204 protein-coding genes, 3 tRNA genes and 6 pseudogenes (1 of these 213 running past the window's edge) are annotated in these 230,686 nt (G+C 65.6%); 120 read left to right on the top strand and 93 right to left on the bottom strand.

The features are described from left to right. The 10 genes from CJ010_RS11165 to CJ010_RS11120 form a co-directional block, all read right to left on the bottom strand. On the bottom strand, positions 1–801 hold the 5' portion of the coding sequence (locus tag CJ010_RS11165) for a ketopantoate reductase family protein (RefSeq protein ID WP_141018099.1). Its footprint begins 162 nt before the window's first position; only the first 801 of its 963 coding nucleotides appear in the window; its start codon is at positions 799–801; its stop codon lies off the left edge, out of view. Next, positions 791–1,561 (bottom strand): class II aldolase/adducin family protein, encoded by a 771-nt coding sequence (locus CJ010_RS11160; RefSeq protein ID WP_141018098.1) that lies wholly within the window; start codon positions 1,559–1,561, stop codon positions 791–793. Before CJ010_RS11160 ends, CJ010_RS11165 begins: the two co-directional genes overlap by 11 nt. Positions 1,562–1,706: 145 nt before the next feature. Next, positions 1,707–2,696, bottom strand: coding sequence for a tripartite tricarboxylate transporter substrate binding protein (locus tag CJ010_RS11155; protein WP_141018097.1), 990 nt, complete (start codon positions 2,694–2,696; stop codon positions 1,707–1,709). Positions 2,697–2,794: 98 nt separating this feature from the next. Continuing rightward, a complete protein-coding gene (locus CJ010_RS11150; RefSeq protein ID WP_141018096.1) occupies positions 2,795–4,063 on the bottom strand; it encodes an LLM class flavin-dependent oxidoreductase in 1,269 nt (422 codons plus the stop codon). 323 nt (positions 4,064–4,386) lie between these two features. Beyond that, positions 4,387–5,373: a tripartite tricarboxylate transporter substrate binding protein gene (locus tag CJ010_RS11145; protein WP_141018095.1), complete on the bottom strand. Its 987-nt coding sequence runs from the start codon at positions 5,371–5,373 to the stop codon at positions 4,387–4,389. 27 nt (positions 5,374–5,400) lie between these two features. After that, entirely contained in the window at positions 5,401–6,138 is a 738-nt protein-coding gene (locus CJ010_RS11140) for an enoyl-CoA hydratase/isomerase family protein (protein WP_141018094.1), read from the bottom strand. After that, the gene (locus CJ010_RS11135) at positions 6,135–7,130 is read right to left on the bottom strand and encodes a glycine/sarcosine/betaine reductase selenoprotein B family protein (RefSeq protein ID WP_141018093.1); all 996 of its coding nucleotides are present in this window, start codon (positions 7,128–7,130) and stop codon (positions 6,135–6,137) included. The genes CJ010_RS11140 and CJ010_RS11135 overlap by 4 nt, the downstream gene beginning before the upstream one ends. Next, the gene (locus tag CJ010_RS11130) at positions 7,130–8,503 is read right to left on the bottom strand and encodes a phenylacetate--CoA ligase family protein (protein WP_141018092.1); all 1,374 of its coding nucleotides are present in this window, start codon (positions 8,501–8,503) and stop codon (positions 7,130–7,132) included. The genes CJ010_RS11135 and CJ010_RS11130 overlap by 1 nt, the downstream gene beginning before the upstream one ends. Positions 8,504–8,580: 77 nt before the next feature. After that, positions 8,581–10,083, bottom strand: coding sequence for a tripartite tricarboxylate transporter permease (locus CJ010_RS11125; protein WP_141018091.1), 1,503 nt, complete (start codon positions 10,081–10,083; stop codon positions 8,581–8,583). A gap of 13 nt (positions 10,084–10,096) precedes the next feature. Then, positions 10,097–10,555, bottom strand: coding sequence for a tripartite tricarboxylate transporter TctB family protein (locus CJ010_RS11120; protein ID WP_141018090.1), 459 nt, complete (start codon positions 10,553–10,555; stop codon positions 10,097–10,099). 304 nt (positions 10,556–10,859) lie between these two features. On the opposite strand from CJ010_RS11120, the gene CJ010_RS11115 reads away from it, so the two are divergent. After that, positions 10,860–13,220, top strand: a complete 2,361-nt coding sequence (locus tag CJ010_RS11115) for a molybdopterin-dependent oxidoreductase (RefSeq protein WP_141018089.1) — start codon at positions 10,860–10,862, stop codon at positions 13,218–13,220. Between the two features lie 10 nt (positions 13,221–13,230). Then, positions 13,231–13,824 carry a hypothetical protein gene (locus CJ010_RS11110; RefSeq protein ID WP_141018088.1) on the top strand — a complete coding sequence of 198 codons (594 nt, stop codon included), beginning with the start codon at positions 13,231–13,233 and terminating at the stop codon, positions 13,822–13,824. Positions 13,825–14,718: 894 nt separating this feature from the next. Here CJ010_RS11110 and CJ010_RS11100 read toward each other — a convergent pair. The 20 genes and pseudogenes from CJ010_RS11100 to CJ010_RS11000 all read right to left on the bottom strand — a co-directional run bounded on the left by CJ010_RS11100 (position 14,719) and on the right by CJ010_RS11000 (position 34,646). Then, the gene (locus CJ010_RS11100; protein ID WP_141018086.1) at positions 14,719–15,495 is read right to left on the bottom strand and encodes an enoyl-CoA hydratase; all 777 of its coding nucleotides are present in this window, start codon (positions 15,493–15,495) and stop codon (positions 14,719–14,721) included. Between the two features lie 40 nt (positions 15,496–15,535). Next, a complete protein-coding gene (locus CJ010_RS11095; protein ID WP_141018085.1) occupies positions 15,536–16,228 on the bottom strand; it encodes an alcohol dehydrogenase catalytic domain-containing protein in 693 nt (230 codons plus the stop codon). Between the two features lie 311 nt (positions 16,229–16,539). After that, positions 16,540–17,025: pseudogene (locus CJ010_RS11085) on the bottom strand (cob(I)yrinic acid a,c-diamide adenosyltransferase); the annotation flags it as partial. A gap of 83 nt (positions 17,026–17,108) precedes the next feature. After that, the gene (locus CJ010_RS11080) at positions 17,109–17,957 is read right to left on the bottom strand and encodes a 3-hydroxybutyryl-CoA dehydrogenase (RefSeq protein WP_141018084.1); all 849 of its coding nucleotides are present in this window, start codon (positions 17,955–17,957) and stop codon (positions 17,109–17,111) included. After that, on the bottom strand, positions 17,954–18,340 hold the full coding sequence (locus CJ010_RS11075; protein WP_141018083.1) for a hypothetical protein: 387 nt from the start codon (positions 18,338–18,340) through the stop codon (positions 17,954–17,956). The genes CJ010_RS11080 and CJ010_RS11075 overlap by 4 nt, the downstream gene beginning before the upstream one ends. Beyond that, a complete protein-coding gene (locus CJ010_RS11070) occupies positions 18,337–19,317 on the bottom strand; it encodes an MBL fold metallo-hydrolase (RefSeq protein ID WP_371415694.1) in 981 nt (326 codons plus the stop codon). The genes CJ010_RS11075 and CJ010_RS11070 overlap by 4 nt, the downstream gene beginning before the upstream one ends. Positions 19,318–19,870: 553 nt before the next feature. Then, a complete protein-coding gene (locus tag CJ010_RS11065) occupies positions 19,871–20,329 on the bottom strand; it encodes a hypothetical protein (RefSeq protein WP_141018082.1) in 459 nt (152 codons plus the stop codon). Then, positions 20,329–21,552, bottom strand: coding sequence for an exo-alpha-sialidase (locus CJ010_RS11060; protein WP_240794566.1), 1,224 nt, complete (start codon positions 21,550–21,552; stop codon positions 20,329–20,331). Before CJ010_RS11060 ends, CJ010_RS11065 begins: the two co-directional genes overlap by 1 nt. Before the next feature lie 78 nt (positions 21,553–21,630). Beyond that, entirely contained in the window at positions 21,631–23,913 is a 2,283-nt protein-coding gene (locus CJ010_RS11055) for a TonB-dependent receptor (protein ID WP_141018081.1), read from the bottom strand. Positions 23,914–24,089: 176 nt separating this feature from the next. After that, complete coding sequence (locus tag CJ010_RS11050; protein WP_141018080.1) at positions 24,090–24,554, bottom strand: DUF2946 domain-containing protein; 465 nt, start codon at positions 24,552–24,554, stop codon at positions 24,090–24,092. 322 nt (positions 24,555–24,876) lie between these two features. Next, positions 24,877–25,350: a hypothetical protein gene (locus CJ010_RS11045; RefSeq protein ID WP_141018079.1), complete on the bottom strand. Its 474-nt coding sequence runs from the start codon at positions 25,348–25,350 to the stop codon at positions 24,877–24,879. Positions 25,351–25,429: 79 nt separating this feature from the next. Beyond that, entirely contained in the window at positions 25,430–27,448 is a 2,019-nt protein-coding gene (locus CJ010_RS11040; RefSeq protein ID WP_141018078.1) for a CopD family protein, read from the bottom strand. After that, positions 27,445–27,849, bottom strand: a complete 405-nt coding sequence (locus tag CJ010_RS11035; RefSeq protein ID WP_141018077.1) for a copper resistance CopC family protein — start codon at positions 27,847–27,849, stop codon at positions 27,445–27,447. Before CJ010_RS11035 ends, CJ010_RS11040 begins: the two co-directional genes overlap by 4 nt. Positions 27,850–28,036: 187 nt before the next feature. Further along, positions 28,037–28,360, bottom strand: coding sequence for an EthD family reductase (locus tag CJ010_RS11030; protein ID WP_141018076.1), 324 nt, complete (start codon positions 28,358–28,360; stop codon positions 28,037–28,039). Positions 28,361–28,442: 82 nt separating this feature from the next. Continuing rightward, complete coding sequence (locus CJ010_RS11025; RefSeq protein WP_141018075.1) at positions 28,443–29,393, bottom strand: PHB depolymerase family esterase; 951 nt, start codon at positions 29,391–29,393, stop codon at positions 28,443–28,445. Continuing rightward, entirely contained in the window at positions 29,390–29,863 is a 474-nt protein-coding gene (locus CJ010_RS11020) for a hypothetical protein (protein WP_205754937.1), read from the bottom strand. The genes CJ010_RS11025 and CJ010_RS11020 overlap by 4 nt, the downstream gene beginning before the upstream one ends. Before the next feature lie 203 nt (positions 29,864–30,066). Further along, positions 30,067–31,206, bottom strand: a complete 1,140-nt coding sequence (gene amoB, locus CJ010_RS11015; RefSeq protein WP_168224937.1) for a bacterial ammonia monooxygenase, subunit AmoB — start codon at positions 31,204–31,206, stop codon at positions 30,067–30,069. Between the two features lie 164 nt (positions 31,207–31,370). Further along, positions 31,371–32,105 (bottom strand): bacterial ammonia monooxygenase, subunit AmoA, encoded by a 735-nt coding sequence (gene amoA, locus CJ010_RS11010; protein WP_205754936.1) that lies wholly within the window; start codon positions 32,103–32,105, stop codon positions 31,371–31,373. A gap of 161 nt (positions 32,106–32,266) precedes the next feature. Continuing rightward, positions 32,267–33,067, bottom strand: coding sequence for a bacterial ammonia monooxygenase, subunit AmoC (gene amoC, locus CJ010_RS11005; RefSeq protein ID WP_205754935.1), 801 nt, complete (start codon positions 33,065–33,067; stop codon positions 32,267–32,269). A gap of 151 nt (positions 33,068–33,218) precedes the next feature. Then, positions 33,219–34,646 carry an OmpP1/FadL family transporter gene (locus CJ010_RS11000; protein WP_168224936.1) on the bottom strand — a complete coding sequence of 476 codons (1,428 nt, stop codon included), beginning with the start codon at positions 34,644–34,646 and terminating at the stop codon, positions 33,219–33,221. A 636-nt stretch (positions 34,647–35,282) separates the two neighbouring features. Between CJ010_RS11000 and CJ010_RS10995 the strand changes: the two genes are divergently transcribed. Then, complete coding sequence (locus tag CJ010_RS10995; RefSeq protein ID WP_141018071.1) at positions 35,283–36,179, top strand: Crp/Fnr family transcriptional regulator; 897 nt, start codon at positions 35,283–35,285, stop codon at positions 36,177–36,179. 244 nt (positions 36,180–36,423) lie between these two features. Here CJ010_RS10995 and CJ010_RS10990 read toward each other — a convergent pair whose 3' ends face one another. Both CJ010_RS10990 and CJ010_RS10985 read right to left on the bottom strand, forming a co-directional pair. Next, positions 36,424–37,467 carry an IS630 family transposase gene (locus CJ010_RS10990; protein WP_141018070.1) on the bottom strand — a complete coding sequence of 348 codons (1,044 nt, stop codon included), beginning with the start codon at positions 37,465–37,467 and terminating at the stop codon, positions 36,424–36,426. Positions 37,468–37,871: 404 nt separating this feature from the next. Continuing rightward, complete coding sequence (locus tag CJ010_RS10985) at positions 37,872–38,162, bottom strand: hypothetical protein (protein ID WP_168224935.1); 291 nt, start codon at positions 38,160–38,162, stop codon at positions 37,872–37,874. Positions 38,163–38,268: 106 nt separating this feature from the next. On the opposite strand from CJ010_RS10985, the gene CJ010_RS10980 reads away from it, so the two are divergent. The 24 genes from CJ010_RS10980 to CJ010_RS10860 all read left to right on the top strand — a co-directional run bounded on the left by CJ010_RS10980 (position 38,269) and on the right by CJ010_RS10860 (position 70,612). Beyond that, a complete protein-coding gene (locus tag CJ010_RS10980) occupies positions 38,269–39,297 on the top strand; it encodes a cyclopropane-fatty-acyl-phospholipid synthase family protein (protein WP_168224934.1) in 1,029 nt (342 codons plus the stop codon). A 172-nt stretch (positions 39,298–39,469) separates the two neighbouring features. Continuing rightward, complete coding sequence (locus tag CJ010_RS10975; protein ID WP_141018067.1) at positions 39,470–41,158, top strand: AMP-binding protein; 1,689 nt, start codon at positions 39,470–39,472, stop codon at positions 41,156–41,158. A gap of 100 nt (positions 41,159–41,258) precedes the next feature. Continuing rightward, positions 41,259–42,587, top strand: coding sequence for an acetyl-CoA hydrolase/transferase family protein (locus tag CJ010_RS10970; RefSeq protein ID WP_141018066.1), 1,329 nt, complete (start codon positions 41,259–41,261; stop codon positions 42,585–42,587). A 97-nt stretch (positions 42,588–42,684) separates the two neighbouring features. Beyond that, positions 42,685–43,419, top strand: coding sequence for a methane monooxygenase/ammonia monooxygenase subunit C (locus CJ010_RS10965; RefSeq protein WP_141018065.1), 735 nt, complete (start codon positions 42,685–42,687; stop codon positions 43,417–43,419). 134 nt (positions 43,420–43,553) lie between these two features. Then, positions 43,554–43,757, top strand: coding sequence for a hypothetical protein (locus CJ010_RS10960; protein WP_141018064.1), 204 nt, complete (start codon positions 43,554–43,556; stop codon positions 43,755–43,757). 59 nt (positions 43,758–43,816) lie between these two features. Then, positions 43,817–45,709 (top strand): propionate--CoA ligase, encoded by a 1,893-nt coding sequence (locus CJ010_RS10955; RefSeq protein ID WP_141018063.1) that lies wholly within the window; start codon positions 43,817–43,819, stop codon positions 45,707–45,709. Between the two features lie 87 nt (positions 45,710–45,796). Then, positions 45,797–50,965, top strand: coding sequence for an AAA family ATPase (locus CJ010_RS10950; protein ID WP_141018062.1), 5,169 nt, complete (start codon positions 45,797–45,799; stop codon positions 50,963–50,965). A 197-nt stretch (positions 50,966–51,162) separates the two neighbouring features. Beyond that, positions 51,163–53,151 (top strand): sigma-54-dependent Fis family transcriptional regulator, encoded by a 1,989-nt coding sequence (locus CJ010_RS10945; RefSeq protein WP_168224933.1) that lies wholly within the window; start codon positions 51,163–51,165, stop codon positions 53,149–53,151. A gap of 480 nt (positions 53,152–53,631) precedes the next feature. Continuing rightward, a complete protein-coding gene (locus CJ010_RS10940) occupies positions 53,632–55,023 on the top strand; it encodes a TolC family protein (RefSeq protein ID WP_141018060.1) in 1,392 nt (463 codons plus the stop codon). 5 nt (positions 55,024–55,028) lie between these two features. Beyond that, on the top strand, positions 55,029–56,621 hold the full coding sequence (locus CJ010_RS10935) for an efflux RND transporter periplasmic adaptor subunit (RefSeq protein WP_141018059.1): 1,593 nt from the start codon (positions 55,029–55,031) through the stop codon (positions 56,619–56,621). A gap of 15 nt (positions 56,622–56,636) precedes the next feature. After that, positions 56,637–56,978, top strand: coding sequence for a P-II family nitrogen regulator (locus tag CJ010_RS10930; RefSeq protein ID WP_141018058.1), 342 nt, complete (start codon positions 56,637–56,639; stop codon positions 56,976–56,978). Between the two features lie 10 nt (positions 56,979–56,988). Further along, positions 56,989–60,192, top strand: coding sequence for an efflux RND transporter permease subunit (locus tag CJ010_RS10925; protein WP_141018057.1), 3,204 nt, complete (start codon positions 56,989–56,991; stop codon positions 60,190–60,192). Between the two features lie 97 nt (positions 60,193–60,289). Beyond that, complete coding sequence (locus CJ010_RS10920) at positions 60,290–60,955, top strand: hypothetical protein (protein ID WP_141018056.1); 666 nt, start codon at positions 60,290–60,292, stop codon at positions 60,953–60,955. A gap of 688 nt (positions 60,956–61,643) precedes the next feature. After that, positions 61,644–63,191, top strand: a complete 1,548-nt coding sequence (locus CJ010_RS10915) for an aromatic/alkene/methane monooxygenase hydroxylase/oxygenase subunit alpha (RefSeq protein ID WP_205754934.1) — start codon at positions 61,644–61,646, stop codon at positions 63,189–63,191. A 109-nt stretch (positions 63,192–63,300) separates the two neighbouring features. Further along, positions 63,301–64,488: a methane monooxygenase gene (locus CJ010_RS10910; protein WP_141018054.1), complete on the top strand. Its 1,188-nt coding sequence runs from the start codon at positions 63,301–63,303 to the stop codon at positions 64,486–64,488. 1 nt (position 64,489) lies between these two features. Then, positions 64,490–64,906: an MmoB/DmpM family protein gene (locus CJ010_RS10905; protein ID WP_141018053.1), complete on the top strand. Its 417-nt coding sequence runs from the start codon at positions 64,490–64,492 to the stop codon at positions 64,904–64,906. Positions 64,907–64,916: 10 nt separating this feature from the next. Continuing rightward, the gene (locus CJ010_RS10900) at positions 64,917–65,423 is read left to right on the top strand and encodes a methane monooxygenase (RefSeq protein WP_141018052.1); all 507 of its coding nucleotides are present in this window, start codon (positions 64,917–64,919) and stop codon (positions 65,421–65,423) included. A gap of 89 nt (positions 65,424–65,512) precedes the next feature. Then, complete coding sequence (locus tag CJ010_RS10895; RefSeq protein ID WP_141018051.1) at positions 65,513–65,788, top strand: DUF4242 domain-containing protein; 276 nt, start codon at positions 65,513–65,515, stop codon at positions 65,786–65,788. A gap of 124 nt (positions 65,789–65,912) precedes the next feature. After that, entirely contained in the window at positions 65,913–66,182 is a 270-nt protein-coding gene (locus tag CJ010_RS10890) for a hypothetical protein (RefSeq protein ID WP_141018050.1), read from the top strand. A gap of 101 nt (positions 66,183–66,283) precedes the next feature. Further along, entirely contained in the window at positions 66,284–66,523 is a 240-nt protein-coding gene (locus CJ010_RS10885) for a hypothetical protein (RefSeq protein WP_141018049.1), read from the top strand. 139 nt (positions 66,524–66,662) lie between these two features. After that, a complete protein-coding gene (locus CJ010_RS10880) occupies positions 66,663–67,754 on the top strand; it encodes a 2Fe-2S iron-sulfur cluster binding domain-containing protein (protein ID WP_141018048.1) in 1,092 nt (363 codons plus the stop codon). A gap of 17 nt (positions 67,755–67,771) precedes the next feature. Beyond that, complete coding sequence (locus tag CJ010_RS10875) at positions 67,772–68,089, top strand: hypothetical protein (RefSeq protein WP_141018047.1); 318 nt, start codon at positions 67,772–67,774, stop codon at positions 68,087–68,089. Further along, positions 68,067–69,770: a chaperonin GroEL gene (gene groEL / locus CJ010_RS10870; RefSeq protein WP_141018046.1), complete on the top strand. Its 1,704-nt coding sequence runs from the start codon at positions 68,067–68,069 to the stop codon at positions 69,768–69,770. Before CJ010_RS10875 ends, groEL begins: the two co-directional genes overlap by 23 nt. A gap of 488 nt (positions 69,771–70,258) precedes the next feature. Further along, positions 70,259–70,612 (top strand): hypothetical protein, encoded by a 354-nt coding sequence (locus CJ010_RS10860; protein ID WP_141018044.1) that lies wholly within the window; start codon positions 70,259–70,261, stop codon positions 70,610–70,612. Between the two features lie 145 nt (positions 70,613–70,757). Here CJ010_RS10860 and CJ010_RS10855 read toward each other — a convergent pair whose 3' ends face one another. Beyond that, positions 70,758–71,531, bottom strand: coding sequence for a DUF2189 domain-containing protein (locus CJ010_RS10855; RefSeq protein ID WP_168224932.1), 774 nt, complete (start codon positions 71,529–71,531; stop codon positions 70,758–70,760). Positions 71,532–72,215: 684 nt separating this feature from the next. On the opposite strand from CJ010_RS10855, the gene CJ010_RS10850 reads away from it, so the two are divergent. From CJ010_RS10850 to CJ010_RS10765, 18 genes are all read left to right on the top strand, one after another. Further along, positions 72,216–73,097 (top strand): LysR family transcriptional regulator, encoded by an 882-nt coding sequence (locus tag CJ010_RS10850; RefSeq protein ID WP_141018042.1) that lies wholly within the window; start codon positions 72,216–72,218, stop codon positions 73,095–73,097. Positions 73,098–73,801: 704 nt separating this feature from the next. After that, positions 73,802–74,521, top strand: a complete 720-nt coding sequence (locus tag CJ010_RS10845; RefSeq protein ID WP_141018041.1) for a hypothetical protein — start codon at positions 73,802–73,804, stop codon at positions 74,519–74,521. A gap of 115 nt (positions 74,522–74,636) precedes the next feature. Further along, a complete protein-coding gene (locus CJ010_RS10840) occupies positions 74,637–74,852 on the top strand; it encodes an AlpA family transcriptional regulator (RefSeq protein ID WP_141018040.1) in 216 nt (71 codons plus the stop codon). Positions 74,853–74,891: 39 nt separating this feature from the next. Then, positions 74,892–75,755, top strand: a complete 864-nt coding sequence (locus CJ010_RS10835) for a ParA family protein (RefSeq protein ID WP_141018039.1) — start codon at positions 74,892–74,894, stop codon at positions 75,753–75,755. After that, positions 75,739–76,002, top strand: a complete 264-nt coding sequence (locus CJ010_RS10830) for a type II toxin-antitoxin system HicA family toxin (RefSeq protein ID WP_141018038.1) — start codon at positions 75,739–75,741, stop codon at positions 76,000–76,002. Before CJ010_RS10835 ends, CJ010_RS10830 begins: the two co-directional genes overlap by 17 nt. After that, on the top strand, positions 75,995–77,653 hold the full coding sequence (locus tag CJ010_RS10825) for a ParB family protein (RefSeq protein WP_141018037.1): 1,659 nt from the start codon (positions 75,995–75,997) through the stop codon (positions 77,651–77,653). Before CJ010_RS10830 ends, CJ010_RS10825 begins: the two co-directional genes overlap by 8 nt. An 18-nt stretch (positions 77,654–77,671) precedes the next feature. Beyond that, positions 77,672–78,232 carry a DUF2857 domain-containing protein gene (locus CJ010_RS10820; RefSeq protein ID WP_141018036.1) on the top strand — a complete coding sequence of 187 codons (561 nt, stop codon included), beginning with the start codon at positions 77,672–77,674 and terminating at the stop codon, positions 78,230–78,232. A 3-nt stretch (positions 78,233–78,235) separates the two neighbouring features. After that, the gene (locus CJ010_RS10815) at positions 78,236–79,438 is read left to right on the top strand and encodes an STY4528 family pathogenicity island replication protein (RefSeq protein WP_141018035.1); all 1,203 of its coding nucleotides are present in this window, start codon (positions 78,236–78,238) and stop codon (positions 79,436–79,438) included. 293 nt (positions 79,439–79,731) lie between these two features. Then, positions 79,732–80,496, top strand: a complete 765-nt coding sequence (locus CJ010_RS10810) for a PFL_4669 family integrating conjugative element protein (RefSeq protein ID WP_141018034.1) — start codon at positions 79,732–79,734, stop codon at positions 80,494–80,496. Beyond that, positions 80,493–81,041: a DUF3158 family protein gene (locus tag CJ010_RS10805; RefSeq protein WP_141018033.1), complete on the top strand. Its 549-nt coding sequence runs from the start codon at positions 80,493–80,495 to the stop codon at positions 81,039–81,041. The genes CJ010_RS10810 and CJ010_RS10805 overlap by 4 nt, the downstream gene beginning before the upstream one ends. Next, positions 81,038–81,421 carry a single-stranded DNA-binding protein gene (locus tag CJ010_RS10800; protein ID WP_141018032.1) on the top strand — a complete coding sequence of 128 codons (384 nt, stop codon included), beginning with the start codon at positions 81,038–81,040 and terminating at the stop codon, positions 81,419–81,421. Before CJ010_RS10805 ends, CJ010_RS10800 begins: the two co-directional genes overlap by 4 nt. Positions 81,422–81,706: 285 nt before the next feature. Then, entirely contained in the window at positions 81,707–83,722 is a 2,016-nt protein-coding gene (locus tag CJ010_RS10795) for a DNA topoisomerase III (RefSeq protein WP_141018031.1), read from the top strand. A gap of 790 nt (positions 83,723–84,512) precedes the next feature. Beyond that, positions 84,513–84,764: a hypothetical protein gene (locus CJ010_RS10790; protein ID WP_240794565.1), complete on the top strand. Its 252-nt coding sequence runs from the start codon at positions 84,513–84,515 to the stop codon at positions 84,762–84,764. 24 nt (positions 84,765–84,788) lie between these two features. Beyond that, positions 84,789–85,181 carry a hypothetical protein gene (locus tag CJ010_RS10785; RefSeq protein ID WP_141018030.1) on the top strand — a complete coding sequence of 131 codons (393 nt, stop codon included), beginning with the start codon at positions 84,789–84,791 and terminating at the stop codon, positions 85,179–85,181. Between the two features lie 121 nt (positions 85,182–85,302). Next, positions 85,303–86,100, top strand: a complete 798-nt coding sequence (locus CJ010_RS10780) for a GTPase (RefSeq protein ID WP_141018029.1) — start codon at positions 85,303–85,305, stop codon at positions 86,098–86,100. A gap of 61 nt (positions 86,101–86,161) precedes the next feature. Then, positions 86,162–86,527: a DUF3085 domain-containing protein gene (locus tag CJ010_RS10775; RefSeq protein ID WP_141018028.1), complete on the top strand. Its 366-nt coding sequence runs from the start codon at positions 86,162–86,164 to the stop codon at positions 86,525–86,527. Between the two features lie 281 nt (positions 86,528–86,808). Continuing rightward, positions 86,809–88,401 carry an SAVED domain-containing protein gene (locus CJ010_RS10770; RefSeq protein WP_240794564.1) on the top strand — a complete coding sequence of 531 codons (1,593 nt, stop codon included), beginning with the start codon at positions 86,809–86,811 and terminating at the stop codon, positions 88,399–88,401. Positions 88,402–88,414: 13 nt separating this feature from the next. Continuing rightward, a complete protein-coding gene (locus CJ010_RS10765; protein WP_240794563.1) occupies positions 88,415–89,698 on the top strand; it encodes a nucleotidyltransferase in 1,284 nt (427 codons plus the stop codon). A gap of 349 nt (positions 89,699–90,047) precedes the next feature. Here the strand turns inward: CJ010_RS10765 and CJ010_RS10760 are convergent, their stop codons facing one another. Further along, positions 90,048–91,316, bottom strand: a complete 1,269-nt coding sequence (locus CJ010_RS10760; RefSeq protein ID WP_141018027.1) for an IS4 family transposase — start codon at positions 91,314–91,316, stop codon at positions 90,048–90,050. Between the two features lie 165 nt (positions 91,317–91,481). On the opposite strand from CJ010_RS10760, the gene CJ010_RS10755 reads away from it, so the two are divergent. The 9 genes and pseudogenes from CJ010_RS10755 to CJ010_RS10720 all read left to right on the top strand — a co-directional run bounded on the left by CJ010_RS10755 (position 91,482) and on the right by CJ010_RS10720 (position 98,253). Further along, positions 91,482–92,822 carry a ThiF family adenylyltransferase gene (locus tag CJ010_RS10755; protein ID WP_240794562.1) on the top strand — a complete coding sequence of 447 codons (1,341 nt, stop codon included), beginning with the start codon at positions 91,482–91,484 and terminating at the stop codon, positions 92,820–92,822. After that, positions 92,819–93,358 (top strand): Mov34/MPN/PAD-1 family protein, encoded by a 540-nt coding sequence (locus CJ010_RS10750; protein ID WP_240794561.1) that lies wholly within the window; start codon positions 92,819–92,821, stop codon positions 93,356–93,358. The genes CJ010_RS10755 and CJ010_RS10750 overlap by 4 nt, the downstream gene beginning before the upstream one ends. 519 nt (positions 93,359–93,877) lie before the next feature. Beyond that, positions 93,878–94,420 carry an STY4534 family ICE replication protein gene (locus CJ010_RS10745; RefSeq protein WP_141018026.1) on the top strand — a complete coding sequence of 181 codons (543 nt, stop codon included), beginning with the start codon at positions 93,878–93,880 and terminating at the stop codon, positions 94,418–94,420. 55 nt (positions 94,421–94,475) lie between these two features. Further along, on the top strand, positions 94,476–95,087 hold the full coding sequence (locus CJ010_RS10740; protein ID WP_141018025.1) for a DUF3275 family protein: 612 nt from the start codon (positions 94,476–94,478) through the stop codon (positions 95,085–95,087). Between the two features lie 90 nt (positions 95,088–95,177). Then, the gene (locus CJ010_RS10735) at positions 95,178–96,005 is read left to right on the top strand and encodes a DUF932 domain-containing protein (RefSeq protein ID WP_141018024.1); all 828 of its coding nucleotides are present in this window, start codon (positions 95,178–95,180) and stop codon (positions 96,003–96,005) included. Positions 96,006–96,325: 320 nt separating this feature from the next. After that, a complete protein-coding gene (locus CJ010_RS10730) occupies positions 96,326–96,982 on the top strand; it encodes a hypothetical protein (RefSeq protein ID WP_141018013.1) in 657 nt (218 codons plus the stop codon). Positions 96,983–97,146: 164 nt separating this feature from the next. Continuing rightward, positions 97,147–97,395, top strand: a pseudogene (locus CJ010_RS25280) (DEAD/DEAH box helicase); the annotation flags it as partial. 12 nt (positions 97,396–97,407) lie between these two features. After that, the gene (locus tag CJ010_RS10725) at positions 97,408–98,022 is read left to right on the top strand and encodes an AAA family ATPase (protein WP_371415707.1); all 615 of its coding nucleotides are present in this window, start codon (positions 97,408–97,410) and stop codon (positions 98,020–98,022) included. Between the two features lie 18 nt (positions 98,023–98,040). Further along, complete coding sequence (locus tag CJ010_RS10720; RefSeq protein ID WP_141018023.1) at positions 98,041–98,253, top strand: hypothetical protein; 213 nt, start codon at positions 98,041–98,043, stop codon at positions 98,251–98,253. Between the two features lie 125 nt (positions 98,254–98,378). On the opposite strand, the pseudogene CJ010_RS10715 reads toward CJ010_RS10720, so the two are convergent. Then, positions 98,379–99,278 (bottom strand): annotated as a pseudogene (locus tag CJ010_RS10715) (ISL3 family transposase); the annotation flags it as partial. A gap of 365 nt (positions 99,279–99,643) precedes the next feature. Here CJ010_RS10715 and CJ010_RS10710 point away from each other — a divergent pair. After that, positions 99,644–100,447, top strand: a complete 804-nt coding sequence (locus CJ010_RS10710; RefSeq protein WP_141018021.1) for a tetratricopeptide repeat protein — start codon at positions 99,644–99,646, stop codon at positions 100,445–100,447. Here CJ010_RS10710 and CJ010_RS10705 read toward each other — a convergent pair. From CJ010_RS10705 to CJ010_RS10660, 8 genes and pseudogenes are all read right to left on the bottom strand, one after another. Then, positions 100,408–102,021 (bottom strand): PAS domain S-box protein, encoded by a 1,614-nt coding sequence (locus CJ010_RS10705; protein WP_141018020.1) that lies wholly within the window; start codon positions 102,019–102,021, stop codon positions 100,408–100,410. The two genes, CJ010_RS10710 and CJ010_RS10705, sit on opposite strands and share 40 nt — an antisense overlap. Further along, entirely contained in the window at positions 101,988–102,734 is a 747-nt protein-coding gene (locus CJ010_RS10700; RefSeq protein WP_141018019.1) for an ABC transporter substrate-binding protein, read from the bottom strand. The genes CJ010_RS10705 and CJ010_RS10700 overlap by 34 nt, the downstream gene beginning before the upstream one ends. Beyond that, positions 102,668–103,126, bottom strand: a complete 459-nt coding sequence (locus CJ010_RS10695) for a hypothetical protein (protein ID WP_141018018.1) — start codon at positions 103,124–103,126, stop codon at positions 102,668–102,670. The genes CJ010_RS10700 and CJ010_RS10695 overlap by 67 nt, the downstream gene beginning before the upstream one ends. A 446-nt stretch (positions 103,127–103,572) precedes the next feature. Then, positions 103,573–104,718 (bottom strand): annotated as a pseudogene (locus CJ010_RS25425) (IS66 family transposase); the annotation flags it as partial. 63 nt (positions 104,719–104,781) lie between these two features. Then, positions 104,782–105,129 (bottom strand): IS66 family insertion sequence element accessory protein TnpB, encoded by a 348-nt coding sequence (gene tnpB / locus CJ010_RS10675; RefSeq protein WP_141018016.1) that lies wholly within the window; start codon positions 105,127–105,129, stop codon positions 104,782–104,784. Positions 105,130–105,286: 157 nt separating this feature from the next. Continuing rightward, complete coding sequence (locus CJ010_RS10670) at positions 105,287–105,577, bottom strand: transposase (RefSeq protein WP_205754933.1); 291 nt, start codon at positions 105,575–105,577, stop codon at positions 105,287–105,289. Positions 105,578–105,964: 387 nt separating this feature from the next. Further along, positions 105,965–108,367, bottom strand: coding sequence for a S8 family peptidase (locus tag CJ010_RS10665; protein WP_240794560.1), 2,403 nt, complete (start codon positions 108,365–108,367; stop codon positions 105,965–105,967). A gap of 64 nt (positions 108,368–108,431) precedes the next feature. Continuing rightward, the gene (locus tag CJ010_RS10660) at positions 108,432–109,460 is read right to left on the bottom strand and encodes an AAA family ATPase (RefSeq protein WP_141018014.1); all 1,029 of its coding nucleotides are present in this window, start codon (positions 109,458–109,460) and stop codon (positions 108,432–108,434) included. A 657-nt stretch (positions 109,461–110,117) separates the two neighbouring features. On the opposite strand from CJ010_RS10660, the gene CJ010_RS10655 reads away from it, so the two are divergent. The 12 genes from CJ010_RS10655 (at position 110,118) to CJ010_RS10600 (ending at position 121,585) form a co-directional block, all read left to right on the top strand. After that, a complete protein-coding gene (locus CJ010_RS10655; RefSeq protein WP_141018013.1) occupies positions 110,118–110,774 on the top strand; it encodes a hypothetical protein in 657 nt (218 codons plus the stop codon). A gap of 67 nt (positions 110,775–110,841) precedes the next feature. After that, the gene (locus CJ010_RS10650) at positions 110,842–111,951 is read left to right on the top strand and encodes a DUF6094 domain-containing protein (protein WP_141018012.1); all 1,110 of its coding nucleotides are present in this window, start codon (positions 110,842–110,844) and stop codon (positions 111,949–111,951) included. Positions 111,952–112,053: 102 nt separating this feature from the next. Beyond that, entirely contained in the window at positions 112,054–112,359 is a 306-nt protein-coding gene (locus tag CJ010_RS10645; RefSeq protein WP_141018011.1) for a hypothetical protein, read from the top strand. A gap of 112 nt (positions 112,360–112,471) precedes the next feature. Next, on the top strand, positions 112,472–114,781 hold the full coding sequence (locus CJ010_RS10640; RefSeq protein WP_168224931.1) for a helicase-related protein: 2,310 nt from the start codon (positions 112,472–112,474) through the stop codon (positions 114,779–114,781). A 133-nt stretch (positions 114,782–114,914) separates the two neighbouring features. Beyond that, entirely contained in the window at positions 114,915–115,229 is a 315-nt protein-coding gene (locus tag CJ010_RS10635; protein WP_141018009.1) for an integration host factor subunit beta, read from the top strand. Positions 115,230–115,530: 301 nt separating this feature from the next. Then, positions 115,531–116,115 carry a PilL N-terminal domain-containing protein gene (locus tag CJ010_RS10630; protein ID WP_141018008.1) on the top strand — a complete coding sequence of 195 codons (585 nt, stop codon included), beginning with the start codon at positions 115,531–115,533 and terminating at the stop codon, positions 116,113–116,115. Then, positions 116,112–116,765, top strand: a complete 654-nt coding sequence (locus CJ010_RS10625; RefSeq protein ID WP_141018007.1) for a hypothetical protein — start codon at positions 116,112–116,114, stop codon at positions 116,763–116,765. The genes CJ010_RS10630 and CJ010_RS10625 overlap by 4 nt, the downstream gene beginning before the upstream one ends. 10 nt (positions 116,766–116,775) lie before the next feature. Then, on the top strand, positions 116,776–117,522 hold the full coding sequence (locus tag CJ010_RS10620) for a TIGR03759 family integrating conjugative element protein (protein ID WP_240794559.1): 747 nt from the start codon (positions 116,776–116,778) through the stop codon (positions 117,520–117,522). Next, on the top strand, positions 117,507–118,127 hold the full coding sequence (locus tag CJ010_RS10615; protein WP_141018006.1) for a lytic transglycosylase domain-containing protein: 621 nt from the start codon (positions 117,507–117,509) through the stop codon (positions 118,125–118,127). The genes CJ010_RS10620 and CJ010_RS10615 overlap by 16 nt, the downstream gene beginning before the upstream one ends. Further along, on the top strand, positions 118,124–118,669 hold the full coding sequence (locus CJ010_RS10610; RefSeq protein WP_141018005.1) for an integrating conjugative element protein: 546 nt from the start codon (positions 118,124–118,126) through the stop codon (positions 118,667–118,669). The genes CJ010_RS10615 and CJ010_RS10610 overlap by 4 nt, the downstream gene beginning before the upstream one ends. Before the next feature lie 10 nt (positions 118,670–118,679). Beyond that, the gene (gene traD / locus CJ010_RS10605; RefSeq protein ID WP_141018004.1) at positions 118,680–120,839 is read left to right on the top strand and encodes a type IV conjugative transfer system coupling protein TraD; all 2,160 of its coding nucleotides are present in this window, start codon (positions 118,680–118,682) and stop codon (positions 120,837–120,839) included. Beyond that, a complete protein-coding gene (locus CJ010_RS10600) occupies positions 120,836–121,585 on the top strand; it encodes a TIGR03747 family integrating conjugative element membrane protein (RefSeq protein ID WP_141018003.1) in 750 nt (249 codons plus the stop codon). Before traD ends, CJ010_RS10600 begins: the two co-directional genes overlap by 4 nt. A 27-nt stretch (positions 121,586–121,612) precedes the next feature. On the opposite strand, the gene CJ010_RS10595 is transcribed toward CJ010_RS10600, so the two are convergent. From CJ010_RS10595 to CJ010_RS10585, 3 genes are all read right to left on the bottom strand, one after another. Continuing rightward, complete coding sequence (locus CJ010_RS10595; RefSeq protein ID WP_168224930.1) at positions 121,613–122,905, bottom strand: type II toxin-antitoxin system HipA family toxin; 1,293 nt, start codon at positions 122,903–122,905, stop codon at positions 121,613–121,615. Then, positions 122,905–123,255, bottom strand: coding sequence for a helix-turn-helix transcriptional regulator (locus CJ010_RS10590; protein WP_205754932.1), 351 nt, complete (start codon positions 123,253–123,255; stop codon positions 122,905–122,907). Before CJ010_RS10590 ends, CJ010_RS10595 begins: the two co-directional genes overlap by 1 nt. Positions 123,256–123,364: 109 nt before the next feature. Then, complete coding sequence (locus CJ010_RS10585; protein WP_240794558.1) at positions 123,365–123,571, bottom strand: helix-turn-helix domain-containing protein; 207 nt, start codon at positions 123,569–123,571, stop codon at positions 123,365–123,367. Between the two features lie 274 nt (positions 123,572–123,845). Here CJ010_RS10585 and CJ010_RS10580 point away from each other — a divergent pair, with 274 nt between their 5' ends. From CJ010_RS10580 to radC, 10 genes are all read left to right on the top strand, one after another. Beyond that, the gene (locus CJ010_RS10580) at positions 123,846–124,214 is read left to right on the top strand and encodes an RAQPRD family integrative conjugative element protein (protein ID WP_141018001.1); all 369 of its coding nucleotides are present in this window, start codon (positions 123,846–123,848) and stop codon (positions 124,212–124,214) included. Further along, positions 124,211–124,450: a TIGR03758 family integrating conjugative element protein gene (locus CJ010_RS10575; protein WP_141018000.1), complete on the top strand. Its 240-nt coding sequence runs from the start codon at positions 124,211–124,213 to the stop codon at positions 124,448–124,450. Before CJ010_RS10580 ends, CJ010_RS10575 begins: the two co-directional genes overlap by 4 nt. Positions 124,451–124,488: 38 nt before the next feature. Then, positions 124,489–124,851: a TIGR03745 family integrating conjugative element membrane protein gene (locus CJ010_RS10570; protein WP_141017999.1), complete on the top strand. Its 363-nt coding sequence runs from the start codon at positions 124,489–124,491 to the stop codon at positions 124,849–124,851. 24 nt (positions 124,852–124,875) lie between these two features. Beyond that, positions 124,876–125,355 carry a TIGR03750 family conjugal transfer protein gene (locus CJ010_RS10565; RefSeq protein WP_371415706.1) on the top strand — a complete coding sequence of 160 codons (480 nt, stop codon included), beginning with the start codon at positions 124,876–124,878 and terminating at the stop codon, positions 125,353–125,355. Continuing rightward, positions 125,352–126,044 (top strand): PFL_4703 family integrating conjugative element protein, encoded by a 693-nt coding sequence (locus CJ010_RS10560; protein WP_141017997.1) that lies wholly within the window; start codon positions 125,352–125,354, stop codon positions 126,042–126,044. Before CJ010_RS10565 ends, CJ010_RS10560 begins: the two co-directional genes overlap by 4 nt. After that, on the top strand, positions 126,041–126,976 hold the full coding sequence (locus tag CJ010_RS10555; protein ID WP_141017996.1) for a TIGR03749 family integrating conjugative element protein: 936 nt from the start codon (positions 126,041–126,043) through the stop codon (positions 126,974–126,976). Before CJ010_RS10560 ends, CJ010_RS10555 begins: the two co-directional genes overlap by 4 nt. Next, complete coding sequence (locus CJ010_RS10550; protein WP_141017995.1) at positions 126,966–128,402, top strand: TIGR03752 family integrating conjugative element protein; 1,437 nt, start codon at positions 126,966–126,968, stop codon at positions 128,400–128,402. Before CJ010_RS10555 ends, CJ010_RS10550 begins: the two co-directional genes overlap by 11 nt. After that, positions 128,383–128,817 (top strand): TIGR03751 family conjugal transfer lipoprotein, encoded by a 435-nt coding sequence (locus CJ010_RS10545; RefSeq protein ID WP_141017994.1) that lies wholly within the window; start codon positions 128,383–128,385, stop codon positions 128,815–128,817. The genes CJ010_RS10550 and CJ010_RS10545 overlap by 20 nt, the downstream gene beginning before the upstream one ends. Continuing rightward, complete coding sequence (locus CJ010_RS10540; protein ID WP_141017993.1) at positions 128,817–131,753, top strand: conjugative transfer ATPase; 2,937 nt, start codon at positions 128,817–128,819, stop codon at positions 131,751–131,753. Before CJ010_RS10545 ends, CJ010_RS10540 begins: the two co-directional genes overlap by 1 nt. 334 nt (positions 131,754–132,087) lie before the next feature. Continuing rightward, the gene (gene radC / locus CJ010_RS10530; RefSeq protein WP_141017992.1) at positions 132,088–132,582 is read left to right on the top strand and encodes a DNA repair protein RadC; all 495 of its coding nucleotides are present in this window, start codon (positions 132,088–132,090) and stop codon (positions 132,580–132,582) included. A gap of 257 nt (positions 132,583–132,839) precedes the next feature. Here radC and CJ010_RS10525 read toward each other — a convergent pair whose 3' ends face one another. The 4 genes from CJ010_RS10525 to CJ010_RS10510 all read right to left on the bottom strand — a co-directional run bounded on the left by CJ010_RS10525 (position 132,840) and on the right by CJ010_RS10510 (position 138,781). Then, positions 132,840–134,285, bottom strand: coding sequence for a serine protease (locus CJ010_RS10525; protein ID WP_141017991.1), 1,446 nt, complete (start codon positions 134,283–134,285; stop codon positions 132,840–132,842). 216 nt (positions 134,286–134,501) lie between these two features. Continuing rightward, positions 134,502–136,226: a hypothetical protein gene (locus CJ010_RS10520; protein WP_141017990.1), complete on the bottom strand. Its 1,725-nt coding sequence runs from the start codon at positions 136,224–136,226 to the stop codon at positions 134,502–134,504. Further along, positions 136,223–137,425: a dsDNA nuclease domain-containing protein gene (locus CJ010_RS10515; RefSeq protein WP_141017989.1), complete on the bottom strand. Its 1,203-nt coding sequence runs from the start codon at positions 137,423–137,425 to the stop codon at positions 136,223–136,225. Before CJ010_RS10515 ends, CJ010_RS10520 begins: the two co-directional genes overlap by 4 nt. A 537-nt stretch (positions 137,426–137,962) precedes the next feature. Next, positions 137,963–138,781, bottom strand: a complete 819-nt coding sequence (locus tag CJ010_RS10510; protein WP_240794557.1) for a reverse transcriptase domain-containing protein — start codon at positions 138,779–138,781, stop codon at positions 137,963–137,965. On the opposite strand from CJ010_RS10510, the pseudogene CJ010_RS25710 reads away from it, so the two are divergent. From CJ010_RS25710 to CJ010_RS10505, 3 genes and pseudogenes are all read left to right on the top strand, one after another. Further along, positions 138,679–138,972: pseudogene (locus CJ010_RS25710) on the top strand (hypothetical protein); the annotation flags it as partial. The gene CJ010_RS10510 and the pseudogene CJ010_RS25710 sit on opposite strands and share 103 nt — an antisense overlap. 112 nt (positions 138,973–139,084) lie before the next feature. Then, the gene (locus CJ010_RS25420; RefSeq protein ID WP_240794556.1) at positions 139,085–139,249 is read left to right on the top strand and encodes a hypothetical protein; all 165 of its coding nucleotides are present in this window, start codon (positions 139,085–139,087) and stop codon (positions 139,247–139,249) included. Beyond that, on the top strand, positions 139,242–141,455 hold the full coding sequence (locus CJ010_RS10505; protein WP_141017988.1) for a recombinase family protein: 2,214 nt from the start codon (positions 139,242–139,244) through the stop codon (positions 141,453–141,455). The genes CJ010_RS25420 and CJ010_RS10505 overlap by 8 nt, the downstream gene beginning before the upstream one ends. Positions 141,456–141,469: 14 nt before the next feature. On the opposite strand, the gene CJ010_RS10500 is transcribed toward CJ010_RS10505, so the two are convergent. Next, positions 141,470–141,958, bottom strand: a complete 489-nt coding sequence (locus CJ010_RS10500; protein ID WP_240794555.1) for a reverse transcriptase/maturase family protein — start codon at positions 141,956–141,958, stop codon at positions 141,470–141,472. An 824-nt stretch (positions 141,959–142,782) separates the two neighbouring features. On the opposite strand from CJ010_RS10500, the gene CJ010_RS10495 reads away from it, so the two are divergent. The 15 genes from CJ010_RS10495 to CJ010_RS10425 all read left to right on the top strand — a co-directional run bounded on the left by CJ010_RS10495 (position 142,783) and on the right by CJ010_RS10425 (position 158,130). Further along, positions 142,783–143,658: a hypothetical protein gene (locus CJ010_RS10495; protein WP_141017987.1), complete on the top strand. Its 876-nt coding sequence runs from the start codon at positions 142,783–142,785 to the stop codon at positions 143,656–143,658. 50 nt (positions 143,659–143,708) lie between these two features. Next, positions 143,709–144,032 carry a hypothetical protein gene (locus CJ010_RS10490; RefSeq protein ID WP_141017986.1) on the top strand — a complete coding sequence of 108 codons (324 nt, stop codon included), beginning with the start codon at positions 143,709–143,711 and terminating at the stop codon, positions 144,030–144,032. A gap of 43 nt (positions 144,033–144,075) precedes the next feature. Beyond that, a complete protein-coding gene (locus CJ010_RS10485; protein WP_141017985.1) occupies positions 144,076–144,282 on the top strand; it encodes a hypothetical protein in 207 nt (68 codons plus the stop codon). Continuing rightward, positions 144,275–145,537 carry a YiiX/YebB-like N1pC/P60 family cysteine hydrolase gene (locus tag CJ010_RS10480; RefSeq protein ID WP_205754931.1) on the top strand — a complete coding sequence of 421 codons (1,263 nt, stop codon included), beginning with the start codon at positions 144,275–144,277 and terminating at the stop codon, positions 145,535–145,537. The genes CJ010_RS10485 and CJ010_RS10480 overlap by 8 nt, the downstream gene beginning before the upstream one ends. Before the next feature lie 387 nt (positions 145,538–145,924). Further along, complete coding sequence (locus tag CJ010_RS10475) at positions 145,925–146,593, top strand: dsDNA nuclease domain-containing protein (protein ID WP_141017983.1); 669 nt, start codon at positions 145,925–145,927, stop codon at positions 146,591–146,593. 29 nt (positions 146,594–146,622) lie between these two features. Continuing rightward, positions 146,623–147,657: an IS630 family transposase gene (locus CJ010_RS10470; protein ID WP_141017523.1), complete on the top strand. Its 1,035-nt coding sequence runs from the start codon at positions 146,623–146,625 to the stop codon at positions 147,655–147,657. 194 nt (positions 147,658–147,851) lie between these two features. Further along, entirely contained in the window at positions 147,852–148,325 is a 474-nt protein-coding gene (locus tag CJ010_RS10465; RefSeq protein ID WP_141017982.1) for a hypothetical protein, read from the top strand. Beyond that, entirely contained in the window at positions 148,315–148,869 is a 555-nt protein-coding gene (locus CJ010_RS10460; protein WP_141017981.1) for a hypothetical protein, read from the top strand. Before CJ010_RS10465 ends, CJ010_RS10460 begins: the two co-directional genes overlap by 11 nt. After that, positions 148,866–150,821, top strand: coding sequence for a hypothetical protein (locus tag CJ010_RS10455; protein WP_141017980.1), 1,956 nt, complete (start codon positions 148,866–148,868; stop codon positions 150,819–150,821). The genes CJ010_RS10460 and CJ010_RS10455 overlap by 4 nt, the downstream gene beginning before the upstream one ends. A gap of 565 nt (positions 150,822–151,386) precedes the next feature. Then, the gene (locus CJ010_RS10450) at positions 151,387–152,907 is read left to right on the top strand and encodes a hypothetical protein (RefSeq protein WP_205754930.1); all 1,521 of its coding nucleotides are present in this window, start codon (positions 151,387–151,389) and stop codon (positions 152,905–152,907) included. Positions 152,908–153,436: 529 nt separating this feature from the next. Then, positions 153,437–153,883 carry a TIGR03757 family integrating conjugative element protein gene (locus CJ010_RS10445; protein ID WP_141017978.1) on the top strand — a complete coding sequence of 149 codons (447 nt, stop codon included), beginning with the start codon at positions 153,437–153,439 and terminating at the stop codon, positions 153,881–153,883. Continuing rightward, positions 153,880–154,830, top strand: a complete 951-nt coding sequence (locus CJ010_RS10440; RefSeq protein WP_141017977.1) for a TIGR03756 family integrating conjugative element protein — start codon at positions 153,880–153,882, stop codon at positions 154,828–154,830. The genes CJ010_RS10445 and CJ010_RS10440 overlap by 4 nt, the downstream gene beginning before the upstream one ends. Before the next feature lie 10 nt (positions 154,831–154,840). After that, complete coding sequence (locus tag CJ010_RS10435; RefSeq protein ID WP_141017976.1) at positions 154,841–156,247, top strand: integrating conjugative element protein; 1,407 nt, start codon at positions 154,841–154,843, stop codon at positions 156,245–156,247. Beyond that, positions 156,244–156,597 carry a hypothetical protein gene (locus CJ010_RS10430; protein ID WP_141017975.1) on the top strand — a complete coding sequence of 118 codons (354 nt, stop codon included), beginning with the start codon at positions 156,244–156,246 and terminating at the stop codon, positions 156,595–156,597. The genes CJ010_RS10435 and CJ010_RS10430 overlap by 4 nt, the downstream gene beginning before the upstream one ends. A gap of 15 nt (positions 156,598–156,612) precedes the next feature. Continuing rightward, positions 156,613–158,130 carry a conjugal transfer protein TraG N-terminal domain-containing protein gene (locus tag CJ010_RS10425; RefSeq protein ID WP_141017974.1) on the top strand — a complete coding sequence of 506 codons (1,518 nt, stop codon included), beginning with the start codon at positions 156,613–156,615 and terminating at the stop codon, positions 158,128–158,130. A gap of 7 nt (positions 158,131–158,137) precedes the next feature. Here CJ010_RS10425 and CJ010_RS10420 read toward each other — a convergent pair whose 3' ends face one another. From CJ010_RS10420 to CJ010_RS10410, 3 genes are read right to left on the bottom strand one after another with little or no spacing between them, the layout of a single operon-like run. Continuing rightward, complete coding sequence (locus CJ010_RS10420; RefSeq protein ID WP_141017973.1) at positions 158,138–158,509, bottom strand: DUF3742 family protein; 372 nt, start codon at positions 158,507–158,509, stop codon at positions 158,138–158,140. A gap of 24 nt (positions 158,510–158,533) precedes the next feature. Then, positions 158,534–159,154, bottom strand: a complete 621-nt coding sequence (locus CJ010_RS10415; RefSeq protein WP_141017972.1) for an RES family NAD+ phosphorylase — start codon at positions 159,152–159,154, stop codon at positions 158,534–158,536. A 12-nt stretch (positions 159,155–159,166) separates the two neighbouring features. Continuing rightward, a complete protein-coding gene (locus tag CJ010_RS10410) occupies positions 159,167–159,799 on the bottom strand; it encodes an integrase (RefSeq protein ID WP_141017971.1) in 633 nt (210 codons plus the stop codon). 343 nt (positions 159,800–160,142) lie between these two features. Here CJ010_RS10410 and mobH point away from each other — a divergent pair, with 343 nt between their 5' ends. Next, positions 160,143–161,969, top strand: coding sequence for a MobH family relaxase (gene mobH, locus CJ010_RS10405; protein ID WP_141017970.1), 1,827 nt, complete (start codon positions 160,143–160,145; stop codon positions 161,967–161,969). A gap of 39 nt (positions 161,970–162,008) precedes the next feature. Here the strand turns inward: mobH and qatD are convergent, their stop codons facing one another. The 8 genes from qatD to CJ010_RS10365 all read right to left on the bottom strand — a co-directional run bounded on the left by qatD (position 162,009) and on the right by CJ010_RS10365 (position 172,471). Then, positions 162,009–162,761, bottom strand: a complete 753-nt coding sequence (gene qatD, locus CJ010_RS10400; protein WP_141017969.1) for a Qat anti-phage system TatD family nuclease QatD — start codon at positions 162,759–162,761, stop codon at positions 162,009–162,011. Positions 162,762–162,774: 13 nt separating this feature from the next. Further along, complete coding sequence (gene qatC / locus CJ010_RS10395; RefSeq protein WP_141017968.1) at positions 162,775–164,142, bottom strand: Qat anti-phage system QueC-like protein QatC; 1,368 nt, start codon at positions 164,140–164,142, stop codon at positions 162,775–162,777. Then, a complete protein-coding gene (qatB, locus tag CJ010_RS25415) occupies positions 164,139–164,690 on the bottom strand; it encodes a Qat anti-phage system associated protein QatB (RefSeq protein ID WP_305764631.1) in 552 nt (183 codons plus the stop codon). The genes qatC and qatB overlap by 4 nt, the downstream gene beginning before the upstream one ends. A gap of 332 nt (positions 164,691–165,022) precedes the next feature. Next, positions 165,023–166,966: a Qat anti-phage system ATPase QatA gene (qatA, locus tag CJ010_RS10385; protein ID WP_141017966.1), complete on the bottom strand. Its 1,944-nt coding sequence runs from the start codon at positions 166,964–166,966 to the stop codon at positions 165,023–165,025. A 12-nt stretch (positions 166,967–166,978) separates the two neighbouring features. Then, positions 166,979–169,996, bottom strand: a complete 3,018-nt coding sequence (locus tag CJ010_RS10380) for a DEAD/DEAH box helicase (RefSeq protein ID WP_141017965.1) — start codon at positions 169,994–169,996, stop codon at positions 166,979–166,981. A gap of 8 nt (positions 169,997–170,004) precedes the next feature. Then, positions 170,005–170,901, bottom strand: coding sequence for an antitoxin (locus CJ010_RS10375; protein WP_141017964.1), 897 nt, complete (start codon positions 170,899–170,901; stop codon positions 170,005–170,007). Then, the gene (locus CJ010_RS10370; protein ID WP_141017963.1) at positions 170,901–171,986 is read right to left on the bottom strand and encodes a hypothetical protein; all 1,086 of its coding nucleotides are present in this window, start codon (positions 171,984–171,986) and stop codon (positions 170,901–170,903) included. The genes CJ010_RS10375 and CJ010_RS10370 overlap by 1 nt, the downstream gene beginning before the upstream one ends. Positions 171,987–172,171: 185 nt before the next feature. Next, positions 172,172–172,471: a helix-turn-helix domain-containing protein gene (locus CJ010_RS10365; protein ID WP_141017962.1), complete on the bottom strand. Its 300-nt coding sequence runs from the start codon at positions 172,469–172,471 to the stop codon at positions 172,172–172,174. A 94-nt stretch (positions 172,472–172,565) separates the two neighbouring features. Between CJ010_RS10365 and CJ010_RS10360 the strand changes: the two genes are divergently transcribed. Further along, on the top strand, positions 172,566–173,249 hold the full coding sequence (locus tag CJ010_RS10360) for a LysR family substrate-binding domain-containing protein (protein WP_240794553.1): 684 nt from the start codon (positions 172,566–172,568) through the stop codon (positions 173,247–173,249). Here CJ010_RS10360 and CJ010_RS10355 read toward each other — a convergent pair. From CJ010_RS10355 to pgsA, 5 genes are all read right to left on the bottom strand, one after another. Next, positions 173,246–175,120: an integrase arm-type DNA-binding domain-containing protein gene (locus tag CJ010_RS10355; protein WP_141017961.1), complete on the bottom strand. Its 1,875-nt coding sequence runs from the start codon at positions 175,118–175,120 to the stop codon at positions 173,246–173,248. The genes CJ010_RS10360 and CJ010_RS10355 overlap by 4 nt on opposite strands. Before the next feature lie 227 nt (positions 175,121–175,347). Further along, positions 175,348–175,423: transfer RNA gene (locus CJ010_RS10350), tRNA-Gly, on the bottom strand. A gap of 9 nt (positions 175,424–175,432) precedes the next feature. Continuing rightward, positions 175,433–175,506: transfer RNA gene (locus tag CJ010_RS10345), tRNA-Cys, on the bottom strand. 75 nt (positions 175,507–175,581) lie between these two features. Further along, positions 175,582–175,657, bottom strand: a tRNA-Gly gene (locus CJ010_RS10340). Between the two features lie 64 nt (positions 175,658–175,721). Beyond that, positions 175,722–176,294, bottom strand: coding sequence for a CDP-diacylglycerol--glycerol-3-phosphate 3-phosphatidyltransferase (pgsA, locus tag CJ010_RS10335; protein ID WP_141017960.1), 573 nt, complete (start codon positions 176,292–176,294; stop codon positions 175,722–175,724). A gap of 224 nt (positions 176,295–176,518) precedes the next feature. Between pgsA and CJ010_RS10330 the strand changes: the two genes are divergently transcribed. From CJ010_RS10330 to CJ010_RS10265, 14 genes are all read left to right on the top strand, one after another. Continuing rightward, positions 176,519–176,920, top strand: coding sequence for a hypothetical protein (locus CJ010_RS10330; RefSeq protein WP_141017959.1), 402 nt, complete (start codon positions 176,519–176,521; stop codon positions 176,918–176,920). Positions 176,921–176,997: 77 nt separating this feature from the next. Further along, positions 176,998–178,545, top strand: a complete 1,548-nt coding sequence (locus CJ010_RS10325; RefSeq protein WP_141017958.1) for a phage tail sheath C-terminal domain-containing protein — start codon at positions 176,998–177,000, stop codon at positions 178,543–178,545. A 31-nt stretch (positions 178,546–178,576) separates the two neighbouring features. Continuing rightward, positions 178,577–179,086: a phage tail protein gene (locus CJ010_RS10320; RefSeq protein WP_141017957.1), complete on the top strand. Its 510-nt coding sequence runs from the start codon at positions 178,577–178,579 to the stop codon at positions 179,084–179,086. 10 nt (positions 179,087–179,096) lie between these two features. Then, positions 179,097–179,921, top strand: a complete 825-nt coding sequence (locus CJ010_RS10315) for a hypothetical protein (RefSeq protein ID WP_141017956.1) — start codon at positions 179,097–179,099, stop codon at positions 179,919–179,921. A gap of 721 nt (positions 179,922–180,642) precedes the next feature. Further along, a complete protein-coding gene (locus tag CJ010_RS10310; RefSeq protein ID WP_141017955.1) occupies positions 180,643–180,870 on the top strand; it encodes a hypothetical protein in 228 nt (75 codons plus the stop codon). A 3-nt stretch (positions 180,871–180,873) separates the two neighbouring features. Then, positions 180,874–181,893 (top strand): Pvc16 family protein, encoded by a 1,020-nt coding sequence (locus CJ010_RS10305; RefSeq protein ID WP_141017954.1) that lies wholly within the window; start codon positions 180,874–180,876, stop codon positions 181,891–181,893. Next, positions 181,890–183,239 carry an ATP-binding protein gene (locus CJ010_RS10300; RefSeq protein ID WP_141017953.1) on the top strand — a complete coding sequence of 450 codons (1,350 nt, stop codon included), beginning with the start codon at positions 181,890–181,892 and terminating at the stop codon, positions 183,237–183,239. Before CJ010_RS10305 ends, CJ010_RS10300 begins: the two co-directional genes overlap by 4 nt. After that, positions 183,232–183,492, top strand: coding sequence for a hypothetical protein (locus tag CJ010_RS10295; protein ID WP_141017952.1), 261 nt, complete (start codon positions 183,232–183,234; stop codon positions 183,490–183,492). Before CJ010_RS10300 ends, CJ010_RS10295 begins: the two co-directional genes overlap by 8 nt. An 86-nt stretch (positions 183,493–183,578) precedes the next feature. After that, positions 183,579–184,226 carry a hypothetical protein gene (locus CJ010_RS10290; protein ID WP_141017951.1) on the top strand — a complete coding sequence of 216 codons (648 nt, stop codon included), beginning with the start codon at positions 183,579–183,581 and terminating at the stop codon, positions 184,224–184,226. After that, positions 184,226–184,582 carry a hypothetical protein gene (locus CJ010_RS10285; RefSeq protein WP_205754929.1) on the top strand — a complete coding sequence of 119 codons (357 nt, stop codon included), beginning with the start codon at positions 184,226–184,228 and terminating at the stop codon, positions 184,580–184,582. Before CJ010_RS10290 ends, CJ010_RS10285 begins: the two co-directional genes overlap by 1 nt. After that, positions 184,579–185,796, top strand: a complete 1,218-nt coding sequence (locus CJ010_RS10280; protein ID WP_141017950.1) for a phage late control D family protein — start codon at positions 184,579–184,581, stop codon at positions 185,794–185,796. The genes CJ010_RS10285 and CJ010_RS10280 overlap by 4 nt, the downstream gene beginning before the upstream one ends. Then, positions 185,793–186,611: a phage baseplate assembly protein V gene (locus CJ010_RS10275; protein WP_141017949.1), complete on the top strand. Its 819-nt coding sequence runs from the start codon at positions 185,793–185,795 to the stop codon at positions 186,609–186,611. Before CJ010_RS10280 ends, CJ010_RS10275 begins: the two co-directional genes overlap by 4 nt. Then, positions 186,608–187,024 carry a GPW/gp25 family protein gene (locus CJ010_RS10270; RefSeq protein ID WP_141017948.1) on the top strand — a complete coding sequence of 139 codons (417 nt, stop codon included), beginning with the start codon at positions 186,608–186,610 and terminating at the stop codon, positions 187,022–187,024. Before CJ010_RS10275 ends, CJ010_RS10270 begins: the two co-directional genes overlap by 4 nt. Then, positions 187,021–188,208, top strand: coding sequence for a hypothetical protein (locus tag CJ010_RS10265; RefSeq protein ID WP_205754928.1), 1,188 nt, complete (start codon positions 187,021–187,023; stop codon positions 188,206–188,208). The genes CJ010_RS10270 and CJ010_RS10265 overlap by 4 nt, the downstream gene beginning before the upstream one ends. Here CJ010_RS10265 and CJ010_RS25410 read toward each other — a convergent pair. Continuing rightward, positions 188,205–189,233: a hypothetical protein gene (locus CJ010_RS25410; RefSeq protein WP_141017947.1), complete on the bottom strand. Its 1,029-nt coding sequence runs from the start codon at positions 189,231–189,233 to the stop codon at positions 188,205–188,207. The two genes, CJ010_RS10265 and CJ010_RS25410, sit on opposite strands and share 4 nt — an antisense overlap. A 39-nt stretch (positions 189,234–189,272) precedes the next feature. Here CJ010_RS25410 and CJ010_RS25705 point away from each other — a divergent pair. The 5 genes and pseudogenes from CJ010_RS25705 to CJ010_RS10235 all read left to right on the top strand — a co-directional run. Next, positions 189,273–190,934 (top strand): annotated as a pseudogene (locus CJ010_RS25705) (hypothetical protein); the annotation flags it as partial. A 316-nt stretch (positions 190,935–191,250) separates the two neighbouring features. Next, the gene (locus tag CJ010_RS10250; RefSeq protein ID WP_168224929.1) at positions 191,251–192,900 is read left to right on the top strand and encodes a phage tail protein; all 1,650 of its coding nucleotides are present in this window, start codon (positions 191,251–191,253) and stop codon (positions 192,898–192,900) included. 10 nt (positions 192,901–192,910) lie between these two features. Beyond that, complete coding sequence (locus tag CJ010_RS10245; RefSeq protein ID WP_141017945.1) at positions 192,911–196,183, top strand: DUF6519 domain-containing protein; 3,273 nt, start codon at positions 192,911–192,913, stop codon at positions 196,181–196,183. Positions 196,184–196,202: 19 nt separating this feature from the next. Further along, entirely contained in the window at positions 196,203–197,390 is a 1,188-nt protein-coding gene (locus CJ010_RS10240) for a DUF4157 domain-containing protein (protein ID WP_205754927.1), read from the top strand. Between the two features lie 39 nt (positions 197,391–197,429). Then, positions 197,430–201,413: a DUF4157 domain-containing protein gene (locus CJ010_RS10235; RefSeq protein ID WP_141017943.1), complete on the top strand. Its 3,984-nt coding sequence runs from the start codon at positions 197,430–197,432 to the stop codon at positions 201,411–201,413. Positions 201,414–201,416: 3 nt separating this feature from the next. Here CJ010_RS10235 and uvrC read toward each other — a convergent pair whose 3' ends face one another. From uvrC to rpoE, 16 genes are all read right to left on the bottom strand, one after another. Beyond that, positions 201,417–203,237 (bottom strand): excinuclease ABC subunit UvrC, encoded by a 1,821-nt coding sequence (uvrC, locus tag CJ010_RS10230; RefSeq protein ID WP_141017942.1) that lies wholly within the window; start codon positions 203,235–203,237, stop codon positions 201,417–201,419. A gap of 214 nt (positions 203,238–203,451) precedes the next feature. Then, complete coding sequence (nagZ, locus tag CJ010_RS10225; protein WP_141017941.1) at positions 203,452–204,579, bottom strand: beta-N-acetylhexosaminidase; 1,128 nt, start codon at positions 204,577–204,579, stop codon at positions 203,452–203,454. 2 nt (positions 204,580–204,581) lie between these two features. Further along, positions 204,582–204,959 carry a holo-ACP synthase gene (gene acpS / locus CJ010_RS10220; RefSeq protein ID WP_141017940.1) on the bottom strand — a complete coding sequence of 126 codons (378 nt, stop codon included), beginning with the start codon at positions 204,957–204,959 and terminating at the stop codon, positions 204,582–204,584. Positions 204,960–204,973: 14 nt separating this feature from the next. Then, positions 204,974–205,723, bottom strand: coding sequence for a pyridoxine 5'-phosphate synthase (locus CJ010_RS10215; RefSeq protein WP_141017939.1), 750 nt, complete (start codon positions 205,721–205,723; stop codon positions 204,974–204,976). Then, a complete protein-coding gene (gene recO / locus CJ010_RS10210) occupies positions 205,720–206,451 on the bottom strand; it encodes a DNA repair protein RecO (protein ID WP_141017938.1) in 732 nt (243 codons plus the stop codon). Before recO ends, CJ010_RS10215 begins: the two co-directional genes overlap by 4 nt. A 27-nt stretch (positions 206,452–206,478) precedes the next feature. Next, positions 206,479–207,414, bottom strand: a complete 936-nt coding sequence (gene era, locus CJ010_RS10205) for a GTPase Era (RefSeq protein WP_141017937.1) — start codon at positions 207,412–207,414, stop codon at positions 206,479–206,481. After that, entirely contained in the window at positions 207,411–208,082 is a 672-nt protein-coding gene (gene rnc / locus CJ010_RS10200; RefSeq protein WP_141017936.1) for a ribonuclease III, read from the bottom strand. Before rnc ends, era begins: the two co-directional genes overlap by 4 nt. A gap of 6 nt (positions 208,083–208,088) precedes the next feature. Next, positions 208,089–208,448 carry a DUF4845 domain-containing protein gene (locus CJ010_RS10195; protein ID WP_141017935.1) on the bottom strand — a complete coding sequence of 120 codons (360 nt, stop codon included), beginning with the start codon at positions 208,446–208,448 and terminating at the stop codon, positions 208,089–208,091. A 15-nt stretch (positions 208,449–208,463) separates the two neighbouring features. After that, positions 208,464–209,252 (bottom strand): signal peptidase I, encoded by a 789-nt coding sequence (gene lepB / locus CJ010_RS10190; protein ID WP_141017934.1) that lies wholly within the window; start codon positions 209,250–209,252, stop codon positions 208,464–208,466. A 45-nt stretch (positions 209,253–209,297) separates the two neighbouring features. Then, positions 209,298–211,094 carry a translation elongation factor 4 gene (lepA, locus tag CJ010_RS10185; RefSeq protein ID WP_141017933.1) on the bottom strand — a complete coding sequence of 599 codons (1,797 nt, stop codon included), beginning with the start codon at positions 211,092–211,094 and terminating at the stop codon, positions 209,298–209,300. Positions 211,095–211,147: 53 nt separating this feature from the next. Then, positions 211,148–211,411 carry a glutaredoxin family protein gene (locus tag CJ010_RS10180; protein ID WP_141017932.1) on the bottom strand — a complete coding sequence of 88 codons (264 nt, stop codon included), beginning with the start codon at positions 211,409–211,411 and terminating at the stop codon, positions 211,148–211,150. After that, positions 211,408–212,778 carry a Do family serine endopeptidase gene (locus tag CJ010_RS10175; RefSeq protein WP_141020648.1) on the bottom strand — a complete coding sequence of 457 codons (1,371 nt, stop codon included), beginning with the start codon at positions 212,776–212,778 and terminating at the stop codon, positions 211,408–211,410. The genes CJ010_RS10180 and CJ010_RS10175 overlap by 4 nt, the downstream gene beginning before the upstream one ends. Before the next feature lie 47 nt (positions 212,779–212,825). Then, on the bottom strand, positions 212,826–213,296 hold the full coding sequence (locus CJ010_RS10170) for a SoxR reducing system RseC family protein (protein ID WP_240794551.1): 471 nt from the start codon (positions 213,294–213,296) through the stop codon (positions 212,826–212,828). Next, on the bottom strand, positions 213,293–214,264 hold the full coding sequence (locus CJ010_RS10165) for a MucB/RseB C-terminal domain-containing protein (protein WP_141017931.1): 972 nt from the start codon (positions 214,262–214,264) through the stop codon (positions 213,293–213,295). The genes CJ010_RS10170 and CJ010_RS10165 overlap by 4 nt, the downstream gene beginning before the upstream one ends. Next, complete coding sequence (locus CJ010_RS10160; RefSeq protein WP_141017930.1) at positions 214,261–214,833, bottom strand: sigma-E factor negative regulatory protein; 573 nt, start codon at positions 214,831–214,833, stop codon at positions 214,261–214,263. Before CJ010_RS10160 ends, CJ010_RS10165 begins: the two co-directional genes overlap by 4 nt. A 9-nt stretch (positions 214,834–214,842) precedes the next feature. Further along, entirely contained in the window at positions 214,843–215,442 is a 600-nt protein-coding gene (gene rpoE, locus CJ010_RS10155; protein WP_141017929.1) for an RNA polymerase sigma factor RpoE, read from the bottom strand. 573 nt (positions 215,443–216,015) lie between these two features. On the opposite strand from rpoE, the gene CJ010_RS10150 reads away from it, so the two are divergent. The 4 genes from CJ010_RS10150 to CJ010_RS10135 all read left to right on the top strand — a co-directional run bounded on the left by CJ010_RS10150 (position 216,016) and on the right by CJ010_RS10135 (position 217,898). Then, positions 216,016–216,288 (top strand): hypothetical protein, encoded by a 273-nt coding sequence (locus CJ010_RS10150; protein ID WP_141017913.1) that lies wholly within the window; start codon positions 216,016–216,018, stop codon positions 216,286–216,288. 52 nt (positions 216,289–216,340) lie between these two features. Beyond that, complete coding sequence (locus CJ010_RS10145) at positions 216,341–216,610, top strand: hypothetical protein (protein ID WP_141017928.1); 270 nt, start codon at positions 216,341–216,343, stop codon at positions 216,608–216,610. Between the two features lie 184 nt (positions 216,611–216,794). After that, positions 216,795–217,112 (top strand): hypothetical protein, encoded by a 318-nt coding sequence (locus CJ010_RS10140; protein WP_141017927.1) that lies wholly within the window; start codon positions 216,795–216,797, stop codon positions 217,110–217,112. 15 nt (positions 217,113–217,127) lie between these two features. After that, a complete protein-coding gene (locus CJ010_RS10135) occupies positions 217,128–217,898 on the top strand; it encodes a PP2C family serine/threonine-protein phosphatase (RefSeq protein ID WP_141017926.1) in 771 nt (256 codons plus the stop codon). Positions 217,899–217,919: 21 nt separating this feature from the next. Here the strand turns inward: CJ010_RS10135 and CJ010_RS10130 are convergent, their stop codons facing one another. The 9 genes from CJ010_RS10130 to CJ010_RS10090 all read right to left on the bottom strand — a co-directional run bounded on the left by CJ010_RS10130 (position 217,920) and on the right by CJ010_RS10090 (position 230,505). After that, the gene (locus CJ010_RS10130) at positions 217,920–219,206 is read right to left on the bottom strand and encodes a sigma-54-dependent Fis family transcriptional regulator (protein WP_141017925.1); all 1,287 of its coding nucleotides are present in this window, start codon (positions 219,204–219,206) and stop codon (positions 217,920–217,922) included. Continuing rightward, entirely contained in the window at positions 219,203–222,262 is a 3,060-nt protein-coding gene (locus tag CJ010_RS10125; RefSeq protein WP_141017924.1) for a peptidase domain-containing ABC transporter, read from the bottom strand. Before CJ010_RS10125 ends, CJ010_RS10130 begins: the two co-directional genes overlap by 4 nt. Before the next feature lie 13 nt (positions 222,263–222,275). Next, positions 222,276–223,028: a peptidylprolyl isomerase gene (locus CJ010_RS10120; protein ID WP_141017923.1), complete on the bottom strand. Its 753-nt coding sequence runs from the start codon at positions 223,026–223,028 to the stop codon at positions 222,276–222,278. Positions 223,029–223,056: 28 nt separating this feature from the next. Then, entirely contained in the window at positions 223,057–224,433 is a 1,377-nt protein-coding gene (locus CJ010_RS10115) for an HlyD family efflux transporter periplasmic adaptor subunit (protein ID WP_141017922.1), read from the bottom strand. After that, a complete protein-coding gene (locus CJ010_RS10110) occupies positions 224,430–226,163 on the bottom strand; it encodes an FHA domain-containing protein (RefSeq protein WP_168224928.1) in 1,734 nt (577 codons plus the stop codon). The genes CJ010_RS10115 and CJ010_RS10110 overlap by 4 nt, the downstream gene beginning before the upstream one ends. A gap of 45 nt (positions 226,164–226,208) precedes the next feature. After that, a complete protein-coding gene (locus tag CJ010_RS10105; protein ID WP_240794550.1) occupies positions 226,209–227,618 on the bottom strand; it encodes an efflux transporter outer membrane subunit in 1,410 nt (469 codons plus the stop codon). Beyond that, positions 227,606–229,537, bottom strand: coding sequence for an HD domain-containing phosphohydrolase (locus tag CJ010_RS25615; RefSeq protein ID WP_141017919.1), 1,932 nt, complete (start codon positions 229,535–229,537; stop codon positions 227,606–227,608). The genes CJ010_RS10105 and CJ010_RS25615 overlap by 13 nt, the downstream gene beginning before the upstream one ends. Before the next feature lie 55 nt (positions 229,538–229,592). After that, positions 229,593–230,018 carry a DUF4399 domain-containing protein gene (locus CJ010_RS10095; protein WP_141017918.1) on the bottom strand — a complete coding sequence of 142 codons (426 nt, stop codon included), beginning with the start codon at positions 230,016–230,018 and terminating at the stop codon, positions 229,593–229,595. A gap of 76 nt (positions 230,019–230,094) precedes the next feature. Continuing rightward, positions 230,095–230,505 carry a DUF4399 domain-containing protein gene (locus tag CJ010_RS10090; protein ID WP_240794549.1) on the bottom strand — a complete coding sequence of 137 codons (411 nt, stop codon included), beginning with the start codon at positions 230,503–230,505 and terminating at the stop codon, positions 230,095–230,097. Between the last annotated feature and the right edge of the window lie 181 nt (positions 230,506–230,686).

Below are 230,686 nucleotides of genomic sequence, written 5' to 3'. Positions count from 1 at the left end.
CATCGAGGTGCGCACCGCGCCGACCTGCTCGGCCCGGCGCACGCGCGCTTCCGGCGTGCTCGGCAGCGCGCTGCCTTCGGCGGCGGCGATGCGGGCGATCTCGCCCATGCCGGCCAGCAGCACCGCGCGCGTTGCCGGGGTGGTGGCGAGTTCGCCGATGGTGGCGCCGGTGATCGCCGACAGCGGGTTGAGGGTGGCGTTACCCATCAGTTTGGCCCACACCTCGCCGCGGATGTCGTCGGCGTATTCGGCGGGGATGCCGGCCTGCTGCCAGCCGGTGACCAGCGTCTGCAGCGCGGTGTCGCGCGCATCAGCCAGGGCGGCGCTAACGCGACCGCACAGGTAGCGCTCACCGCCGGCGCGGCGCACCCGGATGCGGCCGGGCGCCGTGCGCTCCACCGCGTGATGCACCACCACCGCCACCGTGCGCGCGAGCGCCGGCGCCGTGCCGTCGCCGTCCGCATGGCGCCACCACCAGGGGATGCCGTTCTGAAGGAAGACGTATTCGGTGGTGGCGTCGCCGAGCGCGGCCAGCGTCGGCAGCAGCGGCGGCAGGTCGTGCGACTTCACCGCGACGATGATTTGCGAATAGGGGCCGCGCCGGTCGTCAGCGATGGTGAAGCCCACTGCCGGCGCCTGCCACTGCTCGTCGCCCTCGGCGACGATGCCGCCTTCCGGCGCGGCGCTGCCAGCACGCTGCGTCACCGTCACCGCCCTGCCCGCCAGGCTCAGCCGCCCGGCGAGGTAGAGCCCGAGGCTGCCGCCGCCGACGACCAGGATGCGTCCGTGCTCAGTCGGCATAGCCGGGCAGCTCCCTGTCGAGACGGCGGCGCAGCGCCGCCCATTCGCGCTTGCCCGAGGGGAAGAAGCTCGCCTGGCCGCCGTAGATTTCCTGCGCCTGCGCATGAGTGCGGGCGATCACCTCGTCCGGCAGTTGGCGCAGCGGCACGCCGGCCGACTGCGCCGCGAGCTGGAAGCGGCAGGCGCGCTCCAGCCGCCAGATGCGGGCGAAGGCCTCGCCCATGTTGCGACCGAGCGTCATGGTGCCGTGGTTGCGCAGGATGACGGTGTGGCGGTCGCCGATGTTGGCGAGCAGGTCGGCGCGCTCGCGCTCGTCCAGCACCACGCCCTGGAAGTCGTGGTAGGCAATCTGGCCGTGCACCATCAGCGCCATCTGGGTGAGCGGCAGCAGTCCGTCCTCCTGGCTCGCCACCGCCACGCCGTCGCGGCTGTGCAGATGGATGACGGCGGCGGCGTCCTTGACTGCGGCGTGGATGGCACCGTGGATGACGATGCCGGCGGGGTTCACGTCGCCCTCCCCGCCCACCACCTTGCCGTCGAGATCGACCTCGAGAATGCTGGAGGCGGTGACCTCTTCATAGAGCAGGCCGAGCGGGTTGATGAAATAGCGGTCGTGGCGGCCGGGCACGCGGTAGGTGACGTGGGTCGCGAGCAGATCGGTCCAGCCGAAAAGGTGGATGAGGCGGCAGGCAGCGGCAAGGTCGACGCGGGCGGCGTGGATGGCTGCTTCGGTGGAGGGGAGTTCAAGGGGGGCGTTCATGGTTGGACTCCGGAGTGAAGAGTTTTTGCTCCTCCCCCTTCAAGGGGGGCGGAGCTGGGGTTTCGGCGAGCACTGCTCGCCGCCAGCGTAGCGGCGAGGCAAAGCCGAGACTCCTGGCTGGGGTGGGGATGGGGTTAACGCCCCCTTACTCGATCTTCGCTCCCGACTCCGCCACCACCTTGCCCCACTTGACGCTGTCCTCGCGGATCAGGCGGCTGAAGGCGTCCGGCGTGGTGCTTTCCACGTCCAGCCCCTGCTCGGCAAGCTTGGTGCGGGTCTCCGGCTTGGCGGCGATCTGGACGAGTTCCTTGTGCAGGCGCTCGATCACCGGCTTGGGTGTCGCCGCCGGCACCACGATGCCGAACCACGACGACACCTCGAAGCCCTTCAGCCCGGCCTCGGCGGCGGTGGGTACGTCGGGCAGCGTGGGCGAGCGCTTGGCGCTGGTGATCGCCAACCCCTTCACCTTGCCGCCCTTCACCTGGGGGGCCAGGATGGTGAGCGTGTCGAAGGCGGCATTGACCTCGCCGCCGAGCAGCGCGGTGATGGCCGGCGCGCTGCCCTTGTAGGGCACGTGCAGCAGCTCGGTGCCGGTCAGGCTCTTGTAGAACTCGCCGGACAGATGGCACAGCGTGCCGTTGCCGCACGAGGAGTAGCTGACCTTGCCCGGGTTGGCCTTGGCGTAGGCGGTGAATTCCTGCAGCGTGTTGGCCGGCACGGTGCTGTTCACCGCCACCACGTAGGGCACCGAGGCCACCACCGACACCGGGGCGAAGTCCTTGAACGCGTCGTAGCGCAGGTCCTTGGCGAGGTGCGGCAGGATGGTCAGCTGACCGGCCGGCGCCAGCGACAGCGTGTAGCCGTCGGGCGCGGCCTTGGCGGCGGCTTCGGCGGCGATCGCGGTGCCGGCACCCGGCTTGTTCTCCACCACCACCGGCTGGCCGAGGGCGGTCGAGAGCTGCTCGGCATAGAAACGGCCGACGATGTCGGACGCGCCGCCCGGCGGGAAGGCGACGATGAGCTTGAGCGGCTTGCTCGGCCAGGTGTCGGCCTGGGCGGCGAAGGGCATCAGCGCGACGGCGCCGAGCGCCAGGGTGCGCAGCAAGGTGCGGCGGGTGGATTTGCGTATGGTCATGAATGACTCCGGAAAGCGCTTCGGTAAGCGGTTGGAACGTGGCTGGGAAAGGGTTTGAAATCGGTGGGTCATGGCATAGGGCCAGGCCGCCCGCCGGGTCAGAAGGCGGCGAAAGCCTCCGCCGGCAGCGCTTCGGCCAACCGCGCGCGCACGCTCGGCAGCAGCTCGCGGCCGTAGGCCACCGCGTCCGCCAGCGGATCGAAGCCGCGCACCAGGAAGTGGCTGACGCCAAGGCGGTGGTAAGCCAGCAGCGCATCAGCCACCTGCTCGGGCGTGCCGACCAGCGCGGTGGAGTTGCCGCCGATGCCGGTGCTGGCAGCGGCGCCCGAGGCGGCGCCGGTAAGCGCGGTGATGCCGGTCCACAGGCAGCTGTCGAGCACCTCGCCGCGCTCGGCGAAGGCGAGGAGGCGGCGGGAGCCTTCGTTTAGCGGGGTCGCGGCGGGGTTCGCTGTCGTGGTGGTGGAGATGCCGCGGGTCGCTACGGACTTGTCGGCCCGGGCGCCCAACACCGTTCGGGCTGAGCCTGTCGAAGCCCGCTCGGCAGCACTGCCCTTCGACGGCCTCAGGGCGAGCGGAATGGCCGCGGCCTGCTCCAGCCGCTGGCGCACCCCGCCGAGAATGCGTTCGGCACGCGCCCAGGCCTCGTCCTCGGTGGCGCCGAGGATGGGCCGCAGCGACAGCGAGAAACGCACCGCGTCGCCGCGCCCGTGACGCGCCGCCACCGCGCGCACCGCGGCGATCTGCTCGGCGATGCCGGCCAGCGGTTCGCCCCACATCATGAACACATCGGCATGCTTGCCGGCCACCTCCAGCGCCGCCGCCGACGAGCCGCCGAAGAAGATCGGGATGTGCGGCTGCTGCAGCGGCCGCGCCTGGCTGACATAGCCCTTGACGCGGTAATAGCGGCCGTCGAAGTCGAAGGGCTCGCCGCGGGTCCACGCCAGCTTCATCAGCTGCAGGTATTCGTCGGTGCGGGCGTAGCGCTCGTCATGGCCGAGGAAATCGCCATCGCGCTGCTGCTCGGCGTCGTTGCCGCCGCTGACGATGTTGATCGCCGCGCGGCCGTCGCTGAAGTGGTCGAGCGAGGCGAACTGGCGCGCCGCCACGGTCGGCGCGATCACGCCCGGCCGGTGAGCCACCAGCAGGCCGAGCCGGCTCGTCTGCGCCGCAGCGTAGGCGGCCACCTGCAGGCCGTCGGGGGCGCCGCTGTGGTAGGCGATCAAGGCGCGGTCGAAGCCGGCGTGCTCCTGCGCGCGGGCGCAGGCGCCGAGAAAGGCCTTGTCGACCAGCGGGCCGCGGGCGGGGAGGATTTCGCTGGCTTCCTGGTGGGCGAGGAAGCCGAGGAATTCGATGGGATGATTCGGCATCGGGTGCTCCATAGGGGGAGGCGACGGGTTTGGTCTTTTGTTCCTCCCCCTTCAAGGGGGGCGTAGCAGGGGTTTCGGCGAGCACTGCTCGCCGCCGGCGGAGCGGCGAGGCGAAGCCGAGACTCCCGGCCAGGAGGGGGATGGGGTTGGGTTCAGCGCAGCGACTAACCCCATCCCCACCCCAACCCGGTAGCCGATGCCAGGAGGCATCGTCGTTCAGCCGGCGTCGAGCGATGCTCGCCGAAACCCCGGCCTCACCCCCTTGAAGGGGAGGGAGCATTCAGCGCGGCCGGAACCGTCATTGCCTGCCCGACCATCAACCCTCACTCGAACTTCGTCCCCGACTCCCTCACCACCTTCCCGTATTTCTCGTAATCGGTCCGCACCTGCTCGGCGAACTTCGCCGGCGTGCTCGGCCACGGGTCGAGCCCCTGCGCGGCTAGCTTCTCCTTCACCGTCGGCGATGCCGCGGCCTTGGCGATTTCGGCATTGAGGCGGGTGACGACCTCGACCGGGGTGCCGGCGGCGACGTTGAGGCCGAACCAGGAAGTGACTTCGAAGCCGGGGTAGCCGGATTCCGCCACGGTGGGGACGTCCGGCAGCAGCGGCGAGCGCTCGCGCGAGGCGATGGCGAGGCCGCGCAGCTTGCCGCCCTTGATCTGCGGGGCGAGGATGGTGAGCGTATCGACCGCCAAGTTCACCTCGCCGCCGAGCACCGCGGTAACCGCCGGGGCGCTGCCCTTGAAGGGCACGTGCAGGATGTCGGTGCCGCTGGTCAGGCGGAAGTACTCGCCAGCCAGGTGGATGATCGTGCCGCTGCCGGACGACGAGTACGAATACTTGCCCGGCGCCGCCTTGGCCTGCGCCACCAGCTCCTTCAGGCTCTTGGCCGGCACTTCGTTGTTGGCGGCGATCACCACGCTGGTGTAGGCCAGCAGCGACACCGGCGTGAAGCTCTTGAAGGCGTCGAACTTCAGGTTCTTCGCCACGTGCGGCAGCACGGTGAGCTGGCCGGTGGGCACCAGGTTGAGGGTGTAGCCGTCGGCCGGTCCGTTGGCGACGAACTCGGCGGCGATCGCGGTGCCGGCGCCGGGCTTGTTCTCCACCACCACCGGCTGCTTGAGCGCTTCGGTCAGCGCGTCGGCGTAGATGCGGCCGACGGTGTCGGCGGCGCCCCCCGGCGGGTAAGGCACGATCAGCTTCAGCGGCTTGCTCGGCCAGGCGTCTGCGTGGGCGCCGAAGGGCGCGACCAGGGCGGCGGCGGCCAGCAGCGGCGCGGCCAGGCGTTGGGCGATGCGGGACAGTTTCATGATGTCGTCTCGTTCCGGTTGGGCGGATCAGCGGCCGGTGAAGGTCGGCGTGCGTTTCTGGGTGAAGGCGGCGATGCCTTCGTGGAAGTCTTCCGAGGCGTTGATCGCCTCGATGTTGGCGCGGGCGATGGCGGCGACTTCGGTCGGCCCCTTGGCGATCACCTCGCCGACGAAGCGCTTGAGCAGTGAGGTCACCAGCGGCGCGTTGGCGGCGATCTGGGCGGCGAGTTCGCGGGCGGCGTCGAGCTGCTGGCCGACCGGCACCACGCGGTTCACCAGCCCCGCCTCGTAGGCGCGCTGGGCGGAGATCGAGCCGCCCACCAGCAGCAGCTCCATCGCCACCTTGTGCGGGATACGCGCGGCCAGCGAGCTGATCAGCCCGCCGGAGAAGCCGACCTTGGCTTCCGGATACGAGAACACCGTGTTGTCGGCGGCAATGGCGAGGTCGGCGAACTGCACCAGCACCAGCCCGCCACCCACCACCAAGCCGGCGGTGACGGCGATGATGGGCTTGTCGATCTGGATGCCGACGCCGGGAATCGCCTTCCACAGGTCGTGCGGGATGTCGCGCAGGTCGGCGCCGGCGGTGAAGGCGCGGTCGCCGGCGGCGGACAGGATGGCGACGCGGTCGTCGCTGTCCTTGAAGCGCTGCCACGCGGCGGCGAGTTCGCGCACCACGTCGTGGGTGATCACGTTGTACTTCTCGGCGCGGTCGATGCGGATTTCGACGATGCCGTTGTTCGAGGTGTAGCTGACGGTGCTCATGCGGCTTGTCCTTGTTGTTGTCGGTCGGGGGCCTGCTCGGGATCGCTGCCCAGCGTCGCCACCCGCAGTTCGCGGGCGGTGAGGCGGGCGGCTTCGGCCTCGGCGCGACGGCGCGCGAGGTCTTCCGCCGAGAGGCGTTGGGGGTTGGAGTAATCGAGCTTCCAGGCGGGATCGGCCGCCCAGCGCAGCGGCGACTGCAGCGTGCTGCGCGGCGCGGCGGCGCTCTCCAGCAAGCCGAGCGCGCGTTCCAGCGTCTCGTCCTGCGAGGCGATGTCGCCCGGCCGGCCGGCGGCGTTGCCGAGCGGGAAATCGGAGAACAGCAGGCGCGGCACGCCGACGTGCTCGACGATGTCTTTCGCCGCGCCCATCACCACCGTGCTGACGCCGGCGGCTTCCAGTTCGCGCGCCACCAGGCTTACCGTCTGGTGGCAGATCGGGCAATTGGGCACCAGCACCACCGCATCCACGCCGTCTGCCAGGCAGCCGGCGACGATCTCGGGCGCATCCACTTCCAGGGTGTGGCGCTGGCTGCGGTTGGTCGGCGCGCCGAAGAAGCGTGGCGCGAGTTCGCCCACCCTGCCCGCTGCCACCGCACGGCGCAGCGCCGGCAGCGGAAACCAGCAGCCGCTGTCGCCGAGGTCGGCATGCTTGCGGTCTATGCCGACGTGGGCGATGCGCAGGTCGTGGTCGATGGCCGTGTCGCCGTCATAGACGCGGTAGAACTTGGCGCCGGCGTTGTACGGCGCACCCGGCCCCTGCTCGCCCTTGTCCGGCTGGTAAGGCGCCGCGGTGGTGACGATGGCGACGCGGCTTCGCGCCAGCGGCTTTTTCAGCGCCGCGAACGGCACCGTGTCGTAGTGCGCCCACACGTAGGGCGTGTCGTAGCCGAGCGCCAGATACCAGGCGCGGGTGCGGGCGATGTAAGGCACCGGCGCGTCGTCCGCCAGCGCCTCGCCGAGGCGGGCGAGTTCGTCGGTCTCGAACGCGGACATCAGGCGCCCTTCCCCACGATCTCGATCAGCTTGGTCTTGGCGCCGGTGCGCGGCAGGCTGCCGAAGGGCAGCACTTCGACCTGCGGCCGGAAGGTGAGCAGTTCGCGGATGCGCTGTTCGATGGCGGCGCCGATGGCCGCCCATTCCGACTCCGGCGTGCCCTCGCCCGCCTCCACCGCCAGCCGCAGCGGCGGCTCCACGCGCGGCGGCGGCGCGTCCAGGCGGATGCGCAGCTCGCCGGAGACCTTGGGCCGGAACTGGGCGACGACGTTCTGGATCGCGGCCGGATACACCTTCACGCCCTTGATCGCCAGCATGTCGTCGGCGCGGCCGACGATCTCCATGCGGGTGCCGAAGTGGCCGCAGCCGGGGCATTCGCCGACGTGGATCTTCAGGATGTCGCCGGTGGCGTTGCGGAAGGACGGTGACGCCTCGTATTCCAGCGCGGTGTGGATGGCCTCGCCCACCGCGCCGTCCTTCAGTTCCAGCGGCGCCTTGGTTGCCGGGTCGATCAGGTCGTAGCGGAAGCAGTAGTCCTCGGCGACGTAGTGCATGCCATGGGAGTGCTCGCTGTCGCAGGTGATGGTGCCGTTGTGCCAGGCGCCGCCGGTGGCGTCGAACACCTTGGCGCCGTAGTGCTCCCTGACGCGCTGGCGGAACAGCGGCTGGCTGGCGCCCGGCTCGCCGGAGCAATAGATGACCTCGATGCCGAGCGCGCCGACCGGTTTGCCGATCTCCTTGGGCGCGCGCTCGATCAGCTGGTTCACCATCGACGGCGTGGCGAACAGCACCCGCGGCCGGGTCAGCTCGATGTAGCGCAGGATCTTGGGCACGCCGCCCTCGGCGCCTACCGCGACCGGCCGCGCGCCGTAGGCTTCCAGCGCCTGAACATAGGTGATGCCGGCGAGCCACAGCGACAGGCCGAAGGCGTGGAAGGTGGTGTCGCCCGGGCGGATGCCGGCGACGCGGAACATGCGGCCGAGCACCTCGTAGGTGATGTCCAGGTCCTTACGGCTGAACACGTAGAAGGTGGGCGTGCCGGTGGTGCCCGAGGTGGCGGCGAGGTGGATCGCGTTTTCCGGCGCGGTGGTCAGGTGCAGGCCCAGCGGATGACCGTAGCGTTCCAGCGAGGCGTCCTGCGATTCGCGGTGGCGGGTCTTGTCCATGAAGGCCGGGAGGCGGCGGAAGTCCTCGAAGCTGCGGATGTCTTCCGGCGACTGGATGCCGGCCTCGAGGAAGCGCTGGCGGAAGTAGTCCTCGTTGCTCCACACGTAGCGGATCTGGCGCTGCAGCTTTTCCCAGCGGCGGGCGTTGAGGATGGCGAGGTATTCGCCGGGGTCGCGGGTGGGGACGTCGAAACTGTGGATGCTCATTGCGCAGTACTCGGATGCGATGGAACGGAGGAGCGGCGGCGGGCGACGCTCCGGACGGCTGGGTTGGAGAGCCGGGCTCAGTCGCCGGCGAAGGCGACTTCGCGGGTGGCGCGGATGCCGGGCAGCGCCATCACCAGGATCAGCGCCGCTGCCAGCAGCAACAGGGTCAGGCTCAGCGGGCGGGTGACGAACACGCTGGGGTCGCCGCGCGACAGCAGCATGGCGCGGCGCAGGTTCTCTTCCATCATCGGGCCGAGCACGAAGCCGAGCAGCAGTGGCGCCGGCTCGCAGCGCAGCTTGATGAAGAGGTAACCGAGCAGGCCGAAGGCCACCGCCAGCACCACGTCGAATAGGCTGTTGTTCACGCTGTACACGCCGATGCAGCAGAACAGCAGGATGGCCGGGTACAGCATCCGGTACGGCACCGACAGCAGCCGCACCCACACGCCGATCAGCGGCAGGTTGAGCAGCAGCAGCATGCCGTTGCCCACCCACATGCTGACGATCACGCCCCAGAACAGCTCCGGGCGCTCGCCCATCACCTGCGGGCCGGGCACGATGCCGTGGATCATCATCGCGCCTATCATCAGCGCCATCACCGCGTTGGACGGCAGGCCCATCACCAGCAGCGGGATGAAGGAGGTTTGCGCGCCGGCGTTGTTGGCGGATTCCGGGCCGGCCACGCCTTCGATGGCGCCCTTGCCGAAGCGCGAGCGGTCCTTCGCCAGGCGCTTCTCGATCATGTAGGAGGCAAACGAGCTGAGCATCGCACCGCCGCCGGGCAGCACGCCCAGCACCGTGCCGAGCGCGGAACCGCGCAGCACCGGTTTCCACGCCGCGCGGTAGTCCTCGCGCGTCGGCAGCACCGAGCCCACCTTCTTGATGGCGACGTCGCGGCCCTGGTCGCGCTCGAGGTTGGCAATGATCTCGCCGATGCCGAAGATGCCCATCGAGATCACGACGAAGCTGATGCCGTCGGCGAGTTCGGGCATGTCGAAGGTGAAGCGCTGCTCGCCGGAATTCACATCCACGCCGATCAGCCCGAGCAGCAGGCCGAGCAGCGTCATCGCCACCGCCTTGAAGATGTCGCCCTGCGCCAGCACCACCGCGGCGATGAGGCCGAGCACCATCAGCGAAAAGTATTCCGCCGGGCCGAACTTGAGCGCGAAGTCGGCGAGCGGCACCGCCGCAGCGGCCACCACCACGGTGGCGACGGTGCCGGCGAAGAAGGAGCCGATGGCGGCAATGCCGAGTGCGGCGCCGGCACGGCCGTTCCTGGCCATCGCGTGGCCGTCGAGGCAAGTCACCAGCGAGGACGATTCGCCCGGCAGGTTCACCAGTATGGCGGCGGTCGAACCACCGTACTGCGCGCCGTAGTAGATGCCGGACAGCATGATCAGTGCCGACGCCGGTTGCAGGCCGTAGGTGACCGGCAGCAGCATCGCGATGGTGGCCACCGGGCCGATGCCCGGCAGCACGCCGACCAGGGTGCCGAGGGTGACCCCGATGAAGCAATAGAGCAGATTGGACCAGGTCAGCGCCGCATCGACGCCGACGGCCAGGTGGGAGAGCAATTCCATTTCGGCGACGATCTCAGGCCGGCAGCACCGGCAGGGGCAGGCCCAGACCGTAGGAGAACACCGCCACGCCGAAGGCCGCGAGCACCGCGGACAGGCCGAGCAGTTCGCGCAGTCGCACCTCACGCTGGGCGAAACCGCTCAGCACGGTGAGCACCACGGTGGCGATCAATAGCCCCTGGTTCGGCGCCAGCAGCGCGAAGGCGATGACGCCTGCGCCTATGAACGCGGCCGGCCGCAGCGCCAGGCCACCGTCGCCCGCGTCCTTTTCTTCGGTAATGCGCACACTGCGCACCAGCACCGCGAGGCCGAGCAGGGCGAGCACCACACTGAGCAATAGCGGGAAATAACCCGCCCCCATGCGCATCGAGGTACCGAGCGGATATGCAGTTGACAGAAAGCCGCCGGTTACACCGAAGGAAATAAAAAACAGCCCGGCAAGCGAATCACGGCGGCTGAGAACCCTTATTTGCATTTTGCCTCCGACTCATTACCAAAATTGAGAATGAGCGAAAGCTAACACCCGCTGAACCCGCATCAAATCTGGATTTCGTCGGTGCTATCCAACAATTCTGAATTCATGCATGCAGATAAGTTTCCAATTAAACGGAATAAAATCGATAGCAAGCAACGTGCGTTTCTGCAATTGCGGACATCACGCCCCCGAATTAGCGAATAGCACATATGCTTTGCTTAACTGGATATAAGCAACGCATTCCTCATCCGGTACCCTGCGGCTCCCGCACCACACCGGCGCCCCGTTTTCCGCCCTGCCCGACATGCCCGCAGCCCACCCGGCCCGTATCCGACTGACCCTGGCCCACTGGGGCCTGTACGTCGCCAGCGGCGACGGCGACACCCTGCATCTCGAACCCCACGCTGGCGACCCCGATCCGTCACGGATCGGCGAGGGCATGCTCGAGGCGAACCGCTCGTTGCTGCGCATCCGCCGCCCGGCGGCGCGTGCCGGCTGGCTGGCACGCATGCGCGGCAAGACAGCCGGCACCGACGACCGCGAGGCACGCGGCAGCGAGTCCTTCGTCGAACTGGAATGGGACGAGGCGCTGGACCTCGCCGCTCGCGAACTGCAGCGGGTGCGCGAACTGCATGGCAACACCACGATCTTCGGCGGCTCCTACGGCTGGGCCAGCGCCGGGCGTTTCCATCATGCGCAAAGCCAGGTGCACCGCTTCCTCAACAGCATCGGCGGCTACGTCCGCCACCAGGACAGCTACAGCCTGGGCGCCGGCCGCACCCTGATGCCGCACATCGTGATGGGCATGGACGAGCTAATGGCCCAGCATCACGACTGGTCGGTGCTGGCTGCCCACACCCGGCTCTTCGTCGCCTTCGGCGGCGTGCCCGCCAAGAATGCGCAGGTCGGCGCCGGCGGCGCGCAGTTGCACCGCACCCGGCCGGGCCTGGCGGCGCTGGCCGAGGCCGGCTGCCGCTTCGTGAACATCAGCCCGGTGGCCGACAATCTCGACGCGCCCCCGGAATCGGTGGAATGGATCCCCATCCGCCCCAACACCGACACCGCGGTGATGCTGGCGCTGGCGCACACGCTGATCGCCGCCGGCCGCCACGACGCCGCCTTTCTCGCCAGCCACTGCGTAGGTTTCGAACGCTGGCGCGACTACCTGTTCGGCGGGGACGACGGCATCGTCAAGGATGCCGACTGGGCTGCGGCGATTTCCGGCGTGCCCGCCGAACGCCTGTGCCGGCTCGCGGCCGACATGGCCGACTCCCGCAGCCTGATCAACTGCGCCTGGGCGCTGCAGCGCGCCGAGTTCGGCGAACAGCCCTTCTGGGCAACCGTGGCGCTGGCGGCGGTACTCGGCCAGATCGGCCTTCCCGGCGGCGGCTTCGCCCTCGGCTACGGGCCGCTCAACCTCATGGGCAGCCCGCACGCGCGCATTCCGGGGCCAACGCTGCCGCAGGGGCGCAACCCGGTAGCGGACTTCATCCCGGTGGCGCGCATCGTCGACATGCTGGAACAGCCGGGCGCACCCTTCGACTACAACGGCCGCCGCCTCCACTACCCCGACATCCGTCTGGTGTATTGGGCGGGCGGCAATCCCTTCCACCATCACCAGGATCTCAACCGTCTGGTGCGCGCCTGGCGACGGCCCGAAACCATCGTGGTCCACGAGCAGGTATGGAATCCGCTCGCCCGCATGGCCGACCTGGTGCTGCCCGCCACCACCACGCTGGAGCGCGACGACATCGGCTTCGCCACCCGCGAACCCTACCTGGTAGCGATGAAAAAGCTGGCCGACGCGCCCGGCGAGGCGCGCGACGACTACGCCATCTTCGCGGCACTTGCCCGTCGGCTGGGCAGCGAAACGGCATTCACCGAAGGACGCGACGCGCACGCCTGGCTGGTCCATCTCTACGACGAGGCGGCCCGCGCCGCGGCAGACCGTGGCGTCGTCTGGCCCGATTTCGAGCACTTCGCGGCGCAGGGCACGCTCGACCTCGATGCGCTTGAAGCACAGGCCCCGGTGGTGATGCTGGCCGGGTTCCGTGCCGACCCCGTCGCGCATCCCCTGCCCACGCCCAGCGGCCGCATCGAGCTCCATTCCGCAACGATCGCCGGCTTCGGCTACGACGACTGCCCGGGCCATCCGGTATGGCGCGCCCCTCAGGAATGGCTGGGTGCACCCGCCGCGCAGCGATATCCGCTCCACCTGATCTCCGACCAGCCCGCAGCCCGCCTTCACAGCCAGCTCGACCACGGCCCCACCAGCCGTGCCGGCAAAGTCAGCGGTCGCGAACCGGCGCACATCAACCCGGCCGACGCCGCCGCGCGCGGTATCGGCGACGGCGACGTGGTGCGCATTTTCAACGACCGCGGCGCCTGCCTCGCTGCCGCCCGGCTCGACCCGGCGGTGATGCCGGGGGTGCTGCGGCTGCCCACCGGCGCCTGGTACGACCCGCTGCGCCTGGGCGAGGCCGATCCGGCCAACATCGACAAGCACGGCAATCCCAACGTGCTGACGCGCGACGTCGGTTCGTCGCGGCTGGGCCAAGGCTGCGCCGCGCACAGTTGCCTGGTGGACGTGGCACGCTTCGACGGTACGGTGCCGGCCGTCACCGCCTTCGACCCGCCCGTCCCACTTGCCGATCTGCCCAGTTGAGGAACCCACCATGAGCACGACACCGCCATCCTCCAGCGTCGCTGGCCGCGGCCTCATTGTCGACGCCAACTACCGCTTCATCGCCGCCTACCAGGAGGTGAACGCGCGCATCGCCCAGCGCCAGCAGGCGCTCGGGCTCTATGTTTCGCTGACACTGGGGCTGCTGGCGGTATTGGTCGCGCTGCGGCCGGATGCAGGCCGCCCGGCCCTGCCGGTGGAATGGCTGGCGCTCGGCTTTCCGGTGACCTCGGCCACGCTGGTCTTCCTCAATTACAAGGCCGAACGCGCGCTCTCCAACCTGCGCCGCTTTCTCTCGCAACTGGAGCGCCTCAACGACGCCCACCTCGCGCTGCCCAGCTACAACACCGACCCGCACTGGACCGCCAGCGCCAACCGCGCACGGCGCTACCACGACTACGCATCCGCCACGCTGGTGGCCACCGCCAACGCCCTGGCGCTAGCCACCATCCTGGGCGTTCACCCGGACCGCATCACCGGCAGCACGGTTGCGGTGTGGCTGATCGCCGTGGTCGCAATACTCGCCACCCTGGCTCTAGCACTGATGCCGCGCCTGAGTTATCGGCCGGGACGGGACACGGATTGATTGCCGGCGCAACACGCCGGCACGCCAGCAGGATGCGAGATGGCTCGGGCGGTAGGACGGGCTGGGATCAGCGCGCCGAAGGGATGGCCTTGAAGCAGTCCGTGGTCAACACCGATGCCGTGTCCACATCGACGCGGGCAACTGCAACGCCAACCTTGCCTGCCAGATCTGGTCGTCACCGGACGCGGCTGTGGCCTGGACGGTAGGCGTGCTGGGCGCACAGTTGCAGCGCCCCCGGTGGGAAGCCGTGATGACCCGAAGAATCGGCACCGACCACGTGCTTGCGTGGTGGATATCGGTTGATCTCGCCAGAATGAAAAAAGGGACCGAAGTCCCTTTTTTCAATAACCTGCAGAATTCAGCAGAACTCCGCAGATCAAATTTTGGAGCGGGAAACGAGACTTGAATCTCCGCTCCAACTCCTTGATAACGCAGCGGTTAGTTTCCGCCCCTGCGCTGTGAAGGACTGCATTATGTACTAACGATTCGCGGCTGGCAACACCTTGCGGGACACCTTGCGTGGGACCTTGCGTGGGACCTTGCGTGGGACCTTGCGTGGAGACACCTTGCGTGGAGAGTATAGAGAGCAAATTGCGGTGGCTCCGGTCGTCTGGACAGCTGCCGGGTCGGAAAAAGTAACCTGGTCGCTGCAATCGCTGATGAGCCCGCCGCGCTCTTCCGCAGTTCGTTTGCTGCCCTCGTCATATTCAGCCCAGGACACGGACGCGCAAGAATCGAGGACGGCAGTGGCGATGATGCGGTTGCCGAACAATTCGCCCCAGGCGACAGAACTATGGAGACTCAATAGCTATATGGTCGGGCAGGCAGACCTGCCCGGTGGGACACTGCTGCCGAATCACCATTGCGCCTCATCTCGCCGGCATTCGGGGCTCCTCATCGATTCGTGAACCGCGGCGCGCGTTTGTCGACGAAAGCTTCCATGCCTTCCTTCTGGTCATCGAGGGCGAAACTCGAGTGGAAGCTGCGCTGCTCGAACAGCAGTCCTTCGGCGAGCGCACCCTCGTAGGCGCGATTGACGCATTCCCTGATCATCATCACCACCGGCAGCGAGTACGAGGCGATCTTCTCCGCCGCCGCCAGCGCTTCCTCCAGCAGCTTATCGGCCGCGACCACGCGCGCGACGAGCCCCGCCGCTTCGGCTTCGCGGGCGTCCATTCTCCGTCCGGTGAGGCACAGGTCCATCGCCTTGGCCTTGCCCACCGCGCGCGGCAGGCGCTGTGTGCCGCCGGCACCGGGCAGGATGCCGAGGCTCACCTCGGGCTGGGCGAACACCGCGTTGTCGGCGGCGATGATGAAATCGCACATCATCGCCAGCTCGCAGCCGCCGCCGAAGGCGTAGCCCGCCACCGCGGCGATCACCGGCTTGCGGCAGGTCCTGAGCCGTTCCCAGTTGCGCGTGATGAAGTCGCGCTTATAGGCGTCCATGTAGCTCAGCGTTTTCATAGCGTCGATGTCGGCGCCTGCGGCGAAGGCCTTGGCGGAGCCGGTGAGGACGATGCAGCCGATGTCCTCGTCGGATTCCAGGGCGTCGAGCGCCGCGGTGAGCTCGTCCATCAGCCCGTCGCACAAGGCGTTGAGCTTGGCCGGTCGATTAAGGGTGACGAGGCCGACGCGGCCGCGGGTTTCGAGCAGGATGTATTGAAAAGTCATTTTCGGTTCCGTGCGAGGGGCGTAGGAAATGGATGTATTCTTAACGATCGACGTCGACGACGGTGCGCCCGCGCACCTGCCCGTCGAGAATGTGCGAGGCATGATCGATGGCCTTGCCCGGGGCCGAAAGCTCGGCACGGTCGACGATGCGCGCAGCACCGAGGGCGCGCAGGTAGCCAGCTTCGTGACTGCGGCCGGTCGAGGCGACGACCGTGTAGCCCAGCCCGGCGAGCAGCGCGACCGCGATCGAGCCGACGCCGCCCGCGGCCCCCGTGACGAGCACTTCGCCGCTGTCGGGCCGAAGGCCGTGACGCTGCAGGGCCATCGCGCACAGGGCTGCGGTAAACCCCGCGGTGCCGATCGCCATCGCCTGGCGCGGCGTATAGGCGCTCGGCAAGGGCAGCAGGCACTCGGCGTCGAGCCGCGCCTTCTGCGCCAGTCCGCCCCAGCGGGTTTCGCCCAGGCCCCAGCCGGTGACCACCACACGCTGTCCGGGCTGCCATACCGGATGCGCGCTGCGCTCGACCACCCCGGCGAGATCGATGCCGGGCACCATCGGCCAGGACTTGACGACCAGGCCGCGCCCGGTCATGGCCAGCGCGTCCTTGTAGTTGAGCGTCGAATACTCGATGCGCAGCTTGACGTTTCCCACGGGCAGTTGCGCTTCGCCGAGGCGCGCGAGCTCGGCACGCGTACGCTTGTCGTCCTGGCTCAACAGGATGGCATTGAACATGGGTCGCCCTCTAATGGATGTGTTTGCCAGCCCAGCCCACGATGATTTCGTGCGGGGCGACGAGCCCGTCGGTCAGCGCCGCCGGGCCGGGCTGCAGGATCAGCGGAGACTTGATCTCGTGGAGCTCGCCGTCGCGCACCGCCGGGACGCCCTCCCATCCCGGCCGCGCGGCCACCTGCTCGGGCCCGGTCGTCGTCGATTGCGAGCACGCGAGCCACATTTGCGCCGATGGCATGCGCGAAGCACGGCGCCGGCGTGACCTCCTCGCGGCCGAAGAGCTTGGCTACGGCGTCGAGTCCGGCGAGCTCGCGCAGCACGAACAGCAGGTTCGACAGGCGGTTCAGGTAACGGCGCGGCGCCTCCCGTACGGTTTCCGCGCCAGCCAGGCCGACCACGGCACGCTCCGCACGCCGGCAGACGGCGCGGGCCTGGTGCGCGAGCGCGGCCGTGCGCGTGCCGCCGGGCAGGATGAAGTCCTTGAGCGGCGCCAGCGTTTCGTTCATCGCGTCGAGCTCGCGCTCGAGCAGCCCGACCTGGCCCTCGTCGAGCAGGTCCATGCCGGGTATCGACAGCTCGCCGCCGAGATCGAAGAGATCGAGCTGCACCTCGGTCAGCAGCGCCCGCGTGGCGGCCGGCAAGTCTTCGACCAGCAGCACGCCGATCAGCGAATTCGCTTCGTCGACCTCGCCCAGCGCATGGATGCGCAGGCTGTCCTTCGAGACGCGGCTGCCGTCGCCCAGGCCGGTCGTGCCGGCGTCGCCGGTCCGCGTAGAGATTTTGGACAGTCGGTGTCCCATGGATGACGCCCCTTCCGGCAAGCCTACGGCTCGCCCGCCGTGCGATTGACTGGCACCAATACGTTCATTTGCCGACCGCCACGTCAGGCGTAGGCGTAGAACCCGCGCCCGCTCTTGCGGCCGAGGTAGCCCGCCGCGACCATCTCCTTGAGCAGCGGCGCCGGCCGGTACTTGGGATCGTCGAACCCCTCGTAGAACATTTGCATGATCGCGAGCAGCGTATCGAGGCCGATCATGTCGGCGAGCGCCAGCGGGCCGATCGGGTGGTTGCAGCCGAGCTTCATCCCGGCGTCGATGTCCTCGGCCGTGGCGAGGCCTTCCTGCAACGCGAAGACCGCCTCGTTGATCATCGGGCACAGGATGCGGTTGACGGCGAAGCCCGGGCTGTTCTTCGCGGTGATCGGGGTCTTGCCGATCTGCCCGGCGAAGGCGAGCACGCGCGCATGGGTTTCGTCGGAGGTCTGCAGCCCACGGATGAGCTCGACCAGCGCCATCATCGGCACCGGATTGAAGAAGTGCATGCCGATGAAGCGCGCAGGCGCCGACACCACCGCGGCGAGCTGGGTGATCGAGAGCGACGAGGTGTTGGTGGCGATGATGGCGTCCTTGGCCACGATCTCGTCGACCTGGCGCAGGATGCGCAACTTGAGCTCCAGACTCTCGGTCGCCGCTTCGATCACCAGCTGCGCGTCGGCAAGCTCCGCGTAGTCGGTGGTGGCTCGGAGGCGCGCGAGCGCCTCGGCCTTTTGCGCGGCGGTGAGCTTTTCCTTGCTCACCAGCCGCTCGAGGCTACCGGCGATCGCGCTCTGCCCGCGATCGATTGCCGCCGGCGACACATCCACCATCGTCACCTGAACGCCCGTGGTGGCGCAGATCTGCGCGATTCCGGCGCCCATGGTGCCGGCACCGATCACCCCTACCCCAATGATCATGCTGTTTCTCTCCTTTGAATGACTTGATGTCGAACCGTCTCGATGAGCCTGTCGTACAGCGCCTCGTCGCCGATCCGGGCCATGGCGGCCTCGCAGTACTGCCACTGCTCGGCGGAGACGCGGGCGCCCAGCCGCACCGCCGCCGCCAAGCGGAGGAGTGCCACACGGTCGTGGCCGAAGCGGATGCTGCGATCGAGAAGCGCCAGCGCCGAAGCGCGGGCACGCTCGCTCTCGTCCGCCGACGCCTGCGGTCGCAGCGCCGCACGCATTGCCCTCTTGAACTCACGGACTGCCGCCCTTCCCATTCCTGCCCTCTTCGGCTGGTTCGATGATTCCCGTGGCGTCTTGGCCGCCGCGATGCACGCAGTCTGCAGCCCGATCAAGGCGTACGCTCTACAAGGCGCGCATCGGCAGCCGTTTGGAGCCAACACTCCAGACCCTGAGCGTTGAGATCGAGGTCGATGGCCATCAGCTCGAGCACACGCTCATGCGGGACAGTGGAGCCGAACTCACGCAACTCGTCGAGCAGGAGCCTCGCGAGCCCGGCGCGGATGCGCGCTTCCCGGTCTGTCCCGCCGTTGCGTTCGCGCAGCGCGATCGCGACATGAGCGTCGATCAGGCGGCGCAGGCGGGCGACGAGCTGCGGCACGGGGCGAATCCGGCCGAAGTGCGTGAGGTACACGGCTGGCGGCTGCCGCGCCATCAACCGGTCGATTGAGCGGTTGATGGCGACCGGATCGAACTGGCTGGGCGAAGTCGTCGGGAAGACGAAGCTGCGCATGCCAGAATCATCCGCACCTTCCGCATCCGGCTCCGCCGGTTCGTCGAATTCACGGTATGACAAGCCAAAAGCGTCCCCGGTGAAGATTCCGCCTGTATCCAGATCGCGGATACAGATGTGATGCTTCGCGTGCCCCGGGGTCTCGAGTATCTCGAGCCTGCACGAACCGAGACGAAGGCGCGAACCGTTGGCCGCTGCGACGATCCGCTCGGCCGGCACCGGGACGAGCTCACCATAAAGCGCGCGCGTCTGCTCCACGCCATAGACTGCGCAGACAGCGTCCCACAGCGAGCGCGGATCGGCCATGTGGCGCACGCCGCGCGGATGCACAACGAGCCGCGCGTGAGGGAAGCGCTGCATCATGATCCCGGCTCCGCCCGCGTGGTCGAGGTGGACGTTGGTCAGGACCACGTAGTCCACGTTGGCCGCCGTCAGGCCAAGGGCGAACAATGCCTCCTCCACACGCGGCAGCGATGCTTCGTTACCGCTGTCGATGACGGCGACCCGGCCATCGTCGACGACGAGATGGATCGCGGCGAGCGCCGGGCGCCGGGCGCACATATCCCGCGTCGAATGCATAGATACCTGCACCGTAGTCGAGCAGCCCCTGCATCAAATATTCCTCCTGTCCGGCCCGTCTTGTCGCTCCGACGAGCCATAGCGCACTCCATGTCAGGCCGCAATTCGGGCATACCGAACCATATGGGCCTGAAGCTTAGGCAACTTCAGACACAGCGGCCATGCTCGTGTCCGCCTCGAATCGTACAAATTCCGCCAATACGCCTCACGGCAACGGTTCGACCTACGCATGCCGCAACTACTTTGTCATCCTCGTAGCAGTACCCGACGATAATTGTCTTGTGCGGCCGGGTCAGTCGGATGTTCATCGCCCTGAGGCAGCGGCGCCGCCAGACGCGTTTTGGCCTCCTCACCGAAACCGGGATGGCCGGGGAGGCCAGCCGGCAGGACATAGATGAATCGTCCCGATGGGTGACGGATGGCTGCCGAAGGCCGCCTCTGCAGGAATCCGGCATTGAGGCGCGGGCATCCGGTTCGGAGACCGAGTTCGATTTGGCACGAAGAGACGAATCTTAGCGAGTTCAATCTGGACAGCTGGCCCCACACGATTGCGTCAGAACCCAAGCGCCTGTCGTGCCTCCGCCTCGCCGATCACGCCCGAGACCGCCACGCAGCCCCCGCGACCATCGAACAACAGGGTGCGCGGCAGCTCCCCGCGCCACCTGCCGTCGAGAGCGTGGGCGAGCGCTTCGGGTGCCTCCATCCCATAGGCGTAGCGCGGGCCGGGGACGGCGAGGCGATCGAGGGGTTCGGCCTCCGCCTCGGCCACCGGCTCGGTCGCCACCGTCACCAGCCGCAGGCCGGGATGAGCCCGTGCCAGGGCGGCGAAGACGGCGAGATTCTTCTTGCAGTAAGCGCAGTCGGCCGACCACAGGGCGACGACGGTCGGCACGGCATGCGCCGCGGGATCGGCGAGCACCGCCGCCTGCCCGCGGTCGAGGGCATGGAAGGGTTCGCCGGCGACTGCGGCACCGGCCAGGCAGAAAACGAACAACAAGGTCAGGACTTTCATTACAACGCGTACCCCCGCAGGCCTTCGCCCGCCGTATGCCAGAAGGCGAAGAAGTCGTCGCCGCGCCTGAGGATGCGCGGCTGATCGGAAGCGCCGGTGGTGGCCGCCAGCTCAGTGCGGCGGAAGCTCCCACCGCCGTCCGCGGAGAGCTCGGCGTAGAGGCGCGTGCGCTCGCCGTCGAACTCCTTCCACACCAGCGCTACCCGGCCACCGGCAGCGGCGACGTCGGCATGGGCCGCGCGCTCGCCACCTAGCGGGCGCTGCCCCTCCACCGTTCCGTTACGCAGCCGGCCGTAGAACACGCGGCCCTCGCCGTCCCGCTCGTTGAACCACACCGCATGGCGCGTGCCATCGGCAGCCACGGCGAGCGCAGGCCCGTGGTGGGGGCAGGCGTCGACGCGCCAGCGGTCGAAGGTGGCGCGCTCCACGGCGAGCGGCGCGCCGTCGGCGGCGAGGCGGGCGAGGGCGTGGTCGCGCTCGTTGGGCGCGAAGACGTGGCGCCAGAGGAGGAGCGGTGCGCCGTCGGCGTCCGTCGCGACGGCGATGCGGCAGCACTCGCAGGAGTGGTCGGCGATCTTCACCTCGGGCCGGAAGCTCTTGCCGCCGTCGTCGGAAACCGCGGCGTAGAGGGCGGCGCCGCGATATTCGCGGCCGACCGCGCCAGCGGCCTCCAGGTCGCGCTTGTCGATCCATGCCACCACCACGCGGCCGTCGCCGGCGACCAGCAGGCTGTCGAAGCGGTGGGTGATCTCGCGGCGATCGCGGTGCACGGTGATGGGCGCAGCGAAGCCGCCCCGCCCGTCGCCGCGGGCAAGGCGGATCTCGCCGCTGAAGCGCTTGGCGAGCGGGCGCGTCCATGACACCAACGCCGCACCGTCGGCGGCAAAGGCGATCTTGGGCCGGTTCTCGCCGTCGGCAGAGATCGGCTCGGGAGTGGCATTCACCGTGGCCGGCGCGTCCCAGCTGCGGCCCGCGTCGGAGCTGCGGTAGAGGAGGATGTGCCCGCCGCGCTTCACCACGGCGTGGAGGGTGCCGTCCGGGGCGAAGGCGGCGCTCGCGCCGAGCTCCGCCCGAGCGGCGTGAGCGGTCCCCGCGTGTCCGTCCGTACCCGGTGCGGCCTCGGCGTGCACCACCGCTGCGAAGGCGAGGACGACTGCCCCGGCACGAGCAGCCCAGCGGCCGCGGTCGTCGCGATCCTCGGTCGGGCTTCCAGTTTTCGACATCGTTGATGTTCCCTGTCGGTGCCGGGGCCGCGCGACCCGGGCAGGAGCGGATGGCGGGCCGGCGGCCCGCCGCCTCGATCAGAAATCGGCCTTCAGCTCGGCCACCCAGGTGCGCTGCGGATAGGGGTGGTACACGAAGTGCTTCTGATCGTTGAGGTTGTCGACGCCGAGCGCCGCGGTCCACTGGCGGGCGAGCTTGTAGCTGACGCGCGCATCGACGACGAAGAAGCGCCCCACGCCGCCGTAAGTGTCGCCATTGACGTCGCCGTTGTCGAGTTCGCCGTACTGACGGCCGCTGTAGCGGACGCCGAGGGCGTAGGCGAGGCGCTCGCTCTGGCGATAGGTGGCCGACAGCACCGCCCGCCAGTCGGGCACGCGCGGCTGCTTCTTGCCGACGCTCGCCGGGTTGCGGCGGTTGGCGAGGATCTCCGAGTCGGCGTAGGTCAGGCTCGCAGCGAGATCCAGTCCGCGCAGCCCAACATCCACCCCCTGGTACGCGAGTTCGACGCCGCGGGTGCGGATCTTGTCGATGTTCTGGATGTTGGTGACGTTAGGCGTGACGGTGACGTCGGTCTGGGAAAACAGCGCGTCCTCGGCGTCCTCCTCGAACAGGGAGAGGCGCACGAGGCCGTTGCCGAGGTCGCGCTCGGCGGTGAGCTCGGCGGCGAGAGCCTTCTCCGGCTTGAGGCCGGGATCGTTCCGCACGATGGTGTTGGCGCTGATCGAGCCCTGGTAGAGCTCCGCCACGGTAGGCATGCGGTAGGCGCGAGCGAGGGCGGCGCGCAGCATCCATTCCGGCGCCGGGCGGTAAGCAAGCGCCAGCTTGGGCGAGAAGAAGTGTTCCTCGCGCTCGCCGAAGCGCAGCGTCGTGGTCGCGTTCGAGATCGAGCCGTCGTGCGCCTCCCAGCGCTCCCAGCGGCCACCCAGGGTGGCGCTCCAGGCGGGCGCGAAGCGCCACACCTCCTGCAGGTAAAGGGCGGTGGTCTCGGTGTCCCCGGTGAAGGCCGACTTGCGGCTTCGGGCGCCGCCGTCGATCCAGTCGGAGGTATTGGAAACGAGGGTGCGCAGCTTGTAGTGGTCGCCGTGGTAGCCGAAGGAGAGCTCGTGGGCGCCGGCCGCACGCCAGACGCCCCGCAGGTCGACGGCGGTCCAGCCGGTGCCCTCGAGGTCGGCGATCTGGCCGCTGCCGCCCCGTCCGGCGGCCGGCAGCGCAGCGCCCGGGGAGCGCAGCAGATCCTTGCCGTAGTCGTACACGCTAACCACCGCCTCGCCGTCCCACTCGCCGCCGGTGCTCGTCTTCAGCGCGAGACCATGCATCCAGTGCTCGGCCTCGGCGCGGCTAGGGCTGAAGTCGGTTGCGGCGAGCGTATAACGCCGGCCGTCAACATTCACCGTGCCGCTGTAGACCGCCCGCCCGGCCCCATCTCGCAGGTAGGAGGCGACGCCGTTGTCGGCGTCGTTCTGCCACAGGCCGACGGTGTAGGTGGCGCGCACCGCCGGGGAGAAGTCGTAGGCGAGCTTCAGCTTGGCATGATCCTGCACGGTATGCGCCATGCCCGTGGCGCCCAGCACCACGCGCTTGCTGCCGCGCGGATCGCGGTCATGCCGCGCCCCCGTCGCCACAGTGTCGCCGGCCTCGGCCGGCGTGGACGAGGCGGGCCTGGTGACGAAGCCCATCGGCTGGCCCTCGCTGTCCAAGCGGCTGGCGTTGAACCACCACGACCACGCCCCGCTGCGGCTACCCAACGCGGCGGCCAGCTGATGGCCGGAGAAGGACTCGTCGGTGCCGTAGAGACGGAAGTCCTGCGTAAAGGCTTGCGCCTTGACGTGCGCCTCCAGCTTGTCGGGCATCCGCGTCGTCATGTGGATCAGCGCACCCATCGAATTGCCCGGATAAAGCGCGGAAAACGGCCCATAGAGGACGTCGATGCGGGCGATCTCCTCGGCGGTCACCAGGCCCCAGCGCGGCGGATAGGCAAAGGAGTTGCCGAGCAGGTTCGAGAGCAGCAGGCCGTCGGCATAGACGAGGGCGCGCGCGCTGGCGAGCGTGCCCGACGAACGGGAGGCCACGATACCGTTGGTGTCGCCGATGAAGCGCTTGCGGATCTGCAGGCTGGGCAGGTACTTGAGCGCGTCCTCGGTGTTCACCACGTTGATCGACTCGGCCATGGTCTCGGCCGTCACCCCCTCGACCACTGCCTGCACCGTGGGCGGCAGGGGCGACGGCGCGCCGCCGGTAATCACGACTTCGTCGAGTTGAATGGCGGTATCGCCATCCTTATTTGACGTCTGCTCCGCGAGCGCCCCGGAGGAAAGGGCCCCCAGGACCGCGAGCACGAGGGGTTTGCAGTTGAGCTTCATATTTCGGGTCCACGACGAGACATCCCGGAGCCCCGATCCCGGCCGGCGCTGGCAGCGCGCGGCAGCCGCCGGCCTCATCGGGACGGCGACGATTCAACGGAACAGTCGGGGCTAACGGATCGGGTTGAAATTGAGCCGGACCACCGTGCAGGGGAATACCGGCTCATCGATCGGGATCAGGCGCGGACAGGCGGTGCGCGAGGATGGGCGGCCGCCCAGGCGAAGAGCGGACGCGGGGCGTGATCGTAGAGATGGGGACGGAAAGCATGCGTCCCGGCGGGCTGCGCCGCCGCAGGCCGTTCGGTGGGCGGCAGGCCAAAGGAACCGGCGTGGGTGCCGCAGAAGGGACAATGCCCGCTGCCCGCGGCCTCGTGACCGCCCCCTTCATGACCCTCGAGGCCCTGGTCCTGGTGACCCGCGTGGCCTTCGTGGGACTCGCAGGCCTCATGGCCGTCCTCCTCTGCCCCCACGGACGTGAGGATGTCGGCGGCCGCCGAAACCTCCAACGATGTGGCTTTGTCTGCACTCCCGCGTTCCAACCACGCCAAGGTTTGGGTCACGGCCGGTGCGAGCGCGCCCAGCAGGATCGCGTAGCTGGCAATCCAGGCGGTGAGCCTGCGGAGGAACTTGATTCGGATCACGTCGGGTTCAACTAAAATCAGCCAGCCAAAAAGATTCTCTACTGCGCCTGGCGGACCGCCTCATGGCTGAAGTACGACCGCAAATTGTCGGGCAGCGCCACAATCCGCTGCATGTACGCTTTAGCCTTTTCGCTGCGTCATCGACCAAGGGAAAACCGAGACGACTACGTTCATTTTGGGCGCCACTTGAGCCCCAACCTGGATCGCGAAACCGCCCGCCGCCGGGGCGACGGCGAACGGTATTCCTCAATACGCGACGACGACGTCCGCGGGAAGAGTGGCCATCCAAGCGCCCCGCGTCTCCGAAGAGACAGCCGTGTGCCTAGTGATGCATCATGTGATGCCCGTCGTGCTGGCTGGCAGCCCCTCCGCGATGCGCGGCCGGCTGGGGATCTACAGGCTTTGGTGCAGGATAGCGCGCCGAGTAGGCGTCCTGCCCAGGCAGCTTCACAAAGACAACCGCGCTCGTGCTCGGAGTAATCCCAGATTCGCTCTTCCCTCTCAGGACGTTGCCTCCTGACGGCTCCAGCCGCACGGACACCCTGCTCGATCCACGCTGCAAGACGACCTTGCCCTCACCTCCCGCCGTAGCGATCTCCTTGTCGCCATGATCCGTGACATACACGAGGATGTCGCGGTCCTTAACCACCAGTTCAAGGTGATATGGGCCCGACATCCGCAACCGCCCGCCGTGAGGCGCCTTCACCGCCTCTAGATACTCATCGGTATGCGCAGCCGCCGGTACGGATGCGGCAAGCACCGCTGCAAGCAGTGCGACAAGGGAAAGTCTCTTCATGATTACCATCCTCCCATTTGATAGGTAGCCTCTGTTTACAGAGCAGAGGCTTGAGCTCCTCAGGTTGCGTCCAAGTGTCCTAGTGGACGTGTTCCTCCGCCGGCGGCAGGATCTGTCTTTCCGCGCGCAAGCGTTCCAGTTGTTCAGCCAGCATCGCTCCGTCTCTCCAACCTCGAACGTCTTGATCCGGAATCCAGCGCGCACGCAGGTAACCGAAGCGGTCGACGAGAAGTTCCATATGACCGGGTCGCTTGCCCCTGCCGAACAGGTCCGGGTCCGATAGAGTTCGCCTGAACGCCTCGTAGGTTCGCCCGATTCCCCGCGCGCCATCGGCCACAATCGGGTATGGATAACCGGCCAATTGATCAACGGCAGAGGCCGCGCCCTTCCACGGAACAGCGATGACTTGAGCACTTCGTGCCCGGATCGACCGGTATGTGGCGGCCAATTGGTCCAGCCGGTCCTTGGATTCCGGCCAGGAGAAAAACACCAGCAGGACAGCCTCGCGCTCGCGGTGATCCTTCAGCGTTCCTTGTTCGCCCTTGTAGCTCACGAACGAAAAATCGGGAGCGCCGAGCGTCGCTGCAGGCTTGTCCGGAATGACGGCGGCACCTAGGGGGCGGCTCTGGTAGCCGCGCGACAGCGCGTGGATGAAATTCACCAGGTCCCACCGATCGTCCTCCGAAAACCGATCGCCGAATGCCGGCATTCCGCTGTCGGGAAAGCCGGTGGTGATCCAGTTGAAGAAATCTCCGGCAGTGTGCCTGGCGGTATGCGGTTCGGTAAGAAGATCGATTGGCGGCTTGCGCAGCGATTTCGCCAGTGGCCCATTCCCCATGCCTTGGGGGCCATGACATTGCTCACAATTGGCTTCGAACAGCGCGCTGCCCCGCGAAATCGAGATGGCGTCGAAAGGAACCGTGCTGGGCCGGTAGGTATACTCGCTGGCCGGGGTTGCGATCGCGTAGAGCGGCAATGCTGTCCCGGGCAGTACGAAGGCGACGGCGGCGCCGACAACGGCTGAACGCCTCCACCGCTGGCGCCGCCCGACCAGCGCAGCCACTCCACCGGCGATCAGCAACGCGCCGCCGACGAGCACGAGGGTCCGCGTACCCGGCTCGTCCCAGGTGGCGGCGATGGAGAAACGAAAAGGATACGGCCATGCGTCGATGCCCTCGTGCTTGGCCGGCACCGTGGCCGCCAGCACGCTCGCGACAAGTAGCAGAAGGGTCGCGCACCCGACTTCAACGCCTACCCAGGTGCGCAGGCGTCGCGCACATTGCGCCTCCTCGATTTCGCAATTGCCGGAGAGCCCAGGTAGCCATCGAAATCGAGCTCGCGCTGCAATGGCGAGAATAGCGATCAGCAAGGCGAGCTTTCCATGGAGAAGCCATCCGTACCTCGTCGCTACCAGCCCTCCGAAGGCGGGCGCGACCTGATAGTAGGCAACGACAATGCCGCTGACGACGACGACGATCATGATCGGCAACGCGACCATGGAAAAGCGGTTGAGCGCGCGAATGGAAAAGCACTTCTCCGCCTCCGCGGCACCGGCGCCCCCCGACGCAGACGCGAGAAACGCCGGCAAGCTACCGAACCAGAGACTCGCCGCAAGGAGGTGCAGTGTGTGAGGGGGGATCGTCAACCACGGTGAGTCATCGGCTGCGGCATGGCCCGCGAACGAACTGAAAGCTAGCGCGACGCCCGCCAATCCTCCACAAGCGAAGTAATTCCATGACCTTGCCCGTGCCCGCCGGACATAAACCGCGGCCACCATCACCACCAGCGCCAGCCCCCCTCTGATTGCCCACACCTGCCCCACCCGGGTATCGCGCATCACACCGATCCAGGCGTCCGGCTGCCAGGCGGCTGTCACGTCGGCCGTGATGCGCGCCGTGGAGGTCGAGACGACACCGATCAGACCAAGCAGGACCACAGCCCCGAGACACGGAAGAACGCGCTCAAGCCGCCCCAGCCAAGGATTCGTGCACCTCTCGTTGTCATATCCTATGAAACCGAGGAAGAAGCTGCTGCCAACCAGCACCATGTTGGCTGCCAGCTGTATCCAGTGGGCGACGGCACCGACCACTTCAATCATCGAGTCGAAACTCCCCCTTTCACAGTGAAGTCATAAGCGGACTCGACGACGTGGCCGTCCACTGAAAGAACCCGAAATCTCACGCGGTACTTTCCCGGCCCAAGAGCGGGCAACGGAAGGATCAGGGACTTCGCGTCGTCGGGGGCCAATTGCGGCTTCGACTCGGTCACCGCCCGCCCTGACGCCTCTTCGACCACGAGCTTGGCATATGCGGCCTCGAGTTCCTCGTTGAACCACACTCTGATCATGCCCGGCGCTTCCGACAGCTCCGCCCGCCGCGCCGGCTCCGCTTTCACCAGGCGGGCGTGGGCGCTGGCGTCGAGCGGCAGCATCCCCGCACAGAACACGGCCAAACCGAACGCGATTCCCCTGCGAGCGATCCACCCAGCCAGCTTCGGCATCTTTTCGTCCTCCTCATGCCCCCGGAACGTGAAAAATTCCAGGGCCGTCTCTACGGCGCGGCGCCTTCCAGGCCGAACGCCGCCGCCTCTCAGCAATAACGTGGGGCCCCAACCCGATGCCACGAGTGCGTACCGGTAGCCACACGGGAACGGCACGCACACAGCACAGCGGCCCCCCGCGCCCCCCTCAAAGAACGACCGTTGCTTCCTCCGCGACCAGGAAGAGGGGAGCGCCACCGGACGAGATCCGCCTCGCGTGGTCGATGGTCTGCTGCCCCCCTTCGGAGGCCGCACACTCTCCCAACGCGACCATAGAAGGGAAATGCACCTCCGCAATTCTGTGAAAGGCCGGGTTTCCGTCAGGCGCCCCGACTACTCTCGAGGCTACGATCTTGGTTGCTCCCTTGAGCTTTTCCATCGCCATCGGCACGTGTTCGTCGCGATACACCTCTTCGAACGCCGCAACATCCGTCGGCATCGGATAGATCACAATCAGCTTCGCTCCACTCATGATGTTTCCCTTTGCTGGTTAAAGAAAAAAAGGGGAAGACGACTGTCTGTAGTGCATCCTCCCCCAAACGCCGGTCCTGGACCTACTTCACAAGCGCCGGAACCGGAGCAGAAGAACTCATCGCGGCGCCCCAACGAGCATCGAAAAAATTGACCACCTCCCCTTCCATTCCAGGCCACTGTCTATGGGATCCTTCCCAACTGCAAAACCGAGTCTGGCCGCCCGCCGCGCAGCCCTTGAATTCAACGCATCCGCTACCCACCTCCTCGGCTCCAACGGATATGTCACATCGGTTACACTTACCCCACCACTTGGCAGCCGCCGCTCCCCAGCCGGGAAAGACCAAGTCCCCGCTGCCATGCATCACCATTACCGGCGTGGGCGAAGGGCACTCGAAGCCATCTAGATCTGCTGCGGAAAAGCCCGCGGCACTGGGGGCGATCGCAGCCAACGTCCCTTTCGTTTCGGCCAATAGCGCAACCGCGGTCGCCACAGTGCCGCCGTCAGAGTGCCCGCTTGCATAGATCTTCGTTCGGTCGACACACCAATGGTCCGCGACTTCGCTTGGAATCCTCGCCAGTCGGTGAATCGTGGCGACCGACATGGGACGGTGGTCCGGATAAACCACGATGTATCCCCTCTTTGTCGCCACCGGCGTGAAGCCCGTCAGCGCCTCGGTTCTTTCCGCGCTCGAGCCGCCTGCGGCATACACGACCAGTAGCGGATGTCCGACCGTCGGATCGTAATTCGCCGGCGCTCGAATGTTGTAGCGGATTCCGTCCGCCGATTTCTCATTGTTCTTGAACATCTCCCCGGACTTGTCGCCCGGCGCACAGATAGCCTCCCGCTCGCTCTTCGAATAATCAAAGGCCCGCTGTGTCGCGGCAATCTCGGCATCTGATGCCCCCGAGCACGCTCCGAGTCCGATGACAATCAGCACAGAACAGAGCGACCAGGCGAACTTTCGCTTGAATGCCCCATCGATCGACAGCCCCGCGACTCCCGAATTCAGTCGCTTCGATTGTCGTTTCACGAGGTCGAACCGCCTGCCTTCGGGCCTACACCGCGCGTCTTTCTCGCTTCCCTGCCGCGCCGCTGGCCGGAGTACAGGTAGAGCAGGATGCCCGCCAAGACGACGCCAACCATCGGGACGTACTTCGCCAGTGCCGCCGACGTGCTGGCGACACTGAAGGGAAACCGGGAGACGTAGGTCTCCTTGTCCCCAACCGCGGTAACCAATCCGACGAACCTGCCCGGCTGCGGAAAATCGTGCTCAAGGGAGAGGCTCCCCGTAGGATACGTTTTGGGCTTCAGATGCAGTACGGTCACAGCGTCGATGTTGCTCTCGTCACCGGTATCACGAATGATCCGCACCTCGATTGGCAGGTGTCTCAACTGCTCGTCGATGGCGTCCAGTGCCACGACGGTGTGACCCGTCTCGGGAATATCCTCGCAAAACTCCTTGGTCCCGGTCGCCTCGGGCTGGTAACCGGTGAAGTGCATCGAATACGGGCCGATGGTCAGCCTGCACTTATCTTCCTCCAGGCTGAGCCCACCATGAGCCTGGACCTGAAGGGGGACGATCCCCCCCCACAAGCCAACGGCCAACAACGCAAATAGCCTGGATCTAAACCAACAATGCATGAAGCTCTCCGTGGCGCGGGACCGAGAATGGTCCCGCGCGCATCACGATCCGAGCCCGGAGCTCAGGACTTGGTGAACACTGGCACGATCGGACCCGACACATTGGCGATCACACGTTCGCCGTCAGCGTCGTAGAGGAACAGCAGGCCGCCGACCCGGTTGTCCGGGTCGTTCAGCAGGCTGGTCAGCCGCTCGGCTTCCCAAGCTGCATCGGTCGCTTCCATCTCGATCAGCCGCGTCTCACCCGGTGCGAGCGGCCTGCTGTCTGCCACCTGCAGTCCGCTGGGCGGCACCAGATCCATCGGGAAAGTCGGATCGATCGCAGCGACCGCGGCGGGAACCGATTTGTTGATGAACCGCAGGCCCGCGGTTGCGAATTCGCCGATTGACACGGGCTTGTCGCCGTCGTTGGTGAGCTCGAGCTTCAGCTTCATGGAACGTCCGGGGACGTCGTACGTCGCACGCCTGACACGGACGCTGACGGTACGGTTGTCCATCGGCAGTGGCTCGACGTTGAACTCGCCTCCTTGGAGCGGGATCGTCCGGGGGTAGGTCGCCTCGGCCCAGTTCGCGCCCCAAATCACGACGACCACGGTCGCGATGCCGAAAGCCGCACCCCAGAGACGGTCCCCGCGGGTAACCAGCTCCTCCTCGTTACCGGCTTGCAGAGCAACCGCACGCGGCATCAGCAACGGCTTGCGCAGCCACCACAGCATGAATACCAGGGCGGCGATGTACCAGCCGATGTGGACGGTCTTCACGGTCCCCATGCCCCACGTCTCGAGATTCTCGATTTGAGTACCGTCGATTGTCGTCGCCGGCAACTTGAAGTCGGCGGCGTTACCCGTTACCTCCAGCCAACTGCCGGGACCGAGCAGCGGACCCGCCCCTTCGACGTTGATCATCGGGTGCACGTGGTGCTTGCCTGGGATGCGCCCCTTGAGCACGGTTTTGAACTCGTAGTCGCGGTCGAGTTCGAGCCGGCCGGACTGAATCGCCGGCTCGCCGTTAATCCAGCTTTCCGTGCGTGCGAGAACCGGACCCGGCGTGCCGTTACCGAGGAACGAGCGCTCCGGAGCCGGCAGGTTCTTTGGCCAGTCGCTGAACAGACGGAACTTGCCAGTGACGACGATGTCGCCATTCACCTCCGTCTTGGTCGTGCTCCAGTGCAAGTCATAGAAATGGGCCGTGCGCATGCGCAAGAAGGGTTCCTGGTTGCGCTCTCCATGTGCAAGCGCGTTTCCGCACAGCGACAGCAGTACTCCGAACCATACTGCGTAAGTCAACCGTACTACACATTTTCCGAATGTCGAAATCATGAAAATTCGTCCTTTGATTCGTGTATCCCTTGGTTCTGTTCGGGGTCTCAGACGGCGAGTTGCTCACTCGACGGCCGAGGATCCTTCTTCAGCCCCATTAACTGCTTGAACTTGTTCGGGACGGTGACGACCTTGGTAAGGAGCATGCCCAGATACCACCAAGCGAAATACATAAGCATGCACACGAATCCAGCGAAGAACGAAGCGACCCAAGCCGAGTGGCCACCGAAAGTACGCAGGGTTCCGCGTTCGATGAATCTGAGATACTCGGGCGTGGCGGTCCGTGTGAACGTGTAGCCGATGTAGTCGGCCACCGAAACCACCGAGTTCATGACTTCCATCGGCAGGTGGTAGGCCGCGAGCATTGGCCAGTTTGCCGGATAGAACAGCAATGCGAATCCTATTCCGCCGATCACCGCCGTAAGGAAGAAATTGCCCGTGAGCAGCAACACGACGTCCAAGACGATGGCGCCCGGAATCATCGTGGCGGGCCAGATCTCGCTGAACGGGAAGTACGACCACACATGGAAGCCGAAGTATCGGTTCATCCATTCGCCGAAGATGAGGCACACGATCGCAAAGGTTGCCCCAAAGGGGAGCCTGAACTTCTCCCAAAACACATAGTGCAGCGCCGCTGGAAATGTGATCGCCACGATCGGCGTCAGCGTCACCCAGTACTGCCGGTCCTTCCAATCGGTCCAGAAATCCCAGTCGCCGGCGAGCAGCATGAAATGGAGGTGAAAGGCGGAAGTGATCGCGAGGAAAAGAATCACCGCAACCATGATGTCAAATCTTCTCGAAAGCGCCGCTGACCATTTCGACCATGTTACTCCGTAGATCCGCACTTGTTCCGATGCAGCAATGTTTGTCATTTTGGAAGTTACCTATTCGAAAACGGGTGGCGACATCCCACCGACGAGGGGTGCCGCCGCCGTGGGTTTACTCATGCGTCGCAGCGGCGGAAGAGCTCCGTCATATGCTGGACGATCTGAACGAGCAGGCCGCCGAGAGCAAGCACGCTCCACCCGAGGACCACGAAACCCCAGTGCAACGGCGCCGAGAAGAACTCCTCCATCATCCAGAAAGCGTGACCCCACTCGTTGTATCCGAGATTCGGGAGGATCATGAAGGGGCCCGCGACCGCCAGCACGAAGGGAATCGAGAGCTGCTCAGCAAATCTCGGCAGCCGGGTCATCGCATACAGGAGCGAACCGACACCGAAGAGCACGTAGAACGGCATCGTCCCATAGAAGAGCACGATGTGACTCGGTGTAAAACTCGTATCGCGCACCACCGTCTGATGCCAGGCCGCATCCTGCTCTGCAAAGAAGCTCGCCGCCCAATAGACCGCGAAGGCGTAAAGGAAGATGAAACCGATCAGTCTGAAATAGCGCTTCAGCTCCTCGCGTGGCTCCAGCTTGTCGAGGTGTCGGTCACGCGTCACGAAAAGGTACGACCACAAGCCCGCCCAACTCGCAACAATGGCTGGGAGCTGCCACTGCAGCAAACCCATCCAATAGGTGTCGAACGCGGGGTCCGTGGAATCCAGCCCCGCAGACCAGGCGAAGACCTGCTGGTAGATTCTGTACGCGATCATCAGCACGAGGATGCCGATAACGCCAAGGGCGGTTGTGCGAATCGGCGCGATAGCACCCGTCGAAAAATCCGCCCGGGCCGAGGGCCGGCTCGCTCCCCCATCGACCTGACGGGCCGGCTGGTCCACTTCCGCTTGCATGATACCCATAATCCTTCCTCCTGTTCCTGGGTGAAACCTGTGTGGCTTCGCTCTTCAATCGACCCACGCTCGATGCGCAGGCGAATGACTCTGTGTCGTTTGATTCACCGTTCCAGTCCGCTACAGACGCAACTATCCTGGGTCGAATACCCCTCCCCGTCTAAAACCTGAAATTCACTCCCGCTCCGACCGCCCACGCGCTGACCTCGGCCTCGTAAGTTTCCGGTCCCACTGGCCCGGCGAGCGCCGCGCCGATGGAGGTCGTCCGCTGCTCTTCGTTCTTGAAACCGTAGGCGCCGAATGCGTCGACGCGAACGTTGGAAGTGAGGTCGAACCCGACGCCGGCAGCAATCGTGTGCTGCCAGATGACGGGGACAAGGGTCATCTGGACCAGTTTGACGACATCCGTACCGAGGGAACCTGCAGCCGCCCCGAGCGGAATGGGACCGAGCCCGCGCAGGTTGCCGAGCGTGTTGCTGGGGGTATCCCGCAGGATATCCTCGGCATAGCTGTAGCCGAAGCGCAGACTCCATGGCCCCGTCCGGTACTGCGTGCCGACGAGGGCCAGGTATTGATCGTCATAGACGTCTTGGTAGGTCTCGGCGCTGCTCCAGTTCTTCCATACGACGTCGGCTTCGACCATCCAGTTTGGGGTGACGTCGTACGCCATACCGACGATCGCCTCCAACGGCTGCTCGACGGTGAGGTCCTGGAATCCCGGCGAGCCGACTGCGCTCTGGTGGAGAATATTCTTGAATTTGTACTTCACGGGGCTCTTCAGCGCTGCGCTCAAGGTCAGCGCCGACGTGAGGCGGTGAGTCAGGCCGATCGATGCGCCGAATCCGACGTCATGCACGCTGGAAGTGTTGCCGTCGAATCCGCACGAACCCGCCGTCGCGGGTTCGCAACCGGCTGGTCCAAGCAACCCTCCAAACGACCCGGATGGGCCGGAGGTGCCGAGCTGGGCCAAACCGAAGCCGATCGTAAGCGCCGCGCCAACCGCGGTCCGCTCCGTCACCTGCTTCGCCGCCGCGACATTGGCGTTGAACGAAATGAGCTCGACCAGCAGGGGCAGTCCGCTCACGCCCGGATCGGTACTGACGCTCGGCACGGTGATGGGATCATCCCTATAGTCGACGCCAATTCCAGCATCCAGCTCGATACCGCCACCGAGGAACCAGCCGCCACCGATTTCATGGGTGACGGCGGTGTCGGGAATGACATAGTTCCGGGCATCACTGCTCGATGTGCGCGAGCCACCCGCGCCGCTCTGATGTACATCCACATCGGGAACGAGAAAGGCAGCCCCGATGCCGAAATTCGTTCCGCGGAGCTGAGTCATCGTCGCAGGGTTACCGAATACGGCGGCCGACGGCTCTTGTGGCTTCGTGTACGCAGCACCCGCCATACCCCCCGAGGCCGGCTTAAAGGACAAATTCATGTCCGTGCCGGTATTAAGCGCGTGGGCTGCTCCGGTGGCGCACGTGAGGGCGGCCGCCGCCACAATCCTCCCCGCGCCGCTTGTCTTCAAGCCAGCGAGTCGTCCGGCGCGACGGCCAATGATCGCCTTCTTCTGTTTTTGTCCCATCTTTACTCCTCTCTCCTTTGACTCAGATGCAAACATACTGGCCTCCCTGCAGCCGTCGAATGCCTTCCGCACGCCACCAATGTCTTGCCCGCGATATGTAACAGCGGGGCTGTAACATTCTCACGCTCATTTCTGTAACAGGCTGCGCCACATGTGTATCGTGAAACACCCAGCTGAGTCACATCAGCCCTACTTACGTACATTGTTGCGAATTCGCTGGCGATGCACGCGAGGCAAGATGCAAGCACCATGCCAAGTACCGCGGCGTGACTGCCGGCGAGGGTGCCGCTTCTTATCCGTGAGTCGAATGAAAGCGCCCGCTTACTGTTGCGGTTACTCAATCATTGCTTGATCTCCAGGGGCCGTTGGCTCGGATCTTGCGGCTAGGCCATTTACCGCCCAGCGAGCACCATGCGGCAAACTTGGGCCGAGTGCGCAGTGGGCGAAAGACCCGAGGCGCCAGGCATGGGGTTCGTGATGCCTTCTCGGCTCTCTGGAGCCCCATAGGCAGCCAGCGTACCGATCTCAGGGACCGGCATCGGCGATGGCTTTCGCAACAGACCGCGCCCTCCTCCTCGGTGAGTCGCGCCCTCTACCACTCGGACCGAGAGACTAATCATTGAGCCGGAGATCCAATTGGAATTGTTCTGCCATGAGACTCGGACGTCGACTGCGTTGGCCGCCGCGGGCCTTTGCGATATTGCCGGCGCCCTGACCACGTCGCCTCTCTTCCAGAACCTGCACGCTGACACACTGGACTTGCTGGCGAGTCACGCCGACGTCCGCGTGGTCGCCAAGGGATCGTGCTTGCTGCCCACCGGGCCACTCCGCGAGCAACTGATTTTGGTTGGTCGCGGTGTGATGCTTGTGGCTGTACTGGGCCTGCGCGGCCCAGCCAAGATCGTCGAGATAGTGCAGGCGGGAGGCCTCCTTTGGCCGGCGTGCTTATTTGCGGCACCGTCTGCTGGACTCCTGGCAGAAGCCGAGTGCGATACGGCCCTGATTTGCATCCAAATGCGTGCGGTGCAGGCCGCCATGATCACCGACGACCGCTTTGCGTCTGTCTTGTTTGAGGCCTTGTCGACGGCGCTTCATTCTCTGGTTGGCCACATCCGGGCTATCACGGGCCGCCGCGCAACGGAGCGAATCGCGGCATATTTGCTCGACCAGATCCCTTGTGACGGCAAGAACACCCAGCGGACGGTGGTGATGCCTACTTCGAAGGTGGTCGTTGCTCGCCTACTGGGCATGAGCCACGAAAGCTTCTCCCGCGCATTGCGGGAGCTCAGGGATGCCGGGGTAATCAGGGTCGACCAACGTTCGATCACCATCATGGACATGAAACACCTCGCCGCTATCGACGCCGGTCGCCAACAGCAACTCGACGGCCAGCAAGGCGAACGGTCGTCCGGCCGCGCGGACGGCTTCTCAGGGAACCAGCTCGACCCCCAGCGAGCCCACGAACTCCTGCGCTTGGTGACAAGACGCAGCCCTCCGGCGCAGCGGCTGACCGCTAGTCAGCGCCGCCCGTGACAGCGGCCAGAGATGAGGCAGCAGGCTTTCCGGGCGCACTGCGACGAAAGCAGCGAGCACCGCAAACCGCAACGATTTTGCACGGCGAACCCGCGGCGCAGCCCGCGGTTGGATCGCCCGTGGTAGCTAGCTACGTCAGTCGTTCTCCCATGATGAATTGGGGCATCTGCTGACACAGCACGAAACGTTGGCCAACGGTCCGAGCTCTTTCCAACCCGCGACCCGCTATTAAACCGGCAATCAATTAGGAAATATGGACATACGAGACGGCCGGGTGCTTGAAGTACGAAACGACTCGCCCCGGGACGGCCTGCAGCTGACGCATGAAGCCCGTGGCGAGCTTGAGCAGTTGCTCGGTTGTTCGAGCCACGGGGCCTTGCCGCAGGTTCGTCTTGAAGTCGCGGTTGAGATACTCGTCGGGATTCGCCTCGGGCGAGTACGAGGGCAGATAGACGAGCTCGATTTTCTCGGCGCGCTCGGCCACCCAGGCCTTGACCGGCTTGCTGTGGTGCACCTTGAGGTTGTCGACGATGAGAAACACCTTGCGCCCGGCATCGGCGATGAGCGCCTCGAGGAACGTGATGAATCGGTCGCTGTTGATCGCGCCCTCATGGAAGGCGAAGCGCACCAGTCCCTTCTGGGTGATGGCCGAGATCATCGAGATCGACGTCCAGCGCGCCGACATCGCCAGCACCGGGGTCTGGCCGGCCGGCGCATAGCCGCGCACCCAGTGCCCGTCCTGTTTGACCGCAGTCTCGTCGGCCCAGTAGATCTCGCCGCCTTCGCGCTTGGCGCGCTCGACCAACTCGGGAAAGTGCAGGTCCATCCAGGCGCGCAGCGCCGCGTCGTTACGCTCGATCGCCTGGCGTGCGGGCCGCTGCGGCGTGAAACCCCAGCGCAGCAGGTACTCGCCCACGGTGCGGATCGGCATCTCGATGTCGAAGAGTCGGCGCACCGCATCCTGTACGGCGCGACGATTCCACAACGCAAACGGCAACTTCAGTTGGCCGGGATTGCCGGCAAGGATCGTCTCGCGCAGCTTCAACTCCTGGGCCAACGTGAGCGTGCGGCCCGAGCCATGCTTGAGCCCGCGCCGCTTGGGCACAAACGCCGCCTCGCCTTGACCGGCAAACCAGCGCGACCACTTCATCACCGTCGAGATCGACACGCCGCACACCTTGGCAATCTCGGCCCAGGTGAGCGCCGTCTCTCGGCGCAGTGTCAGCGCCTGACGGCGAAGCAGTTCCAGGGATTCGGCGGACAGGCCGCGGGCGTCGATTTTCTTCATCCCCGAATCATACTAGATTCTTTTTGTTTGCCGGCTTAATAAACAGGTAGGAGCCGTTCGCGCAACTGCCAAACGGCGACCGGGGCCGAAATCAGCGTAAGCAATGGGATGTACGCTACAGCTCGGTTGGCATGCACGTGTAACAGGGCCAGCGGTTGCGCTGTTTCAAACCGCTACGTAGCGGCATCAATCTGCAACACACGGCCGCGCTTGTTCGCCCAACTGTTTCTCCGGCGAAGGACGCTACGCCTAGCCGCCTGCCTGACTCGAGCTTTTTCCCCGCTTCCGAGATCTTATTGACGACTCAGGAGTACCTCGATATAGAGGCCCGCGCTCCGGCATAGGGAAGCGCACGTGGTACGACTCATGCTTTCCGTCAATAGAGAAGGCCGCTGCCCGCGGTGTCACAGGAATTCGACGGGCGAACTCGAAATCATCAACAAGCGGCCCAGATAGCGGACCAGGCGCATATTGCGGCGCACGGGACGGGACAACGAGCGAGCTTGAGGATGAATGTCGAATATGTTTTTGATCAGGGTCCACTTCGGGCTGGCATTGCGGAAGAGGACATCCTTTTCCACTGGTTCGTCTGGAACGAGGCTGTGATAGTGCGGGAAGGCGCGGCCATTACTCGTGAAGCCGCATTGCATGACGCCCTCGCGACCGTGGTCCTGCTTCAGGGCACGGCGAAGCAAGGAGGCGAGCTCGTCCGCGCGGGTGGCCGGCCGACCCACCACAATCGGCGTGATCAGTCACGGCCCCTCGACTCGTTGGGACAGCGGACAAACAAGGACCGAATTCTTGACAAACAGATCAGGCCACGCGGTAGTCAAAGGCGCGATGGGAAATAACGCCGCTCCCCACGGTGGGTACGATTCGGTCGCCTCGATCAAGGCGGGAGAGCTACTCGACCTCCATTACGACATCGGTGGCGGACTCTACAAGATGTGGGCAAGTCCGAGCTCGGTGCTGGCTGCCATCGTCCTGGGCTGGGCGGGCTGTGACCACCCCGCGCAGTTGCACTACGGCTGGGATTTGGCGAGCGCGGCGAGCCTCGATGACGCGATTCGCGACACAACCCGCCGGGCGTTCGACCTGTTGAATGTCGGAGAAGTCTCCGCCCCGCTGATCTTCGAGCCGGGATGTGGCATCGGCGGCGCGGCGACCGACATCGCCCTGTTGCGGCCCGACTGCGAAGTAATCGGAATGTCCGTGGTCCGGGCCCAAGTCGAAACGGCCCGCCGTCGCGCCGACGCATTGGCGCTCCGTAATGCGACGTTTTGCCACGGAAACTATCTCGCTACGCCCTTCGACGACTGCTCCTTCGACGGCATCTACGCCATCGAGTCGTTGTGCTACACCCCGGCCAACGAGCGGCCGGCGCTGTTTGCCGAGCTCCACCGTCTTCTTCGGCCTGGCAGCCGGATGGTCGTAATGGACGGTTGCACATGCCGCGCGCCACAGAATGAAGAGGAGCGCGGCTACGTGAGAGACGTCCTGGCGGGCTGGACATTTCCCGCGCCATGCACACCCGACGAGTTTCGCGAGCTTGCCATCCAGGCGGGATTCGAGATGGTGGAGCAGCGCGACGTGACGCGCTCCGTCTACGATTCGGCACGCCGGATTGCCGCCATCGCTCGTTACGCACTGCTCCCCCTCACTCAGGTCGCATCGCTGCCAGGTATTGGCCGCCTGTTGAGCTCCCTCGGTTTCGGCTCGCCGAATCACGCGCGTCGCTTCGTCGCCGCTTGTCTTTCGCAGCTGGCCGTTTTCGACCTAGGTCTCGGCGCCTATTACCTTCACGTCTTGCGCAAGCCGCCTGACGCGTAGCCTGGAGGATGCCGAGGGGAAGAAAAACACGGCGTGAACTCTGCAGTCGCGCGGCGAGGATCGCGCCCGAGGCGGCGGTGACAACGGCTATCCGGCAGAGAACGGGCGCGCCTTCCGGTCGCAGGTCGCAAACACCACAAGAAAGTTCATACAGAGAGAGGAGAGGAAGGGAATGGACTCGATACAATCGTTTCATGAGGCAAGGGATTTTCTCCTGACGCACCGGACCGACTACGACGCCGCATATCGCGATTTTCGCTGGCCCGTGCTCAATGAATTCAATTGGGCGCTCGATTACTTCGACGGCAGTCTGGCCCGCACCGGCGGAACCGCGCTGTTACTGGTGGACGAGTCGGGGGCGCAGACGAAGATCAGCTTCAGCGAGATGTCGCAGCGATCGAACCAAGTCGCCAACTTCCTGCGCGCCTTGGGTGTCAAGCGCGGAGACCACATCCTGATCATGCTCGGCAACGTCGTGCCCCTGTGGGAAGCCACACTCGCGGCGATCAAGCTCGGGGCGGTCGTGGTTCCGACCACCACCCTGGTCACCCCGGAGGACCTGCGTGATCGTATCGACCGAGGTCGCATCGCACACATCCTTTGCGCCGCCCAGGATACGCACAAATTCGCCGGCTTGGCTGAAGGGCTCACGCGCATCTGTGTGGGCAGCTCGGCGGACGGCTGGGTCGAATTCGAAGGTGCGCGCGACGCAGAGAGCAGCTTCGTGCCGGACGGTGTAACCCGGGCCACCGACCCCTTGTTGCTCTACTTCACCTCGGGCACAACCTCGAAACCCAAGCTCGTGCTCCACACCCATCAGAGCTACCCGGTCGGCCATCTGTCGACCATGTACTGGCTTGGCCTCAAACCCGGCGACCTCCATTACAATATCAGCTCGCCGGGGTGGGCCAAGCATGCCTGGAGCTGCTTCTTCGCGCCCTGGAACGCGGGGGCGACGGTCTTCGTCTACAGCGCGGCCCGCTTCAACACCGGGGCAACTCTGGACGTGCTGACCCGCTACGGGGTGACCAGCCTGTGTGCGCCACCCACCGTGTGGCGCATGCTGATACAGGAAAATCTCGCGGACTGGCCGGTCAAGCTTCGGGAACTCGCGAGCGCGGGTGAGCCGCTCAATCCAGAAGTGATCGAGCAGGTGAAAAGGGCGTGGGGCCTTTCCATCCGCGACGGCTACGGCCAAACGGAGACCACCGCTCAGGTTGGCAACCCGCCAGGCCAGCCAATCCGCTACGGCTCCATGGGCCGCCCACTTCCGGGCTATCGCGCTGTCCTGCTAGATACCGACGGACAACCCGGCGTCGAGGGCGAGTTGAGCCTCCCCCTCGCCCATTGGCAACTAGGGCTAATGGAGGGCTACCAGGGCGATGAGGCCAAGAACGCCGAAGTGATGCGCGACGGCCACTACCACACCGGAGATGTGGCACGCATCGACGAGGACGGCTACCTCTGGCACGTCGGACGTGCCGACGACGTGTTCAAGTCCTCGGATTACCGCATCAGCCCCTTCGAACTCGAGAGCCTGCTGATCGAGCACGATGCGGTGGTGGAAGCCGCGGTGGTGCCCAGCCCCGACCCCGTGCGACTGTCGGTCCCGAAGGCCTTCGTCGTCCTGCGCGCCGGTAGTGCCCCGGACCGCAACACGGCGTGCGAGATCTTCCGCTTCGTCCGCGACAAGGTCGCGCCCTACAAGCGCGTGCGGCGCCTCGAGTTCACGGATCTGCCCAAGACCATCTCCGGCAAGATCCGCCGCGTCGAGCTGCGCCAGAAGGAGCAGCAGCGCAAGGATGCCTCGTGTCGCGGGGCGACCGAGTTCTGGTACGAGGATTTTCCCGAGCTCACCTGAGACGGGCATCCGAAAAACGCTCGCCGGCAGCGCCCGCAGCGACGTGCGTGGCGACGGCGGGAGAAGCGTTGAATTCAAGCATGGAGTTTGGAAACAAGAAATGAATCTCGAACAGATGCTATCCGAGAAAACCGCGGCCGCAGACGAAATTGCGGCTCTCGTGCAGAGCGGTTGGACTGTCGACTATGGATTTGCAATCAGCCAGCCCGACCTCCTTGACGCCGCCTTGGCGGCGCGCAAGGACGAGCTGTGCAACGTGCGCGTGCGCAACGCGCTTTCGGTCAAGCCGCGCCAAGTGATCGAGCTCGACCGCGAGCAGCACCACTTTCACGTCGAAAACTGGCACTTCTCCGGCTACGACAGGCGCAAGCACGACGACGGCCTCACCAGTTACATCCCATTCAACTTCGGTGAAGGGCCGCGGCTGTACAGGCAGCACCTCGACACGGATCTGCTGGTGATCAAGACGACTCCCATGGATCATCACGGATTCTTCAATTTCGGCGCCAGCAACAGCTACCTCCGGGCAGCGTGCGACACTGCCCGACGCATCGTGGTGGAAACCAGCACGGCGATGCCGCGGTGCTCCGGTGTCGAGAATGCTGTGCACATCTCCGAGGTCGATTTCGTCATCGAGGGTGACAACGCCCCACTCGCCGAGCTGCCGAATGCGCCGATTTCCGAGATCGACCGCCGCGTGGCGGAACTCATTCTGCCGGAAATCGATGACGGTGCCTGCCTGCAGATTGGCATCGGCGGCATGCCCAACGCGGTGTGCTCAGCGCTGGCTACGGGCCCGGTCAAGGACCTCGGCATACACACCGAGATGTTCGTCGACGGCATGGTGGACCTGGCCGAAGCAGGCAAGATCACGGGGTGGCGGAAGAGCACGTTCCGCGGCAAGATCGCCTTCACCTTCGCCCTCGGTACCCGCCGGACCTACGATTTCATCGACGGCAACGAGATGTGCCTGAGCCTGCCCGTGGACGAGACCAACCTCACCGAGAACATTGCCCGCAACCGCGGTGTGGTGTCGATCAACAACGCCATGCAGATCGACCTCATGGGACAAGTCGCCTCTGAGAGCGCCGGGTTCAAGCATTGCACGGGCACCGGCGGCCAACTCCAGTTCGTGCGCGGCGCCTTCATGTCGGAGGGCGGCAAGTCGTTCATCTGCCTGTCGTCGCGCTACTTGAAGGGCGGCGAGCCGCGCTCGCGCATCGTCTCCGGGCTCGCCCCCGGCACGGTGGTGACTACGCCGCGTACTGACGTGATGTACGTGGTCACCGAGTACGGAATCGTCAATCTCAAGGGCAAGAGTGTCCCAGACAGGGTGCGCGCGCTCATATCCATCGCGCATCCCGACGACCGCGAACTCCTGGAGAGACAGGCTCGCGAGTGCGGTCTGTTGCCGCGCCGATTGTACTGACTCGGCCGGTTCGGGGAATGGGCGAAGGGCTGCTCGGCGCTTCGCCCCGCTGAGGCGTGAAAAGCGTTCGCATCCTGACTCCAGGTCGCGCAAAGAGATGAACACGAACCCACTCGTGATCGCTGCAGCTCGTTTGTGGGCAACCGAGGCCGGCCCTGTCATCGCCGCAGCGGCCGCGGTAACAGCAATGTTTGCCGTCGGCCTCTACCTGGCCAGCTCGTTCGGGGCTCTCGGCGCGGAGCTGTCCACCGGCGTTCCGTCGATCTCACTGCTGCGGCTCATCCCGGTCTGGCTTGCGGAAGGCGGCTTCGCGCTGGCGCTGTGGAGCCGGATTCGAAGGAGCAGCGACCCGGCGGTCGAGCTATCGGCCGCCGAGGAGGTCAGGCGCAGCCTGGTCCTCGTGGCGTGGCTCGCGCTTCACATTCTGGCTGTGCTCGTGACCACCGCGGCCCTGGGCGCCATCGACACGCCGTGGCGGGATGCTGCAACCGGGGCGAGTGAGGTGACGAGCCCCGGCCACGTGGTGACCTATGTTTCCGCAATACCGGCCTACATCCTGGCCGGCGGAGGCGCTCACGCATACGCACGGGCACGGCTGCGCCGCTTCGCCCACCTCAATTTCCACCACTTCATGATCGTCGCTGTCGGACCGTTCGTTTTCCTACCCGTGATCGACGTCCAACAGCTGATCCACTCGTTCGACCCGGATGCGATCGACTACCTCGTTGCCTACTGGGTGGTGATCGCCGCATGGACCACCAACACCGGATGGTTGGTGACGAAGCTGTTTCGGCACATCCTCGCTCGAATGCCGGCATCCCCGACGGCCTAGTCTAGTAGCGCAGCATGATGGTGAGAAACTCTGATCCCTTGCGGGGCTTGGACCTTGAGGCGCACTGCGGGATGAATCCCGGTCCCTACTCTTCCCCCCGAACCATGCGCGGACGAGAAGATCCCCAAGCGTCGATGTCCACCTACATCAGCGTTGAGGACCGCGTACCGCAGGACCACCGGCTGCGCCGGCTTCGCCGGCTCGTCGAGGTGATCCTGGGCAACATGAGCGGGCTGTTCGACGAAATCGGTTTGCATACGCCCGGCAGGACGGGTGACGGCGCGCTTCCGGTGCCGAAAAAAACGTGCGGAAGGGGTAAGTTCCGGCAGGAAGCATGAGTTTCTCACCATGCTGCTGGACTTTTTCAACTGTAGGACAACTTTGAGGGAGAGGATGTATGACTAGGTATCGGGAGTTTCACTGCCACTCGATCGACAAGCGTGAAGAGTTCTGGGCCGAGCAGGCCGGGCTCGTGCACTGGAACAAGCCGGCGGAACAGATCTGCGATTTCTCCAACCCGCCGTTCGTCAAGTGGTTCAAGGGCGGCGAGACCAACCTCTGCTACAACGCGGTCGATCGCCACGCCGCCACGCGCCCGAACGATCGCGCGCTGATCTACGTCTCCACCGAGACGGACGAGGAGAAGGTCTACTCCTTCGCCGAGCTGCAGCGCGAGGTCGAGCGCATGGCGGCGATCTACCAGGATCTCGGGGTCAAGCGCGGCGACCGGGTGCTGATCTACATGCCGATGATCGCCGAGGCGGCCTTCGCCATGCTGGCCTGCGCGCGCATCGGCGCGATCCACTCGGTGGTGTTCGGCGGCTTCGCCGCGGGGTCGCTGGCCACCCGCATCGACGACGCCAAGCCGGTGCTGATGGTGAGCTCGGACGCCGGCATGCGCAACGGCAAGCCGGTGCCCTACAAGCATCTCGTCGATGAGGCCTGCAAGCTCGCCGAGTTTCCGCCGAAGAAGGTGCTCATCATCGACCGCGGCCTCGACAAGGGTTTCCCGAAGGTCGAGGGGCGCGACGTCGATTACGCGGCGCTGCGCGCCAAGCACATGGACGCGACCGTCCCGGTGACCTGGCTCGAGTCCTCGCAGCCGAGCTACATCCTGTATACCTCCGGCACCACCGGCAAGCCCAAGGGCGTGCAGCGCGACACTGGCGGCTACGCCGTGGCGCTCGCCGCCTCCATCAAGCACATCTTCACTGGCTTCGAGGGCGAGACCATGTTCTCGACCTCCGACATCGGCTGGGTGGTCGGCCACAGCTACATCGTCTACGGCCCGCTCATCGCCGGCATGGCCACGGTGATGTACGAGGGCACGCCGCTGCGTCCGGATGCCGGCATCTGGTGGAAGATCGTCCAGGATCACAAGGTCAACGTGATGTTCTCCGCACCCACCGCGGTGCGGGTGCTGAAGAAGCAGGACCCGGCCTACCTCAAGAAGTACGACCTCTCGTCGCTCAAGCACCTCTTCCTCGCCGGCGAGCCGCTCGACGAGACGAGCCACAAGTGGATCATGGACGAGCTGGGCATCCCAGTCATCGACAACTACTGGCAGACCGAGACGGGCTGGCCGATGCTGTCGGCGGTGCGCGGCGTCGAGAAGACCCCGATCAAATACGGCTCGCCGAGCTTCCCCGTGTTCGGCTACGACCTGCGCATCTTCCGCGAGGACGGCACCGAGTGCGGCGCGAACGAGAAGGGCATCGTGGGCATCGTCCCGCCGCTGCCGCCGGGCTGCCTGTCTACCGTCTGGGGCCAGGACGAGCGCTTCGTCTCCACCTACTTCAGCCTGTTCAAGGATCCGGTGGTCTACAGCTCGTCCGACTGGGGCATCAAGGACGAGGACGGCTACCACACCATCCTCGGCCGCATGGACGACGTCATCAACGTCGCCGGCCATCGCCTCGGCACCCGTGAGATCGAGGAGGCGATCCAGGCGCATTCCGCGATCGCCGAGGTCGCGGTGGTGGGCGTGCACGACGAGGTCAAGGGCCAGATGCCGATGGCTTTCGCCGTGGTGAAGGACGGCTCGACGGTCGACAACCCCGAGAAGCGCACCACGCTTGAGAAGGAAGTGATGAAGACGGTCGACAGCCTGCTCGGCGCGATCGCGCGCCCGGGCCGGGTGCACTTCATCTCCGGCCTGCCCAAGACCCGTTCCGGCAAGATGCTGCGCCGTTCCATCCAGGCGCTGGCCGAAGGGCGCGATCCGGGCGACCTCACCACGATCGACGATCCGAGCACGCTGGAGCAGATCAGGGCCGCGCTGGCCGGCTGAGCGTCGCGCCCTTCGTCGGTCGTAGGGACCCGCCCGGGTGCGGCGGGTGTGGCACAATCAGTTGAGACGGTCGAAAACGAAGGCTCTATGCGCGGGATGTGGACGCCGGCCCAGCAGGTCGCGGAGTTGGATTCGCGCGTGCTCGGCACAGGTTATCGGATCGCCGCGATCCTCGGCGAAAGCCTGCACGCGTTCGTGTGCAGGGGCCGCCGGGAGTCCGAGCCGGAGCGCCCGCTGGTGTTGAAGGTCCTCAAGACGGCGAGCCTCTCCGAGCCGCAAGCGCGCTACCTCAGGCACAAGATCGAGCGCCTGAGGGTCATCGATCATCCCGGCGCTGTCGTTCCACACACGCTCGTTTCCCAGGGCAGTGCGCACTTCCTCGTCTACCGCGACGTTCCAGGCGTTCCCCTCGACCGCTGGGAGCGGGTCAATCGGCCGACACGCCTCAACGACTTCTTCACCATCGCCCTGGGTCTCGCCGAAGTCCTGAACGCCGTCCACCAAGCCGGTGTGATCCATGGCGGCGTGAGGCCCCACAACATTCTGTTCGACGCCGAAACCCCGACGGTATACCTGGTCGATTTTCTCAGCCCGCTCGACGTCCGCGACATCAGTCACTTCATCTACGACCTCGATTTCATCGAGGGCACGCTCGCCTATACCTCGCCGGAGCAGACCGGGCGGATCAATCTTCGGGTGGATTTCTCCACCGATATGTATTCGCTGGCGATCACCCTGTACGAGCTGCTGGTGGGCGACTTGCCCTTCCGTTCCCGCGACCCACTGGAGCTGATCCATTGCCACCTCGCCGAGGAAGTGCCCAATGTCCACACGGTAAGGCCCGAGATTCCGCGCGTGGTCGGCGACATCATCGCCAAGCTGGCTCTGAAGGAACCCGAGAAGCGCTATCAGAGCGCCGTCGGTCTGCGCGCCGATCTCGAACGCTGCCGGCTGGAGCACCTTGCCACCGGCACGATCGCACCCTTTCCGCTGGGAATCCACGACCACAGCCGTCGCGTCTCCTTCGTCTCCAAGATGGTCGGGCGGGAACGCGAGGCCAGCCTCGTCCTCAATGAATACGGCAAGGTCGTGCGCGGCGCTTTCCGCGCCGTCTTCATTTCCGGTCTGTCCGGGATCGGCAAGACCCGCTTGATCCAGGAGCTGCAGCGGCCGCTGGTGAAGCACAAGGGTTACTTCACCTCCGGCAAATTCGACCAATACCAGAAGAACGTGCCGTACAGCTCGCTGCTGCAGGCGCTGCGCAACCTCGTGCGCACCCTGCTGACGGAGAGCGACAGCCGGGTGGCTGCATGGAAGGCGAAGCTGCTCGACGCCCTCGTCCCTCACGCCCAGGTAGTCATCGACGTCGTGCCGGAGCTCGCCGTCCTGATCGGGCCCCAGCCGCCGGTGCAACCATTACCTCCGGCGGAGGCGCGCCAGCGCTTCAACGCCGTCTTCAACCGCTTTCTTTCCTGTATGGCGAGCGCCGAGAATCCGCTCGTCCTGTTCATCGACGACATGCAGTGGTGTGATGCGGCGTCCTTCGAATTCCTCCAGTCCCTGTTCGCCAACGCCGCCGACCATCCGTATCTCTTCTTCATCGGTGCCTATCGGCACAACGAGGTCGACAGCAGCCATCCCCTGATCCACCTCATGCGTGCCATCGAGGATCGGGGGGAAGCCCTACAGATCGTCCGCCTCGGCCCCCTGGGGCCCGTGCACTGTCACGAGATGGTGGCCTACATCCTGGATGCGCAGGAAGAACATAGCGGGCCGCTGGCCGACTTCCTCGTCGAGTTGACCGAAGGCAACCCCCTGTTCGTCAGCGAGAGCCTGTCCTATCTCCACCAGCAGAAGCTGCTGCACGTCGATCGCCACGGCGCCTGGCGCTGGCAGCTGGACGAGATCCGTCGTTCCGACATGCCCGCCTCGGTGGTGGAGCTGTTCAGCGCGAAGATCACCAAGCTGCCTTCCGACACGCTGGGCATCCTGGTCCTGTGCGCGTGCATGGGCAATCGCTTCGCCCCGGAAGACATCGCCCGCATCCGCGAGATCACCCTCGTCGAACTCTATGAAAGGCTCAAGCCGGGGTTGAGCCTGGGACTGCTCGTCGAGCACAAGCACGACTTCCAGTTCGTCCACGACCGTGTCCAGGAGGCCGTACTGCGCCTGCTCCCCGCCGACGAGCGGCGGGCAATCCACTGGTCGATCGGTCACCACCTGCTGGGCGGCCTGCAGACCGAGCTCGACGCCGTTGAGACCGACCGCTTGTTCACCATCGCCGCCCACCTCAACCTGGGCAAGGCGCGCGAGCCCGATCCTGCCACCGCCGCCGACCTTTGCCGGATCAACTTCCACGCCGGCAACCGAGCGTTAGACGCCCTCGCCACCGAGGCGGCCAATGGGTACTTCAGGGCGAGCCGGGCCGCGCTGCCAGCCGACGCCTGGCAAAGCGCCTATACCACGAGCTTCCGCATTCACCAGTGCCTCGCCAAGACCGAGCTGATGTGCGGTCGCCCGGAGCAATCCCGCCGCCTCATCGACGAGCTGATCGCTCACGCACAAAACGAGCTCGACAAGGCGGAGGCGCTTGCCGAGCAGACGACCTCGCTGTCATCGGTCGGCAACTTCATCGACGCCGTCGATACCGCAAACCGGGGGCTCGCCTACTTCGACCAGGCGCTCCCGGCGTCATCCGATGCGGCGCAGCGCAAGATGCAGAGCCTAATGGCAGATATCCACCGCGAGGGCGACGACCTGTGGGCGCGAATCCTCGACATGCCCTTCACCACGGAACGACGCGCCCGCATCGAGCTCGCCTTTTATGCCGAATTGATCCCCGACCTCTACCTGTCGGGACAGGTGCCTCAGCTCTACCTCGCGGCGGCACAATCGACGCGCCTGTGCCTGGCCGGCGGCATGGATGAGTCGGTGATCTACTCGTTTTCGATCATGGGCCTCAACCTGGGCGAGCAGGCCCGCTTCGATCTGGCCTTCCGTTATGAGGATCTCGCCCGCGAGCTGTGCGCGCGCCATCCCGACACCTTCGGTGCCACCCGCGGCATGAACGGCATCGCGTGGTGCAACATGCACTCGCGCAGCCGCCCGGGGGCGATCGTCGAGTACTGCCGCAAGTCGATTCAAAGCGGCAAGAACTGCGGCGACCTGTACAACGCGGGCTTGTCCTACGGCCCGCTGATGTGGAACCTGCAGGTGCTCGGCGACGACTTCTCGCGTATTGCCGACGCTGCGCAGGAGTGCCTGGATTTCTCGCGGAAAAATCAACTGTCGTTCTCGGTAGGCTTGGCCGAGGCCGTCGAGGCGGGCTGGGTCGCGCCGATGATGCGCGACGACGCGGCCGTCCCCATGGCGGACAAGCTCGCGCTGTGGGAGCGCAGCAACCACATTGCCTCGGTAGGCAGCTACTTCGTGCTGCGCGCGATCAGCCAGCACTACCTGGGCGACTACGTGGCGGCGGCGGCGAGTCTGGAGGCGGTCGAGCGCTACCTGCACGGGCTCACCGACAACGTGCTCAAGCGGCAGTGCAAGGTTTTCGAGATCCTGAACGCCTTGCGTCTGTACGAACGCGGGTGTGAGCCCGGCGGGGCGGCGCGGCTTCAGGCGCTCATCGCCCCGCTGGTCGACGAGCTCGAGACGTGGTCGCAGCTCGGCCCGCTACTCGTGCCCTACATGGCCCTGATTGCCGCCGAGCGCGAGCGCATCCTCGGTTCGCCACGGCAGGCCCGCGCCCTCTACCTGGATGCGATCGAAATCGCCGACGCGCATGGCTATGTCTTTCTGCGCGGCTACCTCAACGAATGTCTGGGCGAACTGATGCTGGGAGAAGGTAGCCAGACGGGCAGGGGCTACCTCCGCGAGGCCGACCGCCTCTACCGTCGCTGCGGGGCCGCAGCCATGGAAGCCAAGCTGCGCCGGAAGCATCCGAGCCACCTGCCGCTCGATGTCGCTCCGGCAGGGGTGGAAAGAACGGTCGAGGCGCCGGCGACGTTGCCCGACCTGGATCTGGACTATCTCGTCAAGTCCTCGCTCGCCATCGTCGCCGAGACCGACCTCGACGCCCTGCTGCGGAAGATCATGCAGGTCGTGACCGAAAGCTCGGGGGCCCAGCGCGGATATCTGATCATGCGCGAAGGGGACAACTTTGCCATTCGTGCGCGGAGCGACATCGCCGAACGGGGCGCGGTCAAGACGGAGACTACGACGCTCGCCGAAGCTCCGGGAGTCAGTGTCGCGCTGGTCAACTACGTCTATCGCACGCGAGAAAAAGTGTTGCTCGGTGGCGGCAGCGGCCCCGCCTACCTGGCCGATCTCGCCAGCAAGGAGCCGGGCTCGCTGCTGTGCCTGCCCGTCATCAAGCGGAACATGCTCGTCGGTCTCCTGTACCTGGAAAACCGGCTCGGCAAGGGCATGTTTACGGCCGCGCAGACGCGCGTCACCGAGGTGATCGCCGCCCACGCCGCGATCTCTCTGGAGAACGCACGCCTGCTGGCCGAAACAAGGGCCGCAGAGGCGCGGATCCAGGAGCTCAACGTCGAGCTGGAGCGTCGGGTCGAGGAGCGCACGGCGCAGCTCGCCCTCGCCAACCGCGAGCTCGAATCGTTCTCCTACTCGGTGTCCCATGACCTGCGCGCGCCGCTGCGTAGCATCAGGGACTTCAGCACGATTCTGCTGGAATACTACGCCGACGAGCTGGACGACTATGGCCGCGACGGCCTCAATCGGATCGTACGGGCGAGCCAACGCATGGGCTTCATCATCGACGACCTGCTCCAGCTCTCGCGCATCGCGCGTACCGAGGTCCGCCGCGAGCGCATCGACCTCGGGGTTGCTGCCCGCGAGATTCTCGATGATCTGCTGCCGCAAGGGGCCGCCGTCAGCATCGACATCGAGACGGGGCTCTTCGTCGACGCCGATCCCGGCCTGGTTCGGATCATGCTGGAGAACCTGCTCGCGAACGCGATCAAGTTCACCAGCAAGACGGCGAGCCCGGAGATCGGGCTGCGCCGGGGTAACGACAGCATGACCTTCGTTTTGAGCGACAACGGTGCCGGGTTCGACGCCAAGTACGCCGACAAGTTGTTCGTCCCGTTCCAGCGGCTGCATAGCGAAAACGAGTTCGAGGGCATCGGGATCGGGCTCGCGATCGTCCGTCGAATCGTGGAGCGACATGGCGGGCAGATCCGGGCCCAGGGAGAACGTGGACACGGAGCGAAGTTCTATTTTCGCTTTCGGTAGGACCTTGTCCGAGACCGGTCCGCTCCTTCAGAGTCGTGCCTCCATGCCCTCGAGCGTGGCCCCTGACGACGGGCGTCGCCACCAATTTGCTTCGTCTGGGCCCCCTTATGGTAGGATGGTTTTTTGCAGCTCTTGCCAGCGAGGAGGGACTCGTTGAGAGATCGCATTCGCCCAAAAGAGGCGAAGGAGGAGATAGCATGTCCAATGCAAGAGAGTACGCCCGTCCAACGACGGTCGAGGCGATTCGCAAGGCCGTATGGGACGGAAAGGAGTGCCCGTCGGGCACAGTGGCTGATGTCGTTCTGCGCTCATGGACCCGGTGTCGTACCGAAGGCGTTGCTCCCACCGCTCGACAGGAGTTCGATGCGGTCCCGCGGACGGCGCTTGGAGAATCCCTTGAAGTAAAGCGGACCCTCGTCCTCGCTGCCGAACCGGTCGTCGACGCGTTGATGGAGCAGCTGAACGATGCCCCGAGGATGATCATCCTGAACGATGAACGGGGCGTCGTGCTGCTGAACCAGGGAAACGACTCCCTCCTTGCTGACGCGCGGAAGCGCGCCGTACGTGCTGGTGTCTGCTGGGACGAACGTACCCGGGGCACCAATGCCATGGGAACCGCGCTCGCGGAGCGGAGGCCAGTGGCGATTCACGGGGCGGAACACTACCTCGAGGCCAATTCCATTTTCACCTGCACCGCGGCGCCTATTTACGATCCGTTCGGCGAGCTGACCGGTGTTTTGGACATCAGTGGATATGCCGGCGCCATGGGCCCCGTGCCGGTCCCCTTTGTTCAGATGGCGGTGCAGCTCATAGAGAATCAGCTCTTCCGCCAGACGTTTGCCGATTGCATTCTGCTGCGCTTCCATCTGCGTCCCGATTTCGTCGGGACGCTGCGCGAAGGTATCGCTGTGCTATCGCGCGAGGGGACGATCGTCTCGATGAACCGTACCGGGCTCAAGATCGCAGGCCTCGGCCTGGAAGCCGTCGCCGATCACCGTTTCGATTCTGTCTTCGACATGAACTTCGGAGCGTTTCTCGATCACGTGAAGGAGTCCGCCTTCAATCTCGTCCGCCTCTCGCTCTATGGCGGCGCCCAGGTTTACGCCCGAGTGGAGCCGGGTTTGCGTGCTCCGCCACGCCCCGCCGCGCGCGTCCGCCCTCCTCGGCCGGCACCGCGGCCGCTGGATTCGCTGGACACCGGCGATGCAGCGGTCCAGCTGGCGATTGACCGTGCTCGTCGGGGGATCGCGCGCAACCTCAGCATCCTCATCCAGGGCGAGACGGGTGCCGGCAAGGAAGTATTCGCCAAGCACCTGCATGCCGAGAGTCCGAGAAGCAAGGGACCGTTCGTCGCCGTCAATTGTGCCGCCATACCCGAGGGTTTGATCGAGTCGGAGCTTTTCGGCTACGAAGAGGGGGCCTTCACTGGCGGGAGGCGCAAGGGAAACATCGGCAAGATCGCCCAAGCACATGGTGGCACCCTGTTCCTTGACGAGATTGGGGACATGGCGCTGGGGCTGCAGACCAGACTGCTGCGGGTTCTCCAGGACCGCATGGTGGTGCCGCTCGGCGGTCGCGAACCTCAACCGGTTGACATTGCGCTGGTGTGCGCGACGCACCGCGATTTGCGCGGCCTCATCGCGAGGGGTCAGTTCCGCGAGGACCTTTACTACCGTCTCAACGGTTTGGCGATCTCCCTGCCACCGCTACGTGATCGCAGTGACCTTGCTGTCCTGGTCAACCATGTCCTCACACAGTGTTGCGGGGGCGAGTCGCACTACAGTGTGAGCCCCGAAGTGATGGCGCTCTTCAGACGTCACGCGTGGCCAGGTAACCTGCGCCAACTGCACAACGTTCTCGATGCAGCGCTCGCGATGCTCGACGAGGGTCATGTCATCGAGACTCATCATCTGCCGGAAGACTTTGTCGTCGAAGTCGCATCTCACGTCCAATCGATCAAGGAAGAGGTTTCGACCGCAGCGCATTCTTCGAGACTCCCGGCGCCCCGTTGCAACCCCGTCGAAAAGTTACACAATCTCGAGCTGGACGCGATCCACCGGGCGATCGAGGAAAACCACGGAAACATTTCGGCCGCGGCCCGGCAGCTGGGGATCAGTCGGATCACGATCTACCGCAAACTGAGGCAATTTTCGCTAACCGGTCGTCTGCCGCCCCCCCTCGGATAGCGTGCGCTGCGGCTGCTTATTCTCCTGTCGCATGCGTCGCTGGCTTGCTCTTGTCCTGCTCTGTCTGCTGCCGCTCGAGGTTTCCTGGGCGGTGGCGGCCGAGTACTGCACGCACGAGCACGGGCACGGCATGCAACACTTCGGCCATCATGACGACCACCACCGAACCTCAGCTGACAGGACGGATGATCCGGTGCAGCCCGACCGCGCCAGCCTCGGGCACCACCATTGCCACCTGACCGCATTCGTCGGCCTACTCGGCACTCCTAGCCAATCCGACCGGGCGGGCTGGCCCTCCGCTTGGTCGATCGACGAGTTCCCGCGGCCCATCTCCGTACCGCTCGCCCCACCCGAACGCCCCAAATGGTCCGTCCCCGCCTGACACGGCGGGACGGGCACTCCATTCCGGCAGTCTGACCCGGCGCGAAGCCCGGGCAGCCCCGTCTCGCCGAATTCGTCCCCCCATTCGTGGAGAATTCGATGCGAAGGCTTTTCTTGCCGCTGGGGCTGGCGGCCATTTCAATCCAGCCCGTTCTTGCGCAATCGGCAGCCGCCGACGCGCGTCCGCCGGCCCAGGTCGGTGACACCTCGCCGCAGGTCGCGGAGCCCGCCGGCCCGCTTGCCCTGGAGGCTGCCGTCGAGCTGGCCTTGCGCGCCAACCCGGCGCTCGCCGCTGCGGCGCGCGAAGTGGCGGCGGGGGACGGGGCCGTGCTCCAGGCGGGCTTCTTGCCCAATCCCGAGCTCGCCGCCCTAGTCGAGGATACCCGGCGCGAGACCCGCACCGCCGCACTCGTGCTCAACCAGCCGATTCAGCTGGGCGGCAAGCGCGCTGCCCGCGTGCGGGCGGCGGAGGGCGCGCGCGAGGTCGCCGCCGCCGAGCTCGCCGCGACGCGCGCGCAGGTCCGCGCCGGCGTCATCGGTGCCTTCTTCGACGTTGTCATCGCCCAGGAGGGCGCGCGCCTGGCAGCGGAGTCGGTAGCGCTGGCGCAGCGGGCCACCACGGCGGCGGCCAAGCGGGTGGCCGCCGGCAAGGTGTCCCCGGTCGAGGAAACCCGGGCGAGGGTGGCCGAGGCCGGCGTGGCGGTCGAGGCCGCCCGGGCGGCGAGCGCCTTGCGCGCCGCGCGCAGCCGGCTCGCCGCCTTCTGGGGTAACGCCATGCCCCGCTTCGAGCGCGCGGAAGGCGAGATGGTCCTGCCGGCGCCGCAAGCCTACTCCGACCTTGCCGCCCGCCTCGACGCGGCGCCCGTCCTGCGGCGCGCGGGCGCGGAGGTGGCGCGGCGGCGGGCGGTGGTGGCGCTCGAGCGCGCCCGTCGCATCCCCGACCTCACGGTGAGCGTCGGCGTGCAACGCGACGAGGACCTCGGGCGCAACCAGGCGATCGTGGGCCTCTCGGTGCCCCTGCCGCTCTTCGACCGCAACCAGGGCAATCTCGCCGAGGCGCTCGCCCGCGCGGACCAGGCGCGCGACGAGCTTGCGGCCTCGCGTATCCGCCTCGCCAGTGAGGCGGCGCAGGCGTGGGAGCGGCTGGAGACCGCGCGCTGGGAAGCCGAGGAGCTGGCACGCGAGGCGCTGCCCGGCGCCCAGCGCGCGCTCGACGCGGCGACCAAAGGATTCGAGCTCGGCAAGTTCGATTTCCTCCTCGTCCTCGACGCCCAGCGCACCCTGTTCCAGGCCCGCTCGCAGCACCTGCGCTCGCTGGCCGAGGCGCATCGCGCCCGCGCCGAGCTCGACCGCATCCTGGGTGGCCCCGAGCAACTGTCGCCGGGCCGCCCCAAGACAGTTGCTCACCCCCTCGGGGGGTTGCCGCGAAGCGGCGGGGGTACATACGAGGAAGGCTCGACCGTCCCCGCCGCCCGCCACGAATTGGAGTAAGAGCCATGACATCAGGCAAGCAGAAGAAGCAGTGGATCGCGATCGCGGCGGTGGTCGCGGTTGGCATCGCGCTCGGCACGGCGATCGTGCGCAGCGAACCAGCGAAACCGGCAGGGGACGCCCACGGCCACGGCGCGCACCAGGAGGCTGCCGGCCACGACGACGCCGAGCATCACGGCGGGGACGGGCACGAGGCCCACGAAGACGCCGCCGGGCACGAGGACGGCGAGCATCATGAAGACGAAGGCGGCGGACCGGTAAAGGGCCCGCACGGCGGCAAGCTGTTCACCGACGGCGGTTACGGGCTGGAGGTGACGATCTTTGAGCAGGGCGTGGAGCCGCAATTCCGCCTCTACACTTACCGCGACGGCAAGCCGCTCGAGCCGGCGCAAAGTACCGTCGAGCTGACCCTGGGGCGCCTCGGCCGCGCGCCGCAGGCGTTCCGCTTCGCCCCCGAAGGAGACTACCTCAAGGGCGATGCCGTGGTGAGCGAGCCGCACTCATTCGAGGTCGCGGTGAGCGCCACGCACGCCGGCAAGACCTACCGCTTCGGCTACGAGCAGGTCGAGGCGCGAGTTTCGTTGAGCGACGCCCAACTGCGCGAGGCGGGCGTGGAGCTGGCGACCGCCGGCCCGGCGCGGATCGCGACCACCGTCCAACTCTTCGGCGAGGTGCGCTACAACGGCGACCGCACCGTCAAGGTGGTGCCGCGACTGGCCGGGCGCGTCGAGTCGGTAGCCGCGAGCGCCGGCGAGCGGGTGAAGAAGGGCCAGCTTCTCGCCGTGCTGTCGAGCCATGAGCTCGCCGATCAGCGCGGCGAGTTCCTCGCCGCCGAGCAACGCCTCGCCCTGGCGCGCTCGGCGTTCGCGCGCGAGAAGACGCTGTGGGAGGAGAAGATCTCCGCCGAGCAGGATTTTCTGCAGGCGCGTGCCGCGCTGCAGGAGGCCGAGATCGCGGTACGGGGCGCCCGCCAGAAGCTCGCCGCGCTGGGTGGAGCGGCGGGCGCGGGGGGTGACCTCACCCGCTACGAGCTGCGCGCGCCGATCGACGGCGTGGTGACCGACAAACGCATCTCGGTGGGCGAGGCGCTCGCGGACGACACCCCGGTGTTCACCGTCTCCGATCTCGCCAGCGTCTGGATCGAGGCGACCATCGCCGCACAGGACCTGGGCGCGATCGCGGCCGGGCAGCGCGCGACGGTGCGTGCCAATGCGTTCCCAGCCACTGCCGATGGGCGCATCGACTATGTCAGCGTCCTGGTCGGCGAGCAGACGCGCGCGGCCACCGCCCGCATCGTCCTGCCCAATCCCGACGGACGGTGGCGGCCGGGACTGCCGGTGACGGTGGAGGCCGTGGCCGAGGAAACGGAGGTGCCGGTGGCGGTGGCGATCGAGGCCGTCCAGACCGTGCGCGACTGGCAGGTCGTGTTCGGCCGCTACGGCGACGCGCTGGAGGCGCGTCCGCTCGAGCTCGGCCGCAGCGACGGCCGCTTCGTCGAGGTGCAGGCGGGGCTGGCGGCCGGTGAGCGGTACGCCGCCACCAACAGCTTCCTCATCAAGGCCGACCTGGGCAAGGCCGGCGCGAGCCACGACCACTGAAGCGGGAGAAGAGCCATGAAACAGATCACCGCCGTCATTCGTCCGCACCGCCTCGAGGCGGTCGAGCAGGCGCTCCATGCGCTGCCCCACCTGCCGGGATTCACGGTCTTTCCCGCCCGCGGCCACCCGCGCGGCCACGGCCAGGACCACCGCTTCCTCGCCGACGAGTGGAATCCGGACGCCCACGATTGCCTGGTGTTGATGGTGTTCTGCGCCGACGGAACCGCCGCCGGGATCATCGACGCGATCGAGCGCGCCGCCCGCACCGGTATGCCCGGCGACGGCATCGTCGCCGTGGCCGAGCTCACCGACGCGCTGCGCATCCGCACCGGCGAGCGCGCCGACGCCGCGCTGTAAGGGAGACATCATGTTTGAACGCATCATCCGTTTTGCGATCGAGCAGCGCTGGATCGTGCTGCTCGCCGTGCTCGGCATGGCCGGGGTGGGTATCTGGAGCTACCGGCACCTGCCCATCGACGCCGTGCCCGACATCACCAACGTTCAGGTCCAGATCAACACCGAGGCGCCGGGTTACTCGCCGCTGGAGGCCGAGCAGCGCGTCACCTTCCCCATCGAGACGGTCATGGCCGGTCTTCCGCACCTCGTGGAGACGCGCTCGCTGTCGCGCTACGGCCTGTCGCAGGTGACGGTGATCTTCGAGGACGGCACCGACATCTACTTCGCCCGCCAGCTGGTGAATGAACGCATGCAGGAGGCGCGGGGGCGCCTGCCGGCGGGGCTCGCGCCGACCATGGGCCCGATCGCCACCGGCCTGGGCGAGATCTACATGTGGACGGTGGAGGCCGAGGAGGGCGCGCGGAAGGCCGACGGCACGCCCTACACACCGATGGACCTGCGCGAAATCCAGGACTGGATCGTCAAGCCGCAGCTGCGCACCGTGCCCGGAGTGACCGAGATCAACACCATCGGCGGCTATGCCAAGGAATTTCAGGTGGCGCCCCTGCCGGACCGCCTGATGGCCTACGGGTTGTCGCTCGCGGACGTGGTCGAGGCCCTGGAGCGCAACAACGCCAACGTCGGAGCGGGCTACATCGAGCGCCGCGGCGAGCAGAACCTCATCCGCGCGCCGGGCCAGGTCGCGAGTCTCGCCGACATCGGCAACATCGTCGTCGGCCACGCCCGGGGGGTGCCGATCCGCATCGGCGATGTGGCCGAAGTCGGCTTCGGCAAGGAGCTGCGCACCGGGGCCGCCACCGAGAACGGCCGCGAGGTCGTGCTGGGGACGGTCTTCATGCTGATCGGCGAGAACAGCCGCGACGTGTCGCGGGCGGTCGACCGCCGCCTGCAGGAGGTCAACCGGACGCTGCCGCCGGGCGTGCACGCGAAGACGGTCTACGACCGCACCGTCCTGGTGGACAAGGCCATCGCCACGGTGAAGCAGAACCTCACCGAGGGCGCCCTGCTGGTGATCGCCATCCTCTTCCTCTTCCTCGGCAACCTCCGCGCCGCGCTGATTACCGCGCTGGTGATCCCGCTCGCCATGCTGTTCACCTTCACCGGCATGATCACCAACAAGGTCAGCGCCAACCTGATGAGCCTCGGCGCGCTCGACTTCGGCATCATCATCGACGGCGCGGTGGTGATCGTGGAGAACTGCGTGCGCCGGCTCGCCCACGCCCAGGCCGTGGCCGGACGGCCGCTCGCGCGCAACGAGCGCTTCCACGAGGTCTTCGCCGCGGCGAAGGAGGCGCGCCGCCCGCTCGTCTTCGGCCAGCTCATCATCATGGTGGTGTACCTGCCGATCTTCGCCCTCACCGGGGTGGAGGGAAAGATGTTCCACCCCATGGCGTTCACGGTGGTGGCGGCCCTCCTCGGCGCCATGATCCTGTCGGTGAGCTTCGTGCCGGCGGCGGTGGCGCTCTTCCTCGGCGGCAAGGTGGCAGAGAAGGAAAACCGCCTCATGGACTGGGCCAGGCGCGGCTATGCGCCGCTCCTCGACCGGGCGATGGCCTACAAGCCGCTGGTGCTGACCATCGCCGTCGTCGCCGTGGTCCTGTCGGGACTCCTCGCCACCCGCATGGGCAGCGAGTTCGTGCCCAGCCTGGACGAGGGCGACGTCGCCCTGCACGCCCTGCGCATCCCCGGCACCAGTCTCACCCAGGCGATCGGCATGCAGGTGCAGCTCGAACGCACGCTGAAGACCTTCCCCGAGGTCGACACCGTGTTCGCCAAGCTCGGCACCGCCGAGATCGCCACCGACCCGATGCCGCCCAACGTCGCCGACAACTTCGTGATGCTGAAGCCGCGCGATCAGTGGCCCGACCCACGCCGCCCCAAGGCCGAGCTGGTCGCGGCGATGCAGGCGGCGGTGGCCAAGGTGCCGGGCAACAACTACGAGTTCACCCAGCCGATCCAGATGCGCTTCAACGAGCTCATCTCGGGGGTGCGCAGCGATGTGGCGGTGAAGGTCTTCGGCGACGACATGGAGACCATGAACGAGACCGCCGAGCGCATCGCCGAGGTGCTCGAAGCCGTCCCCGGCGCGGCCGACGTCAAGGTGGAGCAGACCACGGGGCTCCCCATGCTCACGGTCGCCATCGACCGCGAGCGCGCGGCGCGCTTCGGCCTCAACATCGCCGACGTGCAGGACGCGGTGGCCGCCGCGGTGGGCGGGCGCGAGGCCGGCGTGGTGTTCGAGGGCGACCGCCGCTTCGACCTTCTCGTGCGCCTGCCCGAGCGCCTGCGCGGCGACCTCGAGACGATGCGGCGGCTGCCGCTGCGCCTGACGCGGGCGGCGGCCGGTGAGGGATCGCATGGCTTCATCCGCCTCGGCGACGTGGCCACGATCGAGGCGGCGCCGGGGCCCAACCAGGTGAGCCGCGAAAACGGCAAGCGCCGGGTGGTCGTCACCGCCAACGTGCGCGGGCGCGACATCGGCTCCTTCGTCGCCGAGGCGCAAGCGCGCATCGACGAGGCGGTGACGGTGCCGGCCGGCTATTGGACGACCTGGGGCGGCACGTTCGAGCAGCTGCAGTCGGCCGCTGCGCGCCTGCGGATCGTCGTGCCGGTGGCGCTGCTCCTGGTGTTCACCCTGCTCTTCGCCATGTTCGGCAACCTCAAGGACGGGCTGCTGGTATTCACCGGCGTGCCCTTTGCGCTCACCGGCGGCATCGTCGCGCTGTGGCTGCGCGACATCCCCTTGTCGATCTCGGCCGGGGTTGGCTTCATCGCGCTCTCCGGGGTGGCCGTGTTGAACGGCCTGGTGATGATCGCCTTCATCCGCGGCCTGCGCGAGGACGGCATGGCGCTCGACGCGGCGGTGCGCGAGGGCGCGCTCACGCGCCTGCGTCCGGTGCTGATGACCGCGCTGGTGGCTTCGCTCGGCTTCGTGCCGATGGCCATCGCGGTGGGCACCGGCGCCGAAGTGCAGCGGCCGCTCGCCACCGTGGTGATCGGCGGGATCCTCTCGTCGACCGCGCTCACCCTGCTGGTGCTGCCGGTGCTCTATCGGCTGGCGCACCGCGGGGAGGAGTCGACCGAGGCCGAAGCGAAAGAGGCGCAGGCCTTCACCCCGGCGACTCGCCCAGCACAAGAGGGCGGGGCCGCGTAGCGCTGGGCCGGCCCCGTCCCACGGCACGCGCGGTGATCGTCCGCGGGGCCGTGGGGGTGGGCCGATCCGTCAACTGGCTTCCATATGGAGGAGTGCCATGAAGCATCGTCTATCGGTTCCCATTGTGGCCCTAGCCTTGTCCGGTTGCGCCACCGCCCCGGCTCCGGCACCCGCCGATTCGTCGGGCGCGCGCGACGACTATGGGCTGGCGATCGTCTCGCTGACACTGTCCGGCAAGCCGCTGGAGCGCGTCTCCCACTTCGAATATCGCCTGCGGGCGATTCCTTCCGTCAACGGCGGGGAGGTCAAAAGAACCCCTCACTTCAACTCGGTGCGGCAGCATGCGCGATGGTTGACGGACGGGGCGGGCCCGCGGGCTGGCGCCGTCCCGACCCGCGTGGCGGTGAAGGCGTCGGGTTCGGGCGTGATGCCCGACGTCGTCGAGTCCGGCCTGCCCATCGGCCGTCTAGTTGTCTTGCGGTTGCCCGCGGGTGACTACGAGCTTCACGACTGGAAGGTGGTCGAGCCGACCGTACATGGCCGTGACGAGCTCGCGCCGCGGCAGGGGCCGGTCTACCGTTTCACGGTGGAGCCAGGGCGCGCCGCCTATCTCGGCAGCCTCGACCTGCGCCTAGCGGGCGAGGGGGCGCATCACTTGAGCGTGGCGGCCAAGGCACAGCGCGATCTGGCGCTTCTTCCGGCCAAGGGACCAGCCGTGCGAGTCTCGGACGTGGTCTATCGCCCCGGCGCGTTGCGACCGTGACCCCGGGACCGACAAGCCCTCTCGTTCCCGATCGCCGGCCGCAGGTTCTTCGGCCGAGGATTCGCGCTACGATGGCAGATCGTCGCCGGTGAGCATAGCGGTTTCGCGCAGTCGTTCTATATAAGCGGCTCTTCAGGCCGTGCACAATGCGAATAACTGCAACCTTCTTGAAGCCTCTCTTTTTTGATCTGCATCAACACGACCGGCAGCTCAGTGTGCAACATGCTGATGACTGTCACCGTTTGCATCACAGCTGTTTCATGAAACATGTTGCTGCAACACATCTTTCGAGGTCCAGAGAAATGTTCCCGATCGCGCGAATGTGCTAGCAGCAAGTCCGCAAGATGTGTGCCATACGCCGCTTCCGAGGAAGCGCGATTGTCGCCAGGTGCGCCGCGGGCAAAGCGTTCCGCTAGTTGGAAAGCACTCTCGGCGGGTCCAGCCGCCGTTCTCTAGTGACCCCTGTGGGCGAAACTTTCGATCTCTGGCCCAGAAGTTGCTGACAAGACCATACCCATACCGCGATCGAGGCTATGTTGCTTTCTGAGCCAGACGACACGCAGGGCATGGGAAGGGCTCCGTTCCACGCGGTTGCGTTGGAACGGTCGGCTGAACGCCTAAGGAAGACAAGGAGAGATCGATGGGAGCATCAAATCTGGCTGTAAAACAATCGCTGAAGGCCCATCCGGTGCCGAGCAGCGTGGATCCGCAGGAAGTGCACAAATGGCTGCAGGATTTCACCTGGGACTTCAAGGCGAAAAGCGCGAAGTACCCAACCAAGTACGACATGGACGTCAACACGCGTGAGCAGTTCAAGCTCACCGCGAAGGAATACGCTCGCATGGAGTCGGTGAAGGAAGAGCGCCAGTACGGGACCCTGCTTGACGGCCTCGATCGCTTGGACGCCGGTAACAAGGTCCACCCGAAGTGGGGCGAGTTCATGAAACTCATCTCGAATTTTCTCGAGACCGGCGAGTACGGCGCCATCGCCGGCTCCGCGCTGCTTTGGGATACCGCGCAGTCGCCCGAACAGAAGAACGGCTATCTGGCCCAAGTGATTGACGAGATCCGCCACGTCAACCAGACCGCCTATGTCAACTACTATTACGGAAAGCATTATTACGATCCTGCAGGCCATACCAACATGCGCCAGCTGCGTGCGATCAATCCGCTCTATCCAGGGGTCAAGCGCGCCTTTGGCGAGGGCTTCCTCGCCGGTGATGCGGTCGAGAGCTCGATCAACCTGCAACTCGTTGGCGAGGCGTGCTTCACCAATCCGTTGATCGTCTCGCTCACCGAATGGGCCGCTGCCAACGGCGACGAGATCACGCCTACGGTTTTCCTGTCGATCGAAACCGATGAGTTGCGCCACATGGCGAACGGCTATCAGACCATCGTCTCCATCATGAACAATCCCGAGACGATGAAGTACTTGCAAACCGATCTGGACAACGCCTTCTGGACCCAGCACAAGTTCCTCACCCCGTTCGTCGGCGCCGCCCTCGAGTACGGCTCCAAGTACAAGGTGGAGCCCTGGGCGAAGTCGTGGAACCGTTGGGTGTACGAGGACTGGGCCGGGATCTGGCTGGGCCGCCTGCAGCAGTTCGGGGTCAAGACGCCAAGGTGCCTCGCTGATGCCAAGAAGGACGCCGTCTGGTCGCACCATGACCTCGCCCTGCTCGCCTATGCCCTGTGGCCGCTCACCGGTATCCGCATGGAGCTTCCGGATCAGCAGGCGATGGACTGGTTCGAAGCCAACTATCCCGGTTGGTACAACCACTACGGCAAGATCTATGAAGAGTGGCGCGCGCTCGGCTTCGAGGACCCGAAGGCCGGTTTTTGCGGCGCCCTGTGGATGATGGAGCACGGCCACGGCATTTTCGTCGACCACACCTCCGGGCTGCCCTTCTGCCCGACGCTGGGCAAGGGAGCGCTGAATCCGCGCTTCCTCGAAGCGAACGGAAAGCGTTTCGCGTTCTCCGAACCCTATGGCGAACGCATGTGGCTGCAGGAGCCCGAGCGCTACGAGTTCCAGAACTTCTTCGAGCAGTTCGAGGGCTGGGAGCTTTCCGATCTCGTGAAGGCGGCCGGAGGTGTGCGCAGCGACGGCAAGACGCTGATGGCGCAGCCGCACCTGCGCGACACCGACATGTGGACGCTCGACGACCTGAAGCGGATCAACCTCACCATTCCCGATCCGATGAAGATTCTCAACTGGCAGCCCGTTGCAGCCTGAGGGCGATGTAGCCGGGAACGACGGACAGCCCGATCGCGATCGAACGAAGGGCTGATCCGTCCACCACGTAATCCACACCGCTTCACATCAATTTTCGGAGACAAGACAGATGTCATCGACAGCATTCGTGCGCGGCATGGTCGACCCGCAGCGGCAGACCGAAATCCAGGCGCTCATTCCCGCAGAGCCGCTGGAGAAGAAAAGGGATCACATACCGTTCGCCAAGCGCGGCTGGCGCCGCCTCACCGAGTACGAAGCGGTGATGCTTCATGCGCAAAACTCGCTCGACGCCGTGCCCGGCAGCCAAGAGGTCGGTGAGACGGTGCAGAAATGGCCGGGCGGACGACCCAATTACGGCATCGAATCGACCGCAGTGCTGGCCAGCAACTGGTTCTATTTCCGCGATCCGGCCAAGCGCTGGTTCATGCCCTACGTCAAGCAGAAGACCGAGGAAGGCCAGACCGCCGAGCGCGTCATGAAGAGTTGGGCGGAGAACGGTGACTGCGAGATGATGGACACGGCCTGGCGCAGCGAGATCCTCGCCCGCCAGTATGGAGCCTTCATTTACAACGAGTATGGTCTGTTCAGCGCTCACTCCACTATCGTGTACAGCGCCCTGTCCGACCTGCTCAAGACTTGGATCGCCGAGGCGGGCTTCGACAAGAACGATGCGGGCCAGATGATCCAGATGGAGCGCGTGCTGCTGGGGAAGATCTTTGCCGATTTCGACCCCAGCCTCGTCGACGCCAAGCAGGCGTGGACTCAGGACGCCCTGTGGAAGCCCGCGCGTGAGTTCGTCGAGCACATCTGGGCCGGCACCTATGACTGGGTCGAGCAGCTGTGGGCCATCCACGGTATCTACGACCATATCTTCGGGCAGTTCGTGCGCCGGGAGTTCTTCCAGCGCGTGGCCGGAATCCACGGCGACACCCTGACTCCGGTCATCCAGTCCCAGGCCATGGTTTATCACGGACAGGCCGCGGACGGACTGCAGGCGCTTTGTTTGAAGATGCTGATTGACGAGGAGCCGGTGTACGCCGGCCACAACCGCCGCTACCTCCGGGCTTGGACCGCGCGCTACCTGCCGCAGACGGTGCGCGCGCTCAAGGGCTTCCTCGGCATCTACAAGCAGGTGCCGGTGAAACTGGACGGCGTCACCTGCCGAGTGGGCGTCCAGGCGTCCGTCGAGCGCGTGATCGACGGCTGGGCGCGACGCTTCGCCGAGCCGATCGGCTTCAAGTTCGATCGCGCGGCCGTCGTCGGCGAGATCATGAGCGGCTATTCAGAGGGGAAGTAACATGACCAGCAATGTCAATGCGTACAACAGTGGCACCAACGGCAGGCACGGGCAGGATTTCATCGACGACTTTCTCGACGAGAAGAACTGCCAGCTGCAGACGAGCGACGCCGTGGTGCTGGCCCTGATGAAGGCCGAGGAAATCGACGCCATCATCGACGAGATGATCAAGCCGATGATCGAAGACAACCCGACCATCGCCATCGAGGACAGGGGCGGCTACTGGTGGATCAAGGCCAACGGCAAGATCGTCATCGACTGCGACGAAGCGACCGAGATCCTGGGGAAGAAATACACGGTCTACGACCTGCTCGTGAATGTGAGCACGACCATCGGCCGGGCGATGACGCTGGGAAATCAGTTCATCATCACCAACGAGCTGCTGGGCCTGGAGACCCAGGTAGACAGCGTCTATTGAGGAGACAACGATGTCCAAACAACATTGGTACCACAGCCCGTTACGCGACGAATGGCTGGATAAGATCGCGGCATTGCGAACGGTTCAGCAAGGCGTAGCCATGCTCCAACAGTTTCGCAAGGAGCACTTGGGGCCCGATCGCGCCACCTACGCGCTGAAGAAGGAGTCGAACTGGATCGAGTCACGGATCGAGATGCGGGTGGCGCAACTGCATAGCGAGGCGACGATTTCCGACGACGCACTCCTCGACATGACGATCGACGGCCGAGACGCCGCCGAAGTTGCCAGGGAGTGGCTCAGAAAGGCCGAGGACATCGACTGCCCGGTCGAGATGCAGCGCCTGTGCACCGCCTTTCGAAAGGCCTGCAAGCCACCGATGATGCCGATCAACCACTTCGCCCCCGTCGAGAAGCAGCTCGTGAGCAAACTCTTGAAGCTGCGTGCGCCGACCTACCTTTCCACGCCGCTGGATGAGTTGCGCAAGCTGCGCGGCGTGACAGAAATCAGCGTGCAGTAGGAAGAGCGCGGCGCGCTCGGCAACGGGCCGCGGCTGGAATCCGGCGCGGCCCGTTCATAACACAAAACAAAATCAATGGAGGCACGAAAATGCCCAAGTACCTCATCGAGCGCCACATACCCGGCGCAGGAAGGCTGTCCAGGGACGAGCTGGCGGCGATTTCCCGGAAATCTTGCGGAATCCTGCAGAACATGGGGCCGCAGGTGCAGTGGTTGCATAGCTACGTCACCACCGACAAGGTTTATTGCGTCTATATCGCGCCCAATGAAGAGGCGGTTCGCGAGCACGCCCGCGCGGGCGGCTTTCCGGCGAATGCGATTTCGTGCATCGAGACCATGATCGATCCCGTGAGCGCGGAAGGCTAGTGCATGATCGTGCGTAGCGCTTGCGCTTCCATTGCGGGCCGCGGAATATCGCGCCGTGCGCAGCCCCCTCGGCGATCGGCCGTGCGCCGATTCATGGGCTCGCCGTGACCAATGAGGAGACAGAATGAACACAAAGGACGTAGCCGACATTCCAGGCCTCGCCGGCGTCCCGGAGGCAATCGGCACGACTGTGATGATCCACGAAGAGGACGGGTTTCGTGTCGTCGCCACCGAACTCGCGATGATGTGGCGGTGGGATCTCTTCGAAGGGGAGCGACACCTGCACACGGGATGCGCCCAGCGCCCGGAGAGCTGCGTCGTCGCCGCCAAGAGCAAGATCCGGTTCTTTCAGCGCCCAATTGTCGCCCACCTCCTTCACACGGACGGAGACTGACGTCGTGGGCTGGATAGCAGACTTGCCGTTTAACGAACTAGGGTGTCGCCCCGAGCATGGGCGCCTGAGAGCCAGGGACGTATCGACCGGAGGAAGCTAAATTGAACTATGCAGACAACCTGAGCAACTTCCGTTTCGAATACACCTACAAATGCGGCGCGTGCGCCTATAAGTTCTCCGCTGGAATGGTTAAGGTTGTGCACGACAAGTCCTTCTGCCCTCGCTGCGGTGAGGAGATCCTCGCATTTCCGTCGGCGGACGACCTGCACGACAACGACTACATCGCTCGCACTCGCTCTGATCGGTATCACTCCGTGGTGATCGAGGCGCAGGACGAGTAAGGGCTGCGATTGAATTCGCCCGGCGCCGTGAGGCGGCCTCCCCTTTTCGTCCAACAGCGTTCGACGTGGAGCCGTGTGCGGCGCCCGGCGTGAAGGACATGGTCTCCAAAATTCAAACTCGAAGGAAGAGAGTAGAAACATGAGCGAGAAGTATCTGATCACGTCCCGCTTCGAGGACGGTGCACAATTTCAATTCGAATGCGGTGAGGACGAAAACATTCTCGCCGCCGCCTTGCGCCAGGACGTCCGCCTCCTGTGCCAGTGCAAGAAGGCCTTCTGCGGCAGCTGCAAGGCGGAATGCACCGAAGGGGACTATGAGTTCGGGGAGCGGATCAACGTTCAAGTGCTCCCGCCGAACGAGGAAGAGGACGGCATCGTAGTCACCTGTGACACCTTCCCGCGCAGCGACCTGGTGCTCGAGTTCCCGTATACGAGCGATCGCCTCGGGTTATGCACGGTGGCGGAGATCAGTGCGAAGGTCGTGAGTGTTGAACGCCTTTCCACGACGGTCTACCGTCTCGTGCTGCAGTCGATCGATCCAACGAACGGGGCGCCCCAGCGCTTCGATTTCGAACCCGGCCAGTACGTCGAGATCGGCCTCCCCGGCACCGATGATACGCGCGCCTTTTCGCTCGCAAACCTGCCCAATGACGAAGGTATCCTGGAGTTCCTTATCCGCCTCGTCCCGGGTGGGCGTTTTGCCGCCTATCTGGAAGACGGCGCCGCTCCGGGGCAAGTGCTGAACTTACGGGGCCCGCTTGGCGAGTTCACCTTCGTCGGCACCAACGGCGCACACCGCCCCGTGGACGATTTCCGGCTTCACGCCAACGGCACGGTGCAGGCCTTCATCGGGGGGAGCACCGGTCTCGCACCGTTGGTGAGCATGTTGCGCGAGCTCGCGCGTCGAGACTATCCGGGCGAATGCCACCTCTTCTTCGGAATGCAGGACAGCGCGACGATGTTCTACGAGCAGGAGCTGCGCGAGCTCGCGCACGCCATGCCGGGGCTGACATTGCATCTCGCGCTGATGGACCCACCGGAGGGCTGGACAGGGTTTACCGGAAATGCCGTGGTGGCCTTCGAACAGTGGTTTACGGCCAGCGCGCAGCGGCCCGAGGTTTACCTGTGCGGCCCGGCACCGATGGTAGAGGCGGCGCGAGCGTGCTGCACGAGGTTGGGGATTCCCGCCGAGCACGTGCACCGGGAAGAGTTCGTCGCGAGTGGCGGCTGACTAGAGCGAGCGACGTCATGACTGCTGACTCGAAGACCTGGGCGATCGAGATCCTGTCCGAGGCCGCGGAGGTCCTCGACGAAGAGATCCGCACCTTGGAGGCTGACCGCGCCCGCCTGACCGACGCCTTGGGCGACGAACGGATGGAGGTGCTGGTAGCCTTGTTCGGCGGCCAGTTGGATCGTGACGAAGAGGTCGAGGTCCGGGCCCTGCTCGGTTATGGCGAACGCAAGCTTATCTCCACCTGGGCCCGTCTGGCGCACCTGAAGGTCTTGCGGCGTGAAGTTGCTCGTGGAACGATGAGGTACATCAATGGAAAAGAATCCTTCAGATAGAACGCGGAGTCGCCGGATCACCGATGGTCTGCACGCCGCAGACAAGCTCGCCTCGGGAATGCGCGGCCTGGCCCAAGTGGTGGCTGTCACGCTCGGCCCCGGCGGCCGGCACGTGATGCTTCAAGATCGTGCGGGCCGCGCGCCGAACGTCAGCAAGGATGGGGTCACGGTCGCCCGCGCGATGGAGATGCTGGATCGCGAGGAAGAGATGGGCTTGCGACTTCTGCGCGACGCTGCCTTGAGGATCTCGGCTTCGGTAGGCGACGGGACGACGACCGCGATCATCCTCGCCGCCGAGCTCGCGACCCGGTGCCTGGCGCTGGCGGCAACCGGTGTGGGCGTGCTGGGGCTGCGCGAAGGCCTGGCGCGTGGCGCCGCGACGGTACTTGCGGAAATCGCGGCAATGACCGAGCCAGCTGGCCGCGAAACGCTGAAGATGGTGGCCTGCGCCGCAGCGAACGGAGACGAGAGGATTGGCGCACTACTGGCGGAGGCTTATGAGCGGGTCGGCGTCGACGGGGTGATCGAAGTCGAGATGGGGGACGCCGTGGACGACGTTGTGGACGTGAAGCTCGGGACCCACTTCGAGACGCTTGCGTTGGTTCGTCAGCTGCTCCCTCCGACCGGCATGCTGGATCTTCGGAAGCCCCTGATCCTCTTCCACGACGGTGAGCTGACCGAGTTCGAAGAGTTGTTGCCGGCGCTGGAGGTGGCGCGTCACGAGCAGCGGCCGCTATTCGTCCTCACCGGTGACGTCGGCGAAAGCGTGGAAACGGGCCTGCTGAGAAACCGGCGCGCGGGGGTGGTCGACGTCGCGGTGGCCAGAGCCCCGATGTTCGGAGAAACGCGGGCAGACTGCCTGGAGGACTTGGCCGCCCTATTTGGCGGAACGGCCTTCACCGATCGCAGTTTCCGCTCATTGGAGACCCTGGAACTGAGTGACTTGGGCTCGGCAGACTCCGCCGCCCTGAACACTGGGCGCGCCGTGATCCAAGGAGCTCACGGGAATCCGGTCGCCCTTCGGGAGCGCATTGTGCTCCTGCGCCGTGAAATCGAAGATAGCGAACGTGCCACGGCGTCGCCGACGGGGCAGTCGGATTACGTGGAAAAGCGACAGGATCGCTTAAAAATTCTGCTGGGAGCCACTGCCACCGTCCATGTCGGGGGCGCTACCGATCTAGAGATCAAAGCGAGGCTGCCGCTCGTGGAGAATGCCCGACGAGCAATGCTGGCCGCGGCAGAAAGCGGAGTGCTTCCAGGGGGTGGCGTGGCGATGTTCCGTGCCGCTCAGGGTGCCAGGAAAAGCTTGGTCGGCCTCGACGATGATGCGCATCGAGGTGCGGAGGCCCTCTTCACAGCACTCGAGACACCGCTGCGGTGGATCGTCCGTAACGCAGGATATAGAGCCGAGGACGTCGTATCCCGGCTATCCGCCCAGCAGAACCTATCAGACGGGTTCGACGCACGGCGGGGCCGGTTCTGCGACCTTCGCCAAGACGGTGTCCTCGATTCATTCCTCATGGTACGGGAATCGATTCTAACCGCGGTTAGCGTGGCTGGTTCGACCTTGTCAACAGGTGCGCTCGTCAGCATGGCGAGTGCTGGACCAGAACCCGAGAGGTTCCACGGAACCGAGCGTGTCTATGACAAACTGGTGTCCGCGGGGGCGCTCGACACGTGATGGTTCGGCCTGCCAGCGGGGCGTCGCTCAGAGGTCGGAAGGTACGACCGAGACGGATCGCCCCGTAGCCAGCATCAGCGCTACGGCGATCCTTTGCGGGTGCCCCCGCTGATGCTTGTCGCAATAGAGCCTCTTGCAAGACTTGGAATCTGAACCAGCCGGGCAGTCATCGTCGGGCGTACCGGGGGTTTTCTGTCCTGCTCATGGCCGTCCGGGCCGTCAGGTTCGTTGTACGTCAGCTTCTCGCCCCCGCCCCGGTTTGTGGCCGATCAACGGAATGTGGTTGAGGCTGCGGTTGTGCTCGCGTGCACATTCCGACGAACGTCACCGCCTGCACCGATGATCGTGACCGGGTGGGTTTGCGTGCAAGCGCAGGGTTCAGATTCTAACCGCGTCGGCCGCGATCACGGTCATTTCGGGCGTGGGCGCCGACGTTACACGCAGGTCGATCCCGACATCCGTCTGGTCGCCGACGCGCCCGAAGCGGAATGGAACGAGGCACTGCGCGCGCTCGCCTAGACACACGAGCGCAACGACAGGTCGATCAGACCGGACTCGGCGACCAACAATGGGCCAGTGTCCTGGCACTGGCGCAGGACTTCTACGGTTGGCTGGCCAACCGCAGCCGCGCGGTCAAGCTGGAACGCTGTCGCCAGTTGCTGGAGGGGCCCGCCCCGGCATCGGCGCCGGCCGATGATCTGGCGGACTATCGCGATCGCTATCAGCGGCTCACCGGCGTGTCCGGCAGCGATGACAAAATGCAAAGCTGGGCGGATTGGAGAGACACGGCCCAGGCCAAGGTCGTCGCCCATTTGAGGGATAGGACGCAAAGCAAGCTATGAGTACTGCTCGCCCTGCTATCGCCCCGGCGGGCGCACCTCAGACTGACTTGATGACCTCGGTTATACGCATCCGCGCTCTCTCCATCCGACTGTAACGCGGAGGCACAAGCTGACGAGTAGCAGCCCGGGTCACAGGTCGTCCTCCTCAGGATATGAGATCCTTGTATGCATGCCAAGCCGCATGCCCTAGCCACGGAAAGATGAATATCAGACCCAGCGAAAGGGATGCAAAACCGACGGCGACAAGAGTGGCAATTAGAAGCGCCCATATCAGCATCGGAGTGAGATTTACGCTGACTGCCCTGGCGCTGGTTGTCATGGCAGCCAGGCAACCGGCCGAGCGGTCGAGAATCATTGGTACCGAAGCGGCCGAAATCATGAACACCGACAATGCCAAGACGGCACCAACGAGGACATAAACCATTCTGAAGCCAGGATAGTCCCAAGCAAAAATAGTTTGGTACAAGGTACCCGTTGTTTCGGGCATGCCGCCAGCGAAGAATTCATCAAAGAGAACATCACTGATGCCCGCCCACGCAAACGCGAATAGTGCAAGTACGAGCCCGAAGCTGAAGAGTTGCTGCCTGTTCTTGTTCCATCCTTCAAGCGAACTTTCGAAGCTGACCGGCTCTCGTGCGGCACGTCGTCGTGACAACTCATGCAAGCCTGCCTGGATTAGGGGAGCCACCAATAGAAAGCCTGAGACACCCGCTGCGAATAGAGCTGGGCGGGAGCTCGTAAATAGCAAGATCACCCAACCCATCGCAGTGACAAGGAACCCATAGGCCAAACTTGGGCCGGGATTGTGTGCAAGATCATTCCATCCCAACGAAAGCCATCGTATAGGAGCGCTAGTTTCGATCTTGTTGACCTCCGGAATTTCGGAGTCTCGAGAGAATTCAAATGTCGTTCTGGTCATGATGTGTACCCTTTCTCGGTGCGCCCATGCGCTGAAGTACCCCGCAAGTTTCCTGCCAGAATGTGTAAGGATCGACGATGAGCGGATGCGAATGCCGCCACACTCTGACCTTTCATTGACTAACGGCTCTTGGCGCATATCTTGCGGGGAGATGGGGGTTCCAGATGCGAGGACCGGCGAGGTGTACCATCCAGTGACATGTAACAAGCCAGTGATGTGTAACATGTCAGCAAAGCGTAATGACTCGTTGACGTGTGGAACCTGTCGTTCAACCGCCGAACTTCGCCTGTGATAGCGCAAGGTCGCCAACATCGAGTCCCGGGCCGGAAGGAATGCCTGGTACCGAGACTTCGGCTCGGATATGGCCCCGGCGCCCAATGTCGCTGGCGGAATCGGCGCCTACCTGCCGGCCAATCGCGGCACGTGTTGGCGCTAGCTAGTTGTAATAGGCTAGCTAGAGAAACACAGATGTCGTAGTCGGCTCCGCAAACCATTGCGACACCAACATAGCATATATGATAATGCGTGGTATTCGTACTTCTGTATAGGGATCTGTTTCACCCGAACAAGTTCCAACGAGATTTTGATCGCGCCGTTTGCCTCGAGTACCACTATGCACAACCGAGCGCGTGTCACGAGTGGGCCGACTGTCGTCAACGCCCGCAACTGTTCGAGGAGCTTTCGGTGAACCTGCGCCAACTCCGCTGTTTCATCGCCGTCGCCGAGGAACTGAATTTCAGCCGCGCCGCCGACCGTCTGCACATCGAACAGTCCCCCCTTTCGCGCATCATCAAGAAGCTCGAATCCGACCTGGGCGTGGTGCTGCTCGAACGCAATTCCCGTGGTACTCGCCTGACGTGGGCTGGACAGGTATTTCTCCAAGATGCGCGCCGGATGACCCTCGCCTTTGAACAGGCGAAGGCCAACGCTAAGTCGGCCGCCGCCGGTTATCGTGGCACACTGCGCATCGCACTATCCGACGGAATTGCCCGAACCCGCCTGATTGCGCTCCTCGCGCTGTGCAGGGAAGAGGAGCCCGATGTCGAGATCCGACTGTTCGAAACTTCGTTCGCGCAGCACCTGAAGGGTCTGCATGACGACCTTTATGACGCCGGTTTCGCACTGACGGACCAAGTTGGCGATGGCATCATCGCTGAGCCGGTTTGGCAGGACCCGTTGGTCGTAGCCGTGCCAACCCGGCACCCTTTACTGGCGCATAAGCGTGTGCCCCTGCACGAAGTCGTAACCCATCCCCTGGTGCTTTGCCACCCGGAGGTCTGCGAAGGCTGCAGCCGGCAGTTGGAGCGACTGCTGAACTCGGTCGATGCGCAGCTTGTGGTGGTCGAGCGGGTGACCTCGCACGAATTGATGCTCGCATTGGTGGCAGCGGGCTACGGAATCGGCTTCTCCAGCGCCGCGCATCTGGCAGCATGCCGCTACGCGGACGTGGTTGCCCGCCCGCTAGCCGGTGATTCGGGCGTGCTCACCACCTATCTTCTGCGATCCGACACCCAGCCGTCGGAGCAGTTGAGCAACTTCATCGCGCGCGCCAACCAGGTCGCCTGATCGCACCGCACACGCCGGCAACACACGCCGCGTACAGTCTGCCTCGTCAATGGGGCACTCTGTCGCACCGGCCTCGAACATGCGCCCCATGTTTGCGAAACCGGGCACGCCTCGGCTGCGCCTGCATGCCCCGAGTACCAACTCCCACCTGAAGAGCAACCCTTCCCACCCTTCCCTTTGGGTCTTTGCCAAGACCCAAAATGCATGCATCAGGACACCACACGCGATCGGGCGGCCAGCGGAAACTCGTGCCGTTTCGCGCGGCTTCTCGCTCAGAAGCCGCGACTTTGCCGCGTTACAGGAACGTGACGCATCGATCACCGCCTGCCGCACCCTACTCTCTCGCGCAATACCAGCGGCAGAACGCTACCGGTCTAACCCCATCGTCGATGACTTCGCCAGCCCCGTTTAGACCCGATTGGTCTTTGTGGCTATGCATGAAGCATTAACACTCCACGCGTTACCCCGCGCCGAAAGACGCGGCTTTCGGCGTGTGCCAGTCGGCTATAGAGGCAGCGGCGCCGGCGATGGCAGGAGCGCAATGAGATGCCGCCGCGCTCCATGTACATCATGAACGCTGCGCCCAATCGGTATCAAGCTTTCCGCCTCGTACCACAGGCGACCGAGGCGCGCAAGAGGACCACCTCTGTGTCGATGAGGAATTCAAGCGTTCTGGCTGGCACGCTGGACGACCGGGAGCGAAAATGCGCAGGAGCGACCGTCTTCACAACTGCAGGACATTCTATCGCCCCATCGAGGCCGCCATCCGATGGAGCGGATTGGACCGGTTCGAGTCGCGCATCCTCGAAGTCGTCGGCGCCCGCAACATTCCCGGCCCCGAGGACTTCCCACGGTGGCCGATGCTGCGCCTGAACGTCGAGCGCATCTTCGATGCCATGCGAAATCGCGAACTCCCCTACGGCCGGGCTGGCATCACCTGCGACAATCCGTCCCTGCTCGATGATGGGGAGCTGACCGTCCGGCACGTCGACCTCAGGGCCTGGATGACGCGCTTCTATCCCAGCCACAAGCCGGCGTTTCTCTTCGACGACATCGAGCGGCAGTTGCACCCGGCGATCAGCGTCGAAGCCGTCCAAGCCCTGCTCGCCGACCGGGAAGCGCTCAGGACGCAACTGGCTACCTATCAGAGCGAGCTCGAAGCCCTGCGCAAGGAGATCAAGCGCCAAGGCCCCTCCGAGCGGACCCTGGCCCCCAGGAGCGAGACCACGTACCTGAACATCGTCGGCGGACTACTCACGCTCTTGCTGGGCAAATCACCGAGCGGGACGCCCTACTCCTCGTTCGAGACCCTGGAGTCGGTGATCAGCGCGTTGATCGCCCACCACGAAGGGCGACCTGGCATCAGCGAACGGACGCTCTGGGCGAAGTTCGCGGCCGCCAAGCGGCAGGTCAGTGCCGCCTAGACCCGACTGCAACCGCAGTCGCACGCACTGCAATTGCAGTGCATTTGTCCAGCATACGCTATTGAATACGAGGCACTTCCGTAGCAGCGCCACCGAGCGTCAAGGAGTGCCCACCATGTCTTCACAGACCGCCCTCGACCTTCCCGTCGAACGCCGCATCCTGCGCCGTGCCGAGGTCGAGGCCAAGACCGGCTTCAAGCGCGCCCACATCTACAACCTGATGAAGGAGGGCAAGTTCCCCAAGGCCTTGCGCCTGGGGGTGCGTGCCGTCGGCTGGGATTCGGCCGAGATCGACCAGTGGATCGCCGACCGCCTCAAAGAGCGCGTCTGAGCCCCGCTCCTCCCGTCATTGCCATCGAGGAGCGACGCCATGCAGGTGGTCTCCATCATCTCGACCAAGGGCGGTGTCGGCAAGACCACGGCCGCGGCCAACCTCGGCGGCTTCGTCGCCGACGCCGGGTTGCGCGTCCTGCTGGTCGACCTCGACGTCCAGCCGACCCTGTCGAGCTATTTCACCCTCGACAGGCGGGCGCCTGGGGGCATCTACGAGTTGCTGGCCTTCAACGAGCAGCGCGATGCGCAGCTGGTGTCCAGCACCGCCATCGCCGGCCTCGACCTGGTGCTCTCCAACGACGACAAGGGCCAGCTGAACACCCTGCTGCTGCATGCGCCGGACGGTCGCCTGCGGCTGCGCAATCTGCTCCCCGCCTTCGCGCCGCATTACGACCTGATGCTCATCGACACGCAGGGCGCGCGCAGCGTGCTGCTGGAGATGGCCGTCCTGGCTTCCGACCTGGCCATCTCCCCGGTCACCCCGGAGATCCTCGCCGCACGCGAACTTCGCCGTGGCACCTTGCAGTTGATCGAGGACATCGCGCCCTATCGCCGCCTCGGCATCGCGCCGCCGCCGTTGCACCTGCTCATCAACCGCGTGCACCCCGTGTCGGCGAACGCCCGCGCGATCCAGCAAGCGCTGCGCGAGATCTTCCGGGACCACGCCGGCGTCCACGTCCTGGCTACCGACATCCCGGCCGTCGAGGCCTATCCCCGCGCGGCAACACGCGGGCTGCCGGTTCATCGCGTCGAATACCGGCGCCCCGCGACACGCGTCGCGCCGGCGGCGCTGGACACCATCCGCGCCCTGGCTTGCGAGCTGTTTCCCCAATGGCAGGCGCAACTCCACACGGTTGCCGGCAAGCATCGAGGGAGGCGCTCCCATGCCAAACCCGCGTGACCTGTGTCGGGGCCACAAGCGCCTGCGGCCGTTGATCGAGTATGCGCTGAGCGAAGGCTGGCAGGTCGTGCGAACACCGGGCGGCCACCTCAAGTTCACCAAGGCCGGGCTGCCCCCGGTCTTCACGGGCTCCACGGCCAGCGACCACCGCGCCGATCGCAATGCCCGCGCGCAGCTGCGTCGGGCTGGACAGCGAGCCGCCGCCAGCGGTGCCGACCACAGCAGCGGGGGACCCGAGCATGGCTGACCTGACCCCGCAGGACATGGCCGGCAAGCTGCTGGCCGAGGGATTCGCGCGCACCAGCCAGGACGCCGCGGCCTTGACCGATCCGATCGCCGACACCCCGATGGTGGTCACGCTGGATCAGTTGCGCCCCTACGACCACAACCCGCGCGTCACCCGCAACCCGCTCTACGACGAGATCAAGGCCTCGATCCGCGAGCGCGGGTTGGACGCGCCGCCAGCGATCACCCGTCGCCCCGGCGAGAGCGCCTACATCATCCGCAATGGCGGCAACACCCGGCTAGCGATCCTGCGCGAGCTGTGGAGCGAGACGAAGGACGAGCGCTTCTTCCGCATCCCCTGCCTGTTCCGGCCCTGGCCGGCACGCGGCGAGATCGTCGCGCTGACCGGCCACCTGGCCGAGAACGAGTTGCACGGCGGCTTGAGCTTCATCGAGCGCGCCCTCGGCGTCGAGAAGGCACGCGAGCTCTACGAACAGGAATGCGGACAGGCCCTTTCGCAATCCGAGCTTGCCCGTCGCCTGACCGCCGACGGCTTTCCCATCCAGCAATCCCACATCAGCCGTATGCGCGACGCCGTGCAGTACCTGCTGCCGGCCATCCCGAACGTGTTGTATGGCGGGCTCGGCCGGCATCAGGTCGAGCGTCTGGCCGTTCTGCGCCGGGCCTGCGAGCGCATCTGGGAGCAGCCCGCCCACGGCAAACGCACCAGCGAGGATTTCCAGGCGCTGTTCCACGAGGTCCTGGCGACGTTCGACAGCGCGTCCGAAGCGTTCTCGGTACAACGCGTGCAGGACGAACTGGTGGGCCAGATGGCCGAGGAGCTCGACGTCGATTACGACACGCTGAACCTGGAGGTCGGGGACAACGAAAGCCGGCAGCGTGCCTTGGGCAGCGCGCCCACCCCGGCCACAGCGCCTCCGCGGCATCCAAGCGCCGCCACGCCGCCTCGGACTCTCTCGGAAGCCGCCGGGACGCCCCGCCACCCCGCTCCGCCGCCCTCGCTCGAGGAGGCCGCGGCACCGGCGCAGGATATCCACGCCTCACCATCGCCCGATGTCGATCGCCTGCAGGGGCATATCGTTTCGCCCGCCCCGACCACCGAACGCCTGCAGTCCATCCAGCGCATGGTGGCCGACCAGTTGGGCGATGCGCTGCCGGACTTCGAAGCCAACGTGCTGCGGGCCATTCCGGTGCAGGCCGGCGGGCTCTATCCGATCTCGGATGTCTGGTACATCGAGCCCGGCTTGGACGCACCCGAGCGCTTGCGCGTGCACATCGCGCAGTTTGCGCGCGAGATCGCCGAGGAGGCCGGACAGGCCGACTGCATCGAACCCACCGATGACGGCTTGGGTTACGTCTGCAACGCCGATGCCCTGACGGCGAACGCACATTCGCTGCCCTTTCTCGCCCGGGCCGTGCTGACCCTGCTGCAGGCCTTGAGCGCGGGCTACCTCGCCGCGCCGGTGCCGCTCTCGACGCTGGACGACCTGCGCCTGACCGATGCACTGGGCCCACTCCTCCAAGGGCGGCGGGATAGACCCGCCTCAGATCGTCTGAGCGACAACGGTCTGGTGAAACTCTTCCGTCTGCTGCGCTTGGCGCGCCGCCTGCTGGATCTGGAAGCCGGCGCGAACTCGTCCACCGCCACCTGAGCCGGGGGGACATACGCCATGTCGGCTCCGCATCCCCTCAATCAGGCCGTGATCGCCCAAGCCCTGCACGACCTGCGCAACGGGCAGTTGCGTCGCTGCAAGGCCATGGGATTCGGAGAACAGGAGCTGGAAGCCCTGAAGCACCCCGCGTTGGTCAGCGTACTGGTCAACGCCACCGTGTCCTGGTGTTCGGTGAAGGTGAACCGGGACGTGTTGCAGCGGCTACTGAGTCAGGTCCGCGACGTCGAGAAGGAGATCGCGACCGTCGATCGCATGCTGCGTCTGGGCGCCAGCACCGAGATGGTCAGCAAGTTCTATGGGCTCACTCACCAGGAGGTGGCGCTGCGCCGGGACATCCTGGGCCTGCCCAAGCGCAAGGGCCGCCATCCGGTGCTCAGCGAAGCCCATGAGAACGCGTTGTGGGAGTGCTGGAAACCGGCCGTGCAAGAACGTGGCATTGCGCTCGAGGACGACGCGGCGATGCTGGAGCTCACCCTCGAACTTGCCGAGGAACTGGATCTTCCGGCCTCCGTCATCTGGGCCACCATGCGGAGTTGGATCGACCAGGGACTGGTGTAGGCCATGGGCACCGGCGGATCTTCCTCGCGCGCTGGCCCGGTGCCGTTGTCGGCGCTGCTCGACGATGCCGCCAAGCGTATCCCCTCGGCCGCGAGCGGGCCCTTGCCCAGCGATGGCTTCCTGTTCAGCGGGAATCGCCACGACAGCGTGCCCCGGCGATTGCTCCTGGACACCCGGCTCACGCCGCTGGAGCGAAATGCCTGGCAGGTGTTTCGCCTGCTGCTCAACAACGACGGGATCACCGCCTTCCCCACCTACGAAGCGATGCGCCCCTACCTGGCATCGATGCCCTGCACCCCGAAGGCCTCCCACGAGACGGTGGCCAGGGCGCTCACCCTGCTGCGGCTGACCCGCTGGCTCAGCCTGGTGCGCCGGCGGCGCGATCCCAGGACCGGGCGCATCCAGGGCAATCTCTACGTGCTCCACGACGAACCGCTCACACCCTTCGAGGCGATGCAACTCGACCCCGACTACCTGGGCCTAGTCAGCCAGGCGCTGACCCACGCCAGCAAGGCGGTGCAACGGGTCGGCCTGCATACGCTCCGAGAGATCGCCGAGGACCCGCTGCTGAGCGGCCGCAGCTTGCCCACCCGCCTGCAGGTACTCGCGCAGAGGCTGGCGGACGAACACACTGGCGAGGCCCCCAGTTATCCACAGGAGTCGGACGCGGCGAAATCCGAAGAAGGCGAAGACGCCCTGCTTCGGAACGACGAAGCCCCCGCTTCGGAATCCGAAGCAGGCCGAAAACCCGCGTCAGACGGCGCTCTTCGGAATCCGAAGCAGGACCGTACAGTACGTAGAGATCGTATGTATGAAGTACGTACGGTACCGCGCGCACGCGACACCGAAGACGCGCCGGCGCCATCCCTGCCCCGGCGCTTCCAGAGCTTGAAGGCCGAGCAGCAGGCCGGAGCGCTGGTCGCCCTGCAGCAGGTCGAGCCCTCGCTGCGCCAGGCCGTGCTCGACGAATGGGACGCACGCTGTCGGACCAGCACGGTGCGCAACCCGGCTGGCTACCTGTTCGGCATCATCCAGAAGGCGATCCGCGGGGAGTTCAAGGCGTGGGTGGGCCAGCACCCGCCCGGCATGGACAAGCCGGCTTCGCCGCCACACCAGGCCGCAACCGCTCCAGCGCCCCCACCCGCCAATCCCGAGGTGGTCCGGCAGCACATCGAGCATCTGCGATCGATGCTGCGCATCACCTGATCGCCGCCACGTCGCGGGAGCTATCCCCTGGGGATAGCGCCATCATGGGCTATCCCAGTCCAGCCCCCCGGGACGGTCGCATGGCACATCGCGTGCCGTCAGGCGGACCGACAGGCTCGCGCCCTCAGACCGGGACGCCCCGGCCCCCCGCATCCCTATCCCCTGGGGATAGCTGCACCACGCTCCCTTCCCCTGCCGGCCTAAACGGGCGGTCATTCGCTGCGGTTTCTTCACTGACAGCCTTCCGGCGCCTGCCGATGCTGGCAGCCCGTTCCTTCTTCACGAGTCCGTCCATGGCCAACGATCTGCAACTGAATCTCGGATCGCTGCGCAGCGCGATGTCGCTGACCCTGCACACCCACCACGCATCGCGCATCTGGCACGGCCGCGCACCGACCGAGGGGCGCCCCGGCATCGTCGGCCTCAGCGGCTTCATCAGCGTGATGAACAAGATGAAGCGCGGCGCCGAGCAGGACGACCCCTATTCGGACTGGTGGATGCTGCGCATCGAGGACAAGCTGGCCGATACGAAGGTCCGCCTGCAGGCGCTGCGCGAGCAGGTCGAGCAGGTGCTCGCGGATGTCCCTCCTGCGCTCAGCCTGGGCGAGAACCTGAACGTGCAGCCGGTAAAGCTGCCGCTGTTCGTCAATGCCCAGCTCGGCTTTGCCGCCGTCTACCTGCTGGCCGACTACGACGACCTGGCGCGCAAGCTGATCCTGGCGCACCACACGGCGCTCATCGACCGCAGCACACTGGAGCGCTGGCTCAACGATGGTGCGCATGCGCTGCGCAGCCTGTTCTCCCTGGCCCAGCAGTACCGCTATTCCGGCACGACGCGCGACGACTTCGCGGCGAAGAACGCTGTGGCGCGGGCGGCGCTGGAGAAGTTCGGCGAGTTGCCCCAGGACGTGCTCGATGGCACGCGCCGTTCGCGCTTTGCGCCACCCATAGCACAGCGGGGAAACCGGCCCGAGGCACCGGCCGCGGACGCTTGGGAGTCAAGCCTCGCCGATGGCGCAGCCGACGCCACGACGCAAGACGAAGGCGCCAAGGCATGACGGCAGCGTCTTCTTCCGGCCGCCCAGGGCGCTTCATTCCGCTGGGACAGGCTAACTTCCAGCTGCTGGAACACGCAGGCTACCTAAAGGGCCTTTTACAGCCCTTTAAAGGTAAGGGGAGTCTGGAGACCTGGGCCAGCCAGTGCATGGCGCTGCGCGACGGGTTGATCGCCCTGGCACAACGGCAGGTGTTGCCCCAGGCGCGGGCCTACCCCTTCAACCTGCTCGATGTGCAACTGGCCCAGCAGACGACTGGCGCAGGGACGACCTTTCTGCGCTGGCGCAACCTCGACCGCTCAACCATGGGCGTGGCCTTGTGGGAGTCGCTGCTCGATCGCCCCGCGACACCGGCTTCGCTGATCGACGACCTGTATGCGATCGAACTGCAGCGCATCGCGCTGAACATGCAGATCAGTCAGACCCACAGCATCGCCCGCCTCGCCCTGGAATGCGCCAGCAGGATGGCGCAAGCCGAGGCGACCTATCTGCGGCGTGTCCACGGGCATGTCGCATCCATTCCCACCATTCCCAAGGAGTCACCATGAGCACACACTTCGTCGGCGAGGGCAACGTCGGTTCTGCGCCGGAGTACCGCGAATTCCCCAACGGCAACGACGAGCCGCGCAGGCTGCTGCGGCTGAATGTCTATTTCGACAATCCCATCCCGAAGAAGGATGGCGAGTACGAGGACCGCGGCGGCTTCTGGGCGCCCGTGGAGCTGTGGCATCGCGATGCCGAGCACTGGCGGTCGCTGTACCAGAAGGGCATGCGCGTACTGGTCGAAGGCCGGACCGTGCGCGACGAATGGGAGGACGCCGACGAGAACGAGCGCGTCACCTTCAAGATCGAGGCCCGTCGCGTCGGCATCCTGCCGTATCGCATCGAGGCGGTGACGCTCGGCACCAAGCCGGCCGGGGGCCAGTGACCCTGTATCGCGGGCGGCTGTAGCAACCGTCAGACGCCCGCCGTGCACCAGTGGGCTATCCCCTGGGGATAGTTCCACTGCGGTCCACCGAGTTCCAGCCGCCCTCCCGACGCCAAACTCCCGCCCCTCATGCCGCCGCGGTCCGTGCATACCGCTGCGGCGACCATTCCCCAGCCGATCACAATTCGGTGTCCATGCCGTCCGGCTTCCTTGCGGCCGGTCTCTCCAGGCCCAGCCATGCTGCTGCCCATCCGATGAACCGCACATTCCCGAGGAGGCTTCACCATGCGCGTGTTCCTGTGCGAGAAGCCTTCGCAAGGCAAGGACATCGCCCGCGTGCTGGGTGCCGGCCAGCGTGGTTCCGGCTGCTACAGCGGTGCGGGTATCGTCGTGACCTGGTGCATCGGTCATCTGGTCGAAGCGGTTCCGCCCGAGGGCTATGACGAGCGCTACAAGCGCTGGACTCTTGAGCACCTGCCCATCATCCCCGAGCGCTGGCGCGTCGAGCCCAAGGCTGCGACCGCCGCGCAGTTCAAGATCGTCAAGCAGCTCGTCGGCCAGGCCAGCGAGCTGGTGATCGCCACCGATGCCGACCGCGAAGGCGAGATGATCGCCCGCGAGATGATCGAGCTGTGCGGCTACCGCGGGCCGATCCAGCGCCTGTGGCTATCGGCGCTCAACGATGCATCGATCCGCAAGGCACTGGGCGCGCTGAAGCCGTCGGCCGAGACGCTGCCGCTGTACTACTCGGCCCTGGCCCGCTCGCGTGCCGACTGGCTGATCGGCATGAACCTGAGCCGGCTGTTCACCCTGCTCGGGCGCCAGGCCGGCTACACCGGCGTGCTGTCGGTGGGCCGGGTGCAGACGCCGACGCTGAAGCTGGTGGTGGATCGCGACCGCGAGATCGCCCGTTTCGTCTCCATCCCGTACTGGGCCATTGAGGTCGCGCTGTCCGCGGGCAGCCAGCCCTTCGTCGCCAACTGGGTGCCGCCACCGGCCAGCACCGACGACGCCGGCCGCTGCCTGCAGCAGCCGGTGGCGCAGCAGGCCGCCGACCGGCTGCGTACCGCGGGCGTGGCGCAGGTGGTGTCGGTCGAGACCGAGCGCGTGCGCGAGGGCCCGCCACTGCCGTTCGACCTCGGCACGCTCCAGGAGGTGTGCTCCAGGCAGCTGGGCCTCGACGTGCAGGAGACGCTGGACATCACCCAGGCGCTGTACGAGACGCACAAGGCGACGACGTATCCACGCTCAGATTCGGGCTATCTGCCCGAGAGCATGCTGGCCGAAGTGCCGACCGTGCTCGAGAGCCTGCTCAAGACCGATCCCGGTCTGCGCCCCCTGATCGCTCAGCTCGACCGCAACCAGCGCTCACGCGCGTGGAACGACACCAAGGTCACCGCCCACCACGGCATCATCCCGACGCTCGAACCGGCCAACCTGTCGGCCATGAGCGAGAAGGAACTGGCGGTGTACCGACTGATCCGCGCGCACTACCTGGCGCAGTTCCTGCCCCACCACGAGTTCGACCGCACGGTGGCGCAGCTCGCGTGCGGCGGGCAGTCGCTGCTGGCCGTGGGCAAGCAGATCGCCGTAGTCGGCTGGCACCAGGTGCTGGCGGCGCCGGAGGAAGGCGACGCGGATGGCGATGACGCCCAGCGCAGTCAGGTGCTGCCGGCGCTGCGAGCCGGCTTGTCCTGCCAGGTAGGTCATGTCGATCTGAAGGCGCTGAAGACCCTGCCGCCAAAGCCCTATACCCAGGGCGAGCTGGTCAAGGCCATGAAGGGCGTCGCCAAGCTCGTCACCGACCCGCGCCTGAAGCAGAAGCTGAAAGAGACGACGGGCATCGGCACCGAGGCCACGCGCGCCAACATCATCAGCGGCCTGCTCGGCCGCGGCTATCTGCTGAAGAAGGGCCGCGCCGTCCGCGCCTCGGATGCAGCCTATACCCTGATCGACACCGTGCCGGCCGCCATCGCCGATCCGGGAACGACGGCGGTCTGGGAGCAGGCTCTAGACATGATCGAGGCGGGTCAACTGACGTTGAACACCTTCATCGCCAAGCAGTCCGCCTGGGTGATCCAGCTCGTGCAGCAGTACAGCCGCGCGACGCTCGCCATCAAGCTGCCGCCATCGCCATCCTGCGCGCAGTGCGGCGCGCAGATGCGCCAGCGCACCGGCAAGAGCGGCGCATTCTGGTCGTGCACTCGCTACCCGGACTGCAAGGGCACGCTGCCGGTCGATGGCTCGACAGGCAAGCGTGGAGCGGCGCGCAAGCAGCGCGCCTCCCGCAAGGCGTCCTGACACCGACGAATCCCTTCGCCACGCCAGCCGTGTCCGACGGCGGGGCCAACGTCCCGCACCCCGCGGGACTCCCCAGCACACGTCGCCTTCTGCAACGGTGTGCGCGTCTCGCGACCCTGCCATGGGTCCGCGGGACGAGAAGGCCGTTCCTCCGCGAATCGCGTTTGCCGCGACTCCGTTGATCGAGATGCTCCCGTCGATGACGAGAGGTCTCCTGACGCCTGGCCGACCTGTGCCGTGGCGAGCCGTCAGGAGACCCCTCGGGTCGACCGGTATTCGGTGCCGGTGCCCGCCGGCGGAACAACGGGCTCCTTTTGTGCGCGGATGTGTGCCGAAGGTTTTCGACCCCAGCCACGACACGGGTCGGGTGCGATTGCTGACGCAGCGAGCGGCTTTGACGACGGCCGGGACTGCCACAGCCCACAGGTGGTCTATCTCTTCCACGGCTGAAGGCTTGAAGGCCTTCGGCCTGTTGGTCTTTGTTTGATCCTGATCGGTGTCGCGCAGCCTCAAATCGGCCCTTGTGCAATGCGCATTCCTCGAAGACGCCAGTGATGCGTCGCGTCCATCCTGCAGTCATGTGCTGCTGACCGTCGTCAGCACCATGCCCTGGCAGCTCCGGTCTTCAAGGCTGCAACGCGGTTCGCCGCGTGGATCGAACCAGTCCGCCTCGCATCGCCCACCGCGGACGAGCGTCTTCACGACGTCGATGCTCTTTCCTTCAACCCTTCGGGAGGTATCCGCTCCCGTCCGGGTGTGGAGCTCCCGGTCCTTCAACCAGGAGAGCCCCATGTCCCTTGCATTCGCATCGGCGCCGCTGAGGGCTGCACAGGCCCGTGCCGAAGCCATTGACTTTCTGGCCTTGGCCTACACCGGCAAGCGCCCGCCTCTGCAGGTGCGCCGCAGCGCCGCCGGCCACTACCTCGGCACCGCCGATGAAAACGGCCCGGTGTCCCGCGAATCCGTCGAGTACTTCCGCTCGCAGCACGCCGCCGACCACGCCCTTGCAACAGGCCGCTGGCAGCAACGCATCCACCCCTGACTTCCACTTACCAGGAGCCATTTCATGAACCAGTCTTTGCCCCAGGACGTACTTGATCAGATCGCCGCGGAAGAACGGCATTTCGCCGAAGCACCGCGGGCCTTCTTCGAAGCATGGAAGCGCGGTGCGGAAATCGCCGGCCCCGAATGGTTCGGCGACGGCACGCCCGAAGGCCTGCGGCGTGCCACCACGAAGTGGGATCTACGCCCCAAGGTGCTGTTGCTCAACGACGCCCTGGACGTCCTCAGCGGCGGCCAGCGCATGTTCCTGTCCGCGATGGTGAGCTTCTACAACGCCCGCGAGGGCGGCGCGATGCTCAAGCGTTGCGGGTTCGAGGGGCTTTCCGATCTGGGCGGTCTCGATCTGGAGCGCCGCAAGGTCATCGCCGATCTGGTGCTGAACTACAGCGGCTGGTGAGCCCCGTTCACCGCGCTGGTCGCTTCTTCCGCCGGGCGCATGCCGCGTCCATCCACCTCACCATCAAGGGACATACCTCCCTTGCGGGCGGGAGTCCCTTGGTCACCACAAGGAGTTTCCCATGGACACCCAATCCATCCGCGCACAAATGCCGTTGCTCGTTCGCGGTCACGTGCCTTCCAACGTCCACACCTTCAAGTTCAACATCTTCGACGGCCAGCCCAAGGTTTCCACGCTGGGCTTCCACATCGATCCCAAGCCGTTCGAGGGCAAGGTCATCGCCAGGACCGACGAGGCCATCGTCGTCAAGACCGGGCGAGCCGAGTTCGCGGTGCTCGACCGGGCGCTCGTGACTGAGGTGCCCGACGAAGGCACCAAGGTGCACGTCGAACCCTACGCCCGACACCGCTTCGACGGTCTGCGCGCGGATACGCCCGAGGAACGCACCGAGTTCACCGCCGACGGCCAGCCCTACACGGTGAAGACGCTCGTGCTCGGTTCCGCGCCGGCGAAGCTGCCGATCCCCGAGCCCCGCTGTCCCGAGCTGCAGGAGCTGATCCAGCAGATGGAGCAGTTGCCTGCGCCCGATGGTTTCCGGCGCATCGCGCACCTCATGGTGGATGCCGGCGCGCGGGATTTCACGTGGGTCGATCCGTTGCCCGGCGACATCATCGCGACACCGCCGGCCATTGGCTTCACGGTGGCCACGGCGAAGTTCGAGGGGCGCGTCACTGTCCTGTACGAACGCGGGCTCGACCTGTACGCGGTGGAACTGCACCGTGACGGCGAACTCGTCGAGCGGGTCGATAAGGTGTTCTTCGATGCGCTCGGCGAGTCGCTGGAACGGTTGATCGACGACGGGAACTGGCGGCGCATCCGTGTGCAATGCCTGTCCGGCCGTAAGTCTGCTCAGCACTGATCCCCACGCGGCCTCCCGTCCTCTCGACGGGAGGCCCTTCATTTCTTTTCCCGGAGATCACATGTCTGTTCGATTCAAAGGTACCGAGCTGCGCCCCGTGCTCCTCGAAGCGGTGCTCAACCAATGTCGCGTCGTCCTGGTCAAGGATCAGGGCGTGTATTTCCTGGCCGAGCGTGGCGAGCGCAGGCCCGATGGGCGCCAGAAGCTCATCGCCTACGCCGTCGGCTGCAATCCGGATGTCGACGCATTCGATGACTGGTGGAAATTGGCGCGCACCGAGCTTGGTGGTGACGATTTCCGCGAGTTATTCGATCCGCGCGACGGTGTCTTTGCGCTCATCCTGCACAGCGCGAACGACCTCGAAGTGTCCGCCACCTCGACACACCTATCGTTGCAGGCCGTAGCCCCAACGCCGAACGGCAACTGACGGTCCCACATTCCCAGCCCCCACTCCGGGGGCGTTTCATCGCCAGAGGTTGAATGACTGCTCGCTGAACGTGGCACCGATCCTGTGTAGAACTGCCGCTCAGATCAAGAACTGATCGTCCGGCATCAGACCCTCACCGCGCTGCGATGCGCGATGCTCGAAGTCACTTCTCTCCACCAAGTCGGAAGCGGTTCGTCATGAGCATCGGGATTCCATGGGGTTGAAACGGGATTTCTCGCCCCCACGTAGGCAGCTGCCAACGAAGAAGAACGCCGAACACTATGGCTACCAGCCCCCATGCGCCCGCACCCGGCGTTACCCCTTCCACCGACTATCTCAACGATCAGGACCTAGTGGCTTGGCTGGAAGCTCGCCTCGCCTCTCGACACCACGTCGCCTATATCCACAGCGGCTTCCTGTGCAAGGTTGTGGATCTCGATGGGCCAGACCACTCCCTGCATCCGGCCGATCCCGAAGGCGAGGCGAAGAAGTGCCTGAAGAAGCTGGTAGCCCAAGGTCTGCTCCAATACCTGGAACTACCGCTTCAGACCCTACAGGATGCTCACGTAGCCGATCCGAGCTGGACGTATTCCCAGGTGTCGTCGAAACCAGCCGTGGATGCCCTCATTGCTACGCGCGATGGGCTGCTTGGCAGGACCGCCGGTCGAGGGCCGGAGATCACCGACAAGACAGCGCAGAAGGTCTGGGCTGATGCTGGTGGTCGATGCATGTTCGCGGGATGCGGGGAAGACCTGACCGAGATCCCCCTTTGGACCCGGACCGCCAGGATTGGATATCTGGCTCACATCATCGCGTCCGATCCTCAGGGACCGCGCGGCAACCAGCAGGACTCCCACCGGCTCGCAAACAACCCGGAGAACATCATGCTGATGTGCGATGCGCATCACCGCTTGATCGACTCCTTTGCCCCGGACGACTACATACCCCACACCCTGTACGAGATGCGCCGGACCCACCGCGACATGGTGCGGAACTACCTGGGCTCTCTGGCATTCCCGCGCACCCGCGCGGCAACGCTGCATGCCAATCTGGCCCACGTCCCGACCTACTTTCATGACTCCGAGCTGATCGACGCCATTCTGGCAACCGGTTGCGCCATGCTGCCAGGGGTTATCCACTATGTGCGCCGTAAGGCTCCACGTGACGATCGCAACACGCCGGGGTTCTGGTCCCAGTACCTCCGGGACCACGAAGGGGATATCCGCCAACTGGTCGCCGGATTCAACGGCGCAAGTGGCGCACTCACGGAGAATCTCGCCGTCTTCCCGCTCCACCATATCCCGACGATGGTGCTGGCAGGCCGCATCATGGGCGAAGCCCAAGCCATCCAAGTCTTCCAGTACAGCAGGAGCCGTCGCACGTGGGCGTGGAATCCCGACGTCGCCCCCAAGCCCGTCGGCACTTTCAGCGTAAGCACTATGCCCCAGGCGCGTGCTTCCGAGGTCCTCATCACCATCGAACTCAGCGCTGCGATCGACGAGGACGCCATACCGCCGGCGCTGCAACCGGATTTGGCCGTCGGACGCCTGCCGTGGCTTCGTATCACGACGCCGAGTCCTGATTCCGACTGCATTGCACATCCGGACGACCTAGACCAGTTCATGCAGGTCGCCCGACGGACGATTAACCACGTGCAAGACGTGATGCGGGCCCGCAAGGTTCATCTGATCGCCATCAGTCCGGCCAGCACGGTGTTTCGTTTCGGCCAGATGCTCCAGCCTGGCCACCATCCCGAATACATCCTCTACGACCGCGCCGGCCGCGAATATCCATTCGTTCCGGCCTTCTCCATCACAGGCCACGACGTGTCGGCTCTCGATAGGGAGCGGCCCTTCTCCATCTCCCTTCGATAAAGAGCCTGACGCCATGACCCTCACGAAAAGCGCCGATCTGGTCCTTCAAGCCGAGCGGACCCGTCCTGCCCGCCTTACCGAGTCCCTCGAATCGATTGCCGCTTTGCGGAACGACGGCCTGACCCGTTCCGCGGAGCGAGATCTACTGTTGGCCTACAGTCCTTGGGCTCGGGCACTGAATGACGCCAACCTCCACATCACGGTGCGCCCGGAAGAAATCGCCGCCGCGGCCGAGGCCTATAGGGAGGTGGCGGGACTCTTGGTCGCGAAGCTGGACTGGCCGAATGACACCATCAGAATCCTGCCTCAAGGCTCCGCCAGCACGCAAACCCTTATCCGCTCCCCTTTCGGCGGTGAGAAGTTCGACATCGATGCCGTCTGCCAGGTCGATATCTCCCGCGTCGCAGCGCAAGACCCGATGGGTTTCTTTCAGTCGGTCGGGGACGCCCTTGAGGAGCTCGAGGCAGAAGCGAAGAAACGCTGCTGGAACATTCCGTTCCCCAACCGGCCGTTCTATCTCGAGTTCACCCCGTCCGTGCCGCTGAACAACGTGCCCCAGTACACCATGGAGTCGATGGCGCCCCGGTACCGGGCAGCTTTCGCATACCGAGCAACCGCCTTGGCAGTCGTGGACACGCCGACCGAACGCTGGAAAACATCGAACCCCGCAGGCATGACCAAGTGGATCGATGACACGGCCAAGCGGCCCCTGATCCGTCAAGTCTCGTTGGAAACTGCAGTACTACGTGAGGCGAAGGCGGAGGTCGCGCCTGTGCTAGAGCAGGCAGTGGAGATTACCGATACGCTGCGGGTTGCCATCCGCCTTTTCAAGCGCCATCGAGACATGTGCGTGCGACGGGGCATCATTGCAGGCGAGGCCAAGCCGATCTCAATCATCATCGTGACCCTGCTGACCAGTTGCTACGAGGGTCTCGCCGACCTCGGCCGCGTCTACGCTCATCCGGTGGAATTGCTCGACGATCTCGCCTCCCTCTTGCCCCACCTTGTCCTGAAACTCGAAGACCAGTACCGGGTAGATAACGCGACCGTTGAGGGCGAGAACTTTGCTGAAAAGTGGAATCACGACGGTGGGACTCGATATAGGGCGTTTGTCGCATGGTGCAAGGCCCTGTCCGCGGATCTGAAGACGATCCTGGCCTTGACCGAGCCGCAGGAGATATCCACGCGCGTCCGTGAAGTGTTCGGCATTCCGGCGCCCACGACTGACGGTACAGGTCTGTCGTCTGCCCGTTATCCCGCGCCGCCGCCGACTCGTCCCGGACGAGGGTTGGCATAAGGCCGTCGTGTGAGTCTTGCAAATCTGGACCTAACCAGTGTCCACCAGCACTTCCCGGACTTGCTACCGTCCGCCCTGAGCCGTGACCGCGGCGCAACAGCCTATCGGTTAAGACTGCCGGCGTTTCCGCCGGGCAGAGCATTCGGGTGGGCAGAGCTGCGGTTGCCAAAGGGTTTTCCTGAGCATGCTCGGGCCGAAATCGTTCTCTCTCCCGACGCAGTGCTGCGTGTTCCGCACCTCGACCAAGCTGGCGTCCTATGCACCGACGGAGACCCAGGCCCGGGCTCGGGGCATTCGCCCGAAGACAGAATTCTTCTCCTTCTGCAGGCCTACCAGCAATGCCGTTTAGTTAAGCCACTGCCTTGTAGGCAAACGGATATCCGCGCTGCAGTGGCCTGGGTTCGCGCGGATAGCTTCGGTCGGGTCGCACCGCTTCGGGCTCGGAACTGAGGCGCCGCAGAATCGTCGCGACGAGGGCGACGGTGGCGCGCCCGAGCAGCAGGCGCGGCAGCCATCGGCGCACCTGCGCGAGCGCATAGTGTCGGTTGGCCTGATAGCGATGCTGGCGATGGGCGCAGTGCTTGTCGATGCGCCGGTCGGCCTCGAGGACGAACAGATTGGTCAGATTCATCAGGAGCACGCGCGCATGGAAATCCTGCTCGACCGCAAGGGCGCTCTTGCCGGAGAAGTTCTCGGCGGTGAGCCGGCACTTCAACTGCTTGTAGCCCTCCTCGACGGCCCAGCGGCGCGCGTAGAGATCGGCGAACAGATGCAGCGGGTAGCGCTCGGCGTCACACAGCGACGTGACCAGGTACTCGTGCTCGCCGGTAGCGAGGCGCACCCGCACGATGCGCAGGCGCAGGCTCGCATACTCGACGCCGAACTCGCCGCACACGCGGCGCGCCCGCTCGGAGAGGCGCGCCACGTAGCACAGCTCGCGGGTGCCGTTCAGAAGCAGGTCGAAGGCGCGCGACCACAGGCCCGCATCGATGCGCGCGCAAAAGTGCGCCCCGCGCGAGCGCACCAGCGCAAACAGCCACAGCGCCGGATAGCCGCGGTCGAACAGCATCACATCGTCGGGCCCGATCGCCTCGAGCTGCTGCGCGAACAACGCCCGCTCGCCCTGTTTCCACGGCGCGCACGCGGCGCTGACGACGATGCGGTTCAACACATCGAAGGCGAACGACACCCGCGCGAGCGGCCGCAGTCCGCTGTCGTGGCGCAAGCCGCCAAACGCCTTCGCCAGCTCTGGAAAGGCATGCAGTCGCAGGCTCGAACCATCGACGGCGAGCAGCCGATGCCCCATCCAGCGTGCGAGCCGCCCGCCCTGTTCGGCGTGGCGCACGATCGACGCGTTGAGCGCGACCAGCGCCGAAGGCTTCAGCTTCGCGCGTGCCTGCGTGAGCGCGCCCTTGGTGACGGCGCTCTGCTTGCCGCCGGAAAGATCGTCGAGCAGGCGCTGCAGCGCCTGCCGCATGGAACATTGGAAGTTGAGCAGCAGCCAGGTCACCACGGTCGCGAAGGGCAGCGCGCGCTGCTGGGTGAAGTCCTGCGGGCGTTGGCGGTGGGCATCGATGAAGTCGCGGTCAGTGAGCGTACGGCGCAACAGATCGGTCAAACTGGCATAGAACTTGCAAGTACAACATCATGATTTATCCTTGTTTATCAGTACTTTACGCATGCAATTATACCATCCGGCATGAAGTCGAGGGCGCGCCCGGGCCGCGCGGCAGGCTAAACTAAACGGCATTGGGCCTACCAGGAGCATTTCCTGGCACCCTGGTTGGCTGGCGGCCTGGATGGCGATTTCGCTGCAGAGGCCCTCAACTACTGGGCAATCGAGGTTGCCCAGTCCCTTTCCCACAGCGATCCAGTCCGGGCCGTCTGGACGCTCGATCCATGCCCCGCTCAGGCCATCGTCAGACAGGGCCTGCTCCTCTTACCCGAGCGGATCGTCATCGCAGCCGATGAACAGTTACCCATCACCAATCGATTGATCCAGTCCATGGGCAAGGGGGCAAGCCAGCACATCGGCGTTCTGGTGGCCGACATCCCCATTTCACACGCCCTCACCCCAAGTACGTGGCCACGGACCGCATCCGACCTGGATCTGATCCTCGGAGGACGCCTCAAGCCCGCTGAGTACGAGATGTTCCGTTCCGCCACCAGTCGGCGTGGCCGCCGCATTCATCGGGTGGTCTTGCTGCGCAGTTCCGAGGCCGCCTTCGCGTACCTGCTCCCAGGCGGCCCGCCGACTGTCGTGGATGACGGCAAGCGCAAGAAAACGTATCCGCCCCTCAGCAGGCCCTTGCCGCTCAGCGCAGTCCGCCTCGATCCGCATTGGACAGTGGGGCGTGACCAGCATCCTGAAGTGGCGGATCGTCAGGGTAAGCGCGTCCTTGTTCTCGGCGCCGGTGCTCTTGGCAGTCCGGTAATCGACCATCTAGCCAAGGCCGGGGTCGGCTTTATCACAGTGGTGGACGCCGACGATCTTTCGCCAGCGAACATCGGACGGCACCTGTTGGGTGCTGAATCGATCGGTAAGAGAAAGGCCGGCGCCGCTGCCCGGCGCGTCAATCTCGGATACCCCGCCACGGTCGTTACTCCTCACGCGATGACCGTGGAAAGCTGGCTGAAGAAACACGCTCTGTCCGGCGTGGACGTCGTCCTCGATCTCACCGGCGAGCCGGATGTGCGCTGGTACGTTGACCAAGCCCGACACGAGCATCCTTGTCCGCTGCTGATCGGTTGGATGGAGCCATATGCCGCGGCTGCCCACGCGTGCCCTCTTCCGCCGCAGACGCCGTGGATCCAGGGTAGTAGGGATCCTCTGAACGATCTCGAAGCGGTGTCCTGGCCAGACGAGGTGATTCGTCGGGAGCCTGGCTGCAGCAGCCGGTTCCAGACCTATACGGCGGCAGCGGCAGCCCATGCGGTCGCTCTCGTCACCGAGAACGCCCTGGACCTGATCGACGGCACCGACGGCTCGGCAACGGCCCAAGTGGTGAGTTGGGTGCGAGGCCAACATTTCCTTGACAAGCACTGGCCCGGCCTGGCACTTCGGGACTGGGCACTGCCGGCGGCCCCTCACGAGGGTCTCATTTTGACCCGACCCTTCCCGTGATACGGATCTTCTTCTACCCTGACTCCACGCGCTACGTCCTGTTTACCGAACAAGTCCTCGCGCATATGTACGTCCACGCTCAACGCCGGCCGTGGCAGAAGGAAGCGGGCGGTGAAATCTTCAGCGCCGCACCAAACGCGACCGGCCTCGTCATCAGTGCCGCGGCCGGCCCCCACCCGCGCGATCACCGCCGAAGACATGGCTGGATCCCGGATGCAGCTGCGGCCGACCGGGCACGCCACGCCGCATTCTCCCTGGGCAAGCATGCAGTGGGCCTGTGGCATACGCACCCCGAGCCGCGGCCTTCTCCCTCAGGCCTGGACCGCCAGACCACGCACGAGTACTTGGAGACCTTTCAGGACCAACGGTCCCGGTACCTCTTAGTCATCATCGGCAACCGCGGCACTCCTGTCTCCATGGGCGTCTGGGCGGCCTCCGCGGAGCGCCAGGGGGTCTGGTTAGAGCTGACTGAATCTGCAGCAAGCCATGCGTCACTGAATGATGGCGCGACGGACTCCTTCCAACCCACCAAGTGACTTCCTCGACCCGAATGCCGTGGTATCCAAGGTTGCCAGTGAAGGCACCATGGATCGTCTAGTCTGCGAATGGCCCCGTCGTGCGACTGCGCCACTGTATCGGCTACCTTTCAGCCTGAAGCGGCAGGAACAACCGCTTCTTGCCGGCCCCAGAAAGACAACAAGTCGCCACCCCCCGCCACCCCCCGCGTCCCGGACGCTTCGTCACTGACGCTACACCAAATCGGGCACTGACGAATACCGATTTCCGCTCGCGCGGGTGGCGTCCTACCCCCACGCTTCCCGCCATGTTCAGCTGACCTCCGTCAGCAACATGCCCAGGTAGGCACGATCTTCAAGGCTACGGCACGGTTCCGACCGCGTTGATCATCCCAGTTCGCACCGGCATCCATGCGCGAACGCCCATCGGCTCCCGATGGTGATGCCACGAAGCTGTTCCATCAACCCACGCGGGGGTTCCACACCTTCCCCGCCTGGGTCGGGTGTGTCTCCGCCTCTTTGTTCTTCAGGAGATTCACCATGACCTCTTCCACCGAAAAGTCCTACTTCGATCTGCACATCACCGGGCTCGGGTACCTCAATCGCATTCGCGAAGTGAAGCCCAAGAAAGGTGATGCGTTCCTGGCCTGCGACATCGCGGCCCTGAACGGTCCCAGCGATGACGTCTCGTACGTGCGTTTCGACACGCGCGTATCGGGTTCGGAAGCGCAGCACCTGGTGCGCCGCTGCATCCAGGCTGTCGATGCCGAGAGGAAAGTGATGATCGGCTTCCGTCTGGGCGACCTGTGGACCGACACCTTCACCTACTCCAAGGGGAAGCGTGCCGGCGAGCAGGGTGTGAGCCTCAAGGCCCGCCTGCTGTTCGTCAGTTGGATCAAGGTCGACGGCAAGCTCGTCTACAAGGCCGAGTCCAAACCGACCGAGACCGACGAGCACGACCCGGAAGTCCCCGTGACATCCGACGCGCCTGCCGCGCAGCAAGCCCCGGCACCGGAGTCTTCCAAGCCCGCCGCGGACGACGCTGCCGATGCCCCCGCATCGGCAGCCGCCGAGTCGTTCTGATCCGTAAGGCCCCATCCCCGGGGCCTTGTCTTCTCTTCTTCAGCAGGAGGCCTCCATGATCACCATCCCCGGCCAACTGGCCATCAAGACCATCCACGGTCGCAACGGCGACTTCAACGTCGGCCGCCTCGCTACCTCCATCGGCGAGTTCGTCGTGAAGAACGCCGAACTCGACCAGTACACCGAAGGCAAGTACGAAGGCGATTTCGTCATCGCTGAGATTCGCCCCTCCACGTACAGCGCCAACGGCCGCATGGTCATCGAGATCCGTGCTCTTCTGGGCGGAATGACCCTGTCCAACATCGACGCCCTGAGCCGCGACGAAGCCCGCCGGCTGAGTCCGCAGGAAGTCGATCCGATCGACGAGGAAGCGCAGGCTCCCGCGCCGGCCGCACCCACGGCGCCGGCCAGGCCGAAGTCCCGCAACACGCGCGATCCCCTGGTCGATACCACGCCGTTTGGCAGCGCGCCGGCCGCTGCCTCCCCAGAGGCCACGGCCGACGCGGATGACGCGGCGCTGTTCGGTGCGCTCTGGCCGCTGGGCGAGATCGTCAAGCTCGACGCCACCGTCGATCGCCGCATTCTGCGTCAGCAGCGCGACCGGCTCTGTGCGCTGGGCTATGAGTTCGCTCCGCTATCCCAGGGCTGGCATCTCGCCAAGGCCTGATTCCAACCGCCGCGCCAGCGGCGTTTCACCACCCGCCGGGGCTCCTCCCCGGTGGGGCGGGGCTCCGGTCTCTTATCCAAGGAGATCGTCATGCAACTCGCATCCCGCTTCGCTTATCGTTCCCCGGTGCTGCGGTCGAATCAACCGCTGTCGGATGACCAGATTCGCACCGTCGCGCCCTCCATCTTCGCGGACACCCCGCACGAGAGTCGCTCCGAGCGGTACAGCTACATCCCCACGGCGGCTGTGCTGGCCGAACTGCGCAAGGAAGGCTTCCAGCCGTTCATGGTGTGCCAGACCCGCGTGCGGCAGGAAGACCGCCGCGATTACACCAAGCACATGCTGCGCCTTCGCCATGCGAGCCAGATCAACGGCGCCGAGGCGAACGAGATCATCCTGCTCAATTCGCACGACGGCACCAGCAGCTACCAGATGCTGGCGGGCATGTTCCGTTTCGTCTGCCAGAACGGCCTGGTCTGCGGCGACACGTTCGCCGACGTGCGCGTACCCCACAAGGGCAATGTCACCGACCACGTGATCGAGGGCGCCTACGAGGTGCTGCATGGCTTCGAGCAGGTGCAGGACTCGCGCGACGCCATGCGTGCCATCACGCTCGACGGCGGCGAGGCCGAAGTCTTCGCCCGGTCGGCTCTGGTCCTCAAGTACGACGAACCTGGCAAGACCCTGCCGATCACGGAAAGCCAGATCCTGCGGCCCCGTCGTTTCGACGATAACCACGCAGATTTGTGGTCCACGTTCAACCGGGTCCAGGAGAACCTCGTCAAAGGCGGCCTGACCGGCCGCAGTGCCAACGGGCGCCAGCAGCGCACACGGCCTGTCCAGGGCATCGACCAGAACGTCCGGCTCAACCGGGCACTCTGGCTGCTCGCGGATGGCCTGCGCAAGCTGAAAGCCTGACCCCCAAGCGGATCGTGCCCATCGCGGCATGGTCCGCTTCTTCTTTGTCGGGGTGCCCGAATGCGTGAGGGCCGATCAACGTGAGCAGTGCGCGCAGCGGTTTTTCGCTCACGTCCCGCTTGGCATTGAAGCAGGCTAGGCCCATGTCCGTCGGCGTTGCCGGCAACATGCCCAGGTAGCCAAGACCCTCAAGGCTACGGTGCGTTGCGACGCACAGGTCTTTCTCTTCGCCAAGCCGTTCCCGGCGCTTTCTTCCACCCCTTGGGGCAGCTACTGCCCCGGCGGGCCGTGCTGTCTCCGATTCCTTCGAGGACGACACCATGCCTGCAACCGCATCATCCAGGACGCTGTACCGCATCGACGAATGCCCCGACCTGATGGCCGACGGCTGCATCGGCGACGAGAACGGCAACCTGGTCTTTCTCTCGATCTGGGCGCGCGACACTGCCGTCCAGGAGTTTCTGGCTCGCCTGACCCTGGGCCGCGACGAGCAGGGGCTGGACCAGTTCCATGTCATCACCGAGCAGGGCGCGAGCGTCCCGGTCTTCGTCGGCAACGTCGACAACCTGGAGAAGCGCATCACCCGCGCCTACAGGCGCACGCTGTTCGGCTCGCTGACGAACGTGTGGCTGTTCGACCGTCGCGCCGTGAAGCCCGACAAGGCCAACGCCAGCGCGCTGGCACTCCTGCCGCTCGAATCCGCACACCGGCTCGAGCGGCTGTGGTCCCTGGTGCGGGACACCTGCCCGCTGCCGCTGCTCGATCACTGGCGCGACATCGTGCTGGAGCTGTTGCAGGCGCGGTCGATGCTGACCCGCCTTCCGTTCGCGCTCGGGCCCTTGGAAGGCCATCGGCTCGCCATCGACGTACCGGCGCTGACCCAGGCGCTGGGCAGCCTGATCCGAAGCAACGTGCTCACCACGGACGCCTCCGGGTACCCGATCACCCCCGACCTGCCGCTCGAAGCGGTGGCCTGAGGTCTCGGCACCGGACATGCCCACGCGCATGTCCGCTTCTCTCTATCGACATGCCCAGGAGACTCCCATGGCACTCATGTTCCCGCGGCTCGCCCGCAATTTCGTCATTATGGTGACCGCTCCGCTGTGGGGAGTTGGGATGTGGTTGCTGAGGCAGTGCGGGCAAGGACATCTATTCCGAGAGCACCGGCACGGCGCACAAAACGGCCAAGGGCACCAAGGTATCGGTGCGCACGGTCAAGGCGCCGGGCTTCGGTCCGAAGGGCGTGCTGCGTTGCGTCCTGCCGTTCACGGTCTTCCTCAAGTTGAAGGACATCGGCGGCAACGTGCTGCCGCCCTACGACGAGGAGTTCCGCGAAGTCGCGATGGACGCGGCGCAGGCCGCGGCCTACCGCGATCTGGCGGGTCGGCTGCCCGACGTCACCGTGGGCGCGATCAACCACCCGCAAAGCAACCTGGCCGACTTCTACCGCGAAATGGGCGACATCTTTGCCGTGCCGCTGCGCCCCCACAACCGCTGGGGCGGCTTCAAGGCCTTGCGCGAGGTCTGGTTTGCGCACCTGGAGTCGACCCGCCGGCGCGCCGTGCTGCTCATCGACGAGGCCCAGGAGATGAGCCCGGCGGTGCTCTCGGAGCTGCGTCTGCTCGCCAGCGCCCGCTTCGATTCGCAGCCGCTCCTTTGCGTGGTGCTGGCCGGCGACGCGCGCCTGATCGAGAAGCTGCGGCGCGAGGAGTTGATCCCGCTGGGCAGCCGCATCCGCACCCGGCTCGCCACCGAGCATGCCAGCCGTGACGAGCTGGCGGCCTGCCTCAACCACCTCACCGCCGGCGCCGGTAACGCCAGCCTGATGACGCCGGCGCTCGCCAGCACGCTCTGCGATCACGCCGCCGGCAATTACCGCATCCTCACCACGCTCGCCGCCGAACTGCTCGCCGCCGCCGCCAAACGGGACTTGCCGCAGCTCGACGAGAAGCTCTACCTCGACGTCTTTGCCCAGCCCGAGACGCCCGCGCCACGCCGCGCGGGGGCCGGCCGCTAAACCACGAAGGACTCTGCCATGCGACCCGACTGCGCGCCTGCCGACCTATCCCTGCCGACCCTCGCCGATGAAGCGGTGGTCGAGATCCACACCTTCCTCAACGACTTCGTGCTCCTCTTCGAAGCCCATTACGGCGGACAGCTCCATCGCTACTACCAGGACCACTCCCCCGAAAACCTCGTCCAGCCTGATCTGTTCCGATCCCACACTCCTGATGAGCCGCCTTTCTGATTGAGACGCTCAACAAAAAAACGCCGCCGGCACCCATCGCCCGAGGCGTTTGCCTTTGCGCCATCACCCCCGACGGCCATCGCAGTGCGTGAACATCGGGCCCTCAAATCGGGTGACCACACTCACCAGGCGCGCGCTGTGCGCTTGGTGGCCACCTGCGCGACGAACAGGTCGAGATCGGCGCGCCCGGCCAGGCCGAGCGCGTCGCGGTCTTTGAGCAGCTTCCAGCGCAATCCCCTGAGCGAGGGGTCGGTGCGCTGCTCGATGCGACGCATCTTGTCGACCGCGGTGCTGGCGTGGGCGATGACGTGAAACTTGTCGAAAGTGATCGTGGCGTTGGGCAGATTCGCCGTGACCCCCTTGAGGAAGGCCGGCCACATGTCGATCGAGATCGACTCGATTGCCTGCGGATCGCCGCCGTGGGCTTTGAGGTCAGCGGCAAATGCCTCGATCGTGACCGCATCGCGCCCTTGGGTGACAACCAGCACGCGGCGCTCATCGGCATCGGCCACCAACGTGATGTAGTCATGGCCCCGGGCGCGCGAGGTCTCGTCGGCCGCGAGGCGCTTGAGCTCGGAGAAGTCGGCCTGATCGAGGGCCAGATCGACGTAGCGCTTGCAGATGGCGCTCACGCGGTGCCAGGACAGACCCACCACGCGGGCCACCGGGGCAAAGGGCATCTCACGACACAGTGCCATCAGCAGCGCCTCGAAGAGCAGCGTGAAGCCGGCGAGCTTGCCTGCCCAATCCGGCTCGACCTGGCGGGTGCCGCCGTCAGGCAAGCGCACGCGTGGCACCCGCACCTCGAGGTAGCACTCATGCCGGAAGAAGTTCAGGTGCCGGTAGCGCTTGCTCACCGTGTCATGCACCGGATACGCCCCGGCCACGCCCGGCACCGCGAAGCGGCTGCCCGCGACGAAATCGACACTGATCGTCAACACCTTCTTGGCGGTGTCGAAATCAACCCCCATCACACGCCACGGATCGGTGATGCCCAGAGCGGCCTCGAACAACTTCGCATGCATTACTTGTCATCCCTGCAGATTCAACGCGGACGGCGATCCTACCCGAGGCCACCCCAACGGAGCCGCCCTTGTCTCCATGGCTGGATGCACAACTGCGCTGCATCCAGCCATGGACCAGCGTACCGCCGAGCCCTTGGCGTCAAGGGTTCGCTGCGCCGGGCTGCGCCCGCCCTTGACCCCAACGGCTCGGCACCCCGGATCCCGCATTACCCACTCAAAAAGAGGTGGTATCCTTAATGGATGTGCGAGGCGCGCCGACGCGGCCTGACCGGCGTGGCACTCAAGGACGAGAGCGACGGGCGGCCCCCTGCTCGTGCGCGGCCCGCCTGACAATTGATCCGCCCCCCATCACCCGAGGAGAACCCATGCCCCGAAGCCTGCGTCACATTGTCCTGGCCGCCCTGATCACCATCGCCCTGCCCGCCGCCGCGCAGGACAGCACGCGTGCCGACTGGGTCCGCAATCCGGGCATGGGAAACTACAAGGCCTACGCGGAGTTCAAGATGGGGCGCTACGCGGCGGCCCGCGAGGTGTGGGAGGTGCTCGCCGGCGTCGGCAATGCGGAGGCGTTGTTCAACCTGGGCATCCTCGCCGAGGACGGCTTGGGCGAGGCGCAGGACATGGCCAAGGCCGAGGCGCTGTACGTGGCGGCGGCCAACGCAGGCGGACGCAAGGCCCAGTACCGCCTGGGGCTGCTCTACGGACCGGGCGGCGCCCTGGGACCGGATCCCGACAAGGCGCGACACTACCTCGGCCTGGCGGCGGCGGGCGGCGACCAGGACGCCGCCGACCAGCTCGCCGCCATGGCGCGCCCCGACGCCGCGCCGGACGACTTCACGCGCGCCGAGCGGCTGTCCGCAGGCGGCCGCCACGCCGAGGCCGCGGCGCTGTTCGGTCGACTCGCCGAGGACGGGCATGTCCGCGCGCGTACCCGACTGGCCTGGATGTTCGAGGCCGGGCGGGGCGTCGAGCCCGACCTGGCGCGCGCCGCGGCGCTGTTCGCGCGCTCGGCCGAGGCAGGCGATGCAGAAGCGCAGTACGCGATCGCGGTGATGTATCGGACCGGCAAGGGGCTGCCGCTGGACGTGGACGAGAGCCGGGCGTGGATGGCGCGCGCCGCAGCCCAGGGCTATCCGGCGGCGCGCGCGGCACTGGCGGCGGAGGAATAGCCCGCCGGCGGTCCTTTCGCGAGCTCGGCCATCAGGCGCTCGAGCGCATCGATCAGCTGGGCCGCGAGCGCCTGTCCATCGGCCTGCGTCTTCCGTAGCGCCGCATCGGTACGCGCTGCCAGGTCCTGCACCTCGCCCGCCATCAGATTTCCGGCGACGCTCTTGATGCCGTGGGCGACGAAGGCGACGGCATCCAGATCGCCGCTCTCGAGCGCGCTGCGCAGCCGCTCCACGCTGTCGCGCAGACCGTCGAGGGCACTGGCCGCCAGGCGCGCGAGGAACTCCTGCCGGCAGGGATAGCGCGAGATGAGGGCCGCCCAGTCGACCAGCCCTTCGGCCAAGGGTCGCTCGCCTCCTTCGCCCTTAGCTCGCGGCGATGCCGGCGCGCCACCGTCCCACGAGGGCACGTGCACGACGATCGCGGCGACCAGTTCGTCCGGATCGACCGGCTTGCCGACATGGTGCACCATGCCGGCGGCCATGCAGCGCTGCCACTCCTCGGCCAGGGCGTGCGCGGTCAGGCCGATGACGGGCAATCCCGGTGCCATGCGGGTCAGGCGGCGGGTCGCCTCCAGGCCGTCCATGACCGGCATCTGCACGTCCATCAGCACGACGTCGAATGCGTCGCCACCGCAGGCCTCGACACGCTCGAGCAGCTCTCGGCCGTTGCCGACGAAGTCCACCCGTGCGCCCTCGTGCTGCAGCGGATCCTCGAGGATCAGCCGGTTGGCTTCGATGTCCTCGGCGGACAGCACACGCAGCCCCTCAAGCCTCCGCTTCTCCCGCGGCACGCCCGCGGGATCACCCGAGGGCGCCGCCTCGCACACGGGCAGGCGCAGGCTCAGCTCGAAGCGACTGCCCACACCCGGCTCGCTGCTGGCACCAATCTCACCGCCCATCAGCCGCGCAAGGTGGCGACTGATGGCGAGCCCCAACCCGGTGCCACCGAATCGGCGGGTCGTCGAACTGTCGGCCTGCTCGAAGGGCTCGAACAGACGCGACAGTTGCTCGGCCGTCATCCCGATGCCGGTGTCACGGACCACGAAGCGCATCTGCTCGCCCGTGCGCTGCACCACCAGCTCCTCGAGGCGGTCGCGGTGCATCGTGAGCTCCGCCTCCATGGCCCTGCGCTCGCTCACGTCCACCACCGAGACGATCACCTGCGCATCCTCGCCGCTACCGATCGACGCGAGGTTGAGCTCCACCGGGAATTCGCGGCCGTCCTTGTGGCGCGCCACCAGGCTCCGGCGCCTGCCCATGAGCGTCTGATGCACCGCTGCGGCCAGCCCGTCACGCGCACGCCGATGCCGCTCGCGCAGCGTTTCGGGCACCAGAAGTTCGACCGCGCGCCCGACCAGTTCGTCGCGGGCGTAGCCGAAGGCCTCTTCGGCCCGGCCGTTCAGCTGCACGATGCGTCCATGTCGGTCGGTCACCAGCATGGCATCGGGCGCGCATTCGATGATACGGATCGCGCGCATCTCGCTGTCGGGCAGCGCCTGCTCGGCATGCTTGCGTCGGGTGACATCCTGCACGGTGCCGATCATGCGCACGGCCCGCCCCGCGATATCGCGCAAGGGCGGATCTTGCGCGCGTAGAGGTAGGTGGCCACGGCCAGCCCGAGGACGGTGGACGCCACGAGCAGGTACAGCGCACCGAGCACGAGCCCCCGGTTCGCCTCGTAGAAGCCCGGCTCGGCGTCTAGATGAACCGCCTCCGCTGCCAGCGCGGGAGCGAGGGTGACTCCGGCGCGCGCCATCTCCCGGTCGTTGACCACATACCGATTGGGACTGCTGTGGACCGGCGCGATCGCCGCCATCGGCGCGCCATCCAGGTAGCGGCGCAACAGCGCGGCGGCCGTCGCCCCCTGGCGTGGCCCGCTGGTCACGTACCCGCCCAGCACACCAGTCAGCAAGTACGCGTCCTCCACGCTGAAGATCGCGAAATTGCCGGCAGCGACGATGGCGCCGACCGTTTCGGGAAGAGTCAAGGTGCGCCCCTGCCGGTCCGTCACCGCGCCGAGCGTTGAGAGCAGGACGAAACGGGACGGCTCGGCGCGCAGGCCTTCGATCAATGCGTCGATCCGGCCAGCGGTCACGAAGCGGGCCCGGATGCCCGCGTGCTGCGCCAGTTCGCTTCGGATCTGCCGCTCGATCGCGCGATAGGTCTCGGAGGCATCGCCGACCACCACGATCTCCCGCAGGTCCTGCGCCAGCTGGCGCATCAGGGCGAGGTTCGGCGCGATCTCCTTCTTCTCGAACACCCCGGTGATCCGCTGCGGATCGAGCACCCCGGCGACTGCCGAGTCTTCACGCCGGAGAAGAACACGGGCACCCCGGGAAACAGGTCGCCGAGGTGGTTGCGGGCGAAGGACAATCCGTTGTCATCGGTCACATAGACCGCCGCCGGTCCATAGCCACGGTACTTCTCCCCCAGGTGGCGGGCGACGGACGTCGCGTACGCCTCGTCGTATCCGGTGCGCTTGGTATCCAGATACTCGACACGCACGTCATAGGCGCGATGCGGGTCCCGCGCCAGCCCGTTCATGAAGCCGAGATGCTGTCCCCGCGTCCATGGGTATTCCTGGCTATACGCGTGAACGACGAGGATCTCGACCGGCGGCGCGGCGAACGCGCGGCCGGGCGCAGCCGCCACGAAGAGGATCGCGACGAAAAGGATCACCCGACGCCACAAGGGCGCATGAGCGCACACTGGTGGACGGTGGGTTCGCGGCACAGGCATCGGCAAGGATCGGGATCGGATGACCCTCTGGTGATCGGCACGGCCGCGCGGTTCTTGAGCCTGCAAACCTCGCGCCGCACCACCACGGCGTCGCCGCTCGGGGCGATCCGTTGCCGACGCTCTACTTCCCCTCGCTCTTGATGATGGCGGTCAGGATATCGACATCGCGCTCGGCCGCCGACTTGTCGCGCGACGCCACCGCCTCTGCGGCCGTGGCACGCGCGCCCTCCTTGCTCTTCCGGGCAGCCGATGCCGATTTCCGTGGCCGCGCCGGCCGGGCCGACCGGGCAGGCGTCGCATCGGTCGGGCGCGATGGTGATGCCACGGGCGCCGCACGCGGTATGGACGCAGGCGCAGGCGCCGCCGGCCCGTCGCCCAGCGCTGGCGGCGTGTTGACGATGAGCGCCGGTCCCGAGCCGGGCCTGCCGTGCCGCGCGGCGGATGGGTGGGGGCTCGCCGCGGACGCTCGCTTCGATCGCGTATAGCTGACCGATCCGCGTGAGCGCCTCGGCGGCGATCGGTGAAGCCTGCGCCCGATGCACATCGAAGAGCTTGCGTCTCAGATGGGCCCAGCAGGCGGCCTCCTGCACCTGCCCAGTCGCATAAATGGCGTTGAAGCCAGCATAGGCGTCGGCCTGCAGGATGCCGGTGAAGATGCGCAGGTAACGCTGCGGATGCTCGCCCTTGCGATTGGGCGAGTACGCGAACCACACGGCCGGAGGGTCATTGCTGCCCGCTGGGCGATCGTCCCGAACATAGGTCCATAGCCGCGCCGTCTTGGTCCGGCCTTCGCCGGGCGCGAGCACCGGTAGCGGGGTGTCGTCGGCATGGACCTTGTCGGCGGCAAGCACATAGCGGCGCAGCGCCTCGACTAAGGGGTCGAGCAGCTGCGCCGATTACCCGACCCAATCCGCGAGCGTCGAGCGGTCGAGCTCGATGCCCGAGCGCGCGTAGATGGCGCTTTGCCGATACAACGGCAGGTGATCGCAGAACTTGTCCACCAGCACATGCGCGAGCAAGGCCGGCCCGGGCAGTCCGCGCTCGATCGGCCGCGTAGGTGCCGGCGCCTGCACGATCCGCTCGCAGCGCGAGCAGGCGAGCTTCGGGCGCACGTGCCGGATGACCTTGAAGTGGGCCGGCACATACTCGAGCATCTCCGAGACGTCCTCGCCGAGCTTCACGAAGATGCTGCCGCAGTCGGGGCAGTTGCTTTCGGTGGGCGCGTGTTCGACTGTCTCGCGCGGCAGGTGATCGGGCAAGGGTTTGCGGGCGGGGCGCTTCGATGACGAGCCTGCGTCGCTGGTCGTCTCCGGCGGGACGCTCGCGGCCGCATCGCGCTGGGCAGCCTCGATGCCCTCGAGGGCGAGTTCGAGCTGAGCGAGCATACCGTCCCATTGCTCGGAGCGGCGACCGAACTGCATCCGACGCAGTTTGGCGATGATGAGGTTCAGGCGCGCGATCTCGGCCTGCTGGGCCGTCACCAGGGCCTTGAGCACAGCCTGGTCATCGGGAAGAGGCGTCGTCGCATGCATGACGGAAGTCTACGCGATGCCGCGGGGCGTGAACAGCCCCCCGGGGGCGCCATGCTCCGATCTTCAGGCCGCGCAGTCGGGTTGCCAAGTCCGCTCAGGGCGACGCCAGTCGATGCCTTCGAGTGGCATCGACATCTGCGCCGCCGTCAGATGCACAGCCCCCTCGGTCGCCTGCGGCCAGATGAAGCGACCCCGTTCGAGGCGCTTCGCGAACAGGCACAGACCGTCCCCGCTCCACCACAGCAACTTTACGAGATCGCCCCGCCGTCCTCGGAAGATGAAGACGTGCCCGGAGAATGGATTCTCGGCGAGCGCCCCTTGCACGATCGCCGCCAGACCGTCCATGCCACGACGCATGTCGGTCACGCCGGCCACCAGCCAGATGCGCGAGCCTGCCGGCAAGCCGATCATGCCCGCTCGGCCAAACAGTCGAGGACCGTACACAGTGCGTCGCGACTGACTTCACCAAGCACCCGCACGGTCGCTCCGCCGATAACGATCTCGAGCGCGGCCGCCGGCTTGATGCCCGTCGGTGCTAACGACTGGTCGACTGGCGGCGACACGGTCATCACCGGCAACAGTTTCGGCGCTTCGCACACGCGCGGCCGCGGGGCCGCTGATGCGCCGGCTGTGGTTCGCCGAACCACCCTGCACGGTAGTGACGGCGCCCCTTGAACAGCAAGTTCGCGTTGATGCCGTGTTCGAGGGCGAGCTTTGCCACCGAGATCCCCGGCTCGCAGGCGAGCGCGGCAAGGTGGCGTTTGAAGTCGATCGGGTAGTTCGGGCGCCCCTTGCGGGTCACCCGGGTGATGCCGTTCGTGGCCAAAGTGGTCCCCACCAGAAATTTGGTGGGCACCACTCTGGGCGATCCCCGTCACCAACGAAAGACGGTGCTGGGCGGCGCTGGGCGGACGCTTACCGCGGAAGGCCTGCGCAAGCTGAAAGCCTGACCCCCAAGCGGATCGTGCCCATCGCGGCATGGTCCGCTCTTTTTCTTCGCCGATCTGCGAGGTGGGGCTTACGGTCTCAAAACGACCCGAGCCGGTCATTCAGATCCGCGACCAGTCGATGACATCTTTCTGAGCCCTCCTGCCGCTCAACGGCAACGGGAAGTCAGTAGGCTGTCGGCCATTTGCGGCTGCTTGTAGGAAGCACGAACGACCGGGGCGCCATGCGCGTGTCTGGCGCCGCTGGTCGGGATTTCTAGTCTTCCCTGCCTTGAGGAGCCGGTAACCGATGAAGACTATCAAGTTGCAATGGCAATCTTCTGCGTGATCGCGTTGTATAGATCAACTTCGACCTGCTCGGTACGGAGAGAGACCACCAAGCTGTAGCGCACCGGCAGGTCGTAGCGCTCCAGAGCTGGCCGAGTTCGCCACCAGCCCGTCGAAGGGTAGACCGCAATGAAGCCTCGGCTGGCCAGATCTGCCGCCGTGCCCTCCCAAACGTCCTGGTGCAGGGAACCGCGATGCCGTTGGCGGTCGCCCAAGTACCAGTCGGGATCCTTTGGATCCACCGGGTCGCCTTCATCCTCGCGCTTGGCCGCCGCATTCACGCGGGCAACGAAGTCCTCGGTTGATGCGTCCAGTGCGCGTTGCACGTCGAACCGAAGACGGTGCGAGGGGTAATGGAACTTCGACGAAGTGCCGCGAGCGGACGGGTTGGGCTCGATGAAATACGACAAGGTCACTCGCATCTGGACCTTGGTGTCCTGCAGGGCTTCGAGCTCCTCGCGGGGCCAAGGCAGGGCGTGCAGGTTCATATGGCGAGTGACCACACCTCGGCCCTTCTCCTTGGCATAGGGATGCACCAAGTCCTCGACCACGAGCGTGAGCGAATGGCCTGCGCTCCACAGTGCCCGGTCCAAGTCCGGCACGCCCCACCCGCAATGCCGGATGAGATTCGCGTAATCCTGCTTGGTCGGCTTCTTGCCCGCGGGCAAGAACATCTCGCGCATCGCGGGAGTCCATTCGGCCGAATGGACGATCAGCGCGCGCACGGTCTCCGGGCGAAGCGATGGATAGGCGGCCATGAGCTGCGCAGCCATGCGGGCGCACTGGGCCGATGCGGCGCTGGTCGCGTTAGTCGTGGTGAAGAGTCGTTCATGCGGGCGATGGTGTGTCGTGAGGAGATTGAGGCTCGGCATTCCCGCCGCCCCAAACGCGTCCTGGCCGACATTGCCACCTTCCAGAACGACATCGGGCTTCAACGGCCAAGCGCTGTCCCACGTCCGTGAGGTCGTCGTGAAGGGGCTCAGGCCACCCTCCGCAGCGATCGCGCTGACGCCTACTGTCTCGGTTTCGATCTTGTCCGTGTACGCCCCGACGGTGACGGCGTTCCAGGCTTGTCCCGGGTCGTGAATGAGGTTGGTCGAAAGGCTGACCGGGTATTCCATCCATGCGTCGTGTGTGCGCGTGTTGCCTGCTGCGAGGACGATAAGGCGAGGAAAAGTCCCAGCGCCGTCCGAATCGGCCGCGAGTCGATCGACCGTCGCGGACCACGACGATGGGCGACCGCGGTCGCGGTAGTCCGACGCGCTCACCGCCGAGGTGAAGACCCGGCGCCGTTGCGGTGCGGCGACCTCGGGACGACTGACGGCTTCCGCAAACAAGTAGGCGTGGTGCTTCGCATCCCCCTTGTTGGCCCCCTCGTCAGGCGTGAGCTTTACCGACTCCAGGCGGTGTTCCAGCGCAACGGGGTGGGTGGAGGCGAGCACCTCCGTCAAATCCCCAAACGCAGCGAGACCGGCCAAGCCGGAGCCGTGATTGGCAACATCGTCGGTGCCCCAGGCCGGTTCCACCGTGTGCATGTCGGCGTCTGCGAGCAGTCGGGAGAGCAGCGGATGGCCGCGGTTGACGCCCGAGTCCAGGAGGCAAACGTGCGGGGTGTCGCTGTCCTCCACGGGAAATTGCGCATGCGCGAGCGTCGCGTCCAGCCACTGCTGCTGTTCGCCCGCCGCCATGCCGTCGAAGAACTCGGCCGTATCTTTGGCGCGCCGCAGTTCGGCCACGCAGTTCAGCATCATGACGGACTGTGCAAACTGCTGTTGGGAGCCGTACATCAGCACGACCGTTCGCTCGGGGAAGTTGGCCTGCTGGTTACTAACGGTGCAGCCGGCCAGCTCGGCGAGCTTTCTGAAGTCCTCCACGACGGCTTGCCGTTGGCCGCGCACGGGCAACCAGACTTCCCACCAGAAGGGCTCGCTCGCGTCGTTGGGCAACAGCTCGAGGTCGTCGGTCCATAACGCTCGCAGCTCCGCCGCGCGGATCGAGGCGATCGTGTTGAGCAGTGCCTTATGGTCGCGGGGTTTGCCGTTCTTGTCCTTCTTCTCTTCCAGGTATTCGACGACGTACTTTTCGAAGCGCGCCAACTGGCCATCAGGCACAAAGACGTTGGCGTAAGTGGTTGAGCCTTCCTTGTAGACACTGAGGAGCTCGATCTTCTTCCCCTCGTCCGCAAGGCTTTGGAACGCGAGTTCGACGTCAGGCTGACCGATGAATTGGATCTGCAGTCCTAGACCGCTTTCGAGGCCGTAGTGCTGCTGTGCCTCCGCCGCAGCCTCGGCTACTGGCTCCAGTGCATGGAGCTGGGCTTGCAACGCCTGGCCGTGCTGCTGCCGCGGAAGTTCCGGGAGTGGCTTCTTTTGCACCACAGGGGAGTGCGCCGTAAAGCCCTGTGGTTTCGATGTGTCGTGAAGAACGAGGTGCTTCCGCTTATCGGGTGCCTGATCCGCCATGGTTGACCGGTTTGTTGTTCTGTTTAAGTTTCTCGTTCAACCATCGCCGCTCCTCCAGCGCACGCCCAAGAGCATCTGATCCCACCCTGGCTTCATCGTGCATGACCGCTTCCTTGATGGCTTCATCGACCGCACGCCGAATCTCGGCGTAGCTCAAGCCATCCGCTCTGCTCGTGATTGCCTTCGTAGGGAACGGCTTAGGGGCGAAACTGCCTAGGCGCGCACGGATCAACTCGACGGTCTGCGCCGGCGTGGGCAAGTGATATTCGATGACATCGTCGAAGCGGCGGAACAAGGCGTAGTCAAGGATCTCCGGGTGATTGGTGGCCGCAATGATCAGGCTGTTCGACTGGTCGTGCTCGATCATCTGCAGGAAGCTGTTGAGTACGCGGCGGATCTCGCCGACGTCGTTGGCCAGCCCGCGTTGGGAGCCGATCGCATCGAACTCGTCAAAGAAATACACGCCCCGCACGTCCGCGATGGCGTCGAAGACCTGCCGCAGCTTGGCGGCCGTTTCACCCATGAACTTCGTGATGAGCGCATCCAGGCGCACCAGAAACAGCGGGATGCCGAGTTCTCCGGCGAGAACAGAGGCCGTCATCGTCTTGCCCGTGCCGGGCGGGCCGACCAACAGCAGCTTGCGTCGAGGTGACAGGCCGTGCTCGCGGATGCGCGCGAACATCCGCTGTTCCTTCATGATCCGCTGCAGTTGCTGCTGAACCGCGTCGTCCAGCACCATGTCCGCAATTCGGTTTTTCGGGTAGCTCACGAGCAGCAGATTGGCCAGTTCGCCTCGGGGGCGCGCCATCTGGACCAGTTTCCCCGTCTCGCCCGGCAAGGCGCGCGCCTTCGCTGCGTCGATCATGTCGCGCAGTTCTTCTGCGAGCTTGCCGTGCCCCACCCTCGCCTCGTGCGCCGCAACTTGCATGGCGATCGAGTAAAATTGCCCATCGTCGCGGTTGATGTGGGATTTCACAAGCGCCTTAAGTTGATCTGCGCTGGCCATGTCGTCTTCCGTGATTAGCTGTCTATGGCTCCTTGCCAACTTATAGACACTACAACGGGGCAATCTTATCAGCAGTCATGGCGGCTGGCTCGCCCCATCGCGTTTGGCCGCTCAAGGGGCTCGCCTTCCAAACCTGGGTACTTGCTCATCCTCCTGAACTGCTCGCACCGAAGTTGAGTGACCGGCAGCTGTCGGAGAGCAGCGGCCAAGTGAATGACTGGGCCGCACGAGTGAGCGAAGGCAAGTCCTGGCCGTTATGATTAGATAATAACGAATAGCGTTTAAACTGGGAGCTATGCATAATGGCCGAAGTCTGCCTTTGTCTCGCCCGGGTTGTCGAACCGCGCTACAGCGAACTGGAGCGAGGGTATTGCTGGCCAGGTCCCTCCTCAGAGTATCGGGGCCAAGCAAGCAAACAAGGGCACACTGCAAAGCGGTTTTTCGCTACGGCCCATTGATCACCTGAAGCAATCTGCCCCCGTGTCCGTCGGCGTTGCCGGCAACATGCCCAGGTAGCCAAGACCCTCAAGGCTACGGTGCGTTGCGACGCACAGGTCTTTCTCTTCGCCAAGCCGTTCCCGGCGCTTTCTTCCACCCCTTGGGGCAGCTACTGCCCCGGCGGGCCGTGCTGTCTCCGATTCCTTCGAGGACGACACCATGCCTGCAACCGCATCATCCAGGACGCTGTACCGCATCGACGAATGCCCCGACCTGATGGCCGACGGCTGCATCGGCGACGAGAACGGCAACCTGGTCTTTCTCTCGATCTGGGCGCGCGACACTGCCGTCCAGGAGTTTCTGGCTCGCCTGACCCTGGGCCGCGACGAGCAGGGGCTGGACCAGTTCCATGTCATCACCGAGCAGGGCGCGAGCGTCCCGGTCTTCGTCGGCAACGTCGACAACCTGGAGAAGCGCATCACCCGCGCCTACAGGCGCACGCTGTTCGGCTCGCTGACGAACGTGTGGCTGTTCGACCGTCGCGCCGTGAAGCCCGACAAGGCCAACGCCAGCGCGCTGGCACTCCTGCCGCTCGAATCCGCACACCGGCTTGAGCGGCTGTGGTCCCTGGTGCGGGACACCTGCCCGCTGCCGCTGCTCGATCACTGGCGCGACATCGTGCTGGAGCTGTTGCAGGCGCGGTCGATGCTGACCCGCCTTCCGTTCGCGCTCGGGCCCTTGGAAGGCCATCGGCTCGCCATCGACGTACCGGCGCTGACCCAGGCGCTGGGCAGCCTGATCCGAAGCAACGTGCTCACCACGGACGCCTCCGGGTACCCGATCACCCCCGACCTGCCGCTCGAAGCGGTGGCCTGAGGTCTCGGCACCGGACATGCCCACGCGCATGTCCGCTTCTCTCTATCGACATGCCCAGGAGATTCCCATGGCACTCATGTTCCCGCGGCTCGCCCGCAATTTCGTGAAGAACGGGTACTTCCCCACCAACGAACCCACGCTTGAAAGAACACTCGCCGCACTGGCACCCACTGACGGGCCGATGTGCATTTTCGATCCCTGCGCCGGCGAAGGTGTGGCGATCGCCGAAGCCGCCCACGCCCTCGGGCGCGAGCAGGTCAAGGCATTCGCCGTCGAGTACGATGCCGAGCGTGCGGCCCACGCACGCAGACTCGTCGATCGCTGCGTTCACGGCGACCTGATGGACACGCTGATCTCACGCCAGACCTTCGGCCTGCTGTGGCTCAACCCACCCTATGGCGATCTGTCCAAGGACGCCAACGGCAACATCGGCTACCAGGGCCAGGGTCGTGCCCGGCTGGAGAAGCTGTTCTACCAGCGCGCACTGCCGCTGCTGCAATACGGCGGGGTGTTGATCTTCATCGTGCCGTCCTACGTGCTCGATGCCGAGCTGGTCGGATGGCTGACGCGCCACCTCAAAGACCTGCGCATCTACCGCGCGGTGGAGACGCAGTTCAAGCAGGTAGTGATCTTCGGTCGCCGTGTTCGCCAGCGCGACCAGGCTTCGGATTCGGTCAAGGCCGTGCGCGGTCTGCTGCTGCAGATCGGGCAAGGCGACTTCGAAGCCGAGGAGCTGCCGCTGGAATGGCCGTTCCTGCCATACGTGGTCCCCGCCAGCCCGGCCGAGCCGGAGCACTTCTATCGCGTGACGATGGAGCCCGAGCAGTTCGCCGAAGAAGTCGGTCGGCTGCAGGGGCTCTGGTCGACGCTCGATACGCACCTGGGCGCCGCGCAGCAATCGCTACGCCCGCCGGCGCGGGCCTTGTCGCACTGGCATCTCGCCCTGGCCTTGGCCGCGGGTGGGATTTCCGGCGTGGTGCGGTCCAGGACCGGGCGTGTGCTCGTCGTCAAAGGTGATACCCACAAGGAAAAGACTCTCCAGACGGAATACACCGAACGCGACGACGGCTCCGTGGCCGAGACGCGCATCCTCACCGACAAGTTCGTGCCGGTGATCCGCGCGTGGGACATGACGCCAAGCTCCCCGACACGGGGCGAGGTGCTCACCATCCGCTGATCGCTGTTCCCTGGCGGCTCGCCGTCGCTTTCATCCACCCACCGGGGTCACGTTACCCCGATGGGGTGCCTTGGCCCCATTTTTCCCGAAGGAGAAACCACCATGGCACTCGCAGTCCTCAACCTCGCGTCACAAGCACGCTTTTCGCCCGGGCAGGTGGTCATGACCATCGGCGTCGATGCGCTGGTCCGCCAGGGCCGGCTCAACCCGACACCATTCCTGCTCCGCCACCTCAACGGCGACTGGGGCGATCTCGACGAAGGCGATCGACGTCTTAACGACGCCGCGTTGCAGTCCGGCGAGGATCGTCTGTTTTCGTCCTACCAAGTCACGCCTGACCTGAAGCTCTGGATCATCACTGAATGGGATCGCAGCGTCACCACGCTGCTGCTGCCCAGCGAATACTGATCCGTATCCGACGGCCTTCGCACTTTTCTTTTGCCGTTCCGTTCTTTCCACCCTGGGGGCATGTCATCGCCCCACGGGGGAGGTGCATGCCCCACAACTTTGGAGCATCACCATGTCCCTCGATCTTGAAACGGTTCCCACTGCCGCCGAAGACACGCCCGTCCAGGGAGACCTGCTCGAAGCAGCTGCTTCTCCCATCACGCTCAGCCTGCAGGACTTCGTCACCGAGTTCGGCGACGAGCTGCTCGATTCGCTCAACCGTGCCAACCCGCCGGTCTACACCGGCCAGCCGCGGGCGCATCGGCAGATCGTCCTCGCGGGCCTCAAGCGCAAGCTGTTCCAGGCGCAAGCCGATGTGGTCCATGCCGTCACCGAGCTGCTGGCCGATCGCGGCGAACGTGCTGCGATCGTCAATGGCGAGATGGGCTGCGGTAAAACGACGGTGGGCATCGCCACGGCCGCCGTGCTCAACGCCGAAGGCTACCGCCGCACCCTGGTGCTTTCCCCACCCCACCTGGTCTACAAGTGGCGGCGGGAAATCCAGGAGACGGTGGCCGGCGCCAAGGTCTGGGTGCTCAACGGCCCGGACACGTTGGTCAAGCTGCTGAAGCTGCGTGAGCAGTTGGGCGTACCGGAAAGTCATCAAACCCAGGGCCAGGAGTTCTTCGTCCTGGGCCGCGTGAGGATGCGGATGGGTTTCCACTGGAAGCCCGTCTTCACCCGCCACCAGGTCTACCTCGGCACCCGCCACGGCGACGTGGCGGCTTGCCCAGACTGCGGACATGTCATCACCGACCTCGACGGCGAGCCGGCCAACCCGGTGGCGCTGGAAGCCGAGGAGTCCCGCAGGAAGTGCAGCCATTGCGCCGCGCCGCTGTGGACGCTGATCCGCCCGAGGGGCCTGTCCGCCAGCGACCAGTCCTCGACCGTGCTCAAGGCACTGAAGCGTATTCCCACCATTGGCGAAGTCACCGCGCAGAAGCTGATGCAGAAGTTCGGTGACGCCTTCCTCGCGTCGATGCTCGGGGACAACATCCACGAGTTCATCAACCTGATGGATGGCAACGGCGAGCTGGTCTTCTCGGACCGGCAAGCGCATCGCATGGAACGTGCGATGGCCAGCATGGAGTTCGGCTTCGGCGAGGGCGGCTACCAGCCTTCCGAGTTCATCAAGAGACAGCTTCCCCAAGGCACATTCGACCTGCTCATCGCCGACGAGGCGCACGAGTACAAGAACGGCGGCTCCGCCCAGGGCCAGGCCATGGGGGTGTTGACGGCCAAGGCGCGCAAGACGCTGCTGCTCACTGGCACACTGATGGGCGGCTACGGCGACGACCTCTTCCACCTGCTGTTCCGAGCCCTGCCGGGGCGGATGATCGAAGACGGCTACCGGCCGACGAAGAGCGGCAGCATGACATCGGCCGCGATGGCGTTCATGCGCGATCACGGTGTGCTCAAGGACATCTATTCCGAGAGCACCGGCACGGCGCACAAGACGGCCAAGGGCACCAAGGTATCGGTGCGCACGGTCAAGGCGCCGGGTTTCGGCCCCAAGGGCGTGCTGCGTTGCGTCCTGCCGTTCACGGTCTTCCTCAAGTTGAAGGACATCGGCGGCAATGTGCTGCCGCCCTACGACGAGGCGTTCCGCGAGGTCGCGATGGACACGGCGCAAGCCGCGGCCTACCGCGATCTGGCGGGTCGGCTGACCCAGGCGCTGAAGCAGGCCCTGGCGAAGCGCGACACGACACTGCTCGGCGTGGTTCTCAACGTGCTGCTGGCCTGGCCGGACTGCTGCTTCCGGTCGGAAACAGTGGTGCATCCGCGCACGCGCAACACCTTGGCGTTCGTTCCGGCTCAGTTCAACGAGCTGGAAGTGATGCCCAAGGAACGCGAGCTGATCGAGATCTGCAGGCAGGAGAAGGCAGAAGGTCGCAAGACCCTGGTCTATTCGGTCTACACCGGCACGCGCGACACCACGTCGCGCCTGAAGGTGCTGCTGGAGCAGGAAGGCTTCAAGGTGGCGGTATTGCGCGCGAGCGTTGATGCCTCGCGCCGCGAGGACTGGATCGCCGAGCAGCTCGACCGCGGCATCGACGTGCTCGTCACCAATCCCGAGCTGGTCAAAACCGGCCTGGACCTGCTGGAGTTCCCGACCATCGTGTTCATGCAGTCAGGCTACAACGTGTACTCGCTGCAGCAGGCCGCCCGGCGCTCATGGCGCATCGGCCAGAAGCAGCCGGTACGCGTGATCTACCTCGGCTACGCCAACTCCTCGCAGATGACCTGCCTGGGGCTGATGGCCAGGAAGATCATGGTGTCGCAAAGCACGTCGGGCGACGTACCCGAGTCGGGCCTGGATGTGCTGAACCAGGACGGGGATTCCGTCGAAGTCGCGCTTGCCAGGCATCTGGTCGCGGCTTGATTCGCTGACGCTGCCGGCGGCCCATCGGGTCGTCGGCTTTTTTTCTCCCCTATCGTCGAAGCGCGCCGCGCCAGCTCCAAGCACGGGGGTTGTCTGCACGCGAAGCAGCTGTTTCGATTGATATAATCGCCCGATGACAAGATCAGAACTCATCGACCGTCTCGCACAGCGCTTCCCCCAACTTGTTGCACGGGATGCGGAAGACGCGGTGAAGGTGATCCTCGGCACCATGACCGATGCACTCGCCCAAGGCAACCGCATCGAGATTCGCGGCTTTGGCAGCTTCTCGCTGAACTATCGACCGCCACGCGTGGGCCGTAACCCGAAGTCTGGCGAGACGGTGCATGTCGCCGAAAAGTATGTGCCCCACTTCAAATCGGGCAAGGAGTTGCGGGAACGGGTGGATATCGCCCCCACGGTGACAATCGCCCGCAGAAGGGCCGCCTGAGCCGGGGCATCGTCGTCCGACGGCCCTGCCCCGTTTCGAACTCGTCAATCGCCCCGGCAAGCGTCGAACGCATCCGCACCAGCCGGCAGTCCCTTTCCTCGTTTATCCACAGAAACTGTGGATAACTCTCCCGATAAGTCCGTCACCGCCCGACGTTCTGGCCCTGGAAGGCTTTGGCGCTTTTTCGACCAACGGGCTAGCTGCTCGTCGTGAAATCGGCAGAGCGGCGATTCCCTTTGTTTGCTGATACGGCCTCTCCGAATAGCGATGGTGTCGGCTCGACATCGCCGAGAGCCGATCCATGCAATCCGCCCTACCGTCTCATTGCACGGCGCGCAATAGCCTGTTGCTGGCCGCCGCCCTGACCGCAGGCTGCGCGACCACACTGTCCCCGCCCCCTTCCACCTCATCGCACACCTCATCGCACGCCGCTGAATCCGTGCCACCACCACCGACTGACGTCCGTGTGGTTCGCTACGGTCGCTACACCCTGGTCGAACTCGCGCCCACCGAGGCCCAGCTGAACCTGATGCTGCAAGTGGTCGATGTGGCGGTGCCGGACACCCTGGACGCGACGGTGGCCGACGCGCTGCGCCATGTGTTGCAGCGCTCCGGCTACCAGCTTTGCAGCGGTCCTCAGACTGATGCACTGAACGCCCTCCCGCTGCCGGCAGCCCACTACCAGATCGGGCCGATCGTGTTGCGCGACGCGCTGTTGACACTCGCGGGTCCAGCGTGGGAATTGCACGCAGATGACGGTGCGCGCCAGGTCTGTTTCAGCCAGGTCACCACACCTGTCGATCCACTCACCCCGCTGCCGGCGCCCGTCAAGGATGCCGAAACGCCAGCCGAGGCCTTCCCGCTCGTCGAGGAGGCCCAGCCATGACCGCGATTCCGGGCACACCACAACATCGACGTCTACAGTTGCTGCACGTGGCCGCAGCCACCTGGCTGCTGCTCGTCAGCGCCACGGTCGTGATCGACCACGTCGTCCTGTCGAACCTGGAAGAAGCGGCCAAAGACCGCACGCCAGCCATGCGGATCGCCGCCGTCGAAGGGCAGATGGACGATCTCGCGCAGCAGCTCGAGCAGCACCGGCAACGGCCGACTGCACTGCCTCAGACGCGCTACGAGTCCGAGCGCCGCGCACTCGATCAGCGGATTGCCGCGGTCGAGGAGGCACTCGGCGATCACCCGACCACTGACGCACTGCAGTCCTTGCTGGCCCGCCTCGATCGGATGGAAGCGCGCCTCGCCACCCCCCGGCCGACACCCTCGGCGTCTGTCCATCCCCGCGCACCGGCGCCGGTGAAACCCCGGCCTATCGAACCTGCATTCCGGGTGATCGGCGTCGAGCTGCGCGCCGGCGAACGCTTCCTGGCGATCCTCCCCACCACTGCGGGCGCACTCGCACAGGTCCGCCTGCTGCGGCCCGGCGAAGCCGAGGCCGGCTGGCGGCTCGAGGCAATCGAGCGCGGCGCCGCCGTCTTCCGACATGGCGACGAAACACGCCGCCTGAGCGTTCCCGAGCGGTAGGAGAAGGCGCGTGAGCTGCTTCAGGGTCACCCCGTTCTTGATTGCCGCACTGCTCGCCGGCGCGGCTTCCGTCACCGTCGCCCAGCACGCCACCCTGTCAGCTACCGCCCCCACCCACGAGCGGCCGGCGGCCACCATCCGCAGCGACGAGCAGTTGGCCCGCGACTGGGGGCTGGGTAGCGAAGAATGGGCGCACTACAGGGAACTGATGCAGGGTCCGCTGGGCGTGCATTCCCCCAACATCGACCCGCTCACGGCACTCGGTATCGAAGCTCGCACGGACGAGGAACGGCGCCGCTACGCCGAGCTGCAGGTCCAGGTGGAAGCCCGTCGGGTCGAGAAGCTGCTGGCCTACCAGCGCGCCTACGATGCAGCCTGGCAGCGGTTGTACCCCGACCTGCAGCGCGTTGCGCTGCCGGGTGCCGGCACGGCGTCCGTTCCAACCATGACGCCACAGGGCGAACGCATCGCCGTATTTATCAAGGATGCCTGCCCCACCTGCGATCGCGTCGTCGAGCGGCTCCAGGCTGCGGGCACCCGATTCGATCTCTACATGGTCGGCAGCCGCCAGGACGATGCCCGCATCCGGCGGTGGGCCACGCAGGCCGGCATCGACCCGGCCAAGGTGCGTGCCCGCGCGATCACGCTCAACCACGACGACGGGCGCTGGCTATCGCTCGGCCTGCCCGGCGACCTGCCGGCGGTGGTGCGCGAGGTGAACGGCCAATGGCAGCGACACCAATGGCAGCGACAGTAAGCACCCCGAAGCGGACAAGGCGGCCGGGCCGCCTGACCCTCCACTGCGCTGCTGCGGCGCTGCTGTTGATGACGGCCCCCTGGGCGCTGGCCACCCCGGTCCGGGAAGTGCCGCCGCCGGCCTATCAACTGGCGGCGCAGCGCGTCGGCATACCGTCGGCGGTGCTGTACGCGGTGGCCTTGCAGGAGAGCGGCACCCGGCTGCGCGGACGCATGGTGCCCTGGCCGTGGACGCTCAATGTAGCCGGCACGCCGCAGCGCTACGCCACCCGCGCCGCAGCCTGCACGGGGCTGCGCCGGGCACTCGGCCGCAAGCCGGCCAAGCGCATCGACGCCGGGCTCGGCCAGGTCAATCTCGGCTACCACGCGCATCGCTACACCCAGCCCTGCGAGCTGCTGGACCCGTACCGCAACCTCGGCATTGCCGCGGAGATCCTGCGCGAGCAGCACATCCCCGGCGAGGACTGGCTGATTGCCATCGGCCGCTACCACCGCCCCGCTGGCGGGGAACCCGCGGCGCGCTACCGGCGCAGCGTGCATCGACACCTGACCCGCGTGCTCGGCCCCGGCATTCCCGTTCCGACCCACCAGGCCACCACACCATGAACCGCACCGTCCTCATTGCCGCCCTCATTGTCGCTAACGGGCTGCTGTCCGCCGCGACGGCTTCCGCCCAGACCGCCTCCGCGCCGCTGATCGTCGCCGAAGACCGCGGCGGCGCTTCCGCACTGCCGTACTACCAGCCGCTGAATCCGCAGCCGGATCGCGCCACGCCGCCAGCCCCGATGCCACTGCCCCGCGTGGGCAGTCCGGCCGACGCCGAGGCCGCCATGCTGCCGGCGCGCTCGACGCAACTGTCGCCGGGCGACGTGCCGCGCCGCGTCATCCGCGCGCCGGGCCTGACGCCGCTGTTCCTGATCGGCGACGACGAGCGTTCGCGGACCTGGCTGCGGCAGCGCCAGCCCGCACTGCGCGAGCTGCAGGCCGTGGGGCTGGTGGTCAACGTGGAGTCCATGGCGGCGCTGGCGGCATTGCGCCGCCTGGCGCCCGGCCTGACCCTCTCGCCCGCATCGGGCGACGACTTGGCCCAGCGCCTGGGCCTGCGCCACTACCCAGTGCTCATCACCGCCACCGGCATCGAGCAGTGAGGCCTGCGCAATGGCCCAGCCGCATGCCGTCGAGGTCCTCCTGCGGCCAGCGGTGGAGCTATACACCGTGGCGGTTTGCGCCGGCGCCGCGCTTCTGTGCCTGGCGGCACCGTGGTCGCTCGCGCTGAATCCACTGCTCGGGTTCGGCAGCGCGCTGGCCTTCCTGGCGTTCGGCGCGATCCGGCTGCGCGATGCCTGGGCGATCCTGCGCTACCGCCGCAACATCCGCCGCCTGCCGCGCTACGTGATGACCAGCCGCGACGTGCCGGTGAGCCAGCAGCGGCTGTTCATCGGCAAGGGCTTTCGCTGGGACCAGCGCCACACGCACCGGCTCATGCAGACCTATCGGCCGGAGTTCCGCCGCTACGTGGAGCCGACCGCGATCTACCGGGCCGCCCGGCGGCTGGAGGAGCGTCTGGAGTTCGCGCCGTTTCCGCTCTCGAAACTCGCCAGCGCCCTGGCCTGGGACAGCGCATTCAATCAGGTGCGTCCGTTGCCACCGCTCGGCGGGTTGCCGCGCCTGCACGGCATCGAACTGCACGAGGTCGACGTTACCTTGCCGCTGGGCGAGCGTGTCGGCCACTCTCTGGTGCTCGGGACCACGCGCGTGGGCAAGACACGCCTGGCCGAGCTCTTCATCACCCAGGACATCCGGCGCACGGTGGGCGGCCAGCACGAGGTCGTGATCGTGTTCGACCCCAAGGGCGACGCCGACCTGCTCAAGCGCATGTACGTGGAGGCTAAGCGCGCCGGGCGCGAGGGCGAATTCTACGTCTTCCACCTGGGCTGGCCGGACATCTCGGCGCGCTACAACGCGGTGGGCCGCTTCGGGCGCATCTCCGAGGTCGCTACCCGCATCGCCGGCCAACTCTCCGGCGAAGGCAACAGCGCCGCATTCCGCGAGTTCGCCTGGCGCTTCGTGAACATCATCGCCCGCGCCCTGGTCGAGCTGGGGCAGCGGCCGGACTACCTGCTGATCCAGCGCCACGTCATCAACATCGATGCGCTGTTCATCGAGTACGCCCAGCACTACTTCGCCAAGAACGAGCCGAAGGCCTGGGAGGTCATCGTCCAGCTCGAAGCCAGGCTGAACGAGAAGAACATCCCACGCAACATGATCGGGCGCGAGAAGCGCGTCGTGGCGCTGGAGCAGTACCTGTCGCAGGTGCGGATCTACGACCCGGTGCTCGACGGCCTTCGGTCGGCGGTGCGCTACGACCGGACCTACTTCGACAAGATCGTCGCCTCGCTGCTGCCGATGCTGGAGAAGCTGACCACCGGCAAGATCGCGCAACTGCTCGCACCGAACTATTCGGATCTCGACGACCCGCGGCCGATCTTCGACTGGATGCAGATCATCCGCAAACGCGCGGTGGTCTACGTGGGGCTGGACGCGTTGTCCGATGCCGAGGTGGCCGCAGCGGTGGGCAACTCCATGTTCTCCGACCTCGTGTCCGTCGCGGGGCACATCTACAAGTTCGGCATCGACGACGGCCTGCCCGGACCGGCGACCGGCGTGAAGGTGCCCATCAACGTCCACGCGGACGAGTTCAACGAGCTCATGGGCGACGAGTTCATCCCGATGGTCAACAAGGGCGGCGGTGCCGGCGTGCAGGTGACGGCCTACACGCAGACCCTGAGCGACATCGAGGCCCGCATTGGCAACCGCGCCAAGGCCGGCCAGGTGGTCGGCAACTTCAACAACCTATTCATGTTGCGCGTGCGCGAGACCGCCACCGCGGAACTGCTGACGCGGCAACTGCCCAAGGTCGAGGTGTATGCCACGGCGTTGATGAGCGGCGCCACCGACAGTTCCGACCCGCGCGGCAATACCGCCTTCACGTCCAACACCCAGGACCGCATCAGCAGCAACAGCGTGCCGCTGATCGAGCCGGCGCATGTGGTGGCGCTGCCAAAGGGGCAATGCTTCGCGCTGATCGAGGGCGGCAACCTCTGGAAAGTCCGCATGCCGCTGCCAGCGCCCGATCCCGACGAGGCCATGCCGAAGGATCTGCAGGCGCTGGCCGGCTACATGCGCCAACACTACGTCGAGGTCGACGACTGGTGGGACAATCAGGGCATGCCGGGCCTGCAGGACAGCGCCTTGCCCGCCGACCTCCTGGACGACTTCAAACAGATGGCGGCCGTCGATGAAGAGACCGGGGCATGAGCGACCCGGCCGTCGCGGTACAGCGCCAGCAGCAAGGACAGCAGGGGCTGATCGCCAACCTGGTCACGCTGCCGTTCCGCCTCTTCGGCGTGCTGTGCGGATCGCTGCTGCTGTGCATCGTGATCGAGTGCGTCGGCATGCACTTCTTCTGGCCCGAGCAGGGCTGGCGCCATGCGCAGGGGATGCTGTACTACGAGCTGGACCAGCTCACGGAGAACTTCACGCGTAGCGCGCTGGTGCACGAGCCGGGGCGCACCGCGCACCGGATGGTCGAACAGGGCCACCACTGGCTGTTCGTGAAAAGCGGCCTGCTGGACTGGATACGCGACGCCTCGGCGCAGGCCAGCGCCGGCAGCCACCGCCCGACCAAGGATTTCCGCTACTACATCGGCCTGGTCTACGTGAACGTGGAGAGCTACCTGATCGCGGCGGCCTACACGACGCTGGTCTTCCTCGTGCGGCTACTGGTGCTGTGCCTGACCCTGCCGCTGTTCCTGATGGCCGCCTTCGTCGGGCTGGTCGACGGCCTGGTGCGCCGGGACATCCGCCGCTTCGGCGCGGGCCGCGAGTCGGGCTTCATCTACCACCGCGCCAAGGCCAGCCTGTTGCCGCTGACCGTGTTGCCGTGGGTGACTTACCTGGCACTGCCGGTCAGCGTGAACCCGCTGCTGATGCTGCTGCCCAGTGCCGTGATACTCGGCGTCGCAGTATGCATCGCGGCGGCGACGTTTAAGAAGTACCTCTAACCGCCCGCTGGACTGGCGCTGCACGCCTCAATGGCCAAGTAGCGCAGCAGCGGCTGCCATCTGCTCATGCTCGAAGGCTGGCGCGAAGTCATCCAGTTCTGCCTGCCGCAAGCCCACTTCCGCGCTGAGTGCGACCTGCCGCCAGTTCGTCACTGCTGCATGCACTTCAGCCAGCACGGCAAGGGCCGGAGCTTCGTCCAGCCCGAAGTAGGAGGCACGCGCCAGCAACATCCCCACATCGGTGATCGGCCCATCCTGTTCGGACAGCCAGGTCTTGGACTCCCGCTCCTTATCCGGGAACGGATTGATGTCGAAGGCCGGCGCCAGGCGCCACTGGCCGTGCATCACATGCAGGAAGCCGTGGTTCTGCAGGTGGTCGTCCACGTTGGTGATCAGCAGATTGAACACCAACCGCCGCCAGAGTTGCCGCACATCCTGAGTCGGCGCGTGGCCGTAGGCCCGGATGGCGTCGGCGATCTCAGTGTAGCTGCGGTCTTCCTCGCGAGAGGCCTGCAGCAGCGACGCGGCGGATTGGTAAGGGATACGGCCATCGGCCTCGTCGCGATCGAAGCGATGGATGACAGCCACCGGCACCTCGCCCAGCGTCACGACCCGCGCCGGCGCGGAATCGATGCCAGCAAGCGCCGCCAGCTTCAAGGCCAGTACCTCGCCACGGGTGACGCTGCGCGCGTCACCCACGCTCGGGAACTTGCCGATAGCCAGTCGACCGTCCTCGTCCACCAGCGTGCACTTGGGCCGCATGCCGCCCAAGGACGTGCCCTTGCCCTGCAGATAGCGCAAATCCTCGGCTGTCTCATCGCCGCGCTCTACCGCCCGGCTGGCAAGAAAGACCCGCTCCAACTCGACCAGAGGCGGAGTGCTGCGCCGTCCGAGCATTGGCGTCCGGTGCCAGGTGCCATCCGGGTCGCGCAGGCGCAACGCACCAACCCGGCTGAAATCATCTACCGCGAGCAGATAGTCCAGTTCCGTGAGGGCCTGCAGCCTCGGATCGTCCTTGCGGCGCTTGGCGTGGTCCCGGGCGATGACGCGCCGGCCCCAGGCATCGGGCGCGGTGTCGGCAATGGCGCCGTGGAATACCGAATCGTGGGGCGAGGCTGCCTTGTGCGATTGGTGTCCCGCCAGCAGTTGCAGATCGGCCGATACATTGAAACGTGCCGGACTAACCAGCCAGCCCTCGTCATAGGCAAAGGCGCTGTTCTCGCGCCGTCCTTGGCGGACATATACGAGCGAACCCACCGGCAGGCCGGCCTTACCGATGCAGAGCTGAACCTGCCGACGGATCGAGGCGACGGTCGCCATCACAGCGCTCCCGAGGTGGCAGGCTTGCTGCGCACCCGCTTGGGCAGGCGCTCGTCCATCAGTGTCAGGCCGATGTCATCCTTGGCAGTATCCAGGAGGTTTTCCAGTGCCTGGATTTCGCCGAAGACATGCAGCGCGCGGGCGAAGAAGTGGATGGGCACCCGCACGTCGCCTTTCTCCATGCGCCGCACGGTAGATAGGGACGCGCCCATACGCTCGGCCAGCGAGGCCTGGGAGATATGTCGCCGTCGGCGCGCCAGAGAAATGTCGGCGCCGAATTTCCGTATGGCCCGTTCGACGGGCAGCGGAATGGGGGAGTCCATAGCAAGTGTTCCCATGAGAGCGATCATGGACCGTAGGAGTCTCTAGGAGATCGATTCTATACAACCATGGATGAGTTGCAAATAACAACTCCAAACAGAACACTTATTGAAAGAAACAACTCCTGTCGGAGTGTTATTAGGAACCACCATCTTGACGTTGTTCCGCCAAGATGACTTCGAGCGTGCGCACATGCCCATGCTTCTCCAGCTTCAGGTGATAGCCGGCCGCTTCGAGCAAGCGCACCAAGGCCGACACACTCATGTCACCCTTTGCAAGCGTTTCCATGCGGGTAACCGTTGTGCGTGCCAGGCCCGCACGCTGCGCAAGTTCACTCTGGCTCAAGCCCGCCTCTCGGCGGACGCACCGGAGCATGTCTGCGATATCGGCAAGTGTCGTCACATGTAGCCCTTGGGCATCAAAGTTGCTTATTGAAACAGAAACTGTAGCCCATGAGGCACATTTGTTGAGCCGACATTGCCCCTGCCCAACGATGGACACACTGTCCTCATGATTCGGCAGCATATCAATCCGGTCATCCGTTGATTCCCATTCCCTGCTGCGAGCACTGACCGCCCGCCTCAGCATCACGTCATTCGCCTCAACCGGGAATGGCACGATGAAACAGACCGGCTGCTGCACTTTCGCATGGCCGCATTTGCTGGCCGCGCTGCCTTGTGCCCTCGTCCTGACCTGCGCGCCCTTCCAAGCCACCCATGCCGCCGACAATGCACCTGAGCGTGAGCGCCTGGCGGCCCTTGTGCGCCAGATCGAACTGGCCGACCGTCTCGCCGAGCACGCGGCCAGCACAGTGTCGCAGGAACGCGCCCGCTACCACTTCGACTACGCTCGGCTGCGCGCCGATCTGCGGCGCGTACGTACCGGCCTGCACGACTACCTCGTCCCGCAGCGCGCCCAGCCGCGCGACCCGATCCCGCTGATCGGCGATTACGTGCGCCATAACGAGCGGGAGGAGTCCACGCCATGACGCCCTCGGCCGATCAGGTCGCCGCCTTCCAGGCCAACGGCGGTTTCACGCCTGCGACCGTGTCCACCGTCGTCCTTGGCTTCGTCTTCGCCGTCCTCCTGCTGTGGGGCGTGTGGGCGATGCGTACCGCCTATGTCGGTTGGGCCGAAAACCGACTGACTCAGCCCCAGTTCCTGGGCGTCGTCGTGCGCTTCGTCGCGATGTACCTGGTGCTGAGCTTCTTCCTCCTTGCCTGAGATCCCCACTCCTGACCACCACGAAAGGTTGAATCGCCATGACCCCTTCTTCGACTTCTCGCCGCACCGCGCGCATTGCTGCCGTGCTTGCCCCACTTGGCCTCGCAGCAACCCCGCTGGCCTCGTGGGCTGCGCTCCCCACCATGGAAGACCCGTCGCGCGGCGCCGGCAGCGGCATCATGCAGACGCTGCAGAACCACGGCTACGACATCGTGCTGCTGATCGCGCTGCTCGTGGTCGCCTCGATGTTCGTCGGCGTCTGCTATCACGCCTACACGCGCTACTCGGAGATCCACACCGGCCGCGCCACCTGGGGCCAGTTCGGCCTGACGGTGGCCGTGGGCGCGATCCTGCTGGTCGTCGGCATCTGGCTGCTGACCAAGGCCACTGGCGTGCTGTAAGGGCCGGGACCGATGGCCGGCACTATGGACAGTCCGCGGGAGGGTCCGCGCGACGGCCTCGTGACTTTCTTGCCGCATCGCCTGAACCGACACCCGGTGGTTGTGCGAGGGCTGACGGCGGACGAATTGTGGATCTGTTCCGGCCTGTCGGCGGTGGCCGGGTTCGCGGCTGGCGTGCCGTTGGCCTGGCTGACGCACAGTATTGCCATGGTGCCTACGCTGATCGCCGCGGGCATCGGGATGGGCGTCGTCGTGGGCGGCGGCTTCCTGCGCCGACAAAAGCGCGGCCGCCCCGACACCTGGCTCTACCGCCAGCTCCAGTGGCGGCTCGCACTGCGCTACCCCGCACTGGCAGCCTACGCGGGGGGACGCGAGCTCATCACCCGCTCGGGCTGGTGGAGCACCCGGCGCCAGCGTTCCGCCAGCGCCGCCCGAGTGGGGGGCAATCCAGTGCGTTCCCAAGCGCGCGTCCCGGATCACGCAGTGCGGAGGATCGTACATTGAGCCGATTCAAGAACGAGGTCACCCACCTGCAGGCACATGTGAAGACGCTGCGTCTCGGTGCCGCCGCGCTGTTCGTGGTGGCGCTGCTGCTCGGTTTCGGCTGGTGGAGCGCGCCCAAGAGCCTGACCATCCATGTACCTCCGGATCTGCGTTCCGGCAGCACCCGCCAATGGTGGGACGTGCCACCGGAGAGCGTCTACGCCTTCACCTTCTACATCTGGCAGCAGGCACAGCGCTGGCCGACGAATGGAGAGGAGGATTACCCACGCAACCTGCACGCGCTGTCCGCCTATCTCACGCCGAGTTGCCGGGCCTTCCTGCAACAGGACTACGAGTATCGGCGCAGCAACGGCGAGCTGCGCCAACGTGTGCGCGGCATCTACGAGATTCCGGGGCGGGGCTATGGCGACGATCCGACGTTGCGCGTACAGGCCGTTTCGGCAAGCAACTGGGTCGTCACGCTGGACGTGAGCGCCGACGAATACCTGGGCGCCGAGCAGGTCAAGCGCGCACTGGTGCGCTACACGCTCAAAGTCGTGCGCATGGACGTCGACCCCGAGCGCAACCCCTTCGGCCTGGCATTGGACTGCCACGCGAGCGTACCGCAGCGCATCGAGCTGCCATCGGCCCCCTCGCCCGCCAGCCACCCAGCCAGTGCTGGATCTCATCTGCAGGGGGAAGCCCCATGAAGCACCTTGTCCTGCCGGCCGTGGCCGGCCTCCTGCTCAGCTTGGGCCTCATCTCCACCAGCCAAGCCGTGGAGATCCTGCGCTGGGAGCGTCTGCCGCTGGCCGTGCCCCTCGTGGTCGGCCAGGAGCGCGTGGTCTTCATCGATCGCAACGTGCGCATCGGTGTGCCGGAGAGCATCGGCGATCACCTGCGCGTGCAAAGCGCGGGCGGTGCGATCTACCTGCGGGCGAGCGAGCCGATCCCGCCGACGCGGCTGCAACTGCAGGACGTGGAATCCGGCGCGATGATCCTGCTCGACATTGCGGCCGAGCCGGCAAGAGCGGGCCAGGCGCCGCTGGAGCCGGTGCGCATCGTCGCGGGTGACGAGCGAGCCGGCCGGCGTCACGACCAGGCCGGTGACTCGACCAACGCGGATGCAGAGTCCGGACCCGGTACGCCCACGTCGACAGCCCGGCGCGCAACCCCTGTGTCCGTGATCCTGACGCGCTATGCGGCGCAGAACCTTTACGTGCCGCTGCGCACTGTGGAGCCCGCCGCCGGCATCGTTCGCGTCAGCCTGCGCCGCAACCTCGCACTGAACAGCCTGTTGCCCACGCTGCCCGTGCGCGCATGGGCGCTGGCCGCGTGGCGACTGGAAGACCAGTGGGTGACGGCGGTGCGGCTCACCAACACCTCCGCACACTGGCTGGACCTCGACCCGCGCGCGCTCCAGGGCGATTTCGTCGCGGCGACCTTTCAGCATCCGACCCTCGGGCCGGCGGGTCGGTCGACCGACACGACCGTGGTCTACCTCGTTACCCGGGGCCATGGCCTGGCCGAGTCGCTGCTGCCGGTGCTTGCCCCCATCGATGCGATGGTGAGCCTGCCGCCGGCAGCGGCCGCCGGCCAGGCCGAAGGAGGCCGGGAAAAAGAGGCGCGCGATGAAGAGTAATCCGCTGCTCAAGTGGCTGCTGATCCCGATGGCGCTGCTGCTGGTGTTCGTCGGCGTCAAGCTCTTCTCCGGTGATCGCGGCGCCAAGCCCGCGCCGCCCGGCGCTGCCAGCCAGCTTACGCCCGAGGAGATGAAGGCCCTGGGCATCGAGGGCGACACGCCGCGCGATACCGTCGCCACCCTGGTGGCCCAGGTCAAGCAGTTGCGCAACGAACTGCAGACGGCCCTCACCGACAACAAGCACCAGAGGGTCGAGAACGAGCGCATGCGCGCCCGCGAAAGCGCAATCGACCAGCGTATCAAGACTGCCCTGGACGGCGAGCGTGGCCGCCTGCAGCAGGACCGCGAGCAGGTGGCGAGCGACCGCCAGCAGACGCAGAGCCTGCTGCAAGACCTGCAGCGGCGTCTCGACAGCCTCTCCAGCAAGGGCGCTCAGACCGATCTGCCCGTTGGACTGGGCCTGGAAGCGGTTGACAGCAAGAACTTCAGCGGTGGCAATGGCATGCGCTGGGTCGAGCCGGATGACACCAAGGCTCAGGCCAAGAACGGTGGCATCGGCAGCGGCCCGAGCTTTCCGACGAGTTTCGGGCCGGCCCAGAAAGCGCTGTCGGCCGCGGCGGACACTGTCGCCACCGCTGGGAGCCGCGCCGTGGGCGCCTCAACCAAGCCGGTCTACACGGTGCCGTCGAACTCGACGTTGATGGGCTCCGTCGCCATGACCGCGCTGATCGGCCGCGTGCCGATCGACGGCACCGTCAACGACCCGTATCCCTTCAAGGTGCTGATTGGTCCGGACAACCTCACCGCCAACGGCATCGACATCCCCGACGTGGCCGGCGCCGTGATCAGCGGCACCGCCTCGGGCGACTGGACGCTTTCCTGCGTGCGCGGCCAGATCCGCAGCGTCACCTTCGTCTTCCACGACGGCACCATTCGCACGGTGCCTGAAGACGGCAGCAGGAGCCAGCGCGGCACGGGCAGCCAAGCCAATGGCAACGGCACGACCCAAGGCGGCCTGGGCTGGATCAGCGACCCCTACGGCATCCCGTGCGTTTCCGGCGAGCGGCGCAGCAACGCCCAGCAATATCTCGGTTCGCACGCACTGATCACCGCGGCGGGGGCGGGCGCAGCATCGCTCATCAAGTCCGACAACGGCAGCGTGGCCGTGGTCGCCAACAGCAACGGCTCGCTCGGGACAGTCGGCATCAGCGGCAACGAGGCCATGGGTCGCATCCTGGCCGGCGGCGTACGCGACATGGCCGACTGGGTGAACAAGCTCTACGGGCAGGCCTTCGCCGCAGTCTACGTGCAGCCCGGCGCGAAGGTCGCCGTCCACCTGGAGCAGCCGCTCAACATCGACTACGACGCCAAGGGGCGCCGGGTCAATCACAGCCTCGGAGAAGCCCATGGGTCGGATCTGGATTGAAACGACCGCGACCCTGCTCGCGGTCATGGTGCTGGGTGGCTGCGCCACCAGCAAGGACGCATTGATGCCGCATGGCCCGCACACCATGCACGACGTCTGGAACCAGGAGACCGGCGGCGGCGTGGGCGGTAGCCTGCCCGCCCGGCAACTGCTCGATGCGTGCCAGAGCCTGCGCCGGCCGCTGACCGAGGCCGACGTGCAGACCGCCCCCGTAGACAACGCGGCCTACACCCGGACCGCCGCCAACGAGATCTACCGTCAGTTCCACCGGCTACCGAACCCGGACCTGGTCATGTACGTCTTCCCGCACCTGGCCGGCAGCGACCCCGTGCCGGTGCCCGGCTACACGACCGTGTTCCCGCTGTACCAGCGCGTGCAGTACGCGATGCCGGGCGAGCGTCTGGAGGACTACTGATGGCCTGGACCTTGCCCTGGACGCGCAAGGCAGCGGCGCACGCCAGCACCCAGACGCCAGGCACCGAGACGCCAGCCACCCAGAGGCCAGCCGACGACGCCTGGACGCGGCACGTGTCGGCCCTGGCGTCGCAGGGCATTGCCGAGCCCGGCAGCGCCCTGGACAGCCCCCAACGCAAACCCGCCACCGAAGCGGATGCGCAGGCGCTCTACGATGTGGCGCCATCCTTTGCCGACCTGCTGCCTTGGGTGGAATACCTGCCGGACTCCAGAAGCATACTGCTCGAGGACGGCCAGTCGGTCGCAGCCTTCTTCGAGTTGCAGCCGATCGGCACCGAGGGGCGCGAGATGTCCTGGTTGTGGCAGGCGCGCGATGCGCTGGAGAACGCGCTGCAGGATTCCTTCGACGAACTCGACGAGAACCCCTGGGTGGTCCAGCTCTACGCCCAGGATGAGGCGAACTGGGACGGCTATCTGCGTGCGCTGGCCAGCTACGTGAGGCCGCGTGCCCAAGGAAGTGCCTTCAGCGAGTTCTACCTGCGTTTCTTCGCGCATCACCTGCGTGCCATTGCCAAGCCCGGCGGATTGTTCGAGGACACCACGGTGACGCGCCTGCCATGGCGCGGCCAGGTCCGGCGGGTACGCATGGTGGTCTACCGGCGCACGCCCACGCCCGCCTCAACCCGCCGTGGTCAGTCGCCCGAGCAGGCGCTCACGTCGATCTGCGACCGCCTCGCCGGTGGGCTCGCGAATGCGGGGGTAAAGGCCCGCCACATGGACGCCGCTGACATCCACGACTGGCTGCTGCGCTGGTTCAACCCCCATCCGACCCTGCTCGGTCCGAGCGCCGAGGATCGGGAGCGCTTCTACGCGCTGACCCGTTATCCCGAGGAGCAGGAAGCGGACGAGATCGAGCTGGAAATGGAACTCGCAAGTGGCGACTTCGCACAGCGCCTGTTCTTCGGCCAGCCGCGTTCGGACGTGGACAGCGGCACCTGGCGCTTCGATGACCTCCCGCACCGGGTGATCGTGATGGACCGGCTGCGCATGCCGCCCTCGACCGGCCACATCACCGGCGAGACCCACAAGGGTGGCAATGCGGTCAATGCGCTGTTCGACCAGATGCCAGAGGACACGGTGATGTGCCTGACCCTGGTCGCTACGCCGCAGGATGTGCTGGAAGCACACCTCAACCACCTGAGCAGGAAGTCGGTCGGTGAGACGCTCGCCTCGGAGCAGACCCGGCAGGACGTGCAGCAGGCGCGCAGCCTGATCGGCGGTGCACACAAGCTCTACCGTGGCACGCTGGCGTTCTACCTGCGCGGGCGCGATCTGCAGCAGCTCGATACCCGCGGCCTGCAGCTCGTCAATGTCATGCTCAACGCGGGCCTGCAGCCGGTGCGCGAGGAAGACGAGGTGGCGCCGCTCAACAGCTACCTGCGCTGGCTACCCTGTGTGTTCGACCCGGCCCTGGACAAGCGGCAGTGGTATACCCAGCTCATGTTCGCCCAGCACGCCGCGAACCTGGCACCGGTCTGGGGCCGCAGCCAGGGCACCGGGCATCCCGGCATCACCTTCTTCAACCGCGGCGGCGGGCCGATCACCTTCGACCCCCTGAACCAGCTCGACCGGCAGATGAACGCCCACCTGTTCCTGTTCGGCCCCACCGGCTCGGGCAAGAGCGCCACCCTCAACAACATCCTCAACCAGATCACGGCGATCTACCGGCCGCGCCTCTTCATCGTCGAGGCGGGCAACAGCTTCGGCCTGTTCGGCGACTTCGCGACCCGGCTGGGCCTAACGGTGCATCGTGTCAAGCTCGCCCCGGGTGCCGGAGTGAGCCTAGCCCCGTTCGCCGACGCCTGGCGCCTGGTGGATACCCCCAGCCAAGTGCAGACCCTCGATGCCGACGCCCTGGACGAGGACCGGGACGACGCCGCGCAAGCGCCCCACCGCGACGAGGAAGGCGACGAGCAGCGCGACGTGCTGGGCGAGCTGGAGATCACCGCGCGGTTGATGATCACCGGGGGCGAAGACAAGGAAGAAGCGCGCATGACGCGCGCCGACCGCAGCCTGATCCGCCAGTGCATCCTCGAGGCGGCGCAGCGCTGTGTTGCAGACCGGCGCACGGTGCTCACTCGCGACGTGCGCGACGCACTGCGCGAGCGCGCCCGCGATGCGACCCTGCCGGAGGTCCGGCGCGCCCGGTTGCTGGAGATGGCCGATGCCATGGATATGTTCTGCCAGGGTGTGGACGGCGAGATGTTCGACCGGCCCGGCACGCCCTGGCCCGAGGCCGACATCACCGTCGTGGACCTGGCGACCTTCGCCCGCGAGGGTTACAACGCGCAGCTCTCGATCGCCTATATCTCTTTGATCAACACGGTCAACAACATCGCCGAGCGCGACCAATTCCTCGGGCGGCCCATCATCAACGTGACCGACGAGGGCCACATCATCACCAGGAACCCGCTGCTCGCGCCCTACGTGGTCAAGATCACCAAGATGTGGCGCAAGCTCGGCGCGTGGTATTGGCTGGCGACGCAGAACATCGACGACCTGCCCAAGGCGGCCGAGCCCATGCTCAACATGATCGAGTGGTGGATCTGCCTCTCGATGCCGCCGGACGAGGTGGAGAAGATTGCGCGCTTCCGCGAACTGAACCCGGCGCAGAAGGCGCTGATGCTCTCCGCGCGCAAGGAGGCCGGCAAGTTCACCGAGGGCGTGATCCTGTCCAAGTCGATGGAGGTGCTGTTCCGCGCGGTGCCGCCCAGCCTCTACCTGGCGCTGGCCCAGACCGAGCCGGAAGAGAAGGCCGAGCGCTTCCAATTGATGCAACAGTACGGCATCAGCGAGCTGGATGCGGCCTTCAAGGTGGCCGAGAAGATCGACCGTGCCCGGGGCATCGAATCGCTGCCGCTCGGATCGCTGGCTTGAGCGGCTGAGGGGGAGAACCATGGTGCGCTTAGCCCCACTTTCGGCACTCGATCTGCTTGCTGCAGGCGACATGGCGACCGTCGAGCCGTCCCGATCCCCAGACATGCCCGCCGCGTCCGTCGGCGACATGCCCAGGTAGCCCTCGATCATCAAGGCTACGGTGCGGCTCGACCGCGCTGATCGAAAACCCGTTCGCATCGCATCCCTCGCCGCGAACGGCCACCGCACCCGCGGTGGCGGATGCCCACTCGTCGCCTGTCTCATCCCGTCGTCCCCTGGAGGGTTTGCCCTCCCCGGGCAGGAGCCCTCCGATCTCATCCATTGGAGGTTCGCCATGTCTTGCGTCATCGCCGATTCCAGACCGGAGTCGCTCACCCTGATCGCAGCCCAGCACGAAGACTGGATCATCCAGCAGGCCATTACCCTGCTCGAGAACCGTATCTTCAAGGCCGGTCCAGCGCTGTCCAGCCCCGCCGCCGTGCGCGATTACCTGCGCATGAAACTGGTCGTGGAGCCCAACGAAATCTTCGCCGTCGTGTTCCTCGACAGCCAGCACCAGGTGCTCGCCTACGAGCCACTGTTCAAGGGCACGGTGGACCAGACCTCGGTGTATCCGCGGGTGGTCGTTCAGCGCGCCTTGGCCCTCAACGCCTCGGCGCTGATCCTGGCGCACCAGCACCCGTCCGGCGTGACCGAGCCCTCGGCCGCCGATCGCGCACTCACCGACCGGCTGCAAACAGCCTTGGCGCTGGTCGACATCAGAGTGGTGGACCACTTCGTCATCGGCAAGGGCACACCGTACTCGTTCGCTGAGTCGGGGCTGCTGTAGCCATCCCCGCGGGAGCTTCGGCTCCCGCTTTTCGGCTAGGTGCAGCCGCATGCCGTTTCCGCAAACCGGCCGCGTGAACGTCCGCCGCACTTCGAGGCGTGCCGTTGGGCCAATTCACACAACTCGGCCTGAGCCGACACTGGACGCGTTGCGCTTGTCGAGCAGCTATGCTTCGGTTACTTGCCGCTCGGCCGCGACTCGCTCTCGACGGCAGCTTCCCACCATATGGAATGAGTACTACCGACCCGATGTCGGCATTAACTCGGAGGAGCACGCCGCTTAGGGCGTATAACACCGGAAAACGTGATCGATGCCTGCATAAACTGTGCGGCCTCTTGATCGAGGGTGAGCTCCGCCTCAAAGTGGCAGCGCTGGACTAGCTCCATGCTTGCCGTCGGACCATCGACCGAAGTGTTTATAAAATGGGCGTCGTAGTCCCCTGCCACCGCCAGATAGTCCGCAGCGGGCACTTGCACCGTCCACACGACTGACAGCAGATCGAAGGCAACGGCAATGGCAACGGTACCATCCTCATCCTCCCACACAGACAGAAGGTAGGCGTCCTCTGAGCCCTCAAAGTCATCGACGGCGAACGCCCGGATTGGCGCCAAGCACGCTGCGGGCACGTCAGACGCCGCAAGGAAGCAGTGCACCGACGGCAGCGCTAACTTCTCAAGATGCGCCAGCGCGGTGTCGGCTGCTGCTGTTTCTATCTCAGGAAGCCACCGCTCTTCGAACTCCTCCAACTGCGCATCGGCAAGCAACCTCCGCGTGGACCGCGACGACACCATCGCCGCGGGATCCACCGACACTGCCATGAGTTCGGCCTCAGGCTCGGATAACGCCATCCTAATGTCGCCGCGCTTGCTCCTTCTGACCCGGCCCTTGAGCTTCACGAGTCCTAGGGCCTGCGCCGCGAACAGGTCGATATCGCCCCATGCAGGCGACGACAGCCTGTTGGAGACCTTTAGGCGAAGCGCCTCCCAGATCAGAGTGACGTAGGACGGCCCGCCGTCGATTGACGACGACACGATGCCCACCAGCTCGCCGTTGGCGTTGACCACGGGGCCACCACTCATGCCGCCTTTGGTATCCATCGCGACCTCAATGCACGCGGAAGGCATGCGTTCGCCGCGGCCGTGCGGATAGGCCTCGGTCACCACTCCGGACGTTACAAGCGGTGTGATCAGCGCCGTGGCGTCTTGCAGCCCGCCCTGGCGGTAGCCGAATGCCCAGACGCGCTCACCGACCAGAGGCAGGGCGACCCGCAGCGGCGCCAGCGTCAGCGGATGGTGCAGGTGCGCCTCCGAGTTCAGCGTGCAGCCCAGCAGCGATATGTCTGAGACGATCCGGCGATCCGCTCCGAAGGCACTGGGCCCCGTCACGGTCGACCGCTCGCGCGGAAGCCAGGCACGCGCCCCATTTGGCACGAATGTTAGCAGCACCGGGTCGGCGTTCCGCGCGATGAACTCTTCCAGCACGTGCGTGGCCGCCACTACCAGTCCCGGACCAATCATGACGCCACTGCCCAGAACGATGGGGCCGTCTTCTTCGATCAGGGCGAGGGCGACCAGCGCATCGCCGGCCTCGTGCAATGAGCCCATCGGCCCTATGCCGTCCTCGTCCGAATATATGGCGGTGGCCCAGGACCGCTGCAGCGTCGCGAGAGCAGGATTATCTTCGGTGATTCGGACTGAGAGCATCGGTCTTTGTCCCCATAGATAGGTCTGATCACGAGACCAGTCGGCCTGCCGCTGGCAGACACGGTAGCGGGCAACAATTCCGGCAGGCTACGCGTCCGGCGGGTGTGCCAAGCGGGCCAGTCTGGCGCGCGCCCACCTGGATGGCCGTACAAAACGGGGTACGGTCCTCCAAATTTGACCGCTCAATAACTTTGGAGTTGGTCACTGTACCGTTCATCATGCGGTGTGGACCGCAGGTCTTAGGCTCTCTCTCAGCGCCGATAGGGGCTCCTGAAGGAGTGCCACCGCCTCATCAAAGATGTCCTTCGAAAGGACCTGTCTCTTCTCCGTGAGCCGTACAACTTCGAAGTCTCCTAGCTGTACGCTCGTTGGCAAGCGCTCCGCTGCCAATATGACTTGATGGTGAATTCCGGCGGCTCTGCCCAAAACTTGGACCATCTTCGTCAGATTGGAATCGTCCTGGCCCGACTGCTGCGGGGTATCAACCACAAAGGGAAATAGTGGGGAGTCGCCCCATTCAGCGTTGGTCGCGAGCATGGCCAGGTGGACTGCCAGCATGGATCGAGGCGCAGAGCTTCCTCCAGACTGCGCACGTGTACCGGGCCTCGGTTCGCCGATCTGCTCATCTATGGGGACGTCGACCAAGCTGGACAGACTCGATACTTGCGCCGAAAAATACTGGCGCACTGCAGACAGGCGCTCCGGGTCTTCGAACTTCTTGACCTGTTCGTCCGCCTTCGCCCTCTCTGCCTCGAGTTTCTTCAGTGCCCCGGAAAGATCGCGGCTGACACGCTGGAAGGCTGTGTCGAGTGTCCTCTTGCTCTGAGAGGCGAGGACCTCCTCTAGTTTCAGTTTGACTCGCCGCTCCTGTTGAAGCTTGTCCAGCTCGGCGATGTCGCGCGCCACTGATTGCAAGCTGGCGCGGATGCTGGCCTCCTTGCTGCCGATGTCGTCCGCCTGTGTCCGAAGCTCCATGATGAGACCTCCCAGGGACTCCACATCACTGGAGAGAAGAATGCGGGCATGGAAGGAGCTTTCGTGCACGGTGCCACAGGTGGGGCACTCGATGGACTCGCCAGCGCGATCGGTGAGGTATGCAAAGTCACCCTTCAGCTCGCTGTATGCCGCAAGGGCAATTTTCAGCTCCGACTTCACCTTCTCACGAATGTTGACGAGACCCAGCAGTTGCCCGCGAATGCGAACCTGATCTTGCTGGAGCTTGGTCGCCTTGCGACCAAGCTCGGCAAGTTCGCTGCGGAACGCCGCAAAGTTTAGGGACGGCAGGTTCTTGGGCAGGACGTCTTGCACCCGCTTGAACGCTGCTCGGTGCGCTTCGAGCTCCTTCCGCCGCTCATTGGCTCGGTCACCAATCTCGGTCGAAAGATACTTCGCATGAAAGTAGGCATTGGGCCTCATTCCAATGAAGGATTCGAAGGTGGCGCCCTTCCAGTTCGAGAACTGTGTAAGCTGTTCGAAGGTATCCCACCCGGCGCCCCAACTACCGTCCTGGTCCATATAGAACGGCATGAACATGTACTCTGGTCCGGCTTGCGAGAAGGTCGCACTCTGGGGGCGCTTGAGCCTTAGCTCGAAGCCGAAGAAGGCTGCAATCTGCTTGGACCAAGCACTCATGTTGTCGGCAGAGAAGAGCAACTGGTCGTTGTCTTCGAACATACCAAGCCGCTTACCGTCACGGACAACCATATAGTTGGTGTCGCGATACGCGAACTCCAGGGCGGCGACGGTGTCTGGATCCCAGATGCCTGCGTCGCGCTTTCGAGTCTTGCACCCAAAGACCCAATACAGATTCTTGACGATCCGCGACTTACCGGTTCCGTTCGGTCCCAGCAGCAGCGTCTTCTGACTGAACTGCTGCTTTCTGGCGCTCCCGTCTCTCGCGGACACGAGCCAGAGCGTCTTGTAAGTCACGCGCTGGCTCATTTTTCTTCCTTAGGTTCCGGACCAGCCGGAGCAGTGAATACGTTGAGGTCGATTGCATCGAATACCACCAGTAGCGCCACAGCGCGGATATAGCCCAAGGGTAGGCCGCTGCACTCGGCTGGGCTCGATGCCCGGGCCTCCTCAACAACCTGGTTCATCAGTTCGCCCAACGTCGCCTTCGCGCCGATGGCCGCCTCAACTTGAAATCGAGCCCGCTGAAGCGCGTTCGCGACCCCGCTGAATATCATGTTGGTCCGGTCGGATGCATCGGCGCATACCCTGACCCGCTGGGCCTTGATGTCCTTGCGCTCGATGAAGGGGTGCCCCTCCCGATCCAACTCGGTAGTGGCTTCGACTAGGATTTCACTCAGCGGCGCCCTCGACTGCGCGACATTGGCCAGAATGTCCAAGGCCTGGGTCCTGGAGATGATGCGGAGCTTGAGCTCTTCAAAGTTGCGTGCGTAGGTCGTGCTGGACGCCCGGCTCTGTATTTCGCTGGCAAGGACACGCGCCGCCACCGACGTATGACTCAGCGGGAACGGCAGCCGACCCGTGGACGATAGTTGCTCTAGCTTCCCACTGACGAAAATCTCTGGCTCACCCAGCGGGAGATTGGTCTTGAAAACCAGAACGCCCGCCAAGTCGACCTCCTCTTCCGGGATGCACAGTTGAGTACTGATGGCGAGCTTCACGAGCGTCTGCTGCTCGGCTGTCAGAGAGGACAAGTCTGTATTGGTAGCGAGGGAGGCCCCACCAGCTTCGTTGGGCAGCTTGACCCCGATGTTGGAGACAAACTTCAGATTTGCACGGGAGGCCCCGAACTGCGCTCGACGGGCATACAGTTTGGCGAGGATGGAATGCTCATGCGTGCCGTCCTTGCGTTTACTGCCCTTCTTGTGAAGGTCCTTCAGAACCCAAACGCCTTCGCGCTCATGCTTCTTGACTTGGCAAAACTCCACTTTTGTGGGGGCTTGCGCGGAATCGAGGATAGCTACGTCCTCCTTGACCTCGACGCCCACGGCGAAGTCATCCTCGCCGCCAAGAAGTTCAGCGATCGATAGGGCGGCCCACCACTGCTGGAAGGTGAAGCCTAGGCAGGCATTGGCGCCGTTCTTCTCGTCTATGGGACGGTCACGGAGAAAGACTGCCAGGCTGTCCTGAACGCTCTCCGCGCGCCTCGCATGGGTCCGCTGTGACATTTATCGCTTCTTGTATTCTGTCCTGTGCTCTCTATCGACAGTATCACCACGTCATCTCAAACGCGGCACCGAATTTGCGAAGTCTACTTTACTTGACATCTCGATACACGATGCAAACCTACAACTGACGCCCCTCATCGGCCAAATTAGCAATCTCATGCCAGTCGGCCGAGTTCGACGTCTATGGCCGCTTCGAGATCGAGACCGGCCCTTGAACCAGGGTCAGCCCAGCGTCAGCTCCGGCCGAGGACCGGAAGTCGGCCTATGCTGCCGGCCAGCCTGCAATGATTGAGCGGCGGTATCGTTGCGGAAAGCTGCCGCACGGCCCTCCGCACGGTTGAACGGCAGGCTTTCGGTTCATCGAACTAGTAGCATCGGTAGAGTAGAGATGTGGCGCGGTAGCAGTAGGCTCGGTTTGTCTGTTGTCCGCCCCTTTCGTCTGGCGGTGCCCGAGTAACCTTGCCTTAACCCCGTTTCCACATCCCCCTCATCGAACCGGACGTGCAGATTTCCCGCATCCGGCTCTCAGACAAGACATCACGCCTTCGCCCACGCCTTGTTGCGCCCGCCCAGGCTGGCAAGACCGAAGTACCCGTAAAGGTGCGAGAGTGGATAATTCCCGCCCTTGCTTCGCCTGACCTTGTATTTGTTGCGCAACCACCGACGCAACCGCGTCGCCGTGTAGCTGTCGAGCGCACGATAAGCGCGGCTGACGGTCCCTACACTGAAGTAGTTCGCCCAGCCGCGCAGCGCACGGTTCAACTTGCTCACCAACTCCGTGGTCTCTTGCCATCCCGTTCTCAGATCGGTCAACGCATGAACCTTCTCGACCATGCGCCGGATACTCTTCTTCGACGGCCACAGGGCAATACGAGCCTTCCCTGTTTGCGCCGAGTACCTTCTTCCGAACGTATAACCCAGAAAGTCGAACTCGCCTTCCGGGACCTTGCAGATTCGTGTCTTCTCCTCGTTCACCGTCAGCTTCAGTTTGCCCATGATCTGGCGCATTCGCTGCAAGGCTTCTTCCGCCTTGCCACGTTTGCAAAGGATCACGAGGTCGTCGGCGTAGGTGACGATTCGACTGCCAAGGCTGCGCTCCAGCCCGAGCTTCTTCCACCCCAACACAAACCGCCGCATGTACAGGTTCGACAGCAACGGCGAGATTGGGGAGCCTTGCGGGATGCCGCGCCCGTTGTCCCTGGCTTCGGTCGTACGCTTCGTTCTTCCTCGGGAATCGGTTTCTTCTACGGCACATTCGAGCCACATCTTGTTCAGATGCAGCACACGCCGATCAACGATACGCCGCGCAAGCGACAGCATCAGTTCGGCATGCGGAATGCTGCCAAAGGAAACCACGACAGACTACCCCTCTCCACGACCTTGCTCAGTCGGTCATCATCACACGAGCCGGCCACCCGTTCGAGGGGCTGCGCCTCCAAGTCATCAGCCGACGGCAACGAGCCGGGCGATCACACCTTCTGCTGACGCTTCCCGACCAGTCACGCGGGCTGATTCCCGCCGACTGGACCGATTTCTCCGCCGGTGACCCTCCCGCGAGTACCACCGCTACATCGGATGCACTGGGCTCACTTACCGACTTGCTCCACGCTCGCCTGATCATTGACGCCTTACTGCGCCAGACGAAACAGGAGAGCAACGATGCAACTGAACCTGACCTTCGCAGACCTGCCGTCGGGCGACGACGGTCTGTGGGAGCAACTCGACGAAACAACACGCGAAGCGGTGATCGACCGGCTGGCTCAAGCGATCGCAACGGTCGTGACGGACAAGCATCCGAGCCAACGGGAGACCAATGATGAGTGACGCCACGACCAAGATTGGCCCAAGCCATTTGCAACGGGCCGCTTTCGTCTACATCCGTCAGTCCAGCGCCAGTCAAGTCGAGCACAACAAGGAATCGACAGAGCGCCAGTACGCACTCGCCCAACGCGCCAGGGTCCTCGGCTGGCACGAGCGACAGGTCAGCGTAGTCGATGAGGATCTGGGGCTCTCGGGAGCGAGCACGTCGGGTCGGAGCGGTTTTGCGCGGATGACCGCCGAGGTTGCGCTCGGACATGTTGGCATCATTCTCGGGCTGGAAGTCTCGCGCCTGGCGCGCAATAATTCTGACTGGTACCGACTGCTCGATCTGTGCACCATGACTGACACGCTGATCGGTGACGCCGACGGTGTGTATAACCCGGCGCTGTTCAACGACCGGCTGTTGCTCGGTCTCAAGGGCACCATGAGTGAAGCTGAACTGCATACCCTGCGCGCACGTCTGGATGGCGGCATTCGCAACAAGGCCGCACGGGGAGAATTACGCCGTGGTCTACCGACCGGCCTGGTTTGGGGCGAGGCTGAAGGTGAAGTCAAACTGCATCCCGACGAAGCCGTCGTCGGTGCGCTGCGAGCCGTGTTCGAGCGCTTTAGCGAATTCGGCTCGGCCCGCCGCGTCTGGCTGTGGTTCCGGGCGGAGCAGCTGTCGTTTCCCCTGCAAATGCATCACACCGAGCAGATCCGCTGGGTCGCCCCCACCTACACCGCAATCTACAACGTCCTCTCCAATCCGGTCTATGCCGGCGCCTACTGCTATGGCAAGACCCGACAGGAACGCTATGTCGATGAGCACGGCACGCTCAGGACGCGATTGCGTCGACTGCCTCAAGCGCAGTGGGCCGTACTCATCCGGGAGCACCACGAAGGCTATATCGATTGGGCCACTTATGAAGCCAATCAGTCGCGCCTGGGGGCCAATATCAAGCCCCGCCCACATGAAGCCGGCGGTGCGGTGAGAGAGGGCACTGCCTTGCTGCAAGGCCTGGCCAGTTGCGGTCACTGCGGCCGGCGGCTCAAGACGCACTATCGCGGCACGAACCAGACGCCCGGCTACCATTGCAGCAACAAGGGGATCGAGAACGGTCGCGGCGTCTACTGCCTCAATGTCGGCGGTGTGCAAATCGACGCTGCGGTCGCGGAGGCCTTTCTGCATGCCGTTGAACCCGCCGGCCTTGAGGCGGCGGTACGCGCCGCAGAACGCCTCGAAGCCGATCACGACGCTGCACTCGCGCAGTGGCGACTGACCGTGGAACGGGCGCACTATGCAGCGCAACGCGCCGAGCGGCGATACCACGCCGTCGATCCCGAGAACCGCCTGGTGGCGCGCGGGCTCGAAGCGCAATGGGAGAAGCTCCTGCACGAACTTGAACAGGCCCAGCACGAGTTGGCTCGACGTGAGCAACTACGTCCCCGTACATTGAGTGCGGAGGAACGACGCAGCCTGCTCGCGTTCGGCCACGATCTCCAACGCCTGTGGCATGCACCGAGCCTCACCGTGCGCGATCACAAGCAATTGCTGCGCACGCTGCTCGAGGAGGTTTCCATTACCGTGCATCGCGAACAATATCGGGCGCAGCTCAAGCTGCGCTGGCGCGGCGGCAAGCTCACCGAATGCAACGTCGCCTTACCGCGCTCACGACCCGCCACTATTCGCACCGACGAAGACACCATTGCCCTGGTACGCCGGCTGGCACAGCACTATCCCGATGCGACCATCGCGGGCATTCTCAACACCCAGGGCCGTGTCACCGCGCGGAGCTTGCGTTTCAACCAGAACCTCGTCGGTAACCTCCGGCGGCATTGGAAGATTCCCTGTTTCGAACAACCGGCCGAGCATCCCGACGGCGAGCTGCTCAGCATTCGCCAGGCCGCCCGCGTACTGGGAACAGCACCGTCCACGCTACACCGATGGGTCAACGACGGCTTCATCGCAGGGGAACAAACGACGCCTGGCGCACCCTGGCGTATTCGCATCACCGACGCGTTGCGCAGCCGCTTCGTCGAGCACAGCCCGGCAGGCTACGTGGTGATGCAGGATGCGACCAGATTGCTCGGCGTCACCCGTCAAACCGTGTTGCAGCGTGTAAAGCGCGGCGAACTCGACGCGGTCCTGGTCTGCCACGGACGGCGCAAAGGCTTGCGCATCAAGGCGCTCGACGATCAGCCTGACCTCTTCGAACACACCTCATAAACCAAGGGGCATTGTTATGCAGAATCCAAGTAGTCCGCGAGGTCGGCGTCAACGACGTCCATGTGACCGCGGTACAGGCGTTCCTCCACCTCCTTCGCCGCCTGCTGGGCATTGCGGCCCTGCCGGTAGGCGTACTGCTCGGGAGGAAGGTCGGCTTCGAAGATCGGTTCGAGCACCAGCATTGCTGCTGTCATGCAGACCCGATCCCGCAGGGTCGAGATTCCCAGTGGCCTGAGCTTGCCGTTGGCCTTCGGGATGAACACTCTCCGAATAGGGTCCGGTCGGTAACTCTCCTCTTTGAGGGCAAGCGCCAGTTCGTCCAGCCATCGCCGCACCCCATACGCTTCGACGTCGGCAAAGTCCTGACGATCCACGCCCGGAGCGCCCTTGTTGGAGCGGCACTGCGCATAGGCATGGGCCAGAATGTCTTGCCGGTGAATCTTGTCGTACAGAGCGTAGAAGCGGTAGCCGGATTCCGACTTCGCTTTCGCGTGTAACGCCATCTGCAGTTTCTGAACACTGATCGGAGTTGATAGGTTGCCCAATCTCCACGTCCCTCACTACGTCTTGCGTCGATCTTGAATCAAGGCCCCTTCCCTCCACCGGCATTACCCGGCTTCCTCGGTACTACGGGCCTCTCCGCCACCCCAAGCCGCCCGGACCGTCTCTCACGAGCGTCCGGTTGGTCATCCCTGACCACGCCAAGGGGCTTCCCGTGTTGCGTGCGCTTTCCTTGTGTACATGCTGTCGCCACTACCCCGGCACAGCGACTGGCGGTCCTGCCTCGCTCATCCGTCCAGCCGTATCAGCCTTCCCCGAAAGGGTCGTCGGGTCGGCCTGTGCATCGTCTTTTTCGAGGCTTACTCAGCGTTCACTCGCGTTACGGCCTGCACACTCGCGCTGCCACCGAATTTTGTGGCCCGCTTACCCGAAGGCTTCAGCCATTTCGTTACCTCCATGACTGCTCCGGTTGCTTCCGGCTGGAGCATTTCGCCGGGTGGGGCTTTCACCCACTGGAAAAGCGCCGCCTTTGCACGGCGCACACCCTTTGGAGTCGGTCGTCGAGCTAGCTGAAGTACACGCCACTGGTCGGCCGCCAAACGCTTCGTCGGCATTTTGCTTCCGCTGTGAGGCGGACGACGAGTCACGACGAGCGGTCCGGCGTCTCCAAGTGAACGCAGCGGGCACGGCTGGCAAGAAACCACACGCTGCCTAATGGTTTAGACACAAAGCGCCGCAGCTGAGCACGACAAAGTGCCGAAAATTTCATACCCCGCTTCCCAATTCCGACCAAACTAACAGTTACCGATAACGCGAGCGCTAGCTGATGAAAAACAGGTCGTTTCGCCCAGACTTCAGCATCCCACATCAGAACGCGATTGTTGGCCCCCACTGGACTGGCGACTTAGGCTATGCATATCGGGAGGGCTTCATGCAGGCGACGTTAGCTTTGCTCGCTACCGCTGCCGCGGAGTCCTACGTCGACCCCAATACCGGCGAGACTGCTCTCGTCTTTGTAGACGCGCTTGTGTATCCGATTTGTTTCAATGCCAGACACTTCATCGAGCTGTTCCTGAAGGACTCGATTCGGGCCGTCTCAGCTCTGGGTACGAACGCAACCCAGGTCGGCGTCATTTCCACCCATGACTTAACCAAGCTGTGGGCAGACTTCGCGGCTGCCATCGCGCGTGACAGTCGTCTCGTGGAACTTGGAATGCCGCTGGAGGATGTGTTCAAGGACATTGCCGAGGTCGACAACACCGGCATGACGTTTCGGTACTCTCATGATCTTGACGAGAACGTACATCTTCCCAACAGTGAACATATCAGCTTGGGCGTGCTCGGTAACCGGCTGCGGGAGATGTTCAAGCAGGCGGAAGAGTTCTCCGTATGCTTGACGGAGCTGCAACAGGAATACGCGCAGGGCACGTTTACTGGCAAGTTGCATCGAGTGAACATTGAGGCTATCGCCAAGCGACTGCCTCCTCACGAGAGGTGGGCAGAAGATCTCAAGCCGGTCAAGAAAGAAATATGTGACCAACTTGGGCTTTCGTCGAACGAGTTCCGCATAGCTCTTATGCTGATAAGGGACCATAGAGAGTTTTCCGGCTTAATCGGGCTCGAGCTACCGCTCGCTGAGGGCCTATCGACATTTTCACACGCCTCGCACGCGTTCATGCTGGCGAAGCTGCTCACGACGTGATTACGAGGACTGAATGGCTAAGCCTAGATGCGGTGATGGAGATTAGCCGCTTGGACTCGTACAGTGAGGAGTACGACCCGTATCTGAAGCACATCTCGTGCCCTGATTATGAAGGGCGATTTGACCCCGCTCATATCGCCAGAAATGCGTATGCACGTAACCAGCGTTTGCATGGCGGACTAGTGAAGCTCGGTCAGCGAACGCTTCTGGCAGCACTTGCGGAAGCCATTCCGCACCTAGCGGAGCCAATGACGATACCGCCGAAGCGTACCGTCGCGGAGATTTCAGCGCTCGTGGGAGAGACGTTCGCGCAACTTAAGCGTTCGAACTCTGGCCCCGAAGCCATTGAGGGCGACGAGCCTGATGAGGGCTGACCGGGGACAAGGAAGGGCTCATGGGGCTGTTTCAGCCGCCATCATGGAGATGCAAAACGCCTTCAATCGAGCAGGAATGCAGGCCTTCTGGGTTGAGGCCATCGTTGGCGAGGACAACATTGCCTCGCAACGGCTGGCGGAGAAGGCATTGTCAGGGCCTGTGAAGAAGGCGACAGACAGCTATAGCGGAGACCCCATCGTTCAGTACCTGCGGCGAATCGATGGTCAATCGGAGTCGCGAATTGAGTGACTCGGAACTGCGGCCCAGGGTGTTCGTCACCGGCCTCATTCAGCCCGGCGATGTTGTCCTGACGACCACGCCCGAACCGATGAGCGAAACGATACGTAAGTTCACCGGCGCGGACATCTCTCACGCCATGATTTGTGTGGGTACGTCGAGCGTGATCGATTCCACTGGCGACGGTGTTCACGCACGAAACCTTGGGCGGATCATTCTTGAGCCAGGCTGTGCAGCGCATGTGCTTCGACCGACGGAACCACTGTCGACTGAGCAATTGCGCTCTATTGCCTCCTTCGCCAGAGCCGCGGTTGGTACTCGATACACAGTGACCGGCGCCGCCAAGAGCGTGTTGGCTGGTTTCGTGGCTGGCCGGAGGCAGTTCTGCTCGCGTTTGGTCGCGCAGGCCTACCGCGGTGCTGGCGTGGACCTGGTATCGGATGCCGACTTCTGTCACCCGGGAGAGCTCCTGAAGAGCGCGGCGCTTGTTGAAGTACCAAATGTGCTTAGGAACCTCAGCCCGGAAGAAGAGGCCTACTCGCGTGAGGATATTGACAATGTCCAAGCCATGCGCGATTCAACCAACGCTTTGCTTCAGGAGGCCCGCAAGCTGTCCCCTGAGATCGAGTCGCTGAACGATATCGATGCTTACCTGGTGGAGCATCCAGAGGGAGATGCTCAACTTGTGCAAGCCCTGCGATTTTCGAGGTACCTGGAACTGTGGCGAGATGAGTTCGAAAGGAACTCCTGGCAATATCACATTGCCATAATGGAGGGGCACAATGGCTCGGAGGAACGGAAGCAGACGTACTGTGAAGAGCTGCTGGCAGACGAGGAGTTGTGCCAAAACCGTTTTATCCTGAACCACGGGGGCTACGTTACCTTGAACACATCGCACCCTCGTCAGTACTTTGCTCTGATGGTAGAGCTGTATGACATCCTGACCCAGTTTCATGCTCGACGCGTTAAGGCGGCGACCGCCTGGCTCGAGCGTAGGGGACTGCTCAAGCCAGCGCCTCCCAAACTCCTCCGTCCGCACACGTCTGAGTGGTTTGCTGCGCTGCGCGAATGGAATCCCAAGCAGGCCGTAATGACGGAAGCGGCCATTCAGTCGAGGGGAAGTTCGGATGTGTGCAGTGTGTGTGCGGATGATCCGGCCCGTGATTACGCCATGGTGAGTATGCCTGCCGCTGGACCTGGGACGCTTCGGCTCTGCGATGACTGTTTTCGCATCCGCGCTCTCGAAGAACCGATGAAACCTTTCTGACCGCCTAAACTGCAGTGCGAAATTCACACTGATCTACAAGATCACTGTGAACCTGCGCGCCGTTCAACTGCTGCTTGGGCATTCCACCCTGGAACGCACCGTCGGATACCGCAGCATTGAGGGCGAGGACGCTCTGGAGATCTCAGAGCAGACGGAGATCCAGCCAGCGCACACCACGACGGCATAGCTGACTACCATACGGCCGCTTTCTGGCATCATGTCGGACAACTACTTCCGGCCAGTTGGCACTCGAGGAAGGTCCACAGCGGGCATTGATCGATTCAGGCCGGCCCGAGCAACGTCGCCTCGGGCCAACCAGACCTTCAGGCAGTTGCCTGTGTCGCATAGTTGCGCAACGTGCTCGGCGCTAGACTCGGAGGATTGCAGATGGGACGGAAGGAAAATGAATCCTTTCCGCTCGGGTTGCCGGAACAGGTCGACGGACTTGCGACAGCGCCCTCGGACCGGGGAGACGAAACCCAGGAGCGGTTTCGCTACCAATGGGCCATTGGTATGTGGCTACTGGCACAGAGCCTCACCGGAAAACGTCCAATTCGCGCTCTGTGGTGCGAGCATCACGAAGACTATCTACTAGAGTTGCCTGCCGGCCGCTACATCGCCGTTCAGGTCAAAACGGACAGCCGCGAAAACGCGCGATGGCGTTGGAGTGACGACGCACTAGTCGACTCGGTCGCACGGTTCTGCGCTTTCGAGAGAATCCATGGAGCTGTCATCGACGGCTATGAGTTCATCTCAAATGCGGCGCCTTATGTGCCGGCGGCAACGACGAAGAGGGTGGACTCGCTTGCGGCGAGCCCTGACCGCCTCATTCAGTGCTGTTCCCGGGCCTCGACCCATGCCGAGGTCGAACAACCATACAAAGCGGCCTTCACCGAGCTTGTCGGCAAGACAGGAGGCGATGCAACCGTGCTCTTCCAGGCCCTGCGCAAGCTCAGATTCGCGCAGGGGCCGGTTCTTCGAGGGTATGACGACACCTTGGCCGCATCGATTGTTCCGGGGCTACCTGGCTGCGCCGGGTTACTAACATTCTCGTAAGTATTGTCACAGCATGAGACAATACGCGCATGAAATGCAAACGGAACTCGGACGGTCGGGCCATCGACCATCACTCGCTTCAGGTCATGCGCCAACAGGCCATCAAGGCGGTTCGCGAAGGGCAGACAGCACAAAGCGTAGCGGCCGCCTTCGGCGTGAACGTGCGCAGTGTCTTTCGGTGGCTGGCCGACTTTGCGAGCGGCGGACAGAACGCGCTGCTTGCCAAGCCGATTCCGGGGCGCCCCTCGAAGGTGAGCGCCGAGGAGATGCGCTGGCTCGCTCAGGCAGTGCGGGAGAACACGCCGCTGCAGTACAAGTTCGAGTTCGGGCTGTGGACGCTGTCGCTGATTCGCGCGCTGATCAAGCGGCAGTTCGGCAAGGAGCTGTCGATCGCCACGGTCAGCCGGCTCATGAAGATGCTCGGATTCAGCGCCCAGAAGCCGCTCTACCAAGCATGGCAGCAGGATGCCGCGCTGGTGCGCCAATGGGAGTCGGAAACCTATCCGGCGATTCGTGCCAAAGCGCGTGCGGCGGGCGCGACGATCTACTTTGCCGACGAATCGGGGATTCGCTCCGACTACCACACCGGCACCACGTGGGCCCCGCGTGGGCAGACGCCGGTCGTCGAGGTCACCGGCCGGCGCTTCTCGCTGAACATGATTTCGGCGGTGAGCCCGCAAGGCGAGTTTCGCTTCATGCTTCACGAAGGCTCGGTCACCGCTACGGTATTCCGGGAGTTCCTCAAGCGACTGATGATCGGCGCCACCAAGCCCGTCTTCGTCATTGTCGATGGACACCCCATTCACAAGGCGAAGCTGGTTCGCGCCTACGTCGAGAGCCTGAAGGGGCAGCTCGAGCTCTTCTACCTGCCGCCGTACTCGCCCCAACTGAACCCCGACGAACAGGTCTGGGCGCACGTGAAGCGCCAGGTCTCGAAGCGCCTGGTGCAGGACAAGGACGAAATGAAGCGGCTGGCGCTGGGCGCGCTGCGCCGGATTCAACGCCTGCCGAACCTGGTCAAATCGTTCTTCCGCCAGCCGGAGTGTCAATATGCCCTTGCCTGACATTACTTTTTAGAAAGTTAGTAACAACGGTTTCGTGCTGCCGTCTGAGGGACGAGCTGATAGGGCTCGTTCAAGCCGCATGCAGATTGCGAGTCGATGGGATAGACGGTGCTGTCGCTTATCTCGCCACGAATGGCCGGCCTGATAGTGCAATTCGTGGGAAATGCATAACCCCAGAGTCGGCGGGCGAGTTGATGGCTCGCGTTCGACAACCAACCTTCCGGTTTGTCGATAGCGGAGCCGGTATCGACATCGGCGCCACGGTAGGGCGAGCCGAAGTGCTCAACCGGAAAATGCGCAATGCCTACCTCGGCAGTCAGTTTGAGCCATTGCGCATGCGCATGGACGCGGCAGACCAGCGTTTGATGGAGCGGGCGCTCCTAGAACCTGATTGCTTTGACGATATTGCGAACCAGCTCGTCAGCACCGTGCTGGTTGAGTGTAAGGACATCGAGGCAATGGCCTTTGACCATGCCGATGAGAAAACGCGTGGCCTTGCGATTTACAAGCAGATTCTGCAGCGAATGGACAGTCTTGCGAAGGAGGAGCCAGAGCGCGTATGTCGTGAGCCGAAAGACACCCTGATGGGCATCGCAGGCATGCTTTCTGGCGAGTGCAAGTTCGCCTGGGGTATCCCGCTGGACGAGGAGATCCAAGATGGCGCTTGAGCTTGCCCGTGCGCTCGCCGCGACTGAGCGAGACGACAACTTGCACATGGCGCGGCTGCTGCTCCTGATGGCTGCGCACGCGGGCGACAAAGGCCGGCCTGTCGAGGGCCTAACGAAGCTCGCAAAGTTGGACTTTCTGCTGCGTTATCCCAATTGCCTTGAGCGTGCGTTGGCGTCTGCCGGGAAGGACCCGGGCAAGGCGGAGGTGGTCGAATTTGAGCGAACAACTATTGAAAGCAAGATGGTTCGGTTCCGATATGGCCCTTGGGACCATCGATATCGCCGGTGGGTAGCTTTGATGGTGGCCCGCGGGCTGGTGGCCGTAGATGTCAAGGGAAAGACGGTTCAACTTTGGCCAACGCCAGAGGGGCTGGGCACGGCTACAGCACTGGCGGACCAAGAACCACTTGAGAGCCTTTCCACGCGCGCGAAGCTCGTGGCAAAGAGCTTTGGAAATCGCAGTGGAACGGACTTGAAGAAATTCATCTATGCCACGTTCCCGGAACTGACCGACATGAAGTGGGGGGAGGAAATCGCCATATGAGACTTACCCTAAAGAAGCTCCATCTGTCGCTCCGCAAATCGATTGAGCGAATCGACTTGCCAGGGGTCGTCTACTTCTTCGGACCCATCGGGTCCGGAAAATCCAGTATTGGGCGGCTCATCGACTTTTGCCTTGGCGGTAGCCACGACTGGACGCCAGCCTTACAGGCGGAAATGGTCTCGGCAGCATTGGAGATGTCGGTCAACGACGTTCCCGTGACGCTACATCGTGACAGGGACTCGAGTCAGATTTTGGCTTCCTGGCAAGAGGGCGAGGAGACTCTTCAGGTTCTGATACCGGCAAGGAAGGGGGCTAACGAAGTTCTGCCCGACTCGAGCGTCGCGGTGTTGTCGGATCTGTTGTTTCACTTAGCAAAGGAGGCTCCGCCATACGTGCGTCGGCGTAAGGGAGCTCCCGACGAGCGGCTTGAGCGCTTGAGCTTCCGGGACCTTTTTCGCTTCTGCTATCTCGACCAGAAGAGGATGGACAACATCTTCTTCCAACTGGACTCGGAGAACCATGCACTCCGAGCGAAGAGCGTCGATGCATTGCGATACGTCCTCGGCTATCGCACGGAGCTGGTTGCAGAGTTAGAGTCCCGGCTGCAGGACATCCGCGAGCAACGCTTGGGGCTGTTGGCTGGCGCTCAAGCGCTTGCAAAGGCACTAACGGATGCTGGGTTGGACGACATTAATGCCTATGACGCTAAGATTGAATCGACTAAGGCTGAAATCGATCAGGCGCGCGCGGCCGCACAGGCCGCGAGGCAGCAACGTTCGCCAGCACCGCATGCCGCGGAGGAACTGCGTGACCGAGCGCGGCGCCTTGCCCAAGAACAAATTGCGCTTGAGCAGGCCTCTTCGGACATCGACCTCCGGGTTGGTGAGCTTGAACGTCACATCAATGAGTTGCAGATGCTTTCGGTTCGCTTCCAGCGAACAGCTTCCGCGCGGATGGTTCTGGGGGGCGTTGATTTTTCGTCATGCCCTCGATGCACCCAAACACTCCCGGACCACGGCGTCGGGCTCTGTGCAGTTTGTGGGCAGCCCGAGCACATCACCAATGCAGTAGGGGTTCTCGACGAATCAGTGGTCAACGAGGATCTGCGTGCTCGTCAGGCAGAGCTGAAAGATACTTTGGCGCGCATGCGTACTCAAAGGCGGACCGTTCAGCTTCGCGCCGCCGAGATAGCAGCGGAGCGCAGCGCGGTGGACCGTTCGCTGGATGTCAGGCTGAGGGAGTATGACTCAGCGTTCCTCTCTCAGGCATTGCAGCACGAGCGCGATGTAGCCACTTTGGAGCAGCGATTTGATGAGATGCTCAGATACCGAAAGTTGCCAGACGTGCTTCGAGAGCAACGGGCGCAGGCGGAGGCCTTGAAGATTGATGAAGCAGAGCTGAGGGTCAAGCTGGACGCCGCCAAGAAGTCGGCTTTCAACGACCGAAAAAACGTTGAGTTACTGAGCGAGCTCTTCCTGGACTGCTTGGTGCGGGCGAAGTTTCCGGATGTCAGAGCCCACTATCGGGTAGAGATTGACCCTGCAACTTTTTATCCACGCATTCCTCTTGGCGCTGGCGAGACCCTTGTGGTGCTTTCCTTCGACAACGCTGGAAGCGGGGGAATGATGGCGCTGTTCAAAACTTGCTACGCGCTGGCCTTGCATCGGGTCTGCACACGGGCGGGCGACGTTAGGTTGCCTCCGGTGCTCATCATTGACACGCCAACCAAGAACGTCAGCTCGGTGGAGAACCCAGAAGTCATCGCAGCATTTTTCCGATTGGTCTATGAGCTCGCCGCAGGGGAATTGGTCGAGACGCAGTTTGTGATCATCGACAATGAATTCAATGCCGTGCCTGACGATATCGATCTTCCGATTAGCAGTCGACACCTTGTCAACGGCGACCCTAACAATCCGCCACTCATTCCCTATCTGGTCGGGGACTTTTCGTAGCGACAAGCTGCAGCGTTGAAGGGATCAGCAGCAGCATGAGCCGGCTGCACCTCCGACTGCGGCCACACGGGGCGGTCGGGTTCGATGGTCGGAATGACCGTAAATTCGTCTGTGGCGCTTTACGTCCGCAGCCTGCAGCTCAGTGGTTCTGCAAGAAGTGCGCTTGACTGCCGACTGTCCCAAGTGGCCGTTATGAACAGGTGTGCATAACGGCTAGGAGCGGTCTGTCATCCGTGGCCGCTTTGGGGCGGGGCTCCAAACTTACGCCACCATCAGAGGCCCTCTCGTGCGAGATTTTCGGGAGTAACACCGCCTCCGAGACGAGCCGCAATATAACTGGAAAGGGAAGAGTGCATGGCCATACCATCGGCATGGTCGTAACAACGTGGCTGCTCCGTAATTGCCACAACTGCTTCAGCAGAGCCCTTGAACCCCTTCAGCTATTCCCAAAGTTGACCACCATATGAACTCTGCAGGTATCGACACTAGCGCGCTACTAACTATGCTGGGCTTGATTGCTGCGGTTTGGGCGGTCGTGCCAAGCACTGCCAGGCTCAGCTTTCGGTTGAGCCTGAACTGGTTCGACTGGCCGGTCATCTGGGCGGCGTTGCTCATCATCCACGGGCTTTTCTTCGAGCCCGTCCTCACGGCACTCGGATTCCCTGCCTTTGGGCCCTGGTTGTGGGGCTTCGACAAGAGCGCCACCCAGTATCTGCTGTTCTTGCTCCTCGCCGCGTTCGTCTACTGGCGGTCGCGGAGGACGAGGCTGACACGGTGGAACCTCGGACTCTTCGATGATCTGACCACGTCGCTCTTGCATGCCGGGAAGTTCGAGGAACTCGCCGACTTGCTGGAGCGTCATCTCGCATCGGCGCTGAACCTGGCGGCGTCCACGAGCGTGCGCGGCCGCTTGGCCAACGCCATCCGCCCACCGCGTCCCGGCTTCCAAGTCTTATTCCAAGACAATGGGTCGATCACGTTAGGAGCGGGCGCGCCGACGAGCTGGTTATTCCGCAGATGGTTCAGCGTCCGTGAATGGTTTGCCGACTTGGTTGGCCCTTCCCATCGGGTGCTTCGCCGCGCAGCCATCGTCGTCAAGCGGTTGCTGTCATCCCATCGCTTGACCGAACACCTCGCGGTCGCTCGACCCTACCTGTGCTTGGAGGTCATGGAGCGCACAACGAGAGTTGAGGAACGCTTCCAAGACGAGTTCTTCGCCGCACTGTTGGCCAATGAGGCCAGCGTCTTCTACAGCGAACTCAAAAATAATGACAACTTCGGCGACGGCGGGCACCGCCTATGGCTGCCTGATGAGAACCGCCTCTTGCGGTTCTATTGTGCGGATGTTGATGTGGCAGCCCGTCTCGGGATCTACCGGTCTGTTGGCGAGGCCGTACTCGCGCGGATTGATGCGGATGAAGTTCTCGAGAAGAAGCTCAATGGGCGGCTGCTGACCTTCCAAGATGTTGGAAAGCACCACGACCCGGTGTATGCCGGCATCTGGTTCTTCAGGATCATGGTGCTGGAGGGGCTGCATCAACGTGTCGCCGACCATTTGTGGCTCCACTACATGCCTCACTTCGCCAGCCGCCTAGTCGACCGCGCTCGCGAAGTTCGGCCAGAAGACGAAAACTATGAGTTCCCAACGCCGCTGGCCTACCTGCTGTACGAAGTCGTCGACGCTACTGCTGTGTGGGTGAGGGATGCCGAGGCTCTGACGAGGCCAGGCGATGTGCTGCTTCCCGACCAGCACGAAGGCAGTCACATTCACATTTCCTTTGAAGCCGCAGAAGCCATCGGCCGTGTCATCGAGGCCATCCTGAGGTCGCCGCGCGTGCCCCGCCGACTCAAGGGCGAGTTGCTGGGTGTGGCGCTCACCACCCTGCGAAACTTGGAGCGGCGTGAACACTTGGCGGCGTTGTCCACGGTAATGCGGGCGTCCCTCATCGAACCCTACGGATTCCAGAAGCAGAACAACTATCTGGATATCTTGAAGCAGTGCTTCGATGAACAGGACCATGTGCTTCGGGCTTCCTTGGGGCGCTTTAGTGAGGAGCTCGACGCTGCTCGGGGACGTGAGCTCTGAGAACTACTTTGCGTTCAGAACGTGAGCAAAATCGACGCATTCCCTACTACTGGTTTGCGGTTCCAGATCCGAGGCTCCGAATGTCGTAAATGGGTTGAGTCCGGCTACAGGCAGACGGGCGAAGCGGTCATTTAGTGCGACCTTGATGCCTACAGCAGCTGACTGAAGGATTGCGGCCATTGGTAGCGCGGCGCCCCAATGACCGTTTCGGCCGATCAGTACTCAGTCAGTCCGCGCCCTGCGCGCCCGCTCCGCTCGGCAACCTGCCGCAGGGCCATCGAGATGATGAATGGCTCTTCCAAGCGTCTTACAGTCATAGGCATTTCGCTTCCCAACCCTGTATTGCACAAATCAGTCTGTTTCGAAAATGTGGTTGGATGCGTGTATCCAACCTCAGAATGCATCTAGCCGTTTTTTTGATCAGGGGACGAGCGCAGTAATCGGTACACGCGCGGAGCGCTTTGTTTGTCGATTTGATGGGGCTTTCAGGGTTTGACTACGACCCTGATCAACTCCCAAGGTGCCCGACATGCAGGCCTTCCTTTCCATGTCCTTGCCGGGATGGCCGGCCCTCTGCATTGCCACCGCAACGACTGCTGTGCTGACCGCAGTCAGCGCTGGCACCTTCGCCGCCGATGTCCTCGTCGTCACCGACAGCCATCACCCAGTCAAGCCCATGGGCGGCGAGCGGATCATCGAGTTGGACCGGCCCGCACGCATCGAGGCTGAACTTTCCGCAGGCCTGCCCACCGAGCCCGGCCTGGCCACAGCCCTCGCACGCCAGCGGCTGAGCGGCGGCCATGGCGATTTGCAGCGCCGGATGGGGCAGGCCTACCAGGGCGTAGCCGATGCCTGGGGCCTGGGTATCAGCAAGATTCCAGCGGTGGTGGTCGATCGGGGCTACGTGGTCTATGGCGAACGTGACGTGGCGAGTGCCGTGGCGCGTATCGATGCCTATCGGAGCGGCCACCCATGACCTGCCTGCTGACTGCGCCGACACGGCGCCTGCGGTCAGCCGTGGCCACCGTGCTGTTCAGTGGAGCGGCATCGGCCTTCGCCCTGAACACCGCCACCATCACCGCGTCCGCCCTGTCCGTAGACTGCCTGGAATACCGCGTGGTCGGCATCTGCTACTGGCTGCACTGCACGTGGACGAGTTGCTCGGTGCGCACCTCGGTGAAAGTGCGCCACTACATCCCGGATGCGGTGGTCTCGAGCTATTCGAACACCGGCGAGAACCCGTGGACGGACGTGCGGGCGATGAGCCCCCCGAACGACTCGGCTCAGGCGGGCGGCGACGGCACCACCAACCACGACAACGAGAACAACTTGGCGAAGTTCAAGAACGCGGACGTGATCGGCCATCCGGGTGGCTACGTGTTCAGCCAGTTCGCCAGCCGCACTGGCTATACCTGCGAAGGCGCGGGCACGGCCTTCATGGCGTATCTGCTGAGCACGCTCGACACGCTGGCCTGGCGAAACAACATTCCCGAGAAGTACTACCCTGAGGCGCGGACCCCTGGCATGCGTGAAATCGGTAGCCGCTCTGGCGCCAACCTGTGGGGCAACGTCTATCCGCGGGGGGGCTTCCTTCACCAGAGCGATGACTACATGAGCGCTGCCGTGGTGGCGCAGCGGGCGGGCGATATCGTGACGCGCAGTAATCAAGCGCACGTCTACCAGTCGCTGCTGGCGGACGCCCAGGATGGATATTGGCCCGCGGGCGCCCTGAAGGAGAGCGATGCCTCCACCGGCAAGTGGCAGGAGCTGACGCCAACCCTCTCCAACACCTGCGCGGTCTTTCCGCACAGCGACACGCGCGAACAGGCCGAGCAGGGCGATTACGCCTGGGCCTTGTGGCGGCCCTATGCCTGCTGTGAGCGCAAGGGGCAGATCTTCCTCGGCAGCGTCGATTTCCAGTGAGGAGTCTCCGATGAGAACTTCCGTCTCCCTTCTCATCCGCAGCGCCCTGCCCCATGCCCGGGCTGCGGTCCTCGCCTGTGCCGTGGCGGCTGCGAGCAGCGTGGCGTGGGCGCAGACCCGCATCGACCCAAATGGTGTCAGCGTGAGTGGCAGCGTCATCGGCGACGATGTGCTCTACAGCATCGGCGGCGGTCGGGCCGTATCCATGGGCGGCGCCGGGAACATGCAGAGCATTGGCGTGGGCGTCGGCTGGAACAGCAACCTGATCTGCGGTGACATGAGCATCACGACCACACTGCAGAACCAGTTGAACGGGATCACCAATGGTTTCCAGCAAATCATGTCCTCGGTGATCCAGAGCGCCACCAGCGCTGTGGCATCGCTGCCGGCGCTGATCATCCAGCGCGCCGATCCGGGTCTCTACAACCTGCTCACCAACGGCGTGCTGCAGGCCCGCCTGGATTTCGACCGGTCGAAGATGAGTTGCCGGGCCATCGCCAGCCGGATGGCCGACATAGCCGGCGGTCAGACCGGTTGGGATCAGCTTGCCGAGGGGATGTCGCTGCGGGACTCGGTCGCGACCAATGGCGACGCGGTCTCGGCGGTCGAGCAGGCCGAGTCGAACAAGGGCAACAACGGCGTGCCCTGGGTCGGGGGCAGCAATGCGGGGGGCTCGGGCCAGAGCCCGATCAAGGTGGTGGGCGATGTGACCCGCGCGGGCTACAACCTGCTCAACGGACGCAGCGTCTCCGACACCTCGTCGATCCCGCCCGCGTCCTGCGGCAACCGGCTGGCCTGCCAGACCTGGACTTCACCGCAGGCGGCTGCGGATTTCGCGAACCGCGTGCTGGGCGAGCGCGAGCAGCGCACCTGCGAAAGCTGCACCAAGACCCAGACCACGCCGGGCGTCGGCCTCACACCGGTGATCCAGGAGGAGTACGAGACCAAGCTGCAGGCCTTGCAGGAACTGGTAACCGGCGCCAAGCCGACGACGGTAGCGAACCTGGAAGCAGCGGGCAGCAACTCGCTGCCGATCACCCGCGGCGTGATCGAGGCCCTGCGCGACGAGCCCGACCAGGATCTGCTGGGCAAGCGCCTGGCCTCCGAGGCAGCGCTCTCCAGTGTGCTGGAGAAGGCGCTGCTGTTGCAGCGCACGTTGCTCACCGGCAAGAAGGAGCCGAACGTCGCGGCCAACGAGCTGGCGGTGAAGGCGGTCGACCAGGAAAACAGCGCGCTGGAGCAGGAGATCAACAACCTCAAGACCGAGCTCGAATTGCGGCGCACGCTGGCCGGCAACGCCGCGATGGCGATCGTCCAGCGTCACGGCACCCGCGCCGCGGGCTCACGCGGCATCTTCGAGGGCGACACGACGCGCGACCGGCTCAAGGAAGTGCAGAAGCCCCGGAGCACGCCATGAGCGGCCGGACCTGGCTACGGCCTTCTCGGCTGCTCAGTCGGCGCATGGGCGTTGCGCTGCTGTGGGCGCTTCTGATCTGCGGCGTTGCGGTGACCGTAAACGTCACCGCCATCCACGTCGTCGGCAGCATCGATGCTTGGGAGCGCTGGCTGCACGCGCACTCGACCCACTTCCTGGCCTGGCGCCTCGTGCTCTACGCGGCGACGGCCTATGGCTGGTGGTGGATGCGGCAGCGCCTGCGGCGACGCGAGCCGGAGGCCGAGACACATCAACGCTTGCAGCGCGTCGAGATCGCGGCCGTAGTCACCGTCGTGTTGCTCGAAGGCAGCCAATGGCTGCGCAACGGCTGACGCGAGGAGGTCGTCATGACCCTCTACACGACGGACTACCTGGAGTATTACCTGACCCTGGTGGGCTGGGTGGTCAACAACGGCATCTGGAACATCCTCGTGGCCAGCGGCGTGTTTGCCCTGCCTTTCGTCGCGATCATTATCCAGGAGTGGTTGCGGGCGCGGGCCGAGGGCGCGGACGAGGGCAACAAGGGCGTGCTGTCCTCGATGCGCATCGAGAACCGCGTGTGGGTGGCGATCATGGTCATCATGTTCGCCGGCATCCCCTTCATCCCGGTGGACTTGAGCGCGATCCGCTTCGACACGACGCGCTCCGCGCAGTGCCAGGTCAGCGTGCCCCAACCGGCGGACACGGGCTGGTCTAATGCCTACACCACGCTCAACAACCAGAGCGCGCTGGTGCCGGTGTGGTGGTTCTTCATGCACGCCATTTCGAAGGCTGTCACCGGCGCTGCGGTGGCTGCGATTCCCTGCGGGGCCGACCTGCGGCAGATGCGCATGGACGTCGATTCCACCCGCATCGACGACCTGGTGCTGGCGCAGGAGGTCGGCGATTTCGTGCACGACTGCTACGGGCCTTCGCGCGCCAAGCTGTTCATGAACCGGCCGACGCTCTCCGACGCGCAGATGAACGACGTGACCTGGATCGGTTCGAGTTACTTCCTCGACACAGCCGGCTTCTACGACACCTACCACTCGGGTACGCCGCGCACGGCCTGGCCCTACGACGCGACCCGCGATGCGGGGCTGGCCCAGGTGGACAGTGGCGGTGGCTATCCGAGCTGCCGGCAGTGGTGGTCCGACGGCAGCAGCGGGCTGCGTGCGCGCCTGCTGGCCCAGGTCGATCCAGATCTGCTGACCCGCATCGGCCGCTGGGTGGGATTCCTGTCGCCGGACGAGGTCAACGACTCGGTGATCCGCGCCGTCGTCTCGCCCCGGCAGCAGAAGATGAACCAGGGCGCCGTCTATACCGACTACGGCGGCCAGATCGAGAAGACGCTGCCCAACATCGTGACCCGCGGTGCCGGCGACCTCGGCATGGCCGCTGGATCGCTGGGTTTCTTCCCGGCCATGGACGTGGTGCGCCAGGCGCTGCCGATGGTGCTGTCGCTGCTCAAGATGGCGCTCGTCATCTGCATTCCGCTGGTGCTGCTGTTCGGCACCTACGAGCTGAAGGCCCTGGTCGCGGTGAGCTGCGTGGAGTTCGCGCTGTTCTTCGTGGACTTCTGGTTCCAGCTCGCGCGCTGGCTCGACAGCACGATTCTCGATGCGCTCTATGGTTGGGGATTCGGCGCAAACACGCCGCACAGCAACTTCGATCCGCTGATCGGGCTGAACAATGCCTTCGGGGACATGCTGCTGAACTTCGTCATGGCGACGATGTTTATTGTTCTACCTGCCTTTTGGGTCACGGCGCTGGGCTGGGTGGGCGTTCGCGCAGGTAATGCGCTGCAGGGACTGTCTGAAGGTACGAAGTCCGTAGGCCAAGCCGGATCGAAGGGAACCAGCACCGTCATACGTGGTGCGAGGTAGCAGTTACCTACCGCTCATCGTCAAAGCGGGGGTCTGGATCGTCGTCGTAGTTGATCGGATCGTAGAAAATACTGCGCTTGCGTTCCGCCTGATCGCCGATCGCCCATTCCTCCGAATCGTCGCGCTCAGAGTTCCGGGCTGTCCAAGCTGCGAACGCAACGAGCGCGAGCAGCAACGCCAACCACAACGCGGTGTAGGCCAGTACGCCAAGTAGGACAAACTTGAGGGCCAGCAATGCCGCCCCGGCCCTGCCCGGCGTCCATCCCACTGCCATCAGCCGCCCGTGCGCCTTCCGATCCAGGCGCACGAGTCCCCGCCACATCCGGCCCAGCGTCCGGCCGGCGTGCTCTGCGAAGGTGGTGTATACGGCGGGCTTCATCGTCGATACCTATCCAGACTTGGCTCAGGATCGCTCTACCGGACCCGGATCGGGCTCCACGCCGATGCGGTAGTCCGCAACGAAATTCGGCCAGTCCGCATGGTCAGGCAAGTCGATGTCCTCGATCAGCTTGACCTTCCGCTCGGCCCGCTCGAACAGGGCGATGCTGGTGGCGGGGTAGTTGTTGCGCGACGGATAGCGCACCCCGTCGAACAATGGCACACCATCGCCCCCCTGCATCGCATGCACCTGGCTGGACACCTGCTGAGTGTGCGTGTAGCCGCGACTGGCCAACTGCTCCAGGTTCAAGCCAAAGTAGCCGGCCATCACGCCTTCGGCCGTGAGGTCGACCAACTGCAGTTCTTCGACCACGCCGACTGCGCGTACCAAACGGCTCTGGACTTCTGCCAGTGCGATCGAGCGCTGGGCGTCCTTGTCCCACTGGTGCTTGTGGAATATGGATTCCATCAATGCCGTGGGGAGGTCGCGGCCCAGGTAGAGCACGCCGTAGTCCCGGGCTGGCGCGTCGTAACGGTTGGTGCCGTCACGGCCGAAGTACAGCGGCTGGCCCCGGTAGACCACGCGACTCACATGCTGGAGCAGTGTTCCCGTCTCGATTCGGAACGCGGTCAACTCGATACTCACGCCAAGCCCATCTCAATGGATGCTCAGCACGTTGAGCACCGCCGAGGTCACCTCACTGACCGAATCGGCAGTCACGGCCTCCACCGGCGAGCGAGCGTCCAGACTCTCGAGCGGCTCGGACAGGGCGCGGTACAGCGTCCAGTTGTCGACCCCGACCGCCCCTTGCAACACGGCCTGCGTCAACCGTTGCTTCACCGGATCGAGTTGCCAGTCGGGCAACTTCTGGCCGCGCGGCCCGACGTTCAGTGCCAGCAACCGGTGTGCATCGATGTCCTTGTAGATCTGCTGGCGCGACTTGTTCGCCAGCCGGGCGAACTCGGGCAGCGGCAGATTGTGCGGCTGATCGAAGGCTTCCAGCATCGCTGCGCGGCCGCGCTGGATGTCGGTCTCGCCCGCCACCCACCGGGTGCTGGCGCGCAACGCAGCCGCCTTGCGCGCCAAGGTCTGCTCCGTGGTTTCCACCAGTGGCATTTCGAAGGAAGGCGGAAGCACTACCGCTTCCACACGTTCATGCACAAACGCCTGCAGTTCGGCTGCAAAAGCCCGGGCATCCCGGATTTCGACGCTGGCGGAGAAGCTGCGCACGGCATCGTCCACGGTGACGCGCGGCAGGTGATCGGCGATGAATTCGAGGGTCTTGGGCATGGTCATCACCCACAAAAAGGATTGAGACAACAGCAATCTAGTCTCCCATGTCTCTCTTGTCAATTATGTCAACACCCTGCACCACCCCGTTTCATCCGCACATCACCCAAATGGCCAATGCGCTCATTCAGGGTAAGTCCATCCGGGAACGTGGTGGTCGTCCAATCCGGTCTGGGTCAGCCACGCATTGACCCTGGCGTGATCAAGCCAAATGCCCTAAATCCCAAAGGATCGAAGGCAAAAAAAGGTCGCGAAGGGGGAAGGGAACGGGAGCAAGGGGAAAGGCCCTACCCGAAAAGGCCAAAAGGCCCTCCTCCCCGCCACGACCACAGGGATCGTCACCATGCTCACGCTGTTCCAGCGCAAGAAGGCGCCGCCATCGGCTGGCACATCGCCATCCGGCCCTGCCGAGGCTCCCAAAGGGCTGACGCGGCCGCAGTCGGCGACCGCACTGCTGGCCACGCCGCGACGCCAGAAACTGCTGGAGCACATCTGGCAGCGCACCTCGCTTTCCCGGCGGCAGTTCGCCACCTTGTACCGGACGCCGCTCGAGCGCTACGCCGAGCTGGTCCAGCTGTTCCCCGCCTCCGAAAGCCACCACCACGCCTATCCGGGCGGCATGCTGGACCATGGCCTGGAGATCGTCGCCTACGCGCTGAAGCTGCGGCAATCGCACCTCCTGCCGGCGGGCGCCCCGCCCGAGGCGCAGGCCGCCCAGGCGGAAGCCTGGACCGCCGGCACCGCTTACGCCGCGTTGCTGCACGACATCGGCAAGATCGCCGTCGATGTCCACGTCGAATACGCCGACGGCAGCACTTGGCACCCCTGGCATGGCCCGCTGGATCGGCCGTACCGCTTCCGTTACCGCAAGGATCGCGAGTACCGCTTGCACGGCGCCGCGACCGGGCTGCTCTACTACCAGGTGCTCGATCGCGAGATCCTCGACTGGCTCAGCGGATACCCGGATCTGTGGGCCGCCTTGCTGTACGTGCTGGCCGGCCAATGCGAGCACGCTGGCGTGCTGGGCGAGCTGGTCGTACAGGCCGACCAGGCCTCCGTGGCCCAGGCGCTCGGCGGCGATCCGGCCAAGGCCCTGGCCGCGCCCAAACACGCGCTGCAGCGCAAACTGCTAGAGGGGCTGCGCTATCTGCTCAAGGAGGAGCTCAGGCTGAACCAGCCGCAAGCCTCGGACGGCTGGCTGACCCAGGACGCGCTCTGGCTGGTCAGCAAGACCGTCTCCGACAAGCTACGCGCCCACCTGCTGTCGCAGGGCCTCGACGGCATCCCGGAAAGCAACTCGGCGGTATTCAACGTACTGCAGGACCACGGCATCCTGCAGGCCACACCGGACGGCAAGGCGATCTGGAAGGCCACCGTCACGAGCGACGCAGGCTGGTCGCACAGCTTCACCTTCCTCAAGCTGTCGCCGGCGCTGATCTGGGATGCCGGTGAGCGGCCGGCGCCGTTCGCGGGGACGGTGCGCATCGAACAAGGCGAGGCATCGCGCGAGGCCGGCCCATCGCCCGCGGCGCCGGCCACGGTGACCGCTGAGGCAGCCGCAGTTGATACCGCCCCCGTGGCCGTCGCTACCGACATCGTTCCGGCCGACCCGTTCTCCGGCCTGCTGGAGATGCTCGGTGAGCCGCCTGCGTTGCACGCACTGCCCTCGGCCACCTCGGCCGGTACCGAACCGCTCGCCCCGCCACCTCCAGCAGCAGGGACCGCACCGGCCGAAGTGCCATCGATCGCCTCGGAAATGGTGCTCCCGTCCATGATCGAGCCCTCCGGCGAGCATTTCATCGCCTGGCTGCGGAACGGCATCCAGACCCGCAAGCTCATCATCAACGACGCCAAGGCCCTGGTGCACACCGTGGCCGATACCGCCTACTTGGTCAGCCCCGGAGTGTTTCAACGCTATGCGCAGGAACACCCCGTGGTGGCGAAACAAGCCAAGGAGGCCGAGCTCGCCGACTGGCAATGGGTGCAGAAGCGCTTCGAACGCCTGCAGTTACACCACAAACAGCCCAACGGCCTGAACATCTGGACCTGCGAGGTGACGGGGCCGCGCAAGTCGCGGCGGCTGCACGGCTATCTGCTCAACTCACCGGGAGCGATCTTCGAAGAGCTGCCAGTCAATAATCCCTATTTGAAGCTCATGGATGGAACATAGGGCTGCTGAGGAACGCGTCGACAGTTGGGCAGCCAATCTCTATCCGTTTACTAAGCTCCGCAAGTTATTGCGTACAGTCGTGGCGATTTGCTCAGCCGACAATCGATGTAGCCGGCCGAGTCCCTCAACCGCCAACGCGACATCGGATGGCTTCGAGTGTCTCTCACCCACTTGTGTGAATGGGCCATCCGTCTCTGTGAGCAACCGATTCAATGGGATTGATTGCACCATCGGCGCATGTCGTTCATTGCTCAACATGGCCGCATTAATCGAGAAGTAACAGCCCAGTTCAAGGGCACGCTTGGCCTCGCTCTTTGTTCCCGTGAACCAGTGAAGCACTACCTTGCCTTTGTCTGGTGGCAGGTACGCTTCAAGGTAGTCAAGAACCGCTCTTGCCGACCTAACACTGTGGACCGTGATGATCTTGTCGCCAGCCTCCGCGCAGCGCTGCAGGACATGCTGGAACACCCGCCTCTGCGCATCCAGTGACTTGAAGAATCGCGGACCAGCGTCAAGGCCGACTTCGCCGACGTACCGCGCCTCGGGCAGGTAGCGATCCCACAGATCGAGTTCGCTCGCACGCTCCGCAACCAACTGCGGATGCAGCCCGAGCGCCGCTCTCACATGCTTCGTGCGCTGCGCCAGCTCATGGTTCCGAGGCCACGCTCGCGGCGTTGTCGTTACCGCCAGCGTGAATACGCCCGCCCTCTCGGCCTCCTGCACCGCCGCCGGGTGGTCCGGATACAGATCGAGGTGACAGTGGAAGTCCACGAGCCCCGCTGTGGCGATCATGCGCGATCCTCCATCAGCTCGGCCTTGCCTCAACGCCATTGATCAGCTGCGCGACTTCATCAAGACCACGTCGGTAGACGTCCGCGAGCCGATCCAGCCGCGCAGGTTCGTCGGCAAGCGAGCCGGGCTTGTGGATCAGAAGATTGGCGAGCTGAGGGTTGCCTCTCAGTCGCTCAATCGCATACTGAAAAGAACGGACCTGCTTGCCAATCGATTCGCGGGTATCCAGCGATTGTGCATGGAGGTCTGAGACGGTATATGTCGTCCGGTCACTTCCGGATCCCCACGCGGCTTCCAGGGCTGCGCGGCGAATGAGGCATGGCAAACAGTAGCCACAGTGCTCGATCCCGAGCCCTTTCCATCGTCCCTTCGTTGGAGATGAACAAGACAACGAGTCCGTTGCCAGCTCTTGCAGCAGCTCAGGATTTCGACAACTGGAAGCCATCTCCCCCTTCGTCTTGTCCCAGTAGGGGTTCTCGACGTCGCCGTCAATGCCGAGTTCTCCCAACAGGTCGTTCCAGCGCGCCATGTAATACGGATGCGTGGTGCGGGTGCTGTTGGAGCCGAGCCGCAAAGGATCCAACGGCACGTTCAAAGCGATGAGTCCGTTTTCGGGCACACGCAGGGTGAATCGCCCTGCCAAGCCGGTGCCGGCGAACACGCCGAGCGCAAAGAATAGGAACGACCGTCCACGGGTGCTGTTCTCCGACCCGACACCCTGCACAAGACCGTCGTCGAAGGTCATCCCGACCCGCAATCGCTCGAATGGTGACTTGTCGTATTGCTTCTTCAGCCCCGAGAACAATTTGCCCTGTGCATCGCTGGTCGAGCCTTCGCCGAAGTGGCTGACCAGCAAAGGAGTTGCGCCGCTCTCCAACAGATCGACGGCACCTATCAGGCTGTCAAGACCACCCGAGAACAAGCTCAGCGAATCGAAGGGGGGAGAGATCAGGCTTGGCGAGGACTGCTGTGCTATCACCGCAAAGCGCGGCGGGCGTATCCGGAACCCGATCGTCCACCGATCACCCGTCAAGAAATTCAGCATCTTCTTCAGCGTTGGAGCGGCGGTACTCCAACGACCCGGGTCGCTCACCGGCACGACCAGCCGCATCTCCCGTGTCCATGAGTCCTGCGACTGCTCGGCGCGAGAGATTCGCGTGTCCGCCGCATGCACATGAGCGGCGAGCACGAGCAGATCGATGCCGATCTCCGAGGGGAACACGCCGAGCTTCTTTAAGGTGGTGAGTGCGCCTCCGATGCCATGATCCAAGGATTTCTCGCCAGCGACGAGTTGCAGGTAGGTCCTTTGCTCATCCGCTCCTGTCGGAACATCGACGCGGTCGTCGGGACCGAAGCGACCCGCCAAGAGTTGCCGCTTCATTGGTTAGCCTCCGCATCACCCAATGCCTGCAAGATCGCAAACGCCGACTCGTACACCGTGTCCACGAACGACTGAATTCGCTCTGGCGTCAGATTCGGGGACTGGGCGCGAGCCCGTGTCAGCGCATCGCTCACGCCACCGCGAATGAAGTCGCGCAGTTGCTTCTCGACGCGATGCGCCGCTTGTGCGTCTGCCGGCATAGTCACCGCCTTCGTGCCGATGTCGTTGCATATTCTGGCCTCGATCGCATGAGTGGCATACAGCTCGAACACTGTCTGCATCTGATCGGGAGTGAACGTGGACAGATCGGTCAGCCCTTCGCTCGCCAGTTCGACAATGGTCTCGATGTACGCCTCACGGGCGATGCCTTCATCGACCGTGCCCGCACCAGGGCAGATGTAGTCGGCCAAGCCAACAAAGATCTCGGTGATCGGGCGCCCGGCCAGGGATTCGAGGTTCACCGCGCGCAATGCTTCGCGAACACCACGCGCTTGCGCATCTGACAGAAAGCCTAGAAGCCTCGCACTGGACCCTCGCGAAGCGCCCATGCGCTGGGCCGACTGGCGTGCGCCACCAGCCGAAGTGGAGACGTATCGCGAAACTGCTCGGCCGAGGCTGGCTCGGTCGCTGCCACCGGAGCCGGCAAATCGCGTAAAGCTGCTGCGAGCGCCCGAAAAGCGTTGGGGATCTGCTGTCGCGGGGATGGGCGCACGGTTCGGGGCCGCTGGCGGCGCCCCCACATCTGCAGGTGTTGTCCCATCCGCCCCTGTCCCCTGGCCTGGTGAAGGCGTTGCCGGCGCACCATCATCGGCACCACCGAGCCACGACGGAACTAGCGGAGTTCCACCGCCGGGGCCGCCGTACGCAGTAGAGGTTCCCATCAGCGAACCCCCTTCACGTCCTTCAGCGCCAACTCGGCAGCGGCCTTCAGCCCAGCGTTATTGGCAACTTTGCTCCACTCGGTCAGGAGCTTCGATAGGCGCGCCGTGCACTCCGCATCCTTGATGACGCCTTGCCATCCGCGAACAGCCCAGGGTCCGCATTTGCCACTCGGCAAAGCCTCAAGGAAGTCCATCAACCTGCCCTGCAAGCCCGGTTGAGCTTTCACAAGGACGATGAGGCCATCGACGCCAGCCGGCATCGTATCGAAGGTGCCGGTGCTCATGATCTTGGTGCGTACGGCTTCGAACACTTTGTCGGCTTCGGGCTGCACGAGCTGCTTCAACTCGGACTCGTACCCCTGGACGGTCATCTTGCCACCGAACAGCTTCTCTACCACACCGGCCAGATGGCCCAACACGGACACCGGGCCGAAGTAGTCCTTCTTATCCTTCGTCACGAACAAGTAGGGGCGCAGATCAATGCCCGACAGCATAGGCAACACGCGAGCCCAATCGCAAATTGTGTCTGATGACCTCCACTCGGCCAGTACCGCGCTCTCCGTCGTAGCCGCAGGTTCGGCGGTTTTGTGCCCCTTGCGCTCGCCCGTCGGAGCCTCGTTCTCTTCGGGTGCGGTAAGGCTCTTCTCAAGTAATTCGAGGTCTTCGCACAGACCGTGCGGATGGACGGCCGCCGCAAACGCTATCTGCTCGAACAGCCTCGGAATGAAGCGCTCCGCGAGCATGAGCTTTGCGAGCACCGGCAGCTTGATGTCGTCACCGAAACCACGCGCCACTGCGGTACGCTCACGCAGCAGCAAGGTATTGAGGAATCGCTTGATCTGACGAGGATTGCCCTTGGTGCCACTCGCCAGGATCGGACCGATCTGATCGCTGAGCGCAAGCGCATTGTTAGCCTTCTCGGCCTGCTTCCCGAGCGCCGCCTTGACCGCCGCGGCGTCAAGTCCGCCACTGGTCCAGGGCCGCTTCAGCTTATCCCGCGCCACGCCGATGAGCGTCGCATAGTTGGCATCCGACTCGCCAATCTCCGCCCCGGCCAACAACAGCGTGACGTAAATCCTCGTTTCGGTCTCGCCCAGCGCCGGAATACGAAATGGAACCTGGATCAGCTTTTCCAGGTAGTTGCGGGCATAGTCCCGCGGACCCGTGCTCTCTGGCAAATCGGGAAAGTGCTTGCGCACCGCGTACTCGATCATGGCTTCGTCGGCCGCGACCACGAAAGCCGTCCGTGCAGTGAACACAAACAGCCTGATCGCTTCGAGCGTCTCGATGGCCGTGTCGGGCAAGCAGCGGTCAAGGTCATCGATCAGGACGATGAGCTGCTTGATGCCCGCGTCCTTCAACAGCTTGTCGAACGCCTTGCGGAACGCCTCCACCTCCTCGGGCACGCTCTTGGTTTCGCCGGACTTCAGTACGGCCTTCACCTCGTCGATTACCGCCGAGAGGTTTTCCTTCGTGGCGAGTTTGGCGGGGTCCGCCAAAACCCTTTCGAGAGAGCCGATGATGGCCCCTACCTGATCGGGCGACGGAATCCCGGTGAAGGCGGTGACAGCCAGCCCCCCCGCTCTCTTGGCAACCTTCAGCCAGTCGATACGGCTGAATACATCCTTGACGGCCGCTGCCGCCTTGGTCAGCGCCGGACGTGTTTCGACGAGGCCCGTGACGATGCCTTCGATTAGAGCGATCTTCGCGTCCTCGAAGCCCTGGAAGCGCCACCCGTTGAACTTGAGGCACAGCACTTCTTCCTTGTCCGCGAACCCTGCCTCGACCATTTCGAGCACGCTGGACTTGCCCGCCCCCCAATCGCCGTGCACGCCAATCGTCACCGGGTGATCCGGTCTCGCACACAGCAGGCCAATGATCGTGGTCGCGATGGCCTCGTTGTTCAGTAGATCGACTTTGGTCTCGTTGTCGGTCAGGATCACTGTTCCGCCCCCTCACACGTCCGAAGCTGCCTCCACTCGCGGCCGCAGCAACGCGGCCACCGCGGCGCCGACGCAATCGCGAAGGCGATCGTCATCCAGGGAATCGAGCGCTGCCGTATCGCGTACTCCGACGGCAGCCAGCGCTAAGCACTGCCCACGGGTGAGCGGCACCGGCAGTTTCGTCAGTGGAAGAGCCGATGACGGCAAACCGAACTCAAGCCGCAGCAGGAGCTCGTCCAGCCCCTGCAAGAACTCCGGCTTGTCCGGCAGCAGGGTCGATACGATCTGATGCACCGACCGCAGGTGAAAGCGAGTCGCATCGGCGATGCCGATGATGTTGCCGTACCCGATGGCTCCGCCGAACGGCGTCGTCGAGTAGCGCTTTTCCAGCACGTCGATGGCGGTACCTTCGATCCAGTCGTACATCAACGCTGCCCGCTTGCAGCGAGCCCAGAACTCGAACTGGTCTCGGCAATAGCGCTGCAATGCCTGCGCCATCTGCTGTCCGAACCGCTGCGCCGCATCTGCAAAGCGCACGCTTTCCGATTGCCCCTTCTTCATCACCGGCGTGTAGACTGCGTCCATCTCGTCCAACACCTGAATCAGAGCCAGCATGTGGAGTGGCGGCGTTCGGGCGGCATCGAGTTGTGCCATAAGTTCGACCAGGCGCAAGCTCGACTCGAACGAGAGCGACGAAGCTCCGCAGGCTCTCCCGAGAAGGGTCAGGTGAATTAGGTCACCTTCCCGCTCCGCCAAGCCAACCTGCAACAGGCGACCGATCAGCCCGGCTATGTCGCGCTCGACCAGCGAGATCCATTGAGGATTCGCGCGCGACGCCGAGTAGCCGCCGAAGGTATTGACCAAGAGCCCTGGGATTTCATCCTCGCGAACGCCGCGTACTTGGCTGAACAGGCGGAGTATCCAAGTCGGCAGGTCGCGCTGCAGGAACGATGACTTCACGTCTTCCGGCACGCCCATGACGTAGCGCTGAAACAACTGCGCACGTTCCATCGGCGTCTCGGCCAGGATGATCGCCTTTCCGGTTTCGTTGAAGCCCAAGCGGCCGGCACGGCCGGCCATGTTCTTGTACTCGGCAACGGTGAACTTCCTGCCGTCCTCACCAACGAACTCGTTCTCGGCCAAAACCACAGTCGAGGCCGGCGTGTTGATGCCTGCAGCCAAGGTCGTGGTGGCGACTAGCGCGTGGATGCCGCCGTCCCGACTACGATAGCCCTTCTCGACCGCTTCGCGCTCCGAGCGCAGCAGATTGGTGTTGTGAAACGCCGTGCCGCCGGCCAGACACTCGCGCAAGTCCTGCGAGGCCGCCGTCAGGTCCTGCGTGGGCAGCGCATTGAGCACCCCGGTGGCTGGACCCAGGCCCAGTTCTTTGGCGAGGTACTTCGCGCATCCTTGGGTCGGGCCGCGCATGTTGCGGAACACGAGCAGCTTCTCGCCCTGACCGACCAGTTGCTGCACCAGCGGGACGATCACATCCTGCGAACTGGGCTTGCCGCGCCGTTGCACGATGCGGTGCGCTGGCAATAGCGGCTCAGTCTTGGTAGTCCCATCGGTATCGACATACTGGAACGTGCCGCGCCGATCGAGCACGCCTTCGATAAGCGGCACGGGCCGTTCACGCGACACCAGAAAGGGCACATCAAGCCAACGATCGAAGCTGTTCAGATTGCCGATGACCGCAGACAGAACCAAGAGCTGAGGCTGGATACCCCGTTGCCGCGCTCGCAGAAGCAGTGAGAAGATCAGTTCGACCGTGATACCGCGATGCGGGTCGGTGATGAACTGTCCTTCGTCCACGACAACCAGGCCGAGCTGGCTCAGCAGGCGCGACGAACCCAATGCAAGGTTCAGGAACGTTTCATAGGTGAAGAAGCCGAGGTCGTACCGCCCCGCTAGCACGGGCCCAATGCCATCTGTCGCATCTCCGCTGCAGCGCACGACACGCAGGCCTGCAGCCGCATAGCGTGTACTGAATTCCTCGAACTTTTCATTTACGAGCGCGCGATAGGGCAAGAGGAATGCAGCCTTCTTACCGGAGGAGACCGCCTGAATCGCGGCCAGTTCACCGATCATGGTCTTGCCAGAACTGGTGGGTGCGACGACCAGCAGGGAGCCGCCAGCCAACACGCCGAACTCGTTCACCGCCTTGAGTTGCAGCGCGTTCAGTCCTTGCGGGAAGTCCGCCGCCCACTGCTCGACGACTTCCGACGGGAAGCCATGCGCGCCGAACTCGGCGAACGCTCCCGACATCTGCTGGATGGCGTGCGCGGGGAAAGCCGCAGCGTAGTTGTCGCCGCGTTTGAGCGTGGGGAACATCAGCCCGCCTTGCACACTGCCCAGGAACACGGGGGTCTGCGTGACGCTGATGCGTTCTGCCTCGACACGCGCAAGCCGAATGATCTCGCCCGCAATCTCCGGGAAACTCACCGAAGGATCAGTGCAACCGGTCCACGCCTCGATCACTGCATGTGTCAGCAATCCGTGTCCTGTCCCGGGCTGCTCCCACGCGGATTCGTTGGTCGCGCACGCGGCCAGCAGGATGCGGCCTTCGCCGTGGATGCCGGTGAGGGCAAACGCGCTACGCGGTCGTGCCGCCGTTTCGAGGACCCGCGCAGGCGCCTGGCCGCTGAAGCAGCAGTCGAGGATACACAGGACGGCCCGTGCTTTCGTTGCCTTGAAGGCCTCGGCGAGGTCGGTCATCGACACGGCCGTGCTCACGAGATTCGCAGGATCGGTGTCAAACACGACAAGGTTGCCGTCGGGGGAGCCATGCCCGGCGAATGAAACGACGATCACGTCGTCTGGCTGCGCAGCCGCCAGGATGCCAAGGACGGCCTGTGTCACTTCCGCATAGGTAGCCGCTTCATCGAGCAGTAGGCGCGCTGCCAAGCCGTCGAAAGTGTCGCTAAACAACGCCCAGAGCGCCGTCGCGTCGCGCCTCGCACCGCTGAGTTCCGGAATCGTCGGATCGAGGTGCTTGTTGATGCCGATGAAGATAGCCTTGATCGCCATGTCGCCCCCTATACGATCCGCACGAGCAACTGTTCGATCACGTCGCTCACCTCGCGCTGACGCAGCGCCCTCGCCTCGCGTTGTTGCGGCTCGTCGCCTTCGCCCAACTCGAACTTGGCCACTGCAACCGGCCCATCTTTGCGATAGCCCTCTGTCTCGCCCACTTGCGCAAAGCGGGCGCACAAGATGGCGAGTGCGCTCCTCACCACGTGGCCATGCTTGCCTTCACGTTCCTGGCGAAACGCCTGCGCAACCGCATCGACACCTTCAGGCGCATGTTCCAAGCAATAGATCAGGTCGTGCGCGTCCTTTCGCTCGAAGCGCTGGTCGAACGCGAACGCCTTCAGGCAAGTGAAGCTGACCAGGTTGGCATGCTTGATCCTCTCGACGGCAATGCCATCGCCCCCAAGCAGTTCCGCCTCGATCTCGCTGATCTGATGCAGGTCGAAGACAATGGACGAATGCGGAATGTTGAGGGCCGAGATCGTTCCATCGGTCGGGAGCGGCTGCACCTTGCCGCCGGCTATCTCTGGTGCATCCGCCAGGAGTTCCAGCACCATGAGGGCACCATGTTCAGTGCGGGTTTGCCAGCGCCAGGAAAGCTTCTGTCGCTTTTCGTTCTCGGCACGCTCGAAGCCCATCTTCCTCAGGTTCTCTTCGAGCGTGTGATACGCCTCCGTGTCGGCAAGGATCTGCAGGTCGATTACGATGTCGACATCCAGCGTGCCGGCATGCGCCGGTACGATGGGCGGCCGCACCCTCACCAGATACCGAGGCGTGAGCCCGCCGACGAGATAGACCGACTCTTTCCACGGCCCAAGCCCGCGCAGCAGCGTTACGAGGACACGTTCGCAGTCCTGCGTGTACTGGTCGCTGTAGCCATCGAGTGTCGTGGGCTTGGCCATCAGAAACCGATCCTTTCCCTGCGTAGATGTTCGGCCATCTCCTTGGCGCGACCTTCTCCGCGCAGCAGATCGAGATAGACCTGGATAGGGCTCGCCAGCCAGGCGCCGCCGACCTGCTGACGGAACAGCAGCTCCGCGGCCGACTTCGTTTCGATGACTGCGAGGTTGACGCCTTCGCTGACGACGCGTGCATCGAGTTCGGCTATCGCCGCGTCGGCACCGGAGCCCGGCAGCATCCATGTGCGAACCTGCGAGATACCGGACAGGAAAGGTGCATAGCGCTGAGCGGCAGCTTCGTAGCTCACCGCATAGTCGACCCGGTGCGCGTCAAAGACTTGCCCGAGCCTTTCGATCAGAGCGTCAGCCTTCAGACCGGGCACGTAGTAGCGACGCAGTGCCGGCGCGCGCGAGGAAGCGATTTGTTTGCCCCAGGCGTCGAGCAGCGCACCAGGTTCGCGCAGATGGCGTTCCTTGCCGGGCCCCTGCCCGCGGGACACCAGCCAGTCGAACTTGTCCAGCTCGGTCAGCACGTCCGAAGCGGTAGATGGTGCGACGTGGGCCTGTTCGGCTACCTCGGTGACACCGAACCAGACCTCGTGATGAACCAGAAGTGTGTGCAACACCTGCGCGCGTCGCCCGGAGAACAGCGAGCGCACCGACTTCTCCAATGGTTTCGGGGGCGGCTTGTCGATGTAGACGTAGACACCTGGAGCCGACAGAAACAGGCTTCCTCCGCTGTCGTAGTAGCCAACGTGCTCGGCCCTCAGCAGTTCCTTGGCGCCGGGGGAGATGGAATCGGCCAGGAGCAAGGACTGCGCATCGGCGGCGTACTGTCCCAGGTTCAGGGCCTTGAGCTGCCAAAGCAGCTGGCGCACATCCCGGGGATAGACGGCTTTCTTGATCTCGAGCAGCAGGACGAGCGACTTGCCCGCGACGCTCAGGTCGACCTTGGCATCGAATCCCCGATCAGCGAGCTCGGCGGCAGAATCCAGCGTACCTAGCTCGGCGTGCCCCCCCGGCAGCCCCTGAAGCGACTCCAGGAACTGCTCGATGAGGGCGCGTTCAGCAGCGTGGGACTCGAACATGGTAGCCGTTATTTCCTGCACAGCGAATAATGGCACTATATCGAATATTCGACCCAGTGGGAATATTCGCTGCTCAGTGAATCTCGCCCCGCCCCAGCGTGCGCCTCAAGGCTGCGCCTGCACTCCGTCGGGAAGCGCGGCTATCCGGCTTTGAACCAGCCAGTCAGGATCTCGCCGCTGCGCTGTCATCCTTGCCCTTCTTTGAGCGCTCCGAGCTTCCGCTCGGTCTCCGCCATCAGCGCCGTCGCACTGCACCCCAACGCTCGGGCGATTCGGATAATCAAGGCCAGAGTCGGCATGTGCTCGCCGCGCTCGATCTTGCCCATGTGGGATCGTTCGATGCCGGCACGGTGTGCGAGCGTCTCTTGAGCCACACCTTGAGCGGTCCTGGACTCCCGTACCGCAGCACCAAAGGCCAGCGCGGGCTCAGCTTCAAATGTGGTGGAACCGGCGGGACGGCCGCGTTGTATCGGACGCTTCTGCATCGGCAGAAGCGTCGAATGTCAGCACGTATTAAACCACGTTAAATTTAACTCAACGGTGCTAATCTTCGGGCAACCATCCATTCGGACGACACCAATGCCGACGCACGCCCCCGGCACCTCCCGGCTCCGGCTTGTCATCAGTGAGGCCGGTGCTCAGCCACCACTGGCTAGTCTTCTGGCCCTTCAACGCATCGAGGAGCCAGACGTTGAGCTTTCCCTGTCCGAAACCATCCTTGGCCAGCAGGTCGACGGTTTGCTGACTGGCTTGTACGACGTAGGCCTGGCGACATCCGGCGTGGAGAACAGCGGACTGACTGCCGAGCCCATCTGGCAAGAGCCCCTTGCGCTCGCCTTGCCGGCGCGCTCACCCCTACTGACCTACACGCACGTCCCGTTGCCCGAGGCGCTGCGCTATCCGATGGTGCTATGGCATCCGACAGCCTGCGCGGGAATCCATCGGCAAGTCGATCGCATCCTTCATAACGTCACCGACGCCCCCATCGTGGCCGAACGAGTCGCGTCCTCCGACTTGATGATGACCCTCGTGGCTGCAGGCTACGGCATCGGCCTGGCGCCGGCCGCACAGATTGTCGCCTACCGCCCGCTCGGCGTGGTGATGCGCCCGCTGGCCGTGCTGTCGCCGCAGTTGATCACCTACTTGCTGCGGCCGCAAGCCGAAGCCAGCGACAACTTGTCCCGGTTCGCCCGGCGCGCCATGCGCGTCGGCTCGATGCGCATGGGCGATCTGGACGGGGAGTCATCACCGGATTCGCACTAGACCACCTGCCGCAGTGCCGTCATCGCTTGTCCTGGCTCGCCGAGCACACCCAGGACGCCAAGCACCGCATGCATGGCTTCGCGGGCGCCGCCGGCGACCACCGCCTCCAGCGGGGACAGTCCGCCCAGAGTATCCACCGGCTCGCACAGGGCGCGATATAACATCCAGCTGTCGAGATCGCCGACGCGCACCAGGACAGCGCGAGTGAAGTCCTGGCGCACCGGGTCCAACTGCCAGTCCGGAATGCGCTGCCCCCGGTTGCCCATGGCGAGCGACAGCAGGCGACGGGCCTGAATGTCCCGGTTGATCTGATGACGCGACTTGCCCACCAGCTTGGCGAACGCCGGCAGCGGGAGGTTGTGGGGGGACTCGAAAGTCGACAACATCATGGCCCGTTCGCGCTGGATTTCGGTCAAGACCGGCTGCGGACGCTGATCTTTGCGCGCGATAAGCGTGAGCACCGGTGATTTTTCCGTTTCATCGCCCTCGCCTGCCGCCGCCACCTCGGCGGACGCGCTCTCCACATGACCGTCGCGGATCGGAAGGGGCTCGACGACGGGAACAGACAACAGCGGATGGTCATCGCCGCGCCGCTTCCGCTGCGTCGAGGGCGCCATTTCCGGATCGGCCTGCAGGCCTTGCATCTCGCACTGGTCCAAGCGGTCCGCCCAGTCCTGCATCATGGCCCGGCGTTGCTCCACGTACTCGGCGTGGTTGTAGCTTGCCCGAATCTGATCGGTGTCGGCATGGGAAAGCTGGGCCTCCACCCAGTCCTTGTGGTAGCCCAACTCGTTGAGTGCGGTGGAGATCGTCGCCCGGATACCGTGCCCCGTGAGCAGGCCTTTGTAGCCCATGCGCTTGAGCGCGGCGTTGAGAGTGTTCTCGCTGATGCGCTCCCTGGGCTCGCTGCGGTGTGGCAGCAAGTAGCGCTGGGCTGGGGACTTGGCGCGGAGCAGTTCTCGGACGATCGCAACCGCCTGCCGAGGCAGTGGCACCAGGTAGGGCGGAATCTCCGTGCAGTCCTTGTTCTCCTTGCGCATCTGCTCCTGCAGTTGCTTCACGTTCTCCGGGGGGACGATCCAGAGGCTGCGCTCGAGGTCGAACTGCCCCGGCACTGCGGAGCGCAGTTCGCCGGTACGCACGCCGGTGAGCAGCAGCAGGCGCAATCCCAGTTGCGTGTTGAGATCGCCGCCATAGTGACGCAGCTTCACCAGGAACGCCGGGAGCTGCTCCATGCGCAGGAAGGGGTTGTGCTTCACGCGCGGCTTCGGCATCGCCACGATGTCGAGATCCGCCGCCGGGTTGCTCTGCAACTCGACCTCGACCATTGCGTAGCGGAAGAGCTGGTTGAACCAGGTCCGGCACTTCTCGGCGGTCGTGTGTGCGCCGCGACGCTCGATCTTGCGCAGGACCTCCAGCAAATCGGCGCGCGTGATCTCGAAGATGGATTGCGGGCCCAGCGCCGGCAGCAGGTCCTTCTTGAAGATACGGTCGATCTGCGACAGGGTGCTTTGGCGCCCGGTCTTGAGGCTCAGCGCCTTGAAGTCGCGCCAGGATCGAAACACCGCCTCGAAGGTGTTGGACGCGGCGAGGAGCGCCGCCTTGCGTTCCTGTCGGCGGTGGATGCGGGGATCGACTCCCTTGGCGACGAGCGCGCGGGCTTGGTCGCGGAGTTCGCGGGCTTCCTTGAGGCTGATCTCGGGATAGGTGCCCAGCGAGATGCGGGGTTGCTTGCCGGCCCACGAGAACCGGAAGTGCCAGTTCTTCGCCCCGCTGGCGCCGACGAAGAGCGCCAGGCCCTCCCCGTCCTTGAGCGTGTAGTCCCTGCCGGTGGGTTTGGCCAGACGGACGGCCGTGTCTGTGAGAGGCATCGTACATCTCCCCGTCTCGTAGGATTGAGGAGAGATGTACCGCCTGCAGCGGGGCCACACCCGGAGGAAACCGAACCGCCGCTCGCCCCGATTGATGTACTAGAAGATGTACTAAAAAATCGTGGCTGGGGGTGGTTTCCAGCGGAACCCGCTGGAATGAAAAAAGGGACCGAAGTCCCTTTTTTCAACAGCTTGCGGAATTCAGTGGAACTCCGTAGCAGTGCATCTGGAGCGGGAAACGAGTCTCGAACTCGCGACCTCAACCTTGGCAAGGTTGCGCTCTACCAACTGAGCTATTCCCGCGTTTACCTCTGGAGGCGCGAGCCGGAGTCGAACCGACCTACACGGATTTGCAATCCGGTGCATAACCGCTTTGCTATCGCGCCTAAACCTTCTTGGTCGGCACTCCCTCTCGGGCGCCTCGGAACCAGACGATGCTGCTGTCTGCTTCAAAAATTCTTTGGAGCGGGAAACGAGTCTCGAACTCGCGACCTCAACCTTGGCAAGGTTGCGCTCTACCAACTGAGCTATTCCCGCTCGGGAAAGACCGCCATTATAGGCAGCTTTTACAGCCTGTCAAGCTTTCGCTTAACTTTTTCGTTCATTCCTTGTGCCGGGCCAGCCGCGGCATGGCCTTGTGCAGGTAATAACCCATTGACCACAGCGTCAATGCCGCCGCCACATAGATCAACACACTGCCGACGAAACGAAGGTCGATCGCCAAGAGGGGCGCATTGTATAGCAGCAGCGGAATCGCTGTCATCTGTGCGGCGGTCTTGAGTTTGCCGATGTAGGCAACGGCCACGCTGGCCGATTCGCCCACCCGCGCCATCCACTCGCGCAACGCAGAAATGGTGATTTCGCGGCCGATGATGACCACCGCGATGATCGCATCCACCCGGGCCAGCTGGACCAGCAGGATGAGCGCCGCGGCGACCATCAGCTTGTCGGCCACCGGGTCGAGGAAAGCGCCGAAGGCGGAGGTCTGACTTAGCGCGCGCGCGAGGTAGCCGTCGAACCAGTCGGTGATCGCGGCGATGATGAAGATCACCGTCGCGAACAGATTCTTCTCCGCCACCGGGAACCAGCTGTCGGGCAGATAGAAGATGCCGACGAAGATCGGGATCAGCGCGATGCGCGCCCAGGTCAGGGAATTGGGAATGTTGAATGACATGCGGAGCGGCCCGTGGCCATGGATTCGGTGCAGGGCCGAGTATATCCGCTAAGGCGGGCTTCCCGAACGGCCTTGTTCCATGCGCCTCCCCCGGTATCGGCGCAGCCCTGAGTCCGGCCCGGCTTCACGCCGACCAGGTGCCTGTAACCGTCCTTGACACTGCCATTTCATCTCCTAGCCTTGAGCATATCCGGTTGCGTTACCGTGCTTTCGGGGAGAGACAGATGCCCGACCTCAAGCTCAGCGTAAACCTCGCGATCACCGGCGGCCCAAGCTGGATCGTCGAACACCGCGAAACCGTGGATGCGTATGACGTCATCGATGTCGTCGTTGCCCCCGGCACCACCGATATGGTGGTCGAGATCCAGCCTGGCGCGGCCACGCAGCTCGGTCTCTTCGCCATCCAGTCCAGCCTGTACGGCCCCGAGATCCAGTTCAAGACCAGCGACGGCAGCACCGATTCGCCCGCGGTGGCGCTGCTCGGCCCGCAGTTCCACGGCCGCGGCGTGGCAACGCTGTTCGCGGTCGCGCCATTGTCATTGAAGCTCAGCAACAGTCATCCCGCAGCGGACAACACCAAGCGCGCCCGCATCCAGATCCTGGTCGGCCGCGACGCCACACCCTGACCCGCTCCCACCACTCCTCCCGCTCCCCGCCGCAGCTGCGCCCGGGGCCGCCCTGACCTTCCTGCGAGGGACATAACATGGCCAGCTACCTGCATCCCGGTGTCTACATCGAGGAACTCCCCAGCGGATCGCGCCCGATCGAAGGCGTCGGCACCTCCACCGCCTGCTTCATCGGCTACGTGGTGCGCGGCCCGGTCGCCACGCCGGTGCTGATCGGCAGCTGGGACGACTACCAGCGCAGCTTCGGCGGCCTGCGGGAGGACAACAGCACGCCACGCGGCGACGAGATGGGTCATGCGGTGAGCGCCTTCTTCATGAACGGCGGCACCAAGGCCTACATCGTGCGCGCGATCGCCGCCGGCAGCGGTGCCGAATCCGCGGCCGCAGTGCGCGACCTCGCCGACACCACAGACCTGCTGACCATCGAGGCCGCCAATCCCGGCAGCTGGGCCGACGGCCTGGTGGTGCGCTTCACCCCCCGTACACTGGGCGGCACCACCCGCTTCACCGTGCAGGTCGGCACGCTGGACGGCAGCGAGTTCGTCCCCCAGGAAAGCTTCGCCGACCTCGTGCCGGAGCCCGGCACCCCAACCGACATGCAGAGCGTCATCAACGCCGCCTCCTCGTTGATCCGCATCACACTGCCCGGTGGCGGTGCCGCGGCCCTGCGCACCCGGCTGGAAGCCGCGCCGCCGGTGTCGGTGACGCTGGCCGGCGGCGGCAACGGCAACGTGCCGGCGCAGGCCGACTACAGCGCCATCCTCACCGCGCTGATCAAGGTGCGCGACATCAACATCCTGCTGATGCCGGGCCTGGCCTGGAGCAGCGCGGCCAACCGGACCATCCTCAACCTCGGCATCGGCCACTGCGAAACCATCCGCAACCGGATGATGATCGTCGACCCCGAACCCGGCGACGAATACACCAGCGAGACCGAGGTGAACAACCTCGACCTGCCCACCTCCACCTACGCGGTGACCTACTACCCCTGGGTGCATGTCGCCAACCCCTTCTACAACCCGGACGCCAACCCGGCCGCGCCGCGCACCGTGCTGGTGTCGCCGGCGGCCTTCGTGGCCGGCTTGTGGTCGCGCACCGATGCCCGCCGCGGCGTGTGGAAGGCACCCGCCGGCATCGAGTTCCCCTTGCTCGGCGCCGCCTCGCTCGAATTCGTGGTCGAAGACACGGAACAGGACTACCTCAACCCGGCCGGCGTCAATGCCATCCGCCGCATGCCCGGCTTCGGCCCGGTGGTGTGGGGCACGCGCACCCGCTCCACGCGCGCCAACCCGGAATGGCGCTACGTGCCGGTGCGGCGCACCGCGATCTTCATCGAGGAGAGCATCTACAACGGCATCCAGTGGGCGGTGTTCGAACCCAACGACCACCGCCTGTGGTCCTCGCTGCGGGCCAACATCGAATCCTTCATGAACGGGCTGTTCCGCGTCGGCGCCTTCCAGGGCGAGAAGGCCAACGACGCCTACTTCGTGCGCTGCGGCCTCGGCCAGACCATGACCCAGGACGACATCGACCGCGGCCAGGTCATCGTGCTGGTGGGTTTCGCGCCCCTGAAGCCGGCCGAGTTCGTCATCGTCCGCATCCAGCAGAAGGTCGCGCAGCAGTAAGCGCCGCGTCTCGAGAACAGGAGATACCGACATGGCCGCCCCGATGTTTCCGGTGAACACCCACCGCCACGATCCCTACCGCACCTTCAAGTTTCAGATCCTGATCGACGGCCGCCCGGTCGCCGGGCTCAAGAAGATGAGCGCCCTGAAGCGCAAGACCGAACCCATCAAGTGGCGCACCGCCGGCGACCCGAGCAGCGAACGCATCCTGCCCGGCGGCACCAGCTACGAGCCGATCACGCTGGAGCAGGGGCTGTCGCACGATCCGGTGTTCGAGAACTGGGCCGCGCTGGTCAACAACATCGGCGGCGATGCGGCGATGTCGCTGAAGAACTTCCGCAAGGACATCGTCATCAACGTGCTCAATCTGCAGGGCCAGGTGGCGATCTCGTACAAGGTTTTCCGCGCCTGGGTATCGGAATACCAGGCCCTGCCCGACCTCGACGCCGGCACCATGAACGCGGTCGGCATCCAGTCGGTGGTGCTGCAGCACGAAGGCTGGCAGCGCGACACCGCGGTCGCGGAACCGGCGGAAACCTGAGGTCCGCGCGATGTCGGCCACCCTCCCCGGCACGCTGCCCGGCGGCCTTCCGGCCGAAGGCGGCCTCGTCCGCGACTACGCCTTCCATCCGGCGGACGGCCGGCTGGTGCTCGCGCTGGCCGAAGTGGCAGACATGGCCGACAGCACGCCGGACGCAGTTTCCCGCGCCCTGCTAGCCGCCCTGTCCCGGCTCGGCGATGCCGCGCCGACGCGCGACGGGGTCGATGCCCTGTGCGTGGCCGACCGCCAGTTCCTGATGCGTGCATTGGACGTCCATCTCGGCCACCCCGGCGGCTGGTTCGACGCCCGGTGCCGGCACTGTGCCGCGGGCTTCGACTTCCATCTGGATTACGCCGACCTGCCGGCCAAACCCGCGGCACCCGGCTTTCCCTATGCCCGGGTCACGATCGCCCGCCGCCCCCTGACCCTGCGCGTGCCCACCGGCGCCGACCAGATCCGCATCCTGCGCGAACCCGCCGAGCAGCGCCGCGACGCCCTCCTGCGGCGGCTGGAAGTGCGCGATCCCGGCGCAGCCAGCGCCCTCCCCACCACGTTGGCGGAGGCCGACATCGCCCGTTGCGAGGCGGCACTCGAAGCCCTGTTGCCGGAGGTGGTCTGCGAGGTCGCGGCCACCTGCCCCGAGTGTGGCGCCGCCAACGCCGTCGGGCTCGACCCCTATGCGGTGCTCGGCCACAGCGCCGCGCCGCTGCTGACCGAGGTACACCGGCTGGCCTGGCACTACCACTGGAGCGAGGCCGAGATCCTCGCCCTGCCCTCGGGCCGGCGCGCCCACTACCTGCGGCTGATCGACGCCGCGCGCGGCATGACGCAGTGAGCCGACCATGGGCCTGTTCGCCGACACCCTCGCCGATGCCACCCGCCCCTTGCCGCGCGCCACCCTGCGCCGCATGGCGGACGCCTCGGCCCCTTCCTGCGATGAGCCCGAGCCCCAGGACGAGGGCGAGGCGCTCACCGTATACCGGCTCCAGAAGGACGGCGGCAAGGAGCCGCCGGCACCACCCGCCCCTCGGGCTGTGGACGCGGCCGCCACTGCGCAAGGCTCACTCCACGCCCCGGTTGGGGATTTTGATGTTGACGCTACGCTCCAGTTTGTTACCTCGATTGATGGCCTGGAAACAGGTAAAGAACAGGCAAGCTTGCGGACACTCGGCGTTACGGACGAGCAAGAGCAGCTGGTTTCTCCGGATTCGTTGCATCGGTTTCATTACGCTGTCGCGACCGGGTCTTCAGTAGCCTCGAACCTCGCGCCTTCACCGCTCGATCACCGTGGCGACCTTGTTTCACGGATAGACAGCTCTGACGGAATGAGACGGGCAACGGGGCGGGGTGCCCCTTCTGGAGACCCGCTTTCCGGAGCCCCCACTCCGGCCGCGCCACCGCCAGCCCTGACTGCGTCGGCGATGCCGACTGCGGCAGCCTCCGCAGCGACCTCGACGGATGCGCCAGAGGCCATCCTGAGCCAGGCAATGCCCGGCGCCCGGCCCGCAAGCACCGCCGAAACCGCTCGCGCGGCAGCGGTCGAGCTGGCGAACACCGTGACCGCGACAGCCCGTGCCGACAACCCGCATGCGGCGACCGAGCACGCCATGCCCGCCGCCGTCCAGGCGCCGCCGGCGCGCGGCAGCACCGCCGACACCGCGCCGCGGCTCAGCATCGGCCGCATCGAAGTCACCGTGGTCTCGGCCCCGCAGCCGGCCCGCGCGCCCAGCCGCCCGGCGGGCGACGACGCCTTCCTCAGCAGGCACTATCTGCGGAGGCTCTGAACCATGGCGGTCGGCCTGTCCTCGCTCTCGCAGGTGTGCCGCAGCCTCGCCCAGCAGGTGTCGGCGGGCATCAACGCCGCCGACCGTTCGCGCATCGACGTGTTGCTCGGCACCCCGGCCGCCGCCGCCCCGGCCGACACCGACACCAACCACCGGCTCAACCTCTTCTTCTTCCGCTTCGAGCCCTCCGGCTTCGACGGCGACATGCTGCCCGGCGACACCTGGCTCCTGCGCATGCACTGCCTCGCCACGCCCTTCTGCATCGACGAGAACCCCATCCCCGCTGGCGAGAACGACCTGCGGGTGATCGGCGAGGTGCTGCGCCACTTCCACGAAAACCCGGTGTTCGACCTCGACGTCGAGGCCGACACCTTCCGCATCCAGGTCATCTTCCTCACCCTCGGGCTGGACCAGCTCAACCAGATCTGGGCCACCCAGGGCGACACGGTGTACCGCCCATCGGCGCTGTTCGAGGTCAGCCTGGCGCCGGTGATCCCGCGCGTCGCCACGGTGCCGGCGCCGCGCGTCGGCGCACTCGGTTTCGGCGTGCGCGCAACCCTGCGTGCCGACACCGCCGGCATCGCCGCACGCACGCCGGTCGTCCGCCCGCGCACACCCGACACCAGCGAGCCGGACTGGACGCCCGCACTCTGCCTGGTCGACGCCGGCGACTGCCTGCTCGCCATCGCGCTCGAAGTCGGCAGCCCGGCGCTCGCCGCCTTCGCCCCTGCCGCCTGGGCGGTTGGCCAAGCCGGCACGCAGCTTCGGCTGCGTTGGGAAACCTGGGACGCCGCCAGCGGCTGGGTCGAACAGGCCGCCTCCGCGCCCTTCGCCATCGCCGAGGCCAGCCTCGACCCGGACGCGGTCGCCGCCGCCACGCTGCAGGGCACCGCCTTGCCCTTCGACGACCACGCCGGCCAGATGGTGCTCTACGCCGAACGCAGCCTCACCCGCTTCGACGGCGTCGAACTCACGCTGCGCAGCAATCCGGTGCTGGTGACGCTGTACGAGGCCGGGCCATGAACGCCCCCCATCCACCGCTGCCGGACCTTGCCCTGCTGGCGCCGGAATGGGAGCGCCTGCAACTGCTGGCCTACTGCGCCGCCGTCAGCCGCAGCGGCGGCACGCTCGCGGGGGCGGACCTCGCCCGCCTGCGCGAATTGCAGAGCGCGGTGGAAGCCCTGCGGGCGCCCGGCGGCATCTGGGAAAGCCTGCTCGACCTCAGCCTGGCGCCACTCGAATGGGATGTGCTCGCCGCGGTGGTGGCGCCGGAATTCGAACCCCGCCTCGGCTGGCAGTACCAGAACCTGCAGGCCGGCCAAGGCACCAGCGCGCCGCCCTGGCCCAGCCGCGCGCTGCTGCAGGAACTGTTCGCGCTCGAAGCCCACCAGAGCGAACACCTGCGCACCGCGCTCGCCGCGACCGCGCCGCTGCGCGCCCATCGCCTACTGATCGCCGCCGACGACGCCTGGCAGCCGCTGCGTCCGGAACCCGCACTGGTCGCCCGTATCGCCGGCCGCCGCTGGCAGCCCGCCGCGCCGCCAGGGGCCGAAGCCGTCGCCGGCCACGCCGGCTGGGACGACCTGGTGCTACCGGCCGAGCGCCTGCGCATGCTCCGCGAATTCATGCTGTGGATCGCCCACCGCACCACCGTCGAGGGCGCCTGGGGCGGCGAGCGCGCCGGCGGCCCGGTGGCGCTCTTCGCCGGCCCCTCCGGCACCGGCAAGACGCTCGCCGCGCGAGTGATCGCCGGCGCGCTGGACTGGCCGCTGTACCGCATCGACCTCGGCCGCCTGGTCTCCAAGTACGTCGGCGAGACCGAGGAAAACCTCAACCGCCTGTTCGACGCCGCCCACGAGCAGCCGATGGTGCTGCAGTTCGACGAGGCCGACGCGCTCTTCGCCAAGCGCGGCGAGATCAAGGAAGCCCGCGACCGCTACGCCAACATGGAGGTGAGCCACCTGCTCGCCCGCATCGAGACCCACCGCGGCCCGGTGCTGCTCACCACCAACCTGCGCCGCAACCTGGATGCCGCCTTCACCCGCCGGCTGCAGATGGTGATCGAATTCCCGCGGCCCGACGCCGCCGCCCGCGCGCTGCTGTGGCAGCGCCTGCTGCCGCCGCGCGCGCCGCTCGCCGAGGGGCTGGACATCGCCGAACTGGCCGGCGCGGTCGCGCTCACCGGCGGCCAGATCCGCAACGCTGCGCTGCACGCCGCCTACCTCGCCGCTGGCGACAGCGGCGTGATCGGCCGCGCCGAACTCGCGCTCGGCATCTGGCGCGAACTCAACAAGGACGGCCGCGAATGCGCGCTCGCCGAACTCGGCCCGCTCGCCGCCCATCTGCCCGCGGAGGTGCGCGATGAATGAGCGGCCAACCACGGTGCCGGCCCTGCACATCGCCAGCCTGGCGCTGGCCCTGCCCGCCGGCTTCGAGCGCCGCGCCGCCCGCATCGGCCGGCTGACCGCCGAAGCGCTCGCCGCCGCGCCGCCGCTGCGCACCGGCGCCATCGCCGCGCTGCGCCTCGCGCCGCAGCAGATCGCGCCCCACTGGAGCGACCGCCGCATCGCCGGTGTGCTCGCCGCCGCCATCCGCCGCCAGATCGACTCGCCGGGGTACTGAAGTGAAACAGCCCCCACGCTCACTACGTTCGCAGCCCCCCGAGGGGGTGCCGGCCTCCTTTGGGGCGGCCCGGCAGGAGGCCTGACATGCTCAACGCCGTCAAAGGATTCCTGCTCGAATACGCGCTTGCAGTGCCGCCGCTGGTGCTGGCCTTCGAGTTCAACCCGCAGCAGCTCACCCGCAACCGCTCGGTCACCATCACGCTGGGCAGCACGCCCGCCACCCGCGGCGGCTACGACTTCTTCCTGCCGACCGAAACCCCGCGGGTGGCGCAGGGCGTCGCGGTAGAGCCGGAGAGCTTCGACGTCGAGATCCTGCTCGACGCCACCGACCGCATGAACGAGGGCGACGCCATCGCCCGCACGCTGGGCGTGGAACCGGAACTCGCCACCCTGCGCAGCATGGTGGAACCCAAGACCCAGGGCCCCGGCGGCGTGCAGATGCTGGCCAGCCTCGGGCTGGGCGGGCAGCGCGCCTTCCAGCGCAACGAGTCGGCCTCGGTGCTGCTTTTCGTGTGGGGCACGCATGTGCTGCCGGTCTTCCTCAAGGGCATCGACGTCACCGAGAGCGCCCACCTGCCCAGCCTCACGCCCTACCGCGCCACGGTGAAGCTGAGCCTGCAGGTGATCGAGGGCAACAACCCCTTCTGGCTGATGGAAAAGGTGCGCCAGACCGGCTTCGCCGCGCTCCACACCGGCCAGTCGGCGGCGGCCGCGATCGGAGGGTTGCTCTGATGTTCACCAAGCGTTCGCGCTACCTCGCCGTCCGCCGCTACGCGCCCGACGCCAGCGGCCGGCTGCCCTTCAAGGGCGTGCGCCCGCGCGACATCGGCGCCGCCACGCCGGTGCTGGAGCACGTGCTGCAGCCGGGCGAACGCTTCGACGCGCTGGGTGTGCATTACTTCAACGATCCCTATCTGTGGCACCGCATCCTCGACGCCAATCCGGACGTGCTGTGCGCCGCCCAGCTCGAACTCATCGGCCAGCCGGCGCTGCCGCGCACCGGCACCGGCACCGAGGCGACGCCGGCGGACGTGCCGGAGTTCGGCGAAATCCTGCTGATTCCGCGCGCCAGGGAGAGCGGAGCATGATCCCCGACCTCCTCGGCGGCCTCGCCCGCGAACCGGCCGAATGCATCGTGCGCATCAACGACGCACCGATAGACACGCTCTATCCGCTGCTCGCCGAAGTGGTGGTCGAGACCGGCCGCAATGCGCCCGACACCGCCACCCTCACCTTCGAGACCCGCCGCGACGAGCGCGGCGAATGGGCGGTGCAGGACGCCACCGGTCTCCTCGACGACACCCCCCTGATCCGCGAATGGAACCGCGTCGGTATCGTCGCCGCCTTCGGCATGCGCGAAGAGGAAGTGCTGCGCGGCTTCATCCGCCAGATCCGCGCCGAATATCCGGAGGATGCCGGCGCCGCCAAACTGATCGTCGAATGCCAGGACGAATCCCTGCAGCTCGACCGCACGCATCGGCGCAAATCCTGGGGCAGCGAAACCCTGCCCAGCTCGGATCTACTCATCCTCACCGAGACCCTGGGCAACTACCGCGGCCTTGCCCCCGACCCGATGAACGGCAGCGGCCAGAGCCGCATCGTCGGCCTCAACCAGGACGGCACCGACATCGGCCTGCTGCAGGCGCGCGCCGAGGACAACGGCTTCGAACTGATCTTCCGCCGCGGCGTGGTCTATTTCGGCCCGCCCCGGCCCGGCCTGCCGACGCCGCAACCGATGCTGATGGTCTATGCCGGGCGCGCCGGCAACTGCATGGCCATCAACGTCACCGCCGATGCCCACCAGCCCGATGCGGTGGCCTTCGACCTGCCAGCCGAATCCGGCGCCAGCACCACCGAAGTGAGGGTCGAACCCGACCTGCCGCTGCTCGGCCGCGAGCGCGCAGGCAACGCCGAATCCGGCCTGCCGCCCTTCGTCTGGCGCATGAGCGGCGAAGCCGGCACCAGCGAGGCGCGGCTGCGCGCCAAGGCGCAGCACAAGGCCAACGAGGCCGACCTGCACCGGATCCAGGCCGAAGGCGAACTCGACGGCACGCTCTACGGCCATGTGCTGCTGCCCGGCCTGCCGGTGGGCGTCGATGGCCTGGGCAGCCGGTTGTCCGGCCTCTACTACGTCGACGGCGTCACCCACACCTTCAACGCCCAGGGCTACCGCCAGAAGTTCCGCCTGCTGCGCAACGCCTGGGGCGACACGCTGGACAGCCTGCCCGGCGCCGGGCCGCTGGCGGCGGTGATGGGCGGACTGGATCTGTCCTTCGGCATCGGCATCGGGGTGGGCGCATGAACGACACCGAACGGGCGCTGGCCCAGACGCTGCGCCGCCAGAACGCCTATGGCAAGTACCGCGGCTTCGTCACCGACAACGCCGACCCGGACAAGCGCGGCCGCATCAAGGTACAGGTGCCGGCGCTGCTTGCCGACCAGGCCACCGACTGGGCGCTGCCCTGCTTCCCCTGCGGCGGTCTGGCCGACCAGGGCTGGTTCTGCGTGCCGGAAGTCGGCGCCCAGGTGTGGGTGGAATTCGAAGGCGGCGACATCGCCTTCCCGATCTGGTCGGGCACCTTCTGGCAGCTGGGCAGCGATGTGCCGGCCGAGGTCAGCGCCCAGCCGCAGTCCCACCTGTTCAAGACCGCCGGCGGCCACTGGCTGCTGTTCGAAGACAGCGCCGGCGCCGAGCAGGTGCATCTGGAACACGCCGGCGGCGCCACGCTGGACATCGACCATCAGGGCACGGTGGCGCTCACCGACCAGAACGGCGCCCACCTGACGCTGGACGCCAGCGCCGGCGAAGTGGTGCTGGAAGACGCCAACGGCAACAGCCTGACGATGAAGTCCAGCGGCATCACCGTGCAGGACGCCGGCGGCAACAAGATCGAGATGACCGCCTCCGGCATCAACGTCAAGGGCATGAAGATCGTCGTCGAGGGCCAGCAGGTGATGCTCGGCGGCGAAGGCGGCGAGCCGGTGATCAAGGGCCAGAGCTTCCTCACCCTGTTCGCCACCCATGTGCACACCTGCACCGCGCCCGGCAGCCCGAGCTCGCCGCCGATCCCGCAAGGCGAGATGTCCAGCCTCTCGTTCAAGGTGAAGACATCATGAGCCGGCGCCTGGCGGACCCGCCCTACCTCGCCTTCCCGCTGCGCATCGCCCGCCCGGTCGACGCTGCGGCCGGCGACCTGCGCCAGTGGCCGCGGCTCGCCAGCCGCAGCGAACACATCCGCGGCCAGATCGAGCAGATCCTGTTCACCGTGCCGGGCGAGCGGGTATTCCGGCCGGAATTCGGCGCCGGCCTGCGCACCCTGCTGTTCGAACCCAACGCCTCGCCGCTGTGGCAGGTCACCCAGCGGCGGCTGGCGGCTGCGCTGGGCGAGGCGCTCAACGGCGAAGTCGACCCGCGCTCGCTGGAAATCGAGGTCAGCGGCAGCGAAGGCCAGCTCGTCATCCGCATCGCCTACACCCTCGCTGCCATCGGCCGCCGCGAGGAACTCACGCTGAATGCAGGAGGCGCATGATGGCCGGCGATCCGCGCGTCTTCCTCGAATACCCCGGCGGCTGCCCCGACTGCGGCCGGCGCCGGGTCGAGCTGCCGCAGGTGCTGCCCGAAATCGGCGACGACTTCGACTGGGATCTGCGCGACTACGACGGCTTCCGCCTCTTCATGCTCGAGGCGCTGGTGGCGCGCTTCCCCGAGCGCCAGCGGTGGACGCCGGCCGACCTCGAGGTTGTGCTGGCCGAGATCCTCGCCGCCCAGCTCGACAAGCTCTCCGACATGCTGGACCGCGTCGCCGCCGAATTCACCCTGGAAACCGCCCGCCGCCCGGAAACCGTGCGCCGCCTGCTGACGCTGATCGGCCATGACGCGTTGCGCCTGGCGCAGGATCTCGCCGAACCGCCCTTCGACCGCCCGCCCGCCCCCGGCGACACCCGCAGCGACATCGAACGCCTGGAGCAGTACTGGCTGGACCACCCCGAGCGCATGCAACTCGCCCGCCTCGCCGGCCCGCGCGCCATCCGTCAGCAGCGCCGCATGGTCACCCTGGAAGACTTCGCCAACCGGCTGGAGGAACACCCGCTGGTCGAGCGCGCCCACGCCTGGGAGGGCTGGAGCGGATCGTGGCAGGTGATCCACGTCGCGGTGATTCCGGCGCTGCGGCGCGACCTCGACGCCACCGGGCCGTGGCCGCCAACGCTGGCCGACGCCACCGTGCGCTTCCATGCCGAACTCGGCCTGCCGCTGCCGCCGCTCGCCGCCGGCCCCAGCCTGCGCAGCATCCTGCTGCCCTATGTCGAGGCCTACCGCATGGCCGGTCAGGCCGTGGAGCTGGCACGCGCGGTGGAAGTCGGCATCGTCATGGCGCTCTCCATCCAGGTCGCCGCCAACCACTACCAGTCGGAGGTGCGCGACGCCGTCGCGCAGGCGCTCGGCACCGGCCCCGGCGGCTTCTTCGCCCCCGGCCGGCTGCGCTTCGGCGAGGACCTGTGGGCAAGCGACATCGTGCAGGCGCTGGTGGCGCTGGGCGGCGTCACCAACGTCTGCCTCAACCGCTTCAAGCGGCTGGGCGACCGCTTCCCCGACCAGGCCGGCAGCGGCCGCATCGCGCTCGACGGGCTGGAGGTGGCGGTGTGCGACAACCAGCCGGGCGCCCCGGCGCGCGGCTATTTCCGCTTGAGCCTGCACGGCGGATTGCGAGGCTAAGATGAAACGACCCCCACGCTCACTGCGTTCGCTGCCCCCCAAGGGGGCGGCAGTATGCTTGAGGCGGCTCGGCGCATACTGAGATGGCACGAGACCTCACCCGCTGGAACCGCGCCGGCCTCGCCCGGGTGCGCTACGTGGACGGCAATGCCGCGGTCTACCTGGAACGCCTGCGCGCCCGCCTCGCCGCCGCCTTCCCGGAATGGCCGGCCGCCGCGCCAGAGGCCGGCGGCAACGGCGGCCCGGCGGCGATGGCCGCGGTGTATGCGCGCGACCCGGACGATCTGCTGTGGCAGCTCACCCGCAGCTACGCCCGCGCCAGCCACGTGCTGGCCGACACGCTGGACGCCACCGCCAACGAAGGCTGGATAGGCACCGCCACCCAGTGGGAAAGCCTGCGCCGGCTCACCGCGATGCTGGACTACGCGCCGCATCCGCCGGCCTCCGCCTTCACCGAACTCGCCATCGACTTCAAGCCCGGCCAGCGCGGCAAGCTGCCGGCGGGCTTCCAGCTGCGCCACAGCCCCGCCGACGGCGGCAAGCCGCTGATCTTCGAAACGCTCGCCGAGCTCGACGGCGACGCCGAACTCAACGACCTGCGCCCGCTGGCCTGGGACCGCAATCCGCGAGCGCTCTCCGGCGCGCGCTTCACCCTGGCCGGCCGGCTCGACAAGCTCAAGACCGGCGAACCGCTGGTGCTCGAGGACGAACACGACCACCGCCTGCAGGCCCACCTCGTCACCGGCGTGGCGGTCGCCGCCGACAGCACCACGGTGCACCTGTCGCCGCCGGTGTCGCGCGCCGACGGCTTCGTGCGCGGCTACACGCGCTTCCACCTGCTGCCAAAAGACAAGCTCGCCGCGCTCGACCCGCGCACCACCGGCGCCGAGGTCGGCCGCAGCCTGCGCGTGGGCGGCAGCCTCGAAGGCCTGCGCGCCGGCGACATCGTCGCCATCGGCCGGCCCGACGCCAAGCCGGTGTTCCGCCGCATCAAGGCGGTGCAGGGCGAACACCTTGTCTTCCACGAGGCGCTCGGCGACATCGACCTGGCCAACGCCACCATCATGACGCCGATCACCGTGCCCATCGCCCACCTCGGCGGCAACAAGCGCGACATCGCCGCGCCCACCACCCCGCCGCCACGGCCCGGATGGAAGCTGCGCACGCTCTACGTGGCGGGCGACTGGAGCTGGCTCGCCGGCCGCTGGCTGGCCGACATCCGCCATGCCGGCTCACCCACGCGCGAATACCTGCCGCTCTACGAATGCGTGAATGCCGACTACTTCCCGCCGGCCGGCGACAGCCAGCGCGCCGCCCAACCGCTGGCCGGCTATACCGCGGTGACGCTGACCTGGTCGAACGCGCAGGACCGCAGCGCCGACGCCCACAACTTCGCGCTGGAAAACCCGCAGGCGCTGATGGTGGCGCCGCGCACGCCAGGCGCCTGGCGGCCCGACACCTTCCTGCAGAAGAGCAGCGCCGGGCAGCTGGCCGAACCGGTGGTGGTCGAACAGCCCAAGAAGCTCGCCCCCGGCGACGTCGCGGTGATCGCGCGCGGCGGCAGCCTGGCCTGGGCGCGGCTGCGCCATGTCAGCCTCGACGCCGAAGCCGCGCTTGCGCGGCTGGAAACCGAAGCCGGCTGGGAAGACAACGGCAGCGGCCCGTTCTACCTGGAAAGCACCCGCGTCTACGGCCATTTCACCGAAACCGCGCGCCTCGTCGACGCCGCCGACAACGCCACCCCGCTCACCGCCGCACAGATTCCGCTGGCCAGCCTGCCGGCGGCGCTGCGTCCCGGCCGCCGGGTGCTGGTCGACAACGGCCGCAGCGTGCTCGCCAGCCGCATCGACGCGATCAGCCCGCCGGGCACCGCACCCTGGCTGCGCCTGGCCGAGCCGCCGCCCGCGGGGAGCACTTACGGCACGCTGCGCATCGCTGCCAACGTGGTCGCTGCCGGCCACGGCGAGCGCAAGCCGGCCAAGGTGCTGGGCAGCGGCAACGGCGCGCTCAACCACCAGCGCTTCCTGCTCGACGTGACCGATGCCAGCTTCGTCGCAGATCCGGCCATGCCGGCTGGAGTACGCGCCGACCTCGCGGTGAGCGTGGCCGGCGAGAGCTGGACGCAGTGCGCCAGCCTGCGCGACGCCCGGCCGGAGGATGCGCACTACCAGGTACGCCAGAGCGAAGACGGCACGCTGTGGATCGAATTCGGCGACGGCCGCCGCGGCCGCCGCCTGCCCACCGGCAGCAACAACGTACTGGTGGTCTATCGGCAGGGCGTCGGCGCGGCCGGCAACCTGCCGCCCGCCAGCCTCACCCGGCCGGTGCATCCGCATCCGCTGGTGGCGGCGGTGCGCCAGCCGCTGCCCGCCTCCGGCGGCGGCGAGCGCGAATCGGCCGACGCCCTGCGCACCAATGCCGCTTCGGCGCTGCTGGCGCTGGAGCGCGCGGTGTCGCTGTCGGACTTCGCCGCGCTGGCCCGCGGCAATGCCGCCGTCGCCCAGGCCGAGGCCTTCCGCCTGGCCACCGGCCGCGGCCAGCGCGAGCGGGTCGAACTGGTGGTGGTGCCGGCCGGCGGCGGCAGCTTCACCCCGGCGCTGAAGACCAGCCTGGAGACCTGGCTGCTGGCCCACGCCTTGCCCGGCGTGCAGGTCATCGTCAGCAGCTACCAGCCGCTGTTGTTCAGCCTGAAGGTGACGATAAGGGTGCGCCCGGAGGCCTTCGACGCCGAGCTGGTCAAGGCCGACGTCTCCACCACGCTCGCCGCCGCCTTCGCGCTGGCGCGCCGCCGGCTCGGCCAGCCGCTGTACCGCGGCGAACTCTACGGCCTGATCGACGCGGTGGCGGGCGTCGAGAACAGCGACGTCGACATCCTGCTCGACGCCGCCACCGCCGCCGCGGCGAAACGGCTGGCGCGCGACGCCAACGGCCGCATCCTCGCCGTCCATCCGCAGCCGCGCCAGTGCATCCACCTGGCGAACGCTGCGGCCATCGAAATACGGCGGAGGCGTTCTCACTATGAGCAACGGACCGCGCCGGGCGATGGACTTCGCCACTCTGCTCTACCGCCAGCTGCCGGCGGTCTACCGCGAACGCGACAACACCCGCGCGGCCGACGACGGCAGCCTCGAACCCGGCGACCTCGCCCGCCTGTGCGACGGCTGGGGCGATCTGCTCGATGCGCTCTACCGCAGCATCCTGCAGCGCTACTACGACATCTTTCCGCAGGCCGATGGCGGGCCGGATGCCGAGGGCATGGCGCGCGCCTGCCAGCCCTGGGTGCTGCCCTATCTCGCCCAGTTGCTCGACGTGCAGCTGCGCTCGCCGCTGGACGCCGGCCGCCGCGCCGAAATCGGCCGCGCCATCGCCTGGCGCCAGCGCAAGGGCACGCCGCTCGCGATCGAGGACATCGCCGACCAGGTCGCCGGCATGGAAGTCGAGCTGCGCGAGGGCTGGCGCAAGCTCGCCGTCACCCCGCGCGCCGGCTTCACCCTGCTGCCGGAAAGCGTGTTCGGCGAGGCCGATGGCAGCTATCCGGCGCGCTTCCGTCTGCGCCGCGCGGAACACCCCGGCCTGCCCGCCGGCACGGTGGATTTCCGTCGCGCCTCGCGCGCCGTGCTCGCGCCAAGCGGATCGCCGTCATCCAAGATCACTTCCTTCTCCGGCATGCCGGCCAGCTGGCGGCAGGCCTGGCCGCACGGCGCGCCCTGCTTCCCCGGCAGCTTCCAGGACGTGGCACCGCGCACCGCCGACCTGCGCACGCCCACCATCGCCCGCGGCCACGCCCATCCGCGCCGGGTGGTGCTGCATGCGCCGCCCTTCCCCGGCTTCTTCGCACCGCAGCCGGCCAGCGTGCAGTGGAGCGCGATCCGCGACGCAGTCCTGAACGGCGGCGAACTGCCCGAGGGCCTGCCGCTCGCGCTCGTCGCCAACGGCAACGGCCGCCGCCTGCTCGCCGGCCTGGGCGAATCGCCGGTGCGCATCCGCGGCGTGGTCGAGCTCGACGCGCCGCTCACCTGGCAGTTCGACAACCTGTGGTTCGACAACAAGCTGGAGGTCTGGCAGGGCCGCGTCGAAGCCAGCGACTGCGCGCTGCGCGAGCTTTACGTCCATACGGTGGACGCCGCGCGCGCGGTGGCCACGCTGCATGCCTGCCTCGCCAAGCGGGTGCTGGCGCCGCGCAGCCTGGTGAGCCTGGAATACGTCACCGTGCTCGAACGCCTGGTGTGCGAACGCCTGCAGGCGAGCGACTGCATCCTGCTCGCCACCCCGCACAAGGATCTGATCGACGCCGACGTGCCGGCCGGCGGCTGCATCCGCTACAGCAGCCTGCCCTACATTCCCATCCCGCCCGACCCGCTCGACCCCACCGCGCCCAACGATCCGGTGTGGATCGCCCAAGGCCGGCGTTCGATGCTGCGGGTGCATGGCGGCAGTTCGACCACGCTGGCGCCCATCTTCTGGAACAGCGATTTCGGCTCGCCCGGCTGCGCGGTGCTGCACCCCGCCGCCTTCGATGCGCTGCGTTTCGGCGCCGAGGACGGCGGCGAAATGGGCGCCTGCCATGCGCTCGCCTACACCCTGCGCGAGCGCGCCGTGATCGAGAAGCTGAAGGATTTCCTGCCGGTGGGCATCGAAGCGGTGCTCGCCCCCGATGCGAGTCTGGTCTGCGCGCCGCCGCAGCCGCGATAGGAACCCGGTCATGAAAACCCAGATCTCCCGCGACACCTTCCAGCCCGCCCGCCACTATTCCGGTGTCCAGCTTCAGCAGGGACGGATGATCGTCGATGCCGACTGGAACGAACTCGACGCCATCGTCCGCAGCCGGCTGGAAGCCGCGCTGGCCGATGCGGTGTCGTCCGGCGCGCCGCGCGCGGGCGGCCTGGCGCTCTTCCTCGACGGCGCCAACCTGCGCCTGCGCCCCGGCCGGCTCTACGTGGATGGCCTGCCCGCGGCACTCGACGGTCCGGCCGCCGGCCTCGCGCTCACCGCCCAGCCCGACTACCCGAATGCGCCGCCGCTGCCCGCCGGCGACCTGCGCTTCTACGCCGACGTGTGGGAGCGCAGCGTCTCGGCGCTGGAAGACCCGGCACTGATGGACCCCGGCCTGCACGGCGCCGACACCGCCAGCCGCAGCCAGACCATGCTGCAGGTGAAGTGGTGCCTGCCCGCCACCGATCCGCTCGACGCCGATGTGAATCCGCCGCTCGGCAACGCGCCGTTGAGCCTGCGCCTGCGCAGCATCGCCACCGCTGGCGACCCCTGCGACCCCTGCGCCGCCGAAGTCGAGGTGGACGAGCGCATCGGCAACTACCTGTTCCGCGTCGAGGTGCACGATGTGGCACAAAGCGGTGGCAACACCCTGCTGACGCTCAAGTGGTCGCGCGACAACGGCGCCGAGGCCTATGCCGTCGGCTTCACCCCGGCCGGCTTCGGCCAGGGTTCGTGGGTGTGGGAGTACTTCGACGCCGCCACCGAAAAGCAGCTCGGCAATCACCTCACCGCCGCCTTCCAGCCGCGCCGCGGCATCCTGTCCGAAACCTTCGACACCCCCACCGGCGCCGGCGACCCCAAGACCTTCGTGCGCCAGTGGGACGGCTACGCCACGATCAACCTGACGACCGGCGCGCTCGTCGCCGGCATGGACCGCGGCGCCGCGCTGTCGACCGCGCTGGCGGCGCTGGCCCACGGCCATGTCGAGATCGCCGGCGGCACCCTCGCGATCAACCTCGAACTGCTCGAACTCTCGCTTCCCCTCGCCGGCCGCCGCTTCCTGCCCGGCGATTACTGGCTGGCCACGGTGCGCGAGGCGGTGCAGGCAAGCGGCGACCTGGTGCTGGATGCCGCGCCGCCCGCCGGCGTGCGCCACCACTACCTCGAACTCGGCCAGCGCATCGGCGGTGCGCTGGTGCCGCCGCCGGGCGTCACCGCCGACGCCCACCGCCGACGGCTGGCCTTCCCGCCGCTGGCCGATGTGCACGCCGCCGACGTCGCCTTCACCGAGCCGGCCGGCTGCAGCGGCCTCTATGCCGGCGCGCCCAACGTGCAGGAAGCGCTGGCGCGCATCTGCCAGATCGGCGCCGAGGACATCGGCTTCACCCTGCCCGAACCGCTGCCGCCCAACACCGTCGCCAGCCTGCTCGCCACCCAGCTCGGCGCCGGCTGGCCCGATCTCGACGGCCAGCCCAAGACGCCCTCGGTGCAGGACATGCTGCTGGCCCTGCTGCTGCAGGCCAATGCCGGCGCGCTGCCCTACACCCTGCCCGGCTGCACCGCCACGCCCAACACCGTCGGCCAGCTGCTCGGGCTCGCGCCGGGGCCGTCCACCGTGGGTAGCGTGTTGCAGCAGCTGCTGTGCAATTTCACCGGTGACCGCCTGCCGCTCAACCCGGCAACGCTAACCTGCACCGATCTGCTCGAATCCGGCGAGACCACCGTGCAGGGCGGGCTGGACTTCCTATGCCGCACGCGGCTGAGTTCCTGCTCGGTGGCCGTGCCGGTCGGCCAGCTCGACACCCTGCTGCGCGAATTCGCCGCCAGCGCACGCACCGACCTGTGGCTGTGCATGATGCCGGGCGAACATCCAATAGGCGCCGCGCTGGCGCTCGCCGGCAAGCGCAGCCTGCGCATCAGCGCGGCGGCGGCGGGCGCCAGCGCGATGGTGCTGCAGAGCGGCGTCGTCAGCCTGGAAGCACAGGAACTCGGCCTCGAAGGCATACGCGTGCAGTGCGCATCGGGGGCGCGCATGGTACTGCGCGCCAACCGCATCGTCGCCAGCCGCTGCGCCTTCACCCGCACCAGCAGCAATCCCGCGCTGCCGCCGATGCTGCGGCTGGAGGCGCGCGCCGCCAATGCCGAGCTGATCTGGCGCGACAACCTGATGAGCGACACCTGGTCGCGGCCCATCCAGGGCGGCGGCACCGTGTTCGACCCCGACCTCGTCGGCAACGCCACCGTCAATGCGGCGCTCGACGTGTTCCGCAACAATGCAGGAATCTTCGAGGACCAGGCCGCTTATCGCACCGCGCTCGACGGCCTCACCGACGCGGTCGCCGGCATGAGCGGCAGCGACCGCCTGGCCTGGCGCAACCGCATCGATGCGGGCGCCACCGCCGGCACCGGCGCCATCCGCGATGCCGCCGCCGGTCGTGGCGCCCCCCTCGGCCGCGCGCTCGCCCGCGATACCCTGGCCCTGCGCAGCAGCGACCTCGCCATGCGCAGCACCGACGCCGGCCGGCTCTTCGCCAGCGGCGACCTCTTCAGCAGCGCGCTGCTGGCCGACACCCAGCCGCTGCTCGCCCGTGCCAGCGTCGGCAGCGGCACGGTGGAGTCGAATCGCGCCACGGTGAGCAGCGCCATCGACCGCATCAACGCCGCCGGCAACAACCGCGCCGAGATCGCCGAAGTGCTGGCCGACGACCTCATCGTGCTGCTCTACGAATTCGGCTACGGCGTTGCGCTCGGCATCGCCAGCAATCAGCTTTCCGGCAGCCTCACCGACAACCATTTCGACGGCGAGGTGCTGCTGATGAACGGGCTGGAAAGCGGCCTCGACCCGCGCGACGTCACCCTCACCCAGCGCACCGGCGCCGCCGCCCAGACGCCGGTGAACGGCAGCGGCCACCTCAGCCTCACCGGCAACCGCATCCGCCGGTTGTGGACGCGGCTGCCCAACGGTTCGGTCAGCGGCAACGCGCTGACGCAAACCGTGCCCGGCTACGGCTCGGTGTCGCTGTCGGGCAACCAGCTGATCGACTACGGCCACTCGCTCGCCGCCGCGGTGCTCACCATGCAGGGCAACCGGCTGATCAACCGCGGCGCGCAGAACGGCCCGGCGCCGATCGGCCGCTTCGTCACCAACCGTGCCGCGCTCACCGGCAACGTCGCCGAGATGGGCGAGGATTTTTCCTTCGTCACCGTCGCCGCCAACATCCTCGGCAATGCCGCCAACGTGCTGGTGGTGTCGAAGATCTAGCCGGCAGAGGAGCGGGATCATGAACGTCCATCTCGTCAGCCTGCGCAGCCGGGGCAACACGCCCCGGCGCACGCCACGGAGCACCGCAGCCCCCCACCCGGCCGAGCTGCGCAGCGGCGCCGAACAGGTTGCCGCCGCGCTCGGCGCACCGGTGCAGACCAAGCTGATGCTGGGTGCCGCCGACAATGCCAGCGAGCGCGCGGCAGACGCCACCGCCGAGCGGGTGATGGCGATGCCCGCTGCAGCTTCCGACGCCGGCGGCGGCGAGCAGGTCCGGCGCAAATGCGCCGCCTGCGCCGAGGAAGACGAGGCCGTGCACCGCAAGGAGAGCCCGGCAGCAAGCACCGCCACCGCCGCCAATGCCACCCCGCTCGCCACCGCCGCCGCGACGCGGATCCAGTCCCGCCGCGGCAGCGGCAAGCCGCTGCCGGCCAGCGAACGCCAGTTCTTCGAGCCGCGCTTCGGCCGCGACCTCGGCGAGGTCAGGGTGCACGACGACGCCGACGCCGCCCGTCTCAACCGAGGGCTGGGCGCACGCGCCTTCACCGTCGGCCGCGATGTCTTCCTCGGCGCCGGCGAATACCGCCCGGGGAGCCCGGACGGCCGCCGCCTGCTCGCCCATGAGCTGGCCCACGTGCAACAGAACGACGAACGCACCCTGCAGCGCAAGATTGACTGGGTGGACGTCGGCAAGACGCGCATCGACGTCTACCTCAGCCTGGGCATCTACGGCAGCCGCGCCACCAAGACGCTGGCGGCGAAGTGGGCGGCCAACATCGAAAGCCAGTGGACGCGGCCGCTCAAGCTCGGCACCCAGATCATCGACGCGCGCATGCACGTGGACTACGCGGCCTACCCGACCCTGCCGGACGCCAGCATCTCGCATGCCGCCATCGACGAATCCAACGCGGTCTTCGTCGAAAAGAACGGCTTCCGTTCCATCGTCAAATTCAGTTGCGGTTGGGGCATAGACGAATGGAGCTGCGGCCGCTGGGCCAACGACGCCGCGCCGATGGTGATCGCCCACGAAGCCGGCCACATGATGGGACTGGAGGACCAGTACGTGGACACACCCACCGGCAGCAAGGACAAGCCCGGCTATGAGAAGGACATCATGGCCAACTTCTGGAACGACAACGGCAAGACCGATTTCAGCCGGGGATGGCTGGGTTTGCTGCTGCATTACTACTATGGGATACGGTTCTAGGGAGATCGGTGCGCCCCGTCGCACCGAAGGACAACCAACATGGGTGGCGCCGCCCTCCTCCACAAGCCGCCAGCCAACGCGCCGCCGACGCAGCGCCGCCCGCACGCGGCCGTTGCGCCGCCCCGCCCGCGGCTGCGCCTGGGCGCGGCCAACGACGAAGCCGAGCACCAGGCCGACCGTGCCGCCGAACGCGCGCTGAAGTCGCCTGCGCGGCCAGGCCTCAAGGCCGGCCCCGCCCAGGGCAATGCCAACGCCCATGCCTTGCGCCGCGCGCTGTCGGGCAGCGCCGAGGCGCCGGCGCAGGACGCCGACATCCTGCTGCCCGACAGCCTGGAAGACCGCCTGTTCGCGCTGCAGGCCGGCGGCTCGCCGCTGCCGGCCGACCTGCGCCTCGACATGGAGGCACGTTTCGGTCTCGATTTCGGCAGCGTGCGCATCCACACCGACGGCGAGGCCGCGCGGCTCAACGACGCGGTCGGCGCCCATGCCTTCGCACTCGGCGAGCACATCGCCTTCAACCACGGCCGCTTCGCCCCCGACGACCCCACCGGCCGCCACCTGATCGCCCACGAACTCGCCCATGTCGCCCAGCACCGCGCCGGGGGCGGCAGCGCGGAGCAGGCGCCGCTGCGGCGCGGCTTCTGGGGCGACCTCTACGATTCGGTCGCCGACACCCTGGGCGACATCGCCGACTGGGCCTGGGACAAGGTGCAGGAGGTGGGCTGGCGGCTGCTGCGCACCATCTCGCCCGAGCTGGAGCGCACGGTGCGCGCCATCGTGGACGAAGGCATCCTGCCCTGGCTGGGGCGGCAGGTCGCCCGCGCCTGGGACAGCTTCATCGGCGGCCTGCGCGCGCTGGTGCCCTTCGACGGCCCGCGCCAGCTGATCGACCTCTTCGCCGGCATGGTGGAGCGTGCCGCCGCCATCGTCGCCGCGCTCGCCTCCGGCAACTGCGAACCGCTGATGGCGGCGATCGAATCGCTCAAGACCTTCGTCGTCGAGACCGTGGGCGTGGCCTGGGACAGGCTGGTCGAATTCCTGCGCCCCATCGGCGAATTCTTCACCGACCTGTGGGCGAGCTTCGGCGCGCCGGCGGTGCAGTGGCTGCAGGACTTCGGCGGGGCGGTGTGGGAAGGTATACAGGAACTCGGCCGCCGCTTCTGGGAATGGATACGCCCGGTGCGCGAGGCGGCCGAGCGCATCTGGAACTGGTTCAAGGATCTGCTCTTCGGCAGTTCGGAAGGCGACGATTCCGGCAGCAGCCAGGGCGGCGTACTCGGCTGGATCAGCCGCAAGGCCGGCGAAGCCTGGGACTGGGTCAAGGAACGCACCCGCCCCGTCTGGCAGCCGGTGGCCGACTTCGCCAGCCGCGTCGCCGAGCTGATCCCGCCCGCCTTCGTGCGCGAGATGGGCGAACACGCGCAGCAGCTGTCCACCGAACTCGATGCCACCGCCAGCGGCATGGAAGGCGGCGACGGCGTGCCGGAAAGCCGCGACACGCTGGCCTCGGTGCTGCCCTCGGTGGAGAACGTCATCGCCACCGTGCGCGCCATCATCGTCGGCGCCGGCGAGTGGCTGGGTAGCCGCATCGGCGCGCTGTCGGACGCGGTCTCCGGCCTCATCGGCCGGCTCAACGCCAACAGCCTGCTGTCCTGGCTGGGCGCCGCCTTCGGCTGGCTGGGCGAGCTGGTGACCAGTCTGGCCGGCTGGGCGCGCGAACAGGTCGCCCGCCTGTTCAACTGGATGGTGCAGGGTTTCGATGCGCTCACGCCCTTCATCCAGCTGGTGCTGGAGACCGTGCGCAAGCTCATCACCGTAGCCGGCGACCTGCTGCAGCTGCCGCTGCTGGTGCTGAACGCGATCTGGCAGCGGGTGCCGGCCTGCATCCGCGAGCCGATCGAGAACTTCATCAAGAACCAGATCCTGGCCCGCATCCCGGTGTTCGGCCAGTTCTTCAGCGACCCGGAGCTGTGGCCGCGGGTGCAGGAAACCGCGCTGCGCATCCTGCGCCGCATCTTCGTCGATGGCGACCTTGCCGGCGCGGCCTGGCTGTTCTTCCAGTCCATCCTGCGCATCCTCGGGCTGCCGCCGGAGCTGGTGGTGCAGGTGCTGGCCAAGGCAGCGGCAGCGATCGGCGACATCCTCACCAATCCGATCGGCTTCCTGATCAACCTGCTGCGGGCGATGGGTGCCGGCTTCATGCGCTTTTTCGGCAACATCGGCACCCATCTGCTGGGCGGTCTCACCGGCTGGCTGTTCGGCGCGGTGCGCGAGGCCGGCATCACCCCGCCGGCGGACTTCTCGCTGCGCTCGGTGCTCGGCTTCGTCATGGAGGTGCTGGGCGTGAGCGCCGACGCCGTGTTCCGCAAGCTCGCCGAGCACATCGGTCAGCCGCTGGTGACGCGGCTGCGCGGCATGCTGGACGTGGCGACCGGGGTGTGGGGCTTCATCGCCACCCTGGTCGCGGAAGGCCCGGCCGGGCTGTGGCGCGAGCTGACCGAGCGGCTGTCCTCGCTGTGGAACAGCGTGGTCGAGGGCGTCACCGGCTTCATCACCGAGCGGGTCATCGGCTGGGCGACGCGCTGGCTGATGGCGCTGCTGGACGTGACCGGCATCATGCCGGTGATCAACACCCTGATCGCCATCTACCGCGCTATCGAATCCTTCATGGAATACCTGCGCGAGCTGCTGGAGATCGTGTCGCGGGTGCTGGACGGCGTCATCGACATCGCCCGCGGCGCCATCGACACCGCCGCCACCTACCTGGAAGACGCGCTCGCCCGCGCGCTGCCGGTGGCGATCGGCTTTCTCGCCAACCAGGCCGGGCTGGGCCGGCTGTCGGCGCGGCTGCGCGAGATCCTCGGCGGCCTGCGGGAACGCGTGGATGGCGCCATCGACTGGTTGATCAGCCGCGCGCTGCGCGCCGGCCGCGCGGTGCTGGACCTGCTGCGGCGCGGTGCGGCGGCGGTGGGCCGCGGGGTGTCGCGACTGCGCGACTGGTGGCGGGCACGCCACGGCTTTCGCGCCGAGGACGGCCAGGAACACAACGTCTACATCCAGGGCAGCGGCCGCGGCGCGCGGCTGATGGTGGCGAGCGACCCGACGCCCTACGCCGACTTCATCCGCGACGTGGACGTGCCGCCGGCCAGACGCGCCGACAAGCGCAACGCCGCCGACATCGCTACCCGGCTGGACGAGGCCATCGCCGCCGCGGCGCGCGCGCCGGCCAGCGCGGTACCGGCCGCAGCGGGTGCGCCCGCCACCGACCACGCGACCATCATCGACGGCTTGATGGGCGAGCTGGCGGTGGCGACGGCGCGCATCATGCCGGCCGGCGGCAACGATCCGCCTTCGACCGAGCCGGTCTATGGCGCCACCAACGGCGCCGGCTACGGCACCAGCGCCACCGTGCTGCGGCTGACCCGCAACCGCAGCTTCACCGGCAGCGCGCCCAGCCGCTCGCTGCACACGCCGGCCTACGGGCGGCTCAACCAGCGCCGCTCGCGCCTGGGCGCCAGCGGCAGCTACTACGTGCTCGGCCACCTGCTCAACCACAACATCGGCGGCCCCGGCGACACCTGGCGCAATCTCACGCCGCTGTCGCAGGGCGCCAACAACCGCCGCGGCGATTCGATGCTGCACGGCTTCGAGAAGCAGGTGAAGGACGCGGTGGATGCGCCGCGCGCGGCCGACCGCAAGCAGGTGAACTTCATCGTCACCGCCAACTACGGCATGCCGGCGCGTGGTGGCGACGCCCAGCGCGCACTGGCCAACGCCCGCGCCGCCGCCGGCGATGCCGACAAGGCGCGCTGGCTGGCGGTGCGCGAGGTGGTGCAGGAAGAGGCGAACGTACCGCGCAGCGTCAGCCTGCGCGCCTATGCGCTGAAGGCCGACGGGACGCGCGACCGCCAGCTCGGCAGTGTGACCGAGGTGGAGAACATCCCGGCGGCCGAGCAGGACATCGCCCAGTACGGCGTGCAGCCGCGCGACGGCATCGTCGCCGACCATCGCGGCGAGTTGTGAAGCTCAGCGCAGCGCCTGGTGAATCTGCTCGGCGAGCTTGCGGTTGATGCCTTCGACGCGGCACAGGTCTTCGACGGTGGCGGCACGCACGCCGTCCAGCCCGCCGAAGGTGGCGAGCAGGTTGCGCCGCCGGGTGGGGCCAACGCCGGGGATGTCTTCCAGCTTGGAGCCGACCCTCGTCTTGGCGCGCCGCGCGCGGTGGCCGGTGATCGCAAAGCGGTGGGCCTCGTCGCGGATCTCGGCGACCAGGTGCAGCGCGGCGTGGCCGCCGCCGAGCGCCAGGCCTTCGCGTTCGTCGGGGAAGATCAGCGTCTCCAGCCCGACCTTGCGGCCTTCGCCCTTGGCCACGCCTATCATTGCGATGTCTTCCAGGCCGAGTTCGGCGAGGATGTCCAGCGCTGCGGACACCTGGCCCTTGCCGCCATCGATCAGGATGAGGTCGGGCCGCAGGCCCTCGCCCGCCGCGACCTTGCCGTAGCGCCGTTCCAGCGCCTGGCGCATCGCGGCGAAGTCGTCGCCCGGGGTGATGCCGGTGATGTTGTAGCGGCGGTATTCGCCGTGCTTCATCTGGCCGTCGACGCAGACCACGCAGGAGGCGACGGTCGCTTCGCCCATGGTGTGGCTGATGTCGAAGCATTCGATGCGTTGCGGCGGATCGACCAGGTCGAGGGCTTCGCGCAGCGCTTCCAGCCGCTGCTCGGCGCGGCCGGTGTCGCGGGCGCGGGCCTGGATGGCGAGCCGCGCGTTCTTGTCGGCCATTTCCATCCAGCCGCGATCGACGGCGAAACGCGGTGCGACCACGGCCGCCGGCTTGTCGCTGATCTCGGCCAGCGCTTCGCGCACGCCCTCCACCGCCACATTGACCAGGATGCGCGCGGGCATGGGGTGCTGGCCGTAGTGCTGCTCGACGAAGGCGACCAGACCGTCCTCCGCGCCGCAGACCGCGGCGCCGCTGGGAAACTGGGGCCGGTCGCCGAGATGGCGGCCGCCGCGCACCATTGCGATGTTCACGCACAGCATGCCGTCTTCCTCGACCGCGGCGAGGATGTCGACGTCCTCGTCCTTGCCGCTGTCGACGAACTGGCGGTGCAGCACCGCCTGCAGCGCGCGGATCTGGTCGCGACAGGCGGCGGCCTGTTCAAAGGCAAGGTTTTCCGAGGCGGCCTGCATGCGGGCGGTGAGATCCTCGATGACGTCCGAGCCGTGGCCGTCGAGGAAGCGCGCGGCGAGCCTGACGTCGGCGGCGTAGTCTTCCTTCGAGATGAGGCCGACGCAGGGGCCGGTGCAGCGCTTGATCTGTTGCAGCAGGCAGGGCCGCGAGCGGTTCTGGAAGACGGAGTTTTCGCAGGTGCGCAGCTGGAAGGTTTTCTGCAGCAGGTGAATGCTTTCGCGCACCGCCCAGGCGTTGGGGAAGGGACCGAAGTAGCGCGCGCCCTTGGCGAAGGCGCCGCGGTGGTAGGCGAGTTGGGGGAATTCGTCGCCGCTGAGTTCGATGTAGGGGTAGGACTTGTCGTCGCGGAACAGGATGTTGTAGCGCGGCGCCAGGCTCTTGATGAGGTTGTTCTCGAGGATCAGCGCCTCGGCCTCGGAGCGGGTGGCGGTGACGTCCACCCGTTGCACCTGCGCGACCATCATGGCGATGCGCGGCGACAACTGGGTGCGCTGGAAGTAGCTGGAGACGCGGCGCTTGAGGTTCTTGGCCTTGCCGACGTAGAGCACCTTGTCCTCGGCGCCGATCATGCGATAGACGCCGGGTTCCTCGGTGAGGGTACGGAGGAAGGGCTTGGCGTCGAAGGCGGGCGTCGGGGCGGGGGTGGTGGACATGCTGGTTGTCGGTGGTGAAGCGGCTTGTTGGAAGGCTTGCGCGGTTACAACGTGGCGGGGCGGGGCATTTGTTCCGCTGGCTGTGGAACTCGCCCTTCGGGCTCAGACAGTCCTCGCCTGCTCCACAAACGCCCCGCCCCGCCACTGGCGTGGTCGAGAAGGAACGCTTCGAATATCCCGCTATCCATGGACATGACGCTCGCTCGGTCGCTTCCTACGTTTCCCTCTTGAGGATTTCGACCGCCTGGTTCCCTATCGTGCCCGCCGTCATCGTCGGCCCGCTTGCGTCCTCGGCGATCGCGATGACCTGCTCGCGCGCCTTGAGATAAGGCTCATGGAGTTCGAGCGCAAAAGGATCTGCCAGCCACGGCGCCTTCGGCGGCGACGGTGCGACCGCCGCCACGCGCGCCAGACTCTCCGCATCCGGCAGCGGCGCCCAGCGGTCCAGCAGTTCGGCGACCAGATCGGGCCGGTTGCACACCAGCAGCATGTCGCAGCCGGCTTCAAAAGCCGCCTTGCTGCGGCCGACGATGTCGCCGGCCACCGCCGCGCCTTCCATGTTGAGGTCGTCGCTGAATATCACGCCCTTGAAGCCGACGCGCTGGCGCAGCACGTCCTTCAGCCAGAAGGCGGAGAAGCCGGCCGGGTTGGGATCGGCTGCCGGATAGATGACGTGGGCCGGCATCACCCCGGCGAGCTGGCGGCCGAGGCGGTGACGGTAGGGCGCGATGTCTTCGTTCCAGATAGTGTCGAAATCGCGCGCGTCAACCGGCACCTCGTGGTGCGAATCCGCCTCGACGTAGCCGTGGCCGGGGAAATGCTTGCCGACGCAGCCCATGCCGGCCTCCGCCATGCCGGCGATCAGCGCCTGGGCGAGCTTGCCGACCACCTGCGGATCGCGATGGAAGGCGCGGTTGCCGATGGCCCGGCTGACGCCGTAGTCGAGGTCCAGCACCGGGGTGAAGCTGAGATCGACGCCGTGGGCCAGCAGCTCGGCGGCGAGCACGTAACCGGTGTGGCGGGCGGCGTCGAGCGCGGCGAGATAATCGCGCTCCCACAAGGTGCCCAGGCTGCGCATCGCCGGCAGGCGGGTGAAGCCGTCGCTGCGGAAGCGCTGCACCCGGCCGCCTTCGTGGTCGACCGCGATCAGCAGTTGCGGGTTGCGCAGCGCGCGGATCTCGGCAGTGAGCGCGGCCAGCTGCTCGGAACCGGTGAAGTTGCGGGCGAAGAGGATGACGCCGCCGACCAGCGGGTCGCACAGGCGTTCGCGTTCCTCGTCGGCCAGCACGGTGCCGGCGACGTCCATCATCACCGGGCCGCGGGGGAGATTGAGCGGGTACATGCTTATCGGATCTCGATCACCGCGAAGGCGACCACGTAGTCGTTCTCGTCGGTTAGGCTGAGGTGGGCGTGCATGCCGCGCTCGTCCAGGTGTGTCTGCAGGCCGTCGCCATAGCGGTAGAGCGGCTTGCCCAGCGCATCGTGCCCCACCGCCACCGCGTGCAGCGTGGCCGGCACCGCGACACCGGTGCCGAGCGCCTTGCCGAAGGCTTCCTTGGCGGCGAAGCGCTTGGCGAGAAAACGCGCCGGATCGCGGCTCGCACGCCAGGCCTCGCGCTCGGATTCGGCGAGGATGCGCTCGGCGAAGCGCTCGCCATGACGCTCCAGCGAGGTCCGGATGCGCGCGATGTGGACGATGTCGGTGCCGATGCCGTGGATCATGCGCCCTCCCCTCGTCAGCCGGCGGCCGCCTCGCGCATCAGGCGCTTCATCTCGGTCACCGCCTCGCGGATGCCGGAAAACACCGAACGGCTGACGATGGCATGGCCGATATGCAGTTCGCGGATGCCGGGCAGGCGTGCGATCGGCTGGACGTTGTAGTAGTTGAGCGCATGGCCAGCGTTGAAGCGCATGCCGTGGCCGCGGATGGCTTCGCCCGCGCGGCGGATCTTGTCGATCTCGGCCAGCACCGCCGGGCTTTCGGCATCGCGCCCCTGCGCATGGAAGGCGTGGGCGTAGGGGCCGGTGTGGATCTCGCAGACCTTGGCGCCGATGCGGGCGGCGGCGTCGATCTGGGCGATCTCGGCGTCGATGAAGACGCTGGTGACGATGCCGGCATCGGCCAGCCGCGCGATGACGTCCTTCAGCCGCGCTTCCTGCGAGACGATGTCCAGCCCGCCCTCGGTGGTGACCTCGTGGCGGCCTTCCGGCACCAGCATCGCCATCTCCGGCTTGATGCTGCGGGCGATGCCGACCATCTCGTCGGTGGCCGCCATCTCGAGGTTGAGCTTGATCTGGGTGAGTTCGCGCAGGCGGCGGACGTCGTCGTCCTGGATGTGACGGCGGTCTTCGCGCAGATGCACGGTGATGCCGTCGGCACCGCCGAGGTGGGCTTCCACCGCCGCCCAGGTCGGGTCCGGCTCCCAGGTGCGGCGCGCCTGGCGCAAGGTGGCAACGTGGTCGATGTTGACGCCGAGTTCGATCACAGTTCGAGCAACTCCTGAAGGACGCGGCGGGACTGCAGCGGCTGCCCGCCAAGGTAATGGTTGATCAGTACGCGCAGCAGGCGCTTGGACTGGGCCAGCGTCTCGCTGCGGGAAAATTCGCCGGCCGCCATATCGAGCAGGGTCTGGCCGCTCACCACCGGCAGCTCGGGGGGCGCTTCGTCGGCCGCATCGAGCGCAACCGGACCGCTCTCGATTATATAAGCGTAGGCGCTGCCCGCCCGGACCGGCTCGCCGCTCTGCACGTCGGCGTCCAGCCCGATGCCATAACCGAGTTCCTGCAGCAGCGCGAGCTCGAACAATCGCAGGATGGGCGGCGGCGGCAAGCCGCGGCCGAGTTCGCGCACGGCATCGGCATAGGCGACGAAGAGATTGGGATGGGCGTCGTCGCGCGGCGTGAGCTTGACCAGCAGCTCGTTGAGGTAATAGCCGCAGAGCAGCGCCTGCCCGGTCAGCAGCGGCTGGCCGCCCTGCCATTCGGCGCGCACCAGGGTGCGCACTTCGCCGCCGCCGGACCAGTCCAGCAGCAGCGGCTGGAAGGCCATCAGCACGCCGCGAAAGGCGGAATGCGGCCGCCGTGCGCCCTTGGCGACCAGCGCGACCCGGCCGAAATCGCGCGAGAAAACCTCGACGATCAGGCTGGTCTCGCGCCAGGGCAGCGTGTGCAGCACCCAGCCTGGCTGCTGGTCTATACGCTGCTTGACCGCCACGACACTACGTCCCCGATCCGAGCCGGCTTATTCGTAGCCGAGGCTCTTCAGCGCGCGCTCGTCGTCCGCCCAGCCGCTCTTGACCTTGACCCAGACTTCGAGGAAGACCTTGCCGTCGAACAGTTTTTCCAGTTCGACGCGGGCCTCGCTCGACACGCGCTTGAGCTTCTCGCCGCCCTTGCCGATGACGATACCCTTGTGGCCGGCCTTGTCGACGATCACCGCGGCATGGATGCGACGCAGGTTGCCTTCGGTCTCGAATTTCTCGATCTCGACCGCGATGCCGTAGGGCAGTTCGTCGCCGAGCAGGCGGAAGAGCTTCTCGCGCAGGAATTCGGCGGCGAGGAAGCGCTCGCTGCGGTCTGTGATCTCGTCTTCCTCGTACATCGGCGCGCCTTCCGGCAGCAGCGGCGTGGCCGCGCGCACCAGCGCATCGACGTTGCTGCCGCGCTCGGCCGACAGCGGCACGATTTCGATGAAATCGCGTGCCCCGCGCACCTGGTCGATGAAGGGCAGCAGCCGGCTCTTGTCCTTCAGCTGGTCGACCTTGTTGATGACCAGCACCACCTTCGCTTCGGCCGGGATCACCTCCAGCACCTTGCGGTCGTCCTCGCCCATGCGGCCGGCCTCGATGACGAAGAACACCAGGTCGACATCGCCCAGCACCTGCGACACCGTGCGGTTCATCGAGCGGTTGAGCGCATTGCGGTGCTGCGTCTGGAAACCCGGCGTATCGACGAAGACGAACTGGGCGTCGTCGTTGGTGAGGATGCCGGTGACGCGGTGGCGGGTTGTCTGCGCCTTGCTGGAGACGATGCTGATCTTCTGGCCGATCAGCCGGTTCAACAGGGTCGACTTGCCGACATTGGGCCGGCCGACGATGGCGACGAAGCCGGTGCGAAAGTGGGCAGATGAGCCGGGCTTCGCCGGCTGGGCCGGCGAGCCGGCGTCTTCGATGTTCATTTCTTCCTCAACTGCGCGAGCGCGAGCTCGGCGGACTGCTGTTCGGCGATACGGCGGCTGGTGCCGCGGCCTATGGTGCGAAGCTTGTAGCGTTCGACTTCGCAGGCGACTTCGAACTCCTGCGCGTGCGCCTCACCGGTGACCTCGACCATGGTGTAGGTGGGCAGCGGCAGGCGCTTGCCCTGCAGCCACTCCTGCAACGCCGTTTTGGGATCCTTGGATGGCGCCTTGGGGTTGACCTCGTCGAGCAGCGGCGCGTAAAGCCGGTCTATCACCGCCTTGGCGCCGGCAAAATCGGAATCGAGGAACACCGCGGCGAAGATCGCCTCGACCGCGTCGGCGAGGATGGAAGGGCGCCGGAAACCGCCGGACTTCAGCTCGCCCTCCCCCAAGCGCAGACAGTCGCCCAACTGGAGTTGCAGCGCGATACGGTGCAGCGCCTCCTGGCGCACCAGCGAGGCGCGCAGGCGCGACAGCTCCCCTTCGCGCAGGGAGCCGAAACGCTCGAACAAGGCTATCGAGGTGACGCAGTTGAGGATGCTGTCGCCCAGGAATTCCAGGCGTTCGTTGTTGGGCTGGCCGAAACTGCGATGGGTCAGCGCCTGTTGCAGCAAGGTGGGATCACGGAACGGGTGGCCAAGATCCCTTTGCAGTCTATCAACCGACATCCGACGTCAATCCGCGCTCGAGGCGTGGAAGTCGATCAGCAGGCTGACGTTGGCGACCACCGGAACCTTGCGCGAGTATTCGGCTTCGATGATGGTCTTGCCGGTGTCCTTGCGGATGTCGAGGTCTGCGCCGGTGATGGTCGAGACATCGTCGATCTGACCACGTCGATCAAAGTCTCGCCTCAACTCCGTCGGCGACGCACCATTGTCGCCGTCCGTGGCAAGGATCTTGATATTCCGTTCAATCGCCATGTATTCAGTGACCGCCGGAACGGAACGAAAACCAATAAGCAACACGAACACCGCAAAAGCCCCGACAAACATCAGACTAATCAAACTGATGCCGCGCTGGGAAGACCTGTTCATCCATCCACTCCGAAGTTAATGGAAGCTGCCGATGCGCTTCAGATCGTTGAAATTGAACCAGATGAAGAATGCCCGACCGACGATGTTGGCATCCGGGACGAAACCCCAGACGCGGCTGTCACTGCTGGCATCGCGGTTGTCGCCCATGACGAAGTAATGCCCGTCGGGAACGGTGCAAGTAACACCGCTGCTAGTATAGGTGCAGTTCTCACGCCCCGGGAAATTGAGCACCTGGGGGACGAAAGCCGGCGCTTCCTTCTCGATCAGGATCGCGTGGTCGACCTCGCCAAGCTTCTCGGAAAACTGCGGCGAGTAATACAGACGGTCCGCGTGGAGGTAGTTGCCGTCCTCCTTCAATACCACCTGCTGGCCATTCACCTTCAACTGCTTGTGGTGATACTCGACCTTGTCGCCCGGCAGGCCGACCACCCGCTTGATGTAGTCGAGAGAAGGATCGACCGGGTAGCGGAACACCATGACATCGCCACGCTTGGGCGTATTCATCTCGATGATCTTCTTGTTGATCACCGGCAGACGAATGCCGTAGGTCCATTTGTTCACGAGGATGAAGTCGCCGACCAGCAGGGTCGGGATCATCGATCCGGACGGAATCTTGAACGGTTCGACGACGAAGGAACGCAGGCCGAACACGACGAGGATGACCGGAAAAAAACTGGCGCCGTATTCGACCCACCACGGCGCCGGCGCATCGGCCGCCCGGCGCTTGCGCGCGAAGAAGCGATCCGCGACCCACAGGATGCCGGTCGCGATCAGGAGCAGGAACAGGATCAGGGCGAAATTCATGCGGTTTCCGTCATTGGCCGGCCGCGGCGCGGCAGCCGGATTCGTTTACTTGCCTTCGTCGGTGCGGAGCACCGCGAGGAAGGCTTCTTGCGGGATTTCGACGTTGCCGACCTGCTTCATCCGCTTCTTGCCTTCCTTCTGCTTCTCCAGCAGCTTCTTCTTCCGGGTGATGTCGCCGCCATAGCACTTGGCGAGCACGTTCTTGCGCAAGGCCTTGATCGTCTCGCGGGCGATGATGTGCGAGCCGATCGCCGCCTGCACGGCCACGTCGAACATCTGGCGTGGAATCAGGCCGCGCAGCTTGGCGGCAAGTTCGCGGCCGCGGAACTGGGCACTGGCCCGGTGCACGATGACGGACAGCGCATCGACCTTCTCGCCGCCCACCATGAGATCCAGCTTCACCAGGTCGGCCGTGCGGTATTCCTTGAACTCGTAATCGAGCGAAGCGTAGCCGCGCGACACCGACTTCAGCTTGTCGAAGAAGTCCATCACCACTTCGTTCATCGGCAGTTCGTAGATGAGCTGCACCTGACGGCCGTGATAGCGCATGTCGATCTGCGCACCGCGCTTCTGGTTGCACAGCGTGATCACCGGCCCCACGTAGTCCTGCGGCAGGAAGATGGTGGCGGTGATGATGGGCTCGCGGATCTCGGCATATTTTCCGACTTCGGGCAACTTGGACGGGTTCTCGACGTGGATGATCTCGCCGCTGTTGAGCACGACTTCATACACCACCGTCGGCGCGGTGGTGATGAGATCCATGTCGAACTCGCGCTCGAGGCGCTCCTGCACGATGTCCATGTGCAGCAGGCCGAGGAAGCCGCAGCGGAAGCCGAAGCCCAGCGCCTGCGACACTTCGGGCTCGAACTGCAGTGCTGCATCGTTGAGGCGCAGCTTTTCCAGCGAATCACGCAGCTGGTCGTACTCGGACGACTCCACCGGATAGAGGCCGGCGAACACCTGCGGCTTGATTTCCTTGAAACCGGGCAGCGGCTCGGCAGCCGGCTTGGTGGCGAGCGTGATCGTGTCGCCGACCTTGGCGGCCTCCAGCTCCTTGATGCCGGCGATGACGAAACCGACCTCACCCGCATTGAGCTGTTCGCGCGCCACCGACTTCGGCGTGAACACGCCGACCTGGTCACAGGGATACTGCGCGCCGGTGGACATCAGCAGGATGCGGTCCTTGGGCTTGAGCACGCCGTCGACCACGCGCACCAGCATCACCACGCCGACGTAGTTGTCGAACCAGGAATCGATGATGAGCGCCTTCAGCGGCGCCCCGGCGTCGCCCTTGGGCGCCGGCACCCGCGCCACGATCGCTTCGAGCACCTCCTCGATGCCCAGACCGGTCTTGGCCGAGCACAGGATCGCCTCCGAGGCGTCCACACCGATCACGTCCTCGATCTCGGTACGTGCATTCTCCGGGTCGGCAGCCGGCAGGTCGATCTTGTTCAGGACAGGCACCACCTCGACATCGAGTTCGAGCGCGGTATAGCAGTTCGCCACCGTCTGCGCCTCGACGCCCTGCGACGCATCCACCACCAGCAGTGCGCCCTCGCAGGCGGAGAGCGAGCGGCTGACTTCGTAGGAAAAGTCGACGTGGCCCGGCGTGTCGATCAGGTTCAGGTTATAGACCTGACCATCCTTGGCGCGATAGTGCAGCGCCGCTGTCTGGGCCTTGATCGTGATCCCGCGCTCGCGCTCGAGATCCATCGAGTCGAGCACCTGGGCTTCCATCTCCCGGTCGGACAAACCCCCGCAGAACTGGATGAGGCGATCGGCAAGCGTGGACTTGCCGTGATCGATGTGGGCGATGATGGAGAAGTTTCTGATGTGGTGCATGCGGCAACAAAAAGGGTGCCCTGCGGCACCCGATATTGGAATGGTTTGACGGCCTAAGGCGCGGATTCTAGCGGAAAACCCTGACAGTAGGCACGAACCGCGGCCGCGTCGAGATGGTAATGGCAAAGCTCGGTGTCGCCGTGCAGCACGACCGGCACCAGTTCGTCCCAACGTGCTTCGAGTTCCGGATGCCGATCGACATCCACGACCCTGCAGGTCCAGCCCAGTTCGGCCAGCAGCGGTTCGAGTGCCGCGATCAGGTCGTGGCACAGATGACACCACTCGCGACTCAGCACGGTGAGCTCACGCCCGGTCACTTGTCGCCCCGCAGGCTGACATAGGACGTCGCTTCGCCGCGCTTGACCAGCAGCGTGACCTGCTGCCCGGGCTTCAAGGCCCCGAGCAGGCGATTGAACTCGTCGACGGCGCGCAGCGTGGTCTGCTTGCCGGCGACCACCATCGCAAGGATGACGTCCCCCGGACGAATCTCCGCCCGGGCGGCGGCGCCCTGGACGCGGTCGACAACCAGCCCCTGGTCGAAACCGCCCTCGCGACGCTGCGTCGCGCTGGGCTGCAACAGCACCAGACCCAGGCTGTTCACCGACGCCGGCTTGCCGGTCGCCGCCTTGCCCTTGCCGGGTTCGGCGTCACGCCACTCGCCCACGGTAACCATGAACTCGCGAACCGCGCCCTGGCGATAGAGCTGCATCGGCACCTTGCTGCCGGGGCGGCTGGCCGCGACGATGCGCGGCAGGTCGCTGGATACGTCGACTGCCCTGCCGTCGAAGCGGACGATGACGTCGCCCTGCTCCACACCGGCCCGGCCGGCCGGGCCATCCGCCTCCACGGCGCTCACGAGCGCACCTGCCGGTCGCGGCAAGCCGAAGCTCTCCGCCAGATCACGCGAGACTTCCTGGATCGCCACGCCGATACGGCCACGCTGCACCCGGCCAGACGCACGCAACTGCCGCTGCACATCCATGGCAACGTCGATGGGAATTGCGAACGACAGCCCCATGAAGCCACCGGTCTGGCTGTAGATCTGCGAGTTGATGCCGATGACCTCGCCCTTGAGGTTGAACAGCGGCCCGCCCGAATTGCCCGGGTTGATCGCCACGTCGGTCTGGATGAAGGGAACGAAGTTTTCGTCCGGCAGGCTGCGCCCCTTGGCGCTGACGATACCGGCCGTGACCGTCTGCTCGAAACCGAAGGGCGAGCCGATCGCAACCACCCATTCGCCCACTTTCAGCCGCCCGGGATCGCCCAGTGTGACCTTGGGCAGACCGCTCGCCTCGATCTTGATCAAGGCCACGTCGCTGCGCATGTCGGCACCCACCACGGTGGCGACGAACTCGCGCTTGTCGGCCAGTCTCACCAGGATTTCTTCGGCCTCCTCGACCACGTGCGCATTGGTGAGAATGTAACCGTCCGCCGTAACGATGAAGCCGGAACCGAGAGAACGACTCTCGGGATCGAAGTGCGGCGCCTTGGGGTGCCGCGGTACGAAACGCCGGAAGAAATCGAACATCGGATCGTTCTCATCCAGCCCGGGAAACGCAGGCGACGCCGACGTGGCGGCCTTGGCCTGAGAGGTGCTGATATTCACCACCGCCGTCCCCTGCCGCTCCACCAGGGCGGTGAAATCCGGAAGGGGCACGGTATTGGCTGCAAAGCTGCCTGCCATGAACTGCAGGCAAGCCAAACCGGCCACCCAGCGCAACAATCGCAAAATCACCCCTGCTTTACTCCTGCATGACGGCACGCCTGAGTGCCCGCCAGTTCCAGCTTCAATCCGCTACGCCAACGCTGGCTGCGACCCAGCACACGGTTCATGGCCAAGGCAAGCGCGAGACCGGCCACCACACCAGACGCAACATGCGCATCGACTGCCACGCCATCGGCGATCACCCCGCCCAAAAACGCGCCAGCAAGCACCAGCACGGCAGCCAGACCATAACTCGCCAGTGCCGCCCGCAAGGGTGCGCCGTCTTCCATGCTCACCCGCACCCTGTCACCCGGCCGGGCTCCGATCGAATTCGGCAAGGCAAATTCGCGCGCACGGGGCCCGAGCGCCCGGGTCAGGCTGACGGACCGGCAACCGCCCGGTTCATCGCAACGGCCGCAACCACCCTGCACTTCCGTAACGCGCACCCAGGCAAGTCCGCCCTCTGTCCGCAAGACCTCGGCCGGCACTTCGATCACTGCCCGACGAACTCCATTCCATCGCCCAGGCGCTGTACCGCGCGCAGCGGCACCTCACCCAGCACCGTGATGAGGTGATTGCCGACCACCCTCTTGTAGATGTTGATCGAACCGCTGCTCTGCGCGCCCAGCGCGGCCGATACGCCGTCGTTGCCATGCGGCTCGATGAACAGCGAGATCGATGCCAGTCCGTCGCTGAAGACCATCTGCACCGCCTCGCCGCGCTCGCGCCCGAGCGGTCGTTTCACGACCGAAAGCAGCGTGTAGCCGGGCAAGGGCGTACGCAAGGCCCAGCCGGTATCCGCCTTCGGCACATCGCTACCGCGTGCGTTCACCACCCGCCACTCGTCGGTGCTCACATAGCGCGGCTTGAGGAGTTCCTGGCTGACATTGCCGCCGATGCGCACGTCGCTGAACATGAACTGCTCGATGATCTCACCGCGCTCGTCGATCATGCGCGACTTGAGCAGCAGGCCGGACTGCAGTTCGGCCCACAAGGCATGGCCGTAGCGCAGATCGTCTTTCGGTTCGAGGATGATGGCCTGCGCCTCGAGGCCGGCAATGCGATGGATGTCGGCCTTGCGGATCCGGTAGCTCTCGCCCAGGTTGGAAAACGATGCCGGTACCCGCGCAGGAAATGCCCGCCGACCGCCGGGCTGATCGATGATCACGGTCTTCTGGTCGGGCAGGACGCAACGCACTTCGCCGCTGTTGCGAATGACTTCGCGCGGACTGCCGTCGAGCACCTCCAGCCTTTCGTATTCCCCGGAAGCATCCACCCGGTGCGCGATGCGGGAGGTTTCGACGTGTTTGCCCGACTGGTAGATGAAGGTGCCAACGTAATTGAGCCGCTGGCTCGCGGAAGCGATTCGCCCGAGCCAAGCGAGCGGATCGGTCGGCGTTTCTCCCCATGCCTGCCCCTGCGCCAGCGCCGCGCACAGGCCCACCACAGCAAGCACTCGCCTCATGGGCGGCTGTCCTGCCGTGTATCCGACACCGTCCTGACGTACTGCACCGCGCCCGGAATCGGTCCGCCGGCGGTCATGGCCTGATGGGCGAAGACGTATTCGCGGTGGGCATCCTCTACAGCTGCGGCGGCCTGGCCGCCCGGCACCGCGGTCGCCACTGGAGCCACGGGCTTCGCCGCCGAGGCGATCGCCGTGTTGGCGATCCGCTGCACGCTCACCACCGGTGCCGCGGCTTCTTCTCCGGAGTAGAGCGCGCTGGCAACCCAGCCGACGGCCGCAACCCCCATCACCGACGCGGCGATGGGCAGGAGGGACTGCCACAGCGTTCGGCGGCCGCCTGTCTCGATGGCCGCCGGGGCCAGCACCACCGGCTCGTCCTCCAGCGAGGACATGACCTTTGTCACGAAATCCGGCGCGCCGTGGCATTCACCGCGCAGCACGTCGCCGATGAGGCAGTACGCCTCCCATTCCTTTCGCAAGTCGCCGTCACGCCGCAAGCCTTCAAGTGTCGTCCGGACCGAATGTTCTTCCAGGTCACCATCGAGCAAAGCCGAAAGTTTTTCTTTCATCCCTACCACCTACCAACGTTTGTCGGGCGCCGTATCGAGCAGCGGCCGCAGCCGCTCGGCAATCGCCTCGCGCGCACGGAATATCCGCGACCGCACCGTACCTATGGGGCAATCCATGATGTTCGCGATTTCTTCGTAACTCAGCCCCTCGAATTCACGGAGCATGATTGCCGTCCTCAATTCCTCCGGCAATCCCGCCATCGCTTGATCCACCGTTTCACCGATCTGCTGCGTCATCAGCAGACGCTCCGGTGTGTTGATGTCGCGCAACTGATCCCCGTCTTCGAAGGTTTCGGCCTCCTCCGAGTCGAACCCGGTCGAGGTCGGCGCACGCCGCCCCTGCGACACCAGGTAATTCTTTGCCGTATTGATTCCGATCCGATAGAGCCAGGTATAAAACGCGCTGTCTCCGCGAAACGACCCCAGCGCACGATAGGCCTTGATGAAGGTCTCCTGCGCTACGTCCTCGACTTCGGCCGGATCACGGATAAGCCTCGAGAGCAGCCTGTGCAGCTTCCGCTGGTATTTGGATACCAGCAAGCCGAAGGCCTGCTTGTCGCCGCGCTGCACACGCTCGACAAGTTGCTGATCGATTTCGCGATCACTCATGAATGGTCGTTATGCTCGAGTAGAAGAGACAAAAGCGCCCAAGTATAAGCGACCGCCAGCCCGCTCGCCAAAGTCGAAGCTACCCAAGAGACCCGGGCGCAATGAATTAGTTCAGACAGCAAAAGGGTCTTCGCTCGCCACACCTGGCGACGCCGGCGGCCGTTTCGCCGGGCCGGGAGCAAGCCATCGCTTCCCGATCGATAGCGTGATTCGTGCGGGACTCACCGTCCGCGCCAACAGCGCATGCAACGTCCGTCTGCCGACCACCGAGACCGCCGCGGCGCCCCCCGAATACCGCCTCGCCCTCCTCTGACGACGGCAGTGATTCCCACAGCCCAACACTGCTCGTCGAAGTGTTGGCCGCAACCCGGCAGCGAGCGCACTCCCAGCTCCCATCGGCCACGTTCCGACGCGAGTTAAATGGGAGATAAGTATTTAAATTCAACACACTAACAAGATCATTCAGAACCGGATCACGCCCTGGCACGCGTCCTGCGATATGAACCTCGAGCGCAGCAGATGGCTCACCCCCCAACCCCAAGCCGTACCGCCAGAACCCCGAGGATAACCACCATGAACACCCTGACCATCAAGGACCTGCCCGCCACCGCCGAACTCGACCGCAGCGCCATGAGCGCCGTGCGCGGCGGCATGATGAAAGGCTTCTACCCCTACTGGATGCCCTACCACGCCGTCACCAAGAACTCGTTCTCGGTCGAAGCCTCCCAACTCATCGGCCAGACCCAGAACGTGATCAACACCAACGGCAACAACGTCGCCTTCGCCAGCGACATCCACTCCGTCGTCAAGCCCAACCAGACCGCCACCAACAACATCAGCTTCTGAACCCCGGCCCATGCGGCGGCGAACCGCCGCCGCTGCCCCAAAGGAGAATCCCATGTCCGCCATCGTCATCCGTGACCTCACCCAGCGCCGCGAACTCGATCGCCACGCCATGGCCGCCGTGCGCGGCGGCAATGCCTGGCTCAAGGGCCTCGGCCCCGTCGCCAACGTCGATATCGATATCGGCGTCAGCCAAAGCATCGTTCAGCTACAGAACGTCGAGGTCAATGCCCTCAACAACGTCGGCGTCATCGGCCACGCCTTCGGACCCATCCGTCTCAACGTCAGCCCCACCCAGCACGCTGCCACCGCCGTCGTCTTCTGAACCAACCGGCAAGGCAGCCAACGGCCACCTTGCCCAACGGCGCGGTCCGATGCGTCATCGCCTATACTTTTTTCATGCTGCCAGAGTCGCCGGACGCTGGTCGAACGAAGCAGGTCAGTGCATCTCAACCAAGCGACCCAAGCCAGTTCGCCCATCGCCGACGACATCACCCTGGAGACTCATCATGGCTGCGATCGTGATCAATGACCTGCCGGCGAGCCGTACCCTGGACCGCAAGGCCCTCGCCTCGATCAAGGGCGGTGGCGCGCCCTGGGTCTTCGGCTGGATCCGCCCGTTCGCGCCGGCATCGAGCGGCCTTGGCCCGGTGGTGAACTTCTACCAGATCAGCAACAGCTTCCACGCCGAACAGATGATCAACCAGTTCCAGGTGGTGGACATCCGGAATTCGGCGGCCAACGCCAACATCAACGTGATCCTGGACGAACAGGCGAGCAATTTCGGTCCGGCCCGTTCCGGCACGGGCGGTGGGCTCGCCGGTTGACCGTGGAGACAGGTCGTGTCCGTCCCGGCCCTGTTCCAATGGACTTCGGCGTCCCGCTCCGATGTCGGTCTGGTGCGCGAACGCAACGAGGACGCCGTCCTCGACCAGCCCGAACGGGGACTGTGGGTGGTGGCCGACGGCATGGGCGGGCACGCGGTCGGCGACTTCGCCAGTCAAACCGTCGTCAGCGCACTGAACAGCCTGCCCCCCCCGCGCAGCCTGCCCGACTACATTGCCGGCGCACGCCAGCAACTGCTCGAGGCGAATCGGCTGATACAGGCCGAAGCCGTCAGGCGCCGGGTGCAGCGCATCGGCAGCACGGTCGTCGTGCTGCTCGCCCATGACCAGCACTGCGCCTGCCTGTGGGCCGGGGACAGCCGCATCTACCTCTACCGCGACGGCCATCTGCACCAACTCACCCGCGACCACAGCGTGGCGGAAGAAATGCGTTCGAGGCGTGGCGCCGCGGCCGGCAATTCCACCTCGCACGTAGCCCGCAATGCAATCACGCGCGCTGTCGGCGCCGCCCCCTCGCTGGAGATCGACGAAGAGCTGGTCGAGGTCCACGACGGCGACGTCTTCCTGCTGTGCAGCGACGGCCTGAGCAATCTGCTGAGCGCCGACGAGATTGCCAATGCCCTGGCGCACGGTAATCGCCGTGACGCGGCCGACGCCCTGGTCAACCTCGCGCTTGCGCACGGCGGGCGGGACAACGTTTCCGCTGTGGTGGCATGCGCCGAGGATCTCTACAATTCGGACAAGACCCTGCTCAATCCCGCCCTCTGACGTCACCCTCGCTTCATGCCCTCAAAGCCCCCTGTCCCGCGCGGGGCGGAAGGCTTTGGCACGAATACCGTGCTTCTTGAGCAGAACCTGCAGGTGGGAGCGATTCATGTCGATCCGCCTTGCCAGTTCGGCGACGGTTCCACCGGTTTCCTGCAGACCGCGTTCGAGGAATTCCCGTTCTGCCTCGTCGCTCGCGGCGCGCTTGGCGTCGCCGAGCGTGGCGGGGCTGGCCCGTGCCGCGTCCTGGCCACCCCCGCCCTGCCCCGGCGACGCCGCGGCCACAGGACGGATGTCCTCCGGCAGGTGTTCGAGGTCGGCGGTTTCGCCGGCCAGACAGGAGATCCGGTAGATCAGGTTGCGCAGCTCGCGGATGTTGCCCGGGTAGCGATAGCCGAGCAGGAAATCCCTCAGCCGCGGCGTCATCCTGACCGGGCGGCGCTTGAGCATCTCCGCCGCTTCGTCGCCGAAATAGGCGAACAGCAGCGGGATCTCGTCCTTGCGCTCGCGCAGCGGCGGCAGCGTCAGGTGGATGACGCTCAGGCGGTAGAACAGATCCTCGCGGAAGCGGCCGTCTTCGCTCAAGCGACGCAGATTGCGGTTGGTCGCGGCCACGATGCGGGTGTCGACGGCAATGGTCTCGTCGGCGCCGACGCGCTGGATTTCGTGGGATTCGAGCACCCGCAGCAGCTTGACCTGGCCGGACAGGGGCAGCTCGCCGATTTCGTCGAGGAAGATGGTGCCGGTGTGGGCGCTTTCGAACTTGCCCTTGCGGTCGCCCACGGCCCCGGTGAAGGCACCCTTGCGATGACCGAACAGTTCGGACTCCAGCAGGTTGTCCGGGATGGCGCCGCAGTTAACCGACACGTAGGGCCGCTCCGAGCGCGCGCCGTTGGCGTGGATCACCTTGGCCATGAGCTCCTTGCCGGTGCCGCTTTCACCGTCGATGAGCACCGGCAGGTCGGTCGGTGCCGCCTTCTCGGCGATCTCCAGCGCTTCGAGCAGCCTGGGGTTGTCGCCGAACGCACCCTCGAACACGAAGCTGCGGTCGAGCAGGGCCTGCCGCCGTGCGCCCGGCGCCTGCTCAAGCGCCGGCGCATCGGCGGCGGCAGCCTTGATGAAGCGTTCCTTGTGCGAAAGATGCAGCACCTCGTCGCGCAGGGCATTGGCCTGGCGCAGCAGCTTCTCGATCTCCGCACGCTCCAGCCGCGACGACCAGCGCAGCGTGGACCGCAGGATCTCGATCTTCTCGATCAATCCGGCGTACGAGATGGTCGAGGCGCCGAGCGAGGTCTGGTTGAAGAGCTTCATGCCACGCTCAGCTGCTTCTGCACCAGCTGGTAGTACATGCCGCGCCGTTCCACCAGCTCGTCGTGCCGCCCCTGTTCCACGATCGCCCCTTCGTAGAGCACGACGATCTTGTCCGCCCGCATGATGGTGCTGAGCCGGTGGGCGATGATCACCGCGGTGCGCCCGCGCAGGATCTCCTGCATGTTGCCGATGATGTTGCCCTCGGACTGGGTGTCGAGCGCCGAGGTCGCCTCGTCGAAGATCAGCAGGCGCGGATCGTGGTACAGCGCGCGGGCGATGCACAGGCGCTGGATCTGTCCGCCGGACAGCCCCACGCCGCGCTCCCCGACCACCTGCTCGTAGCCCAGCGGCATCTTGCTGATGAAGCCATGGGCATCGGCCATCTTGGCCACGTCCTCGATGCGGCGACGGTCCGGATTCTCATCGCCGCTGGCGATGTTGTCGGCGATGGAGCCGGAAAAGAGCAGATTGCTCTGCATCACGTAGCCCAGCTGGGCGCGGTAATACTCCTTGTCGACCGCCTCCATGTCGTAACCGTCGACCACGATGCGGCCGTCGGTCGGGGGGTAGAAGCCGACCAGCAGCTTGGCCAGCGTGGTCTTGCCCGACCCGCTGCGGCCGACGATGGCCACCAGTTCGCCGGGCTGGATCTCCAGGTTGATGTTCTCGAGCACATAGGGCGTCTCGTTGCCGCCGTAGCGGAAATACACGCCTTCGAGCCGGATCGCACCGCGCAGGTCGGGCAGCACCACCCGCGACGCCACGTCCTGCGGTTTCTGCTCCGGCTCCATGTCCAGCACATCGCCGAGCCGCTCCATCGCCACGCCGGCATCGTTGAGCAGGCTCCACAGCCCGACCAGGCCCATCAGCGGTGCCAGCACGCTGCCCATCAGCGCGTTGAATGCGATCAATTGGCCGATGGTGAGCTCCTGCTCCAGCACCAGCGTGGCCCCGACCCACAGGATGGCGATCGTGGTGGCCGCATTCAGCAGTTGGCTCACCAGCCCGACCAGGTTGCCGAAAGCCTGTGCCCGGTACTGCACATCGAGCGCCTTGGCGTATTTCTTCTCCCATTTCAGCCGTACCGCCCGCTCGATGCCCATGCCCTTGACGGTCTCGACCCCGCCGAGGGTTTCCATCAGGGTCGCGTTGGCATCGGTGCCGGTGGTAAACACCTCGCGCGCATAGTTCTTGATCCGCGGCGTAACCAGCACCGTCAGCGCCACGATGGGCATGACGAAGGCGATCAGCACCAGGGTGAGCTTGACGTTGTAGAGGAACATGATGGTGAAGTAGATGAACACCATCAGCAGGTTGAGCACCGTCGTCACCGTGGATTCGGTGAGGAAGGCGCGTATCGTCTGGTTCTCCTGGAAGCGGGCGAAGATGTCCCCGCTCTTGCGCTTGGCGAAGAAGGAGAACGGCAGCGACATGGTGTGCTTGAAGAACTGCGACATCATCGCGAAGTCCATGTTGCGCACCATGAAGTTGGCCAGGTAGGCGCGGATGGCCGAGGTCAGCTGGGCGAAGACGTTGGAGATGATGAGCCCGGCGATGAGCAGGTGCAGCAGGCTCACGTTCTGGTGCACGATCACGCCGTCGAGGATGTTCTGGATGATGAGCGGCGGCACCACGCCCAGCACCTGGATCACGAAGGTGGCCATGCACAGGTGGGCGAGGATCTTCTTGTAGGGCTTGAGGTAGCCGACGAAGCGGATCCAGGGCGAGCGCGATGCCGACAGCTGCACCATGTTCGGCCCGGGCGTGAACAGCAGGCAGGTGCCGCTCCAGCCGCGCTCGAACTCCTCCACGCTCATCCTGCGGAAGCCGACCGCAGGATCGGCCAACCACACCTGCCGCTTGGAAATGCCGTACACCACCACGTAGTGGTAGCCCTCCCAGTGCACCACGAAGGGCAGCTCGAAGCCCAGCAGGGAATCGAAGGTGCATTGCACGCCGCGGGTGACGAAGCCCAGCGATTCGCCCACGCGCGCCAGGCTGTCCAGCGTGGCGCCTTCGGTGGTGACATTCGCCATCTCGCGCAGCTTGCCCAGCGTCATCGGAATGGCGTAGTGGCGGCACAGCATCGCCAGGCAGGCGGCGCCGCAGTCCATTTCTTCGGCCTGCTCCACCAGCGGGAAACGCCGCAGCAGCCGCTCGCCCATTTCCGCCCTGGAGTGCAGATCGAGCACGACCCGGCGCCGGCGCCGCTCGCCCAGCTGCTTCTGGCGCTCGAGTTCGCGCTCGACGAAACGGATGCGATCCTCCAGCACTTCGCCCAGCTTGGGATTGCGCTCCAGGATGAAGTGCACCGTCGTTTCGGGAACGACCAGCAGCGTGGCCTCGGTGTTCGCGATGACCGACGCCATCTGCTCCTGGCGCAGCAGGCAGGCCTTCTCGCCGAAGAGTTCGCCCTGCCGGAGCGTGGCCAGCGGATACTCGACGCCCTGCTCCGTGCGCACCACGCGTACTTCGCCTGCGCGCACCACGTACAGGCGGCGGTCCTCGCGCGAGTCCTGCTTGAGGATCTCCCGCCCGGCGGCCACGCGCTTCACGCCGACGCTGCGCACGAGTTCCTCGAGCTCCCCCTTGGCCACCTTGCGGCCGAGGTCGAACAGGCGGGTGACGAAGCCGCCTGCCGAACTGATCGCGACATAGCTCGCGACGAAGGCCTGGGCGCCCGGGTTGATCGCCAGCACCGGCTCGATCGCGCTGCGCGGGATGAAGAGCAGTTCCGTCTTCCCCGACGCCCGCACCGAGGCCTCGTGCCGGTGCTCGCGCAGCATCGCCATCTCGCCGACCACCTCGCGCTCCTTGCGCACGCCCAGGCTGGTCTCCTTGCCGGATTCCTCGACGAACAGGCGCACCGAGCCCGAGCGGATCACCAGCAGGCCGTCGGCCGGATCCCCCGCGTTGCACACCGTGTCGCCGAAGGCGAAGAAGCGGGATTCGGCGCGGGCCGCCAGCTGCTCGACCTCGCTCCGGGTGAAGGACGACAGGATCTCCACCCCCGACAGGAACTCGGCACAGGATTGCTGGCTCGACACGGCGTCCATGGCATTACCCGCGCTACAGCGCCTCGATCACATGATCCTGCGCGCGTGCCGCCAGCCATTCCTCGCGTAGCAGGCGCCGTATCTCGGCCGCGGTGTCCTCGTCGAGCGCCGCCGGATGCTTGGCGTTCACCACGAAGATCTCGTAGAAGCTGCGGTCGGGCGCGGCAAAGGGGCCGAGCAGTTCACCGACCGCGGCATTGAACACCTTGGCCTCGACATCGGTCTTGAGGGCGCCGCGCAGCACCTTGCCGATCAGGCCGCCCTGCTCGCGCGTGTCGGCCAGCGAATGCTCGCGCGCCATATCGGCAAATGCCTCCGGATCGTCTTCCAGATAGGCGACCATTTCCCTGGCCTTGCCTTCGCTGTCGAGCACGATGTGGCTGACCTCGATGCTGTCGAAGCGCGGCGAATTGAGCCGGAAGTAGGCCTGCACCGCCTGCTCGCTGCAAACCTCGGCCATCATCTTTTCCTGGTAGAGCCCCTCGACGATGAAGACCTCGAAGTCGTCCAGCGTGACGCCGAGCGCGTCGAGGTAGTTGTTCATGTCGGCGGCACGGTGCAGGCCCTGCACCCGCCGGAACTGGTCCGCGCGTTCCTGGATTTCCTCCGCCGCCACCTGGATGCCATGCCGCTTCGCCGCATGCACCGCGAGCTTGTCGCGCACCAGCTCTTCGATCAGGCCCTCGAAGCGCCCGGTGAGCTTCCAGATCCTGACGCATTCCTCGATGCCTATCCGTTCGGCATCGATACGCACAATCGGCTTCATCTGCATCGCTCCTCGTCGTTGACCGGCCTCAACCGCCGACCTGGCGGAAGGGGTCGAGCACCATGTCGATCACCCTGCGCTGACGCACGGCGATCTCGGCCGTCGCCGTCATGCCGTAGCGCAGCGGGTAGGTCTGGTCGCCGACCTCATAGTGATTCCGCGCCAGGCTCACCCTTCCTTCGTAGACCGGTTGCTTGTCCTTTGCCGACGGCCGCGTGGCCGGCGAGATGAACTCGAGGCTGCCGTCGATCACGCCATAGCGCTGGTAGGGAAAGGCATTGAACTTGAGCTTGACCGGCAGGCCCTCGCGCAGGAAGCCGCGGTCGCGCTCGGCGATTTCCATCTTCACCACCGGCCGCGCATCCTTCGGTGCGATGCCGGCCAGCGGGGTGTTGGCCTGGATCTTGTCGCCCGGCTGCGTCGAGGTAACGTCCGTAATCACCCCGGACAGCGGTGCCAGGATCAGCAGGAAGTTGTCGGTGTCGATGTTCTCGAACTTGATCCGCGCCGCCGCATTGGCGGCCAGCCGTGCCGACTGCAGCTTCAGCCGCACCTTGTCCTCCTCCGTCGCCGCCTCGCGGGTAGCGGCGTCGTACTGGATGCGCAGCTGGATCAGCTCGGTATCGGCCCGCTCCAGCTCACCGCTGGCCCGCACCGATTCGCGGCTCAGGCGCGAATCGAGTTCGCCCAGTCTCGCCTCGGCCGCCCGATAGGCGTTCTCCGCCGCCAGGTATTCGTTGCGTTTGATCTCGACCTGCTGCTGCGACACCCCGCCGCCGCCGGGCAGGGCGAACAGCCGCTCATAACGACCCATCTCGCCGCGCGCCGCGTCGCGCGCGCTGCGCGCGGTATCGAGTTCGCTGCGCGCCTGCTGGCGCTGGGCGCGCTGCCCCTCGGCCAGCGTGGTCATGCCCTGCGACGCACTTTTCTCGTAGAAGCGCATCGACACTTCGAGCTGCTGCTTGAGCGCCGCCACGCGCCGCTCCAGCAAGGCCTTGCGCTCCGGGAACTCGCGCCATTCGCGTTCGGCATCCTGCAGCCTCAGCTGGGCTTCGAGTGCATTGGTGGCGGCCTCCACCGCGCCGCGGGCGTCCAGCCGCGCCAGCACGTCGCCCTGCGACACCGGCTGGCCGGCCTCCATGTAGGCGTTGGCCAGCTCGCCGTCGATCGGCGCATAGACGCGCCTCACCTCGGAGTCCGGCGCCAGCACGCCCTCCGCGATCACGATCACGTCGGCCCGGCCGACGAAGGACCAGATCAGCGCGCAGCCGATCAGCGCCATCATGACGACGATCAGCACCAGGCTGAGGCGCCGCGGCTCGGCGGCGAGGATGGCAATCCCCTCCGCGCCGTGGTCCTCCAGGGCCTCGGCCAGGGGCCTGGGCTGTTCCTCGCGCTTCGTCACGGCGTATCTCCTCCTTCGTCGCCGCCACCGCTTCCGGGCAGCGCTCGATAACGCTGCCGCAGTGCTGCCAGCCCCTCCAGCCTCGGATAGCGCTCGGCGTAGTCCCGGACCACGCCGTCGAGCGCGGCTTCGTCACCCTTGCCGCGCTCGGCTTCGAGCGCTGTCTTCAGTCGCTCGATCGCGCTCAGGTAGACGGCCTCGTCGCTCTCCAGCTTGCGCAGCAGACTGAGCGCCCGCGCGTACTGGTCGCCAAAACCGGGCACCTGGGCTTCGATGCGCGCGAGCGCGCGCTGGTGCCCGCGCGGATCGCGCCGCCAGTACTCGACGAGCGCCCGGATGCGATCCTCGTCGGTGAAAATGCGGATGGGCGCGTCGGGCCCGCCCCGATCGGCGATGAAGCGCTCCAGGTTACCGATCCATTCGAGCTCGGCGGCCAGCGGCGCCACTTCGACGTTGGCAGCGCCGAGCGCCCGCATGTCGGCGACCACCGCCAGCGCGCGGTCGAATTCCCGCGCCTGCACCTGCGTCAGCCACTCGGGCACCCGTGCCTTGAGCAGGGCATCGGCGGCCTGCGCCGCCAATGCCGCGTCCTCCGGCCGCTCCGTCAGCTGCCGGTGAGCCAGCGCCGCCGCCCGGGCGAAATCGCCGCTGCTCATCAGCGCGGCGAGTTCGCGTTCGGGCGCACCACGCAGATAAAGCCCGCCGCCGGCAAGCGCCAGCACCACCGCCGCTGCGGCCGCCCATTGCCATCGGCGCCGGCTGCCCTTGCCGCGTTCGCGCCCGAAGGCCTCGGCGAGCTCGGACAGGAAGATCGCCCAGCGCGCACGCCGACGCGGCGGACCGTCTTCCCTGGCGGCCCCCGCCGGTGCTTCCGCGACCTCGACCGGCGCCTCGTCTTCCTGCTTCGCCTCGGCATCGACACAGAAGATGTCGAGGAAGGAATCGGGTGCGGCGATGAAGGTCGTCTTCTCCGCTTCTGCCTGTGCGTCGACGACTTCCTGCCCGGCCGGCGCCATCTGCGTCAGGGTCCGCTCGGACGCCGACTCCCACTGCAGGCTCACCCGGTATACGAAGTGGCGGCCGCCGAAGGCGAGGACATTGCCTTCCCCCAGCTCGACCGCGTGCTCGTCCAGGCGTGTGCCGTCGACGAAGGTGCCATTGGTACTGCCGAGGTCTTCGACGAAAGGCGCGCCCTCTTTCAGGAAGATGTGGGCATGGCGCCGCGACACGTAGTTGACCTGATGCGGATAAGCATCGGCGTAGCGCGAGAACACCTCATCGCCCTTGCTGATCAGGAAAGGGAAGCTGGAAATGACGAGCGGTTGCAGGCCGAGGTCGTCGCGCTCCGGCACCAGCGTAATGCTAAGCAGCCGCGCCGTCGCTGGCGCCACCCGCAGGTGCATGCCCAGCTCGACCCGGTAGGCCAGCTCGCCGCAGAAGCAGACTTCGTCGCCGGCGCGCAGGCGCTGCGGCTTCTGCTTCACCCTCACGCCATTGACGGTGGTGCCGTTGCGGCTGTCGAGATCGGCGACATAAGCCACACCGCGGTCGATGAAGATACGCGCGTGGCGGCGCGACATCTCCGCCACCAGCGAGCGTTCGTAGCCGGCGAACGGCGATTCGTTGCGGCCTATGGCGAACAGATCCCCCTCGATCCGGATCTCGCCGAGTTCCGGATGAAGGGTGGGCTTGAGTACGATGTAGAGGTCCTGTGCGGCCGCTGCCTGCATTCCGGCGTCCGGCATTTCGTCAGGGACCCGGTTTCGACACAGCATTCACTTGCCCGCATTGTTAACGTCTACGATCGGCCAGCCTCCACCCAGCGCCTTGTACAGCGTCACGGTGTCGGCGAGGATCTGTTGGTGGTTGGCCAGCAGCGCCAGCTGCGCCGCCAGCAGCGAGCGCTCGGTCTCGAACACCTCGAGCTGGCTGACCAGCCCCTCCTTGAGCTGGGCCTCGGTCTGCGCCGCCACCACGTTCAGGTGCGAGATCTGCTCTTCCAGCTCGACGCGCTGCTTCTTGTGGGCGTCGAGATTGACCAGTGCGTTCTCCACCTCCTCGAAGGCGGCGATCACCGTTCGCCGGTACTCCGCCTCGACCACCTGGGTCTGGGCCTCGCTCGTCTTGATGCGCGCCTTCACACCGGGATCGAAGATGGGCAGGTTGATGCTGGGCAGGAAGCCGACGGTGAAGGACTTCAGCAGATCGCTGAGTGCAAAGCTCGATGTGCCGCCGCGTGCCGTCAGGCTGATGGACGGCAGCTGCGCCAGCCTGGCCTGGCCGACCAAGTTGTAGGCGGACAGCACGCGGTACTCGGCGGCGACGATGTCCGGCCTGCGTTCGAGCAGTTGCGCGGGCAGCCCGGCCGGCACCACCGGCAGTCGCACCCGTTGCTGCAGCTTTCCCGGCGGCACCCGGAACTCGCCGGCCGGCCGGCCCATGAGGGTAGCCAAGGCGTTGCCGGCCAGGTCGCGCAAACGCTGCAGCTCCAGCAGATCCTGGCGCAGGCGGTTGATTTCGGCCTGCTGGCGCAGCACGTGCGTGCGCGGCACCAGGCCGTTGGCGTACATCGCGCCGTAGACGGCGAGTATCTGCCCGTTCTTGTCCAGGGTGCGCTGCTGCTGGTCGATCTGCTCGTCGAACTGGAGGATCTGGAAATAGGTCGTCGATACGTTCGAAACCAGGGTCAGATAGCCAGCCCGCCAGTCCGCCTCGGTAGCGTTGAACTCGGCCGTCTGGGCCTGCACGCCCTTTTCCACCTTGCCCCAGATGTCGAGTTCCCAGTTGGCCTGGGTCGCCAGGTTGAACTGCCTGGCGAACGGCTGCCCGGTGCTCTTCTCGAAGCTCGCGCCGGCGCCCACGTCGAGGATGGGCAGCGCCCCCGCGCGCACCTCGCCGATGCCGGCACTGGCCACCTGGATGCGCGCCGCGAGCACCTTGAGGTCGAAGCTGCCGCCGATGGCATCGTTCACCAGACCATCGAGGTAGGGATCGCCGAATTCCCGCCACCAATCGGGCGTGATCGTGGCGGCAGGCGATACCGACGCGGGCGGCCTCGACCACGATGCCTTCGCCGGGGTATCGGTGCCGCGGTACTCGGGAACATCCACCAGGCCCGCACACCCGTTCAGTGCGAGCGCCGCACACAGCGTGGCGGCGAGACGACCGGCATTCACGGTGTCCATGACGCAGTCCATGCTTTGGAGTCGATGAAGACGTCGAACAGCCGGGAATCCAGACGCCCCTCCCGGCATTCGGCGCCCAGCAATGCCAGTGCCTGCTCCACCGGCATCGCCTTCTTGTATGGCCGGTCTCCCGCGGTCAGGGCATCGAAGATGTCGCAGATCGTCAGGATCCGGGTCTGTAAGCTGATCTGCTCGCCACGCAGGCCCATCGGATAGCCGGAGCCGTCCAGTTTTTCGTGATGGCCGTGGGCGATGGCCGGCACGCCGGCGAGATCGCGCGTCCACGGGATGAGAATGAGGAAGGAGTAGGAGTCGGCCACATGGGACTCGATCTGCCGCCGCTCGTCCTCGGTCAGGCAGCCCTTGCTCACGCTCAGCGCCGACAGCTCGAACTGGTCGATGAGCGGCACCACCGTATCCTCCGCCTGCCGGTAGCGGTAGTCGAACACCTCTCGCAGTTCCGGCGGCGCATCGGTATGCGAGATGGCCGGTTCGTTGGCTTTCCGTATCGTTTCGAGAAAGCCGTTCAGACGCTGGAATTCCCGCTGCAGCGTGTCGTCGATCCGCGCCTTCTCGTCGCGGAAGGCCTCGCCGGCCAGCCCTTCCCGACAGTGGCGGTCGGCCAGCCGCCGATAGGCCTCGCCTTCCATGCAGGCGCGGGCGTAGCGAAAGCGCTGTTCGAGCAGGCACATCTCGGCGTGATGGAGCTTCTTTTCCTTGCGCAGCACATGCTCGCGCACGCCGACTTTACCGAAGTCGTGCAGCAGCGCCGCGTAGCGGATCTCGCGCAGCTGATCGGCCGAAAAGCGGACGTCGCGCAGTGCAGCGCTGTCGGTGCGATCCACCGCGCGCGCCAGGTGTTCGGCATAGCTCGCAACCCGGAAGGAATGCCCGGCGGTCACCGGGTCGCGCTCCTCGATGGCCTGCACCGAGGCACTGACGAAGCCCTCAAGCAGGCGCTCGATCGCGGAATAGAGCTGGAAGTTCTTCAGGGCGACGGCCGTCTCGGCACACACGCCGGTCAGGATCTCCAGATCCTGGGCCTTGAAGGCCTGGGGGTCGGACGAAGTGTCGACCTGGATCAGACCGAGAACCTCGTCCTCTACCAGCAGGGGCACGCACATCACGCTGCGTATGGCTTGCGCGACGATGGATTCCTGGCTGCCGAAGTGGCGGTCGGCGAGCGTATCCACCGACAGGATGGACTGTCTGCGATTCATCACCTCGTCGATGATGGTGCGCGATACCTTCACCTGCTCCGGAAGCTCTGCCCGGCCGTCCCGGCGGCGCGCCGCGACCGGCGTCGGCACGCCCTCCTCGCCCTGCTTGAGCAGGATGAAGGCGCGCTCGGCGAGCGGAAAGAGCTCGAAGATGAAATTCATGATCTTCTCGACCAGCGTCGCGCGATCCTTCACCGCGCCGAGGGCGATGCTCACCTGGGCCATGGCGTGGAGCTTGCGGACGGTCAGCGGCATGTCGCCATCGGCGGACGCGCACTGGAAGGTCAGCTCGGTGGCATCCACCGCCCGCGTGATGATGCTCGGCAGGTTGTCCCGTGCCGGCAGCACCAGCGAATGAAAGACGAGCCGCATCGAGGACAGTTCGAACTCGTCGCCATCGCACAACGGATACCACACGCCCGGTTGCAGACGCTTGCCGAGTACGAAGGTGCCATTGAAGGAGTGCAGATCCTCGACGAAGAAGCCGCCCCCGCTACGGCGGATGCGGGCGTGACGGCGGCTGATGGTCTGCTCGGGTATGCACAGGAAGCGGTCCGAACCCAGCGAGTCCTGCGGATCGCGGCCAATGACCACCTCGTCACGCAGCGGGAACATGGCCGGTTCGATGCTCGCCGATCCGGTCACCTCCAGGTAGGCCGTCACCCCCCCTTCGGTCTCGGCAATGGTCGTATCGTGCATCTCGCCACCCTCGTGCCGGCCCGTCGGACGCGCAACACAGCCCCACCCGCGGCGATCACTTCACGGTGATCGTGATCTTCTTCGAGTGGACCGGCGGCTTGTGGGAAATATGCTTGTGGTCGCCCATCAGCAGCTGCAAGGTGTGCTTGCCCGGCGGCAGCTCCAGCATGGTTTCCGTTTCACCGGCACCGAAATGCAGGTGGTTGCGGTCGGATGGAATTTCCTGCCCGGCCGGCGGCAGGTCGGTATCGATCAGCAGATGGTGATGGCCGGTATTGGGGAAGTCGACATCCTTCGGCGCGACCCCCATGTTGCGCAGGCCGAACCATACCTTGAACGGGCGCCCGGCCGGCAGCACCTGCCCGTCGTTAGGCCAGCCGATGTACAGATAGGCCCCCGCGGGCGCGGGCGTATCCTGGGCAAATGCCGGGGCGACGAGGAGTATGGCTGCGACGACTGCAGCAGCGGTCACCTTGTACATGAATGCATCCCCCTTCTTCCTGCCTGCTACACAGCCGCAGTTCGAACCGGCCTGCCTGGCTCGGCCGCGGCCTTGCTCACGGTACGACCACGGTGATCTTGTTCGATTGCACCGGCGGATCGTGAGGCACGTGGTTGTGATCGCCCATCAACAGCTGCAGCGTGTGCCTGCCCGGAGGGAGCTCTATCCGGGCCTCCGTTTCGCCGGCGCCGAAATGGATGTGGTTCCTGTCCGAGGGGATCTCCTGATCCATCGCGGGCAATTCGGTATCGATCAACAGATGGTGATGACCGGCATTGGGGTGCTTGGTCCCCTTGGGGGCGACGCCCATGTTGCGCACACCCATGCGCAGCCAGAATTTCCCGCCGCTGATCACCGTGCCGTCGTACGGCCAGATGATGTAGACCTCGGCGTCCTTGGGGGCGGGTGTCCGCTCGGCAAATGCGGAAGCGACACCCATTACCGCCAGCAAGGCGGCAAGCATCATCCGACTTGGCATGCCACGCACCTCCGCGCGACCGTTTGCTCGAATTCTCCCGGGCACGCGCTACAGCCATTTCGCCGGTCGGCGCAGGTCGGCTCGTCGAGAGCCTTACCACTATGCCATTTGCGTGCGCTGGGGTCCGTTCAGATCTGAATTGAGTCTAGAACGGAAGTTCGGCGAAAGA

Source organism: Azoarcus sp. DD4 (genome assembly GCF_006496635.1).
Classification (GTDB): domain Bacteria; phylum Pseudomonadota; class Gammaproteobacteria; order Burkholderiales; family Rhodocyclaceae; genus Azoarcus.
The sequence above is the reverse complement of the archived record's forward strand: the minus strand, read 5'-3'. Positions and strand labels throughout refer to the sequence as shown.

Excerpts from the sequence above, each read along its gene's own strand:
- CJ010_RS11160 (WP_141018098.1), bottom strand. The coding sequence starts at position 1,561 with ATGAACGCCCCCCTTGAACTCCCCTCCACCGAAGCAGCCATCCACGCC.
- CJ010_RS11155 (WP_141018097.1), bottom strand. The coding sequence starts at position 2,696 with ATGACCATACGCAAATCCACCCGCCGCACCTTGCTGCGCACCCTGGCG.
- CJ010_RS11150 (WP_141018096.1), bottom strand. The coding sequence starts at position 4,063 with ATGCCGAATCATCCCATCGAATTCCTCGGCTTCCTCGCCCACCAGGAA.
- CJ010_RS11145 (WP_141018095.1), bottom strand. The coding sequence starts at position 5,373 with ATGAAACTGTCCCGCATCGCCCAACGCCTGGCCGCGCCGCTGCTGGCC.
- CJ010_RS11140 (WP_141018094.1), bottom strand. The coding sequence starts at position 6,138 with ATGAGCACCGTCAGCTACACCTCGAACAACGGCATCGTCGAAATCCGC.
- CJ010_RS11135 (WP_141018093.1), bottom strand. The coding sequence starts at position 7,130 with ATGTCCGCGTTCGAGACCGACGAACTCGCCCGCCTCGGCGAGGCGCTG.
- CJ010_RS11130 (WP_141018092.1), bottom strand. The coding sequence starts at position 8,503 with ATGAGCATCCACAGTTTCGACGTCCCCACCCGCGACCCCGGCGAATAC.
- CJ010_RS11125 (WP_141018091.1), bottom strand. The coding sequence starts at position 10,083 with ATGGAATTGCTCTCCCACCTGGCCGTCGGCGTCGATGCGGCGCTGACC.
- CJ010_RS11120 (WP_141018090.1), bottom strand. The coding sequence starts at position 10,555 with ATGCAAATAAGGGTTCTCAGCCGCCGTGATTCGCTTGCCGGGCTGTTT.
- CJ010_RS11115 (WP_141018089.1), top strand. The coding sequence starts at position 10,860 with ATGCCCGCAGCCCACCCGGCCCGTATCCGACTGACCCTGGCCCACTGG.
- CJ010_RS11110 (WP_141018088.1), top strand. The coding sequence starts at position 13,231 with ATGAGCACGACACCGCCATCCTCCAGCGTCGCTGGCCGCGGCCTCATT.
- CJ010_RS11100 (WP_141018086.1), bottom strand. The coding sequence starts at position 15,495 with ATGACTTTTCAATACATCCTGCTCGAAACCCGCGGCCGCGTCGGCCTC.
- CJ010_RS11095 (WP_141018085.1), bottom strand. The coding sequence starts at position 16,228 with ATGTTCAATGCCATCCTGTTGAGCCAGGACGACAAGCGTACGCGTGCC.
- CJ010_RS11080 (WP_141018084.1), bottom strand. The coding sequence starts at position 17,957 with ATGATCATTGGGGTAGGGGTGATCGGTGCCGGCACCATGGGCGCCGGA.
- CJ010_RS11070 (WP_371415694.1), bottom strand. The coding sequence starts at position 19,317 with ATGCATTCGACGCGGGATATGTGCGCCCGGCGCCCGGCGCTCGCCGCG.
- CJ010_RS11065 (WP_141018082.1), bottom strand. The coding sequence starts at position 20,329 with ATGAAAGTCCTGACCTTGTTGTTCGTTTTCTGCCTGGCCGGTGCCGCA.
- CJ010_RS11060 (WP_240794566.1), bottom strand. The coding sequence starts at position 21,552 with ATGTCGAAAACTGGAAGCCCGACCGAGGATCGCGACGACCGCGGCCGC.
- CJ010_RS11055 (WP_141018081.1), bottom strand. The coding sequence starts at position 23,913 with ATGAAGCTCAACTGCAAACCCCTCGTGCTCGCGGTCCTGGGGGCCCTT.
- CJ010_RS11045 (WP_141018079.1), bottom strand. The coding sequence starts at position 25,350 with ATGAAGAGACTTTCCCTTGTCGCACTGCTTGCAGCGGTGCTTGCCGCA.
- CJ010_RS11040 (WP_141018078.1), bottom strand. The coding sequence starts at position 27,448 with ATGATTGAAGTGGTCGGTGCCGTCGCCCACTGGATACAGCTGGCAGCC.
- CJ010_RS11035 (WP_141018077.1), bottom strand. The coding sequence starts at position 27,849 with ATGCCGAAGCTGGCTGGGTGGATCGCTCGCAGGGGAATCGCGTTCGGT.
- CJ010_RS11030 (WP_141018076.1), bottom strand. The coding sequence starts at position 28,360 with ATGAGTGGAGCGAAGCTGATTGTGATCTATCCGATGCCGACGGATGTT.
- CJ010_RS11020 (WP_205754937.1), bottom strand. The coding sequence starts at position 29,863 with ATGCACTTCACCGGTTACCAGCCCGAGGCGACCGGGACCAAGGAGTTT.
- amoA (WP_205754936.1), bottom strand. The coding sequence starts at position 32,105 with ATGGTTGCGGTGATTCTTTTCCTCGCGATCACTTCCGCCTTTCACCTC.
- amoC (WP_205754935.1), bottom strand. The coding sequence starts at position 33,067 with ATGGGTATCATGCAAGCGGAAGTGGACCAGCCGGCCCGTCAGGTCGAT.
- CJ010_RS11000 (WP_168224936.1), bottom strand. The coding sequence starts at position 34,646 with ATGGGACAAAAACAGAAGAAGGCGATCATTGGCCGTCGCGCCGGACGA.
- CJ010_RS10990 (WP_141018070.1), bottom strand. The coding sequence starts at position 37,467 with ATGAAGAAAATCGACGCCCGCGGCCTGTCCGCCGAATCCCTGGAACTG.
- CJ010_RS10975 (WP_141018067.1), top strand. The coding sequence starts at position 39,470 with ATGGACTCGATACAATCGTTTCATGAGGCAAGGGATTTTCTCCTGACG.
- CJ010_RS10970 (WP_141018066.1), top strand. The coding sequence starts at position 41,259 with ATGAATCTCGAACAGATGCTATCCGAGAAAACCGCGGCCGCAGACGAA.
- CJ010_RS10965 (WP_141018065.1), top strand. The coding sequence starts at position 42,685 with ATGAACACGAACCCACTCGTGATCGCTGCAGCTCGTTTGTGGGCAACC.
- CJ010_RS10960 (WP_141018064.1), top strand. The coding sequence starts at position 43,554 with ATGTCCACCTACATCAGCGTTGAGGACCGCGTACCGCAGGACCACCGG.
- CJ010_RS10955 (WP_141018063.1), top strand. The coding sequence starts at position 43,817 with ATGACTAGGTATCGGGAGTTTCACTGCCACTCGATCGACAAGCGTGAA.
- CJ010_RS10950 (WP_141018062.1), top strand. The coding sequence starts at position 45,797 with ATGCGCGGGATGTGGACGCCGGCCCAGCAGGTCGCGGAGTTGGATTCG.
- CJ010_RS10945 (WP_168224933.1), top strand. The coding sequence starts at position 51,163 with ATGTCCAATGCAAGAGAGTACGCCCGTCCAACGACGGTCGAGGCGATT.
- CJ010_RS10940 (WP_141018060.1), top strand. The coding sequence starts at position 53,632 with ATGCGAAGGCTTTTCTTGCCGCTGGGGCTGGCGGCCATTTCAATCCAG.
- CJ010_RS10935 (WP_141018059.1), top strand. The coding sequence starts at position 55,029 with ATGACATCAGGCAAGCAGAAGAAGCAGTGGATCGCGATCGCGGCGGTG.
- CJ010_RS10930 (WP_141018058.1), top strand. The coding sequence starts at position 56,637 with ATGAAACAGATCACCGCCGTCATTCGTCCGCACCGCCTCGAGGCGGTC.
- CJ010_RS10925 (WP_141018057.1), top strand. The coding sequence starts at position 56,989 with ATGTTTGAACGCATCATCCGTTTTGCGATCGAGCAGCGCTGGATCGTG.
- CJ010_RS10920 (WP_141018056.1), top strand. The coding sequence starts at position 60,290 with ATGAAGCATCGTCTATCGGTTCCCATTGTGGCCCTAGCCTTGTCCGGT.
- CJ010_RS10910 (WP_141018054.1), top strand. The coding sequence starts at position 63,301 with ATGTCATCGACAGCATTCGTGCGCGGCATGGTCGACCCGCAGCGGCAG.
- CJ010_RS10905 (WP_141018053.1), top strand. The coding sequence starts at position 64,490 with ATGACCAGCAATGTCAATGCGTACAACAGTGGCACCAACGGCAGGCAC.
- CJ010_RS10900 (WP_141018052.1), top strand. The coding sequence starts at position 64,917 with ATGTCCAAACAACATTGGTACCACAGCCCGTTACGCGACGAATGGCTG.
- CJ010_RS10895 (WP_141018051.1), top strand. The coding sequence starts at position 65,513 with ATGCCCAAGTACCTCATCGAGCGCCACATACCCGGCGCAGGAAGGCTG.
- CJ010_RS10890 (WP_141018050.1), top strand. The coding sequence starts at position 65,913 with ATGAACACAAAGGACGTAGCCGACATTCCAGGCCTCGCCGGCGTCCCG.
- CJ010_RS10880 (WP_141018048.1), top strand. The coding sequence starts at position 66,663 with ATGAGCGAGAAGTATCTGATCACGTCCCGCTTCGAGGACGGTGCACAA.
- CJ010_RS10875 (WP_141018047.1), top strand. The coding sequence starts at position 67,772 with ATGACTGCTGACTCGAAGACCTGGGCGATCGAGATCCTGTCCGAGGCC.
- groEL (WP_141018046.1), top strand. The coding sequence starts at position 68,067 with ATGGAAAAGAATCCTTCAGATAGAACGCGGAGTCGCCGGATCACCGAT.
- CJ010_RS10860 (WP_141018044.1), top strand. The coding sequence starts at position 70,259 with ATGGAACGAGGCACTGCGCGCGCTCGCCTAGACACACGAGCGCAACGA.
- CJ010_RS10855 (WP_168224932.1), bottom strand. The coding sequence starts at position 71,531 with ATGACCAGAACGACATTTGAATTCTCTCGAGACTCCGAAATTCCGGAG.
- CJ010_RS10845 (WP_141018041.1), top strand. The coding sequence starts at position 73,802 with ATGCGCAGGAGCGACCGTCTTCACAACTGCAGGACATTCTATCGCCCC.
- CJ010_RS10840 (WP_141018040.1), top strand. The coding sequence starts at position 74,637 with ATGTCTTCACAGACCGCCCTCGACCTTCCCGTCGAACGCCGCATCCTG.
- CJ010_RS10835 (WP_141018039.1), top strand. The coding sequence starts at position 74,892 with ATGCAGGTGGTCTCCATCATCTCGACCAAGGGCGGTGTCGGCAAGACC.
- CJ010_RS10830 (WP_141018038.1), top strand. The coding sequence starts at position 75,739 with ATGCCAAACCCGCGTGACCTGTGTCGGGGCCACAAGCGCCTGCGGCCG.
- CJ010_RS10825 (WP_141018037.1), top strand. The coding sequence starts at position 75,995 with ATGGCTGACCTGACCCCGCAGGACATGGCCGGCAAGCTGCTGGCCGAG.
- CJ010_RS10820 (WP_141018036.1), top strand. The coding sequence starts at position 77,672 with ATGTCGGCTCCGCATCCCCTCAATCAGGCCGTGATCGCCCAAGCCCTG.
- CJ010_RS10815 (WP_141018035.1), top strand. The coding sequence starts at position 78,236 with ATGGGCACCGGCGGATCTTCCTCGCGCGCTGGCCCGGTGCCGTTGTCG.
- CJ010_RS10810 (WP_141018034.1), top strand. The coding sequence starts at position 79,732 with ATGGCCAACGATCTGCAACTGAATCTCGGATCGCTGCGCAGCGCGATG.
- CJ010_RS10805 (WP_141018033.1), top strand. The coding sequence starts at position 80,493 with ATGACGGCAGCGTCTTCTTCCGGCCGCCCAGGGCGCTTCATTCCGCTG.
- CJ010_RS10800 (WP_141018032.1), top strand. The coding sequence starts at position 81,038 with ATGAGCACACACTTCGTCGGCGAGGGCAACGTCGGTTCTGCGCCGGAG.
- CJ010_RS10795 (WP_141018031.1), top strand. The coding sequence starts at position 81,707 with ATGCGCGTGTTCCTGTGCGAGAAGCCTTCGCAAGGCAAGGACATCGCC.
- CJ010_RS10790 (WP_240794565.1), top strand. The coding sequence starts at position 84,513 with ATGTCCCTTGCATTCGCATCGGCGCCGCTGAGGGCTGCACAGGCCCGT.
- CJ010_RS10785 (WP_141018030.1), top strand. The coding sequence starts at position 84,789 with ATGAACCAGTCTTTGCCCCAGGACGTACTTGATCAGATCGCCGCGGAA.
- CJ010_RS10780 (WP_141018029.1), top strand. The coding sequence starts at position 85,303 with ATGGACACCCAATCCATCCGCGCACAAATGCCGTTGCTCGTTCGCGGT.
- CJ010_RS10775 (WP_141018028.1), top strand. The coding sequence starts at position 86,162 with ATGTCTGTTCGATTCAAAGGTACCGAGCTGCGCCCCGTGCTCCTCGAA.
- CJ010_RS10770 (WP_240794564.1), top strand. The coding sequence starts at position 86,809 with ATGGCTACCAGCCCCCATGCGCCCGCACCCGGCGTTACCCCTTCCACC.
- CJ010_RS10765 (WP_240794563.1), top strand. The coding sequence starts at position 88,415 with ATGACCCTCACGAAAAGCGCCGATCTGGTCCTTCAAGCCGAGCGGACC.
- CJ010_RS10745 (WP_141018026.1), top strand. The coding sequence starts at position 93,878 with ATGACCTCTTCCACCGAAAAGTCCTACTTCGATCTGCACATCACCGGG.
- CJ010_RS10740 (WP_141018025.1), top strand. The coding sequence starts at position 94,476 with ATGATCACCATCCCCGGCCAACTGGCCATCAAGACCATCCACGGTCGC.
- CJ010_RS10735 (WP_141018024.1), top strand. The coding sequence starts at position 95,178 with ATGCAACTCGCATCCCGCTTCGCTTATCGTTCCCCGGTGCTGCGGTCG.
- CJ010_RS10730 (WP_141018013.1), top strand. The coding sequence starts at position 96,326 with ATGCCTGCAACCGCATCATCCAGGACGCTGTACCGCATCGACGAATGC.
- CJ010_RS10720 (WP_141018023.1), top strand. The coding sequence starts at position 98,041 with ATGCGACCCGACTGCGCGCCTGCCGACCTATCCCTGCCGACCCTCGCC.
- CJ010_RS10710 (WP_141018021.1), top strand. The coding sequence starts at position 99,644 with ATGCCCCGAAGCCTGCGTCACATTGTCCTGGCCGCCCTGATCACCATC.
- tnpB (WP_141018016.1), bottom strand. The coding sequence starts at position 105,129 with ATGATCGGCTTGCCGGCAGGCTCGCGCATCTGGCTGGTGGCCGGCGTG.
- CJ010_RS10660 (WP_141018014.1), bottom strand. The coding sequence starts at position 109,460 with ATGGCCAGCGCAGATCAACTTAAGGCGCTTGTGAAATCCCACATCAAC.
- CJ010_RS10655 (WP_141018013.1), top strand. The coding sequence starts at position 110,118 with ATGCCTGCAACCGCATCATCCAGGACGCTGTACCGCATCGACGAATGC.
- CJ010_RS10650 (WP_141018012.1), top strand. The coding sequence starts at position 110,842 with ATGGCACTCATGTTCCCGCGGCTCGCCCGCAATTTCGTGAAGAACGGG.
- CJ010_RS10645 (WP_141018011.1), top strand. The coding sequence starts at position 112,054 with ATGGCACTCGCAGTCCTCAACCTCGCGTCACAAGCACGCTTTTCGCCC.
- CJ010_RS10640 (WP_168224931.1), top strand. The coding sequence starts at position 112,472 with ATGTCCCTCGATCTTGAAACGGTTCCCACTGCCGCCGAAGACACGCCC.
- CJ010_RS10635 (WP_141018009.1), top strand. The coding sequence starts at position 114,915 with ATGACAAGATCAGAACTCATCGACCGTCTCGCACAGCGCTTCCCCCAA.
- CJ010_RS10630 (WP_141018008.1), top strand. The coding sequence starts at position 115,531 with ATGCAATCCGCCCTACCGTCTCATTGCACGGCGCGCAATAGCCTGTTG.
- CJ010_RS10625 (WP_141018007.1), top strand. The coding sequence starts at position 116,112 with ATGACCGCGATTCCGGGCACACCACAACATCGACGTCTACAGTTGCTG.
- CJ010_RS10615 (WP_141018006.1), top strand. The coding sequence starts at position 117,507 with ATGGCAGCGACAGTAAGCACCCCGAAGCGGACAAGGCGGCCGGGCCGC.
- CJ010_RS10610 (WP_141018005.1), top strand. The coding sequence starts at position 118,124 with ATGAACCGCACCGTCCTCATTGCCGCCCTCATTGTCGCTAACGGGCTG.
- traD (WP_141018004.1), top strand. The coding sequence starts at position 118,680 with ATGGCCCAGCCGCATGCCGTCGAGGTCCTCCTGCGGCCAGCGGTGGAG.
- CJ010_RS10600 (WP_141018003.1), top strand. The coding sequence starts at position 120,836 with ATGAGCGACCCGGCCGTCGCGGTACAGCGCCAGCAGCAAGGACAGCAG.
- CJ010_RS10595 (WP_168224930.1), bottom strand. The coding sequence starts at position 122,905 with ATGGCGACCGTCGCCTCGATCCGTCGGCAGGTTCAGCTCTGCATCGGT.
- CJ010_RS10590 (WP_205754932.1), bottom strand. The coding sequence starts at position 123,255 with ATGATCGCTCTCATGGGAACACTTGCTATGGACTCCCCCATTCCGCTG.
- CJ010_RS10580 (WP_141018001.1), top strand. The coding sequence starts at position 123,846 with ATGAAACAGACCGGCTGCTGCACTTTCGCATGGCCGCATTTGCTGGCC.
- CJ010_RS10575 (WP_141018000.1), top strand. The coding sequence starts at position 124,211 with ATGACGCCCTCGGCCGATCAGGTCGCCGCCTTCCAGGCCAACGGCGGT.
- CJ010_RS10570 (WP_141017999.1), top strand. The coding sequence starts at position 124,489 with ATGACCCCTTCTTCGACTTCTCGCCGCACCGCGCGCATTGCTGCCGTG.
- CJ010_RS10565 (WP_371415706.1), top strand. The coding sequence starts at position 124,876 with ATGGACAGTCCGCGGGAGGGTCCGCGCGACGGCCTCGTGACTTTCTTG.
- CJ010_RS10555 (WP_141017996.1), top strand. The coding sequence starts at position 126,041 with ATGAAGCACCTTGTCCTGCCGGCCGTGGCCGGCCTCCTGCTCAGCTTG.
- CJ010_RS10550 (WP_141017995.1), top strand. The coding sequence starts at position 126,966 with ATGAAGAGTAATCCGCTGCTCAAGTGGCTGCTGATCCCGATGGCGCTG.
- CJ010_RS10545 (WP_141017994.1), top strand. The coding sequence starts at position 128,383 with ATGGGTCGGATCTGGATTGAAACGACCGCGACCCTGCTCGCGGTCATG.
- CJ010_RS10540 (WP_141017993.1), top strand. The coding sequence starts at position 128,817 with ATGGCCTGGACCTTGCCCTGGACGCGCAAGGCAGCGGCGCACGCCAGC.
- radC (WP_141017992.1), top strand. The coding sequence starts at position 132,088 with ATGTCTTGCGTCATCGCCGATTCCAGACCGGAGTCGCTCACCCTGATC.
- CJ010_RS10525 (WP_141017991.1), bottom strand. The coding sequence starts at position 134,285 with ATGCTCTCAGTCCGAATCACCGAAGATAATCCTGCTCTCGCGACGCTG.
- CJ010_RS10520 (WP_141017990.1), bottom strand. The coding sequence starts at position 136,226 with ATGAGCCAGCGCGTGACTTACAAGACGCTCTGGCTCGTGTCCGCGAGA.
- CJ010_RS10515 (WP_141017989.1), bottom strand. The coding sequence starts at position 137,425 with ATGTCACAGCGGACCCATGCGAGGCGCGCGGAGAGCGTTCAGGACAGC.
- CJ010_RS25420 (WP_240794556.1), top strand. The coding sequence starts at position 139,085 with ATGCAACTGAACCTGACCTTCGCAGACCTGCCGTCGGGCGACGACGGT.
- CJ010_RS10505 (WP_141017988.1), top strand. The coding sequence starts at position 139,242 with ATGAGTGACGCCACGACCAAGATTGGCCCAAGCCATTTGCAACGGGCC.
- CJ010_RS10500 (WP_240794555.1), bottom strand. The coding sequence starts at position 141,958 with ATGGCGTTACACGCGAAAGCGAAGTCGGAATCCGGCTACCGCTTCTAC.
- CJ010_RS10495 (WP_141017987.1), top strand. The coding sequence starts at position 142,783 with ATGAAAAACAGGTCGTTTCGCCCAGACTTCAGCATCCCACATCAGAAC.
- CJ010_RS10485 (WP_141017985.1), top strand. The coding sequence starts at position 144,076 with ATGGAGATGCAAAACGCCTTCAATCGAGCAGGAATGCAGGCCTTCTGG.
- CJ010_RS10475 (WP_141017983.1), top strand. The coding sequence starts at position 145,925 with ATGGGACGGAAGGAAAATGAATCCTTTCCGCTCGGGTTGCCGGAACAG.
- CJ010_RS10470 (WP_141017523.1), top strand. The coding sequence starts at position 146,623 with ATGAAATGCAAACGGAACTCGGACGGTCGGGCCATCGACCATCACTCG.
- CJ010_RS10465 (WP_141017982.1), top strand. The coding sequence starts at position 147,852 with ATGGCTCGCGTTCGACAACCAACCTTCCGGTTTGTCGATAGCGGAGCC.
- CJ010_RS10460 (WP_141017981.1), top strand. The coding sequence starts at position 148,315 with ATGGCGCTTGAGCTTGCCCGTGCGCTCGCCGCGACTGAGCGAGACGAC.
- CJ010_RS10455 (WP_141017980.1), top strand. The coding sequence starts at position 148,866 with ATGAGACTTACCCTAAAGAAGCTCCATCTGTCGCTCCGCAAATCGATT.
- CJ010_RS10445 (WP_141017978.1), top strand. The coding sequence starts at position 153,437 with ATGCAGGCCTTCCTTTCCATGTCCTTGCCGGGATGGCCGGCCCTCTGC.
- CJ010_RS10440 (WP_141017977.1), top strand. The coding sequence starts at position 153,880 with ATGACCTGCCTGCTGACTGCGCCGACACGGCGCCTGCGGTCAGCCGTG.
- CJ010_RS10435 (WP_141017976.1), top strand. The coding sequence starts at position 154,841 with ATGAGAACTTCCGTCTCCCTTCTCATCCGCAGCGCCCTGCCCCATGCC.
- CJ010_RS10430 (WP_141017975.1), top strand. The coding sequence starts at position 156,244 with ATGAGCGGCCGGACCTGGCTACGGCCTTCTCGGCTGCTCAGTCGGCGC.
- CJ010_RS10425 (WP_141017974.1), top strand. The coding sequence starts at position 156,613 with ATGACCCTCTACACGACGGACTACCTGGAGTATTACCTGACCCTGGTG.
- CJ010_RS10420 (WP_141017973.1), bottom strand. The coding sequence starts at position 158,509 with ATGAAGCCCGCCGTATACACCACCTTCGCAGAGCACGCCGGCCGGACG.
- CJ010_RS10410 (WP_141017971.1), bottom strand. The coding sequence starts at position 159,799 with ATGCCCAAGACCCTCGAATTCATCGCCGATCACCTGCCGCGCGTCACC.
- mobH (WP_141017970.1), top strand. The coding sequence starts at position 160,143 with ATGCTCACGCTGTTCCAGCGCAAGAAGGCGCCGCCATCGGCTGGCACA.
- qatD (WP_141017969.1), bottom strand. The coding sequence starts at position 162,761 with ATGATCGCCACAGCGGGGCTCGTGGACTTCCACTGTCACCTCGATCTG.
- qatC (WP_141017968.1), bottom strand. The coding sequence starts at position 164,142 with ATGAAGCGGCAACTCTTGGCGGGTCGCTTCGGTCCCGACGACCGCGTC.
- qatB (WP_305764631.1), bottom strand. The coding sequence starts at position 164,690 with ATGGGCGCTTCGCGAGGGTCCAGTGCGAGGCTTCTAGGCTTTCTGTCA.
- CJ010_RS10380 (WP_141017965.1), bottom strand. The coding sequence starts at position 169,996 with ATGGCGATCAAGGCTATCTTCATCGGCATCAACAAGCACCTCGATCCG.
- CJ010_RS10375 (WP_141017964.1), bottom strand. The coding sequence starts at position 170,901 with ATGGCCAAGCCCACGACACTCGATGGCTACAGCGACCAGTACACGCAG.
- CJ010_RS10370 (WP_141017963.1), bottom strand. The coding sequence starts at position 171,986 with ATGTTCGAGTCCCACGCTGCTGAACGCGCCCTCATCGAGCAGTTCCTG.
- CJ010_RS10365 (WP_141017962.1), bottom strand. The coding sequence starts at position 172,471 with ATGCAGAAGCGTCCGATACAACGCGGCCGTCCCGCCGGTTCCACCACA.
- CJ010_RS10360 (WP_240794553.1), top strand. The coding sequence starts at position 172,566 with ATGCCGACGCACGCCCCCGGCACCTCCCGGCTCCGGCTTGTCATCAGT.
- CJ010_RS10355 (WP_141017961.1), bottom strand. The coding sequence starts at position 175,120 with ATGCCTCTCACAGACACGGCCGTCCGTCTGGCCAAACCCACCGGCAGG.
- pgsA (WP_141017960.1), bottom strand. The coding sequence starts at position 176,294 with ATGTCATTCAACATTCCCAATTCCCTGACCTGGGCGCGCATCGCGCTG.
- CJ010_RS10330 (WP_141017959.1), top strand. The coding sequence starts at position 176,519 with ATGCCCGACCTCAAGCTCAGCGTAAACCTCGCGATCACCGGCGGCCCA.
- CJ010_RS10325 (WP_141017958.1), top strand. The coding sequence starts at position 176,998 with ATGGCCAGCTACCTGCATCCCGGTGTCTACATCGAGGAACTCCCCAGC.
- CJ010_RS10320 (WP_141017957.1), top strand. The coding sequence starts at position 178,577 with ATGGCCGCCCCGATGTTTCCGGTGAACACCCACCGCCACGATCCCTAC.
- CJ010_RS10315 (WP_141017956.1), top strand. The coding sequence starts at position 179,097 with ATGTCGGCCACCCTCCCCGGCACGCTGCCCGGCGGCCTTCCGGCCGAA.
- CJ010_RS10305 (WP_141017954.1), top strand. The coding sequence starts at position 180,874 with ATGGCGGTCGGCCTGTCCTCGCTCTCGCAGGTGTGCCGCAGCCTCGCC.
- CJ010_RS10300 (WP_141017953.1), top strand. The coding sequence starts at position 181,890 with ATGAACGCCCCCCATCCACCGCTGCCGGACCTTGCCCTGCTGGCGCCG.
- CJ010_RS10295 (WP_141017952.1), top strand. The coding sequence starts at position 183,232 with ATGAATGAGCGGCCAACCACGGTGCCGGCCCTGCACATCGCCAGCCTG.
- CJ010_RS10290 (WP_141017951.1), top strand. The coding sequence starts at position 183,579 with ATGCTCAACGCCGTCAAAGGATTCCTGCTCGAATACGCGCTTGCAGTG.
- CJ010_RS10285 (WP_205754929.1), top strand. The coding sequence starts at position 184,226 with ATGTTCACCAAGCGTTCGCGCTACCTCGCCGTCCGCCGCTACGCGCCC.
- CJ010_RS10280 (WP_141017950.1), top strand. The coding sequence starts at position 184,579 with ATGATCCCCGACCTCCTCGGCGGCCTCGCCCGCGAACCGGCCGAATGC.
- CJ010_RS10275 (WP_141017949.1), top strand. The coding sequence starts at position 185,793 with ATGAACGACACCGAACGGGCGCTGGCCCAGACGCTGCGCCGCCAGAAC.
- CJ010_RS10270 (WP_141017948.1), top strand. The coding sequence starts at position 186,608 with ATGAGCCGGCGCCTGGCGGACCCGCCCTACCTCGCCTTCCCGCTGCGC.
- CJ010_RS10265 (WP_205754928.1), top strand. The coding sequence starts at position 187,021 with ATGATGGCCGGCGATCCGCGCGTCTTCCTCGAATACCCCGGCGGCTGC.
- CJ010_RS10250 (WP_168224929.1), top strand. The coding sequence starts at position 191,251 with ATGGACTTCGCCACTCTGCTCTACCGCCAGCTGCCGGCGGTCTACCGC.
- CJ010_RS10245 (WP_141017945.1), top strand. The coding sequence starts at position 192,911 with ATGAAAACCCAGATCTCCCGCGACACCTTCCAGCCCGCCCGCCACTAT.
- CJ010_RS10240 (WP_205754927.1), top strand. The coding sequence starts at position 196,203 with ATGAACGTCCATCTCGTCAGCCTGCGCAGCCGGGGCAACACGCCCCGG.
- CJ010_RS10235 (WP_141017943.1), top strand. The coding sequence starts at position 197,430 with ATGGGTGGCGCCGCCCTCCTCCACAAGCCGCCAGCCAACGCGCCGCCG.
- uvrC (WP_141017942.1), bottom strand. The coding sequence starts at position 203,237 with ATGTCCACCACCCCCGCCCCGACGCCCGCCTTCGACGCCAAGCCCTTC.
- nagZ (WP_141017941.1), bottom strand. The coding sequence starts at position 204,579 with ATGTACCCGCTCAATCTCCCCCGCGGCCCGGTGATGATGGACGTCGCC.
- acpS (WP_141017940.1), bottom strand. The coding sequence starts at position 204,959 with ATGATCCACGGCATCGGCACCGACATCGTCCACATCGCGCGCATCCGG.
- era (WP_141017937.1), bottom strand. The coding sequence starts at position 207,414 with ATGAACATCGAAGACGCCGGCTCGCCGGCCCAGCCGGCGAAGCCCGGC.
- rnc (WP_141017936.1), bottom strand. The coding sequence starts at position 208,082 with ATGTCGGTTGATAGACTGCAAAGGGATCTTGGCCACCCGTTCCGTGAT.
- CJ010_RS10195 (WP_141017935.1), bottom strand. The coding sequence starts at position 208,448 with ATGAACAGGTCTTCCCAGCGCGGCATCAGTTTGATTAGTCTGATGTTT.
- lepB (WP_141017934.1), bottom strand. The coding sequence starts at position 209,252 with ATGAATTTCGCCCTGATCCTGTTCCTGCTCCTGATCGCGACCGGCATC.
- lepA (WP_141017933.1), bottom strand. The coding sequence starts at position 211,094 with ATGCACCACATCAGAAACTTCTCCATCATCGCCCACATCGATCACGGC.
- CJ010_RS10175 (WP_141020648.1), bottom strand. The coding sequence starts at position 212,778 with ATGGCAGGCAGCTTTGCAGCCAATACCGTGCCCCTTCCGGATTTCACC.
- CJ010_RS10165 (WP_141017931.1), bottom strand. The coding sequence starts at position 214,264 with ATGAGGCGAGTGCTTGCTGTGGTGGGCCTGTGCGCGGCGCTGGCGCAG.
- CJ010_RS10160 (WP_141017930.1), bottom strand. The coding sequence starts at position 214,833 with ATGAAAGAAAAACTTTCGGCTTTGCTCGATGGTGACCTGGAAGAACAT.
- rpoE (WP_141017929.1), bottom strand. The coding sequence starts at position 215,442 with ATGAGTGATCGCGAAATCGATCAGCAACTTGTCGAGCGTGTGCAGCGC.
- CJ010_RS10150 (WP_141017913.1), top strand. The coding sequence starts at position 216,016 with ATGAACACCCTGACCATCAAGGACCTGCCCGCCACCGCCGAACTCGAC.
- CJ010_RS10145 (WP_141017928.1), top strand. The coding sequence starts at position 216,341 with ATGTCCGCCATCGTCATCCGTGACCTCACCCAGCGCCGCGAACTCGAT.
- CJ010_RS10140 (WP_141017927.1), top strand. The coding sequence starts at position 216,795 with ATGGCTGCGATCGTGATCAATGACCTGCCGGCGAGCCGTACCCTGGAC.
- CJ010_RS10130 (WP_141017925.1), bottom strand. The coding sequence starts at position 219,206 with ATGAAGCTCTTCAACCAGACCTCGCTCGGCGCCTCGACCATCTCGTAC.
- CJ010_RS10125 (WP_141017924.1), bottom strand. The coding sequence starts at position 222,262 with ATGGACGCCGTGTCGAGCCAGCAATCCTGTGCCGAGTTCCTGTCGGGG.
- CJ010_RS10120 (WP_141017923.1), bottom strand. The coding sequence starts at position 223,028 with ATGAAGCCGATTGTGCGTATCGATGCCGAACGGATAGGCATCGAGGAA.
- CJ010_RS10110 (WP_168224928.1), bottom strand. The coding sequence starts at position 226,163 with ATGCAGGCAGCGGCCGCACAGGACCTCTACATCGTACTCAAGCCCACC.
- CJ010_RS10105 (WP_240794550.1), bottom strand. The coding sequence starts at position 227,618 with ATGGACACCGTGAATGCCGGTCGTCTCGCCGCCACGCTGTGTGCGGCG.
- CJ010_RS25615 (WP_141017919.1), bottom strand. The coding sequence starts at position 229,537 with ATGCACGATACGACCATTGCCGAGACCGAAGGGGGGGTGACGGCCTAC.
- CJ010_RS10095 (WP_141017918.1), bottom strand. The coding sequence starts at position 230,018 with ATGTACAAGGTGACCGCTGCTGCAGTCGTCGCAGCCATACTCCTCGTC.
- CJ010_RS10090 (WP_240794549.1), bottom strand. The coding sequence starts at position 230,505 with ATGATGCTTGCCGCCTTGCTGGCGGTAATGGGTGTCGCTTCCGCATTT.